Genomic DNA, 230,686 nt, shown 5'->3' with positions numbered 1-230,686 from the left:
TTGTCAATTTAATCGGTTCGTTCCTGCTTGGTTACCTAATCGGTAAGGCAGTGGACGGAAATAGTTATGCATTTGCAGGCATTGGATTTACAGGAGCGTTTACTACTTTCTCTACATTCATGCTCGAGCTCCATGGAATGAAGAAAAGCCTGAACTCTTTTGTGTACGCAATTTTGAGTTTAGCGGCAGGCCTGGCATTGGTGCTAGCGGGAATGATAATCGGAAGAATATAAAAAGAAGCCCTTCAGGACACCTGAAGGGCTTCTTTGAAGCTAAGGAATAAATATTCCAGCCGCTAAAAAAACGATCGCATTGCCGATAAGACTGGCGACGGCCAGTTTTTCTAATTATTTTTGAATCGAAGGTGCCACTTTGGTTGTCTCCGTTTTCTGATAGAGTTTCCTGCTGATCCAAGATTGAATAATCAGGAACGTGCCACCCACAGCCCAATAAAGAGGCAGAGCGGCAGGAGCATTCATGGAAAACATCACGATCATAATTGGAGACATCAATCCCATCACCTTCATTTGCTTTTGCTGCTCTGCCGTCATTGTAGACTGAGAGACTTTGAATTGAAGGTAGTACACAATTCCAGCCAGGGCAGTTATGGCAATGTCCGGACTGCCAAGACTCAACCAGAGGAAGTCATGAGAAGCTATCTCGGGTGAGTTGCGGATAGCATAATAGAATCCAGTCAAAATTGGCATTTGTATTAAAATTGGCAAACAGCCCATACTCATGGGGTTAACGCCATGTTTTTGATAGATGCCCATCATCTGCATTTGCAATTCTTTTTGCTTTGCCGAGTCTTTCTCAGCCTTGATTTTTCTCTGCAGTTCATCGATTTCAGGCTTCATTTTTTCCATTTTGCCCTTCATTTCAAGCTGATTCTTGTATTGCTTGAGCATGAGTGGCATCAATGCCAGCCTGATTAAAAGGGTTACCACAATAATGGCAAGGCCATAATTTCCAGCAAACAATTCACCAAGGAAGTGAATCGCAGCTGTAAAAGGATTGACGAAGTAAGTGGTAAAAAAGCCTGTGTCGTCTGAACCTGTTGAGCATCCTGCAAGCCCAGAGATTGTTACCAAAATAATAGTTATTAATAATAGAAGCTTTGATTTCCCTTTCATAGTTCCTCCTGTTTGTTAAAAGTTTAGTGGGGAAGGAGGGAAAGGGAAGCCTCTGGATCATCGGTAGAGCAGTATTTTATTCGGATATATTTGCCAATCCATCTGACAATAATGTTCTGGTTTAGCCCGCTGTTCGAAATGGAATAGGAAGACAAGCGAAACCCTTCAGGCTGTTTGGGCCTGTCCATGATGGATACTGGATTTTCAATTGACCATAAAAGGAAATACTTTAGGGCAATTGCCAGGTAAAACCCGGTGTAAAGTGCAACCCAGGCATTAATGTCATATAATTCAGCGTTAAACTCCATACCTGGATAACACCTCCTCGTATGTTAAAAGTATACGTTAGAAACAAGCAAAGAGCAATGTAAAGCAGTGGTAAAGGTAGGTTTTAATTAATGAATCGTCTTATTAATAAAGATGCCGTTTTTTAAAGCGGTTACGGTCGTTTACAAAACTGTAAATGACCGTAAGCAAGGTTTTATGTCGACCTTATACAGAAAGATTAATTATTTATTCAAAAAATACAGGCAAGCGGGAACGGCCACTGCACCTGTTTGCCTTCTCGTTTTATGCACTTTGGTCCATTTTGTTGGACGGAATTGGAAAAAGATTAGCGGATACAAGCCTTTTTCTCACATTTACCCCTACAATGGAAGCTAGGTACGCCTTCAGTAATCCAAGCGGAATGAACGGATAAAAGCCTGCTTTCATTGCTGTCTCCCAGTCAAGGCCCGCTCCGATTTTCAGCCATACAGCGCCGAACGCGAGTGTGATGAACATACCAATCGTGTTGGCTATCAGGGCGTTTTTAACAGAGAGTTTTGTTTTTTCAATGATGAATCCAATTATGAACACTGTAGGAATAAAACCGACTAGGAATCCTCCCGTTGGGCCAACCAAAATGGCTACTCCGGATTTCATTTCTGCAAACACCGGGACACCAGCAGCACCAAGAGCTAGATATAAAAGAATGGATAAAGTACCATAGCGGGCTCCAAGAATGGTCGCTGCGAGTCCGATTGCCAATGTTTGCCCTGTAAAAGGAACAAGTGGCATCGGGATGCTGATTTGGGCAAATACTGCCGTTATGGCCGCAAATAAGGCTGCCAAAATCATCTTTCTTAGTTTTAATTGTTCAGTTGACATTTCATTCTCCCCCTGTCCGTTATGTTAACCAATAATGAAATTGAGTTAACATATATAAATTAAAGCAGAGGATGTTAAGTTGTCAACCTTGATTTGTATCTCCGTTGTCATATTGTTTTACTGCCAATATGTGATCGTATCGAAAACTCCAATTACGATTAAAAAAATGCCTGCAGCCTTCTGCACTGCACTGCCAATTTTTCGGCTTTTTCTAAGCAATGCCCCGTCCATTCCCAAAAACCAAACAATGCCCAGGAATATAATCAGCGGAAGGGAAGTTCCGATTGCGAAGATAGGAGGGAGGACGATTCCGTAGGATGTTCCGAGCACCAAGGGCATCAGTGTCATAAAAAACAATATAAACATCGTCGGGCAAAAGGAAATTGAAAAGGCAGCTCCCATTAAAAATTGTCCCCATCTGCCGGCTCCGTTACCTTTCGGTACATAGTTTAACAGTTTAGTTAGGATATTAAGTTTCAGGTATCCGGCCAAAAACAGCCCAAGCAATAGTATAAAAGGGCCAATTGCCTTCCTGGAAGCTGCAAAAAAGACAATGATGCTGTCCTGAAATTCCCGGCCGGCTAGCCAGACAAGAATGCCCAGTCCGGAGAAGACTGCAATTTTGCCGAGGATGAAGAAGAGCGCATCCACTAGATGGCCGGCAGACTGCATGCTCTTGTTCCCATAAAATGTGATTGCGCTTATATTCCCGGTTAATTGGCAAGGTGCAAGGGCGCCGACAATTCCCAGCAAGAGTGCAGCAATAAGCGGAACGGTTTCTGCACCAATGATCATTGCGTAAAAAGGGGCGCCCAGAAAATTGCTAATATCACTAAGTATTTGGTACATGGGTGCATTTCTCCTATCATTCAGTTGTATATGTTGACAGTAACATATAATTCTGAAGAAATTATGCAGAAATAGTGTCAGCAAAGGCAATTTTAAATTGTAAGCTAGTTTACTGAAACTATCAGCAGTCCAACAATTTGACTATGCCAGCGGCTATACAAAAAAAGCTGCCCATCAGGACAGCATTTGATTTTGGGCGTTTTGCACCTGCCAATGTTTTGTTATCAACTCATAAGCTTCCTGGACTTTTTCCTCGCTTGGCGGCTCGACATCCTTTAATTGATATTCGAGACCGAGAGTTTCCCATTTATAAACGCCGAGTTTATGGTAGGGAAGGATTTCAATCTTATCGACATTTTTCAACGTCCCAATAAATTCCCCAAGCTTAGCTAAATCAGCAGGGTCATCCGTTACTCCAGGAACAAGTACATGCCTAACCCAGATTGGTTTATTTTTTCCGGAAAGATACTTTGCGAAATCAAGAATATGGTCATTGGCCATTCCTGTCAGGCTGATATGCTTTTTACGGTCAATATGCTTTAGGTCTAGCAATATAAGATCGGTGTACTCCATCAACACATCAAGAGGGTCGAGAAAGTGTCGGGAGGTTGAGAAACAGCCGCCGGACGAATCAATTGTCGTATGGATGCCTTCAGCCTTGCACGCCTTGAACAGCTCGACAAGAAATGGGACTTGAAGGAGAGGTTCCCCGCCGCTGACGGTGATACCTCCGCCAGAGGATTCCATGAAAGGGAGGTATGAACGGAGATCATCCATTATTTCTTCAACAGTGATTTTTCGGCCTGTGCCAATTTCCCATGTATCGGCATTGTGGCAGAACTGGCAGCGCAACAGGCATCCTTGTGTAAAAATTACGTAGCGGATGCCCGGGCCGTCCACTGTTCCGAATGTTTCGATTGAATGTATGTTTCCGTTCATAACTATTACCCCTTTCGATTTAAAACAGGGGCCGGGTTTTAACACCCGGCTGCGCTTGTTTTAGTTGCAGCGCTAAACGTGCGCTTTCGCTCTTCTTATAATGATTCATGGAATGTCCGGTTGATGACATCCATTTGCTGTTCCCTTGTCAGTTTAATGAAGTTTACGGCATAACCAGATACACGGATGGTCAATTGCGGATACAATTCTGGGTGTTCCATTGCATCCATCAGTGTTTCTCGGTTAAAGACGTTGACATTCAAGTGGTGTCCGTCCTTCTTGGCATACCCGTCAAGAATGGATACAAGGTTGTCGATCCTTTGTTCTTCTTCTTTTCCAAGAGCTTTTGGTACGATTGAGAAGGTATTGGAGATACCGTCTAAAGAGTACTCGTATGGAAGCTTTGCAACGGAAGACAGGGAAGCAAGTGTTCCTTTTGTATCGCGTCCGTGCATTGGGTTTGCACCTGGTGCGAATGGTTCGCCAGCACGGCGGCCATCAGGAGTGTTACCTGTTTTCTTGCCATAAACTACGTTTGAAGTAATCGTCAACACAGACATTGTTGTCATTGAGTTCCGGTATGTCTGGTGCTTTTTCAGCTTGTTCATGAATGTTTTGACGAGTTTGACAGCAATGTCATCCACACGGTCGTCATTGTTGCCGTATTTAGGGAAGTCGCCGTTAATCTCAAAGTCAACAGCAAGGCCATTTTCATCACGGATGACTTTCACTTCGCCATACTTGATTGCGCTGAGTGAGTCAGCTGTAACACTTAGACCAGCAATGCCAGTAGCCATAGTACGCAGGATCTCAGAATCGTGAAGCGCCATTTCAATCCGCTCATAGCTGTATTTATCATGCATGTAATGAATAATGTTCAATGTGTTGATGTAGAGACCAGCGAGCCAATCCATCATGCCTTCAAACTTTTGAATAACTTCATTATAATCTAAAACATCTGCTGTAATTGGTGCGAATTCAGGGCCGACCTGGATTTTAAGCTTCTCATCGACACCGCCGTTGATTGCGTAAAGCAATGCTTTTGCAAGGTTGGCGCGGGCACCGAAGAATTGCATTTGCTTACCGATTGCCATCGCCGATACGCAGCATGCGATTCCGTAATCATCTCCCCATTCAGGGCGCATGATGTCATCATTTTCATACTGGATCGAGCTTGTTTTGATTGACATGTTCGCACAATACTTCTTGAAGTTTTCAGGAAGCTGAGTGGACCAAAGAACAGTCAGGTTTGGCTCTGGTGCAGGGCCGAGGTTATCAAGGGTATGCAGGAAGCGGAACGAGTTCTTTGTAACAAGAGGGCGTCCGTCCAAAGCCATGCCTCCGATTGATTCGGTTACCCAAGTTGGGTCTCCGCTGAACAATTCATTGTAGTCCGGTGTACGTGCGAATTTTACAAGGCGAAGCTTCATGACAAAGTGGTCAACCAATTCCTGGGCTTCAACCTCTGTCAACGTACCATTCTTAATATCACGTTCAATGTAAATATCAAGGAATGTAGATACTCGGCCAAGGCTCATCGCAGCGCCGTTCTGTTCTTTGATTGCAGCAAGGTAGCCGAAGTATAGCCATTGGAACGCTTCTGCAGCATTTGTAGCCGGGCCAGAGATATCATAACCGTAGCTCTTTGCAAGTTCTTTCAATTCGCCAAGCGCGCGGATTTGCTCAGAAAGCTCTTCACGATGGCGGATGTTGTCCTCGGTCATGACAGGGCTAGTGGTTTTCTTGTCATTTAATTTTTCTTCAATCAGGAAGTCAACACCATAAAGTGCTACCCTGCGGTAGTCGCCAATAATGCGGCCGCGGCCGTATGCGTCAGGAAGCCCAGTGATAATACCGGCTTTACGGGCAAGAAGCATTTCATCGGTATAGGCATCGAAAACACCAGCATTGTGTGTTTTGCGGAATTCAGTAAAAATGCGTTCTACTTCTTCGTTCAATTTGTAGCCATATGCTTCGCAGGAAGCTTTAGCCATGCGGATTCCGCCAAAAGGCTGCATCGAACGGTTGAATGGTTTGTCAGTTTGGACACCGACAACCTTTTCCAAATCCTCGATCAAGTACCCTGGGCCATGGGAAGTGATTGTGGAAACTGTTTCAGTATCCATATCAAGGACGCCGCCGTTCTCACGTTCCTGTGTTGTTAATTCCATTACCTGATCCCAAAGCTGGTTTGTTGCTTCAGTGGCACCTGCCAGGAAGGAGTTATCGCCTGAATACACTTTGAAGTTACTTAAAATAAAATCTCGAACATTTACTTCGTTGGACCATTTGCCTTTTACGAACCCTTTCCAAGGTTCTGACTTGGTTTTTTCAATTGTGGATTGTACCATTTTGGTCACCTCATCGAATATTTTATACAGTTAAACTGTTTCCTCTGTATATCATACTCCGAGTATAACAGGCAGCCAGTGACAAAAATCACTTTAATTAAGGCGATTTTGTTAACTTATTAGAATTTAAGGGTTTTTAGGATGAATTGTATTTTTTAATTGTGTTAAGAAAATTCAAAAAATATTAATCTGTACTATAATGATTTGCTTGGAAATGAAAACTGTTATATAAGAAAATACCAATATTATCAAGGTTTTTACTTTTTTCATAGTGATAACAGTATGCAATAGAAGATGACAACAAACAGCTGTGTACCTTTTGGCACACAGCTGTTTGTTATGGATTGCCTATAGCTAGTCAACAACAAGGTATGCGATCATTGGCCCGTTTTGTTCTTTAGTAGGATGAACCTCGCAAATAAGCCTGTAAACACCTTCTTTATCAAAAGAAACATCTACAGCAGTCTCTTCGCCCTTTTTTACAGTTCCTTTAATCGTTGTATTTTCTATTCGAAAAGGATGCTCTTGTCCGTTAACCCCATAAATGACGAGGCGAACTTTCTCACCTTTTTCTATGAAAATCGTTCCCGGATCCCAGCGGTAGGCTTCAATCTTTTTGCCATTCTTCATAGTGGAAGCGAATTCTCCCGTAACCATATGGATTTCCCTTATTCCTGTCTGCTGGTTAATGACAACTGTATCTCCCGCTTTTAACAACCACCAGGACGCTGCTGAAACCAAAGCCAAACCAGCTACCAGAATAAAAATGATTGTATTCTTCCTAATTGTCCAAAATTGCATACTTTCCCTCCTATAGTTTGTCCTTTTATAATTTATGCAGCCCATGGGAGGAAACTTGTCTTTTTTTTCAGAAAGTTCCATTATAATTATAGAGGAAGACTGTAAACCAAATACGGGATGGGGATGGTAATTTTGAAAGCGGATACAAAACTGGTTAAACGGTATAGGGGAACTGAACTTCATACGAAGGGGTGGGTTCAGGAGGCGGCACTTCGAATGCTTATGAATAATCTCGATGAAGACGTCGCGGAGAATCCTGCTGAACTTGTTGTTTATGGCGGGATAGGGAAAGCAGCCAGGAACTGGGACTGCTTTGAAGCCATTACAAAATGCTTGGAAAGACTCGAAAATGATGAAACACTCCTTATCCAATCGGGAAAACCGGTTGCTATTTTCAAGTCTCATCATGATGCTCCGAGGGTATTAATTGCCAACTCGAATCTTGTTCCGGCCTGGGCAAATTGGGATACTTTCCATGAACTGGACAAGAAGGGGCTGATGATGTACGGCCAAATGACAGCTGGAAGCTGGATTTACATAGGGAGCCAGGGTATCGTGCAAGGGACATACGAAACCTTCGCGGAGCTTGCAAGGCAGCATTTTTCCGGAAGCTTAAGGCATACCATTACGCTTACTGCAGGACTTGGAGGAATGGGAGGCGCACAGCCCCTGGCTGTAACAATGAATGGGGGAGTCTGCATTGCCATCGATGTTGACAGGCATCATATCGAACGAAGAATAGATACAAAGTATCTTGATATTATAGCGGATTCACTTGAAGATGCCATTGCTATAGCCAAACAAGCGAAAGCAGAAGGGAGAGCCTTGTCGATCGGACTTGAAGGAAATGCGGCGGGGCTTTTACCGGAAATGATAAGAATTGGGTTCATTCCGGACGTTCTTACAGATCAAACATCCGCCCACGACCCTCTAAACGGATACATACCTATGGGTCATTCTCTTACAGAAGCTGCCGAGCTAAGGAAAAACAACCCCGGTGTTTATGTGGAAAAATCGTGTGAAAGCATGGCTATCCATGTAAAAGCAATGCTTTCCATGCAGGAAAAAGGCGCAATTACCTTTGACTATGGCAACAACATAAGGCAGGTAGCCAAGGATAACGGAGTTGAAAATGCTTTTGATTTTCCAGGCTTTGTTCCGGCTTATATCCGGCCGCTCTTTTGCGAGGGGAAAGGCCCATTCCGCTGGGTGGCGCTTTCTGGAGACCCCAATGATATTTATAAAACCGACGAGGTCATCCTAAAGGAATTTGCCGATAATGAGCATTTATGCAACTGGATCAGGATGGCCCGGGAAAAGATTCAATTCCAGGGGCTTCCTTCCAGGATTTGCTGGCTCGGATATGGCGAAAGGGCCCGATTTGGCAAAATCATTAATGATATGGTGGCAAGCGGCGAGCTTTCAGCTCCAATTGTGATTGGCCGTGACCATCTTGATTCCGGTTCTGTTGCATCCCCAAACAGGGAAACGGAAAGTATGCTGGACGGAAGCGATGCGGTTGCTGACTGGCCGATTCTGAATGCGATGATCAATGCTGTTGGCGGAGCCAGCTGGGTGTCCGTCCACCACGGAGGCGGAGTCGGAATGGGCTATTCGCTGCATGCCGGCATGGTTATTGTAGCTGATGGGACCCACGAGGCGGAAAAAAGGCTGGAGCGCGTATTGACCTCTGATCCCGGGATGGGAATCGTCCGCCATGCGGATGCAGGATATAGCAAGGCAGTGGAGGCAGCCAGGAAAAATGAAATTGATATTCCAATGTTAAAAAGCACCGGAGGAAAAGATTCATGACTTCAGTAAAACCAATCCTGATTAAAAATGCTGAACAAATTATTACAGTAAAAGGGTTTTCTGGGCAGCCTGCTAAGGGTTCGCAAATGGGGAAGCTTTCTGTACTTGAGAATGGGGCATTGTTCATTCGTGAAGGCAGAATTGAGGCAGTCGGAGCCGGGCATGAGGTTGAGGCCCTCGCCAACTCTTATCCTGACAGGGATGAAATTGATGCTAGTGGAATGATTGTTCTTCCGGGCCTTGTTGATCCGCATACCCATCTTGTCCATGCTGGAACAAGAGAAGACGAATTTCGAATGAGGCTTGACGGGGCGACGTATATGGAAATCATGGAGGCGGGCGGAGGAATCCATGCAACTACAAGCAGAACAAGGGCCGCAACTTCTGAGCAGCTTTTCCGTGAAGGATGGGAGAAGCTTAACTTATTTCTTAAACACGGTGTCACGACCGTAGAAGCCAAAAGCGGTTATGGCCTCGATTGGGAGACTGAATACAAACAGTTGAAGGCGGCAAAAAGGTTAGATGAAGATCATTCAGTAGATGTGGTTAGTACGTTCATGGCAGCCCATGCTGTTCCGGCAGAGTACAAAAATAATCCAGACGAGTTTATTTCCCTTATTATTAATGAAATGCTCCCGCGTGTTGCAGAAGAGAAATTAGCTGAATTTAATGATGTATTTTGTGAGCGGGGTGTCTTTACTCCGGGGCAATCCCAGAGACTGCTTGAGGCCGGCAAAAAATATGGCTTAATTCCAAAAATCCATGCTGATGAAATAGAACCGTATGGCGGCGCTGAACTTGCAGCGGATGTAGGGGCAATCTCAGCGGACCATTTGCTGAAAGCATCCAGTTATGGAATTAAACGAATGGCGGAGGAAGGGGTAATTGGGGTGCTTTTGCCAGGGACAGCCTTTTTCCTAATGGCGGAGAGTGCCAATGGAAGGAAAATGATTGATGCGGGAATGGCTGTTGCTTTATCAACCGATTTCAATCCTGGCTCTTCCCCAACGGTTTCAATGCCGCTAATCATGAATCTTGCTTGTCTGAAAATGAGAATGATGCCGGAGGAGGCCATTGTGGCTGCAACCATTAATGCCGCTCACGCAATACGCAGGGCAGATAAAATTGGCAGCATTGAAAAAGGAAAGCAGGCAGATGTTTTAATCGCGGATGTGCCAAATTACAAGCAGCTTTTTTATCATTATGGGATGAACCATACCCATACGGTTATAAAAAAAGGCCGGCTTGTTGTCAGAGGTGGAGCCCTATGTTAAGTAAATTTGTCTCCACGTGCTCTTTTTACTGGAATCAGGATAAGTCAGCGAATGACCCAAAGTTGAAGGATTGGATTAGCCAGCGGCAGGAGGGAGACAGCCAGCCTGAAAAATCGGATGTAGTGATGCTTGGTGTTCCACTGTCAAGGTCATCGATTTCCGTATCAGGAGCATCCGAGTTTCCGGATGCTTTCAGAAAGGCGTGGGGTGGGTTTTCTACTTACAATCTTGATTATGGGGTTGAATTAAACGATTTGAGGATCCTTGACCTTGGAAATGTAAACATGCATTTTACCGATATTGGAATATCGCATCAGAACATTAGAAATGCGATAAAAGCGGTTCAAGGACAGTTCCCGGAATCGTTCCCGATTTCAATTGGCGGCGACCACTCTGTTACAGCGATGCTCATTTCCGGTTTGAAAGAAGTCCACGAAGAAAAAGAAATCGGGATTCTTCAATTTGATACGCATCTTGATCTTCGGGATCTTTCCGAGCACGGACCGACAAATGGAACACCAATCAGATATTTGATTGAAAATAACGTTGTTAAAGGAGAAAACGTCTACAATATCGGCCTTCACGGTTTCTTTAACGGACAGTCGCTTCTTGCCTACGCAAATGAACATAAAGTCAATATGATTTCCATGCGTAAGGCCAGGGAAACAGGTGTTGTGGAAACAGTACGCCGGGCTATTAAGGAACTATCATCCAAGGTTGATATCATCTATGTGACCGTAGACATGGACGTGCTTGATATTGCTTATGCCCAGGGAGTTCCGGCCTCAACGCCCGGCGGGATGATGTCCTTTGAATTATTCGAGGCTGTCCATGAGGCTGCCTTGGCGTCTAAAGTAATGGCAATGGATATTGTCTGCCTCGATCCAACGAAGGATACTCTTGCCCAGGCTACGGTAAAAACAGGTGTGTATACGTTCTTGAGCTTTCTCACTGGCTTGAAGCAGAGGCTGACTTAGTGGTTTTCTCGGTAACACCTAAAACAAATCCTTGTGATGATACAACTGCATAAGCCACGTTGTCGATATTATGGCCAAGGCTGTATAAATAACCTTCCAGCCATGAATATAATTCGGGCCTAGCGGTAAAAGTTGTTTGTCCATCTATAATAATTTCAGCTGGCACCATCAAACCATTCAAATAATCAGTAGGTAGTTGAACGTAGAAATCCCCCCCTTTTTGGGGGTCTTTTTTTTGAACCGAAAGCTTTCCGCTTGGTTCGAGCAGGGCCAGTTTAACATCAGTAATTGAGAAAATATCTTTTTCGCGAAGCTGTTGCTCCAACGTTGATTTCGTATATTTGGCCGAAACCAGGTTATCGGATTGGATGTGCCCATTTTTAATTAGCACAGTTGGCGAACCTGAAAGCCATTTCTCCAAAATACGTACCCGGAAACTCATATTTGCGGCTACATAATAAATGAAAACCATTGTAATGAATGACCAAATCATAGGCACAAATTTTAAATTAATATTAAATCCCATATTTGCAACCAGCGACCCAATTGTTATCGCCATTGCCATATTAAAATGATTCCTGTGAGAATTTATTTGCCTTCCAAAGAAGTAAGAAATAATCAATAAAAGAATAAATGACAGAGCGGTCCTTGATATAGAAGAGAATGATGCTTCCACGCCTGAAATCCCCCGCTTAAAGAAATCGTATTAAATTTTAGTGTGCCAAATAGGGAAGAATGCATTCAAAAAAAGAGTCTTGGGTTGTATCGGTGAGAGATAGGGGTACAGGGAAAAGGGATGTGTTGTTTCAAGTAGAACGGTTGCTGATAAAGCACATTTGGCTAGCAAAGCTTGTTGGTTACATTTTTACCTGTGAAAGACCTCAAAACGTGTCCAATAGAGGTTATTGGTTACATTTCGCCTTTAGAAAAGATCTAGAACGATGCCATAGGTCCTAATGGCTACACTTTACCTTTGGGAAGAGAACAAAAGAAAAGTCCAGAGAGTAATCTCTGGACGTTTGGAGATTAATTAGGACAGGCGATTTTCGACTAGCGAGCAAACTTCATCAGCAGATAGGCCGTTTGCTTCAATAACAGAAGCCTTTGTCACTGTATCCTGCATGCCCATCACATTTGAATCCAAGCCGGTAATAACGCAGCAAGCACAATCTGCTGCATCGGATTCCTGTTTTAATTCAACTACGTCATATCCGCGTTCTCTTAGTGCCTGCTGTACATTGGTTAGTGATTGTTCAACCCCTACTTTTGCCATTAAGCTACACCTCCTGTTGTTTATCATGCCTAGGGAAAATGAATTTATTCCTCATTGAATAAGTTAGCTTATAAGGAGGACGCTAAGGTCAGGAGGTGGATTGCGATGGGAAAACGAAAACATGATCCTTCAACAATTGGCCTGAATTCATCTCAAGTTGAGGGGCAGGGTACAACAAACCAGGAAACAGGGAAGATGAAAGCCCCATCCTCAAGAAATAAACAAAAACGGCATTAACCATCATAAAAAAAACACAGGGGCTCACTGCCCCTGTGTTTTTCTAATACATTTTAGCAACTTGCTCCTGAAGTTCCTTGTTTTCCAAATACTCGTCATAAGACATTTCTTTATCAACCAAGCCAGACGGTGTCAGTTCAAAAATCCTGTTTGCAATCGTCTGGATGAACTGATGGTCATGCGAGGAAAACAATAGCGAACCTTTAAAAGTAATCAGGCCGTTATTTAACGCTGTAATCGACTCCAGATCCAAGTGGTTGGTTGGTTCGTCAAGAAGGAGGACGTTCGCTCCGGACAGCATCATTTTTGACAGCATGCAGCGAACTTTTTCTCCTCCAGAAAGAACACTTGCTTTTTTCATTACTTCCTCGCCAGAGAACAGCATACGTCCAAGGAAACCGCGCAGGAAGCTTTCACTCTCATCCTTCGGTGAGAATTGGCGCAGCCAATCGACAAGGTTCAGCTCGCTATTTTCGAAGAATTGTGAGTTGTCTTTAGGGAAATAGGCTTGGGACGTTGTAATTCCCCATTTGTACGTTCCCTCGTCAGCCTCGAGTTCACCCATAAGGATTTTGAACAATGTTGTTTTGGCAATTTCATTTGTTCCGACTAGCGCGATTTTATCGCCCTTATTCATAACAAAGCTGATATTATCCAGTACTTTTACGCCGTCAATTGTCTTTGACAGGCCTTCAACACGAAGCAAGTCATTGCCGATTTCCCGTTCAGGAGTAAAACCTACATATGGATATTTACGGGAAGATGGCCTAATATCATCAAGAGTGATTTTATCTAGAAGCTTCTTCCTGGATGTCGCCTGTCTTGACTTTGATGCATTTGCACTAAAGCGGGCTATGAAGCTTTGTAACTCCTTGATTTTTTCTTCTTTTTTCTTGTTCGAATCCTGGGCCATCCTGACAGCCAATTGGCTGGATTCGTACCAGAAATCGTAGTTCCCGACATAAATTTGGATTTTTCCATAATCCAAATCAGCTATATGGGTACAGACCTTGTTTAGGAAGTGCCTGTCATGGGAAACGACGATAACAGTATTTTCAAAGTTGATCAGGAATTCTTCAAGCCATTGGATGGCCTTAATATCCAGATGGTTTGTAGGCTCATCGAGCAGGAGGACATCTGGCTGGCCGAATAAAGCCTGTGCAAGCAGCACCTTAACCTTTTCGGACCCATCAAGGTCAGCCATTTTCTTGTAATGCAGGTCCTCATCAATGCCAAGGCCTTTTAGGAGGATGGCAGCTTCGGATTCAGCCTCCCAGCCATTCAGCTCGGCAAACTCACCCTCAAGCTCAGCCGCCCTCATTCCATCTTCATCAGTGAAGTTTTCTTTCATATATATAGAATCTTTCTCTTGCTTAACTTCATAAAGCCTTGTGTGTCCCATAATAACTGTTTCAAGGACTTCGTGCTCTTCATATTCAAAATGGTTCTGCTTCAGGACAGCCATCCTTTCGCCAGGACCCAGTTGAACTGTACCAGTTTGTGCCTCTATTTCACCGGAAAGGATCTTTAAAAAGGTAGATTTTCCTGCACCATTGGCTCCAATTAGCCCGTAACAGTTACCCGGGGTGAATTTTATATTGACATCTTCAAACAGTTTGCGGTCTCCAAACCGTAAACTTACGTTGCTAACAGTTATCATTTTCTTCCTCCAAGTAAACATAATCTAAGAAATTATACCATGTTTACTTGTTCCAAGCTAATTTATCTGTTTCCAGTGGTTTTTCGCAACCTACCAAAGGGTAAAAAGGAAGGCAGAAAGATAAAATTTGATTTTTATATTTATCCCGTATTAACGGGCAGTAAGACCCTCACCTCAAGATTCCAAGTATATTAAGCAGATAGGTGGGGATCAACTTCCCATAAAAGCCCGATTGATGAGATACAGTGAAACTTGAAGCAAGGAACTTTAGCGGCATAGTTGAAACAATCGGATTCGTAGTGCTGCTTAGCTGCCGCGCTCTTTGGCGAATTAGCGGCAGTCGAATGGGGCTAATAATCATCGGGGGATGAAGGAAAACCCCCACTGATTGAAGTTTCACTTTATTTAAAATTTTTCGGAGAAAATTACAATTTTTTCACACTTTCTTCATATTTTTGTTGTAGAATTGGGTTAGGAAATGCCTAGAAGAGAAGGTGAACCATATGGCTAAACAAAAAATTGCAGAGCTGGTCAATAAGCTGAAGGAATCGGGAATCAATGCGAGCATTACGAAACCCAAAGCTGATTATCTTTCCAATTTGCAGCATCTGAATAATACTCCTTCGTCTGTTAACTAGATATTTTAAGAAAGCGGATACCCGAGTTTTTTGGGTATCCGCTTTTACTATGCGCTTAATCTACATTGCAATATTCGATTGGGCAGTTTTCACAATGATTTTCCTGTTTAAGATAGTGAATATCATGGATTATTATTTTCTTGGAGTTCATACTGATTATTTTGTTTCCTTTAAGTTCCGACAGGTGCCTGCTTACAATTTCTCGAGCTGTACCGCAAAAATTGGCAAGATCCTGGGTGGTGAGGGGAACCATGATATGGATTCCATCTGCTTCTTTCACACCATAACTGTTGCTCATTCGGATTAATGTGGAATATAATGCCCCTTTTTTTCCATATAAAACGAGATCCTTGAATTTGGTCATCGTCTTCCTCATATGGTCATTCATCCAAGCAAGAAACTCATAAGCGAGTTTACTATTATTGAAAAGAGCAGCCTCAAGCCCGTCAATCGTAAGGGCTGCTATTGTAGCATCTCCTATGGCCTTGGCATTGAAAATGTATTTTGGTTCCTGTGTAAAAAGGGTTAGCTCGCCGACAATATCATTAAGGCTGGCCAGCCGGAGAACAAGCTCCTGTCCTTCCGCATTCATTTTCGATATTTGGATTTTTCCGGAAAGAATAATATACACCTCGTGTGCATCCTGTCCTTCCCGAAACAAATATGTCCCTTTTTTGCATTCAAAAGTCCTGGAAGCAGAGCGTACGAGTTCCTTCATTTCATATGAAAGAGAGGGATTTTTAGTGAAATTTTCCAAGTGTATCACCCTGTTTCCATTTTATTATTCATTATCAATTTTATAATAAACAAAAGAAATAAAAGCCGCGCTTTTTTACAATAAAACGAAAGATTTGGCCAAGATGGGGAATTTAACAATAATTCCATTCGGATAGAGCATACTAGCTAATAAGAAGTTCGAAAAACGGAAAGGGAGGATGTTTATGTTTTTTGGAAAAAAACTTCCGCTCGAAAAAGAAGTGGAACCGTTCATCGCTACAGAAATTTATTCTTGTGTTGCAGAGGCATGTAACGGATGGATGCGAAAGGCGTTTGTTTCAGAGGACCATATGTGCCCGATGTGCGGAAGTTCAATGGAGACAGGTGTACGGGACTTGCCAAAAATCTAAAGGACTATATGTGTTGAACAAAGCAATCACCTCTTCACACCCTGTTGATTAGAGTGGAAGGTGTGAAGACTAGTTCGAAAATACAACATTTTCTCCTGGGATGCTATTTCTGAGTAGTTCCTTTGATGAATATTCTAAGAAGCATTTCTTTGTGGAAACGGAGATCAACAGGCCATTAAGAAAATATTTTTTCAATCTATATAGCAAGAATGGATAAGTTTTCAATAAAAGAGAAGGCGATAGCTGATACAGCCTTCGCCTTCGTTCTATAGGTTTTCGTTTTGCTGTTTAATTTCGTCCCCTGTTATCATGATATTTCCTTCTTCCAGATGTTTATGTTCCTCTACAGAGTTTCCTGGTATGCTTTCAGGATTTGGAAAGGTATCACCTGTTTCTACAGTCATAACAGGATTCTTAATAGCGGGTGTAGTATAGTTTGTTTTTTTATCCATTTAGTTTCAACTCCTTAAGAAGAGCATGTGCGAACAGCTGTGTGTTTATTCCCTGCTTCCTTTTCCTTCAGCAGCATAGCCAAATGCTTTCCGCTGCTGATAATACTCTATGGTGCCCATTTCAACGTTCAATAAATATTCCATTTGCTCAAGGTTAGCCCGATTGACAGGGGGATCGGTTATATCCCATTTGACTGTATAAATAAAATAGTAATCTTTTATTTGCCTGAAAATGACCAGGGAGTTAGGATGTGTATCAAAAATTCCTTTGATGTTATATCTTTTTGTAAAGCTCCATTTCACCAGCCTCATCAACAGCACGTCCTTTAGAGGGATATTTACTATTTAAACATTCTTAATGCTTCTCAAACAATATAGATGTGCTGGCAGTTAAAGAATAAAGGCCAAAATAAAACCGGAACCCGCATATAAGGGTTCCGGTTTTATTTGTTTCGAAAAGATGGGTACGGCGCTATTCCTGACGTTTTGAAAGGCAGCGATCGCATTCATGCAAATAAGATTCGGCCATTTCCTGTACTTGCTCTCCGCATTCAGGGCATACCTTCTTAGGCAGGTTACTGAAAAACTCGACTGGACTCATCATCATACTTAATCCTCTCCTCTTATATAACAGTTTTTATTTAAATAACCTATTATAGTACAGTATAAACACTTTTCTTTTAATTGTGAATAGTTTTTTGAAAATTTTTAGAGTTTTTTCTTAAAAGAGGATTTACAATAGAAAATCAAACTTCAAATGTTGGAAAACGGGTATGTAACTATTAAGGAGGGAAGGTTTGTAGTTGGAAATGGAATTTGATAAGAAATGATTCATTAAAAAAGTTTTCCGCCAAATTTATAGTATAAAGTGGTTTTTACTAAAAAAGCAGTGATTAACCACTATTTATTTATTTTCATAGCTTTCTTAATTGTGAACTTTCTATTACAATTGTAATATATTCACAAAAATTTCAAGTGAAATTCAGGGGTTGATACTTGACAATGATAAATATGGCATATTCATTCAGTCCCGTATTGCTCATCATCGCCTTCGCTTTGTCTGTGATGGCTTCCTATACAGCACTGGATATGTTTACATTGATTCACTCATCTAAGAAAAACAAAGGCTTGTTATTTCTTGGCGGTACCCTTTCAATGGGTATCGGTATTTGGATCATGAATTTTTTGGGTTTGCTGGCTGAGGATTTAAGCCGTTTTGCTACCTACCACATTCCTTTGACGTTGTTATCAATCGTGATTGGAATTTCATTGACCGGAATGGCTTTTATTCCTGTGACAGGCAATAAAGTAAAGCTTGGAGGGCTTGGAATAGGCAGTCTATTCCTTACAATGGCCGTTTACTCGATTCATATTATCGGTATGTATTCAATGAATGTACGAATTGAATTTCATCCTCCAATCTTTATTATTTCTGGACTTTTAATATTTTTTTCGTTTTTATTAGCACTCTGGATGCTTTTTTACTCTAAAAGCTTTGACAGGAATACTCCGTGGCTGAAGCCTGTCAGTGCTGCCATCATAACGATTGCTGTGGCACAGGGCCATTTCCTGTTAAAAAGGGCCTCCAATGTTGGCAGGGAGGCAACTGATGGGAATCAAATGATTCCGGAAGATTCTTTTATCGTGTATCTTGTTTTGTTCGTCACATTCCTTATATTTGGCGGACTTATTATTTCCAGTACATTAATCAGCAAAAAACTTGCCTCAACAGATAATCATTTAAAGGACATCCTGGCCGCTCTGGATGCTGCTGCAATTGTCGGTATAACGGATCGGGATGGAAACCTGATTGAGGTGAATGACAAATTCCTTGAGGTTTCCAACTATACAAGGGAGGAAATCATAGGAAAGAATCATCGGCTTATGAATTCCGGATACCATTCCAAAGAGTTCTTTAGAATTTTATGGGAAACTGTCCAGTCGGGAAAAATATGGCAAGGTGAAATATGCAATCGAGCCAAGGATGGTTCGATATATTGGGTGGATACAACTATTGTTCCATTCCTTGATTCTAAAGGTGTGCCGTATCAGTATGTATCCATTCGCTCAAATATTACGAAACGGAAAAAAGCTGAAGCGGAACTGCTTGAAAGGCATAAAGAGGTAAGTGATATAACATTTGCGCTTGATCAATCTTCTATTGTTGCCATAACAAACGCAAAAGGGATTATTACAAGTGTCAATGATAAATTTTGTGAGATTTCAAAGTACTCAAAGGAAGAATTAATTGGTCAGGATCATAGAATTTTGAATTCCGGTACCCACGATAAGGAATTTTTCAAAAATCTATGGCGGACCATTGGCCGCGGCGATGTTTGGAAAGGGGAAATTTGCAACCGGGCCAAAGATGGCTCACTGTATTGGGTGGCTACAACCATTGTTCCTTTCCTGAATTATAAAGGTAAGCCTTATCAATATGTTGCGATAAGAACCGATATTACCAATCGGAAAATAGCCGAGGAAAATTTGAAGGATTCTTTAAAAGAAATAAGTGATTTTAAATTTGCGCTCGATCAGTCGTCCATTGTGGCGATTACGAATGCTCAAGGCATGATTGTAAGTGTAAACGATAACTTCTGCGAGATATCAAAGTATTCCAGGGAAGAGCTGATTGGCCAAGACCATCGGATCCTCAACTCAGGCCATCACTCAAAGCAATTTTTTAAAGATTTATGGCGGACGATTGGCCAGGGACATGTCTGGAAGGGTGAAATCAAAAACCGGGCCAAAGATGGATCCTATTATTGGGTGGACACAACGATTGTTCCGTTCTTGAATGAAAAAGGAAAACCATATCAGTATCTTGCAATCCGAAATGATATCACGGAAAGGAAGAAAACAGAAGAAATGCTGCACCGCCAGGATAAATTGGCTGCTGTTGGCCAGCTGGCAGCAGGTGTGGCGCATGAAATTCGAAATCCGCTCACTTCAATGAAAGGCTATGCGGAATTTCTGCAGCTGGACGAGAAGGACCCGGAACGAATGGAATTCCTCAATATTATTCTTGATGAAATTGACCGGGTGAACGGGATTGTTGAAGACTTTATGGTCCTTGCGAAACCAAAGGCGGTTGAACTTGAAGAGAAGAATGTTGTTCCGGTTTTGCGAAATGTTGTTTCGCTCCTTGAATTTGAAGCACGCAAGAAAAATGTTCGGTTGCATTTCGATTGCAACAGTGAAATCATCCAAATTGAATGTGATGAGAACAGATTGAAGCAAGTATTTCTGAATTTCATTAAAAATGGAATTGAGGCAATGCCGAATGGCGGGGACCTTCATGTGAAAACAATTATTTCTGGGGGGAATGTACACATTTCGATCCAGGATACAGGGGTCGGTATCCCTGAAGACAAGCTAAAAAAGCTTGGGGAACCTTTTTACACAACGAAGAAAAATGGAAACGGCCTGGGTCTCATGGTCAGCTTTAAAATAATTGAAAGTCACAATGGAAAGGTATTTGTCGAAAGTGAACCAAATAAAGGCACAACTTTCAATATCCTCCTTCCAGCAAAGTCAGCATAGCATTACAAACAGGGAATGGGCGGAGTATCCATTTCCTGTTTTTGTTTTATCCCGCATTAACGGGCAGTAAGACCCCCCACCACAAGATACTAAATAGACTAAGAAGATAGGTGGGGGATCAACTGCCCGTAAAAGCCCGATTGGTTCAACTAACAATCAGTGGGGGATGAAGAAAACCCCCACTGATTGAAGTTTCACTTTATAAATGCCCATAAGGGGAAATTGGGCCACCGAGTGACACGAATCACTGCATATTGCAAGATTGTTTGCCATACTTTGGAGCAAGGATAGTTTCATAAAAACGTCAAAAACATCCTGTAAATATGAGTCCCTTCCTAAATAGGATTCGATTATTATATTTATACAGGGTAAAAGTTTATTAATAGGGGTGAGATAAATGTCAGAATCAACTTTTGTCAAAACAGTATGCGGGTATTGCGGAACCGGGTGCGGACTTGTAGTAGAAGTCGTAAACAATAAAATTGTAAAAATCCGTGGAGATAAAGATGCGCCTGTCAATAAGGGTCAGACATGTGTGAAAGGATCTTTTGCGTATGAATATGTACATGCGCCAAACCGTTTGAAAGCCCCGCTCCTGCGCAAGGCAGGAGAGCTTGTCGAGGTTACCTGGAATGAAGCGCTGCAGTTTATTGCCGATAAACTGGGCCATATTAAATCCGAATGGGGACATGAAGCCATTTCCATGTTTGCCTGTGCCAGGACGACGAATGAGTCGAATTATATTACACAAAAATTCATGAGGACGGTAATAGGGTCTAATAATATTGACGGCTGTAACCGAACGTGACACGCCCCTAGTGTTGCCGGTCTGGCAACAGTGTTTGGAAGCGGGTTTCCTACCAATACTCTGGAGGATTTTGAAAAGGCTGAAGTGCTTCTGCTAATGGGTTCAAATACGACAGAGGCTCATCCTATCATTGCGAATCGTATAAAGAAGGCTGTAAAGTCAGGCTTAAAAATGATTGTAATAGATCCAAGAAAAATAGATATGGTGAAACAATCTCACCGTCATCTGCAGTTGAATGTCGGCTCTGATATCGCTTTAATCAATGCTTTTATACATGTCATCATTCATGAAGGGCTATACGATCCAGGCTTCATTTTAAAGCATACAGATGAGTTTGAAGCCCTTAAGGAACGTGTCAGCCTGTATACACCTGAATACGCTTCAAGCATTACTGTCGTCCCGGCAGAGGATATCCGGGAGACCGCCCGTGAATATGCCGGATCAAAGGGTTCGATGATTGCCTATACGCTAGGGATTACCGAGCATCATTGCGGTGTTAACAACGTTTTTGATATCGCCAATCTTGCTCTGTTGACAGGCAATATCGGCAAAGAGGGCACTGGCATTATGCCATTGCGCGGCCAGAATAATGTTCAGGGAGCAGGGGATATGGGCTGCCTTCCAAACCAGCTTCCGGGTGCGATGAGCCTTGCAAATGAAGAATACCGGACTCGTTATGAACAGGAATGGGGCATGGCAATCAATCCGGTGCCAGGGGATACCCAGACAAGGACCTTTGATCGAATTGAGGACGGCGGCCTGAAAGCGCTTTATGTAATAGGCGAAAATCCTTTATTGGCCGATGTCCATATGAACCATACACGGAAGCTGATCGAAAAGTTGGATTTGTTAATTGTTCAGGATATCTTTTTAACTGAAACTGCCCAAATGGCCGATGTTGTACTTCCCGCCCGTTCATGGGGAGAAGTTGATGGAACATTTACGAATACCGATAGACGTATTCAGCGTGTCCGTACGGCGGTTGAGGCCCATCCAAATACAAAAGAAGACTGGCAAATCCTTTGTGAATTGTCTGAACGAATGGGCTATCCAATGAACTATGAAAACAGTGAGGAAATTTGGAATGAGGTAAGGAAGCTCGCCTGGGAAATGTATGGCGGTATTTCTTATCGAAGGCTGGATGAAGGGTACTCCTTGCATTACCCTTGCCCAGATGAGTCTCACCCGGGAACGTTCGTTATGCATGAACGGTTCCACACGGAAGAAACGAATACCCGAAAATCGCCGTTTGTTCCTGTTGATTATACTGAACCGCTTGAATTGCCTGATGAGGACTATCCATTTACATTGACAACAGGCAGACGGTATGAGTCCTATAATACACATACCCAAACGCGTTACTATGCACCTGGAGTTAAAATCAAGCAGACGGAGGAGACCGTTGATATCCACCCATCAGATGCCGAGAAACTTGGCATCGAAAATGGCGACCTTGTATATGTTAGTTCAAGGCGGGGGGAGTTGACGGTTAAGTGTAAAGTAACCGAGCAGGTTGTGCCAGGGCTTGTGTTCATGAGTTTCCATTGGCATGAGACCCCGACGAATGTATTGACTCTGAATGAATTTGACCCTATTTCTGGGACAGCTGAATTTAAAGCCTGTGCTGTCGCCATTCGCCCGGTATAATAACAACATAATAGAAGGAGCAGGCTACATGCCAGCTCCTTTTTTGTGTCGGATTATAATGCAATTCGACCGCATTTTCTGCGTGTGAAGGTTACTAGGTTAAATGAAGGCGGGAACAGCCGAAAAAAAGTGATCTTCCCATCCTTCATCTATTTAAGGAGCCTTCAATGTTTGGTGAGAGCAGCGAGACAGGTGAGATCCTACAAGGCGTGTGCGCATTTTTATATAATTAAGCAAATCGATAGTAAATAAGCAAAAACGTTGAAAGAACGAAAATAAAGTTCAGGAAAACGAATATGACCCTATCGGCCACGGTCTTGTGAATTGCAATCGGTGGTTTATAAAATGAAACACCTTCAATTATAAAGATGACCAAAATTACATGGATCATAAAATGGCCCACTAACTCAAGCCAGCCGAACAAAGTAGTTGTCAGCACGAAAATAAGTGTAAGAACAAACGCCAGCAATCTGTTCAAAACACCTACAACTAACAAATATCCAACAACAAACTCAATGAAGGCACTTAGAACAATAAATACCTCTGGTGAAAAACCAAAAGTAGGCACATTGTGTCCGGAAATGATGTCGAGGGTCATACCCGGAAAGACCCACTTTTCGACTGCTACCCAACAGAGGGATAATCCAGTGCCCAGATAGAGGAAAGGAAATCCCCATTCCTCCCATTTTGTATTGCCAATCAGCAATACAAATATAATGGCAAGGTAAAATCCATAATCAAGCATATGAAAAATGCCATATTCCGGAGTAATATACATAAACAAACCCAGTAAAATAAGGGCACCGGCCTTTGTTGCATAGTGATGTGGGAATAGGAGAAAACCGATCGCCACCCATGCCGCAATCGTAATTGCCGTTGATTGAATGGTTATTTCAGGTGCAAAGATGGTTCCGAATGTTACTTGGATGATTAAAGCAATAGCGGTACCATACTTAAGAATTTTTCTTGAGTACTTTCTAAAACCTTCAAGATAGTTGTCAATTCTCGCTAAGGGCTCCCATTTCATAATCCAGGGCAGCAATTGGGGGAGGGCGGCTAGTCCGAGAGCGACAATGATAGTAACTGAAATGAATAACGGCGATAAAATTTCTTCAATTGGAACTTTTACTGGCTTCGTCTCCGTAAACCATTTGACATGGCCTAAAGCTGCCAATGGTGTAAGTAAAAGTATAAAAAATCCAAGGCTTACAGCCGAGATTCCTTTTTTCATAAACCATAAAACCTCCTTTTTCATCCTCTTTCTTATACCCTTTTAAATGGAATGATCATCCTTTTTCTATGAGAAATAAGCAGTAAATTTGTTAGAGTATTCTGACTATTAGTTATCGGATTGTAAACTTCCAGACATCCTTGTTACGCAATTATCATGTCCCTGTTCTTTGTATTTTATTTTTTCGTGCTACTATTAGTTTTGTTAGCCAAAAGAACTTTGGGAGGAATGAAGATGAAGAAGAAGCTTGGAAGTTTACTAGCAGCCGCTGCACTCTCTGGAACGATTGGCATCAATGTACAGGCTGAAGAAATTACTGTTCAAAAAGGTGATACTCTATGGGGACTGGCAAAAGTACATAATGCTTCAGTTGACGATATCATAGCTTGGAACGGACTTACATCGGATCGAATTTATGCAGGAGAGAGGCTTAATATTCATCCGGAAACTATGTATGTTGTACAAAAAGGCGACACTTTATGGAATATAGCAAAACAGCATTCTATTACTCTGCAGCAACTGGTTGATTGGAATGATTTAAAAGGAGACTTGATTGTACCAGGTATGAAGCTTGCGATTACAGGCCCAGCGAAAGCCGTTTCTCCAACAGCAAATCAATCCACACCTGTTAGCAAGCCGCAAATCAATACTCAATCAACACCAACTAAACAGGTAAGCCAGCCAAAAGTAAAGGCTGCGCCTGCTGCCAAACAGGAAGCTAAAACGAACGGAAAAGAACTTGCTGTTACAGCAACTGCATATACTGCTTATTGCGAAGGATGTTCAGGAATAACAGCAACCGGAATTAACCTTAAGAATAATCCCGGTGCAAAAGTCATTGCTGTTGATCCATCGGTTATTCCATTAGGAACGAAGGTCTTTGTTGAAGGATACGGCGAAGCAATAGCCGGAGATACCGGAGGGGCCATCAAAGGAAACAAAATCGATGTATTCATTCCATCTAGGGACGCCGCTTTAAAATGGGGAGTTAAAAAGGTAAAAGTAACGATACTGGAATAAATTTAACCGCCGAGATGGCGGTTTTTTCTTTGATTCATTATAATCGACCCCAAAATCTTATTATTCATGTCCATGCCAATCAGTGATATTGTTTTTAAATCTAGTGCAATGGGTAAACTACTATCAAAATGGAAGAAAGGAAGATTAGCATGCTTTGGACTATTGTAGGACTGCTCGTTCTTTTTTGGATTGTCGGGCTTCTATTTGACATAGCCGGCGGTTTGATTCATTTGCTTTTAGTTGCGGCAGTAGTTGTGTTCCTGTTTAATATGTTTAAAAACAGGGCAAATCGCTGACCTGAGGACGGATAAAGAGGGCTGCAGCCTAATAGGTGCAGCCCTTTCCTTATGTATTGATCTCCCTAAACATCGCAACATAATTTTTCGTTTCGCCAGTTTCATCTTTAATGGAATGAATCGTTAAGTATTCCTGATAAATGTCTCCGTTTTTTCGCCTGTTCCAAATATACCCTTCCCAATGGCCATGCGAAAGTAGGTTCTCCCACATTTTTCTGTAGAATTCGTTATCATGTTCACCGGACTGAAGAACACTGGGCGTTTTGCCGCGAACTTCCTCCAAGGTGTATCCGGTTATTCTCGTAAAAGCAGGATTGATATTCTGGATGATTCCTTGAGGATCTGTAACCGTTATACCATCCTGGCTTAGAGCAAAGATTTCATCAAAAATACTTTGCCTTTCATGATAAAACATCCATAAAACAAACAGTAAAGCTGCTAATGCGAGTTCTGATAAAGCCATAAATCCAATCGCATAATAACCAGTCAGACTGTACATGGCCCCTAAAATTATAGGAGGGAAGAAGCCGCCAAGCCCTCCCATCGCAGTAACTAAACCATTGACGATTCCTGCATGTTTATAAAAGTAGAGTGGAACAAGCTTGAAGATGGCTCCGTTGCCCAAACCAGAACAAATTGCTACCATCAGGCAGACGAATGAGAATATAGGCAGAGATGGTGTAAAAGAAAGGATCATCCCGGCACTCGACAACCCAATAAAACTGACCATCAGGATATATAAAGGATTCAGCTTATCAGCCAGCCAGCCGCCTGCTACCCTGGAAACAATACTTGTAAAAATAAACAGTGCTGTCCTGAATCCGGCATCAATTTCGAGTAAGCTAAAGTTTTTCACCATAAAAATGGGCAAATACATCGTAAAAGCCAAAAACACTCCAAAGGTAATGAAATAAAAGAAGCAAAGCAGCCAGAGCTTTTTGTTCTTGTAAACTTCAAAAAACTGCCCCTTTAATGGCTCTGCTTCTGTTTTTTCCTGTCTGTCACCGAATAGGAAGTTTACCAATGCAAAAAGAATAGCTAAGTACAGATACGCTTCAACTGTATCCCTCCAGCCGATTTGATTAGCCAGCAACGGAGCGAAGAACGCGGTCAGCGCGGTTCCAATTGTGCCGATTCCATATATTCCATTTATGAATCCATGGTTTGACTTAGGAAAATATTTAGGAAGGGATGTAGTTCCAACCGAGAAAACAGCTCCTCCAAACCCTAGGAAAATGCCTGCAGCCAGCAGTGAAACAACTGATTCTGAGTTTTGTATGAGCAAAATGGGAATAGTTAAGATGATAAAGCTTACACTAAATAAAATTCGTGCACCCAGCCTGCCTGTCAGGTAACCGGCTGGAACCCGGAAAATTGAACCGAGAAAAACAGGTATGGCAATAGCCCATGCAGTTTGAACAGAAGTGATATGTAAATCAACGACAATAAATGGCATCAATGAAGATATGATGACCCACACCATAAAACCCGCAATCAGGCTTGCGGTTTGCAGCAATAATTGTTTTGTTCCTTGTTTCATAATAATCCCCTTTTCATCTTTGGGAGAGGCCTTCGTTCCTTTTTAGGCGGTCACAACAATTTAAGTATATTAAATTGTCTATTAAAAAACCATTGTCTTTGGCGAAAATTAGCATTTTCCTTTGAGGTGGATCAATCTATCTGAAATTTAGCCATAGAAAAATTAGACTTGGCTTTTTACCAGGCTGGAATTATGATTATCAAGGAGCAAAGGGTGGTATATCGTTAGTTAGCTATCCGGATGGTTCTATCCACTATTACTACGAGTGATTAGCTGTACATAAAGGAGTGAAAGGTTTTGATTAATCAATATGCAGTCATTGGCCTTGGAAGATTTGGGATGGGTCTTGCTGAAAGCTTAATTGAAGCAGGGCAGGAGGTTCTCGGTGTTGATACGAATGCGGAGAGGGTTGAGGATGCCCAGGCCGTTCTAACGCATGCCGTTATTGCGGATTCAACCGATCCGGATGCACTAAAATCACTGGGAATCAGGAATTTTGATACCGTTGTGGTTGCCATTGGAAATGATATCCAAGCGAGTATTCTTACGGTCCTTTTATTAAAGGAAGAAGGCGTAAAAAAGGTGATTGCCAAGGCGATCAGCAAACCTCACGGCCAGGTGCTGGAGAAGGTAGGTGCCGATTGGGTCATTTTCCCGGAGCGGGATATGGGAGAACGGGTCGCCCATATGTTGATCTCTCCGAATGTGTTGAATTTTATCGAGTTGTCCAATGATTATAGCGTCGAGGAAATGAAAATTCCGCCATCGATGACCCAAAGAACGCTTAGAGACCTGGATCTTCGCGCAAGATACAATCTCAGTGTTATTGCCATTAAGCATGGAAAGAAAATCAATATATCCCCCGCACCCGACGAAACTATCCTTGAAGGGGATGTTCTTGTCGTTATAGGTGAAAATAGGGATTTGGAGCGGTTTGGAAATCTTAATTGAACGAGGAACGGGAGTTAAGTCCGTTCCTTTTTATTTTTCTCCCATTTCCACTTCAGGTGAGGTAGAATAGTAGAATAAAGGAAGGATTTAACACTTTTATAAAGGGGAGTGGGATGTGTGATAGATTTAAGAAGCGATACGGTTACAAAACCTACAGAGGAAATGCGTCTCGCTGCCTATCAGGCTGAGGTTGGGGATGATGTGTATGGAGAAGATCCGACTGTCAAAAAGCTAGAAGAAACAGCAGCAGAAATGCTTGGCAAGGAAGAAGCTTTATTTGTAACAAGCGGGACGCAGGGAAACCAGCTGGCCATCCTTGTCCATTGCAGATCTGGCCAGGAGATCATCCTTGAGGAAGAATCCCATATATTTTACTATGAGGCAGCGACTGCGTCGGCGTTTGCGGGTGTACAAACGAGGACAATCAAAGGAATTCGGGGTGCCATGGATCCCGGCCTTGTGGAATCGGCAATCAGGGAGGATGACATACATTTTCCTGAAACCGGATTAATTTGCCTTGAGAACACGCATAACCGGTCAGGGGGATCAGTCCTTTCCATGGAGCAAATGGAAGCGATACATACGGTTGGAAAACGATACCACGTTCCCGTTCATATTGATGGGGCAAGGCTCTTTAACGCTGCCGCAGCGCTAGGTGTCCCTGTTGCCAAACTTGCAGGCCATTCAGACACTGTGCAGGTCTGTTTATCGAAAGGACTTGGTGCACCGGTTGGTTCGTTGCTTGCCGGCAGTACCGACTTTATTCGAAAAGCCCGGAAGTGGAGAAAACGCCTGGGCGGCGGAATGCGCCAGGCTGGTGTCATCGCAGCGCCCGGCCTGGTGGCGTTAACCAAAATGACAGGCCGGTTGGCTGAGGATCACGAAAATGCGAGAATCCTAGCAGATGGAATTTTAAATATTTCCGGAATGGGCATCGCCAATAAAGTTGAAACCAATATTGTTGTCGCTGATGTTAGAGGGACAGGTTTAAATGAAAAGGTGTTTGTAGAAAGGCTGAAGGAAAAGGGAATCCTTTTAGGTTCAGTTGGACCCGGCTTCGTCAGGCTAGTCACAAACTATGATGTGAAAAAGGAAGATATCGATTCAGCTCTATTTTCAATACGTAAAGTTGTAGAGCAGGCTAAATAGGAATAAGGGGTAAAAGGGGGAAGTTCCGTGTTTGCAAATACAGGTGCAGCCGAAGATAAAAACGTAAAAATGGTTGCATACACGATTATATTATTTATAAGCAGCTTATTTGCTCCGTTTGTGATTGTCGCTTCCATTCAAAGTCTGTTCTTTTATAAAAGGGACTATTGGTTTTTTGAAACCCCAGCACCGGCTTATTTGATTTTTATGGCCGGAATGTTTTTGGCAGCGTTAGCAATGGCCGCCTATATTTTTGCCAATTGGAAATGGGAACATAAAAACTTGCCACATCTTTTGGCTGTGGGGATTTTGTTATGCATTCCATTCCTGGCTGCAGGGATTGATCACTATTATTACGCGGATGAAAAAGGGGTATATTTGAACGAAGCTGCGGGAATTGGGGTTAAGGATTACCAATGGACCGAATTTAAAGCTGTCAAAAAAGTATATGTGAAAAGTATTCAAGGGCAAGTTAGCCTTGATCGGTACACTTTTACCACCGTTGATGGGAAAAAAGTTGAACTTCGCAATACCAAAAAGTTTTACGAAGCAAAGCCGCGGATTGATGGAGTAATTGAAGATCTGGGACTGAAGGTAAAAGATAATTTTGATAATCCGATTGTACAAAAACAATAATAGGTGAAGCGCATTTGTTTTGAAATGCGCTTCTTTTTTTGTTCTACAGGATTTCTGGCCCTTTAAATATATCGAGCGGCTTTAAAGCAAATGATTCATCAACATAAATAAAGGCATCATATCTTTCCGAAATAATTGAAGGGACGTAATTTCCAAATTGTTCATATTCAGGATCATAAACAACTCCAATTGCTCGGTGGCCAATCTTTTGTGAGAACTCATTCCTGTTCTCATCAGTAAATAAAATCCATTTATTAAAGGAGCCTGCTTGATATAATGCATCTTCCCAGCTGAACGCTTGGGCGGCAGGTACGTCCATTTCTTCATGTTCTGCACCCCACGAACTGCCAGCAATGACAGTTCCTCGATGGGTGCCAAATCCTGTTATAAATATTTCTTTCTTTTTATATTGCTCTCTGACAATTTGGCCGACATTCAGCATACCAGCTTGCTTCATATCAGTTGCTCGCGCATCGCCAACATGGGTATTATGCTCCCAAATAATTGCTTTAGCGTCTGGTCCGTAGAACTTCAGTATCGCATTCAAAGCTTCGACCATATGCAAATCTCTTGTATTCCATGATTCGGAATCACTAAGAACCATCAAGCGGTAATATTGTTCAGCGTTGGCAGTAACCAGTGCATTAACTTCAAGATTCAGCTCCGCTTCAGGGTCGTTTGGATCCACAATCTTTGATTTTCTGATTTTTGATAACAGGTCAACCACTTCATCTGAACAGCCTTCTGAAAGATAGCCTGCGGAGATAGCATATGTTTCATTATTTCGGTTAAATGGCTCAAAACAAGAAAACGCCTTTAAAGCAGCAGATAGTTCTGGGGAATTTATTTTTTTTAGGTAGTTCATAATTTCGTCCATGGATTCCCACAGGCTGTAAACATCAAGGCCATAAAAGCCGGCTTGGGGTCCTTTATTGCTTTTGTTGTTATATTGTTTTAGCCATTTTATTAGAGAAACAATTTCTTTATTGGCCCACATCCATGTTGGCCATCTGTGAAAAGCCTTTAATACTTCTTCAGGACTTCTCTCATCATGATGGGATTTGATATAGGTATTAATCGATTGGCAAGAAGGCCAGTCCCCTTCAACTGCAATAAATGAGAAACCTTTTTCTTGAATAAGTTTTTTTGTTATCTCAGTACGAAGTGTGTAAAATTCGGATGTGCCGTGGGAAGCCTCACCAAGGAGGACGATTTTCGCTTCGCCCATTTTTTCAATAAGAGAATCCAAATCATCTGCATGTTCAAAAGAGTGGGACCACTTTTCGATAGAATCCTTTAGGTTTTTATCCATACATACACCTCTTATAAAAAGGAATCGAAGATGTTTGTTGAAAAACAGAATAGATTGTCTTTGTCTGGCGAAAGATCCTCTTGCATTCATCGCTTTTTGTCAGTACTTGCGCTTGCCTGGGAAATAGGTAAGGATATATTTCCTATACGATCTTATGATAATCATGCCGATTCAGTTGATTGGAGATTTATATAAGCTGTTCATAGACATTGTTTAAGTGGTTGGCCCGTAAGTCATCTTGTTCATCCCGGGCATAATTGATTTCTTCCGGTAAAATAGAATTTAAAAATTGAATATCTTTATCGGATAAACTTCGCACAAATTCCTCTTCAGAAGTAAAGTTTTTCTCAAGCATATCGTAAATCCGTTTTCCCTGTCCGTGTCCTTCAGTGTAATTTGAAATAATTTCCCTCAAGTATTGTAATGATTGATCCATTATTGTTTCCTCCTTTTAATATGGCTAGTTAACAATGTTGTTGATTTCCGCTTCTCAAAGGAAAGCTCCCATGAAATAATCATCGCAGAGACGACACAAAGGAAAGCTCCCATGAATAATCATCGGAGAGACAGGCGTTTTTGCCTGTCTCGAGGCACTTTTTGACTGTCACAAGGCGTACCGCTTTCCGAAGCCGTAAGCTATTACATGAACAGCTTCAAGAGAAACATATTTGAATAACGCCATGCAGCTTTGCGACGAGTTGCAGATAAGCTTCTCGAGTCCTCTATGGCGTAGGAGCACATTAGGAGCCTGTCTAGCTGCCGCTCCTAGCTAGTTTTCATCCAGAATAAGCATCCTGAGTATGTTGTAATAATCACGGCTTTTGAAAATTACATTTTCTAACGGGTCTTGACGCCTTCCACTCCAATCAACAATGAGAATAATCAACAATGCAATATTCATTAACATAGCTTTTAGAATAAATTATGCATCTTTCTTAAGCAGGTCCAGGATTGGCTGAATAGCGGAATATAATGTGGGTGCGCTTTCATCAGCAGTTGTTTCGCCCTCACCAATAAATACTGTTTTACATCCGGCTGCTTTTCCCGATTCAATGTCACGTTCGTGATCTCCCACCATGACAGACCCAGGCAAATCTAGTTGATGTTTTTTTGCTAAATGCTCAAGCATTCCTGGTTTTGGTTTTCGGCATAAGCACCCTTCAGTAGGTTTATGTGGACAATATGCAATATCGGTAATCATCCCGCCTTTTTCTTTAATTAACTCAATTAGCCGCTGGTGGACTTTTTGTAACTTGTGCTCTGTCATAAATCCCAAGCCAATTCCACCTTGATTTGTGACAATGAATACTGGGTAGCCTGCTTTTGTCAGTTCAGCAACCGCATCTGCGGCACCTTCGAGCATGAATAGTTGCTTTGGGGTATTTACAAATTTAACCCGTTTGGTGAGAACCTCATTCAAAACACCATCCCGGTCGAGAAAAACCGCTTTTTTCAACTGATTCACCTCCGGATAGCATCCTTTTATAAAATGCCCTGAAGTCTCCTTAATTATATGGAGGACATCCTTTATAAAAACTGTTCCTTTTCCTGCTTGCCGCTAAACAATAAAGGCAAGCTTCAACTCGAATAACCTATTAAAGACAAAGAAAAATTGAATGGAAAGAACAAACCCCATTACGAGTTTGCCATGGCCTGTACTACTTTTCATCCTTCTTGAATAAAATGGAACATCTAATCATTCGAGGAGAAACAAAATGAAAATGCGCAGATTTGCAAGGAAAGGTGGATTGGTTATGGCAGGAGGCGTCATCCAGGGGATGGGTATGGGCCTTTTCTTGTTTCCTCATAGCATTCCATCGGGGGGAGCGGGAGGCCTTGCCGTCTTGCTGCATTATTTTCTCCATCTTGATATGGGTTTGGCGCTTTGGGCTGTAAACTTTTCAATGCTTGTGCTCGCCATTAAATACCTTGGCAATGAGAGTACACTTTGGACAATGTTTGCTATTACGGTCACATCTGCTTCCATTTATGTTACCCAAAAAACAATAGACATCCCGTTTCGGAATGTCTGGATTGATTTACTCATCGGTTCACTTTTCCTTGGAGCAGGAGTAGGCCTGCTATTAAGGCAGGGTGTATCAAATGGTGGAGTAGGTGTTCTTGCCCTGATCATTTCAAATATAAAAGGAATTTTACCGGGAAAACCATTATTTTGGATCAATGGCTGCATTTTTATACTGACTGCCTCCATTATTGCATGGGAGATCATCATTCAGGCTTTAATAAGCCAGTGGATATCAGCACGGATTGTTGATATCGTCTTTAAAATCCGCCTCTATAGCGCGTATTCTCTAGCCTTTCGAAAAAAGTGACTGCTATACATAATTGTACCGGAATGAATACTTGCTCTTATCCTTTTTGTCTTCATTATTGGATTTCACGTGGATTAACAGTAAGCATAGCAGTGCTACCACAAGAGTTAAGGAAGCAATGGAAAGAAACATCCCCGTCCTTGACCATTCCATTAATCGCGTAAAGATTGGCGGCCCAATTGCAACCCCGATAAACCGGACAGAACCATACAAAGATGTGACAAAACCCCGCCGTTCTTTTCCTACAGATCCGGTGATCAAGCTATTTAAGCATGGCAGCACTAGTCCAGTTCCAACACTGCTTAGAACGAGGACAATTAGAAAAGGAATTAACTTTTCAAAGAAAACAAGCAACGCATAAGAGACAGTCATGAACGTTAACCCTAACACGATAAGCTTTTTCATAGCTGCAGTATTTTTGCCTATCTTGCTGCCAGTAATGTAAGACGTTATCCCCATAACCAATAAAGGGATAGCAAGAATAAGTCCTTTGATTACTCCGTCTATCTTGTATTGTTGTTCAAGAACATCCGATAAGTAAAAAAGGATACCGAATAGCGTGAAAAGACATGTAGCTCCTGCCAAATAGGTTGTGAAAAGCCAGCGGCCTTCAAACTTAAAAACGCTGCCGAGCCCCCGCATGTACTTACCAAATGGAGGTGGTGCCTGCTTATGGCTTTTTTCTTTTATAAAAAACAATGTAAGCAAAATCGAAATAGAACAAATTGCAGGGAAGGCGAAAAATACCGCAAACCATGTGATAAGGCCGAACAGTGAACCGAGAATAGGTGACAGCACTTTTCCAAGTCCATTTGAGGCCTCAACAATCCCTAGCACCCGGCTTTGCTCCCCGCCCTTAAAGAGATCACCTGTCAATGCCATTGCAATAGGAGCGGTTCCTGCTGCACCAATTCCCTGCAATATCCTGCCAGTAAGAATCAGCCAGTATGGATTGCTAATAGCGGAAGAAGCAAAGCCCGCCAAAAGCCCGCCAATCCCGTATAGGAGCAGTGCAGGTAAAATGATGATTTTTCTTGAATATCTGTCTGACAGGTATCCAAGGATGGGGATAAAAATAGCCGCTGCAATTGAAAAGACGGTTATGGTTAAGCTGGCCTGCAGCTGGGATAGCCCCAGCTCGGTCTTCATTTGGGGCAATATCGGAATTAGCATCGAATTTCCCAGTGTCATAATTAATGGGATTGAGCCAATGGCGGCAACTGTCATGCCGTTATTTTTTTTCGCCACCGGGATTCACTTCCTTTAAACATGGATAACATCAGTCATTTTAAGTTCAATGGAGGCAGGATGAGCCAGCCTTTTTGTTTCATAAGTTCAGCAAGCTTGTCTGCATACTCTGCCTTCTGTGTCAGAAAATCTCCAAACATGGAGCGGATATCCGCCCTGATTGCAATGCCCATGATGTAGCTTGCGAGTACATTGCTCCCGTTTATATCACGTGCCAATAAAGCCGCGATTTCAGGGTCATTGAATCGGGCTCCGGCAGGAATATCTTCAGTCGACACATTTGGCCGGTCAGGGGGTGCCGGCGGAAGCCTGATGCCATTTTCCTTCAAAACAGCTTCAACTTGCTGTTCCTCTTGTTTCACACAGTTCTCCATCAAGTCCTCAATGAATACCTTCAAATCATGATCACCTGAATGATTTGAGAACACCTGAAGGGCAACCAGATATGCTTTTGTCCCAAGAAGATGGGACCAGAGATGAAAGACTTCCCCAGCATGAATCGGTTCATCCTGAGGATTGCCGTTCATTATACCCATTTCATTCACTCCATTCTTTAAAACATGTAGTTAGTCTTGGTTTTAGTGGCAAAAAGTTTACATACCACATTTTGGATATTTGTTTTGTTCTTCACAGTAAATGCGGATTTGAAAAAGAAACCTGTAGATTGGATTCAAAGGTGAGAGATTTAAGTGAGCTGCCGGTGCTGTTGGGATCCTTCGTCCCTTGAGTCGGGGTTTCGAGGACAAAAAGGGCATGTCGAAAATGTGAACATGTCCTTGAGCAAGAGTTTCAAGGACAAAAGGGCATGTCGAAAATGTGAACATGTCCTTGAGCAAGCATCTCAAGGACAAAACCCCATGTCGAAAATGTGAATATGTCCTACAGCAAGTATCTCAAGGACGAAACGCCATGTCAGAAATGTGAACATGTCCTTGAATAGAATCCCCGTGTCAAAATGAGTTCAGGAATTGTGAGGTTAAATCAATTTATTAATTTTAATATATTTGGTCGAGACACAAAAAAAGAAGACATTCCTGCCTCCTTTTGACGAAACTATCCTTTAACCCCATACAATATACAGCCAACGCCGGCAAATACCCAAAACATTTTTATTAGTGAGACCTTCTCCACTATACCTATTAAGCCAATGGTAGTTGTGGACAAAAGGATAATTGGCCCTATTAGTGCGAGAGAACTATTAATAAGAAGTGCTTTTTCAATCGCATTGAATTTAATCATCAGGAGGGCTGCGAATATTTCAATCCCTCCTGATACGAGGCGCAGCAACGCCATGGCCAGAACTGTTTTTTCAATAACTGTAAACATAACGCCCTCCATCTTTTATGTCTCTACACTATATGCTGAAACGGTTGAGACAAGCACCAATTGAAGGATAAAAAAACATATTCAGGATACATTAGGAAAGATGAATTTTTCAGAAAACCGTACTTTCTACATACGTGGGGTTAAATAATGAAACTTAGAAGAAACAGGCCAATTAGTAAAAAGGAAATTTTAAATGAAAAAACGTCTAAGCACCTAAGCAAGATGTATCAGGAAAATATCGACACCCTTAAGCGTCTATTTAAAGATTGTTCCGATATCGTTTTTAGGGAATTTCGTACTGGAGATAGGCAATCGTGCTTAATCTTTGTTGATGGACTCATTGATTCACCAAGCATCCAGTTTCATGCTATTAAACAACTTCTGGATAGCAGTGATGTAAATGAACTGACAGCGAACTATGTGATGAATGAAATCGTGTCTATCAATGCGGTAAAGGAAACCGAGTCACTGGATGATTGTGTTAAGAAAGTGCTGGCCGGCAATACAATCCTGATTATTGATGGCTTGGAAAAAGCCCTCGCCTTCGATTCCAAGGGCGGTTCAAGGAGAAGTGTTGCCGAACCTGAAAGTGAAACTGCTGTAAGAGGGCCTCGTGAAGGTTTTACAGAAAGTCTAAGAGTAAACACGTCGCTAGTCAGGCATAAAATCCGTTCCAATCGCCTTAAAATTATTTCAAAGGAAATTGGCGAAGAAACGGCCACAGGCATTGCTGTGTTGTATATTGAAGGACTTGCTGCCCCAGAGCTTGTTGCGGAAGTAGAATCAAGGCTGGATCGCATTAAGATTGACGGAATTCTCGAAAGTGGGTATATAGAGGAGTTTATTGAAGATAATCCATGGAGTTTATTTCCACAAATTCAGAATACAGAAAGACCGGACACAGTAGCTGCTAATTTATTGGAAGGAAGAGTAGCGATAATAGTTGATGGAACACCATTTGCATTAATTCTTCCTGTTGTGTTCTGGCAGTTTCTGCAGGCTAGCGAAGACTACTACAATCGCTTCCATATTTCAGTCTTTCTGCGGATTATTCGAGTTATCTTTATTTTTATAGCTCTTCAGCTGCCTGCCTTGTATATTGCGGTTACAACCTTTCACCAGGAAATGATCCCTACCAATTTGCTATTTAGCTTTGCTGCCAGCAGGGAGGCGATTCCATTCCCTGCTTTTATTGAAGCCATGATCATGGAGTTATCCTTTGAAGCATTGCGCGAGGCTGGCATCCGCCTTCCCAAAATTGTTGGGCAGGCGGTCAGTATCCTGGGGGCACTTGTGATCGGCAGTGCGGCGGTTGAGGCAGGGATTGTGTCTGCTCCCATGGTAATCATCGTTTCCATTACGGGGATTGCTTCATTTACAATTCCTCGCTTTAACTTGGCAATCTCGATTCGGTTGTTAAGGTTTCCTTTAATGATTCTTGCCGGCATGTTTGGTTTGTTTGGCATTGTAATAGGTTCGATTGTTATCTTTACCCATCTCTGTAAACTTAGGTCATTTGGAGTACCCTATTTTTCACCATTGGCTCCATTGTCTTTCAAGGAATTAAAGGATGTCTTCGTTAGGGCTCCATGGTGGGCGAATGATTTGAGGCCTAAGCAATTAGTAAAGGAAAACCGGGTAAGGGAATCATCAAATTTAAAGCCTGAGCCTGGAAGGTTAGGAGAAGAAGGAGGGACTTCATGAGCAGGTTAGCACTCCTTTATTTCGTTATCTGTACAGTTTTTCTTACCGGTTGTTGGGACCGTACCGAAATAAATGATATGGCTTTTGTCGTTGCGACCGGTGTCGATAAGGGAAAGGAAGGTAAATACGTTTCCTCGGCACAAATCCCCCTTCCAAGTGCTATGGGCGGAGCAGGTTCAAGCGGCGGTGGCGGGGGAACCACAGAAGGCCCTTATTATGTAATTATGGGAAAAGGAAATAGCATTAGGGAGAGCTATGATGATATGCAAAACAGGATGTCAAGGAAGTTCTACCTTGCCCACCGCCGGGTAATCGTCATAGGGGAAGACTTGGCTCGGAAAGGGATACGGCAGCCGATTGAAACAGTCCTTATCCAGCCGCAATCCAGGCTTTCAACCTTCTTGGTGATTTCAGATGGAAAAGCGTCCGACATGTTGTCAACCCAACCTAAAATGGAGAAGCTTCCTGGTGAAGCGATCCGTGAAATGGCAAAAAATAATCTCGGGATGACAATTAAAGATGTTATTCTCGATATCGAACGCCCTGGAAAGGTAGCTGTTGTTCCAGTTATTCGAGCTGCTGATGAAAAAGATTCAGACAAAAAAGGCAAAGAAATTCTCATGCAGGAATATGCTGTTTTTTGGAAGGATAGACTGAAATTTATAACAAACAAAAAGGAATCACATGGAATCCTTTGGCTTTTTGAAAAGATGAATAAAAAAGCTATCACCTTTCCTGTTCAGCCTGGCCGCCATATGAGCCTTCAAATCATAGAAAGCAGATTCAGGCCATCGTATAGCTTAAAGAATGGAAAGCCAAGCTTTACAATTCGTATTGAGACTACTGGAATTTTAATGGGCAATGATTCAAATATGGAATTGGATGACCCTAAAACCTATGAACATGTTAAAAAAAACTTGGAAAAAGAAATAACAGGACAAGTCGAGGCAATACTTAAACATGCGCATAAAGAGAAACTGGATGTTGCAGGCCTGGGGTGGTACCTGTATAAAAACCACCATACTAAATGGGATAAAGAATTTAGAGAAAACTGGTATGAATCTCTGCCGGAATTGGACTATTCTATTCAGGTGGATGGCGACATCCAGAGGATGAGCAATTCAGGCCTTCAAGTAAAGGAATGACGGGATGGGAATAGGGTTGTCTTTATTAGTAACTGTATTATTTGTGTATTGTATTGTCATTGCCAGGTTGGGTTCGGTCAACAAAAACATAAAGAAATGGGCGTATTTTGCAGCAGTGCTTACAGCCGGCCTTTCTGTGTTTATATTTATGGACATATCATTTAACGGATTTACCGAATTTCTTAATGGAACAGTGGGTGATTTTACAAGGAGGGTGGTAAAAAAGTGAAACTTTCTATTTCTGTCCTTCAATTAACGTTGATCACCGCAAACTTTGTTTTTTCATCAACATTAATCAATATGTACCAAATTGCTATCGATATAGGAGGACAAAATACATGGATTATTCCGTTTATCATTTTTCCCGTCCAAGTTGTCCTTATATGGATTATCATTGGGAATAAAACTGGTTGGGAAAAATATTGCAAGGCCTTTGTAACCGCATCGGAACGGAAAACAATATGGCTGGAAAAACTCTTCGCTTTTGTATTCCTGTTATTTATTTCGTTTGTTTTTGTAAAGGACTTAAGGGCAGTAATTGATTATATGGCCACAAAACTGCTGCCAACCACACCGATAGAGATACTGATTTTCCTGTCTATCTTGACATTCATTTATATGGTCGCATCGGGATTTGAAGTTCTAGTTCGTGTTTCGTCAGTCAGTTTTGTTTTTTTATTCATAGTAGTCATTAGCCTTCCCTTTATGCTTTTAAACGAAATAGATATTGGGAATTTGCAGCCGATCCTTGCTATGGGAATGCTTCCGCCGATGGCAAAGTCGTTATATATTCATTTGGGTTGGACAATTGAATTTGTGTTTGTGCTTTTTGTTTTCTTATTTATACATCCAGTCAAAGAGGCAAGGAAAGGGCTAATCTCAGGGACTGCAATAGGCCTTGGTCTGATGTCCATTTTACTGATACTGGAATTGGCGGTGCTCGGAGTAAAACTCGTATCCATTTCCACCTATCCAACCATTACACTTATTCAACAAATTAACATAACTGATTTCCTTGATCGGCTTGATTTATTCCTTGTCACACTTTGGATGCCGACAATCCTTTCAAAAATAGCACTGTCACTATACTTGGTCAATAGGTGCTTTACAGTCTTAATCGGAAAAAGAACAGATGTGTTTATTGTTCCGTTATCCTTGATAATGGGCATGGTCACAATCCTGCTATTTAGTAACAATATTGAACACTTAAATTTCTCGTATTTCACTTGGCCAACACTTGGGCTTGGCCTTGAGTTATCTTTAATTATTCTGTTCGTACTTATTAAGAGACATGTGGTCAGAAAATGGAGCCAATTAGACAAGAAAACCTGAATGCCTGCGCAAGCAGGTTTTTTTGTTACAAAAGCATATAAAGGAATAGGCAATTTAATCAGGGACAGGAACCTATCGGCCATTTTTTCATAGGTTAAAACAGGTCGACATTTGCCTAAAACCTTCAGAAAAGGACGGATAGCCTATATGAAACCAAACATTCCAAAACTGTGGTTCCTGTTATTAATTTTGCTATTGGCAGTCTTTACAATGCTAGTTGGATGCTCTTCGAAAGAAAACAAAGACAATTCAGCCCAAGATTTAAAGACGGTCACTATCGGTTACCAGAAAAACGGACCACTTGTTATCCTTAAATCCCTTGGTACATTAGAAAAACGCCTATCTGCAAAGGGAGTTAAAGTTGAATGGAAAGAATTCCAGGCTGGACCAGCGTTGGTCGAGGCCCTGAATGCTGGAAACATCGATTTTGGACGGACTGGAGATTCCCCGCCAATCTTTGCCCAGGCTGCGGACGCTCCTTTTGTTTACATTGCTGCAGGTAAGCCGAAATTTAAAGGCAGTAAAATCCTCGTTCAGGAAAACTCAACGATTAAAACAATTGAAGATTTAAAAGGGAAGACGGTCGGTTTTGCAAAAGGTTCAAGTTCCCATTACTTATTGATTAAAGCGCTGGAAAAAGCAGGCTTGCAGTACTCTGATATTACTCCAGCGTTTCTGGCCCCAGGTGACGGCAGGGTAGCTTTTGAAAAAGGGAATATTGATGCATGGGTCGTCTGGGATCCTTTTACATCATCAGCAGAAGTAAATTCAAAGGCAAGGACATTAACCGACGGTGAAGGGTTGACAACAGACCGGGACTTCTTTCTTGCCAGCACGGAATTTGCAAAGCACAAGGACATCGTAAACGAGATAATTGATGAAATTAAAATTTCAAATGACTGGGCAAACGCAAATAAAGGAGAGCTTGTAAAAATGCTTTCTCCTATATTGAAAGTTGATGAAGCCTCACTGGATATGGCAGTAAATCGAAGGGTTTACGGAGTGGATGAAATGAGCAATTTGATAGTAGGCGAGCAGCAGGAAATTGCTGACACGTTTTACCGGCTAAAGATCATTCCCAAGAAGATAGACATAACCGAGGCACTGGAAAAATAGAGAGGGGGAATTCATATGAAGCCTTACGGATTAAGGTTTGTTGGCCAAATGATTCCCTGGCTCTTTCCGTTTCTCTTATTCATGCTATGGCAGGTTCTTTCCTGGCAAGGAATGATTCCTTCCCGTATCCTTCCTGCGCCTACTTCTGTATTGAAGGCGGGACTAGAGCTCTTTGAGTCTGGGGAACTTGGCAGCCACATTACAGTCAGCCTCGGGAGGGCAGTCACCGGGTTCATAATTGGAGGGACAATCGGGTTCCTGATGGGACTTTTCAATGGAATTTTTAAGCTGTCTGAACTCCTGTTTGATACATCCATCCAAATGTTGCGAACAATACCTCATTTGGCTATGATTCCGCTTGTGATCCTCTGGTTTGGAATTGATGAAACATCGAAAATTTTTCTGGTTTCACTCGGTGTCCTCTTTCCGGTCTACATTAATACGTATCATGGAATTAAATCCGTTGACAAGGGCTTAATTGAGATGGGGCGTGCCTACGGGTTAAGTGGAACCTCCTTATTTTTAAAAATTATCTTTCCAGGAGCTCTTTCCTCAATACTTGTCGGAATCAGGTTCTCCCTGGGGGTTATGTGGCTTACTCTTATTGTTGCGGAAACCATATCGGCGCATTCGGGTATTGGCTATATGGCAATGAATGCAAGGGAATTCATGCAAATGGATGTCATTGTGCTGAGTATCGTTCTGTATGCATTATTTGGAAAGCTATCTGATGTGATTGCAAGGGCGCTCGAAGGAAGATGGCTAAAATGGAATGCATAGATGTCCCGGAAGGAGTGTGGGAAAGTGTTGGACGAAAGTTTGCCTTATGTCAGTTTAAAGGGAGTCCGGAAATGTTACGGAAATCGTGTCGTTCTGGATGGAATTACGCTTGATGCAGCAAAGGGAGAATTTATTTCAATTGTTGGAAAAAGCGGCTGCGGCAAAAGCACGCTATTAAGGCTCATGGCTGGTCTTGAAGGGGTTGAGGAAGGCTCAATTTATAGTAAAGGCAAGAAATTAACCGGCCTAAATAAAGGTGCCAGAATGATGTTTCAAGACGGAAGGCTTCTGCCATGGAAAAATGTCCTGGATAATATAGGGCTCGGCTTATCAGGAGATTGGAGACCCAAAGCTATTGATGCACTAAGAAATGTCGGCCTTGAAGAAAGAATGGGTGATTGGCCATCTAAATTATCAGGCGGGCAGAAGCAGCGGGTTGCATTGGCCAGGGCACTTGTACATGAACCGGATATTCTTCTTCTTGACGAACCGCTGGGGGCACTCGATGCATTAACCAGACTGGAAATGCAAGACTTGATCGAAGCCCTCTGGAAAGAAAAAAAGTTTACGTCCATCTTGGTTACACATGATGTTGAAGAGGCAGTAGCAATTGCAGACAGAGTGATTCTAATTGAAGCCGGAAAAATCGTAATGAACCGGATAATTGATTTGCCCCGGCCAAGACAGCGTGCACATAAGGCATTCCAGAATCATGTTGAAGAAATATTGAGGAGAATTTTGGAACCGAACAACGAAAGCGGGCTTAAGCTTGTAAGTAAATAGAGTCAAATAAGCTGCGGTACAGGTGTACCGCCTTATTTGTGTTTAACTTGTCCTTCGGATGCGAAGAGGGGTATACTGATAGTAACGAAGTAACAATGTGCTATCAATTGCTAGCAGACGAGAAGAAAAAGGAGAAGGGTTATGGCAGGAGAGCGTATTCAGTTAAATGTACGAATTACAAAAGGAACATCGGATAAGCTCGATGAAATAGTTGAATACTACCAGGAGAACTTAAAGCTCGGCAGAATTTATAAAGGTGATGTATTAACCGACATTATCGAAAAATCCTATGAAGTCATGAACAAACAAAAAAGCAGGCAGCGGTAACCAAAAGGGCCGGTTCTCCTTGGCCAGGAGGAACGGCTCTTCGCTTTGTTACGCTTTCATTAACTTCTCTTATCGTTTGGGTCATGCTAAAGTTTTACTTGCTTAAAGGGGTCATATTATATATGCGGAGCCATGGTCACGGAAGCCCTTAGAATGGACTAGGGTAACTAGATTGTGTAACATGTTATCAGTATTAATAGTGATAACGTGTTGATGGGGTGTTTACTATATGAAAGAACAAAAGGCAGATTTGATTCTTCATCCAGTCAGAATGAGAATCATTCAATCATTACTGAATAGGGATTTAACAACTCAAGAAATGAAGGAGTATTTGCCTGAAGTTCCACAAGCAACACTATATCGACAGCTTAAAAAACTTGTGGATGGAAAGGTAATCAGAATTTCCGCTGAAAGGCCTATTCGGGGCACCGTTGAAAAGGTTTATTCTATGTCCGCTGGGCAAGGCACGATTGGTGGTAACAGCCAAGAAAACGAATCAACTGATGACTATTTAAGTTATTTCATTAAATTCACAGCCAATTTAATTGGTGAATTCGAATCCTATTTGCAAAAAGGCAATGTTGATTTATATAAGGATGGTGTGTCTTTCCGGCAAGCATCCCTGTATCTTGACGATGAAGAGTTTGCCAGGTTTGTTAAGGATTTAAGCGATGTATTTGTAAAGGTGATCTCTAACAAACCTGGAGAAGGTAAGAAACGGCGAACGGTGGCAACCATTATTATCCCAGAGGGGGATATTCATCCCGCTGAATAGACCTAACTGGCAAATATGGAATCGTATGATTTGGCGACTGCGGCAGGATACTATAAAAGGAATCCATGATTCCAATCCGCCGGAAGGAAGTGTCTGCGAATGATATTTCGTTTGGTTGGCTCACTATTAAGGAATATTGCCAGTGGGAGGCAAAACAAAAGAGTGCTCCTGGCTTCCCTTGTAGGCCTTGGAATGAGTACCGCGGCAATGGGTTTGAGAAGGACTCGTTTCCGGAACGTACTCCCAAAAATCCAGAATACTGCCAAGAGGTATTTACCAGCCTCGAGGAATACTATGGCCTTGGCAGAATTTTCATCTGAGCTATCAACAGGCAAGACTTCCAGCAAATTTAAGAACAGCAACACGAAGCTTTAAAGCCGCTTTTTGCGGCTTTTTTGAATGGGCTCTGTTCTGGACAATGGAATGTTTTTCTGTTCTCCATTAAAATAGTACATACAATTAGCGACAAAGTGTGGTGGGAAAGTTGGTACAAGACCATATAAAAAAAGACTTGGATATCCTGTTTATTGGTTTTAATCCCAGCCTCCGTTCCGGTGAAACAGGTCATCATTTCGCCAATCCGAATAACCGGTTCTGGAAAATTCTCTTTGAGGCTGGAATTACACCAAGGAAGTACAGTGCAAAGGAAGATATATTGCTTCCCGAAATAGGGCTTGGAATAACAAATATTGTAGCGCGGCCTACCAAGGCTGCTGACGAAATAACCCGGGATGAATATCAAGAAGGAAGGGAAATCCTGAGGGAAAAAATTAGAGCCTATAAACCCAGAATTGCGTGCTATGTAGGTAAAGGGGTTTACCAGGAATTTAGTCAAAGAAAGAACCTTCCCTGGGGAGTACAGCAAGAGAGTATTGTTCCTGGTACAATTGATTTTGTTGCGCCTTCATCGAGTGGGCTGGTCAGGATGAAACTAAATGAGATCGTGGATATTTATAAGGAGCTCCCATCATTAATGAATCAGCTGGAAAAATAAAAATGGCGCCCAACTAGCGGACGCCAGCCCCTTCCGTCCGAACTGGTTAAGTGTCCCGCAACAAGCGTTTATCGGAAGGGGCATTTATATTGTAGCATCATATCAAAACTTTTCAAAGCAGGTGAACCATTTTATTTATCCCGCATAAACGGGCTGTAAAACCTTTTCCTTGAATAACTGAGGATTAAATGTAGGACAACAGCCCGTAAATGCCCGATTGGTTCAACTAACCATCAGTGGGGATGTCCCCCTAATTGAAGGTTAACGTTATGTATCATTTCATTCTTTTGCAAAGAAATGGTATAGTAAATGGTATCCGAATAATAAGGAGTTGTAAATATGGCAAAAAAAGGCGTAATTACTATGCAAAATGGTGAGAAAATCGAATTTGATCTTTTCTCTAACGAAGCACCTGGAACAGTTGAAAATTTCGAATCACTTGCAAACAAAGGTTTTTATAACGGTCTTACCTTTCATCGGGTTATCCCTGGTTTTGTAAGCCAAGGAGGAGACCCAAACGGTAATGGGACCGGGGGACCTGGATATACAATCAAGTGTGAAACCGAAGGCAATCCGCACCGGCATACCGCTGGAGCCCTGTCGATGGCACATGCTGGCCGCAATACAGGTGGAAGCCAGTTCTTTATCGTTCACGACCCACAGCCCCATCTTGATGGAGTACATACTGTATTCGGGCAAGTCACTTCCGGCCTTGATGCAGTGAGGGCTATGAAGAATGGCGATGTAATGGAGAAAGTTGAAGTTTTTGAAGCGTAAGATAGTTTGAAGATTGGGGCTTGCTGCTAATTTTTTGCGGCAAGTCCTTTTTGGTAAAAAGCGTGACTATAAGTGAAAAAATGCATTAAATTGCTGATAAGCTCGCCAAGTGGCGAGTTTCTTTGCGGGGAGGAGATTGCAGTGAAATTGGTTTCATGGAATGTAAATGGCATTCGAGCATGCGTCAATAAAGGATTTGTCGATTATTTCAATGAAGTGGATGCTGATATTTTTTGCATTCAGGAAACAAAATGCCAAGAAGGACAAATTTCTTTGGATCTGGAAGGGTATTATCAATATTGGAACTATGCAGAGCGGAAGGGATATTCCGGAACCGCTGTTTTTACAAAAAAAGAACCTTTACTTGTTCGCTATGGATTGGAAGATGGCGAAAGAGAACCGGAAGGAAGAATTCTAACTCTTGAATTTGAAGATTTTTTCCTTGTTAATGTGTATACACCTAATTCACAAAGAGACCTTGCAAGGCTTCCTTTCAGGCTGGAGTGGGAAGAACGCATAAAGACCCATCTCCTTGCCCTCGAAGCTATAAAACCTGTGATTCTCTGCGGTGATTTAAATGTTGCCTTCTCCGAAATTGATCTGAGGAATCCAAAATCCAATTATGGAAATTCCGGTTTTACAATCGAAGAACGTGAAAAAATGAGGCAATTACTAGAGGCTGGCTTCCTTGACAGTTTTCGGTACTTTTATCCGAATGAAGAAGGAGCGTACACATGGTGGTCCTATATGAGCAAGGTACGTGAGCGAAATATCGGGTGGCGGATTGATTATTTTCTGGTTTCAAAAAAGCTTGAGAACAGGCTGAAAGATGCGAAGATTGATTGCTTCATTATGGGGAGTGACCATTGTCCGGTCATACTTGAATTAAAATAGGCATAAATTATTTTCGTTTTTTCATCGGCTGTTTACGCATTCTTTATTGCTATTAGAATAGGGATTGGTACCAGTTGTTTGGAGCGGAAATCAACGACTCCAAAAAAACAACTATATTTTAGGAAACAGCCTTTTGATTAATGCCTTGCGACAGCCAAGAGTATCAAAATGGTTTAAACTAACATAAAAAAAGTAATCCACAAGGGAGGGAGAGAAACGTGAATATAGTCTGGCTTCGGAAAGATCTGCGGTTAACAGACCATTTACCTTTTTTGATGGCTTCTACTAGAGGAGAAACCCTCCCTCTGTATATCATTGAACCTTCTTTATGGAAAAACAGTCCGCTGACGGCCAGGCATTTTTCATTTGTAAAAGAAAGCTTGCGGGACCTCTCAGATCACCTTCAGGAGATAGGCGGGAAATTGTATGTAGCAATAGGCGAGGCAGAAGAGATATTTGAGCTTCTTCTGGATGCTTACGGTCCATTCCGTGTTTATGTACATAAAGTTCAGGATCCTTTACTAGACCCTATTAGTAACTGGTTTATAGAAAAGGATATTGACTATATTGCTGTTTCTCCCTATCCGGAAAGCATTCTCCATGCTGCGTCAAAAAAAGCATGGTTATCTGGTTTTGAACGTCTCGAAGAAGCTACTCTCGAGAAGATAAATTTGCCACAGGAAATACCCGCCTGGCTTCTTCGGTCAACAGCGAAATATAGCTCATATTCAATAAAAGGAGAGCATATTCGCTTTGGGCAAGCCGGTGGTGAAACGAATGCCCTGGAAACATTGGACTCATTCCTTAGCGATCGAATTAGCAAATATAAGGAAGCTGCAAGCAACCCCTTGAAAGCGAGCCTTTATTCAAGCGGTTTATCAGCGTATTTAACATGGGGAAATATCTCTATGAAAACGGTTATGTTGAGGACGCTTGCTGCTTTTTCCCAGTCTTCCGAATCGGATCTACCCGAACTGAATTCTTTTATTGATAAGCTTTATAAGCGGTTCCGTCTAGTTGATAAAGCAGAGGGGATGGAAGCAGCCGGGGATCCTTTTTCAGAAAGAACAGTGGATGAAACTGCCCTCGGCCAAGTTTTCTCTGGTGAATCGGGAATACCCATTGTAGACGCATCCATTCTCTGTTTAATAAAAACAGGATGGCTTCCTGAAAGCCTTCGCATCCTCCTAGCCGGATTTCTTTGTAATACACTATTGCTTCGACCGGAATCAGTGAGGGACAGGCTAGCTGGCCTCATGCTGGATTTTGAACCTGTCCTGTTTACTTCGCTTTTTGACGGTTGTGTCGCCTCCCCGGGAAAGGTAAAAGGAAAAATTTTCGACCCGGTTAAGGCGGGTAAGAAAATCGACCCGGATGGACAATTTATTTCCAGGCATCTGCCACAGCTAGGGAAGCTTTCTTCTGAATACATACATGAGCCTTGGCTGTATCCCGGGTTTTATACGCTTGATTATGTTGTACCTATTATTGATACAAAAAAGGTTGCAAGGAAAAACAAAGCAATGTTTGTTAATGCCGAGGATAGCTATAGCAGCTCGGCAAATAAACAGCATATTAATGAACAACTTACTTTAGATCTATAATTAAAATATTTAGGCTGCCCTTAAAGAAGAAACTTTTTGGTGCAGCCTTTTTACATACTTATTATCAAACTATTGATATCCTCACGCGATTTGGTCGTTGATGGAAGCTTATCAACGCCCGTAACTGTTTCCCTCATGCCATCTGGTCATTGATGGGTACTTATTAACGCCCTTCATTAATTTTCTAATTCCTCTCGGTTGTTGGACAATCTTGTCGATCCTCCTCTGCTCTTCGATTACCTGGTCAGTTTCTATAATCACATTTAAAAAGAATCTACGAAATTATGAATTTTTCACAAATTAATGTATTAGTTTATTCACTTTCAACGCTTAATGTTATATACTAATTGAGAAAAAGTGTAACACATTTAAAGGAATAGCTAAAAAATGCTAGCTTTTAAAGGAGGGATGGTATATCAAACTGTCAAAACGGCAGATGGAAATTATTGGAATTGTGAGGGATTCCGGGCCAATTACCGGGAAACAAATTGCTGACAGACTATCTTTATCACGTGCGGCTTTGAGGCCGGACCTTGCGATATTAACGATGGCTGGCACGATTGAAGCTCGTCCCAGAGTCGGTTATTTTCTCAACAATGAAAAATCCGTAAAAGAACCACCTGTGAATCCTTTTAGCCAAACCGTTTCGGACTATAAAGCGCATCCGATCGTAATCCAAAATGCCGCTTCGGTCTATGAGGCAATTGTTCAATTGTTTCTTGAGGATGTAGGGACATTATATGTCGTTGATGAAAACAATCATCTTGCTGGTGTTATTTCCCGAAAGGATTTACTAAGGGCCTCGATTGGAAATCGAAATATGGAAGAACTGCCTGTCAGCATTATCATGACGAGGATGCCTAATGTGGTAACCATACATCCCGAAGCTACACTTATTGAAGCTGCAAGAAAAATGATTACCTACCAAATAGACTCCCTTCCAGTTGTAAAAGAATCCGAACAAGAAACAACTACATACACAGTTATTGGAAGGATTACGAAAACAACCATAACAAAAGCATTCCTGGAACTATCCGGGAAATAATTGCACAAGGAGTGAACGCTGATTTGTCAGAAAGGGAAGCAGTTTACGTTATTTCCGATTCCGTGGGAGAAACGGCCGAGTTCGTCGTCAAAGCGGTAGCAACCCAATTTAATGGGGGCTATGTCGATATCCGCAGACATTCTTTCGTGGAGGATACAGAGGACCTCGAAGATGTCATTATGCTTGCCAAAAAAGGAAGCTCCATTATTGCCTACACACTTGTGGTCGAGCATTTGAAAAGCTATCTTGACCGGAGGGCTGCAGAAGAAGGAATAATGGCCGTTGATTTGCTGAATCCGCTCATGGCGGCATTCACCAAGAAATTTAATAAGGAGCCCCAGCATCAGCCAAGGCTGATGAGAAAGCTCGACGATGATTACTTCCGCAAAGTGGAGGCTATAGAGTTCGCCGTAAAATACGATGATGGACGGGATTCCAGGGGAATAACAAAGGCGGATATCGTTCTGATAGGAGTTTCCAGGACTTCAAAAACCCCTTTGTCCATGTACCTTGCCCATCACAGATACAAAGTGGCAAATGTTCCGCTTGTACCGGAAGTGCCTCCTCCGGATGAAATTTACACACTGCCCAAAGGGAAATGTGTGGGCCTGATTATTACGCCAGACAAGCTAAATTCAATCAGGAAGGAACGCCTGAAAGCACTTGGCTTAACCTCGTCGGCGAACTACGCCAGCCTCGAAAGAATTCTTGAAGAGCTTGACTACGCGGAAAAAATCATGAAACGGGTAGGCTGCCCAATCATTAACGTTTCAAATAAGGCGATTGAAGAAACCGCAAGCTTGATACTGGATGTGTTGAAAAAAGAAAGGAGCACCAAACAATGACAAAGTATGTTTATCATTTTCACGAGGGCAATAGCCAAATGAAGGATCTACTCGGGGGGAAAGGGGCAAACCTGGCCGAAATGACGAATATCGGGCTTCCGGTTCCAGCTGGTTTTACTCTTTCCACAGAAGTCTGCAATTCCTATTACGAGGGAGGGAAGAAGATTCCTACTGAAGTGACGGCACAAGTGCTTGACGCTCTGCAACGCTTAGAAGAAAAAATGGGTAAAAAACTTGGGGATCCGTCCAACCCGCTGCTCGTTTCTGTACGCTCTGGTTCCGTTTTTTCCATGCCAGGGATGATGGATACCATTCTAAATTTAGGATTGAATGATGATACTGCGGAAGGTATGGCACAGCTTACCAACAACCCGCGTTTTGTATACGATTCATATAGAAGATTTATTCAAATGTTCAGCGATGTTGTCCTGGAAGTGGATGTATTTTTCTTTGAGCGTTTCCTTGAGGAAGTCAGGGAAAGCAAAGGGTATACTTCTGACCCTGAGATGAAAGCTGAAGACTGGCTTGAAGTAATTGAAGGCTATAAGTCCATTGTTGAAAAACACACTAGGAAGGCCTTTCCACAAGATCCGAAAGAACAGTTGTTTCTTTCAATTCATGCTGTTTTCAATTCATGGAATAATCAGCGTGCAATTGTGTATAGGCGCCTGAACAAAATTCCGGATCATCTTGGGACTGCAGTCAACATCCAGAGCATGGTTTTCGGAAATATGGGTGACGACTCTGGAACTGGTGTCGCATTCACAAGGAATCCATCGACTGGAGAATCCGTCCTCTACGGAGAATATCTGATCAACGCCCAGGGAGAGGATGTTGTTGCCGGCATCCGGACACCACAGCCAATCCGTACTTTGAAGGAAGAAATGCCGGCTGTTTACAGGCAGTTTACGGATACCTGTGAAAAGCTTGAAAAGCATTATCATGATATGCAGGATATTGAATTCACTGTCGAACGCGGCAAACTATACATTCTTCAAACGCGGACTGGAAAAAGGACAGCTCAGGCTGCAATCCGAATTGCTGTAGAAATGGTAGAAGAAGGCCTTATATCCAAGCAGGAAGCAATTATGCGTGTAGATCCTGATCAATTGAACCAGCTTCTTCACAGAAGGATTGACGATAAATTTGAACGTGTCCGCTTAGCCAAAGGCTTGCCGGCTTCACCAGGGGCCGCAACAGGGATAGTGGTCTTTGATGCAGATGAAGCTGAAAGCTATGCAAAAGAGGGAAAGAAAACGATTTTGGTCAGGCCTGAAACAACTCCGGATGATATCCATGGAATCATTGCCGCCCAGGCGGTTGTGACAAGCAGGGGCGGAATGACAAGCCATGCTGCTGTCGTGGCCAGAGGCATGGGTAAAGCATGTATTTGCGGCTGTGAGGCAATGAAGATTGACCTAAGAGAAAAGAAATTTTATGTCGGGGATAGTGTTGTCAACTATGGAGATACAATCACCATAGATGGCGGGACAGGTGAAATCATGCTCGGTGAAATCCCAATGATTGAGCCCGAACTGTCAAAAGAGTTCCAAACACTCCTGGCGTGGGCTGACGAAGAAAGGAAAATAGGGGTCAGGGCTAATGCTGATAACCCTGAAGACGCCCGTAAGTCACTTGAATTTGGAGCGGGAGGCATTGGCCTATGCCGTACTGAACATATGTTTATGGACACGAAAAGGCATCCAATTGTTCGAGAAATGATCCTGGCTGATGATTACGAGGGCCGTTCTGCGGCACTCGACAAACTGCTGCCGATGCAGCAGAGCGATTTTGAAGGCATCTTCGAGGTGATGAAGGATTTGCCTGTGACCATCAGGCTGCTTGACCCGCCGCTTCATGAATTCCTTCCTGACAAAGAAGAACTTCTAGTGGAAATAACAAAGCTTCAAATTTTAAGTCCGGAAGCACCGGAGCTAAAAGAAAAAGAACTTCTTTTAAAGAAAGTGCGCCAGCTGGATGAATTTAATCCAATGCTTGGCCATAGGGGCTGCCGGCTCGGGATGATTCACCCTGAGATTTACACAATGCAGGCGAAAGCTATTTTCTATGCAGCTGCGAAAGTTTCTCAAAAAGGAATTGATGTGAAGCCTGAAATCATGATTCCACTTGTAGGCCATGTAAATGAGCTGAAAGAAATGCGCAGTCTGGTTATTGAGGCTGCCGAACAAATTAAGCAGGAAACAGGCAGAGACTTCGATTATACAATTGGTACAATGATTGAAATTCCAAGGGCCGCGCTTACTGCTGACGAAATTGCCGAGGAGGCCGATTTCTTCTCATTTGGAACGAATGACCTTACCCAGACTACATTTGGCTATAGCCGTGATGATGCGGAAGGCAAGTTTCTTCAGGCATATATTGAGCAAAAAGTTCTTCCGGATAACCCTTTCGCAGTCCTGGATCAGGATGGTGTCGGAAAGCTTGTTGAAATGGGTGTCAAGCTTGGTCGCCAATCAAAGCCAACCCTTAAAACAGGCATCTGCGGGGAACACGGCGGTGAAAAGAATTCAATTGATTTCTGCTTCAGAACCGGCCTGGACTATGTTAGCTGTTCGCCATTCAGGGTTCCGTTGGCAAGGCTTGCGGCTGCCCAGGCAACAATCCGGCACAGTAAAACCAGCAAAGCAACCATTGTTAATGTTTAAAGTGAAACTTCCATCAGCGGATTTTTGCTGATGGTTAGTTGAACCAATCGGGCTTTTAGGGACAGTTGCCTCTGAAAGAGGCTTACTGTCCCTTAATGCGGGATAAAGTGAAACTTCCATCAGCTAATTTTTGCTGATGGTTAGTTCTAGTGCCGCTAAGTCACCAAAAACAAGCTGACTAAGCGGCACTACGAACCCGATTGGCTCAACTAAGCCGCTGAAATCCCGTGCTTCAAGTTTCACTGAATTTCACCGATCGGGATTTACTGGCAGTTGTCCCCACTGATTTGGGGAATAATAGCAGGTAAATGTAGGTGAAATGTAAAAATACTTTTTGCTTGTATTTTCCTGAAAGTTAGTATACTATTTTTCTATTCTTAGGATGAGTTTAAAGGGGAGTAGCTTTTACAGCAAAGTCGTCAATTCGAGGTTTTTGCCTCCGGCTTTGTTGGCAACAGTCATGTTGTTAGCAAGACCTTTACCTGTCAAAAGGTAAGGGTCTTTTTTGTGGAAAAAAGGGCCCTGACCGCTGGCAGGAGCCCTTTTTATCTGGGCAAAATAGTATCGGTTTAGTGAGAGGGCATACGGGAACATTAATATCATGGTTATCTCTCGCTAATAGTGTACAATTGATTTTTTAATTGCAAGGCATCAAAGGAGGAACTTGAATGGAAATTTTTTCAATGGAGTTTTTGACAGCACTGTTGTCAATCATCATGATTGACCTGGTGCTTGCTGGTGACAATGCGATTGTTATCGGGCTGGCGGCGCGAAATTTGCCGAAAAACCAGCAAAAGAAAGTGATCATCTGGGGAACTGTTGGTGCAATTGCGATTCGTGCGCTTGCCACTGTGATCGTTGTCTGGCTTCTACAGATCCCCGGACTTCTTCTTATCGGCGGAATCTTGCTCATATGGATCGCCTATAAGCTCCTTGTTGAGGAAAAAGGCCATGATGTACAAGCAGGAAACAGCTTTTGGGCAGCAATCCGGACGATCATTATTGCCGATGCATTGATGGGCCTTGACAATGTTCTAGCAGTAGCAGGGGCAGCACATGGTAATTATTTGCTTGTAATCCTTGGTTTACTTATCTCTGTACCAATCGTTGTTTGGGGTAGTACACTTATCCTTAAATGGGTTGACCGTTTTCCAATCATCATCACAATTGGTGCAGCCATCCTGGCATGGACAGCTTCGAAGATGATTGTTGATGAGCCATTCGTTGCAGACATCTTTGCCAACCCTGTTATTAAATACGGATTTGAGCTGCTTGTCGTCGTAGCAGTTGTAGCTGCTGGAACACTCAAAAAGAATAAACAGGAAAAATTGCACGAAACATCCTAATAACGTAAATCCTCTGGGACCGGACTTTTCCGGTCCTTTTGTTGTTAGAAGGGCGCCGTTTATTCGTTCATTATTCCCCAACTGGGGTAAACTTAAATAAAAGCAGACTTAAAGGAGTTACTGTTATGCAGGAAATTCTCAATGTACACCATGTTGCACTGGAACAAGCAAAAAGGAAAATTCGGGAGGATATCATAAAGTACCTGGAAACGAAGGATACCCTCCCTTCCTATAACGATTATATCAAAGACCGTATTCACTATATTGAACAGCTCTGGGTAAATGTTTGGCTAAATAAAGCAACGAACAGCGTTCCCAGGAATGCGAAAAAAGAGTATCTTTCAGAAAGAGGTTTTGAAACAGAAGGCGTAGACAGGAAGTTAATCAACCATTTGTTCCGTACTGAAATAAGGGGATTTGAACCATTTAACTCGAGGGCTTGGATTGAATCAGAATTTGGGAAGAGCCAGGAAACCTGGGAAAAAATGTACCTTCAAGCGCGGAAACAGTATAGCGAGAGACTTGAAATAGAGCAGGCTGAAAAAGAGCGTGAAAAGTACACGAATAAGATGATTGAACATGCAGATTCCATCCTCCGCGAAAATGAGGTTTTACTTTATTTGCTAACAAGATATATGGCAGCTGGAGCATTGGCAAAGGATCTATCGACCCAGAAACGATACAAAAGGATTGATGCGTTTAGGCTTGAAGAAAAACTAATTGAAAGTGGTCCTTTTTCGGCTTCAGATTACGCCCATGTTTATGAATTTTTTGATGAATTGACAGGCAGCATTCATAAGACTACTTACAGAGGCAGACATTTGTTTGAGTATGAAACCTACTATTATCCATATGAAAAACGTATTGGCAGCTTTGTATTGAGGGAGTCAGTCAGGATAATATCAGAGAACCTCCCAAGTGACTTGGCCAAGTTTTATATGAGCGGGGAGGAAAAGCTTCAAAGTGGTGACTATGCATCTTTTATTATCGCCGAAATGGCGGAGGAACTTGCTGAAGATTTCATTCAGAAAATAGCTGGTGAATACCTTGATGATTTGCTGAGACTTTCAAACATTCCGTTTGATGCTGAAAAACATCTGGCAATTTATGAAAAAGACCTTGAAGAAGCAGAGAGAAGGAAGGCCCAGGAGCAGGCAGAGGCTGAAAGAAGAGCAGCAGAAGAACAGCGAATGCTCGATGAGGTATTTGGAGCTGAATATAGAGCGTTAAGTGTACGGAATGTAAAGTACGTTCTCCATATTGGTGAGACAAATACAGGGAAGACCCATCATGCATTAGACAGTATGATGGCAGCCTCAAGCGGTCTTTATTTGGCACCGCTTCGACTGTTGGCGCTTGAGGTATACGACAGACTTAATTCCCAAGGCGTTCCATGCTCCCTTAAAACGGGTGAGGAGGAAAAGCTGCAACCAAATGCCAATCATTTTGCCTGCACGGTTGAAATGTTTCATGAAAAAGATTTTTATGAGGTGGTTGTCATTGATGAGTCCCAGATGATTGCAGACCGAGATCGGGGGTTTTCTTGGTATAAAGCGATTACAAAGACAAATGCGCATGAGGTCCACATCATAGGAAGCAGGAATATTAAACAAATGCTTCTACAATTACTGGGAGATGCGGATTATGAGCTGATCGAATACTCAAGGGATATTCCGTTGCAGGTGGAGGAAAAGGATTTCTCACTAAAGAATGCAAAGCAAGGGGATGCTCTCGTTTGCTTCTCCAGGAAACAAGTCCTTTCGACTGCGGCAACTCTGCAGGGAAATGGGCATAAGGTAAGTATGATTTACGGCAGCATGCCGCCAGAAACACGAAAAAAGCAAATGCAAAGGTTTATTGATAGGCAGACAACGGTCATCGTTTCAACAGATGCGATAGGAATGGGACTTAATCTGCCCATTCGCAGAATTGTTTTTCTGGAAAATGAAAAGTTCGATGGAACATCAAGGCGGAGGCTTACATCACAGGAAGTTAAGCAGATTGCTGGAAGGGCCGGAAGAAAAGGTATTTACAATGTTGGCAAGGTAGCTTTTGCCTCGGATATTCAAAAAATGAAGAGGCTGCTGGAGGAAGAGGATAAGCCTGTAACTGTGTTTGCGATTGCTCCTACAAATGCAGTCTTTGAGCGGTTCCAACGCTATAGCCGCAATCTTGGAGAATTTTTTGAACTTTGGGAAAGGTTCCAGAGCCCGCCTGGCACAAGGAAAGCAGAACTGACCGAAGAGCGGAGCCGTTATGAGCTAATTGAAGGAACAGCTATAGAAACAAAATTTCCAATGATGGAGCTGTATGGATTTCTCCATCTGCCTTTTTCCGCTAAGGAACCTCAACTTACTGAGCAGTGGCTTGAGACAATGGAGGCGATTGCCTTTGGAAGAGAGCTGCCCGAGCCGAAAATCAAGCGGCGCAATCTTGAAGATATGGAATTAACTTATAAAGCAATTGGCCTTCACCTTTTATTTTTATATAAACTTGGAATGAAGACAGAGGCAGTTTATTGGGAAAGGATCCGTGAACAAGTAAGCGATGGGGTTCATGAAGAGCTGAATGATGTTGGAAAAACTATACGGAAAAAATGTAAAGTGTGCGGTAAGCAGCTTCCAGCAGATTTCCACTATGGCATTTGCAATGAATGCCATTCCAACCAGAAGAAAAGAAAATTCGGTGGAAGAAGGTTTGGAAGAGCGAGAAGGAATACAAGGAGATAACTCAACGAAAAGCGAACTTATGTTCGTAATTTGTTGGATATTATGGTATAATTAACATAATCGATGGTTCATCAAGGGTGGACAAGCACTCCCGGCGAAGGGGGGTGATTTTATATGACAGTCTTTCAAGGTTTGATGCTCGCTATTTCGTTTGCAAGCCTTATCGTTGCTGTACTCTCCGTTAACCATAAAAAATAACCCACCCTTGAGCCGGCAAGCAAAAAGAGAGGGTTATTGTGTATATTGATTCCTCCACCGGGAACCATCGATGGGGCTATGCATGCTGCTGACATGCATGGCCTTTTTATTTTTGTACCTGCTTTAGTCCATTATACCCGAAATAACCAAAAAAGAAAATATTCGGACCAAATCGGAATAGGCGATTTTGGCCAAAAAGCAATACATGACTTCAATTTTTTATTTTTGCAGCTTACTATTTAGTATGGTTGCCATTTAACTTTTATAGCTTCATCGTATCTCCTCGAAACAGCTGGCCAGTTAATGACATTCCACCAATTGTCCACATATTTGCTGCGGTTGTTTTCATATTGAAGGTAATAGGCATGCTCCCAGACATCAAGCGGAAGTAGCGGAATTACATCCCACTGGCTTTGGTTCTGATGTTTTTCAGCCTGAAGGATTTCAGTCCGCTGAGCCCTCGGCGACCAGACTAGGATTGCCCAGCCCGAACCTTCAACTTTTTTGGCTGCTTCGCTGAAATGGACTTTAAATTTTTCAAAACCTCCAAAGGTCTTGTTTATTTCATTTAAAAGTGGACCCTGAGGCCTGCCACCGGCATTTGGAGCCATTGTTTCCCAAAAGAGCGTGTGCAAATAATGTCCCGCTCCATGAAAAGCAGCTTCCCGTTCCCAGTGCTTCAATAGATTGAAATCATTTGTTTCCCTTGCTCTTGCCATTTCGGTTTCGGCTTTGTTCAGGCCGTCAACATAAGATTGGTGGTGCTGGGTATGATGGAGAAGCATAATCCTTCTGCTAATATAAGGTTCAAGTGCACCATATTCGTATGGTAAAGGAGGAAGAGTATGCTTTCCTGCCGGTATTTGCCGTATAAATTGCCCGCCATATTCCTTCTCTTCATACTGAAGCCATTGCTCATATAAGTAATTGGCTTTTTTCTCTGCATTATTGGCATATTCTTCAGTTTGTAAAGCTCTATCTTCAAGTTTGTACTCTAATTCTTCTGAAAAATTGTCCAATGACTGTTTATATTCCTCAAGCAAACGGCTTGATTCTTGTTCCATTGAAAAAGTATTTGTTAGCCGCTTCATATCAGATACCCAACTTTTAAGTTGATGGATGTAATAAAATGTATCTGTACTCACTCTCGTCCCTCCTCATTGACCTCTCCATCCTATATAGTATGGTCTTCACCACCAAAATAGTCTGAATTATTAGTCGCTGAAAATATATTATATGAAAATAATAACTTTTATTGTGGAATAGGTTTCTAATTAAAGAACATGGGGAAAAGGTAAGTTTGGATATAAGCGTACTGGAAACGCTTTCTAAAAATATTATTAAAAAATAATAATTTTTCCGAATTTATTAAAAGGTTTTTACCATGGGGATGTCGAAAAGTAAAGGGAGGCATGAATAAGGTTTATGCCCGTCACTTTTTGGAAACTAGAATACTATTGAAAATGGCAGGTGAAAGGGATGGTATTTCATCCGACAGAATATCAGCTTCATTTATTCCATGAAGGAGCATTATACAAAAGCTACGAACTGTTTGGGGCGCATGTCCTGTATGATGGGGACCAGCCATACACCCGGTTTTGTGTGTGGGCTCCCAATGCCGCTGAAGTCAGGCTGGCTGGCGATTTTAATGGCTGGAACGGACATGGATACTCCTTTGAAAAAGTTAATAAGGAAGGCGTTTGGGTCTATTATGCCGAAGAAGATATGACCGGAGCCATTTACAAATATGAAATTATCTCTCCAATGGGAAAGCGCCACCTCAAAACAGATCCATACGGCGTCTTCTCCGAGCTGCGTCCCAACACAGCTTCGGTAGTCCAATCCATTGACGGTTATAAGTGGAATGACAAATCATGGCTGAAAAAACGAGCCAAAAAGGAGCCAATAACGGAACCAACATTGATTTATGAAGTCCATCTTGGCTCATGGAAGAAGAAGGAAGATGGCGAGTTCCTCTCCTATAGAGAATTGGCAGATGAATTAATTCCATATGTAGTGGAACATGGGTATACCCATATTGAAGTACTTCCGGTTACTGAGCACCCATTGGACATTTCCTGGGGATACCAAACAACAGGTTACTATGCCGTGACAAGCAGATACGGAAGCCCGCATGATTTTATGTACTTTGTAGATCAATGCCATCAGAACGGAATCGGAGTCATCCTTGATTGGGTTCCAGGGCATTTTTGCAAGGACGCCCATGGGTTATATCGATTTGATGGTGGCTATGCCTACGAATATAAACAGGAAAAGGACAGGGAAAACCACGTTTGGGGAACAGCAAATTTTGATCTAAGCAGGACAGAAGTGAACAGTTTTCTCATCTCTAGTGCAATTTTCTGGATAGAAAAATACCATATCGATGGATTTAGGGTCGACGCGGTCGCCAATATCATTTATTGGCCCAACTCTGAAAATGCGGTCAATCCGCATGGAGTAGCATTCCTGAAAAAACTAAACTCCGCAATAGCAGCCTTCACACCAAATATCCTTATGATTGCCGAGGACTCAACCGACTGGCCAAAAGTGACCGAAGCACCTGAGCATGGTGGGCTTGGATTTACATTTAAGTGGAACATGGGCTGGATGAATGACATGCTTACCTATATGGAAATCGATCCAAACCAGCGCAGGCATCATCACAATAAGGTGACCTTCTCCTTGATGTATGCTTTTTCCGAAAATTTTGTACTGCCTTTCTCACATGATGAAGTTGTCCACGGCAAAAAATCACTTCTTGATAAGATGCCTGGCGATTACTGGCAAAAGTTCGCACAGCTTAGACTGCTTCTTGGATACCAAATAACACATCCGGGCAAAAAGCTGACATTCATGGGAACGGAGCTTGGCCACTTCGCAGAATGGAAAGATAAAGAGGAACTCGATTGGCATCTGCTTGAGTTTGAAAAGCATTCACAAATGAATCACTTTGTAAAAGAACTTAATAAGCTATATAAACGGTCCAAGCCTCTATATGAACTGGATTCATCACCGGATGGCTTTGAATGGATTGATGCCAATAACAATCATCAGTCAATTTTCTCGTTTGTCCGAATCGGCAGTAACCTCGATGATTTTCTAATCGTTGTATGCAATTTCACCTGGCAGGCTTATTCCAAATTTAGAATAGGAGTACCTGCACCAGAAAGGTATAGAGAAATACTGAACAGCGACGATAGTGAATTTGGAGGTTCAGGCGTTATCAATAAAAAAGTAATTAAGGCTGAAGAAGTACCATATCATGGAATGCCTTTTTCAGTTGTCATGAATATACCGCCATACGGAATATCTATTTTAAGGCCTATAAAAAAGAGAAAGGGGATTAATGCTAATGTCAAAGAAGAAAATGGTAGCCATGCTGCTGGCGGGGGGCCAGGGAAGCAGGCTAAACTCACTAACAAAAGAATTGGCTAAGCCGGGTGTTCCGTTTGGGGGCAAATATAGAATCATTGATTTTCCGCTTAGCAATTGCACCAACTCCGGAGTCTATACAGTCGGAGTTCTTACCCAGTACCAGCCGCTTGTCCTGAACAGTTACATCGGCATCGGAAGCGCATGGGATCTGGACAGGATGGATGGCGGGGTGACCGTCCTTCCGCCGTACAGTGTCTCGTCGGAAGTAAAATGGTATGACGGAACCGCAAGTGCCATTTATCAGAACTTGAATTATTTGAGACAATATGATCCGGAATATGTCCTCATTTTATCAGGGGACCATATTTACAAAATGGATTATGAGTTAATGCTCGATCACCATATTGAAAATGGTGCCGATGTGACGATATCCGTTATTGAAGTCCCATGGGATGAGGCAAGCCGCTTCGGGATTATGAACACAAACGAAGATATGTCGATTGTCGAATTCGATGAAAAACCAAAGAATCCAAAGAGCAATCTTGCATCAATGGGAATTTATATTTTTAATTGGAAGGTTTTGGAGGAATATTTGATCCGTGATGATCAGAATCCTGAATCATCTCATGACTTTGGAAAAGATATCATACCTCTTCTGCTCGAGGACGAAAAGAAACTGGTTGCTTATCCTTTCAAGGGGTACTGGAAGGATGTAGGTACTGTTCAAAGTCTATGGGAAGCCAATATGGATCTCCTCGATGAAAGCTCTGAATTGAACTTGTTTGATCATTCCTGGAGAATTTATTCGGTTAACCCAAACCAGCCTCCGCAATATATTTGCCCGGAAGCGAGATTGACAGAGTCTCTTGTCAATGAAGGCTGTGTCATAGAAGGCGATGTCGAGAAAACTGTAGTCTTCCAGGGGGTTTCCATAAAGAAGGGCTCTACTATAAAACAATCCGTCATTATGCCAGATGCGGTAATCGGCTCTGGATGTGTTATTGAAAAAGCAATCATTTCACCGGGCATTACCATTCCGGAAGGGTCGGTCATTAAAAGTGCCGATGGAGAAGTAGTGCTTGTCTCTGAAGATACGTTAGACGAATTGCTAGCTAGTAATTAAATAGAAAAGGAGGGGCCAGTCTTGAACAAGGATATGCTTGGCATTATCGATGCGACAACTGTTCATAAAGGTCTTGAAGAGCTGACAATCCATCGCTCTGTAGCAGCCATACCATTTGGCGGAAGATACCGGTTAATTGATTTCATCCTTTCGAATATGGTGAATTCAGATATTCAGAGTGTCGGGATTTTTTCAAAATATCAATATAGGTCGCTGATGGACCATCTAGGGTCTGGGCGAAATTGGGATTTAAATAGAAAGAGGGATGGGTTGTTTTTCTTCCCGTCAACCAGTTTTGATAAGCCTGTCACAGGGATCGGTCCATTTGAAGATTTTGCTGCCAATATTGATTTCTTTAAGCGAAGCAGCCAAAAATATGCCCTGGTTGCAAATTCTTATACGGTTTTTAACATGGATTTCAGGACCGTTCTTGAAGAGCATATCAACAACGACCATGAAATTACCGAAGTAAGAAAAGATGGAGCTCCGCTTGGAATCTATCTTTTGAAAAAGGACCTGCTTATCGATCTCATTGAAACCAGGCAGGATACTGGCTATTTAAGCATGAAAGATGTTGTCAATGACCTAAATGCACCGTACAAAGTTGGTTATTTCTCATATGAAGGCTTTGCTATCATGATTGATTCAATAAACAGCTATTTTGAGGCAAGCAAACGCCTCCTTCAGCCTGAAATTTGGCAGCGCCTTTTTGTAAAAGGCAGGCCGATTCTCACAAAGGTCAAGGATGAGCCGCCTGCCCGCTACACCTCCTCTTCATCGGTCCATAACGCAATGATTGCAAACGGCTGCTATATAGAAGGCGTGGTCGAGAATAGCATTATCGCGAGAGGCGTCACAATCGGAAAAGGCTCTGTTGTAAAAAATAGCATCATAATGCAAAAGACAAAAATAGGCGAAAATTGCTACCTTGATCATGTCATTTTGGACAAAGATGTAAAAATTGCAGACGGTACCGAGCTAATGGGTGAAGAAGGGAATCCGTATGTAATCCGGAAGGGCAGAGTACAGGGAGTGTGGAAAAACTAGTGAAACTTCTTTTTGCTGTATCAGAGTGTGTACCGTTCATTAAATCTGGCGGTCTTGCAGATGTTGCCGGTTCACTTCCGAAAGAATTGAAGAAATTAGGTTTCGATGTCAGGGTCATGCTGCCCAAATATACGCTTATACCTGATGAATTCAAAAGAAAAATGAAAAAAATAACAGACTTTTCTGTCCGATTAGGCTGGAGGAACCAATACTGCGGAATTGAAGAGCTGGAATATGAAGGCATCACCTATTATTTCATCGATAATCAATATTATTTTTACAGAAGCCAAATGTACGGCGATTATGATGAAGGAGAAAAATTCTCCTTCTTTAATCGTGCTGTCCTTGAAAGCATAGAACAGCTTGGTTTTTATCCTGACATCATTCATTGCCATGATTGGCATACCGGGATGATCCCGTTCCTTCTTCAGGAGCAATACCGCCACCGGGAAGGCTATGAGTCAATTAGGACTGTCTTTACCATTCATAACCTTCAGTTCCAGGGGATTTTCCCCAAGGAAGTCATGAATGACCTTCTAGGCCTTGATGACAGGTATTTCAATTCAAGCCAGCTTGAATTTTACGGGAATATCAACTTTATGAAAGCAGCGCTGGTTTCAGCTGATAAGATTACAACGGTCAGCCCTACATATAGGGAAGAAATCAAGACGGCTTATTTCGGTGAACGGCTGGATGGTGTCCTGCGGATGAGGAGCAATGACCTCGAAGGAATTGTAAATGGTATTGATAACGACGTGTATAATCCAGAGAATGACCCGTTTTTGGCTGCTCCATTTTCATCAGGGGATGTTGAAGACAGGATTAGGAACAAGCGGGCCATTCAAGAACAGTTCGGCCTCCCTCAGGAAGATGGAGTACCACTTATTGCGATGGTCACACGCCTGACCAAGCAAAAGGGTCTTGAACTTGTCAGGGGGGTATTCCATGAAATTATGGCAACTGGGACACAATTGATTGTATTGGGAACAGGCGACCGAGAATTTGAATATTTCTTCAGTCAAATGAGCAGCCAGTATCCAAACCAATGCAAAGCATTCATAGGGTTTGATGAATCATTTGCCCATCGCATTTATGCCGGCGCTGACCTTTTCCTGATGCCATCGAAATTTGAGCCATGCGGCCTAAGCCAGCTCATTGCAATGCGCTATGGCGCTGTGCCAATTGTCAGGGAAACAGGCGGCCTGAATGACACGGTCAAATCATATAATGAGTTTACCGGTGAAGGGAATGGGTTTACATTTACTAATTTCAATGCTCACGATATGTTATATACAATTGAGCGGGCACTCTCCTTTTATCACCGTAAAAATGAGTGGGAAAACATTGTTAAGAAGATGATGGAGCTTGACTTCAGCTGGACACAGTCTGCCCGTGAATATGAAAAGCTCTACAGAAGTCTAGTGAAAAGGAGTGATTCGCATGTTTTCTAGTGTTCCGGAATTTAAAGCTGCGTATTTGAGGAAGCTGGAAATGTCCTATGGAACCCATTTTGAAGAAAGCACCAGAAGGGAACAATTCCAGACACTCGGGACAATGATCAGGGAGCATGTGAGCACAAACTGGATTAAAACGAATGAAGCATATCGGACATCAGGTAAAAAACAGGTATATTACCTGTCAATTGAGTTCTTGCTTGGCCGGCTTCTGCGCCATAACCTTTTGAATCTTGGGATTGAAGAGGTCGTAAGCGAGGGGCTAAAAGAGCTGGGTATCGACCTGGATGACCTTGAGGAGTACGAAGCAGATGCAGGGCTAGGCAATGGCGGCCTTGGCCGGCTCGCTGCATGTTTCCTTGATTCCCTTGCTTCGTTAAGCTTGCCGGGTCATGGCTGCGGGATCCGTTACCGTCATGGCCTTTTTGAACAGAAAATTGTTGATGGATATCAAGTCGAACTGCCTGAACAATGGCTGAAGCATGGCCATGTGTGGGAGGTTCGAAAGGGCGATGAAGCGGAGGAAATCCCGTTTTGGGGCAAAGTAGAAAGCTCAATGGAAAATGGCCGGCTTGTTTTCCGCCATACTAATGCCGAGGTTGTTATGGCAGTCCCTTACGATATGCCTGTGCTTGGGTATAACACGAACACAGTCAATACACTTCGGCTCTGGAGTGCCGAACCTTCCAAATTCAACGCTGGAACCGATATTCTGAAATATAAAAAGGACACGGAAGCAATATGTGAATTCCTATATCCTGATGATACGCATGACGAAGGGAAAATCCTACGCCTTAAACAGCAATACCTTTTAGTTGCTTCGTCTTTGAGAGCGATCATCAAGTCATTTAAAAAGAAAAACAAGAGTATTTTTGAGCTGCATGAGCATACGAGCATCCATATTAACGATACCCACCCCGCTCTTGCCGTTCCGGAACTGATGCGGATCTTAATGGATGATGAAGGGCTTGGCTGGGATGAAGCGTGGCATTTAACAGTCAATACTCTTTCCTATACGAACCATACAACTCTTTCAGAAGCACTTGAGCGTTGGCCTTTACGGATATTCCAGCCGCTGCTGCCGCGTATATATATGATTGTTGAGGAAATTAATGAGCGTTTTTGCCGCAGCCTCTGGGAAAGGTATCCTGGTGATTGGAAACGGATTGAGGATATGGCGATTATTGCCCATGACCAGGTACGCATGGCCCCGCTTTCGATTGTCGGCAGCCATAGTATCAATGGAGTTGCGAAACTTCATACAGATATTCTGAAAGAACGTGAAATGAACCTGTACTATCAGGTTTTTCCTGAACGATTTAATAACAAGACCAACGGTATCACTCATAGACGCTGGCTCATTAAGGCGAACCCTCGCCTTACCAATTTAATCACAGAATCAATTGGCGACGAATGGATTCACGACACAGTCCAGCTGGAAAGATTGATGGAGTTCAAAAACAGCAGCCCATTCCTTGAGAAGCTTGCTGATATTAAACTTGGCAACAAGGAAAGGCTTGCTTCCAGAATTCATGCACAAACAGGGATTACCGTCGACCCTCATTCGATTTTCGATATCCAGGTCAAGCGGCTGCATGCCTATAAACGCCAGCTCCTGAATGTCCTGCACATCATGTATTTATACAACCGGATTAAGGAAAATCCGAATTACGAGATGCATCCAAGGACATTCATTTTTGGTGCCAAAGCTTCGCCAGGCTACTATTTTGCAAAAAAAGTCATTAAACTGATAAACTCGGTTGCCGACAAGGTTAATAACGATCCGGCTGTAAACGGAAGGATCAAGGTCATTTTCCTTGAAAATTACCGGGTATCACTGGGTGAGGAAATTTTCCCAGCCGCGGATGTCAGCGAACAAATTTCAACAGCCAGCAAGGAAGCATCCGGCACAGGAAACATGAAATTTATGATGAACGGTGCCCTGACAGTCGGTACGCTTGATGGTGCCAATGTTGAGATTACCGAGCTTGTTGGCAGGGAAAACATTTTCTTGTTTGGCTTAAGCGCTGCGGAGGTCCTTGAATTCCAGAATAATGGCGGATATCACGCTCACGAATATTATCACTATGATAGAAGGATCCGTATGGTTGTCGATCAGCTTGTGAACGGTTTCTTCCCGGATACGTATGGTGAGTTTACAGAAATCTATGATTCCCTGCTCGCTTATAACGATCAATATTTTGTATTCCGGGACTTTGCATCATATGCTGACATCCAGGAGCAAATAGGCCGTGAGTTTGGGGACAAACAAAATTGGCAAAAGAAAAGCCTTGTCAACATAGCAAAATCAGGGTTCTTCTCTAGTGACCGGACCATTCAAGAATATGCTGAAGACATCTGGCATACTGAACCGGTTATCATAAAGTGAAACTGCAATCAGTGGGGTGTTCTTCCCCGCTGATTGCTAGTTGAACCAATCGGGCTTTTACGGGCTGTTGTCCCCACCCGGGCTTCTTCGAGTATCCTTAGGCCTTGAGGTGGGGATCTTACAGCCCGTTCATGCAAAATAAGATAAAAATAGGGGGCCCTACTTAGTAAGGCCCCCCATTCAGTGTTTAATATGGGAAAAGGGAGATTATATGGGGAAACCATTTCTATTTAAAAGAATAGGTTTGTTTATTCTTGTGGCGGGCCTGATTTATGTTGCCATCCTCCATTATTTGATGATCAAGCATGGAAATGAAACACCGGAAGCAGGTGCGGATTACATCATTATCCTCGGTGCGAGGGTCAAAGGGGACGTCCCGTCGCTTGCTCTGGATGCCAGGATTGAAGCTGCCGCTGGGTATTTACGCCAGAACCCAAAAACAGTTGCAATTGCATCGGGAGGACAGGGGAGAGGGGAAAATATTTCTGAAGCAGTATCCATTAGGGAAGAGTTGAGTAAAAGGGGCATTGAAAAAGAGCGGATTTTAATTGAAGACAAATCAACAAGTACATACGAGAATATAAATTTTTCAAAAAAACTTATACCTGAAGGTGCAACGAAAGGTCTTGTCGTAACAAACGACTTCCATGTCTATCGGGCAAAGATGATAGCCCGCGATTATGGACTTACCGTAGAAGGCCTTCCAGCAGAAACACCGGTCCAGGCACTAGTAAAATCGTATGCCCGCGAATATTTAGCGATTACGAAATACTATTTGACTAAGGTGTTTTAACTGCATTAAGGGGGTATTAAAGAATATAATTATTTACACAGCTCTCGAATCATTTGCCTAGGATAATCTTGAAATCCCAATTTACAGATACACATGGAACCCCAATTTAATAGTGCCGCGTTACTTTATTCCTCCACGCCCGAAACCGCCCGAAAGAAGGATTAAGGGCGTTGATAGAAGTGCGTCAACGCCCAAAACCGCTGGAAAGAGGAATTAAGGTCGTTGATAAAGGTTCATCAACACCCGAAACTGCTAGAAAAGAGGATTAAGGTCGTTGATAGCGGTGCATCAACGCCCAAAACTGCTGGAAAGAAGAATTAAGGTCGTTGATAAAGGTGCATCAACGCCCAAAACCGCTGGAAAGAAGAATAAAGGTCGTTGATAACGGTGCATCAACGCCCAAAACTGCTGGAAAGAAGAAATAAGGGCGTTGATAGAAGTGCGTCAACGATGAGTGGATTGACAAAATGGAGTTCAGTTGTTAATATAGGTGCCTTAATGATAGAGGTATTGCCGTTGACGGATCCAATCACTTTTTACATTGGAGGTAGAAGGAATGAATAGAAAATTAACGGCCATTTTCCTTGGCCTTACTCTAATCCTTTCAGGGTGTTCGTTCCTTGAAGAGGCAAACAATACACTATCCTATGCAAATGATGCAAAGGACTATGTCAATAAGGCAATCGCGTTTGCTGAGGAGGTACCGGCCAAAGCAGAAAAGGCCATGCAGGATGAACAGGCTGTTGATGAATTGAAACAAGAGCTGGAAACTATGAAAACTGAAATCAATGAGTTTTCCAAGCTTGAAGCACCTAGAATAGCCTCCGACCTGCATAATAAAATTGTTGAAAAAAATGAACAGTTGGAAGGGAAAATCGACGAATACTTGAAACATATTGAAAACGGAACTTTGGACGAAACCGTATTAAACCATGAGGAACTTGCAAAACCAATCGCCGACATTAAAAACCTGGTTGACCAGATAAAGGAACTGGGAAATTAATTACTATGAACACCTGAAGCAAAATACAGGTGTTCTTTTTTAGTGCAAAAAAAGTGCGCTTTCCGGAAAATTAAGCCAAAATGGAGTTGGAGTGATACATAATAAATGAGGTGATTTGTCGTGAAAGCACTTGTCCATGAAGTTAAAACCGGAATTGAAGGGTTGGCCGTAAGGGAGATGGAGCTTCCCGAACCAGGCAAAAATGAAGTAAGAATCAGACTGAAATCCGCCGGAATGAATCACCGTGACCTGATAACACTTGAGCGGCACAAGGAAACAGAGCCGCCTTTAGTAATCGGTTCTGATGGCGCAGGGATTATCGATGCGGTTGGACATGGCGTAAATGAACTTTCAGTGGGGCAAGAGGTTATCATCAATCCGGGGATTGGCTGGAAGAATAATAGTGACGCTCCGCCAGAGGGATTCGAAATTCTTGGACATCCATCCAATGGCACCTTCGCACAATATGTTATTGTCCCAGCGGAAAATGCACTTCCAAAACCCGGGTTCCTGACTTGGGAGGAGGCTGGCGTGCTTTCCCTCGCCGCCCTAACCGCTTTCCGGGTCCTGTTCACAAGGGCTAAAATCAGGGAAGGCATGAAAATCTTCATTCCCGGCATTGGAGGCGGAGTTGCGACTTTCATGCTGCAGATGGCCAAAGCAGTGGGTGCCACTGTCTATGTCAGCTCCCGCTCCGAACAAAAGTGTAAACGGGCGCTGGAGCTTGGGGCGGACAAGGCTTTTGACAGCAATAGTGATTGGGCTGAAGCCTTATCGGGAGAAAAGGTTGATGTTGTTATTGAATCAATCGGTGCAGCAACCTTTAATAAGTCTCTCGCCTGTTTGAGGCCAGGCGGAACGATCGTTACGTTCGGGGCATCAGCAGGTGATGTAGTCGACTTCAATTTACGAAGCTTTTTTTATGGGCAATTCAATATGCTTGGATCTACAATGGGCAGTGCCGAAGAATATCGGGAGATGCTCGCTTTTATTGAAAAGCACGGGGTACGGCCTGTTATTGAAGGGATGTTCCCTCTTGAGGAATACGGAAGAGCATTTGATTTACTGGAAAAAGCAGAGCAGCTAGGGAAAGTTGGCTTTGTTATCGATTAATCGCATTAGATGTACAGGGTCTGCGCAAAAGTGCAGGCCCAGTTTTTACAAAAAAGTCTATAAAACCCCATTCTTGTGCATGTTTGGTGTAGGGTTGCGCAAGTTAACAGAAACGGCTATGTTTGAGCCGAATTATGAAAGTGGGGTAGAAGAATGTATTTTTACAGGGAAGATTTGATTAATATTATTACGCCCGACAAACCGGATCCTGCTGCAGCGAAGGTAATGCAGGAAATCCTCGGCGGCCATTTTGGTGAAATGAGAACGATGATGCAATTCTTTTTCCAAAGCTCGAACTTTCGTGGGACCGATAAGAAGTTTCGCGATTTGCTGCGAGGAATTTTCCTCGAGGAAATTGCCCACGTCGAATTGGTTCAGACGACCATTAATCATTTGCTGAATGAATCAGGCGAGCCGGGTGCTGGATCAGCGAGTCCAAGCGGTGCTCCGCTGCAGGATCCCGTTATGCATGCGAACCCCCATCATTATATCATCGGGGCGCAAGCGTCGGTTCCGGAGGATGCGGCCGGAAACCCTTGGAATGGGTCATGGGTTTACGACCATGGCAATCTGGTTGGAAATTTATTATCGAACCTTACACTTGAGTCTACTGGTGTCTTACAGAAGTCACGTATTTATGAGATGAGTACGAATAAAACGTTCCGTGAGACGCTTGCATTCCTGATTGTGCGCGATAATGCACACCAGAATGCATTCGCAAAGGCTCTTGAGACGCTCGGGGTTGATTGGGGTAAATTGTTCCCTGTGCCGAATTATGATATTAACAAATATCCCGAGTGCAAAAAATATGTAGATATGGGCTTCCATAATGCTTTCTTTAACTTCAGGCTTGATGATACATTGGTGGCAGAAATCTTTAGTGGCAAGTCGCCGAGCAGGAACGATGGGGAGCTTCAGGTTGTAGCTCCGCCAGAAGGATTCCCTGTTCCGACGATGCCTGAGCTACCTAATGAGCATGCACCTGGGCTAAGTGATTTGAATAGATAGGAGGAATCCCCGCCTAATGATGGCGGGGATTCTTTTTAATAAAGTAATCACTTGTCCTTGGATTTTATAGAAACATAATTGGGAGAATCACTTCTCGGAAAATGGCGATTCGTTCATATATAATTTTTATGAGACGGAGCTCTACTCGCTTTATGCCGTTTCGTCCCATAAAAAAGATATATGGGACGCAACACCAGGTTGCAAGATGCCTTTCCGTCCAATAAAAAGATTTATGCGACGAAACCCTCCTTGCTAAAAGCAGGTTCCGTCCATTAAATAGTACAAAAGCGCCCCTCCAAAACCAGTTCGCTAAACTATACTATTCGCTCCTTAAAAGGACTTCAATACATATGTCCCAATAGCAGCAACTTGCCGCAAATTCACCTGGAATTTCTATTATTTACTGGTACTGAACATTTTAAGAGACCTACTTCATGTATACGTTTTAACCGATTTCATTTTAAAGAAGTTTTACCTCTCTGAAAGCCGATTGTTTTTCATATCTCAACACAAACTGCTACTATGAAAATAAGTTTTTAACAGAAAGGGTGAGCGATGTGAATCTGCTTGGACTCCATCATGTGTCACTGTTAACAGCAAAGGCTGAAAAGAATTTCGCCTTTTACACAAAGGTGCTGGGCCTGCGGCTTGTCAAAAAGACAGTGAATCAAGATAATACCGAATCGTACCATCTCTTTTATGGGGACGCTGTTGGCAGCCCAGGAACGGAAATAACTTTCTTTGATATTCCTTCACTTGGAAGGACTCATCCGGGAAGGTCAAGCATATCATCTACTTCTCTCCGTGTACGGGATGTAGAGTCACTTCATTACTGGAAAAATCGCTTTGAAGAGCTTGGTGTCTATCACAAAGAACGATCACAGCGAGCGGGACGGGATGTGCTTGAGTTCCAGGACCATGAGGGAACCAGGCTGTTTCTGGTTGCGGATAATCGAGAAGTCGGTGTAGCTCCGGGGCAGCCGTGGGCTGGGTCGGATGTTCCTGCTGAATATGCAATCGTCGGACTGGGCCCGGTTACATTGACAGTCGGCGACCCGGCACCAACAATGAATGTGTTGACTAGCATAATGGGTTTCCGATATGTCGGGTCGTACCCCTCCCCATCCGGTGAGTTTCCCGACATACAAGTATACGCTACAGGCGAGGGCGGTTCAGGAGCTGAAGTGCATCTCGAATCGCGTCCGGACCTTCCACGTGAACGGCTTGGACGTGGGGGCGTCCATCATGTTGCCTTTAGGGTGCCGAATGAACAGGAATTTGCACGATGGGTTGAAAAAATAAAGGCGAGCGGGCTAATGAACTCAGGTGAAGTGGAGCGTTATTATTTCAAGGCGCTCTATTTTAGGGAACCAAACCATATCCTATTTGAGCTATCGACGGATACGCCAGGATTTGCGGCTGATGAACCGGTCGATTCACTTGGGGAAAAGCTTGCTTTGCCTCCTTATCTCGAGCCAAAGCGGGCTGAAATAGAAGCGAGTCTTAGACCGCTGGAACTCGATTAATCGGAGCCGCGTGCATATGAATGTTTCAAAAGTAATTGGAATTGGCTGGGACGTCGGCGGCTGGCTAGGTAATAACCATGGCGTTGCGGTTTGTGTCTGGAAGGAAGGCAAGGATCAGGTGGAATGGGTTGGTACGCCATCTTCCATTTCCATCCCCGACGCCGGCATGCTGGAAATTAAAGATTTAATACATGCGGTTTCAGGAGGAACAGTTCTGCCTGACAACGAAGATACGAAAATTATAATTGGGGTGGATGCGCCACTCTGCTTTCCTGCCGCGTTTGTCGGGCTGCTTAAAGGTGCTGATGCCGGGATTCGAAAGCCGGCAAGGGAAATTGATAATATATTCGCATATCGGGATACAGATCGTCATATTCATAGCGTATTTGGAAAAAACCCACTTTCCGCTACTTTCGACAGGATTGGAAACAATGCAACCGTTGCAATGTCACATATCAGGAAGTGGGAAAAAAGGGAGAATTTCCTTACCTATCCCTTTCATCCTCAAAATCCAAGAAACAACAAGATTATTTTGGAGGTATACCCGGCTCTTGTTAAAGAAAGAAAGTCCTCAGAAGCTTTTCCAGGAATAAAAAAATATCTCCCTCCAACGGCAGAGCCGGGAACAGATGTATATGATGCAGCTATCTGCGCTCTCTATGCGGTTGCCTTTGGAATGGGCGGCACACTCCTTCCTCCTCTTGTAGAGCCAGTTAGAAACCTTGATGGATGGATTTATCATTTTTCAAAAGAAAATTTGGAAAGGTTAAAGTTTACATAAGCTGCAGCGTCTCCTTCGGTTACCAAGGAGACTTTTTTTGTTCCATTACTTATTGTCTGCAAAAAGTGCAGGCTGTTGAGTGGCCAAAATAAGTTGAATAGGTGCTGAAAATCCACAGCCAAACAGTAGTATGGACAATACAGGGTGCGACCGAAGCAAAATTCATCACAGGCAAATAATGCTACCTCCACTTCCAATTATTTATTTCCATCACTACTTATCTCTTCAAACGATTCATACCTATTAATAGTAAAAGCTGATTTAGGTGTGGAGGGGGAAGCGGATGCTAGCAGGGCATGAGGACTATGATGTGATCGTTGTAGGGGGCGGTTTTTCCGGGCTGACAGCGGCGAGGGAACTCCGTCTTTTAGGTTATAGAGTGCTAGTTTTAGAGGCGCGGGCCCGGCTTGGCGGAAGGACCTGGGTAGATTCCAGATTGGATTCGGACTTGGAAATGGGCGGGACATACGTCCATTGGCACCAGCCGCATGTTTGGGCTGAGATAACGAGATACGGGCTTGAGATTGTGTCAGGACCGAAGCCAAAGAAAGTGTATTGGATTTCGGCCGGGCAGGCGCGTTGCTCGACCGTAGCTGAATATAGGAAAAAAATAAGAGAGACTGCAGGAAAGCTAATGTGTGTAAGTTCAAACTATTTGCCTTTCCCATATTCACCACTTCATTCTCCTTTAATTAAGGAAGTCGACGGCATTTCTGCAGAGCAATTCATGAACGACTTTGGGCTAAATGAAGAAGAATACGATATTCTCCATGGCTGGATCGCTTCTGATTTCTGCGGGCCGCCGAGCGAAGGGGCGGCAAGCCAGATTTTTCGCTGGTGGGTCTTTTCCCAAGGGGACTGGTCAAATCATGGTTCAATGATTTCAACTTACAGGTTAAAGGATGGAACACAATCCCTTATTCAAGCAATTGCAGATGCTGCTGCCGCTGATATCAGACTGTCGACTATGGTCACACAAATCAGGCACAGCGCTGGATGTGCTGCTGTATCGACTGCTGATGGAACAACTTATAAGGCACGCGCAGTGATTGTAACAGTCCCTATGACAGTCCTAAAAGATATTCTGTTTGAACCGCCGCTTTCCACCGCAAAAATGAATGCGTCACAGGAAGGCCAAATGTCCAAAGGAGTTAAAGTCTGGGCAAGGCTGAGGGGAGAGTTGGAACCTTTCGATGCATTGGCACCAGGAGAGTATCCTCTTAATTCAGTCCATCTGGACCGGTATGTGGATGGAAACAGCATTATCGTTGGATTTGGCACTCGGGCTGACAGGCTCAATCCGAATGACCGTGAAGCGGTTGAAGCGGCATTGAAGTATTGGATTCCAGATGTTGAAGTGTTGGAAAGTACGGGGCATGACTGGGTAAATGACGATTTTTCAAAAGAGGCATGGCCAATGCTGAAACCGAACCAGCTAACCAATTACTTTGAGGAGTGGAACAGTCCGGAAAATTGCATTTATCTGGCAGGGACGACTTTTGCGAAGGGCTGGGCCAGCTTTATGGACGGAGCAATTGAATCCGGATTAACAACAGCCAGGAAGGTTCACAAAAGTATCCAATTAAAAGAGATTCCTTAATGGCAAGAAAATGCCCTCGGCGTGAGGATGTTTTTCGAAAACAAGAATTCGCGGTTGAAGGAATCACTACCTCATCCACCATGGCAGGGATTTTTATTGAAGGGATTGATGTGATTCGCATTACCCTGGATAAATTGAGGAGCAACACTAAAAGCAATTAATTTCTTTTAACTTTGTGCAAAGGGGGCGAAGGTATGTCTAAAAACATTCGAGCTAAAGAGCGAATTGCCCAACGAGTTGCTATGGAACTTAAAAAGGGTCAAATTGTAAATCTTGGTGTTGGGATTCCGACGCTCATTCCAAACTATTTAACAAAAGAACAAGGAGTCTATCTTCACTCGGAAAACGGAATCCTTGGCATGGGTCCTCCTCCATCTCCGGAAGGCACTGATATGGACTGTATTAGCGCGAGCAAGCATCCAGTCACGCTCGATCCAGGAGCATCGATTTTTTCAAGCGTGGATTCATTCGGGATGATACGCGGCGGTCATATTGATGTGGTTGTTCTCGGAGCCCTCCAGGTGAGTGAGAAAGGAGAGATTGCCAACTGGGCAGTACCTGGTTCCGATATCTTGGGAGTTGGCGGGGCAATGGATCTTGTACCAGGAGCAAAAAAAATAATTGTTGCGATGACACACCTCTCCAAGGAAGGAGCGCCTAAGCTTGTAAAAGAACTGGAGTATCCTATTACAGGCCTGAAACCCGCACAAATGGTCGTTACCGAACTAGCAGTGTTTACTATCCAGGATGGAGAAATGATACTGATAGAAGCAGCCGATGGTATTTCGATTGAAGACCTCAGGAAAAAAACAAGGGCAGCGTTCCGGGTCTCAAACAAGTTGAAGAAGTGGTAATTGTTAGAATAGATAATTTAGCGTGTATTGCCTAATGGATACGATTGAGATTCTGAGTACATCAGAAAGCAGGCCAGCAAAATATTCGGAAGAAACGATATCAGAGCAGCTGTCAAAAGGTTTAGGCAGCTGTCCCTTTACTTTCAGCTCAACCATGTGTTACGATTGCCATGAAATTGATTTTTTTACCAAGGGAGTATGTTTTATGTCGGGAGCCGTTCTTAACTAATCCAAACAATTGGATAACTCGTTTCAGGCCAAAATGCCTCATATAGCAGGCTTATTTTCTCATGGCCAGAAATGGAAGTTAAGAACAAATGGACATACAAGCATGCAATCCTTTAACCGACTGTGGCTGTGTACAATGTGCATCAGCTATTTATTTTGGTTTTTTAAGGGGTAGAAGCGGATTTTTTCCGTTACTTTAAGCCGCGCTGACTTGTTCAGTGCGGCTATTTTTATTTATTCCCGCATTAACTTTATAGGAGGATGGAAGATGAACAGTCACACCTTTCACGTTCTTGATTTTGAAAAAATTAAAGAAAAATTGGCTGCCTATGCATTAACTGCAGCAGGCAAAGAAAAAATCACAAACCTGCTGCCTTCGACGAATGTAAAGCAAATTGAAGCGTTGCTCGGGGAATTGTCCGAAGCCGTTGAAATTATGAAAATTAGTACCAGTGTCCCGGTGCACGGCCTCGAGGGAATTGACTCTCTTCTTAAAGGATTGAATAAAGGGGCAGCATTGAAGCCTGAGCAATTGAGCCGCCTATATGACTTTTTGGATTGCTGCTCTAAAATGAAACGATTTATGAAAGACAAGGAGTATGTTGCACCAAGGGTGACGAGCTATATTTACTCTATTGATGAACTCCCTGAATTGGCATCTGAAATCATCCGCTGTATCCGGCATGGCAATGTGGATGATTATGCGAGCAAGGAGCTTTTGAAAATGCGCAAGCAAATCGCAGTCCAGGAGGAGCGGCTTAAAGAGAAAGTCCAGCAGCTTGTACGATCAAGTAAATACAAAACCTACCTACAGGAAAATACAGTCAGCCAACGAGAAGGACGTTATGTTATCCCAATTAAAAAGGAATACAGAACGAAAGTAAAAGGCAAGGCTCTCGATACATCGGCATCCGGGTCAACCGTATATATTGAGCCTGAAGAGATTTCCTCGTATCAGGATGATCTTTTTTGGCTCAAATCTGATGAGGAAGCCGAGGTAGAGAAAGTCCTAACCTATTTGACCGGGCTGGTGGAAGCAAATGAGCAGCAATTGGGCTTCGCAGTAGAAACAATGGTTCATTACGATTTTCTGTTTGCAAAAGCCAAATATAGCAGGGCAATTGATGGGAGAAAGGTTTCTGTAAACGAATCACATATTATCAGGCTTATTGATGCTAGGCACCCCTTGCTTGGTGCGGGGGCAGTTCCATTAAACATTAAGCTGGGCGAACCTGAGAATGCACTCGTCATTACAGGGCCAAATACAGGAGGTAAGACCGTTTCTATTAAAACAGTAGGGCTCCTGGCATTAATGGCGCAGTCCGGGTTGTTTTTGCCAGTATCAGAAGGAAGTGAAATAGCCGTCTATCAGAATATCCTTGTTGATATCGGTGACGGCCAGAGCATTACCGAAAACCTGAGCACATTTAGCTCGAGGATCGTTAATATTATTGAGATTTTGAAGGAAACCAATGACAGGTCGCTCGTCCTGTTGGATGAGTTGGGTTCGGGAACGGACCCAGGTGAGGGTATGGGGCTTGCAACAGCAATCCTTGAACAGCTCTATGCAAAGGGTGCGACGCTTTTGGCAACTACCCATTATAGTGAAATAAAGGATTTTGCCGATCGGCATGAAGGATTTATCAACGGGTCGATGGAGTTTGATCTTGATACACTGAAACCGACATATCGGCTTACTATTGGCAAAGGCGGGGAAAGCCAGGCATTTGCGATTGCCCTTAAACTTGGAATTCATCCAAAGCTAATTGAAAGGGCTCACCAAATTACGTATAAAGAAATGAAGGTGTACTCCGAAGTCCCAATAGAAGAGTACAAAAAGAAAGACATGGAGAGGCAGATGATTGTTAACAAGCACCAGAAGCGTAAAAAGCCTGTTCTAAAAACGGATGCCCAAGTTGAGCGTTTCTCAATGGGAGACAATGTCACCATATCCCCCGCTGATGAACACGGTATTGTCTATAAAGGCCCGGATGAACAGGGAAATTATATTGTTCAGGTTAAGGGTGAAAAGCATACGATTAATCACAAACGATTAAAGCTGCACATACCGGCTAGGGAGCTATACCCAGAAGACTATGATTTTGATATTGTTTTTAAATCGAAACACTATCGAAAAACGAGCAAAATCCTTTCAAAGAGACACGAAGACATTGTGTTGAAGCACGAGGATTGAGGTACAGGTTCATGATTTGGCATCTCCACTAACTGGGGATGCCTGTTCTTATTTTTCTAAATTAGGGTGCAGGGAATAAATTATGGCATGTGCCGATCACTGTTTCTTTTTTGGGCAAACTAAAAGAAAGCCCGGCGGGACTCGAACCCGCAAAATGCACATCAGCCTAGTAAATAGGCTGGTGGCTGCTCTGACCATTGAGCTACAAGCTTTCATAACTAGTATAAGGTTGATATAGGTAATTTATTCACGAAGTCTACTTTTTTCTCTTACTGATTTCTTCCGATATAATAAAAGCAAGATCATCATTCCCAAACAGGGACAAAACGCCAAGAAGCGTCTGGTCAGGCACCTCACCGGCTTCCTCTTTTGGAACAGTTAATTCAAGTGCATCACTTAATGCCTGGTTGTTTCTCTGGTTAGGATAGGCTCTTAAATAGACCTCTTCCGGGTCAAGGCCATTATTAATACACCATTGAGCAAAAACAAGTATCATCATTTTTTCATCTGCTTGATAATTCTCAATGATTCTATCTTGAAGTTCTTTGTTATTCATCATAAAGACTCCTTCTACTTTGGTAGTTCAAGTATAAGCTATACACAAAAAGTTTTCACGTAAAGCAGGGAAATCACGGGAAATGTCGAATAGCAATTGTAAGGAGTGAAGCCAATTGGAGACAGTGATTTTAACAACTTATAAAATTCCAGGCATACCAATGCCGATTAAGATTGCTTCAACGATTGAGCCGAAAAAGGAACAAATCTATAATAAGTTGATTGACCTGCTCAATCAGTATAATATTGAAGGCGAGATTCAATTTCGAAAGCTGCTCGTCGAAAAAGAAAACTCGATGTACATTTATGAACTTGGCGATAAACGCTGCATGGTCCTTATCGAGAAACTTGAAAAGGTAAAGGAATTTGATGTGTGAAGGAAGGGCATAGATTTTTCTGTTTTTGGGAAAATAATGATTGTCCAAACCATCCGTAGAGAGGAGAAGTTTTATGGAAAAAATCGAAGTTGGTGAAATTTTTACAATTGCTGATGAAAACGATCAAGAACAACAGGTGGAAGTACTGGCTGTCATGGAGCTTGAGGGTACAGAATACGTTGCAGTAAGCTTCATTGAAGATCTAGAAGAGGATACAGAAGATGATATCGACATTTTCTTCTTAAAAGTAGATGATGAAGGCGACCTTGATGCCATCCAAACCGATGAGGAGTTTGAAAAGGTAGCAGCAGAATTCGAAAGAATAATGGATCAGGAAGAAGCTGACGAGTCATAAAGTGAAACTTAATCAGTGGGGGTTCTTCATCCTCCACTGATTGTTAGATTATCCCCCGCCTACTCTTACTTGTTTTTTCTTAAGCTTTGAGGTGGGGGGCTTACAGCCCTTTAATGCGGGATAACAGGGGAGAGCCTTTTAAAAGAGAGGCTCTCCCTTTTTCGATTTATAGAAATATACAAACCTCTTGTAAAATGTGTTTACAAGTCCAATGTCAGCACCTAGTTTTTCGTTAGCTTCCCGTCCTGTTTGATTACATCGTTAATAGTTCCGACCAGGCTTGTATCCCCTATGCTATCATGGCCGGCCTCCCAAATCATCATTCCGCCAAATCCTTCCTCTAGTGCCAGCTCGGTTTTTTTCGCCACAGTTGGCTTTCCGTTATAAAAATAAACAGTCCCGTTTGCAGAAAAAGAATCGCTTTGAGCGTTACCTGAATCCTTTTTTATGATTGAGGAGTAAGTAAGTTGTTTCTTACTTAGATTTTCGGGCTGCGCATAGGCAGGGATGCCAAGGACAAGCTTCTTCTTCTCAAGACCAAGACGTTCAAAATAATCTCCCCAAAAGTGTACAACCGATTCTGTAAATTTATATGGTGCAAGATTTGCTGCATGGTAGCCGCCATCCCATTGCCCATCATAAGCCATAATATTAACATAATCGGTGTGCAGGAATAGCTCTGGCTTAAAGATAACAGAATCAACCTCCTCACCGGTCACAGCATTGATTTTCGAATAAACCGCGACCGAGAGTTTTTTGTTTAAGGGTTCAAGTCTTAATTTTAAATCCTTTGCAAAAGCTGCCAAATTTATAGCGTCTGCTTCGGAACGCGGATGCTCAAAGTCGATATCAATTCCATCAAGCTTTTCATTTTCAACGATAGACATCAATTCATTCACAAGCCTTTTTCGTGAAGGTTCCCGGCTAATTGCCTGTTTAAAGTATGTATACGATTCACCGCCGGTTATGTGGTACCAACCGCCAACAGCAAGCATTACTTTTGTATTATGTTTTTTGGCGAGCATAACAGTCTTTCTTAAGTTGTCCCAGGCCATGTCACCGTTTAGCATAACCTTACCGTCTGCGGAAGGATGGGCAAATGAAAAAATGATATGGGTATACTCATTGTACATTGTTTTCTCTGGGTCGCGGAAGTCCTGGACATACCCTATGACGACTCTATCTTCTAAAAGATCCGGCATCGCTTTTATTGGAAGAGCCTTCATTGACCCTGTAGCCAGACTATATCCATACGGTTGATTAGATGGTGTGGAATACGAAATAAATAACGAGCCAGTAAGAAATCCGCCAATAAAGATAAGGCAAATGAGTAGTGAAATAGCAAGTTTACGTGAAAGCTTCAAAACCTTCCCTCCCGGTTAATACTCTACAATTCTATCAAAAATAGGGAGTTCCAGGTGTGGAAATATAAGGTGAAAAAGCCAGCATATAAATTGCTGGCTTTATCTAAGCTGTTTAATTGTAAAATTATCCTCGAGCAGCACCCAGTTTTGCGGATACGGATAACCTAGGACCCAATAACTAATGCCCCTAAGTTTATACTCCTTGACGAGGTCGAATTTCGCCTGTGCGCTTCTTGCATCCTCGAACCAAACGATATGGCGGCGCCCCTGCTCGTCTGTGTAATTAAAATAAGGGGAGGCTGCTGTCTGGTCATATTGGATTGTGGCCCCGTATCGAATCGCCCTGTTGACTGCTTCCTGCGGGCTGTATGTTTCGGCTTCCTGTCCCTTAACATGCGGCAGGATCCAATCTCTTGCATATAACTGGAACCCCATCAAAATTTTATCACGCGGCATAACGGTGACAGCATAATCGAGGACCCTGCGGATTTCATTCAGTGGCGATACAGCCATTGGAGGACCAAGCCGATAGCCCCATTCATACGTCATCAGTACCGAGAAGTCGGCAATCCTCCCGTGAGCTGGATAATCGTGTGCCTCATAAAGCAATCCCTTTTGTTCACCGCTTGTTTTTGGGGCTAATGAAGTGGAAACAAAATATCCTTCACGATGCAGTAAATCAACTGCTCGCTGCAGGAATTGATTATATAACTCCCTGTCTGCAGGCAAAACATTCTCAAAGTCGATATTCAAGCCGCGATAACCTTTTTCTCTCATAACGCCAAGAATGTTCCCAAGAAGTTTCTCCCGGTTTGCCGAGCTCGCCAGGACTTCATGAGCGATATTCTCACCCGCTTCGGTGGCCGTGAAATTGGTGATCGACATCATTGGCAGCGCCCCTTCTGCAAGCCCTGTCCGAATGGCGTCGGTATCGTCCTGCATATAAAGGACAAGTGAACCATCGGGCTGAATAACATACGCAAATGGAGCAATATACGTCATATCCTGTGCAACTTCACTTACAAGCTGCACAGCTTTTTCGTTTGAATGATACGTAAACGCATTGGTTTCAATAACCGGTTTCTGCCTTGGAATCACGAGTACTAAACCAGCCTGAATAACATTAGGATTGGCGATCGTGTTTGCACGGATTATTTCAGGCACAGTCGTTCCGTAGCGCTGTGCGATTTGCCAGAGGGTTTCACCAGCCCTTACTGTATGCCTGATTGGAGGAATTCTTATTACCATCCCGGGATAAAGAACATTAGGATCGGCAATCCGATTTGCCTGGATAATTTCGTTTACGCTTACTCCATATCGATGCGAGATTGACCAAAGAGCCTCTCCGCTCCGGACGGAATGCAGTACGTCGGGGACAGGTATTACAAGCGCCTGGCCGATTGCCAGCCGTGAAGGATTCTCAATCCCGTTTGTTTCCGTAATTTTTTCTATCGTTGTTTTGTAACGGCCAGCTATTTGCCATAATGCCTCGCCACGCTGGACAACATGGATAATCATAGGACACCTCCCTTATAAAAAAGACCTACAAATAGGATATGAGCCTAGTTCTAATAATGTGATGATTGAATTGATGGGGATTGTCTTCATAGAAGGCAGTGATGAAGGGTAGTCTATAGAGCGAGGTGCTGGCCATGATAGAGGAGAATAAAAGGAAAATTACACGGGCATTAAGTGATGAGCTTGAACGGGAAATCGAACAACTAATCAATGGGATAAAGTGTGTGAAAAACTTTAGATCCGCGACAGCTGAGGAATGGTATATATTTCTGCCAGGGTATAAAGATATACAAACAGGCGGAGCAGCCGGAAAAGTGATCATTCATTATAACCTTTATGGGAATCGGGATGTTTTTATTAATACAACGATTATTTTTGATGATCCCAAGCTTTATGCCCCATCGCAGCATCAGCATGTATATGCGGTTGCCGATGAACTTATAAACAGGCTTGTTGGCTATGCAGATACCCTGCTTTCCGTTCATGCAGGTGAAAATTCCTATCAAGCGGAGTATGTTTCCAAACAAACATAGTGAGGGGTTCTTATGGGTAGAAAAGAAGAAAAAGCGAATGAGACAGATATGCAAATTGATAACCGAAAAGACCAGTACGGCCTTGAAAAAGATGAAAGCCTATTGTCTGTAAAGTTTGCCACAACAGATAACCAGTATTTAACCGAGCCGGATGAAGATTGATGCTCAGCGGCGAGGCTGAACAAGTTAACTAAAAAGACCCTGCATAAGCTCAGGGTCTTTTGCTTTAACTTGGATCGTTTTCATCAAGAGAAGCTATTGTTACACTCGTTGTATTCCCGTTCTTTTTGTCCTGCTCGGAAGCCTCGATTCCAAGGCCTATATTGTTTTCCATACCAGGTGCAACAGTCGGTTCCTCAGACATTGTTTGATTGTCTTTTTTCAAAATGATACCTCCCTGAATCCATTCATTATTACATATCGTTTGTAAATGAGAGGAATTTTAGCCAAATTGACTTTGGAAGTTCTGCTAAAAATGTACATGATTTAAAAATGGAAACGAGAGGGACTCTAGTAACAAAGCAGGATAGGAGTGAACAGAATGGCAGCCAAAAACAAGCAGAACAAAGAAAGAAACCAAGGCCGTCAGGGAAAACAAATCACTATCAAAGGAAAAGGTGACGCTAATCTTTCCCCTGATGCAGGAAAGCCGTTACTTTAATTAGGAGGTACGATATGAAAACAAAGGACGATTTTTTAAAAGGGGCAAAAATTACCGATGATGCGCACCAATTAGGGCCCGCTAATGACGGCGGTGCAAGTCATCATTCTCCGCAAACCGCGAGGAACGGGGTTAAAGGAAGCAAGAAAAAATAAAGAAAGGCTTGAGACCATGATGAAAAAGAAGGATAAACCTCAATCCAAACCAGCAGAAATTGAACAAAGTACAACAGGGTATGGTTTTGCCCCAGTAGAGAAAAAAGGTAAAAGTCGGGGCAATAAGCTGTAATATACGGGAGTTGATGCTCGAATGGGCGCAATTGATAGAAACGGGTATCGCTTTGAGCCTGAATTTAGTGTGATAAACCAGGATGGGGCGATTCATGTTTATAAGAACGGGGAGTTTCTTGAAGAAATTAAATTCTCATTTGAAGGCAAGTATCCGGTATTAAACGATATTGAGCGAGTCGTTGATGAGTATTGCGATAAAAAAGGAATATAATTTCTGCTGCTTTTGCCTTTCCTGACGGAGAGGTTTTTCTTTTGGACAAATACGGATGGTTAGGTAGTATGAAAGAGGGAAGAGATTAGTGTACGTCTTTTACATCTAGCTCCAGCGCCTACGCGTGCGCAAACTTCAGGGCCCCTCCAGTTTGTACGGCGATAACCAAGGCGTTTATGCTTTTGAAATAGGTGAGTAGGTTGGTACAACAGGATTTTACAAAAGGGGATATTTATAGCCAGCTAGTACGTTTTTCAACGCCAATCATGCTGACAAATGTTCTTCAGGTTTCTTATCAGTTCATCGATAGCTTATGGGTGGGAAATCTGCTTGGTGCGAATGCGCTTGGAGCAATCGCAGTAGCCGGTACGGTCATTTTTACAGTGTTGTCGTTTATTATCGGAATCAATAATGCGTCCTTGACAATTCTTTCCCAGCAAAAGGGAATGGACAGCAATGAAGGCTTGAGAAGATATTTGAATGCTTTTACAGTGCTCCAGCTTTTCTTATCCATCCTTCTTGGAATAGGCGGATATTTTTTTGCAGAACCGATTTTGAAGCTGCTTGACACCCCGTCTGAAATGGTGGGAGAGGCGGCTGTTTATCTGCAAATTAACTTTGTCTGGATTTTATTTGTAGTAGGGTACAATTTTATCAGTACGATATTGCGTTCACTGGGCGATAGCAGGACACCCCTCTACATTGTGTTAGGTTCGGTTGTTTTGAATGCGGTACTTGACCCCCTTTTTATTAAGGGATTTGATTTGGGGTTGGCGGGTGCAGCGTATGCAACTGTACTTTCGCAGGGAGTAGCTTTCCTTGCAGGGCTTGGATACATACTTGTAAAAAAACTTGCGCCGTTTCCAGTTCCATACCTGCCAGACCAGAAAGAAGTTTCTGTCATTTTGAAACTTGGCATACCCGCCGGGCTTCAAATGGTCGTTATTTCAGCCGGAGTAATGGCAATCATGAGTGTGGTTAATTCACTCGGAGCCGCGGCGACTGCAGGGTTTGGCGCTGCGCAAAGGCTTGACAGCATCATTATGATACCGGCACAGGCCCTTGGTACAGCAGTAAATAGTATGGCGGGCCAAAATATTGGAGCAGGCAGGTGGGACAGGGTTCAAAAAATCGCTATATATGGGACAATATACAATCTTGCCGTCATGTTCCTAATTGCAGCAGCAACATTTCTGTTTGCAAGAAGCGGCATCCGGCTATTTATCGACGATCCCGATGCAGTTGATTTTGGGGAACAGTATTTAAAAATCATTGCCTTCACGTACCCGTTTCTCGGTATTAACTTTATTTTAAACGGAGTGGTCAGGGGTGCGGGTGCAATGATGCAGGTACTTGTCTTAAACATCATCTCCTTCTGGGTGCTAAGGTACCCGCTCACGGAATTGTTTACAGCCTTTCTGGGTGAAAAAGGGGTGGCGACCGGAATGGGGACGAGTTTCGCAATAAGCAGCGTGATTGCGTTTCTTTACTTTAAGTACGGAAAGTGGCGGAAAAAGGAACTTTTTAACGATTGATGTATGGACGAGCCCTAAAGGCTCTTTTTTTTTGCAATTTTTTCAAGCCTAAATGGCTGAATTGTAAATCCCAAAAATGGGGAAGGTAAGGTGGAATGAATTTCAGGATTCTGTTTTATCCATTACATGCATAGGAGGCAGCCATGACTGTATATGTTTATCAAACTTTTGAAATAAAGCAGGAAAAGTTCGCAGAAGCGTTTAAGACGCTGGAGGAAATCGTCAACTATCGCAATGAAAACTATTCCCACCATGTTGAACTATTGTCGCCTATTACAGGCCCTGATTTTGAATATGTGCTTTTATCCAAATATGAGGGACTTGCAGAAATGGAATTGCAGAATAAGAAAATGTTTGATGACGAGGAATATAAAAAGCTGTTTTCGCCATTCTTCCTGGAGAATGTTGCCCAGGGGACAATGGCAACATTCATGTATCGGACAGTGCAGCATATTCCAAAACCTGTCTCCAAAGAAGACAAAGGCAAGGAAGAAGAATGATAAGCTTTTCCTGGGAATTATACATGACTGCGCCTAAAGAGAGCCATAAACCTATAGGAGGCTGAGCCATGGATTTTTATATCCCTTCAGACAATCAGGGAAAAAAGGGCAGGACATCAGGAAAGGGAGATTTAAAATGGTGGCAATTGTCGATGATTGGGGTTGGGTGCACAATCGGCACCGGCTTTTTCCTTGGCTCGGCAATTGGAATTAAAACAACAGGGCCTTCTATCGTACTCTCGTTCATTCTAGCAGCCTTTGGAACCTATATCGTTTATAACTTGCTTGCAAAAATGACAGCACAGGACCCTCAGGAAGGGTCATTCTGTTACTACGCGGGAAAAGCTTATGGCCAATGGGCTGGTTTCAGCTGCGGCTGGAATTACTGGTGTTCGAACATACTCATCATGGGGAGCCAATTAACGGCCTTATCAATATTGTCTCAATTTTGGTTTCCAAACATCCCACTATGGCTTTTTGCAGCGGGCTATGCAATCCTTTCCATCCTTGTTGTCATTACTGGAAATAAAGGGTTTGATAAGGTTGAGAATCTGCTTGCAATTATAAAAACTGCGGCGATTGTTATGTTCATCATCCTGGCTGGCCTGGCTTTTTTCGGTGTATTCCATGCCGACGTTACTTATCCCGGTTTGCCTCGTTCCATGAACCAACTATTTCCGGATGGTTTTACCGGGTTTTGGTCCTCATTAATTTATGCCTATTATGCCTATGGCGGCATTGAGGTTATTGGACTGATGGCAACTAGGCTCAAAAAAATGGAAGATGCACCAAAGGCTGGATTAATTATGCTGATCCTGCTTGTTGTGATCTATGTTCTCTCACTCGGTTTGGCTGTTATTATGGCAGGACATGAGGAATTCACTGACAAGGAAAGCCCATTTGTAACAGCGCTGGAGCATATTCATATGCCGTTTTTCCCACATGTTTTCAATGCTGCGATTATTATGGCCGGCTTTTCCACCATGACCGCCTCTCTCTTTGGGGTCACAACACTTCTTGTAACTCTTTCGGAAAGCAATGATGCACCAAAAATTTTCGCCAAAAAAATCAAATGGAAAAAGGTACCGCTGCCCTCGCTCGGGTTAGCGACAATTGGTCTTCTGGCTTCGATTATTACAGCGCTGTTGTTACCAGGAACGATTTATGAATACATCACAACAGCTGCAGGCATCCTTATCTTATTTAATTGGGCTTTTATCATCATTTCTGGTTATAAATTACTCGAAATGAAAGCGGTAGGAAAATTTCTCGGTTTCCTCGGCCTTGCTTTGATACTGGCTGCTGTAAGCGGTACACTGCTCGAAAGCCACATACGGTATGGTTTTTTTGTAAGCATAGGATTTGTAGCAGCCATTGTTGTTGCGTCCTTTATTATGAACCATTTCGTTTGGAAAAAGGCAAACGGGCATTAATGAAAGAGAGCTCTCTTATAAAGGGGGCTTTTTGGCATTTTAAAAATGTGTGATTTCCTTCAAACTGGGTAGATTATATGTACAACACTTTTCGCATCGTTTTGACAAAATAAGCGAAAGAAAAGCGGGGAGGAAACCACTTGACTATAAACACCAAGTTCCCATTTTACGACCAAGTTCTTGGGCTGATAACGCCTTACCTGCCGATGATTGTAAATGACTTGTCCGGCAATTATTTTGACGGTGAAATTGCCCAGGAAGTTGATGTTGACGAAGAATATGCCGAGGAATTTTTACATGATCTTGAAGACGAAGAGTCAGAAGAAGAAATTGACACATTGAATTTTGCAATTTCATTTGAACGCGGATTTTTCCCGGATAGAGAGGTAAATGAAGTTGGGGAAAACTGCAATTTCGAGGTAATCATTAAACCGTTTTTCACGACCAGACCCTATATTTTGATTGGCCTCCATAATAATAGGACCCAACAATTTTTTGCTGAAATTATCGACTTTCCGGAATTTCAGCCTATCGATTTGTTGGAAAAATTTGCGGTGATGGTCAGGGGATTATTTAAAAATGAGTCTGTCCATAACAAGATATTTGTACTTTCCAGTATGTCCCAACTTGCAATCAGGGAGCTTATTTCCTTTGATGAACCAACCTATATCAAAGGGAAGAATGGAGACATCCAGTATGTTTCCAGCCCATATTTTGAGCTCGACAATCCCACGATCCAGGAGTACTTAATAACTCAAAAGCAATAGAAAGAAGGGGAGCTGCCAGTGCAGTTCCCCTTTAGTAGTTTATTTTGTCCATTCAGTATGGAAGATGCCTTCTTTATCCGTGCGCTGATACGTATGGGCACCAAAGTAATCACGCTGGGCCTGAAGAAGGTTGGCAGGAAGCGATTCAGTCCGGTAGCTGTCATAGTAAGCAAGAGCTGATGAGAAGCAAGGAACGGCTATTCCATTCATAACAGCTGCAGCAATCGTCTCCCTTAGTCCACCCTGGTAGCTTTCAACGATTTCCTTAAAGTATGGGTCAAGAAGGAGATTTTTCAAGCCAGGCTCGCGGTCATAAGCATCTTTGATTTTTTGAAGGAACTGAGCTCTAATAATACAGCCGCCGCGGAAAATCATTGCGATATCACCGTAACGAAGATCCCATCCATATTCTTCAGATGCGGCTCTCATTTGGGCAAAACCTTGCGCATAGGAGCAGATTTTGCTCATATATAGAGCTTTGCGAACCGATTCAATAAATGCGTCGCGATCACCAGTGAACGGTTTTGCTTCTGGGCCGCTCAAAATTTTACTTGCTTCAACACGTTCGGATTTCATGGATGAAATAGTCCGGGCAAATACTGATTCAGTAATAAGCGGAAGCGGTACGCCAAGGTCGAGAGCACTTTGGCTTGTCCATTTTCCTGTGCCTTTTTGGCCGGCCATATCGAGAATCAAGTCGACAAGAGGCTTGCCTGTTTCTTCATCGATTTTTGTAAAGATATCCGCTGTAATTTCAATAAGGTAGCTGTCAAGTTCACCTTTGTTCCACTCTGAGAATACTTCATGCAACTCTTGTGCGCTAAGGCCAAGAACATGTTTAAGCAGGAAGTAGGCTTCTGAAATAAGCTGCATGTCACCGTACTCAATGCCGTTGTGGACCATTTTAACATAATGTCCGGCGCCATCCGGGCCGATGTAGGTAGTACAAGGGTCGCCGTTCACTTTTGCGGAAATGTCTTTGAAGATTGGTGCGACAAGGTCATAGGCTTCTTTTTGGCCTCCTGGCATAATGGAAGGGCCCTTAAGCGCGCCTTCTTCGCCACCGGAAACACCAGTTCCGATAAAATGGAACCCGAGTTCGCTAAGTTCTTTGTTTCGCCTTTGTGTATCGGCAAAGTAGGTGTTCCCGCCATCGATAATAATATCGCCTTTATCAAGGAGCGGCTTTAATTGTTCAATGGTTGCATCAGTTGGAGCTCCTGCTTTTACCATCAACATGATTTTTCTTGGCTTTTCAAGGGAATTGACGAATTCCTCAAGGGAGTAGGCAGGGAAAATGTTTTTTCCTTCAGATTCTTTTTTCATTTCATCCGTTTTCTGGGAGGAACGGTTATACACGGCGACGCGGTAGCCCTTGCTTTCCATATTCCAGGCAAGGTTCTTACCCATTACAGCCAGGCCGATTACGCCAATTTGTTGCTTGGTCATGTTTGTTACTTCCTTTCCAACCTTAAATTCATTGCGTTCTTAAGCTAAGAAGGCATGCTATATCATAGTATACCAAAATTTGCTCAGATGTAATCTATTTGCACTCGGGGTAGGAGAGGGGGGAAGAGAGCGGGGGAATTTCGTAATCGAGATGGTTAGATTCTTGTCCTTTTTTGTGGAAAGAATTATAATATAGTTAGGAACAAGCGTTCGTTTTTAATTGTATAATATATATTCAAAGAAATAAGGAGTGGTCAATGTGTGGAAAAAAGTAAATGGCAGATTAGTTCAAGTTGTGGATGATTCCAGGGTGGAATTTAGGACTAATATTAGCAAGGAAATTCTAGATTCCTTATCACAACTTGCTAAAGAACATGAGACTAATGTTAATTATTTGCTTGAGACTGGTCTTGAATCCGTTTTAGACCAAGGGGTAATTACGTTTAACAAAGAAGCTCGCCCAAAGGACCGCGTTCAATATAAAACAACATACGACAAAGAATTATTGGAGCGCATAAAACATTTTGCTAAAAATCATAACTTATACATAAACGATGTTTTGGAGTACAGCGCAGGTTATATTAACTTAGATAAAGCCAAAAAAGAAGATTACCGGCACAGAATTGAAAAATAAATGGGGGTAAAAGTATGTCCAGAGAAGAACGAAACAAAGAAATCGCCCATTTATATAAGTCTGGGGTTAAAACCTCTGAAATCGCTAAAAAATTCGGCCTAAGTGACAGGGGAGTAACCTTAATTCTAAATAAGCTTGGCGTGACAATGCGTCCTACCGGGTACAGGAAGTACGAATTAAATGAGAGTTTCTTTAGGGAATGGTCGAATGAAATGGCTTGGGTACTGGGCCTAGTCGTTACGGATGGATGTGTTGATCCAAATAATCAATCTGTATCAATCAGCCAAAAAGATCCTTATCTTTTAGAAAAAATAAAAAAGCTAATGAATTACAGCGGTCCATTGAACAAAAGTAGAAATCAAGAGCTATATAGTTTAATCATCAATTCAAAAGTTATCAAAAGTGATTTAAACAAATTGGGTGTTACAGCAAGAAAATCATTGACTATTAAGTTCCCATCTTGTCCAGCAACTTATTTGCCTCATTTTGTCCGTGGTGTTATTGACGGTGATGGTCATGTGGATCAGCAAGGTTATATGGTTACTGTAACGAGTGGGAGCATTTTTTTCTCCGAAGGATTACTATCTGTTTTACAAACCTGGGGATTGCGCTCTAAAATTCATACAGTAAAAAGTAATAATAAGATTCCTATATACAGGATTATTGTTTCTGGAAAAGAAAGTGTTAAAAGTTTGTCTGAAATCATTTATATAAATGGTGACGATAACTGTGTACTTTCAAAAAGAGATAAAATGATGCGATACCCATATATTAATCCTGAAACTAAACGAGTGAAATTTAGGACTACTATAAGTTCCACTGTATTAGAAAGACTTAATATCATTGCTATGGAAAATAAGACATTTACTAATTATTTGCTGGAAACCGGAATAAAGCATATTTTAGCTAATCCAGGTATTTCATTCGGTAAGAAAAAACAAAGTGATAGGATTTTATACAAAACTTCTTATAATCGTGACTTACTGGAGAAAGCTAAAATTTTCGCAAAACTGAATTCAATTCATTTAAGTGATTTATTAGAATATGCTGCTGATTTCATTGATATAAACAAAGCTATAATAGAGGGGGATAGACAAAGGAAAGTTTAGTTTATAATCTTCTTCAACGCCGGGGCCATAATATATATTATAAGAAGTTAAATTTGAAGAGAGGTTTCATGTCTCAATTGTTAAGTAAACTCTTGATAGTGAGACAAAACAGAAAATATTTGTCTTGTTTCAAAAAATCTGTAACTGCTGTGTTTATCATTAATTAAATTTTTATAATCAAAATCAGCTCGACTCGGCTGATTCCGATCGTAAGCAGATTATATCGTTTTTACCGGTTGCAATATTCAAGTATCCAATCGCAACTTTGGATTTTGCAATTGAACCATATTTTTCCGATGCTTCGTTAAGAAACTCATATAATCATTTGTCCGAACACAAAATCTTCTTCAGTATGTTTTAGTATGTTTTACTTTTATCTCTCCTTTTTATAATTAATATCTCATATTCGAGATATGATTCCTAAAAAATAGAGTTCCTATAACTTCTTTATCTTTCCAACTCATATTGTTGAATCTTTTATATATCATTAAATGAATGTAACAAGGCCTCTTTTCACCTCCTTTCTGAACGGCATCGTATGTGTTTATTAATTCAAGGCTAATTTTTCATATTGCTTATATAAAGAATGGAATTTGCCGCTATAATGCTTCATCCACGGTTTTTTCTTCCCGCAAAAATGAAGAATAACCGTATTCTTGAAGATATAATCCATGTCGCATTCGCCATTGCTAATGATTCTGTAATAGTTGTAAAATCTTACATCATAATTGTATAACTTATCATCTAAGCATTTAATTTTGTTGGAATAAAGAGCGTTGAGAATATCCTGGTCAGGCATAATTAATTTGGAGCGATTCTTTTCAACAAATTCATAAATTACTTTCTCATCAATGAAATTTCGCTGAAGTGTCAAGTTCATCAATAGTAACCCGGAATTATAGTAAGCATCCATATTATAGGCATTTAATCTAAGTTTATTGATTTCTTTAAGGGCAATTCTATCGTGGTAGGCAGCGGCATATAAATACCCACTAATATCTGTATGATATAACTCACTAACGGGGTTGATTACTAATGTATCAGGATCAAGATATAAAATCCGATCCAGCTCTTTAGGTAAGAATTTGTATGCTAATAAACGATAATACATAGCTTTCGTATAGTGAAGAAGTGTAGGTGCATCCTTAAAATAATGATCATCTATATAGATAACTTTTAATTGATTTGCATGATTTTCAACAAATTGTCGTAAATCGTCCAGCTCCTGTTCATGAAGGCTGGAATGCATAAGATAAATTGTAAATGATTCTTTCTGGTTATTAAGAAAGAGTGATTTCAGCATAACTTTCAAGGGCTTTATGTAATTAGAATCCAAAGTAACAAGTATATTCATTAGCAAAAATCCCTCTTTCCTTCCTTGGTAATCTACCTGCATTTCCTTTTTGTTATGGTTAAAATTAGTGCCAATAACAGTGACACAATCCTTGTGATGTCAGCCGCTGAAGTCAAAGAATAGGAGATAAAAGACGGGAAATGGCTTCTTTCAGTCTGACAAAAAAAGAACGCCTTTCAAATACGTCCATCGTTAGCTCTGAACTGTTTTCGCTATCCTGGAAGAACAGTTGGGCAAGTTGCTGTGCTGTTCTTTTATCATACACAACGGCATTCACTTCGAAATTCAAATGAAAGCTCCGTGTGTCTATATTAGCAGTTCCCACCGTAGCAACTTCCTGATCCACAACAATCGTCTTTGCGTGCAAGAATCCTTTGTCATACAGGAGTATTTTGGCTCCATATTTCAAAAGTTCACCTGAATAATATCCGGAAGCCCATTTAACAAATGGATGATCTGGCTTATTCGGAAACATAATCCTCACATCAACCCCAGATAATAATGCAATTTTACAAGCATCCATAAAGCTTGTATCAGGAACAAAATAAGGTGTTTGGATGTAGACGCTTCGTTTTGCAGACATGATCAGTTTTATAAACATGTTTTTGATATGTTCTGTTCCGGAGTTCGGTCCGCTTGCTATTATTTGAATCGGAATATTCGTATCATCATTTTCTTTTTGTAATAAAAATCGCTTAAAATTGAGCTTATTTTTCGCCGTATAATTCCAATCAAGAATGAATCTCCCTTGAATCTGGTTAACTGCATCGCCTACAATTCTTAAATGTGTGTCACGCCAATAGCCAAACTTTTTAACAAGCCCGAGATACTCATTTCCTACATTAAACCCGCCGATATAAGCGATTCTGTTATCAATGATACAAAGTTTCCGGTGATTCCGATTATTAATACGGAAATTGATTATTTTTAAAATAGAGGGAAAGAATACCTCCACTTCCCCGCCGAATGAAATAAGCTCGTTAAAGAATGAACGGGAAATCTTTTTTGAACCTATTTCATCGTAGAGAATACGTACTTTTACCCCTTCCTTTGCCTTTTTGGTAAGCTCATCCCTCAGTTTTTTGCCAAGGGAATCTGGTTGAATAATGTAATATTGGAGATGAATCTCTTTTTTCGCATTTCCAATGTCTTTAAATAAAGATTCGAATTTGCCATGGCCATTGCTAAAGATCTCCAAATCATTCCCAAATGTGAGTAATGCATTTGAAGATTTGAGATTCATCTTCAGTAAATCGACGTGTTTTTTTAGGGTATCGTGATGATTCCATTCACTTCTCGTTAGTTCCCTCAGTTGCTCATCGACCTCTGATTGAAGATAACCCTTTTCTTCCGAAGACAATCGATAAAAATTTTTTTGTTTTAATTGGCGTCCGAGAAAAAGATAGACAAAAAAACCGAGGATTGGAATAAAAAAGAGAATCATCAGCCAAGCCCAGGTTGAGCCAATGTCTCTTCGTTCAATAAATACAACAACCCCGGCAAACACAATATTGCATACCATGATGAAAAGTACGATGAGTGTAGATAAATCGGTAACTTCCATATAGATAATCCTTTCTAAGACACCATTGAGGTTAATTCCGGTATAAAAACGGATAACAACTTAAACTCAGTTACCGTTCCAGCCCATTTTTCAATAACTTTATTTCATTCAAATAATGATTCACCGCTTCATCAATGGATAAGTCGTGCGCGAATTTTTCAACAAAGTTTCGCAAAGTTACGGCGATAATGATTTGCATGATATAAGTTAAGTCTTTATCATTTGAAATGTTTAAATGCGCGGTATTGATGAATGATCCAATTGCTTCAGTGAAGTTTCCGTCCTTATCCAATTCAATAAAGCTACTAGCATAGGTGCTTTCGATTTTATATGTCATGTTTAAGAAAATATTTTTCAAAAAATGAGGATTTTCCTCTCCTTCAGTGAGGATCAGGCGGTAAAATTCAATCATCGTATCAAATAAATCGCCATTATTTTCTCTCAAAATTGATATAAACTTATCTTTATTTTCTTTTACATGCTCATTTAACAGAAAGAAAAATGCATCCTCTTTATCTTCGAAGTATTGATAAAAGCTGCCGCGGGGAATGTTGGCGGATGTAATAATATTTGTAATCGAAGCTTTATACAATGGTACCCTTGAAAACTCCAGCTTAATTGCCTGAATTAATGTTTGTTTTTTATCATCGGGCAAGTTTAAAAAAGTCCCTTTTGGCAACTCACCCCCACCTCCTATCTAATGAATCGCCTCGTTTTCTTTCTTCAAAAATGTAATGAAATGCTGCATGGCCATTATAGGCTGGTCCTTTATAAGGGAGATATAGTGTTTTTTTAGAGGTTCAGGGGCTGCTTCACTTTTCTTAATTCTCTCAATCATATAGTTGGAACGAATGGTCTGAATCTCCATTCGCTGTATTTTTGCCTCTTTGGACAGTGCCAATCCGATTGCGCCCATTACTGCATATATGATAATCGGGATTGAAGCGTCTTGCTGCTGTGGAGAAAAGAATAAAAGAAGGGACAAATTCATAATTGAAAAAATAATTAAAGGGAACGAAAATAAGGCATATTGAGAAGCCTTTTTCAAAAATGGTGATACGAGTTCATCTATTTTTTCAATCTCTCTTTTAACAAAATTCGGTACATCGACCATGAATTGTATCAAAAAATCACTCCTTTTGGTAATCCATTATAAAAAGCCTTTTTAGCAAGATGGCAGCTTGAATCTTTCAAAAATGAATATAAATCCTGCTTTTCTCCGCAATATGACACATTGTCACCCTCTTATCTTTATGGTAAATGACACAGTGTCATATGTCAATTTTACAGCATCATCGCCTGAGGGCTTCCCTGTAATTTTGCCGCTTTTTTCCGAAAAAATAATAAGAAATTTTTTATGATGACAGAAAAGACAAAATGTGAGTTGGATCCTTATGTACTTCTTTTTTAATTCATTAAAAGAAATTTGAATCGGAGTTTCTGCCCTAGTGAATCACCATTCTAAGAATTTTAATATGTTTACATAATAAAGTTATCTGTAACACCTCATTTAGACAAAAAACAACAGCACATTGTTTTTCTGTGCTGTCAGGTTGCCGGGCTATTAGCGACTCCCGATAAATAGTGCCTTGGTGTTCCATAAAACAGAAGTTGATTGAATTCCGGATAAATCGATTCAAATTGTATATAAATTGGTGCATCAAGCAGCCAAGGAAAACATCCGTAGAAAGCCTGATCCCCAAATACAATGGCTTTTAGAGCCAACTCGAGCTCTTTTTTAAATATCATGAACCTGACCTTAGAATGTTGCTGGTCAAATTCACCGCTGCTAACATGCACTTTACCAACCAAAGTAGACTCTCCCATATTTTGAAGCCATTCTGCATACACTTCATCTTTTTGTTGACTAGAAGAAAACAGGAATTCGGGTCCGATTGTTAAAAAAAGCTTCCCCGTGGAATCTGAATGGGCTAGCGTGTATTTCCTCCCTTCGTAAGGCCTATATGGGGTAATGGGTGCAATAAACGTCACAGCCAGTTTGCCAGGATCAAATCTGTCCAAAATCAGCCTGCTCCTTTCAACGTGTTTTGCTATCATAGTATGCGCTTGCCCATATAACGTGACAAATGCCTCCCCCCTCCTTAACCAGAATGCCGGTTATTGATAATGCTGCTCAATCCAATAATTCCTGTTCATACGGTTCCCTTACACCTAAGGATTACGATAATTCATCGTAACTTCTGGTCTTTGAATAGGAACCCACTTACACCTATTTGCTTGGATAGAAAAAACCCTTCCCGTCTTAGCGGAAAAAGGGTTTCTAGTATTATTTGCTTTTAATAACATATGTTCCTGCTACAAAGTCATGCAGAGCCCTCTTCTCTTTTGTCCAAAGCACCATAAGGTAGCCGATGAAGAGGGTGAATATGTTCAGTACATTGGCGAAGTACCTGCCGATGGCACGGGCAAAGCTGATCTGTTCGCCGTTATTATCAGCAACTTTAAGTCCCATCGCCATTTTGCCAAGAGTAGCCTGCTTATTTGAACTCTCCAGGCCAGCCTTATAAGCGATGCCCAAAATAAAGCCCATTAAATTATACAAGCTTGAGCCTTCGATTGCACCAAATAGGAAACTGAGCAAAAATCCAACGATATAGAGAATCACATAGTCTATTAGTGAGGCAACAACACGCTCTCCAAAGTTCGCAAATCGGACGTTTTCAGGTGCATACACTGTATGTACGTGATTACTGTGTTCGGTTTCTCGGCCCCATGTGGAATCCTGCCTATTTACAGGCTCCGCACGATTCAAGACAGCTTGAATAGGTTGAGAAGTTTCGCTAAACTTATAGCCGCATGTTTGGCAAAATAAATCCCCGTTCATTCTGGGTGTACCGCAATCTGGGCAGGTTTCTTCCACATTCTTTTCCAAATACTCACCACATTTGATACAAAAGCGCGCCGACTCATCGTTAATAGTTTGGCAATTAGGACAATGCAATTAAATCCCCCTCATAAAAATATGTATATAGATTAGTATAATCTCCATAGTGGAATTATTCTAGTTTTATCCGGAGAAACATGCCAATAAATGTCGAAAAAAAGCTATCCGGATAAACGGATAGCCTGTTCAATACGTATTACTCTGTCGGTTGGGAAGCTGCCTTTTGGCGGGGCTCTTTCCAAAGAGCCGTTACCTTGCCGCTTTCAGTATCATCAACAAGGAATGAGCCATTTGAGTAGCGGTCACTGAATTTCAGTTCCTTTGTATGGATAGCGAAGCTTTGCCCTTTTTCTGTAAGGAGAGTGATGATATCTCCATCTTCTGCCGCTTCAAAACCGGAAACTTTGTGGGCATTGGATTTCAATTCCCGCAGAACGACAACACCGCGTTTCGCGCGTCCGGCTTTTTCGAATTCTTTCAGTTTCATTTTCTTCACAGCGCCACGGTGGGTTGCAAGAACAATATATTCCTTGCTGTCTGGTGTTGTCAGTTTGCCTCCGACCACATAGTCCCCGTCTTTAAGGTTCATTCCTTTAACCCCTGAAGCTCTGATTCCAATTGGGCTTACTTCTGTTTCATCAAACCATAAAGCATAACCATAGTGGGACACAAGGAATAGCTCCCGGCTGCCGTCAGTCACGTGGACATCGACTACCATATCATCACCTTTAAGATTGATCGCTGTAAGAGCTTTTGAATGCCTGGTTGCCTGGTACAATTTCATTTCTGTTTTCTTGACCATCCCGCCTTTGGTTACGAACAGAAGGTACAGATCATTTTCAAAGCTATTGACCGGCAGTACTTTGATAATTTCATCATCGCGGTCGATTGGAACAAGATTCGCAACATGCTGCCCCATATCCTTCCACCTTATATCTGGCAGGGTATGGACTGGAATATACAAATAATTGCCCTTGCTTGTAAAAAGGAGCAGGACGTCTTTTGTATTCATGTCCAGCTGTGCAAATAGCCGGTCAGAATCCTTCATTGCAAGGTCCTGGCCGTTCGAAGCCGAGAAAGAACGCAGGCTTGTCCGCTTTACATAGCCTTCTTTCGTAACTGTGACAATGACGTCCTCGCTTGGGATCAGTACATCGAGATTTATTTTAATTTCTTCTATTTCCGCTTCAATCTTGGAGCGGCGATTGTCGGCATAACGCTTTTTAACCTCTTTAAGATCTTTTTTAATGACAGACATCAATTTCTTTTCACTTTCAAGGATTGCTGTCAGTTCGTTAATTTTTTTCTCAAGTTCCTCTGCTTCCTTCATCAGGGCGGTAACATCCGTATTCGTCAAACGATAAAGCTGCAATGACACAATTGCCTCGGCCTGCGCTTCTGTAAAGGCGAACTTGGCCATCAAATTGTCCTTCGCATTTCGCTTGTCTTTTGAAGCGCGAATCGTGGCGATAACCTGGTCTAGGATTGAAAGAGCCTTAATCAGGCCCTCAACGATATGCTCCCGCTCCCTCGCTTTTTTCAGCTCATACTTTGATCTTCTTGTAATAACATCCTTTTGATGGCCGATATATGCATCAAGCATCTCCCTTACTCCCATTAGGACAGGGCGCTTATTGTAAATGGCCACCATATTGAAGTTATACGTAATCTGAAGATCTGTATTTTTGAACATATAAGCTAGGACACCATTGGCATCCGCATCTTTTTTAAGTTCAATGACAATTCTTAAACCGGTACGATCGGTTTCATCACGTACTTCCGATATTCCCTCAACTTTACGGTCAAATCGGAGTTCGTCCATTTTCTTTACGAGATTGGCTTTATTCACTTCGTAAGGAATTTCCGTAATAACAATTTGCTGCTTGCCGCCGCGGAGGTCCTCAATTTCAGTCTTTGAACGGACAATGATTTTACCCCGTCCGGTTTCATATGCTTTTCTGATACCATCAATACCTTGAATGATGCCTCCTGTAGGAAAATCCGGGCCTTTTATAACAGTCATCAATTCATCAACTGAAACTTCAGGATTATCAATCCTCATGATAACAGCATCAATTACTTCACCAAGATGATGCGGAGGAATATCTGTCGCATAACCGGCAGAAATCCCTGTAGATCCATTTACGAGCAAATTCGGGAACATCGCAGGCAGAACGGTTGGCTCGCTCGAGGTATCATCAAAATTCGGGATAAAGTCCACTGTTTGCTTTTCAATATCCCTTAATAATTCGGTTGATATTGCAGATAACCTTGCTTCTGTATAACGCATTGCCGCTGGAGGATCGCCATCAACACTCCCGTTGTTTCCGTGCATTTCAATCAGGACGTTTCGGACTTTCCAATCCTGGCTCATCCGTACCATCGCTTCATACACGGAAGAATCACCGTGCGGATGGTAGTTGCCGATCACGTTACCTACCGTCTTTGCTGATTTTCTGAACCCTTTATCATGGGTATTTCCTTCAGCATGCATGGCATACAAAATTCTCCGCTGGGATGGCTTTAATCCATCCCGGGCGTCCGGAAGCGCACGTTCCTGAATAATATATTTACTATATCTGCCGAAACGATCGCCAAGAATGTCTTCGAGTGGGAGGTCACGGAATTTTTCAACTGTACTCATAGGTTGATTCCCTCCTCTGTGACACTGATGTTTTCATTTTCGAGAATCGTATCCATATCATCCTCGTCGTCCATTCCAAAGGCAACGTTTGACTCAATCCATTTACGCCGGGGCTCTACCTTATCTCCCATAAGCGTAGTAATCCTCCGCTCGGCACGGGCGGCATCATCCACTTTAACCCGGATGAGTGTCCTTGTTTCCGGATCCATGGTCGTTTCCCATAACTGGTCTGCATTCATTTCTCCAAGGCCCTTATATCGCTGTATAATATAGCCCTTTCCGACCTTTTTTATTGCTCCCTGCAATTCATCTTCGTTCCAGGCATATTCGATGATTTCTTTCTTGCCTGTACCTTTACTCACTTTAAAAAGTGGCGGAAGCGCGATGAATACTTTGCCGGCTTCTACAAGCGGCTTCATATACCTGTAAAAGAACGTCAGCAAAAGCACCTGGATATGGGCGCCGTCAGTATCGGCATCGGTCATGATGATGACCTTGTCATAATTGATATCCTCGACACTGAAGTCGGAACCTACTCCGCCGCCGACAGTATGAATGATTGTATTAATTTCCTCGTTTTTGAAAATATCCTCAAGCTTGGCCTTCTCGGTATTAATAACCTTCCCCCTTAAAGGAAGAACGGCCTGGAAACGCCGGTCGCGCCCCTGTTTGGCTGACCCGCCAGCGGAGTCCCCTTCCACAAGATAAAGCTCGTTTTTTTGCGGATTACGGGATTGGGCAGGAGTAAGCTTCCCGGATAGGAGGGTTTCCCTCTTGCTCCTTTTTTTCCCGCTCCTTGCATCTTCCCTTGCCTTTCGGGCAGCTTCCCGCGCCTGGTATGCTTTTATGGACTTTTTAATAAGCAAAGTGCTTGTTTCGGGATTCTCTTCCAGAAGGTAAGAAAGAGAATTTGAAACAACCGAATCCACTGCTGAGCGGGCCTCGCTTGTCCCAAGTTTTCCTTTCGTCTGCCCTTCGAATTGAAGCAAATCTTCAGGAATTCGAACCGAGATAATTGCTGAAAGGCCTTCACGAATATCATTTCCCTCCAGGTTCTTATCCTTTTCCTTTAGGAGGCCAGTCTTCCTGGCGTATTCATTGAAAACCCTCGTCATCGCCGTCTTGGCGCCCACTTCATGTGTCCCGCCATCCTTTGTCCGGACGTTATTGACAAAGGAAAGTACGTTTTCGGAATAGCCGTCGTTAAATTGGAATGAAAATTCAACTTCAATGCCGTTCTGAGTTCCTTCCAGGCTGACAACTGGATGCAGTACTTCCTTTCCTTCATTCAAATACTCAACAAATGCTTCTATTCCGCTTTCGTATTGGAATGACTCTGAAACATTGTTTCGGTCATCTTGGATATCAATTCGTAGTCCCTTTAGCAGGAATGCGGATTCCCTAAGCCTTTCGCATAGAGTATCGAAGTTAAAAGTTGTTGTGGAAAATATGGAGGTATCCGGTTTGAAGTGGATAGTAGTCCCTGTTTGGTTAGTCTTGCCAATTTTTTCAAGAGTTGTGGCTGGCTTGCCACCGTCTTTAAACCGTTGTTCATAAATAACGCCATCACGTTTAATGGTAACGATAAGCCATTCGGATAATGCGTTAACAACGGATGCGCCAACACCATGAAGGCCGCCGCTTGTCTTGTATCCTCCCTGCCCAAACTTGCCGCCTGCATGGAGAACCGTAAGAATGACTTCTGTTGTTGGTTTTCCCATCTTATGCATCCCGGTCGGCATTCCGCGTCCTTTATCCGCTACACTGATCGAATTATCTTTATGGATTCTGACAATGATTTGATTTCCGAACCCTCCCAAAGCTTCATCGACAGAGTTATCTACAATTTCATATACAAGATGATGCAAACCTCTTGTATCAGTACTGCCGATATACATCCCCGGCCGCTTTCTTACAGCATCAAGCCCCTCAAGGACCTGGATAGCATCATCATTGTAGTTAAAAGCTTGTTGGTTACTTGCCACAAAAATACCCCTTTCTTACATGTAAAAAGGAACAACATCAATATCAAAATAATCCTTTTATAATAAAATAGTGCTAATTTAGAACGGTGGAACAAACGTTCGAGTTCCTGTAGTTAATTTTACCATAACTTATCCGCTGTCTATGCTTTATTGTATCGATTAATTTTGATTTGGCAAATGTGTAATGAAAAAAAACGTTTAATTTTTCGGCATTTAAGACAGATTTACTACAATTAATATACGAAAAACTGGAATCTCGGGTTGTAAGAGGGATGGCATCGTTTTTCTTATTAGTCAGGAGTGTAAACCATTATTCTTCTAATTAGCCAAAAAAAAGCTGCCTTTTGGCAGCTTCCAGAGCATTATCTTTTTCGAACAAACAGCGCATGATCAACTTTAATGCATCGATCCATCACTACAGTTGCATCTTTGTCCTTTAGAATCTCATAAACATCCTCATGGGCTAGGCCGAGCTGTGCCCAAAATACATCAAAGTCAACATCAACCGCTTCCCTTGCTACATCAGGCAATTGTTCAGAACGGCGGAAAACATTGATAATATCGATATGTCCCTCTATATCCTTCAATGATGGAACTGCCTTCACACCAAGAGCTTCGTCAATTGTCGGGTTGACTGGGATAATTTCATAGCCAGCATTTTGCATGGCTTCGGAAACCATATAAGAAGTTTTTTCTGGATTATTGCTTAAGCCTACCACAGCTATTCTCTTTGCTTTTAGGAGGATATCTTTAATTTCTTCAGTACCAGGATTTTGTACCAACACATTCACTCCTTTTCTCTTTTAGCTATAGTGTACATTTTCCAGGAAAAAATTCCATTATTATGCTTGATTCCACATGGAAAAAAGGGTATTCGTCTCTTTTAAAAGATGGCTGTGTTCTTAAAGATTGTTTTTTGGAACGGTTGATTTCCGCTCCACAAAGGGAAGCTCCTTAAAGTAATCATCGCAGGGACACAAAGGAAAGCTCCTCGGAATAAACATCGCAGAGACATGCGAATTTTGCATGTCCCGAGGCGCTTTTTGCCTGTCACGAGGATGCTCGCGGACCTTAGGGGCAGGCGGTGAGCCTGTCTAGCTGCGGCTCCTAGCTCCTAGCTCCTCGGGGTCGCTTCGATCCATCAGCTGAAGTCAAAAGCGACTTCTGCTTCAGGCCCCCACAAGAGTAAGCTTCGGCAGCATAAGCATCGCACGAAGAAAAAGCTTTAGCTTTTTCGAGGAGCGCTTGTCGGAGCTGGGCAGTCGCCTCCATTTCTTTCTCCTCGTCGCTAAAGCGACTGTGGGGTCTCACCTGTCCCGCTTGTCCCGCAGGACGTTGAATAATCTTCCCTGAGAAAGCATCGCAGGAGAAAATGCGTTTTTTGCATTTTCGAACGAGTTCGCACCTTCCGTCCAATCAACTGGATACGATCCTATTTCTTCTCTAATAGCAATAAAATTTGCGAAAACAGCCTAAAAGATTAACTGTCCGACACCTGCCCCCACTGCAACAACAAGCCATGGGGGCAGTTTCCACAATGATAACAAACAAAAGACGGCAGCGAGGAAAGCGACATCCGTTGCGGAAGAAATCGAGCTTGTTAGAACTGGGTCATAGAAAGCTGCTCCAAGCAAGCCAACTACTGCCGCATTCATGCCTGTGATAGTGGATTGGATTCCTGTTTTTATACGCAGTAATCCCCAGAATGGTATAATCGCCACCAATAATAGAAATCCGGGCAAAAAGATTGCCAATGTAGTTATAATTGCACCTTCCCACCCCGATATAGCTGTACCCAGGTAGGATGCAAACGTGAACAAGGGTCCTGGTATTGCTTGGGCCACACCGTATCCGGCCAAAAATTCCTCCTTTGGTACCTTCAGAAACAACCTCCTGATCAAGAAGTGGCAAAACAACATGCCCGCCACCAAAAACGAGAGAGCCGGTTCTATAAAAATCAGAAAACAAACCAAGTCCGAAATTCTCTTTGGCTATACCAGGCAAAAGGAGAAAAATGCTTAGAAAAAGTGCTGCTGCAATCCATCCAGTTTTCTTTGAGACCGAAATAAAACCGGTACCCGTTATGTCTGATCCCTGTTTCTTTAATAATGTATATCCTGCTGCGGCAGCTCCTATAATGACAGCTAGCTGGGTAAATGAAGATGGAAACAGCAATACAATAATTGCAGCAAGCAAGGCGATTGTTCCGGTCACTTTGCCTGAAGCAAAATTTTTCGCCATGGAAGATAATGCTTGATAGACAACCCCGGCTGCGACAATTTTCAACCCATGAATCCAGCCAGCTTCATCGGGAGAAAAGAGTCCGACTAAATGGACAAACAGCACCATAATGATGAATGAAGGCAAAGTGAAACCTAGAAATGATAGTATTCCTCCTAAAATGCCAGCACGTTTCATTCCTACTCCGAATCCTACCTGACTGCTTGCAGGTCCAGGCAAGGCTTGGCATAATGCAACAAGTTCAATAAACTCCTGTTCAGATAACCATTTTTGTTTTTCGACATATTCTTTATGAAAATAACCAATATGCGCGGTAGGACCTCCAAATGAGGTACAGCCCAGTTTGAATGTTACAAAAAACAGTTCAATCAAACGTTTATCCATTGTTTCTCCCCCCTTATTGCCATACTACCAAAAATGATTGCAGAGCGAGAAAAAATCACTTTTGCTTTTCCGCATCGTAATTTCGGTATAAAATAAATACATATTGCGAAAAATGGCATTTCGTAGGAAAATGGTACAAGAAAAGAGTACTTGTTTGTACTTCCCTTCAAATAGACTTTGAGCAGTCTTATAATAGCTTTTGAATGACATAATTTGTTGGGCAAAAAGGAGAAAAATGAATGGTTGAAATTATTTTATTTTGTTTACTTGCTTATTTACTAGGCTCAATTCCTTCAGGTTTAATTATCGGCAAAGTGTTCTATAAGACCGATATCCGCCAGCATGGCAGCGGCAATCTTGGCGGGACGAATACATTCAGGACCCTTGGGAAGAAGGCTGGTATAGTCGTTACACTTGCAGATATTTTAAAAGGAACTTTGGCAACGGCACTTCCCACACTGTTTGGTCTGGACATACATCCGCTCATACCAGGTATGCTGGCTGTCGTAGGACATATGTACCCAGTGTTTGCCGGCTTCCGGGGTGGAAAAGCTGTGGCCACTTCAGGCGGTGTTCTTCTTTTCTATGTACCACTAATGTTTCTTATAGTACTCGGTGTGTTTTTTATTACTCTTTATATAAGCAAGTATGTGTCATTGTCGTCCATGATGGGCGGGGTCGCGGCGATCCTCTATTCTTTAGTTGTCCAGCCTCGCGATGTTCCCCTGATTATAATTGTTCTCATCCTAACTTCATTTGTTTTTTACCGCCATCGGGCTAACATAGGCAGAATAGTAAATAAGACTGAACCTAAAGTTAAGTGGCTGTGAGGATATCTCACAGCTTTTTTATTTTCCAAAAGTTTGTCGGCTTTTGGTGAAAATTCTCATAATTTTAGGTAAGTTTTGTATGGATTCACAATTGTAGGCAAATGGATAATTCTGTATGATTAATTTGTGATGCAAAATATCTATAAATTTTACATTGTTCCCCATTTTTATAAAAGATAAACCTTTTTTGAAAAAACTTTTTCAACCTTGAAAAATAAGGATGGGCGGTAGTAGCATGTATAGAAAATTTGTTAGGAACATCCCTTTTCCTTGTTTTGTCCTGGATCCTGAATATCATATTTTAGCTTTTTCCGCTGGTGCGCGCTCTTTTTTTACGGCTGAATTTGCTGATTCTTTTTTAGACATGGTCGGCACGTCTTTTCGCAGGCAAGTTTTAGCGTTCCTTCAGGCAGCCGAGGAAGATAGCTTTATCGTAATTCCGTTAAGGGAAAAATGGGATCATTTATTTTATCAGCTGTACAAAACAAGAGATGAATCCGGTAATATTCATATTTTCTGTTTCCCAGTCTCTGAGGATGTGGCTCAATTGCGGACTGCAATGGACCAGATGGAAAAGAAAATGTCCGATTTTAATATGGAACTTATTCATCGAAAAGAGCATATTGAAAAACAGGTTAAGGAAATCCACCGGGCGGAAATCGGAGCGGGATACCGTGAAAATATTGGCAAGCTTGCCGCTGGTATTGCTCATGAAATCAGGAATCCGCTGACGACCGTAAAGGGATTTATCCAGCTGCTAAAACCACAGCTTAAGGAATTGGGCAAAGAGCAATATGCAAATATTGCTCTCGATGAATTGAACAGAGCCAATACAATTATTTATGAATTTTTGAATGCAGCTAAACCTGCTTCCTGTAAGGCTAAAGAAACGACCTACAACACATTGATCAAGGAAATTATCATGTTATTTGAAAGTGAATCTCTTCTTAGAAATATTGCACTGGTCCATTCCCTTGCCACTGATGATGCGGTTCCGGTTATTGAGCCGGGCCATTTAAAACAAGTGCTGGTCAATATGATTAAAAATTCAATGGAATCCCTGGAGGGGGTCGAAACAGGCGGGAGAAGAGAAATCAGGATTCAAACCAATACAGATGAACATCATTTCCATATTAACATTTGCGATAGTGGATGCGGGATGGACCAGGACACCTTATCGAGACTGTTTTCGCCCTTTTTTTCAACAAAAGAATATGGGACGGGGATTGGATTGAGTGTCTGTTTGAAAATCATTGAAGATGCTGGCGGGAACATTACGGTGGATAGTGCCCCTGGGAGAGGAACGTCTTTCTGTATTTCTTTGCCCCTTGAAAAAGATTAATTTTCATGAATCGTTCAAATCCTTTCCGGTGCTGACAAGAATCTTCCATTACAATGGTGGTATATACATCCTTAATTTGAGAGGGGAAAATGGATATGCAAGGGATTTATACGAAAAAAGGAGAGATCATTTTCTCGACAATAGTCCTGCCCACCAGCCCAAAAGAAGAATTCATAGTCGAATTTTTTAATACATCCAAATTGGAAAACTCCCCTGCACCAGTAAAGGTGACCAGGAATTTCGAGGAATTAATTCGTTTTTTTGAAAACCTGGAAGAAGAATGATTAGACAAAAATTCTCCATTAAGCTGGGGTTTTCGAAGACAGCGGCGTAATTGCAAGTATGAGCAAAAGGTCCTGTCCCTTGGCTAATAACGTGAAACTTCCGTCAGCGCTTTCTGCTGATTCGGCTGTTGTTCACCAGCTTTGCTTCTTTTTATTTCTCTTATGCCTTGGTGTACGGGTGTGTACAGTTCGTAATGCGGGATAAAAAGCGGTGTCCCCTCTCTTGGGACACCGCTTTATACTTTTAGGAGTTGGAACCTTCCTTTTCCAAGCACATCCATTACATAATCCAATTTTGTGTTTGAAAAGTACACAAAATCCTGCTCATGGATCACCATCTTCAGGTCCTTGTATTCAAATTCGAGGTCATTTGATAATTTCTGCTCTTCCAGAGACAGAGTAAGTTTCGGCCCTCCTCAGCCTATCCCCATGGCCAGACGGAGATAAAGCTGTTCGTCTTCTTTTGCTTCCTTTTGGACGGCATTTGCCAAATTTTGATAAGCGCTTTCTGTAATTGAAAACATTTAAACCACCCTTTGGGAAAATAATTCTATTTCACCTGGTAACGTTAGGATATAGGTGAGATAGGGAAATTATCTATTAATAATAAAGCACTCCGCAAGTCATTGAAAATGATTTGCCTGATTAGGAGGATACCTGTGAAAAAACCACCGGTAATAAAGCTATTCGCTACGATAGGAACTATCCTGTTATCCGCTTCCCTTATTAGCGGCTGTTCAAACGAACCTGAAGCATGGCCGGAACCTCAGCCACATCAAGAACGTCCATATGAAGTCCAGGCCAAGACCTTCCAATCAACAATGACCCTTGGTGCAATTGGCGACATTTTAATACATGATCGTGTATATGAAGATGCCAAAAAGGCAAATGGCTATGATTTCAAACCAATGTTTGAACCAGTAAAGGAGATTCTTCAATCTCCAGACATCCTGACTGCCAATCAGGAAAGTCTTGTTGGCGGTGAAGCGCTCGGCATTACAAGTTACCCTAGCTTCAACAGCCCATTTGAACTCTCAGAGGCGGTTATGGACGCCGGTGTGGACATTGTGTCAACCGCCAATAACCATTCCCTTGACAAGGGCTATCGCGGAGTTGAAGCGCAAATTGCTTATTTTAATAAAATCGGCCTGCCTTTTGTTGGGACAGCCACCAGCCAGGAAGCGCGGGATAAAATTATTACAATGGAGAAGAACGGCATTACACTCGCATTTTTATCATACACATACGGAACGAATGGCATCCCAATACCTAAGGGGAAAGAGTTTTCTGTCAACCTTATTGACCGGGAACTGATGAAAAATGATATTGCCAGAGCGAAAAAAGAAAGTGATGCAGTCGTTGTCAGCATCCACTGGGGAAATGAGTACCAGCGATATCCGTCCGATGAACAAAAGGATATCGCAAAGTTTCTTGCAGAATCTGGCGCCGATATTATCTTCGGCTCACACCCTCATGTCCTGCAGCCAATGGAGTGGATAGAAGGACAAAATGGGAAAAAGGCCTTTGTGATTTACTCGCTCGGTAACTTTATTTCAGCACAGATCGGTAATTATAAAGATATAGGCGGAATGGTTACCCTGCAAGTCACAAAGACGATTGATGAAAACGGCTCGCGAATTGAGCTTGCAAAGCCAGATTTTTATCCTACCTTTGTCTACCGTAAAAACAACCGCAATTTCCGGGTTGTGCCTATGGAGAAAACCGGGGCATACGGTATTGCCAATCCTGAAGAAATGACTGCTCAAACAATGGCTCATATGACACAATGGCTCCGGTAAAGTAAAACTTCAATCAGTGTGGGGGGTCTTAACCCACACTGATTGTTAGTTGAACCAATCGGGCACATTCGGCTGTTATCCCCCACTTACACGTTTTGCTTTACTCCGCTTCACAGCTTTTCTTTTCATCAGGCTTTATTGCTTATAGTTCATTTTTTTTATTAAATAAATGGTAAATAAAAATGGCGGAACAGTATCGTCCGCCAAAAAGTTAATCCAATAGTTGTGAAGCCAATCCTTCTGCTTCCAATATTTCCTTCTCCCGATGGCCAATCAGGTCAAAGTGGGAATAGCCATCATTCCTGTGATGGATCCACTCCCTTTTTAAACCGTATTTCCTTCCCCATTTTGCTAGTTTGTCAATATCAAGGCAGCCTGCCTTTGTGACAGTCTTACAGCCGGGGAACCGGTCATCAAGCCAATAATGAGTTAAGAATGCAATTTCCCCGTTATTGATTTTACTTTTCCATTCTTCAACATCTTTTCTTTTCAAACCGAATGCCACTCTTGCCTGCCTCCTTTCATTCCGCAGCAGGAACGGGCTTTTTGGCTGCTTCTTCGTATGCTTTATGCCAGTCTGGATATTTCTTTTTCAAGGAAATCGGTTTAAACGTATCCTTGTTGGCACAAATATGGACAGAATACCCTGTTACTGCCAGCTCTCCATCAGGAGTCGAAATTTCATAGCCGTATTTTACCCTGAAACCATTATAGTCTTCAACCCATGTTTTAATTTTTGCTGTCTGCCCATATCGGAGCGGTCTTTTATAGGATGCCTGAATATCGATAACAGGAGAGATGATTCCGTCTGCTTCCATCTCAGCATAACTGAAGCCAAGGTCTTTTATAAAGCTGGTTCGGCCAATCTCCATCCAAACTAGATAGTTGGCATGATAAACAACGCCCATTTGATCGGTTTCCGCATAACGGACCTCAACGCTCGTTTCACTGATCATCATACTTGTTCCCCATTTCGTATTTTCTCTAATGCTTTCCGTACGTCTTCAAGTCCGAGTTCAGATAAAACATCCGCTTCAACTGAAGACAAATCCCAATTCGAGGAAATCCTCAAGGATTGAGCCTGGATTGCCTCTTCAATCAGATTGGCGGCAAATCTCCCATTTCCTGAGACGGGCTTTTCTTTGAGGGATTCTAGGATGTAGCTGTTTGCATCTTCTGATAGTTTGTATTGGTATGTCCCGGCATAGTTTATCATAATTTCCAAAAGCTCTTCTGCACTGTAATCCGGAAAGTGGAAGAACTTCTTAAACCGGGATCTTAAACCGGGATTAAACTCAAGCAACGCATCCATTTGTTTCGGGTAGCCAGCCAGCACGATAACCAAATTCTCATTGTGCCTAGTCATTTCATCCACAAGCGTATCAATTGCTTCCCGTCCAAAATCTCCGCCGGATGGACTAAGCAAGGAATATGCTTCGTCAATAAATAATACTCCTCCCAGGGCGTCGCGTACTTTTTTTCTTGTTTTTTCGGCTGTTTGGCCGACATAGCTTGCTACAAGATCCGCCCTGCTCGCTATGACGAGATGCCCCCGTTTTAAAAACCCGTTCTCTTTAAGTATTTCTGCATAGATTTTCGCAACAGTTGTCTTTCCGGTCCCCGGGTTTCCCGTAAATACGGAGTGAAGCTGAATCGGGACTGCAGGCATGCCGCTATCTCTTCTTAATTGCTGGAGCTTTACAAAGGCAGCCTGGGTTTTCATATCGGTTTTTAATGTTGTCAGGCCTATTAGGCGGTCGAGTTTTTCCAAAGGTTTTGTACGGTTTTTCGGAACTGGCAGCTTAAAGTCTTTGCCGTCGAGAATGGAGAAACGCAAAATATCTAAATCTTCATCCTCTCTGTCTGTTCCTGTCCTGAATATTGCATCCAGCACTAGATTATGGACAGTTCTGGCATTACCAAACGTTTCATCAACTCTTTCGCGTTCAAGCCTTTCTTCCAGGGCAATTTTGGCCCTTTTGGTTAATAAATAATCATTGTCTTCCGCTATTTTTTCGGAAATTGACACCAGTTCTCTATTCGTATAATCCCTGAGGAAAATTTGATTGGATTGCGGGAACCTGCTCCGCAGGCCGGGGTTGGCATCGAGGAATGTCCTCATTTCCTCCGGATATCCGGCAAGGATCACTGCAAACTTGCCGCCATACTCTTCCCCGGTCATTAAGGAAACAAGTGTATCAATAGCAGCTTGTCCATAATCGTTTCCAGTCTGGCCTTCCCGTTTAAGGCTATAGGCTTCGTCGATGAACAAAACCCCGCCGACTGTACTGCTAACAATCGTACGGACGTTTTCCTCGGTTTGACCTACATAAGAACCCACTAGCTGGGATCTGTTTGTTTCAGTTACTTCTTCCCTTGGCAGAAATCCAAGTTCATGGAAAATCCTTGCCAACAAACGTGACAGGGTGGTTTTTCCGGTTCCTGGATTTCCGGTTAGAACAAAATTCAGGCTAAGTTCATCTTTCATTTGAAAGCCCATTTCTTTTCGCTTTTTTTGAAATTTAAGGAAGTCATAATAATCCTTGACCCGTTTTTTAACTGTTTCCAGGCCAATCATATTATTTAATTCATCTATCGGATTGGCTGATACGTCCTTTTCGGTTTCGGTATCTTCAACAAAAAGGCCGGCCCAATCACGTTTAATAGCCTTGACATTTTCAAGGCTTTTCGTCAATTCTTCGTAATAGGCTGAGGTATGAAAAACCCCTGTAATTGATTGTTCATATTCCTCGGCTGCTTTTAAAAGTTCACTTGTCAGTTTAATAGCAGAAAGCATCAAATCATTTAGTTTTCCCTGGATTGGGCTATTGGCACCTTTGCCTCCAGGATTCAATTTATCAAGATGGTCATCAGCAAACTCCAGGAAATTTCTGCAAATTGTAATATATTCTTCGGCAATTTTCTTTTTTGTGGTCCGATTATCTGTTTCCCGTATCGGCGGGAATTCCAATATATCCAAGAAAGGCTCAGCAGTCCGCCACGTTGACTGGCTCAGGTAATCTTGTGCATCACGATTGACAGGGTCAAGCTCAGCTGCCCGTTTCATCCACACACTTCCAAGCCTGTCCTTTTTATCCTTATAAAGTCTCGACTTTCCTGCCAAAACGAGCATCTCAGAAAGCTCTTGTTTGCTTAATGCTGAATGATGCTCTTTTATATAAGTGAGGATTTCCGCCTCGTCTTCTACATAGCCGTTTACTTCAAGCTCTTGTTCCCATTCTTTTCTTTGATTCATAATGCCTCACTTCTAAAACTTTAATTTTTTACTATCGTACCATATTGTTCTCCTGCCTGCGAAAAGTACCACTTAAAAAGAAAAGAAGACCTTGATAGGGTCTTCTTTTGAAACAGCTTTATTCCTGGTTTAGGCCGTTAGCCCGCGCTTCATCCCTTACCTCTGCCCTCAATGCTTCAAGGCTTTCGCGCCTGCGTTCGTTCTTTTCCTCTACTTGGCGCCTTGTTTCAGGGCTGTCGGTAAGCGTGAGGGTTTCTTCGGCTGCCTCCATGTTTTCAATCGTGTTATGAATCATTTCCTGAAGTTTTTCAACGTTATCACTACGGTCATCCGGCTTTGGCTTATTTTTAAATGGCACAATCCTTCCTCCTTATCTTCTTTGGAATCAACGTTATTTTTTACAGAATGGCTCCAAAATATCAGGGGTTTTTGGGAAAAAGAAAAAAGCCCGGCAATTTGCCTGGCTTCTTCTTCCTGATTATCGGTACCGCTTATTGGCGGAAATATACTCATTTATTCGCCTTTGGTTTGGATTACCTGGGCATGCTTTCCTGAGGTATCATTCATTTTTTTGCCTTTATTTCCGCTGAAGCCTCTTGGCTGTGTTCCAAGGTGGCTGGGTACGTAATGTTTGCTGTCACGCTTTGGGTTTCCCATCTTCATCCCTCCTGGATTTAGTTTAGCCCCGGAGTTAAAAAAGATGAGTGGAAAACAATGTGTTATTCTGCCTTTTCGAGACGTTTTGCTTCAAGGCGAAGTTCAATTTTCTCAATGGCTTCGTGATCTTTAAGCAATTGGTTTTTATTTTCCGATACAAGCTCCGCAAATGTCCGTTTCCTTGGTTTACGCATGCTATCACCTTCCTTACTACTATTCTAACAGTAAGTATGCCCGCAATTGCTTTCAATTATTACAACTTTTTGAAAATTTAATCGAAATGAATTAATTTTGTTAAAAACAAAACCGTCAGGCCTTTCCTGACGGTTTTGGGTTAATTCAAATCTTCAGTATACTGAACCATGGCATCGTAAGGCATCGTTCCAATAAATTTATCCTGTATAATTCCTTTGCTATCAATGAAATAGGTGGTAGGTATTGAGATGACTTGATACATTTGATTCACCTTATCCTTCTCATCAAGCAGGACAGGAAAGGTAATGCCGTATTCATCCACAAAGCCCTGGACGTCAAGCTGAGGATCAATATTGACCGCCAGAATGACAAGGTCATCGCTGGCTTCTACTGAAAGCTTTTGCATATCGGGCATTTCTTTCTTACATGGCCCGCACCAAGTTGCCCAGAAATTTAGCATGACCTTTTTTCCTTCAAGGTCTGAAAGTTTCATTGTCTCACCGGACAGTGTTTTAAGTTCAAAATCAGAAGCCTTTGAACCCGCTTCAAGAAATGTAGATGAAGCCTCGGTTGAAGGATCCTCTTTATTATTTCCAAGTGATACGACCATTGCAATGGCCATCAATGCAATTAACAGAACGCCGGCCAGCCATTTTTTTGCCATGCGCGCCCCTCCTTTTTTATGTTTAAGGAAATTATAAATTTCGCCACTGTGGACAACTTTTTTTATTGAGCGTGTCTACGTCCAGCTCCAGCGCCTATTNGTGATGCAAGTAGAAGCTTCGCTCTTCGTGATTCCTTTATCTCAGTCGAAGCCCCTCCAGTTTGTACGGCGATGACCACTAAGGAAAGCTCCCTAGAATATTCATCGCAGGGACAGGCGTTCTTTGCCTGTCACGAAGGCGCTTGCGCTTTTGTTCCTGCTATACCGATTTTACACTATATGAAGAAAGGAAATAAAGGTAATTGCCCGTGAGTTCGTGCCGATACTGTGACAATATCGTCTCCAGTCTTTGCGGTCAGAAGTCTCAACAAATCACGAACGAAACAAAAGGGCATCATACGATAATCGCATGATGCCCTAATTTTAATAAAAATATAAAAAATATTTATATGTGAGAACTGTCTAGCTCTAGCGCCTAACGCCTAGCAAACTTCAGGCCTCCTCCCTACGATAAGTCATGCACGAACACGCTTTCGCTCTTCGTGATTCCTTTATCTCAGTCGAAGCCCCTCCAGTTTGTACGGCGCTGGGCACAAAGGAAAGCTTCTAAGAATAATCACCGCAGAGACAGGCGATCTTTGCCTGTCTCGAGGCGCTTCCGCTTTTCTTTTATGCCTTCAATTTTTCACGAAGAACCATTGGCAAAATGCCGCCATGTCGATAGTAGTCAATTTCAACTTCGGAATCAAAGCGGACGAGAACTTCAAATTCCTTAACAGATCCATCTTCGGCAACTGCTGTAACTTTCAGAAGGTCACGAGGGCGGACATTTTCATCAACCTGAACAGTTAACGATTCTTTGCCTGTTAGCCCTAGAGATTCTGCATTTTCGCCTTCTTTAAATTGAAGAGGAAGCACGCCCATCATAACAAGGTTTGAACGGTGAATTCGCTCAAAGCTTTCAGCAATGACGGCCTTAATGCCAAGAAGGTTCGTTCCTTTTGCAGCCCAGTCACGTGAAGACCCCATTCCGTAGTCATTGCCTGCGATGACTACCAGGCCTGTGCCTTCTTCTTTATATTTCATGCACGCATCAAAGATGGTTGTGACTTCGCCAGTTGGCCAGTATGTTGTAAAGCCGCCTTCAGTGCCTGGAGCAATCTGGTTGCGGATGCGGATGTTTGCAAACGTCCCGCGCATCATGACCTCATGGTTGCCTCGGCGTGATCCATATGAGTTAAAGTCGCGTGGCTGTACGCCTTTTTCAAGCAAGTATTTACCTGCAGGAGTATTTCTGCCAATTGCGCCTGCTGGTGAAATATGGTCCGTTGTAACCGAATCGCCGAACTTCGCAACAACTCTCAAACCGGTAAGCGGTTCAACTTTGCCTGGTTCCGGGGACAGCCCATCAAAATAAGGCGGGTTCTGGATGTAGGTTGAATCTTCATCCCAGCTGTAAAGCGGTTCATTGCTCGTCTGGATTTCATTCCAGCGTTCATTGTCGCTGAATACATTTTCATATTCTCTTCTGAACAACTCAGGAGTAACTGTACGTTTAACTACTTCATTTACTTCTTCAGTTGTTGGCCAAATGTCTTTAAAGTAAACATCTTTGCCATCCCTGTCTTTGCCGATTGGCTCTGTTTGGAAGTCAACGTTTACGTTGCCTGCCAATGCGTATGCAACAACGAGCGGCGGGGAAGCCAAATAGTTCCCTTTTACAAGTGGGTGGATACGCCCTTCAAAGTTACGGTTACCGGAAAGGACTGATGTTACGAGCAAGTCATTGTCGGAGATTGCTTTTTCAATTTCCTCCCGTAATGGTCCGGAGTTTCCAATACACGTTGTACAGCCATACCCAACGAGGTTAAAGCCGAGTGATTCGAGGTATGGGAGTAAGCCGGAGTCACGCAGGTAGCCAGTAACGACTTTTGATCCCGGAGCCAGCGATGTTTTTACGAACTTTGGCACTTCCATTCCCAGCTCAACAGCTCTTTTGGCAACAAGGCCGGCGCCGACGAGTACATAAGGGTTGGATGTGTTCGTACAGCTGGTGATAGCGGCAATCGCAACTGCACCTGTCTTCATGGAAGTCTGGTCGCCGTTATGGAATGTAACGGTTACTTCCTTATCAAGCTCCTTATCCTTCAATCCGAAGCCCTGGTTGCCTTGAGGCGCACTGACTGCTTTAACAAACTCTTCCTTCATTTTAGAAAGAGGAATCAAATCCTGCGGGCGCTTCGGTCCGGAGAGATTCGCTTCGATAACAGAAAGGTCAATTTCGACAACGTCAGTATAAACAGGCTCAAGATTTGGATTGAAGAACAATCCGTTTGCTTTGCAGTATGCTTCAACAACTTTTACTTGTTCTTCCTCCCGGCCAGTCAGGCGAAGATACTCAAGCGATTCATCATCGATTGGGAAGAAGCCGCAAGTCGCTCCGTATTCAGGCGCCATATTGGCAATTGTGGCGCGGTCAGCAAGCGGCAGCTGCGATACGCCAGGCCCAAAGAATTCAACGAATTTACCAACAACGCCTTTGCTGCGCAGTACTTGTGTTACTTTCAGGGCCAGGTCAGTGGCAGTTGCACCATTCGGAAGCTCCCCTAAAAGCTTGACACCAACAACTTCAGGAACAGGGAAATAAGACGGTTGGCCAAGCATGCCTGCTTCTGCTTCAATACCGCCTACACCCCAGCCAAGAACGCCAAGGCCATTGATCATGGTTGTATGGGAGTCTGTACCAACGAGGGTATCAGGGTACGTTTCTAATTCACCATCAGCATTTTCCGATACATGGACGACGTCAGCCAGGTATTCAAGGTTAACCTGGTGGACAATTCCCGTTGCCGGCGGAACAGCGCGATAGTTATCAAATGCCTTTTGTGCCCAGTTCAGGAACTGGTAACGCTCCGCGTTGCGTTCGAATTCAAGGACCATGTTAGCCTCAAGTGAGCCTGGGCCGCCATATTGGTCAACCTGAACCGAGTGGTCGATGACGAGGTCAACAGTTTTCTCAGGGTTGATTGTGTCAGGGTTGCCTCCAAGATCTGCAACAGCCTTCCTTAAGGACGCAAGGTCGACGACAACAGGAACGCCTGTAAAGTCCTGAAGGATAACACGGGATGGCTTAAATGGAACATCAACATCACGTACTTCGTTTGTGCCCCATTTTGCAAGGTTTTCAACATGCTCCTTTGTAATGACACGGCCGTCATTCTGGCGAAGCACCGATTCTAAAAGAACTTTGATTGAATATGGCAAGTTTTCCACTTTGCCAGCGCCTGCTTCTTCAAGTGCGGCAAGACGGTAATAATGGTAACGTTTACCGTTTACCTCAAATGAGGAGCGGGCATTAAATACATCATGGTTTGTCATATGTATTACCCCCTTCTTTCATCAATTACATGATATAGCAAAATATTCTAAAAGTCGAAAAGTTTGAACTACTCCCATCCTCTGCGACTTTTCGGACAATTATATCGTAATATAACGAGATTGGGTTGTAAATGATTAGAATGTTATTATCCTTCATAAGTTTTACTTATCATAAAATCAAAAATAAATTATTTTTTATCGTTTATTGGGGTATTCCTACTGAAATTGAAGGAAAAGCAGTCGTTACTCCTTGCGGAAAATTATCGTAAAAAAGTAAATCATTCTTTTTGAAAATAAGGTAAATATAAACTTCAGGGGGGTGAACAATTGTGGCTAGAAGAAGGGCTAACCATGTACGTCCAGGCATGAATGCAGCAAAAGCACAAGGAATGGGCGCGGGATATAATGAAGAGGCTGGGTCAGAGCAATTGACTGAAATGGAAAGGCAAAACAATAAAAAGAGGAAAAAGAATCAGTAATAGCTTTAAGCCACTAAAACAAGAGGAACAAGCGGCTGCTTGTTCCTTTTGTTTTTATTGGAAATTGTTGACGTCTTCAACAATTGCTTTCAGATCCTGGCGGAATTGATCCAGCTGGGCACGCTGATGCTCAGAGGCGACTTCCAGCGCATTTTCTATTTGCTGATAGGCTTCGTTTACTTCGTTTTTCAAATGCTTCAATTGATGGCCATAGCTTGCACTGTCCCTGACAATCTCCATATATAAGCCCTGTGCTTCCTCATATCCTTGCTGGGCAGCCTGGAATGCTTGCTGTTTATTTTTATGGTAAGGCATCTTGTTGTCCACTCCTTAAATAAGTTAAGCGTGTACCGTTAAAATGTGTACTTTGCTTCGAATTATACAAGCTGGACGAAAATGCTTGGCCTGTAATCTTTTACAACGCGGATAAAAAGGAATCCACTATCCATCCTAACTAGTAGGAGGGATGAAACATGGCAAAAAATAACCGAAGCAATCGGGAACTAGTCCAAAATACAAGCCAACCAAAGCCTCTAAGCGGATCGCATAAAGTGAAAAATCGCCAGCATTCTAGAGCAAAACATAATACGCACCACGATATGTAACCAACAAAAGCGCAAGCGCCTTCGTGACAGACAAAAAACGTTGGTTTCTGCGATGTTTATTAAGGAAGATTTCCTTTGTGTCCCTGCACGATTATGCTGCTAAAGCATTCCTTATGGAGCTAGACGTAGCCCGCTCAAAAAAACTAAAACGTCCGATAGGAAGACTACCGGACGTTTTAGTAAGACGTGCTTTTACCACTGACTTAGTGAATGGATGATGAGAGCCTCTTCCTCAACAGTGACCGTCCGTAAGTCAATTAGAACGGCTTCATTCTGAATTCGGCAGATGATCGGAAATGTTGATTCAAGCCTAAGCTTTTTTTCCAATTGGTCCGCAGACAGAGTATCGTGTTTAAGGGCAACTGAAAAGGAAGGTAATACGACATCCGGCATTGTTCCGCCCCCCACCTGCCCTTCCGTCGGCAAAATCGACATCGAATAGCACGAGGTCTTTTTTTCAAGCTGAGCGGCAAATTGCATTGAGCGGTCTTTTAGCTCTTCCTCGCCTGTTAAAAGAGCTCCAATGGTAGGAATTGATTTAATTCCATGCTCCCCTTTTAAATAAGCCAAAAGAGTGGCCTCAAGAGCAGCCAGCGTCATTTTATCGACCCGGACCACTCGTGCAAGCTGATGCTTTTTCAACTTTTCGATCAATTCTTTTTTTCCAGCGATAATGCCCGCCTGTGGCCCTCCAAGAAGCTTATCTCCACTGAAAGATACAATGTCTGCCCCTGCTTCAATAACTTCCTTCACATGAGGTTCCTCTCCCACCCCATGCTTCCTGAAATCATACAGAGCCCCGCTCCCGAGGTCTTCATAGAAAATAACCTGTTCATGCTTCGAAACGAGCCTAATTAAGTCTGTCGCTTCCACACTCTTTGTAAACCCGATTACTTTAAAGTTGCTCGTATGAACTTTCATAATCATTGCTGTCTGTTCAGTAATAGCTTGTTCGTAATCAGCAAGGTGCGTTTTATTCGTTGTACCAATCTCGGCCAGCCTCGCGCCGCTTTCTTCCATTATGGAAGAGATTCTGAAGGAGCCGCCGATTTCAACAAGCTGCCCTCTTGAAACGATCACCTCTTTATTTTTTGCCAATGCGCTTAAAATGAGGTAAACCGCTGCTGCATTATTATTCACAACCATTGCTGCGTCTGCACCTGTTATTTCCCGAAGAAGGTTCTCGATATGGCTATGGCGGGAACCTCTTGTACCTTCCTGAACCTTGTATTCCAGGTTTGAATAATTGCCTGCAGCTTCGGTTGCATGGCGGATCGCTTCCTCACTAAGCCTGGCCCTTCCGAGGTTTGTATGAAGAATTGTGCCGGTTGCATTAATGACTCTTCTGATGGTATATGAAAAATCCTGGCCGATCTTTTGTTGTAAACGATTAAAGAGTTCATCAATAAAGGCAGTTGTACCTGGTTCAGGACCAAGCCAATCCCCTTTTAAGATGTCATTTCTCGTTTCGTCAATGACGGCCCTCAACTGCAGGCTAAGCTGAGGAAAATCAATTGATGTTTTTTCAATCATATCGTGAAACCGGCTGTCCTGCTGCAGCTCATGGACAGGCGGGATGGAACGAAGCAATTGTTTCAAGTTGGAAAACCCCTTCTCTGAATAGTAGCTTTTCCCATTATACCATGTAGAAGGCGTGATTTTAGAACCAGGACGCGGAGAAAAACAAAACTCCCGCAAGCTGTACCGCTTGCGGGAGGTCTTGTTAAATCGATTCCATTTTCGATATTACTTCTGCCGCCTTTGGAAAGACACCAGTTTCGTCCTTGGAATATATTTTTTCGCCGTTTACTGTAACTTCAAAAATTCCACCCGATGCAGGTACCAATTCAAACTTGGAAATGCCCTGGCGGAAATGAGTAATAAGTTCCTCCGCGAAACTCGCGGCTTTTGGAGCGTAGTTTCACATCATGCAAAATTCGACTTTAACTTCAAACTTGCCCATTAAAAATAACCCCCATGTTGAAAATAGTAAAGCTACGGATATTTTAGTATGCCCATTACAAAGCGGCAAATGATATGCTTGTACACGTGCGGAAATTGCTTGTAAAAGGTATACTAATGATTGGAGGTGGACAAGTTGAGTGAACAGGATAAAATACGCCTGACCTCTTTATCAACAAAAGCAGGTTGAGGCTGTAAAATCGGTCCAGAGGACCTTGCGCAAGTTTTGCGCAACTTACCGAAACAAGAAACCGTTCCCGAATTGCTTGTCGGCAATGAAACATCGGATGATGCGGGTGTGTATAAAATTTCAGATTCACTGGCACTTATTCAGACTGTCGATTATTTTACGCCGGTGGTTGATGACCCGTATATGTTCGGGCAAATTGCTGCAGCCAATTCCCTCAGCGATGTGTATGCGATGGGCGGCGAGCCAAAAACCGTTATGAATATCGTTGGCTATCCTATCAAAAAACTTGGTTCAGAGATGCTATCTGAAATATTGCGCGGTGCAGCCGATAAAGTAAAGGAAGCGGGGGCTATTACGATTGGCGGCCATTCCGTTGATGACCAGGAGCCAAAATTCGGTCTATCCGTAACAGGTTTCGTTCATCCAGAAAAGTTTTGGAGGAATGTCGGCGCACGCCCAGGTGACGTTCTTGTCCTGACAAAGCCGATTGGGGTTGGAATCCTTACAACCGGAATTAAGCGGGGAGCTGTCACGCCCGAACAGGAAGAAAAGGTAACCGCCGCAATGGCGATGCTGAACAAAACAGCAGCGGAAGCCTTGCAGAACTACTCCCCTCATGCCGTTACGGATGTTACGGGCTTCGGTCTGGTTGGCCATGGAAGCGAAATGGCCAGGGGAAGCAATGTAAGCCTTGAATTGGATTTTAACTCAATCCCGTTTCTGGAAGGGTCTATCGAACTTGCCCGTGACGGCGTCGTTCCGGGTGGTTCAAAATCGAATCATGCGTGGCTGAAGGATGATATTGAGTACAGGGGATTAGCGCTTGACGAACAGCTTGTTGCCTGTGATGCGGTCACATCCGGCGGATTGCTGGCATCCCTTTCACCCGAGGAAGCTGAAAGCTATGTTTCCGATCTGCATGCTCTTGGAATAAAGGAAGCGGCCATTATTGGCCGGGTCATTGAAAAGAAAGAAAAGCTGATTTATATCGGGAAGTAACCTTCTTCTTAAAAATGGCAATGCAAGTTAAAACTACTCATGGAGGTTTCCGTGGGTAGTTTTTTATTTTCAGCTTAAAGTATGGTTTCTTGTAAAAAATAAGCATCCAACTTGGTAAGTAAACATGCGAAGAAAAATGCCTCGAGGAGTGATGGCTCGAGGCATTATATGTATGTAAACTATCTTATTGAAGAAAAAGCAATCCGTTAATGAATGGGCTTTCTGTTATTTCTCGCCAAAATGAAGAATTTAAATTGTATTTAATATAGGAACAATTAATAGTGTTAAGATTAAACTTATTACGAATGTTATGAGCCAATCTCTTTTTTGGGTCGTTTTTAGAAGTAAATTTACTACCGCACCAATACAAATACAGACAAAAAATATGAACAAAATCATAATAAATGAGCCCAAAAAAACACCTCCTTCATCTCGTTATCCCTTGCTTGAACTTCCTTGATATTTTAATAAGTTCATCTTTCATAGTAACATAAGAAACGAATAAACCCTTTTATAAATTTCAACTCATTAGGATACCAATTATAAGGCTCGCGAAAATGTATGGTGAATGAGAGTGCTAATGGATCTTTACTGTTTTAAAATTCTGCTAAACAGCAAAAAAGCAGTCCGATTCTAAAACGAATTTGACTGCTGAGGGGTGCTGAATTTAATTTTATCTAAAAAGGAATCCGTTTGGTTAAGAGCTAACTTTATAGTTTACGAGACAGTTTTTCAAGCATATTCTTGGTCATTGCTGCAAGGTCATACTTAACCTTGAAGCCCCACTCTTCTTTTGCGGCGGATGCATCAATTGAATTTGGCCAGCTGTCTGCAATCGCCTGTCGAACCGGGTCAACATCATAAGACAGTTCAAACTCAGGGATATGTTTCTTGATTTCGGCTGCAATTTCTTCAGGATCGAAGCTCATTGCCGTTACATTGAAAGCGTTCCTGTGCACAAGCGTTGCTGCATCAGCCTCCATTAGACTGATAATGGCATTCAAGGCATCGGGCATATACATCATGTCCATATACGTTCCTTTGTCTATATAGGAAGCGTATTTTTTGTTCTTGATTGCCTCGTAGTATATCTCGACAGCATAGTCAGTCGTGCCGCCGCCCGGAGGTGCAACATATGAAATCAGGCCCGGGAAGCGGACGCCTCTGGTGTCAACTCCGAATTTATGAAAATAGTAATCAGCGAGAAGCTCGCCAGCTACCTTATTGACCCCATACATTGTGGTCGGCCTCATAATCGTGTCCTGTGGTGTATCTTCTTTAGGTGTAGATGGGCCAAATGCTCCAATTGAACTTGGTGTAAAGAATTGCGCGCCAACTTCCCTTGCTGTTTCCAGTGCATTCATTAGCCCGCCCATATTCAGGTTCCAGGCAAATACCGGCTTTGCTTCGGCAGTGGCGGAAAGGAGAGCAGCCAGGTGCATCACCGTATCGACCTTGTATTTTTTTGCGAGTGCAACCATCGCTTTGCCATCATTTACATCAAGGATTTCATAAGGGCCGCTTGTTGCGGCCTCGCTAGTGTCATTTATTTTTATATCCGTGGCAATCACATGATCATTTCCATAGATTTCCCGGAGCTTGACTGTCAGTTCGGAACCAATCTGTCCAAGTGCGCCGGTGACCAAAATCTTCTTCATTTCTGGTTTTTCCTCCCCGTACTTACAGCCCGGACGTACCCGGGCTGTCCGAAACTTTAAAGATTTTTACTTGATGACACCCATTTCCCTGCCTACCTTTTCATATATGGAAATGGCTTTATCGAGCATTTCTTTTGTGTGCGCAGCAGTTGGCATATTGCGTACCCTTCCTGTGCCGGATGGGACGGTTGGGAATACGATTGACTTCGCATAAACTCCTTCTTCATTCAGGCGCTTGCTGAACTCCTGCGTCAGCTTCTCTTCCCCAATGATGCAAGGAGTGATGGGTGTTTCACTATTGCCGATATCAAATCCAAGCTCTTTCAGGCCTTTTTTCAAGTAATTGCCGTTTTCCCAAAGCCTTTCATTCAACTCTGTGCTTTCTGACAAAATCTCAATGGACTTGATGCAGGCAGCAACATCAGCAGGTGTTAGGGCTGTTGAAAACAGGAATGGGCGGCTGCGTACTTTTAGCCAGTCGATCAAATTCTGTTTACCGGCAACATATCCTCCAACAACGCCGATTGCTTTGGACAATGTCCCGATTTGAAAATCAATTTTGTCCTGAAGTCCGAAGTGTTTGACTGTTCCAGCGCCTTTCCCAAGAACTCCAGAACCGTGAGCATCATCAACATACGTAATAAGGTCAAATTCTTCTGCAATCTCAACAATTTCAGGCAACAAGGCAATGTCTCCATCCATCGAGAAAACACCATCCGTGATAACCATGAGTTTAGTATACTTTCCAGACTCGCGTGCTTCCTTCGCTTTTGCATGGAGGTCTTCCATATCGGAATGGTTGTAGCGGATAATTTTTGCCCTTGAAAGGCGGCAGCCATCAATAATCGATGCATGGTTCAGTTCATCAGAAAGAATCGCATCATTTTTATCCATAACAGCCGAAATAGCTGCCATATTGCAATTAAAACCGGATTGGTAGGCGATTGCCGCTTCTGTATGCTTAAACTCGGCCAGCTTTTTCTCGAGTTCCAGATGTATGTCAAGTGTGCCGTTAATGGTCCGGACAGCTCCCGCTCCGACGCCATACTGTTCGATTGCCTTTTCTGCGGCTTCCTTCAGGCGGCTGTCGGTTGCAAGCCCAAGATAGTTGTTTGAGGAAAGATTGATTAGTTCCCTGCCTTTAATTTTAATAACAGGGCCATTAGGGCTCTCCAACGGGTCAATGACATTGTATAGTCCCTTTCCCTTTAAATCTTCCAGGTTTTCATTCAAAAATTTCTCCAGTGTGATGCTGGACATGAACATCTCCCCTTTGCAAAAATTAACGGCAAGTGTAGCCGGTATGTAAACAGTTGTCCTCGTGGCGAGGACACAATTAAAACGCGGAAACGCACGGTATGCTTGCGTTTTCTTTCTATTCAACTATATCATAATTTTAATTTTGTTCATAATATGAGGACATTTTCCTTATAAATTGACAGTCTTCGCAAGAAAAAATGATGGAAAAACTCAAATAATGATTGAATACCTCTCCTATCGTGTTATAATAACCCCTATAATTTTATAAAACGCACTCGTATAATCGCAGGAATATGGCCTGCAAGTTTCTACCGGATAACCGTAAATTATTCGACTATGGGTGGCACGTGTGGATGGCGGAAATCGCCTATCCTTATTTTTCTTTTGGTTTTTAAAGCCCAAAAGCACTGCCCCCTGGTTTCCGGGGACATGCTTTTGGGCTTTTTGCGTTATACAGTGTCTGTCAGGAGGAATTATGGATAGTTTAAAGCAGAAAATTGTCTCGGATGGGATTGTCCTTTCAAAGGATGTATTGAAGGTCGATTCATTCTTAAACCATCAGATCGACCCAGAACTGATGAGCGCAATCGGCAAAGAATTTGCAAGCCGCTTCAGGTCTCTGGGCATCACAAAAATACTTACTATAGAATCTTCAGGAATTGCCCCAGCGGTTATGGCTGGTCTGCAATTGGGAGTACCTGTTGTTTTTGCAAGAAAAAGAAAGTCTCTTACTCTCATTGATGGTCTGCTTACAGCAAGTGTCTACTCTTTTACAAAAAAAGAAGAAACAGAAATCTCGGTTGCGTCGAAATATATAAGCCCGGATGACCGAGTGCTCATTATTGATGATTTTCTCGCCAATGGCCAGGCTGCCCTTGCTCTTGTAAAGATTGCGGAAGAGGCTGGCGCAACAGTCACTGGGATTGGGATTGTCATTGAAAAAGCATTCCAGAATGGCGGTAAACTACTGAGAGAAAAGGGAATCCGAGTTGAATCCCTTGCCAGAATCACTTCTTTGGAAAATAAAGAAGTCACCTTTGCTAATGAAATGGAGGAAATAATACTATGAAAACAGGGATTGCGAAAACGGCCTCATTAGGCATTCAGCATGTGCTTGCTATGTATGCGGGAGCTGTAATTGTTCCACTGATTGTTGGCGGTGCATTAGGGATGACTAGCGCCCAGCTGACTTATCTCGTCTCTATCGATATCATCATGTGTGGAATTGCTACAATTCTACAAGTTTGGCAAAACAGGTTCTTTGGCATTGGGCTGCCAATTGTGCTTGGCTGTACATTTACTGCAGTTGGACCGATGATTGCAATCGGCCATTCATACGGCCTAGGTTCGATTTACGGTGCCATTATCGCCGCAGGTTTATTCATATTGCTAACAGCAGGATTTTATAGCAAGATTTTAAAATTTTTCCCGCCGGTTGTTACGGGTTCAGTCGTTACGATTATCGGTATTACTCTTATACCTGTGGCAATGAACGATATGGCAGGCGGCCAGGGCAGTGCTGATTTTGGATCTTTTACAAATATTGCTCTATCTTTCGGGACTCTTCTCTTCATTCTCATGATGTATCGTTTTGCCAAGGGATTCTTTAAATCTATTTCGATTTTACTCGGCATTGTTGCTGGTACGATAGCCGCTTCTTTTTTAGGAAAGGTGGATTTCTCAGCAGTCGGTGAAGCTTCCTGGGTGAAATTGCCTGAACTGTTCTACTTTGCGGTACCGGAATTCCATGCTATTCCGATCTTGACGATGATTCTTGTAGCGATGGTTGGAATAGTTGAGGCTACAGGCGTCTATTTTGCCCTAGGTGATATTTGTGAAAGAAAACTAACTGAAAAGGATATGGCAAAGGGTTATCGTGCAGAAGGACTAGCGATTGTATTAGGCGGGCTTTTCAATGCCTTCCCGTATACTACGTATTCACAGAATGTCGGACTAGTTCAGTTGTCAGGTGTAAAAAGCAAGAAAGTTATATATACAGTAGGTGGAATGCTTGTTGTTCTTGGGCTTGTTCCTAAAATTGCTGCGTTGACAACAGTTATTCCTACCGCAGTCCTTGGCGGTGCGATGGTGGCAATGTTCGGAATGGTTATTGCCTACGGTATCAAGATGTTAAGCAAAGTTGAGTTTGCTTCACAGGAAAACCTGCTGATTATCGCCTGTTCAGTAGGCATCGGCCTTGGTGTCACAGTCGTACCTGATTTGTTTAGCCAGCTTCCTGAAGGAGTGAAAATCCTGACAAACAATGGCATTGTTGCTGGAAGCTTTACTGCAATTGTCCTAAACCTTGTATTCAATGTATTTAAGGCCAGCCCGAAGCAGGTTGAAGTAGCTAAAGCAGCATAATCGAAAGATGGACGCCGACTGACAGGCGTCCATCTTTTTTATATTTACTGAAAGGTTATTCACTCCTGATGAAATAATTTAATCCTGCTGAAATTTCATTCATGAATATCTGAACAAAAGTTCAGTCGTCATCGTACGTGCAAACAAGCTAGTTTTTCACCCCAAGGCGCGATACCTTCATCGACAAATCCTGCTGCGTTGTATAGCTTTTGTGCAACTGTGTTTTCAGGGTGGAATCCAACCATGATTTTGTGGCAGCCTTCCTTTTCTTTCAGCATATTCACTAATGTTTCTAAGCCTTTTTTTCCATATCCCTTCCCCTGGCAAGTGGAATCAATCATAAATCGATAAATCCAATAATTGTTATCATCCGGATCGAGGCCTGCCATTGCAAATCCAACCATTTTTCCCCCATTATCGATTCCAAAAGCCTCAAAGTTAGGCAGGAACTGAACTTCTGCAATTGAATAAAGATTAGATGCCATGAAACGCTTTTGTTCCTCATTGACAGTTAAATTTGCACAATCCTCCCAGTTATCCCTTGTTAAGGAAACTAGTTTCACACTCATACCCTATTCCCTTCTCCCTCCACATGATAAAGCCCTCTGTTTACTAAATTAGCGTTTATTGGTTTTTTTCCAACTTCCCGCGCCCATATCGAAAGCTGGCCCATGTGGTGGATTTCATGCGCAATAACATGACGGAGTATTTCTCCAAAGGCAAATGTGCTATAGCTGCCGTCTGAATTTGCGCATCTTATTGGCTGGTTATCCATCTGATATTTATAGTCGGAAAGAATAATTTCTGTTTCTGCAATAATCTCATCCGAGTAGTGGATTAAATCGTCCACAGTCCGAAAGTGATCATAGTTTAATTCAGTTATTTTCTCCCCCTTGACATCCTTCATCCAGTCTCCTTCAACCTCAATGATGTGCAGGAGGGTCCTGTAGATGGTACCTAGGCCGCCAGTTCTTTTTTTGTGAAGTTCTTCCTCAGGGACAGTTTTGCACCACTCAAGCCACTCCTTGCGTACCTCCCAATTGTATTCGAATAATTTTTTCATTAAATTCCTCCTTTTAATATGTAATTCTCTTCATTGGCAAACTATCCCTTTTTTTCGCTCTTTTTTTACTGTTATCTTAATTGAAAACAATGGCAGCCTGCATTGCCACAGAACCTATAGAAGTTTTACCGAAAATCTTGTATGATAGTAAAATGGGTAAAATTTTCGAATGAAGTGAGGATAACAAAGAAATGGCATTATTAACGGTAGAAAATCTTAGTCATACATTTGGGGATAGAACACTTTTTAAGGATGTGTCCTTCCGTTTGCTTGCTGAAGACCACGTCGGACTTGTTGGTGCAAATGGCGTCGGCAAATCGACTTTAATGAATATAATTACAAACCAGCTGATCCATGATAGCGGTAAGGTAGAATGGACTCCGGGTACAGAGTACGGGTACCTCGACCAGCATACGATCCTGACGCCTGGCCGGACGATGCGGGATGTGCTGCGCGATGCTTTCCTTCCTCTCTTTGAAAAAGAAAAAGAGCTGAACGAGGTTACAGCAAAAATGGCTGATGCTACTCCGGAAGAGCTTGAAGCACTTCTCGAGCAAATGGGTGAAATCCAGGATGCTCTTGAAGCAGGCGGATTCTATACGCTCGATATTAAAATAGAAGAAGCTGCCCGAGGACTTGGACTTGATGCAATCGGACTTGACCGTGATGTTGCAGCGTTGAGCGGCGGACAAAGGACCAAAGTTTTGCTCGCAAAGCTACTCCTTGAACAGCCAAAAGTGCTGCTCCTTGACGAACCGACCAACTATCTTGATGTAGAGCATATCCGCTGGCTTAGCGGTTATTTGAAAGAATATCCGTATGCGTTCCTATTAATCTCCCATGATACGGAGTTCATGAATTCCGTATCAAATACAATCTTCCATCTCGAGTTTTCGAAGCTGACCCGTTACACGGCATCGTATGAAAAGTTCCTCGAGCTGGCCGAAATTAATAAGAACCAGCATATTTATGCATATGAAAAGCAGAAGGAATTCATCAAAAAGCAAGAAGAATTCATAGCCAAGAACAAAGCGCGTTACTCAACAACCGGACGCGCGAAAAGCCGCCAAAAACAGCTTGATCGGATGGAGCGGATCGATCGCCCGGAAACGGCGATGAAACCTACCTTTGAATTCAAGGAAGCGAGAAGCAGCAGCCGCTTTGTTTTCGAAGCAAAGGATTTGGAAATTGGCTATAACCAGCCACTTTTGCCAAAAATGGATATGGTGATTGAAAAAGGTGAAAAAATTGCCATCGTTGGTTGCAATGGGGTTGGAAAATCGACATTGCTGAAGACGATGCTTGGAAAGATTCAGCCGCTGGGCGGGAAAATCGAACACGGTGACTTCCTCTTTCCTTCTTATTTCGAGCAGGAAGTAAAAGCAATGAATAGTACTCCGATTGAAGATGTGTGGAATGAGTTTCCATCGCTTGACCAGCATCAGGTGCGTGCCGCTCTTGCCCGCTGCGGACTAAAGAATGAACACATTTCCCGTCCGTTAAGCCAGTTAAGCGGTGGTGAACAGGCAAAGGTCCGGCTTTGCAAGTTGATGATGCATGAAAGCAACTGGATTCTCTTTGACGAGCCAACCAACCATCTTGATGTCACAGCAAAGGAAGAACTGCAGCGTGCCTTGAAAAATTACAAAGGGACTGTTGTTCTCGTCTGCCACGAGCCAGATTTTTATGAAGGCTGGGTTACTAGGGTTTGGGATGTTGAAGAATGGTCTCAAAAAGCTAATTAATAAAGTTTCACTGTCCCCGCGTAATAATCGATTACGCGGGTTTTTTGTGTCGATATGAGGTTCAATAAGATTGGTATCTATCGAAAAAACCGATATAATAGCAAACCACTTATCGTGAATTTGAATTGTGGCAATAGTGTTAATATGGCGTATTAAACAGCTTTATCATGTACAATAAACTTCGTTAACCAACGTTACAATAACGTTAAACAATCATTATCGGAGGAACCAACATGAAAAAATGGCTATCATTGATCCTCGCTTCCCTGTTTGTACTGACTTTAGCAGCATGCGGCGGAACTGATGAATCAAAAAACAATGCAAGCGGAAATAAAGAAGAAAAGAAAGAAGAACAAGTTATCAAGATTGGTGCGATTCCTGACCAAAGTGCAACCGAATTGAACAGCAACATGGAATCTGTAGCAAAAACCCTTTCAGAAAAAACTGGCATGAAGGTTGAATTTGTTCCATCAGTTGACTATGCGGCACTCGTGACGGCATTCCAGCGCGGTGAAATACATCTTGCCTGGTTTGGCGGACTTACTGGGGTTCAGGCAAGAAACCTGGTTCCAGAAGCAGAAGCAATTGCACAAAGGCCTCGCGATGCGGAGTTCAAATCTGTTTTCATTACAAATGATGCTAGCATCAATTCCCTTGCTGATTTGAAAGGAAAGACGTTCACATTCGGAAGCGAAAGCTCAACTTCTGGACATTTGATGCCTCGTTACTTTTTAATGGAAGAAGGCATTGATGCAGCAAAAGACTTTGATGGACAACCTAACTTCTCGGGTTCTCATGATACAACGTATAAATTGGTTGAATCCGGTGCGTTTAAGGCTGGTGCTCTGAATATAGCTGTGTGGGAAACGGCTGTAGCGGAGAAAAAGGTGGATACAAACAAAGTCCGCGTCTTCTATACAACCCCTCCTTACTATGATTATAATTGGACAATCAATAAAATGGATGGCGAAACAAAGAAAGCTCTTAAGGATGCACTCCTTTCTATGACTGCTGAAGAATTGGAAGGACTTGATATGTTCGCTACTGACAAATTCGTTGAGACAAATAACGAGAATTATCAAGCGATTGAAAAGGTTGCAAAGGAATTGAAGATCATTAAGTAAATGGTGTGATAGAAAATGGCGAAAGCCCCGATATTAGAAGCAAATAATATAACGAAAACATTTGGGCGGAAGATAGCATTATCTTCCCTTTCTTTTGTTATTGAGAAAGGTGAACGTGTTGCCTTGATTGGGCCAAGCGGTGCAGGGAAAACCACCCTCCTCAATACGATTGCCGGGACTGTGGAGCCCGATTCAGGCGAATGGATAATTGATGGCAAACCGAGATTTTCATTTAAAAGCGGTAAAGAGTTTGCGAGGAAGGTCGGCGTTATCCGCCAGCAATTCGACCTGGTTGGCCAGCTCCCAGTTATCCATAATGTCCTGGCTGGGAAATTGTCCGAATGGAGTGTTGCGAAATCTCTCCTTTCGCTTCTTTTTCCACAAGAAAAAGGGCTTGCATTGGAGGCACTTAAGCGAGTGGGATTGGAGGACAAGGCGCTTGAGGAAACATCAACACTATCCGGCGGCGAACAGCAGCGAGTGGCTCTTGCAAGACTTCTCGTCCAAAAACCCGAAATCGTCCTGGCCGATGAGCCGGTGGCATCGCTGGACCCGGCTCGTGCCGAGGATGTTCTAGCCATCCTGGCCTCCATTGTCTCGGATGAGAAACAAACACTGATTGCCAGCTTGCATTCTGTGGAATATGCCCGCAAATATTTCACCAGAATCATTGGTTTAAAAAATGGTGAAATATTCTTTGATCTGCCATCAGAACAGGTAACCGACTCTCTTCTTCAGGTTCTCTATCGGTTAAAGGAGCTGCCTGAAAATGAATAAAACAATCCACTCAACACCAATCCGCCATAAACGGCTTACATTGACGGCTGTTCTGGCTTTAGTTTTCATTTTGAGCCTATTTTCAGTTGAGTGGGGGTCTGATCTAATTCATGCCGGTGGCGGGGCCATGATTGTCCAGATTTTGGAGGGTCTCGTCTCTCCCTCCCTTTCCCCTGAAATACTGAAGCTTGGCGTTGAATCATCGTGGCTGACACTCGCATATGCAACTGCAGGAATGTCGCTTGCAATTGTATATGCATTTATTGCAGGAGTTCTAGCTTCAGGAGTTCTTACAAATGGAAAGGGGTCCCGGTTTTTCACCAAGCTCTTTTTTAGGGGGATTCTTGGCTTTACCCGTTCCATACATGAGCTCGTCTGGGCATGGCTCTTTGTAGCTGCTGTCGGTCTCTCGCCTTATGCGGCCATTTTCGCGCTTGCTATTCCGTATGGCGGGATTCTTGGAAGAATTTTTGCCGATATGCTCACCGACGTTCCTGCCCAGCCGATTGAGGCCTTGAAGACTGCGGGTGCATCGCGGCTGCAGCTGCTTTTTTATGGCTATTTGCCATTGGTCCGCGCCGATATCATAAGCTATACAATGTACCGTTTTGAATGTGCAATCCGGTCTTCTGCCATCATGAGCTTTATTGGGCTCGGAGGCCTCGGCTATCAAATTCAATTAGCCCTGGCTGACTTGAAATACGAGCAGGTATGGACATATGTTTACTTCCTGATTCTATTGGTAATTTTGGTAGACGTATGGAGCAGCCTTGTTCGAAGAGCGCTTCTAGAAAAGGGGAAAAAGAAGATCCTGGTAACCGGCCGGTCTTCTGCAATTTTTGCGGCCATGCTTATTGCCACTACATGGAGTTATATTTATGTTTCCGAAGATGCCAGCCTGTCTGCTCTTTTTACAAAAGAAAATGCAGCTTATGCATCAGCTTTCTTTGGCGGAATGCTTGGTGCCGGGGAGGAAACACCAGCTTTCGCTGATGCAGAGAGCTGGAAAAACGCATTAAAGCTAACGTGGGAAACGCTCGAGATGAGCATTATGGCAATTGGCTTTGCAACGATTGCTGCTTTCCTGACCGTCATACCAGCTGCGCGGAATATTGCTGACGGAAGCTTGACGACAACTAAGCGCTGGTACAATTGGATTTTGTATGGCCTTGTTCGTCTATCGTATATCTTTTCCAGAGCCGTTCCGGAACTGGTTTGGGCGATGATGATTGTGTTTATCTTTAAACCTGGGATACTGCCTGGAGCAATCGCTCTGGCTCTTCATAATTTCGGAATCCTGGGGAAACTATGGGCCGAGGTCATTGAAGATATGGACGGACGTCCTGTGCGAAACCTTGCCAGTGCGGGTGCTTCCAAATGGCAAAGTTTATTTTACGGAGTGATCCCTGCTGTCATGCCAAAGTTCCTGACGTATATTTTATACCGCTGGGAAGTGATTATGAGGACAACCATTGTTGTTGGCTTCGTAGGCGCAGGCGGCCTCGGCATGCAATTCAAGCTAAGCATGAGCTTCTTCCATTACTCTGAATTGACGCTGCTTTTGATCTGCTATATGATTCTAGTCATGATTGCCGATTTCGCTTCCGAAACTGCCAGAAAATCTGTGAAATAAATAGTATTCAATACTAAACGCTGTAGGCATGGCCTACAGCGTTCTTTTCTCATGATGGATTTCTTCCCATTCTTCTTTCAAAATGCCCATCTTTATCGAGTCGAAAAACTCCCCCTGATATATTCGCGCTTTTCGAATCCTGGCTTCCATGACCATTCCCAGCTTCTCGCCCACTTTCATCATCCGTTTATTTCCTGACCAGGTTGTAAATCCAATCCTATGTAGTTCCATTGTCTCAAAGAGATGGCTAATCCAAAGCTTAAAGGCCTCGGTTCCGTAGCCTCCATTCCAGTAGGCAGGATCGTAGATGACAATTCCCGCTTCAAGCCAGTGGGACGGCTTATGTTCCCAGTAATAGGAAACTGTCCCGATGATCTTTCCATCCGCCCATATCCCCCACCTTGTATCAAGGCCTTCTTCCATCAGGATGTTCATACTAATTATATATTCTTCTTTTTCAAATCTCTTTAATGGAAAGTATGGCGCATCCCATTTTTTCCATTCGGGCTCTTCTTCACCGTAAATCATCTCCCAAAGTACTGGCAGATCATCAGGCGATATAGGTTTTATCGTAACTAGTCGTCCCATCTTCACTTGATCATCCCATTTCTGGTGGATTCAGGCTGGTTGTCATAAACAGGGAGAAGTTCCAGTAATTCAATGATAATCTTCGCGCTGTCCTCACTTCCTGGTTTGTTTGCTGCAAACTCGGTGACCTCAATCCCTTTGACTCGATTATCAGCAAGCAATGCCGCCATCAACTCTTTTGTCCGTTCTAAATCCAGGCCTGATTTACTTGGAGAATAAGCGGCAGGCATGATGGATTCATGCATCACATCAACATCGAAATGAAGAAAGATCGATGAATGGACAGGGATGGTCTTAAGCAAAGTCTTAATCCGGTCCATACCAGAAGGTACAGTGAGCTGGTCATATGCAATCGATTCAATTCCAAGAGTTTCACCTGGTGTGTGAATCCCCACCACTTTGATTTTGTCAGAGGCAATTTTTCCCGCTGACCACATGGTGTCATCCTGTGTCAGGAACCAAAGCCCCATTCCAGCAGCCCCTATACACCTGTCTTCACTGGGCGCAACCGTATCATAATGGCCATCTACAACGAGAAGATAACTCTCCTCACCGTAAACCTTCTGAAAGGCCGAAAAGGTTCCAACCTCAATGCTGCAATCACCGCCAAGTATGATTGAAAATGTTCCGGGTACAAAAAGCTCCTCAGCTTTTTCCAATATAGCATCCCAGAGGGCCCTTGGTGCAGGCCAATTTCGGACTGGAGTGCTATTATGGCGCTGCAAGTTTTGATTAAAAAGTAAGTCTCCTTTATCAACAACCGTATGTCCATTTTCGCTAAGTTTCTGTTTAAGGCCAGCTTTCCTGATTATCCCAGGCGCCTGCTCTGTACCTTCGTATAATGCTCCCATAGAGCTTGGTATGCCAAATATACTGATATCCATTTCCATCCCCCCTGAAACCATCATAATAGAATTTTCCTGCGAGGTACAAATTTAGATGTGGTCGGACATTCACCTAAAATCCTGATATGTATAGAAACCTATTTCTCAAGCAATCCTTCAAATTGTTGTGCTTCTATCATGTTGCTATCACCTGCTATCTTTAAACTATCAGTATGATATGCAAGTAAAAACCTCTCATTCATTTCAATGGCAAAAAAATGTTTTTTTGTAAGATTTACATTCAATTCTCGCTAATAAGTTGACTTTTGACCTATAGAATATAAGATTAACTTATCTGTATTGTGTACGGATTAATTTTCTAAGGCAGGCTCCATTTTACATCGATAGTTCCTGCTGGCTTAGGGGTGATTTTGTGGTTGAAACAAAACGAGCACTGCCCATTTTGTTTCTGATTATGTTTTTGGTGATGGCTGGATTCGGGATCATAATCCCTGTCCTTCCGTTTTACGCAGAAGAGCTAGGCGGAAGCCCCGCTGAACTTGGGTTTCTTATGGCAGTTTATTCCTTAATGCAATTGGTTTTTTCGCCGGTTTGGGGAAGAATATCCGATAAGATCGGCAGAAAGCCAGTCATGCTTGCCGGAATAGCTGGGCTTGCGATTTCCTTTTTTATGATGGCCAGTGCCCAATCTTTATGGATGCTGTTTGCTGCCCGTATTATCGGGGGACTTCTTTCTTCGGCAAACATGCCAACAACAATGGCGTATGTTGCGGATGTTACTACGCCTGAAAATCGAAATAAAGGGATGGGAATCATTGGGGCTGCTGTAGGACTTGGTTTTGTATTCGGCCCCGCAATAGGCGGTATTTTTTCCAAAACAAGCTTGAGCCTTCCTTTTACGATTGCCGGAAGCTTATCCATCATAACGTTCATTCTGGTTGCTTTATTTTTAAAAGAGTCCTCAACGAAAGAATCGAGAGCAGCCCAGCCTATCAAAAAGGCGCCCTTTTATTCTGCTTTACAGGGCACATCCGGAATTTTGTATTTTCTTCAGTTTTTTATTTCAGTGTCCCTTGCCGGCCTTGAAGCAACATTTGCCTACTTTGCGGCAAAAAAAGCCGGGCTGGATACGATACACCTTGGCTACATATTCATGATCATGGGGTTAGCCGGGGCTGTTGTTCAGGGTGGATTAATTGGGACTTTGACAAAAAAGTTTGGAGAAGGAAGAGTCATTCAGGGCGGAATCATTGTATCTGCAATAGGATTCGCGCTGATCCTGCTGGTGAACAATTTCGTGACTGCAGCAATATTCTTAAGTATTTTTGGGATAGGAAATGGTGTTATAAGGCCTAGTGTTTCAACAATCCTGACAAAGACAGTGAAGTCAGGACATGGAAGTGTGACTGGGCTGTTGTCATCGTTTGATTCATTGGGGAGAATACTTGGTCCCCCGCTTGGCGGCCTGCTTTATTCTGTTTCCATCGGTTTGCCATACATTACAGGAGTGATACTTTCCGCGTTTGCCCTAGTACTATACCAGATTTATCATTCCAAACAAGCCGAAACATCACTATAAGCAACCAGGCAGCTCCCGAATTGGGGCTGCTTTTTCATTGTTAGAGGAGAATTATTTTAATAAAGCCATAAATTAAATTCTTGGGCATATAGTGGTACAAGGTTATCCAAGGAAGAGGTGGTATTATGGCGGCAGGAAAAAATCTCAGTTTAATAGGACTGGCTGTTGTATTGGCTTGTATGGCCTATTTGGAATCCCCCTACTCGTTTCTGAATGAAAATTACTATGTTGAAAAAGATACTCCCTCTGTCTCGCGAGTTGCCGTTTCCAAGCCGACTGTCCGAATGACTGAATTTGAATACAGACTAGTTGAAAAACTGGAAAGTGGCGGTTATTTAATAGAGCGGTATGAGGAATATGAAATTACAAAGGACTCAGCTGGAAACATCATCAACAGCCAGCCAGCTGGCACCTTCAAAGAAATTAAATATAAAGACTATACTTATCGCCAAGTTCCGTAGTTCCCTCTCAGTTGAGAGGGATTTTTAAATATTCAAACTTTCATAGATTCGGAACAATTTAATGGGTTTCTTGTAAAATGTTTTTGTATAATAAAGGAAGAATAGCAAGGAGGTGATAGATCAATGCGAATTGCCCTTTACATTGGACTACTTGTCTTAACTTTGATTTGCTCACTTATTCACGTGTTTAGACAAGCTAAGGCTGAAGAAAGACCTGGGGAAATAGTACTTCAAACGTTTTTTATCGCTTTCTTTATTCTTGGTTCTTCATGTCTTTGGTGGATCTTTACTGCTGACAATGAGGTAACCCAGGCGCTAGGGGTTTTAACCAATGGAGTATTCCTTGGCCTGGACATTTTCATTACGTTGCAATTGTCCTTTTATTTGGATTCACACAGGGAGCTGTTTGAGCCGAAAGCTAAGCAAAACCAAGAAAACCCGCGGTACATATAGTTCGCCTTTTAGGATGGATTACCTCGTTTAATAATGAATGGAACCCGGCAGCAGCCATTCTACACTGTTGGTTTTGTCATTCATAACATTATGGGCGGTTTCCCGGAGCTTTTCGGTTTAGTAATAGCTTGCGAGATGTGATTTTACAAGATTAGTTCTGCTAGAAACGCTTTTCGAAGCCGCTCCAAATTGCACGTCCCCTCCCTCCTTCTTTCTACTACAATTTCTCAGAAAAAGAAAATGACGACAGGTTGGGCCTGCCGCCTTCTTTTCTTTTAACCTTCAATCCTCTTTTTCAACACTCCGAGCAGGATGGCAGTAACGGCAGAGCCTGCAACGATTGCGAGTAAATACATCGGCCATGAACCATCGACGAGAGGAACAACGAACACTCCGCCGTGTGGTGCTTTGAGTCCAATCCCAAATGCCATCGACAGTGCTCCTGTCACTGCTGCCCCAGCCATCGATGCAGGAATTACCCTTAATGGATCTCCTGCGGCAAATGGAATTGCGCCTTCTGTAATAAAAGAAGCTCCCATAATATAGTTCGCCTTGCCTGCGTCCCTTTCCTGTGAAGTGAATTTCTTTTTAAAGAAAGTTGTCGCCAGTGCAATACCAAGAGGAGGGACCATTCCTGCTGCCATAATTGCTGCCATTGGCTCGAATACTCCGTTTGCAATCAATCCGGTTCCAAATAAGTAGGCTGCTTTGTTAACCGGCCCGCCCATATCAAAAGCCATCATTAATCCAACAACTGCCCCAAGCAGAACTGCATTCCCCGTACCAAGTCCGGAAAGCCATTCTGTTATCGCTGTGTTAAGGGCTCCAACTGGTTTATTAATTAGGAAAACCATCAGGAAGCCTGATAATCCAATACCAAATAACGGATAAAGCAAGATTGTTTTAATACCTTCAAGTGATCTTGGCAAATTTGCAAAAGCCTTTTTCAATCCGACTACCAAATATCCTGCAAGGAAACCGGCTACCAGGCCACCAAGGAAACCAGCACCACCGACGTTGGCTAGCACGCCAGCCACTGCGCCTGGCGCAAAACCTGGTCTGTCAGCAATGCTCATTGCGATAAATCCTGCAAGAATGGGAACGAGCAGGCTGAATGCCCCGTTTCCTCCTCCAATATCCATCAATGCTTTCGCAATAGGATGGTAGCTTGGGTCTTCAGGATTAAAAGCGTTATGGCCAAACATAAACGACAAAGCAATCAAAATTCCTCCGCCGACGACAAATGGAAGCATGTTGGAAACACCGTTCATGAGGTGCTTGTAAATGGTACCGCCAATCGATTTAGGCTTGTCATTCTTTGCATGAGAGCTTCCTGTGTTGCCGCTGCCTTTATAGATTGGAGCATCCTTCCTTACTGCCCTATCGATCAGCTCCTTCGGTTTGCGGATGCCGTCCGCAACCGGTGCTTCAATAACTGGCTTTCCAGAGAACCGGTCCATTTCAACCTTTGTATCAGCAGCAACAATAACAGCTGAGGCATTTTCAATATCCTCTTTCGTTAATACGTTTTTTGCTCCTCCTGAGCCATTTGTTTCGACCTTGATATCGATTCCTAGTTCAGCTGCTTTTGCCTTTAATGCATCTGCTGCCATATACGTATGAGCAATACCTGTTGGGCAGGCTGTAACGGCAACGACAAACTCCCTTTTCGATTCGTTTGGAGTTTCTTTCTCTTCTTCATCCTGGTCATAGCTGTCAATTACGCGAATCACATCTTCTTTTGTATTCGCTGCCATAATTTGCTCTCGAACTTCCGGGCGCATCAGAATGCCGGACAATCTTGCGAGTGCTTCAAGATGGGTATTGTTTGCCCCTTCTGGAGCTGCAATCATGAAGAACAAGTGAGCAGGCTGACCATCAAGCGATTGATAGTCAACTCCTGATTCAGATTTACCAAAAGCAATTGCAGCCTGTTTGACAGACGAGGTCTTGGCATGGGGAATGGCGATTCCGTCACCCACACCAGTCGTACTCTGTGCTTCCCTTTTTAAAATTGCCTCTCTGAAGCTGTCTTTATTATCAATTTTCTTCGCTTGGAACAAAACATCAACAAGTTGGTCGATCGCTTCGTTTTTTGCATTTCCGCTCAATGAGAGCACAATGGTCTCTTTTGTAAGCAATTCAGTGATTTTCACAGGTTTTCCTCCCCCGATTAGTTAGTTCATTTCTTTAATAGTGACTTGATTAAGCAATTCGTCTGCCTTTTCTTTCGACCCAAGCCCTATTGAAAAAGCTGTTGCACTTCCCGCTGCAACACTGTAACGGAATGCTTCCTTTACAGTGTCTGTCTCAATGAACTTTGCCAAAAATCCTGCCACCATTGAGTCTCCAGAGCCAACTGTGCTTTGTACATCTCCTTTTGGAGCCGCTGCGCTCAAAGCCATTCTTTCATTAATGAACACGGCGCCATCACCGCCAAGGGATACAATGACGTTCTGGGCACCTAACTCTACCAGCTTTTTTCCGAAAAGAATCGCATCTTCGCTAGAGTGAATTTCGGTATCGAAAAATTGCCCCAGTTCGTGATGATTTGGTTTTATCAAAAAGGGTTTATGGGGCAAAACTGTTTTCAAAAGTTCACCTTCTGCATCAACCACTGCCTCAGCACCTGATTCTTTGCATATAGAAATAAGCTCTTTATAGATGGACTTTGGCATCTTGCTTGGGATGCTGCCAGCAAGCAAGAGAATATCCCCGCTGGTAAGCCTCCTTGCCCTATTTTTAAGTGTTTCAAGGTCATTGGAGGTAATACTGGGACCTTGACCGTTTATTTCGGTTTCCTCCTGGGCCCTCAGCTTTACGTTTATTCTCGTTTCTCCGTCAACTTCAATAAATGAAGTTTTAATGCCTTTGGACTCGAGGGATTTTTTTACATAGTCTCCTGTAAAGCCTCCAATGAAGCCAGTTGCGATTGAGTCAATCCCCATCGATTTTAGAAGAAGGGAAACATTTATGCCCTTTCCTCCAGGAAATTTTGCTTCTGCTTGGATTCTGTTCAATCCGCCAAGTACGACTTCATCCAGGCCGACGATATAGTCCACTGATGGATTTAGCGTCAAAGTATAGATCATTCTGTCACAACCTTTATTTCAGTTTTGCTGCTGTAGAGCCTTTCCAGTTCTGGATCCAATAGGTTTGTAATAATGGATGCTTCATGGAGGTCTGCAACCCTTGCAAAAGCAATTTCAGAGAACTTTGTACTGTCAGCGAGAACAAACACTTCGCGGGACATATTCAATGCTTTTTGCTTTATCATGGCTTCCTCCTGATCTGGAGTTGTATAACCATACTGGTGGTGGATGCCATTTACTCCGAGGAAGCATTTATCAAATCGGTATTGGCCAAGGCTTTCAACTGCCCCCCGGCCAATGATGGCATTTGTCTTTTGTTTAACATATCCGCCAATTAAATAGGTTTGAATCCCTTTTTCCATTAATTGCTGTAAATGCATTAGCCCGTTCGTCACAACAACAATGTCCTCTTCAGGCAAAAATGGAATCATCTCACGTATTGTTGAACCTGCATCCAAATAGATACAGTCGCCTGTTTCTACCAGTCCGGCAGCACGTTTGGCAATTATAATTTTTTCATGAAGGTTTTTGGAAGCTTTTTCGGCCATGCTCGGTTCCTGGAGTTTTCCTTGCAGCCGTTCAGCTCCCCCATGGACCCGTTTCAGGAATTTTTCCTGCTCGAGCTGGGTCAGGTCGCGGCGCACCGTTGATTCCGAGGCTCCTGTAATATCACATATTTCCTGAATTTTAACATGAGGTTTTTCCTTAATAAGCCGCAAAATGATTTGGTGGCGTTCTGGCGTTAACATCTTCTTGCACCTCTTTCTAAGTACAGTTTCATTATAGTGAATCCGTTTACAAAAATCAATCATTATCTGTCATAAACAATCATAAACAATCAAACATTATGAGACTTTGAGTGATTTTGAGCGTTTTCTATACATCGTAAAGGAGTATACTCTTTACAATACCAACCCAAAATTCGTTCTAATCAAATCTTTTAACTTTAATAAAGTCAGAATGTCCTCAAAAAAAAAGGAACCCATTTAGTTGAAATGGGTTCCTGCCTCGTTATTTCTTATCCATATAATTATGCTGCTCTTCAATCCTGCCCTCATCATTGTGGATGTAGGCCATTGTGCCGGCTTCCTCGGCCAGCCGTTTTGCTTCCTCAACAGCCTCAGATTGTGAACTTGTTTTGAGCTCTATTGTATCCTCGCCTTCTCTTTTGACAGCCCATCCTTCTTCATCATGAGGTACCACATGGAATCGGGCTTCATCAGTGCCTGCACGGTCCTTGAAGTACTGTTTTTGTTCCTCGGTTTTTATGCGTCCGTGGTTGTCGTTCATGTGCTATTCCTCCTTGTTTCGTGATCTATTGAGTATTTACCCTAATTCCCCACCGTTAAAAACAGGAAGATTCTTCAACTGTTCCGAATCGAATTTTCTCTTCCAGGCAGTTTAATGTTTTGCTCACAAAAAAGCTTTGAAATTGAATGCCTTAGGTCGCTTTCAACTCGTTCTTTAATTTCGAAATTCAGGACGGGAAGTTCGATAATAAATTCCATTGCTTGGTCCCTAAAATCGATAAACCGGACTTCAGCGGGCGGGGTTTCAAGAATTCCCACTGTTTCCTTTTTGACCTCACTAACTGCCTCTTCCAGCAGCTGATGGACCAGCCTCGAATCAGTCCCATAAAGAACACTGACGTTTACCTGGGCAATCATTTTTGCATCTGTCCTGTTTTTAATGATTTGCTCAATAAAATACTGATTCGGTACGACCAGCGTCCCTTCCTTTCCGGTTCTCACAAGCGTTGACCGAAGGCGAATCTTTTCAACTCTGCCAATTTTTCCATCAATCTGGATGACTTCCCCAACTTCTATCGGACGTTCAAACAGTATAATAATACCTGAAACAAAGTTACCTGCCACGTTCCTCATCCCAAAACCAATTCCGATACCGAGAACACCGAGCACGGCTCCAAGCGCAGTAAGGTCAAGGCCTACACTCGTAAAACTAACCGCGAGAGCAGCAAACATGACAGTATAATAAATAATTTGATTAATAGTAAAACCCAGGCCTCTATCAACACCGTATTGTTCATACACATTCGACAGAACATATTTTGTGAACAATTTTACAAGCCGGTGTGCAAGTGAAACAATCATGAAAGCGACAATGATCAGGAAAAAGGTGACATCGACTCCGCCTTGTGAATAAAGCGGTTTAAACAGCCATTTTGTCTCGTAAAAATAAAAAAGGAATAGCAGGATAAGGCCGTAGAATGTAAACCAATTGATTAACGAAACGGCTGAGGCGAAAACTGGCCTTTCATGGTTCGTACTTTTTTTCGAAAATCTTGCAGCGGCTTTTCTTAAAATCCAGTTTATCACTAAAATTAACAAAGAAAGGGCAATGTAGGTGACTACACGCCCAGAAGTAATGTCTTTAAATAGTGAAAGTGTATTGTCCATAATGATCACCCGAAATCCTTATTACGGGACTATACCTGAGAAATCATCATGCTAAACATGAATGGGAGCTTAGTCTTCCTGGCAATTTGGGCAGACAAATGATTTTTTTGACGACACTTTAATTTTGGTAATCGCTGTCCCGCATCTTTTGCAGGGCTGATTCTCCCGATCGTAAACGAGGGTATGGTCATTATACTGGCCTGTTTTGGTGTCACCAGGAAATAGAGGGTCGTCCATGTAACCGCCAATTTCCAGTGCATTTAGCAAAACAGGTTTCATTGCCGAAAATAAAGAGGTGACTTGGGTTTCAGTTAAGCTGGCCGATTTTTTAGCTGTATTGAGACGAGCTTTAAAACAAATCTCATCCGAGTAACAGTTTCCAATTCCGGCAATGAAGCTTTGGTCCACAAATAGTGATTTCAACGTTCCTTTTTTCATCCTAATCCTTGCCTTGAATTCATCGAGGCCAATCGCCAATGGTTCCGGACCGTAGCCGGCCAGTTTCTCCTGTAGCTGACCGGGTTCAAGGAGATGAAGGTAACCAAGCCGCAAGCCAATAAAATACAAATTGACTTCCCCGAACGAAAGAATAACCTGTTTTGTCCGGTCAGGGCTTTCCTCCTCATTTCCGAGAAACATCCATCCGCCCAGCATTAAATGGAGGAGCAGGCTGTTCCCGGAGTCCAGTTCAAAAATCAGGTGCTTTGCACGCCTCTTCACTGCAACGACTGTCCGGTTTGCAACCTGATCGATAAACTCCTGAACTGGTATATTGATTGACTTCTCCCTGTTTACCTCGACCCCTGTAATGATTTTTCCTGTTAAGTTCTTTCCAAGTATGTTTCTGTAGCGCTCCATTTCAGGCAGTTCTGGCATACAATCCATCCTTATAAAAAAGCGGCCATGAACCATACGTTATGGGCCGTCTGGATATTTTAATGCGGTTTTAAAACAACTTTAATACAATCCTCTGTTTTTGTGTCAAAGATTTCATATCCGCGTTTTGCTTCGGACAGTGGAATCACATGGGTAACGACATCACCGGGGTCTACTTTTCCCTGTGCAACCAAATCATATAAATACGGCATGTATGGAATGACTGGGGCCTGTCCCATTTTAATATCAACATTCCGGTTAAAGAAATCACCCAGCGGGAAGGCGTTGTACCTCGCACCGTAAGCACCGGTAATCTGAACGGTACCTCCTTTGCGTACTGCCTGCGCAGACATCACAACCGGTCCGAGTGCCCCGCCCTGCAGCTTCAGGCCGGTCGCAAGAAATTCCATCGGCGTCATTTTACCATCCATACCAACTGCGTCAATGACAACATCTGCTCCGCCCTTGGTCAATTCCTTTAGGTACATGCCAGTGTGTTCATGCTGCTCGAAATTAACAATTTCTACGTTGTTGGTTCTCTTTGCGTGTTGAAGCCTGTAATCGATATAATCAACGGCAATCACCCGCTTTGCCCCTTTAAGCCAGGCAAACTTTTGAGCAAGAAGGCCGACTGGGCCGCATCCAAAGATTATAACTGTGTCACCGTCCCTGACTCCAGCATGGTCGACTGACCAATAGGCTGTCGACATTGCATCGGCAATCAGCACCAGTTTTTCATCCTCAACCTCACTGTTATCGGGTATCCTGAAAGGAGTGAAGTTTCCATAAGGGACCTTCATGTACTGTGCCTGCCCGCCAGGATGGCCGCCAAAGGTTTCAGAATAGCCAAAGAATCCTCCATTTTCCCCATGTGGGTTAGAATTATCGCATTGGCTCGTCAAGTCATGTTCACAAAACCAGCAATGCCCGCACGCAACGTTAAAAGGGATGATCACTCTATCCCCTTTCTTGACCTTCGTTACCTCGGGCCCTACTTCTTCTACAATGCCCAATGGTTCATGTCCAATGATAAAATCGGCGGGTGTATTTGGGATCATCCCATGAATGAGGTGTAAGTCGGATCCGCAAATGGCTGAAGTCGTTACTTTTATGATGATATCATCGCTCTTTTCGATTCTTGGATCCGCGACCTCCTTTACGGCAACATCTTTAATTCCTTGATATGTAACTGCCTTCATTAGATTTTGTCCCTCCTTCTCACTAATAATTTGGTGTAGCGAACGTTCCAAGTCTGTCTGTATCGTTCGGGAAAAGTTTCATATCGGCAATCGCTAAGGCCATATCCATTGATTTAATATCGAGTTCAATTTGCTTTCCGGGATCATGCGGATACAGCCAGCCTTTTTTTATCATTAGATTCACCAGTTTTTCATGCAAATCAATCGCTTCCATCATCTGCCGCTCCATCGCGTGTTTCAGCTCGGGAGTGGCTGCCTCTGTAATCGCAAAACCATAATTCCGAATTCCGTTTTTCACAGACAATAAAAAATCCATCGCGAATGAGGCGTCTGCCATTTTTGGCATTCCCTCAGCATACTTTGGATCCAAAAAGTCCTGATTCATTAATGAGTCACCTCTTTATCATCCGTCCTAGCCCTTCTGTACAAACTCTTAAGTTCATTCAGAGCCGTTATGGATTGCTGAACTTCCTTTTCCATTAACGCTTTTAGATCATTATCAAAACAAATCCCCTGCATTAGTTTCGCACGCACCAAGGATACTGTTTTGCAATTAATAAGTTCATGCGTTTCGAACGTTTCATGAAAAGCCAGGCTTTCATGTTCCATGTTTCCTACCTCCCAACATTCATTCAAACTTAATTTCTCAAATACTCTTTGCGATTATGCAGAAACTAAATGAATAAATGGATCAATAAAGTACAATATAAACCCGAATCAGTATAGGGAGTGATCACTTTTGACAAAACATCTCGGTATCCACGAGGCTCTTGAGTTACATGAGTATCTCGCCTTTAAGAATGTATGTCTGACAAAATCAGCATTGATGGGCAAACTTGCTGTTGATGAAGAACTTAAATTTATCCTTGAGACTGATGCCGAAACAGGGGCACGCCACATCCAGACCCTTCAGGCGTTTTTTACTGACAAGGGGACGAGCTCATGAATCATTTTATTCAAAATTTAATTGGTATGGGCGGCATGACGGACCAGGTCATTGCTATGGACTTTCTTATTACTGCAAAATCGGGAATCAGGAACCTTGCGGCTGTCATTACAGAAACAGCCACGCCCGAAGTCCGTGCTGCCCTTAAAGAACAGCTCCGGGAGGCAATTCAAACTCATACTGTAATCAGTGATTATATGACTGCCAAGGGTTACTATTATCCGACAGATTTAAGCAACCAATTCCAGCTTGATGTAAGCACTGCAGAGACCGCTCTGAAGCTTCAGGAAAAAATGCAATAATCCGTTTCACAAAAAACACGAAAAAGAGGCTGCATTGATTTGCAGCCTCTTCTAAAATTTTCTTATTTATTTTTGGCAAAGACAGTCTTCTTCTCCTCGACAGGCACCTGATAAAATTCAAACAGAATCCCATATAAAAAGGTTACAAGGAACATCGAACCAATCATGTCAGGAATGACATGCTGCTTAACAAAAAGAGTTGAGATAATAATTAGCGATCCCAGTATATGAATGACCATGATTGTTAGTGGATGTTTTTCCTTAATATGAAGAGATCCCATCATAATTGCGAATGTAGTCAGTACATGGATGCTCGGAAAGCAGTTGAATGGCTGATCATTTGCGTAAATGAAACGGACGAGATCGATTAGGACGCCATCACCTTGCAATTGCGGTCTCGGAACAGTTGTCTGGAAAAAGAAATAGATTGTGAAACAAATAAGTTCTCCCACTACGATTAGAATCAACGTCTTCAAGTATATTTTTGTATCTTTAAAACAAAAGTATACTAGATAAACAAATACATAGGCATACCAGAGGATATATGGGATGATGAATATTGGCATAAATGGTATATATCCATCAAGGGCGGTTGATATTTGGACAGCCTCGGTAGGATGTGTATTTAAAAACTGATAAATTAAACCTAAAACAGGTATGACGAGCAAAAATAGCAAATATGGAGTTTTTCTCAATACTGTCTTCATAAAAATCCTGCCTACTCCCTCCATTTTGATATTTGCTGCTTGTTTACCCATTTATTCAAACTAACGGAAACAAAGTAAGTATAACATAAATTATCCACAAATGTTGTAATTTTCCACTTTTTTGAGATTTTTTCCAAAATAAAAAACTCCGCCTATATAGGTAACGGGTTCGGTTTTGAAGTACAAAATTTGAATTAGCAGTGCTTTTCGCAGTTGAATTAGCAAGTACTTTAACAGTAAAATTAGCACACAAAAAATCTCGGAGCCAGTTGCTCCGAGCCTGTTTTATAGTAGCACATGGTTAAAAATCAGCAAACGTTTGTTGAATAGAGGGACATCTTTAATTTTTCATTATCCACTCTAAATCTTCATTCTTAATAACTTTTTCAAGCAAGTTTTCATCTGTGACTTTAAAAAAACTATTACCTATTTGTATATCACTATCCCCAAAAACAATACCATCAATTTTTGAGTCTGTATAAACCGTTAGCCAGTATTCAATGCCAGGAGTTTTATCGTGCTTTTTTAATTTCATCTCCGAAGGTACTTCCAATATTTTTCTAATAATATTTCCATCAGTTATAGTAGCTGTTTTCTGTATATACCGCTGATTATCGTCTCTTATTGTCCATAGGATTTCAATTTTTTTCACTTGTTCACCATCACTTAGCATATCAGAAACGGCTTCTTTATAATTAGCGTATTTCATTCTATCCAAGATGAATATGATTCCTGCTAAAATGACAACTCCACATATAACAGCAATAGTTAGTTTTCGGTTCAACCCGTTTCCTCCCCCTTTTATATAGATACTCTATAAATATTCTGAAATGTATTTATTGAACTATCCTGCCTTCGTTAATTGAATAAGCCTCTCTATCATTTTAACATAAATATCCAAAAACCCCACTTCCCATTTCGCCAATTCGCATAGTAATTTGCATACGAATTAACACACTGACAATAACTTCAGTCACTCTGCTAAAAGGGGTACGAATTTTAATGCTAAAACACCATTAAATGAACAGAAACCCCCGCTAAATCAATAAAAAGATACAGTCCAATTCAGTTGCGAATTGGACTGCTAATTTGAATGCGAATTACGTTTCTGTACTCGAAACCGAACCCGTTACTTAGGGTATGAAGTCAATTTTTATTGGTTTAAAAAAAGCATCCTGGCTGGCAGGATGCTTTCCTTCTTATTACGCTTCGAGGGACTCCCCTTCTTCGACAATGTGGTATAAGAGGTGGGCAAGATGGTGGATTGGGCCATATTCCTCTTCTTCTTCTTCTTCGTTTACTTCCTCATTAAACTCCAGGTCATTCAGATAGAGAGCCATGAACTCATAAAAATCCTTCATAGCAAAGGAATAACAAGCAGTTGGCTCTTCATTGTTTTCTTCATATTGAAGCAATAAGTGTGAAACAACGCCATCCGCGTCTTCTGCATCAAAAAAGACGAAAAAACCGATGTTTGTATCGAGTTCAAACAAATGCCGTGTTCCGCCTTCAGTGGCTTTATTATAGTCTTCCTCATTTAGTTTCTGGATTTGCATGGAATCAACTTTATCTTCCTGATGGAAGCCAACAACGAAAGATTGCATGTAAAACCCTCCTTTATTTTTCTCGTCCATAACAAAAACAATATACCCTTTAGAGCAACAAATTATCCGTATCGTGTTCAAAGACCGTTTTATAGTTACCCAACCGTCTTTTTTGGAGGTTCACGAGAAATTAGCGGTTTACGCATGAGCAACTTTACTGAAAACAGGACTGGGACTCCCAATAAAGAGATTCCCGCCAATAAACCGAAAATGGGCAAAGGCTCACCAAAACCGAAATAACCGAGCAGGAAGCCTCCAAGTGAAGGCCCTGCGATATTGCCTATTTGTGTAAAACCCATCGCCCCAAAGTATGTACCTCTTAATTCTGGTTTTGCAATTGAATCCAGAAAGGCATCTGTCATAGAAAACATCAATACCTCTCCAATTGTAAAAAGAAAAATGACCGCGCCCCAGGCAGGAACCGACTCCGAAAATGCAAAAAGAAAGACAGAAAAACCTGAAAGAAGATTGCCGGCCATAATGGAAAGAATGGGCGGAAATTTTTTCGCGAAGGCCAGCAATGGGTATTGAACAGTAATGACAGTGACTGCATTTAAGATTAATAGCCCTGAAAACAATGCCGCACCCTTCTCGCCGCCAAGTGAACCCGAAAGAAATTGCGGGAGAGTTGAATTAAATTGAGCATATGCAAGTACCGCCAGTATGTTTCCCACCAGGGTAAGCAGCAGAATTTTATCATTGACTGCAATTCGGGCTGCTGCCGAAAAACGAATAGGCTTTTGATTCACAGCTCCTTTCTGGATGCCGCTGTAACCTGTATGTTGATAGGTTATAACAAGAGAAATTCCATAAAGAACGTAAACACCTGCGGCGATAAAAAAAGCTGACGTGCTTTCCGAAGAACCAAAGTAAAACCCAAGTAACGGTCCAAAAATAACTCCGACATTTATGGCCGTATAACGGAAATTAAAAATCGCCAGCCTGTTCTTTGGCTCAGTAAGATCCGCAAGCAGGGCTCTTGAAGCAGGTTCAAATATTGATTTGCAGAAACCGTTCAATGCGTTTGCAGCAAAGAATCCTGCAATGGTCTCGGCCATTCCAAATAGGACAAACACTCCTGCCCATAGGAATATGGAGAGGAATAAGATAATTTTCCTCCCAAACCGATCAGACAAATAGCCGCCAGCAAAGCTTGTGCAAATTCCCACGAGTGAGCTTACAGCAATAATCAGTCCGGTCAAACCTGGAGAAACATGTTTTATCTGTGTGAGGTAAATGGCGAGGAACGGAATACTCATCGAAGTTGCCATCCTGCCGAACATCGTTCCAATTAATATATTTATGGTGAGCGGATGTAAATTCCTGAGTTGCGAAAGTATCTGAATCTCCCTCCCTTTTATTCACTTCAAAAACTTCAATCGCTAGCTTATTTTACCTTTTGGTATCCGAAACGGCAATGAAATGTTTACATTGCCTTGCTTTTAGGAAAAATAAAGACAGATTCATAAGTTTTATTTCTTATCTACTATTTAGATGATAAGATAGTAGATAAGTTTAATATGTTAAAATAAAGGATTTCTGCTTGGATTGAAGCATGAAGCAACATCCAAAAACCTAAAAATTTCGCCGTAAAGGAACATTTGACATGACGAAAAAAAAGATTGCCTGGATTACCGACAGTACAGTTTTTTTAACTGAAAAACTAAAAGCAAGCCCCGATGTTTATGTAGTGCCGCTTGAAATTATCTTCGGGAATGATGCGTATGAAGACGGAGTCGATCTTGATACAGAAACACTTTATCGCAGAATTAACAACGATAAAACAGTTCCGAAAACATCACAGCCTTCTTCCGGAAAGTTTTCTGCACTTTTTGAAAAACTGAAGGAAAATTATGAGAGCGCAATAGCTGTCCATATCTCCTCAAAACTAAGCGGAACGATGTCAAGTTGTATTGCCGGAGCGGAAATGGCTGGTTTCCGTGTTGAAGCAGTTGATTCAAAGTCGTTGTCCTATGCGATTACTGCCCTGATAGAAAAAGGCATGGAACTTGCGGAAACTGGCCTGGGTGTAACCGACATTGCCACCATCCTCCGTGAAGAAGCAGACAACGGCCAAAACTATATTTTGCTTGGAAACCTTGATCAATTTTATAAAGGCGGACGGATGTCAGGTACGCAATACCTGCTCGGAAGCATTCTTAAAATAAAGCCGATTATCAGAATCAATAACAATGGTGAGTTTGAATTGTATGAGAAAGTACGTTCAGAGAAGAAGGCCAGTGGAAGGCTTGTCGAGCTTTTCGGTGAAGCATACAGCGAGAACCGAGTAGAAGAGGTTTGGATTATGCATGGAAATGTCATCGATAAAGCAAAGGAAATGGAAGCAGCTCTAAAAGCAGCTTTTCCGGGGCTAAAAACATTCATCGGCGAAATTTCATCCACGATTGCCGCTCATGCTGGCGAAGGAACTGTAGCGATTATCTGGCATAATGAGCATAAATAAGGTTTGAACGGGCTGCCGAATGGCGGCCTCTTTTATTTCAAAATGAAAAAGGCTCTCCGCAGCTGTTTCGGAAAGCCAACAAATTATTATAGCCATGAATACATATAGTCTTGATCCTCGATCTCCCCTGCTTTTTTAAAAACCTTTAGAGGCCGGAATGTATCGATCATGACCGCAAGCTCAAGAGTTTCTTTTTTTCCAATGCTTGCCTCGGCCTTCCCAGGATGCGGACCGTGCGGGATTCCGCTTGGATGAAGGCTGATCGATCCTTGCTTTATGCCCTTTCTACTCATGAAGTTGCCTTCCACATAATACAGCATTTCGTCACTGTTTACATTGCTATGGAAGTATGGGGCGGGTATAGCATCGGGATGGTAATCATAAAGCCTTGGTACAAACGAACAAACAACAAAATTATGACCTTCAAATGTTTGATGGACTGGCGGCGGCTGATGGATCCTGCCAGTAATTGGCTCAAAATCCTCAATATTGAATGCCCACGGGTATAAGTAGCCATCCCATCCGACCACATCAAAAGGATGATGGCCGAGGATATGCTGGTGAAGATATCCTCTTGTTTTTGTCAGGACTTCAAATTCGCCTTTCTCATCGAAAGGTTGAAGCGTTTCAGGTCCCCTTATATCCCTTTCACAAAACGGGCTATGCTCAAGGAGCTGTCCATATTCGTTCCGATACCTCCGGGGGGTGGTGATTTGCGAATACGACTCGACGAACAGGATTTTTGTTTCTGAATCAGGGCGTAGACGGTATATCGTTCCGATTGGAATCACTAAATAGTCCCCTGGCCTGTAGGTAAGGGATCCAAACATTGTTTCCAGTTTTCCGGAGCCATGGTGGATGAAAAGCATTTCATCGCCATCACCGTTTCGGTAATAACTCTCCATCGCCGAACTTACATTGGCCGTGCCGATTAATAAGTCGCTATTACCCATCAAGTATTCCCTGGCATCAAGTGCATTGCCAGTTGTTTTCAGCTCAGGTGTATAAAAATGCCTATGCCTGAGAGGTCCTTGTTCTTCGTATTCCGGCAGAAAAGGAATCACTTTTTCTGCTTTTACTACCTCTGTCGGCATATGTGCATGATACAAAATCGATTGTGTTCCCGAAAATCCTTTTGTCCCCATTACCTGCTCCCTGTAAAGTGAGCCGTCTTCTTTTCTGAAAATCGTGTGCCGTTTGCGGGGGATTTTCCCCATTTGCCTATAAAACATTAATTCACCCCATTTCCCCTGCTATTACATTTTTTAAGGTTCCAAGTTTATCAATCTGGAGCTCTACTTCATCACCCGGCTCAAGCCAGCGGTGTACCTCTTCTCCAAGCTCAAGAATACAGCCGGTCCCGACTGTCCCGGATCCAATCAATTCTCCCGGATGAAGCGTTACGCCTTCGGAAGCACGCTTCAGCATCTCGGAAAATGAATAGTGGATGTCCTTCATATTCCCTTTTGAAAGGTGCTTGCCGTTAACAAGTGCCCTCATTTCCAAATCAAACCCTTTACCGGCCTTGAGGCTGCTTACTTCATCAGCCGTTACAATCCAAGGCCCAATTGAAGTAGCGAAATCCTTTCCTTTTGCAGGTCCGAGCCCGACTTTCATTTCCTTTTGCTGAAAATCGCGGGCGCTCCAGTCGTTGAGAATACAATATCCGAAAATATAATCATCCGCTTCGCCAACCTGAATGTTTTTCCCGCTTTTTCCGATTACACAAGCAATTTCGAGCTCGTAATCGAGCTTGGTACTGCCATAAGGTTTTTCGATTTCCTCATTGGGCCCTTTAATTGCCAAGTGATTTGAAAAATAAAACACTGGGATCTCATACCACTCCTGAATCATGCCAAGGCCCCTGTTTTCACGGGCAGTTTTAACATGCGCTTCAAATGCATAAAAGTCACGGAAGCTTCGCGGGTTTGGGAGCGGGGCAAGAAGGTTTGCTTCTTCCAGCGGATAGACCCCTGGTGAGCCTACAGTTAATTGACTGTTGATTGCGTTAGCCAATTGCAGGTTTGTTTTTGAATCGTTGAGAAATTCAAGCATTGTTCCGGGCAATCGGCCTGCAGATGCTTCTTTCATATCAACGGCATGCTTGTCATCCAACAGCCAGCCAGCCGTTTGTTCCCCACTTTTCTTTTCAAAGGTTATAAATCTCATTTTTTATCACCATCACTTACAATCCGTTCAAGTTCAAATGTCGAGGCTAGCGGCCGTGTATATGAATTGCCGGCAAGCCTGCCAATTGGTTCAAGAAATTCAGCAAGAATCCTCCCCTTGTCATGAAGCTGGTCATCCACATGAACATAAACAACCTTCCCAATCACAAGGCTTCCTGCACCAGCATGTTCCCCAAAATGCAGCACCTGTTCCAGTTCGCATTCAAAGTTCACCTTCGACTCTTTGATCCGGGGGGATGCGATTTTTTTGGAGGGTGCTTTCGAAAGGCCTGACGCTTCGAATTCATCAACATCTGAAGGAAATTCAGTAGCGCATATATTCATTTTTTCAGCCATTTGTTCGCTGACAATGTTAATGACAAACTGCCCTGTCTCTTCAATATTTGTTAATGTATCCTTCTTGGCTCCGTCCGTTCCGCGCCTCATCGGTGAAAAGCAGATAAGCATTGGGTCGGCACTGATTGCCGTAAAAAAGCTGAACGGAGCTGCATTGGCTACACCTTTTTTATTTATCGTGGAAACAAAAGCGATTGGCCTCGGAACAATCGCTCCTGTCAGCAATTTATAGCAGTCCCTCCACTGCATGGCTTCAGGTGTAAACTCCATCGTTAAATCACCCTTTCCGGGGCAATGGAACAAAGTTCAGCAAGGAAAACATCGTTCTCTTTCCTCGTTCCAAGCGAAATTCGGAGCCCTTCAGGGTATGAAGGCGAAGACAGTGCTTTTATAAAAATTCCTTTTTCCGCAAACTTTTTCTCGAGAAGAAGAGCTCGAAACGTGACCGGGATAAACAGAAAGTTGGCTTCAGAAGGAAGGGGCTTATACCCGAGTCTGGAAAGGCTCTTGGCCAGATACTCTCGTTCAGTTTGATTTTTTGAAGCCGATTCAATCACATGCTCTTGATCATTCAGGGAAGCTGCCGCTGCTGCAGCGCTAATTCGGTTAACCTGATAAACATCCTTCACTTTTTTCAACTCATTGGCTAGTCCAGGGTCCATCATCCCGTAACCAACACGCAGCCCGGCAAGTCCGTGCACTTTTGAAAAAGTCCTCAGGAATACGCAGTTTTTATAATTAACCAAAATGGATTCAGCATCAATCATACAACCGGGTGTCACATACTCCACATAAGCCTCATCAATCACAATCATGATATTAGGGGGTATACGGTCAATAAAACGAAGCAGTGCTTCTTTATCGACAATCGTCCCGGTTGGATTATTTGGGTTGCAGACAAAAATCATTTTTGTTTTCGGTGTCACTTGTTCGTACATGGCTTCGAGATTATGGACACCATCCTTAAGAGGAACGAGGACAGGCATCCCGCCTTCAATCAAAACATTTGTCCTGTAGCGCGGAAACGTGCAGTCCGCCATAATCGCTTCATCGCCTTTGCTAATATAGGCCCTTGTTAGCTGGCGGATGATTTCGTCTGATCCATTCCCGATAGCAAAATGATCATTCGAAAGATGATGGTGGCGGCTTAATGCCCCGAGTAGACTCGCATACGATCCATCAGGATAAATCGCTGTTCTTGCCAATTCCTGCTTTGCGGCTTCAAGTGCGAATGGAGATGGCCCGTAAGGATTCTCGTTATCAGCCATTCTGAAAATATGCTTAAAACCTGATGCTAGTTGGCGTTCTTCCGGGGAAGCTCCAACAGGGTATGGGACGACTGCAGCAAGCTCATCCCTCGGTTTTAGTACAGTCATTCCCTTTACCCACTCCAGTTCAATTATTTTTTATTTGGAACCTCAATGACCGTAACATCCAATTCAGATTGTCTCGGCCGCCGGTGTGGTTCCCTTCAATGCTCATAAGTGGCTAGCCTCACTTATACGGTCGGTGAACAGGTGCTATCAACGCCCTTAAATAGCAAGATTGAGAGATACGGTCGTTGATAGGGTGCTATCGACGCCCTTAAATGGCAAAATTGAGAGATACGGTCGTTGATAGGGTGCTATCGATGCCCTTAAATGGCAAAATTGAGAGATACGGTCGTTGACAAGGTCGTATCAACGCCCTTAAATGGCAAGATTGAGAGATACGGTCGTTGATAAGGTGCTATCAACGCCCGAAAAGTGCTAGGCTCGCAGATACGGTCGTCCATCAAGGACCCAAGCAGCTAAATACATTGGGTCCTCGATAAAAAAGCCGTAAAGGATTACAAATTCCCTCTTCGTGCCTGCTCGCGTTCGATTGATTCAAAGAGCGCCTTGAAATTGCCTTCCCCAAAGCCTCTTGCCCCTTTTCGCTGGATGACTTCAATAAACAACGTTGGGCGATCGACGATTGGTTTCGTGAAAATTTGAAGCAGGTAACCTTCATCATCCCTGTCAACGAGGATGCTCAATTCGCGAAGCTTCGAGATTTCCTCATCAATTTCTCCTACTCGTTCTGCAAGGTCATCGTAATAGGCGTCCGGTGTTGACAGAAATTCCACTCCATTGTCCTTAAGGGCAGAAACCGTTGAAACGATGTCCTCAGTCAGAATTGCCAAGTGCTGAACGCCAGGGCCGTTATAAAACTCAAGGTATTCCTCGATTTGCGATTTCCGTTTTCCTTCCGCCGGCTCGTTGATTGGGAACTTGATCCGGCCGCCATTGTGCATGACTTTTGACATGAGCGCGGAATATTCGGTCGAGATATCATCATCCGAGAAATGCTTCATCTCCTTGAAGCCCATTACCTTTTCGTAATACTCCACCCACTCCTCCATCGCCTCAACATTTCCGACAACATGGTCAACAGCAATTAAACCAGTGTCAGGAACGTGGACGGTATCCGTGTATCTCTCAAAACCAGGCATGAATGCCCCTTTATAATCCTGCCGTTCAATTAATGAGTGGATTGTATCGCCATACGTTCCAATGACGGCTTTTTTTACTGTTCCGTATTCGTCGTTGAGGACTATTGGCGCCTCCAATGCAATTGCCCCACGCTCTACTGCGGCAGAAAATGCTTTCTCAACATCATCAACCAGCAGAGCGATATCCTTTACTCCGTCACCATGTTTTTTTACAAAAGAAGCAACTTCGCCATCTTCGCCATACGAGCCGGTGATGACAAGGCGGATTTTTCTCTGCTGAAGCACATACGAAACTGTTTTGCGGTTTCCTGTTTCAAGGCCGGAATAAGCAACAGTCCGGAAACCAAATGCGCGGCAGAAATAATAAGCAGCCTGCTTGGCATTGCCTGTATAAATTTCCATATAATCAACGTCCCTCACCGGGAAAAAATCTTCTGTTACTTCATTCACTGACATTTTTTGCTCTTGCATATATGTAGCCTCCTTTGGTTTTTTTAATGATTAAAAATTCTCAGTTACTGGCTCCCGTTCAGCACGTTTTTGAGGCTTCAGGTGGACAGCTTTCCCAGCAATTCCTTCAGTTGCTTCAAGCAGCGCTTCGGAAAGACCGGGATGCGGGTAGACAGGAAATGTAAAATCTTCTTCCCGGGCCCCCATCTCAAGTCCTAACACCCCTCCAAACAACAAATCATGTGCTCCTTCACCAATGATATGAACTCCGAGAATAACATCAGTACCTTGTTCGGTAATAATTTTAACAAGACCATCGCGTTTCCCTGAAAGCCCGCTAAAACCATTTGATGAGAGCGGAAACTGGCTAACCTTGATTGAAAAGCCTTCAACCGCTGCTCTTTTTTCAGTCAGGCCTGCCGCAGCGATCGGCGGCCGGGTAAATGCAACCTTGGGAAGAAAACGGAAGTCTGTAATCGCCGTACTGCTTCCACAAGCAGCCTCCGCTGCAACCTTCCCCTGTTTAATCGCTTTTGAAGCAAGAAAAGGAGCTCCTGTACTATCCCCGATCGCATAAATCCTGCCTAAATTCGTTCTGCACCGCTCATCGACCTCTACAAAACCATCGTTGTCAAGACGTAGTCCTATTCGATTTAACCCAAGCTCATCACTGGCTGGCTGCTTCATTTCTTGATAAAAGAAATGTGAGGCAAAAACAGTTTCATCTGACGTTTCGACCGAAACTCCGTCTTCCTGTTCAACCACCTCCTTAATGGAACAATTTTTCATGACAGTAATTTTTTCTTTTTTAAAAATACGAAAAAGTTCCTTAGCGATCGATGAATCAAACGGAATGTCTTCCGTGCCTTCGGGTAAAAGCAAGGTTACATTCGAGCCGAGCCCCCGGTAAGCCATCGCCATCTCAAGTTGAATGATGTCTGAACCATATATAACAAGGTGCTCTGGAATATCGTCCAAAAACGAGATCGACCAGGAATCCACAACCCGTTTCCCATTCCTGAACCGGCTATCCTTCGCTGGGCGGACTCCTGCTGCAATGATTGCATGGTTAAAATCATAAAGTTCATAGTGGTCCCCGTCCTCAACACCGATCCGGTTTTCGGAAAGAAACACCGCTGTCCCCTTTGCAATTTGCACTTTATTGGCCTTGCAAAGGGCTTCAATTCCAGCTTGTAATCCCTGTATCGTCTTTTGCTGGTACTCTCTTAATTTTTCAAAGTTTAAACGTATGCTTTCAGCCTCAATGCCAAGGGCGGCATTTTTCTTGGAATCTTCCATTCTGGCAGAGGCTGTAGTCAATACTTTTGAAGGGATGCATCCTTTATTCAGGCAAATCCCGCCTAAATCAGCTTTTTCGATAAGCAATACATGGCGGCCAAGCTGTGCTGCCCGGATCGCTGCATGATACCCGCCGGGACCGCCGCCAATGACGATAAGATCTGCCTGGTTTGCCATTTCACCGACAACCATCTAAACCAACTCCAGTAATAGCAGCTGAGGGTTTGCGATATATGCTGCGAATTTATTTGTGAATTTCACCGCTGACGCCCCATCCGCCACTCTATGGTCAAACGACATGGAAAGGTTCATAATCGAGCGTATTTCAATTTCATCGCGCTCATTTACAACCGGCATCTTTTTCGTTTTATGGAAGGAGACTAGGGCAACCTGGGGGTGCTGAATAATCGGGGTAGCTCCTATGCTGCCGCCAAGCGGGCCCACGTTGCTGACTGTGAAGGTTCCACCCTGGATATCCTTAATAGTTAACTGATTTCTCAATGCTTTTTCTGTAAGCGCCTTCATTTCGGAATGGATTTCAGTTAACGATTTGGCTTGGACGTTCCGGATGACCGGGACAATCAATCCATCCTCAGTATCAACTGCTGTCCCGATATGATGATGGTCATTTAGATTGATAACCTCGTTTTCTTCATCCAGAATGGCGTTAAAAATCGGAAACTCTTTTAAGCAAACCGATAATGTTTTAATAAATATAGCCGTAGCAGATAGTTGTATGTTGGATGCCTTAAGTTCTTTTCTGAATTCTATGAGATTCGTAACATCGATTTCTTCAAAATGTGTACAATGAGGAATGGTCTGGATAGAATGAAGCATGTTTTTGGCAATTTGCCGGCGCCTTCCCCGGAACGGAACTGGCTTTACTGTTTGAGGTTGGTCTATTTTAGGCTCTGCTTCAGTTAAGCCTGTTTGTTGTTGAGAGTCGTTGGTTGTGAGGTTTTCTAAAAAATTGTAAACGTCAGTATCCATTATCCGGCCCGCTGGCCCTGTCCCGGTGACATCTTCAAGCCGAATGCCATGCTCTCTCGCAATTTTGCGGGTATAGGGCGAAGCAAGAATTCTTGGGAATATAGGTTTTACTTGTGAGGTTCCGTTAACGGAACTTGGCCCCTCAACTTCAGCGCCGCCTTTTTTATATTCAGGAATTGCGGCGACTTTCTCTGGTTGCCTCCCTAATGTTGCGGATGCTTCCAAAATGAGCAGGGTCGTCCCAACCGGAACTGTATCTCCGGGATTTACTTTGAATTCCTTGACAATTCCCGCAGCTGGAGATGGAATCTCCGCGGTCATTTTGTCTGTCTGTACTTCAAGCAAAGGGTCATCTGCCTTTACAAAGTCGCCGGGCTTGACGAGAAAGCAGTTAATGCCTGCCTCTGCCATACCTTCACCTATGTCGTGGAGTTTAACCTCCATTCTGCCACCTCCTAAAAACGCATGACTTTTTCAATTGCGGCTTCCACCCGCTTCGGTGTCGGCAAATAATGGTCTTCAAAACCGAAATAAGGGACGGGGCTGTCAAACCCGGTCACCCGTTCCACCGGGGCTTTTTGATAAAGGAAAGAAGTATCATTGATGATGGATAAAATATCATTGCCAACACCACCGGTAGCATGGGCTTCATGTACGATTACAGTTCTTCCGGTTTTTTGGACGGATTCGGCAATCAAGTCCTTATCTAGCGGGTATAATGTCCTCATATCCAGACAATCACAGCGAATCCCTTTTTTCGCCATATTTTTGGCGGCTTCCATCACAATCGGGACCATAGCTCCCCAACAAATGACCGTTACATCTTCCCCATCTTGAAGCTTCTTTCCTTTGCCAATCTCTACTTCGAAAATTCCTTCTGGCACTTCGTCCTTGACTGAGCGGTAAAGCCTCATCGGCTCAAGGTACAGGACAGGATCCGGATCAAGGATTGACGCAATGAGCAGCCCCTTTGCGTCGTAGGCAGACGAAGGACAAACAACCTTCAGGCCGGGCATATGCGTGAACAACGCTTCCGTGCTGTCACAATGAATTTCAGGGGCGCGTACACCTGCCCCATAAGGAGCCCGGATAACCATCGGTACGGTAAAGTGTCCATACGTTCTCATTCGTAGCCGTGAAGCATGTGTCATAATTTGTTCATAAGCTGGATAAATAAACCCAAGAAACTGGATTTCGGCCACTGGCCTGAAGCCGTTTGCTGCCATGCCAATTGCTGCACCAATGAAGCCGGCTTCAGATAACGGAGTATCGATTACCCGCATTTCTCCAAATTGTTCCTGCAGGCCATCCGTTACCCGGAACACCCCTCCATTTTTGCCAATATCCTCACCAAGGAGGATGACGTCGCTGCGGTTCTTTAGCATTTCAGAAAGGCCGTCATTTATCGCCTGAACCATTGTCATTGTCTTCGTCTTCGTGACAGTGTCCATCATTGCCCTCCTTTCATTAGCTGAAGGTATTCCTGTTTCTGTTTTTCAAGCGGCCAGACCGGCCTTTCAAAAACAAAGTCAAAAATGTCTGCCGGATTTGCGGGAGGAAATTGTTCCATTTCCATTACTCCGCGGTCGATTTCAGCTATTGCTTCCTCTTCAAAGGCATTAAGCTCCTCTTCATCATAAAAACCTTCATTTTTCAGGAATCTCTCAAGCCTTAAAATTGGATCAATTCTCTTCCTTCGCTCATGGCTTTCAGCCTGGTCCCTGTACTTGGATGGATCGTCCGCTGTTGTATGGGCGCCATAACGCCATGTAATGGCTTCAATGAGTGTCGGGCCTTCGCCTGCTCTCGCCCGCTCTAGTGCCTTCATCGTTTCGAAATAAACAGCAAACACATCATTTCCGTCAATCCGAACACCTGGAATTCCGTATGCGACCGCTTTTTGGGCAATTGTTTTAGAATTCATTTGCTTTTCAACCGGTACCGAGATGGCATAGCCATTGTTTTGATTAAAGAAGACAACCGGAGCTTTCATGACACTGGCGAAATTCAGCCCTTCATGAAAATCGCCTTCTGAGGTTGCCCCATCGCCAAAATAAGTTAATGCGGCACATGATGTTCCCTTCATTTTTTCAGCCAGGGCGGCACCTGCTGCATGGGGAATCTGGGTTGCAATCGGGATGCCAGGCGGGAAGATTTTTTTTCCGTCGGGCGGAATACAGCCTTCGTTCCTGCCATTCCAGAACAGCAGGATATTTCGAAGCGAATGGCCGAATACTAGTGCTGCGCCATGGTCCCGGTATGTGGGAAAAAACCAATCATCCGGGCGCAATGCAAGAGCGCTTCCGACCTGGGATGCTTCTTGCCCTTCAAATGGGGCGTACGTTCCAATCCTGCCCTGCCGCTGCAAACTGACAGCCTTCCTGTCAAGTGTTCTAATCCGTATCATTTGTTTATAAAATGTAATCGCAAGTTCCTTCGAAATTCTTTGTTTCCATGAAGGGTCTGTTACATTGCCTTGTTCATCCATGATGTGAAGTACCGGGAATGTTTCCTCCACGGCGTTCGCCCCCTTTTATATAAAATAATCGCCAACCGCTATGACCTGATTGCCCACTTTGGAGGCTTGGCATGGGTAAAAAAGCTGTTTCTCCTTGAGCGGGCCTCGATTCTTGCCTCACAGAAATGATTGGCCGCTTCCACGGTCGTAAGCCCATCCTGTTCTGCACGTTTATACACATCAAGCAGACAATCATAAATTGCCTTTGTTTTTTGAAGCACTCTTTCCGGATTTGGGGTATACAATTCATCGGCAACCTGAATAAGTCCGCCTGCATTTACAATATAATCAGGTGCATAGAGAATGCCTTTTTCTTGGAGAAGCTTTCCATGTCTGATCTCTGCCAGTTGATTATTTGCGGAACCTGCTACAGCATGGCATTTAAACAGCGGAATCGTATCATCATTAATAACTCCGCCAAGCGCGCAAGGGACAAAGACATCTGCAGGAACAGAATAAATTTCATTTGCCGCCACCGTTTTTATGGCCGACCCCATCGCCTTCGCCTGTTCAGCAAGGCGGTTGATCGCTTCCTCATTAATATCAGTTACATAAAGGTCTGCTCCTTCCTTGAGCAGATGTTCAGCGACTTTAAAACCTACCTTCCCCAGCCCTTGAATTGCATAACTTTTACCCGAAAGGTTATTGGTTCCCCATATCACATAATTCGTTGCCTGAATTCCATACAAAACTCCTTGAGCCGTTGGAATCGAAGAGTCGCCGCTTCCTCCATAGGCTTGGTCTACACCGACAATGCAATTTGTTTCCTTCATTGCATGGACAAAATCCTCCGGGGTAGTCCCCATATCTGTACCAGTATAAAACCGTCCATTTAATGACTCGACAAACTGGCCGAATGCTCTGAATAACTCTGGTGTCTTGTCTTTCATTGGATCTCCAATGATTACAGCCTTTCCTCCACCGAAATCCACATCGGCAGCGGCGCATTTATATGTCATTCCTTTTGAAAGGCGCAATACATCCTCGAGTGCTGCTTCTGTACTTTCATATGGCCGCATCCGGCAGCCGCCGAGTGCAGGGCCAAGCTTTGTACTGTGTATCGCAATGATTGCTCTCAATCCGGTCTGTTCATCGTTGCAAAAAACAACCTGTTCATGCCCGCTTATTTGAGTGAATATATCCATGGTGCCAATTCCTCCCGTATATGATAACGCTTTCATTTTGTCTCTCCTTTCAAAAGCCTGTGCCTGTCTGGATGACAATGGCTGTTTTGTTAAAAGTAACGTTCCATTTCTGCCCTAGATTAAACCGCTTCACCGCTTTAAAGCAAATTGAATCCCTATACAGCAACAAAGAAACATACCGTGAAAGGCTGTTTCTTTGTTATCGCAATCTGTAATTATATAAGAGGAACGAATAAGTTTAACCTTTTAATTTTCGCTACAGGCGCTTCGCTTTCCGTGGGGCGTGCGGTGAGCCTGTCTAGCTGCGGTTCCTAGCTCCTCGAGGTCGCTTCGGTCCTTCGGCTGAAGTCAAAGAACGACTTCCGCTTCAGGCCCTGCAGCGCTTGTCGGAGCTGGGCAGTCGCCTTCGCATTTCTTTCTCCTCGGCGCAAGCGCCTGTGGGGTCTCACCTGTCCCGCTGCTCCCACGGGACGTTGAATAATCTTCCTGAAAAAGCACCGCAGGAGAAAATGCGTTTTTTGCATTTTCGAACGAGCTCGCGCCTTCCACTTCAATTAAATTAAGATTCATTAGTTCCTCTTATATTCTATGTTTTTAGCAATTTATTAATCTTTAATTTAGGCAATATGACTTGTTTTACAGACCCTGCACCTATTAATTTTGAAGTGGTTCTTGCCTGTACATCTGTCCAGACAGCATTTCCCTCGAGCAAACTGACTGTGGCAGTCACTGTGATTTCATCTTGGTCTCTTGCCGGGGCGATATGTTTCAAAGAAACTTCTGCCCCCATCCCTTCTTCACCATCTTCAAGGTAAGGAAGGATAATCAAACGTGAGGCCCACTCCATATGGTAGACCATCCATGCTGTGGAATAGGCAGGATGGACAACCTGACCGCCAAATTCGGCGAACATGTCAGGAGTGACTTTCAGCTGAAGAGTTTCAGATTGGCCAATTGCCATTCCAGGCTTCATATTGCTGTCCCCCGTTTTTTCGTATATCCTCATTTGCCTTACGTTAGAAGAGCCCGGTCATTTGCCATTTGAGTTCCGCGAATCCGTTGGAATTCTTCCAGCAAGGTTTCAATTGTCAGTTTCTTTTTGTCCTCTTCATTGACTTCAAGAATGATTTGTCCCTTATCCATCATGATTAATCGATTTCCGAGGTCGATAGCCTGCTGCATATTGTGGGTGACCATCAGTGTAGTCAGCCCATATTGATCAATGACTTGTCTGGTCAGGTTTGAAATCAGTTCAGCCCTTGAAGGATCAAGCGCTGCTGTATGCTCATCCAGAAGAAGAACACATGGCTCTGTGAATGTTGCCATCAAAAGTGACAGCGCCTGCCGTTCCCCGCCGGAAAGAAGACCGACTTTTGCATTCAGCCTGTTTTCAAGTCCGAGGTGAAGTGTTTCAAGTACTTCTTTAAAAAGTTCTCTTCGTTTTTTGGTGACGCCCTGGCGCAACGTTCTGGTTTTGTTGCGAGAGTAGGCCATTGCCAGATTTTCTTCTATTGTCATGCTTGGTGCGGTACCGGCCATCGGATCCTGGAATACCCTGCCAATCAACTTCGAGCGGGTGTGTTCCAACATTCCGGTAACATTTTTACCGTCGAGGAAGATTTCCCCCACATCAGGCTGTAGGGCTCCCGAGATGATATTCATGAGTGTCGATTTGCCAGCTCCGTTACTTCCAATGACAGTAACGAAATCGCCTCTTTTCAGTTCAAGGTCAACATGGTCAATGGCTACTTTCTCATCAGGTGTACCTTCATTGAATACTTTATGAATCTGATTTAAGCGCAGCATGGCTCTCCCCCTTCCTTACACCCTGTGTCTGCAGAAGGGAAAGCCGTTCTGCACGCTTCTTAGCCTTTCTGTTTTTTTCCTTCATCCCTCGATAGAGATTCGGGCCAACAAGTGCTGTGATAACAATCAGCGCTGTAATCAATTTCATATCACCTGGATCCAGGAAATCCACTCTCAATGCCAGCGTGACGACGATTCTGTAGATGATGGCTCCCCCAATGACAGCAAGGGTTGTTCTGGCAATCGTCTTTGTTCCAAACAACGCTTCGCCTATAATAACAGAAGCAAGACCAATGACAATCATCCCAATCCCCATACCAACGTCAGCAAACCCGCCCTGCTGGGCAATCAATGCACCTGAGAAAGCAACCATGGCATTTGAGATCCCAAGGCCAAGGATAATAAGGATATTTGTATTTGCTGAAAAGCTGCTGATCATTTTTTTGTTATCGCCAGTTGCCCTGACCGCAAGCCCGACTTCAGTTTTCAGGAACCAGTCTGTAAAAAATTTAATTAAAAGCGTAACAACGATCATGAACAACAGGATACCCCATGAAGACGGCAAGTTCCCGCCAAGGCCTACTGCTGTCAATACATTATTAAAAAACGCATCAATCCCTGATTTTTCCGAAACCTCTTTTACTGTGGTCAAGGAAGTTTCCTGATTTAGGAGCGGAACATTCGGCCTGCCCATAATCCTCAGGTTGATTGAGTAAAGAGCGATCATCATCAATATTCCAGATAGTAATTCATTGATTTTGCCAACAGTATGAAGCAGCCCTGTCATACAGCCCGCCAAGAATCCTGCAACCAATGCCGTAATAGTCGCAATAAAAGGATTCTGACCGTTGACGATCATCGTTGCCGCCACGGCAGCTCCAATCACGAAGCTGCCGTCTACTGTCAGGTCTGGAAAGTCGAGGATCCTGAATGACAGGTATACACCGAGTGCCATGATTGCATAGATGATGCCTGACTCAAACGATGAAAATATTGCTGTAAACACTTCGAATCATCCTTCCTATGCCATGCCCGCATGGTTTTCTTTCCATAACGGGCATTTACTGCTTCCAGCTAAGAATGGAGCTTATTCACCTTCATAGAACTCGCCAATATTTTTCCATTCATCTTTTACAGTCAGTCCTTGGGCCTCGGCAGCCTTTTTGTTAATCATGAGAGCCAGACTTTGAGGCAAGGCTACGTGAATATCGGAAGGCTTTTTCTTGCCTGTCAAAATTTCAACTGCCATCAGGCCGGTTTCGTATCCCAAGTCATAATAGCTGAAACCGCTCGCTGCTACAGCGCCTTTTTTCATAGAATCAAGCTCGCCAACAAATAATGGGATTTTCTTGTCGTTCGCAACCGAGATTACCGACTCCAAAGCTGAAACCACCGTATTATCAGTAGGAATATAGAGAGCATCGACCCTGCCGACCAGTGACTCGGCAGCCTGCTTTACTTCTGCAGTGGTTGAAACAGAAACCTCTACGATTGAAGCTCCATTTGCCTTTGCCAGCTCCTCAACTGCATCAACCTGGACAACAGAATTTTGCTCGCCGGAATTGTAGACTATCCCGATTTTCTTTGCTCCTACTTCCTTAGTAATGAAATCAATTGTTTTCTTGGTCGCATCCGGATGGTTATCTGTCGTACCTGTAATATTTTCCCCTGGCTGATCAAAGGCTTTTACAAGTCCTGCACCAACGGGATCCGTAACGGATGTGAATAAGATTGGAATTTCTTTTGTTACGTTCAATGCCGCAATCGCACTAGGTGTTGCATTTGCAAAAATGAGGTCAACTTTATCACCCGCAAAGTTCTGGGCTATCACCTGAGCGTTCGGTTGGTCACCCTGGGCGTTTTGTTCAGCGAATTCTACCTTAATGCCCTTTTCTTCAAGCGCCTTCTTAAAACCTTCTGTTGCCGCATCAAGCGATGGGTGTGGTGCAAATTGAGATATGCCTACTTTGTAGGTTTTTTGTTCATTTTCACCCGATCCACCTGAGCTTCCTCCTGCAGATTCATTGTTTCCGCATCCTGCCAGCAGTAACATTGCTGCCAGTGAAACCCCAATCGTTTTTACATACTTCCTCATCCTATTTCCCCCCAAAACTTTTTGTGGCATCCAGGTTGGATGCTGTACTGTTCAACCTTATGTAAGTTTCTTGGTGGATGAAATCATATGATATTAACTATAGTCACCGTGTTTATATCGTTATACTATCATCCACCATAATTTACAGTCAAACAATATTCTAAAAATTTAGTAATTTTTTAAAATTATAGTGCAATAGAATACGAAAGGCAAGAAAAATTTTAGTATCTCGCAAAATTAACGCTTATACGCGTTTAAGCGCTAAAGGAAACGGGTAAGGCAGCTAAAATGTAAGCTGATTTATTGAGTGTTGCAGGGTAGTTTTTGAGTCCTCAAGCATTTGGGCAAACAAGTCTGAAACAGTCGGAATGTCCTTGATATATCCAGCAATTTGCCCAGCATTCAAGAACCCCTCCTCGATATCTCCATCGATTGCCCCTGTTTTATGATACTGTTCCGATGTTTTTTCCATGAATTCCGCAATTGTTAACGCCGGTTCCTGCTCAAGAAGCTTCCTCGTATACGGAGCATTGAGTACTCTTCTGATCCTTCCATGCTGCCTGCCTATTACAAGCGTTGAAGAGTCATCGGCGTCCACAATCATTTTTTTATAAATCGAATGAAAGGGAGCCTCCTTAACAGTAATAAATCGGGTCCCCATCTGTACACCTGAAGCACCTAAAGCAAGGACAGCAGCGAGCCCGCGGCCATCAGCAATTCCCCCGGCAGCTATAACGGGAACCCGGACTGCTTCCGCCAACTGGGGAATCAATGTCAATGTTGTTGTTTCAAATGGGGAATTGATGCCCGCGGCTTCGTAGCCTTCACCAACAATTGCATCAACACCCGCCTCTTCGGCCTTCCTTGCATGCTTAACTGAAGCTGTGACGGCTATAATTTTAATTCCTGCCTCATGGAGCTTTGTGATATGTGGGGCAGGGTTGCCGGCTGATAGGGAGACGACAGGTACCTTATGCTTGATGGCCAGGGCAAGGATTTCTTCAGAAAATGGTGATACCCCAAGCGCCACATTCACAGCAAAAGGTTTTGAAGTCCGGTTCTTTGTTTCGAGGATCAAACTTTCCACCTCATCAGCAGCCATTGTTCCGGCACCAATTGTTCCCAAACCGCCAGCTTCGGAAATCGCAGCCGCAAGGGTGGCATTGCTAATATTGCCCATCCCGCCCTGGATGATTGGGTAGCGGATATTCAGCAGTTTCGTCAATTTATTCACAAATTTACGCCCTCCGTTTAAAAAGCGTCATGTCTGAACCTGATACTAATCCAGGATCAATGGATGCACAGTAGCATCGTAATCTTCATCCCGTTCCTCCAGCTCATTCCCATCTTTAAAAACTTCTTCGAAGAAACGGGAAGACGGTTCGGCAAGTTCTTTATAATACTCTGCAAACAGAGATGCAGCATGCCCGCCCAGCCATTTTTCGGGGAGAAGCTCTTCGGGCAGCCCAGGGTCCACAAACAGGAACTTCCGATATTCATGGACTAACTTCGTCCTTTCAACAAAACACTCGGCATCTGTCATTTGGCCTTTCTGGATTTTGTTTTTTCCTATAATATACTTCTGGCTGTAAGTTTGAATAAATTCCTGATAACGGTTGTTTATTTCGTCGATGTCCCAGCATTTCTCAACCAGCCGGGCGTTTTCCTTCGGCCCATTATACTCGGCAATGAAAAAATCAACATACTCATAAATACCGTATTTATCAATTAAATCATATACTTCATTCTCGAGTGGATTGGCTGATATCCAAGAACTGTTGGAAAGCGAGCCAAAGCCGCTCCAGACAAGCTCTTTTCTTAACTCATCACGAATGGTTCGGATTTCCTCCGGAATGGTGTACATCAAAATACGCCATTTCCCGTCCCACGCTTCTGGCTTCAGCTTGAAAATTCTCTTTGCAGCTTCCTCTATACGGCGTACCCCTCGTGCAGATAAGGAGTAATAGCTTTTATTGCCTGCTTTTTCGGCCTGAACCCAACCCTGTTTATTCATCCTTGATATCGCAGCCCTGACTGATTGGCTATTATGCCCAAATTCTTCAAGGAGACGGATCAGGCTGCCAATCCAGATTTTATTTCCATAATGTGAAATGTAATCTCCATACAATGTGAAAATCATTGACCGTGTGTTCATGTAAGTCACCTTTTCTAGTTTTTCTCTTGGTGCAATTTTCCTCTCTTTTAAGACGGACGTCAATGTTCATTTGCGCAGTTCTCGATAATTGTCGCGATTCCCTGCCCGACACCAACGCACATCGTTGCCAGTCCATAGCGGGTTTTCCGCCGTTTCATTTCATGGACAAGTGTCGTTAAGATTCTTGCGCCGCTGGCCCCTAGCGGATGGCCAAAAGCAATCGCCCCGCCGTTTACGTTCGTCCGTTCCGGATCAAGGCCCAACTCCTTCATACATGCGAGTGACTGAGAGGCGAAGGCTTCGTTCAGTTCGCACAGCCCTATATCGTTTGAAGAAAGCCCTGCTCTCTCAAATGCTTTTTGGCTGGCAAAAACAGGCCCCATCCCCATAATGCTTGGCTCAAGACCGGCAACCGCCGATGTGACATATTTGGCAAGCGGGACAATACCCAATGAATGAGCCTTTTCTGCACTCATGAGCACCAGAGCAGATGCACCATCATTCACTCCTGAAGCATTGCCTGCCGTCACCGTTCCACCAGGAAACAACGGTTTCAATCGGCTTAATTTTTCAATGGTTGTATCCATACGCGGGTGTTCATCTTCTACTATAGTTATCTCGTTTCCTCTTTTATCACGATAGATAACAGGAATGATTTCATCCTTAAATCGTTCGTTTTCAATCGCGAGTTTTGCTTTCATTTGGCTTTCAAAAGCAAATTGATCCTGCTCCTGCCTGGTTACTCCGTATGCTTGTGCAACATTTTCCGCTGTTTCCGGCATGCTTTCCGTACCGTATTGATCCTGGAGGTTTCTATTAATAAATCGCCAGCCTATCGTTGTATCAAACAGCTCCATATTTCCACGCGGAAAACCGTCAGCCGGTTTTGCCATAACAAGTGGAGCCCGTGTCATACTCTCGGTTCCTCCTGCAATAAAAATATCGCCCTCTTCGGCAAGTATTGCCCGTGCTGCATAATTGACTGCATCGAGCCCTGACCCGCAAAGCCGGTTAATCGTTGTCCCGGCAACGCCAACCGGAAGGCCAGCCAGCAGAGCAGACATTCTCGCAACATTTCGGTTGTCCTCACCAGCCTGGTTTGCACAGCCGAAGATAACCTCCTCGATTTCTTCGGGCGGAATCTGGTGGTTTCTTTTTACTAGAGCTTTTATAACTAAGGCGCCGAGGTCATCCGGCCTGACTGATTTTAACGCGCCATTATACTTTCCGATAGGGGTTCGGACTGCATCCACTATAACTGCTTCCCGCTGCTTCAATTTGTATGTTCCTCCTGTTTTTTGCGATAGTCATAAACTCCCCGCCCGGTTTTTCTTCCAAGCCTCCCTGCTTTCACATACTGCTCGAGGAGCGGTGCAGGCCTGTATTTATCCCCAAGTTTTTCATGCAAATACTTCAGATTGTTCAGCCGAGTATCAAGTCCGACAAGGTCGCCAAGCTCAAATGGGCCCATTGGATAATTTAGGCCTAGCCTAATCGCTTTATCAATTTCCTCGGGAGTCCCGACACCCTCCTGAAGCATATAAAACGCTTCATTTCCAACGAGTGCGCTAATCCTGCTGGTGACAAAGCCGGGAAACTCATTTACCACTACAGTTTCCTTCCCCATCCTTTCTGCAGCAGCACGAATTGTTTCGGCTGTTTCATCACTCGTTTCCAGGCCTCGGACTATTTCAACAAGCTTCATTTTATGCACAGGATTGAAAAAATGCATGGCAATTACCTTGTCTGGCCTGTTTGTGAATGAACCGATTTCCGTCGGGCTCATCGTTGAAGTATTTGTCGCAAACAAGCAGGTTCTTGGAGCATGACGGTCTATCTTTTCAAAAATATCTTTCTTGATGGATAACACTTCAGGAACGGCTTCAATGACAAGGTCTGCATCCTTAACTGCCTCTTCGACACTGCTAGAGTAAGAGAGTCTTGAAATTCCATCTTGTGTATCGGCGTCCGTCAACTTTCCCCTTGCTTTTGCTCCTTCAAAAATGGAGTTAATTTCCGCTTCGGCAATCTGCAGCTGCTCCTGGCTTATATCAGCCAAGGTAACAATGAAGCCACCCGCCGCACTCACATAGGCAATCCCTCTGCCCATAACCCCCGAGCCAATCACAACAATCTTTTCCATAAATACATGTCGCCTTCTTTCTTTGCTTGAAAATGCGAACAGTGCCAGGCACGCCCCGGTTTTTCTTGTTTCACAGTTTTGTGTTCCACAGGTGAGTGCGCATAGCTTAAAAAGAAAATTTGCTGGTGAATAATGAAAAGCTGTCTTGATTGATAATGCGACCTGATGCACCAAATCACCTATAGAATTGGCACCAATTTGTCTTCTTAAGACATGTGCGATGAATCAATAAACGGTATTGGCACCGTTTTGCCTTCTGAAGACATGTGAAATGGTCCTAATAAGCTGTATTGGCATCGTTTTGGTTACCTAGAGACATGTGAAATGGTGCCAAGAGACTGTATTGGCATCGTTTCGGCTACTAGAGACATGTGAAATGGTACCAATAGACGGTATTGGCACCGTTTTGTCTTCTAAGAACATGCGAAATGTACCCAATAAGCTAATCGGCACTGTTTCCGGTTTAGGAGACGGGTTCAAAACAGAGACAAGCACCTCTTTCAAGGTGCCCGCCTGTTTTTTCTGTTCAAGTTACACTCCGAGCGGGTTCAATGGCTTTGGTCCGTAGTAGGAAATAATGCTTTTCGTTTCCGTATACAGGTCCAGCGTTTCAATTGAAAGCTCGCGGCCGAACCCGGATTGCTTATAGCCCCCAAACGGTGTACCAGGAAAAGCGGAGAATGGGCAATTAACCATAACAATTCCAGCTTGAATCTGTTTGGAAACCCGGGTCGCCCGCCCATAATCCTTCGTCCAGATTGCAGAGCCAAGGCCATAATCGCTATCGTTTGCGAGTTTAATAGCTTCTTTTTCATCGGAAAATTTCATCGCTACAACGACTGGGCCAAAAATTTCTTCACGGACAGCCTTCATATTATGGTTAACATTTGTAAGAATAGTAGGTTCATACCAATATCCATTTTCATAACCTTCAATTAACGCCGGCCCGCCTCCTGCTTCAACTGTGGCACCTTCCGCAACCGCTGATTGGACATAGCCATCGATTACTTCCATCTGGGAACGGCTGATGATTGCTCCAACATGGGTTTCTTTTTCAAAAGGGTTTCCAAGCTTGAGGCTCTTTGTTTTAGGAATGAATTTTTTCATGAATTGATCGTAAATGCTGTCATGAATATATAGGCGGGATCTTGCTTCACACGATTGGCCGCTGTTATAAAAAATCCCAAAGAGCGAGCCGTCGACGGCCGCGTCAATATCTGCGTCTTCAAATACGATATTCGGCGACTTTCCGCCTAGCTCCAATGTTACCCGCTTCAAAGTCTGTGAAGCCTTTGCCATAATGTCCTTGCCGATTGGCGTGGAACCAGTAAAGGCTACTTTATCGACTTGCGGATGTTCTACAAGGTAATTGCCTACCTCGGATCCTGCGCCTGGAATAATATTAACGACCCCGGCCGGGACCCCGGCTTCAATGCAAATTTCACCAAGCACAATTGCAGTCAACGGTGTTAGGGAAGCCGGCTTAACTACAACCGAACACCCAACCGCGATTGCCGGCGCGATTTTCCACGCTGCCATCATAAGCGGATAATTCCACGGAATGATTTGTGCGCATACACCGACCGGTTCTTTCTCAGTAATGTTCTGGAATGCACCTGGCATACTGTTGACCGCACCTCGGTGGCTGACAATCGCCCCTGCGTAAAACTCGAAATCTTCAATCGCTTGCATAACCTGTCCCTGGGCCGCGGCTAGTGATTTGCCAGTATCGAGAATCTCCAATTCTACTAGTTCATTGAATCTTGCCCTCATAATCGATGCGATTTTATTGAGTGTCCTCGACCGCTTGTTTACCGGAAAATGGCGCCACTTACCATAATCAAATGCATTCCTGGCAGCTTTGACAGCAAGCTCGGCATCCTCGATTGATGCTTTTGCTATAGTGGCAATTACCTCTCCAGTTGCAGGATTGATTGTTTCATAGGTTTGGCCGGATTGGCTATTTGCTCTTTCACCGTTTAGGATTAGCTGATAGTGGTCCCGCTTCATTTGCAATGGCTCAAGCTTCTGTTCTTTGACTGTCGACATGGTTTCAGCTCCTTTAATTAAAGAGTACTATCGGTAAGTCTTGATAAATTTTAAAATTGTCTTGATAAAATTAAGGGAAGTCTTGATAAAAGTGTTTAAAGTCTCGATACCTCACGAAACCGTTTTGATAAAATGAACAAATGTCTTGATGAACAACCCCGCATATATGCAGGGTTCAGCACCCTCTGAATTCCGGCTTCCTTTTTTCTAAAAAAGCCGTTACACCTTCTTGATGGTCTTCGGTCAGGGAGGCGATTCGCTGGCTTTGTGCATCCCTATCAAGAAAACTGTAGATACTGGCGTCCCAGCTGGCTTTCAAATTTCGTTTAATGAGGCCGATTGCTTTAGTTGGCATCGAAGCAAGCCTGTCAGCGAAAGCAGCAGTCTCGTCTAAAAAGGAGTCAGCAGGAACTAACTTGGTCACTAGCCCGAGCCGATTCGCTTCTTCCGCGCTGACCTTCTCACCCAGTACTGCAAGCTCTATGGCTTTGGCATGGCCAACAATCCGTGGCAGATAATATAGATTCCCAGCGTCCGGGACAAGGCCGACATGGATAAAGGCCTGAAGAAAGCTGGCCTTTTCCGAAACGATCCGGAAATCACAGGCCAGGGCAAGGCTCATGCCAGCCCCAGCGGCAACTCCATTTACTGCTGCAATTATTGGCTTTTCACATTTCTCAATTTCAAGAACCATCGGGTTATAATGGTTGCGTAGTATTTCAGCATAATTGGTTTCCGAATTTACATCGCTTAAATCCTGGCCGGAGCAAAAGGCTCTTCCGGCACCTGTTAGGACAATCGCCCGAACCACGTTGTCCCTGGATGCTTTCCGGACAGCTTCGCCAACTTCTTTATTGAGTTTGGCTGTAAATGCGTTCAGCTTATCCGGGCGGTTCAGGGTAATCCAGGCTGTCTTGCCGCGAACATCGTATTCCACTGTTTCAAACATCACTATGTAGCCCCCTATCGCCCTTTAAAATCAGCCTTCCTTTTCTCCAGAAATGCTTTCATGCCTTCCTTTTGGTCCTCTGACGAAAACAACATGGAAAAGTTTTTTCGCTCATATTTCATTCCTTCAAAAATCGATGAATCGATAGCGTGAAGGACAGATTCTTTTATAAACCTTATGGATAGCGGAGGCATTTTGGCAACTTCATTTGCATAGCGCGTTGCCTCCTCCATTAACGCCTCGCGGGCAAACACCTGGTTAACAAGGCCGAATTCCCGGGCTTCATTTGCAGAAATCCGCCTGCCGGTGAATAGCCATTCCATCGCTTTTGTTTTTCCAGCAAGCTTTGTAAGCCTGACAGTACCTCCTGCTCCTGGCATGACACCAAGCAATACCTCAGGAAAGCCGAATTCGGCATCTTCCGCGGCAAAAAGAATGTCGCAGCAAAGTGCAAGCTCGAATGCTCCTCCTAGCGCAAAACCATGAACTGCCCCAATGATTGGTTTTTTAATCCAGGCAAGCCGGTCCCAATCAGTGAATTGATTCAACAGTTCCATTTGGATCGAATTTGCATCTGCCATTTCATCAATGTCTGCCCCAGCCGCAAAGCAGCGTCCCTTACCGCTAAGGACAATTGCCCGGACTGTCTCGTCACGGTCAAAATCTTCGAGCGATTGAAGGATTTCGGCTACCATCCCTCTGTTCAAGGCATTCAGTACCTCTGGGCGGTTCAGTTCAATGAAGGCCACGGCACCTTCCCTTCTTGTTTCGATATAACGGAACTGGTTATTCATTGACTTCCTCGCCAATCATCAAAGTCAGAATATCGCCGGCAAATTTCATTGCATCCTTTCCAGATGCTTTTGCTTCATCCGTTTTCATGGCCGCCTTAAAGGAAGCCATGTCCTCATAATACATTTCGGCCATCATGTAATAAGGAGTTTCCCCTCCCATTGGGCTGCCTGTCATTCTCGTCGCAACACATTTCTTCAGGCCGGGAATTTTTTCAGTAAGCGGGATGTGTGTGTTAAAGTAGTACTCGTCAAATGCTTCCTTGTTTTCCGGATGCTTGTAAAGTGCGATCATTTTAATCATAGTTTTCTCTCCTTTTAAAGTAGTTGTGGGGCAACAAACGAGAGTTGCCCACTGATTGCCCATTTAAGAAAATATTCCAACTTCAATTAGTGAAAATCAATTTTCTGAAAGTGTTTTGTGGATTAATTGTTTGGGGCGAACCCCAGTTTAATCTACGAAACGTGGTTTCGAGGATTAATCGATGTAAGCGAACCCTAGATTAATCTACGAAAAGTGGTTTCGAGGATTAATCGATGCAAGTGAACCCCAGATTAATCTACGAAAGTGTTTCTTTATTAATCCTGCAAACCTTAATAAGGTTCGATTAATCATAATAGCGTCGAAACAGGTTTCATTGCTTCAAAAGGGTTTTTGCATGCTCGGCAATAGAGAATGCTCCTGCAGGCTGTTGGCCCAAAAATATTATCAACCGTTGTATACGTTGAGCCGCAATAAGGACAATCAGCTTCCCAGCCTCCCCCTTCTGGCAACTGCCTTGGAGGCGGTGCAATCCCATAATCCTTCAGGCGGGCTCTCCCTTCCAATGAAATTCGATCAGTCGTCCACGGAACCGAATAATTGAAAAGGACAGTTATTTTTTCAAACAATCCGAGTGCTTCAATTGCTTTGGTTACATTGGCCTTTATGATGTCCAGTGCCGGACACCCAAGAAAAGTTGGGATAAGTTCGACTTTTGCCATTGATTCAGTAATCACCAGATTTTCAAGCATGCCCAAATCAACAATCGAAACCGAGGGTATTTCCGGATCCTTCACGGAATAAAGCGCTTTCAATACTGCTTCTTTTGCTTGCATTTTATTTTTGTCCAAAGCAGTCATTCCTTTTTTAAAAAAATAAACCTACCAGCCAGCCGCAGGGTCAAACCTGTAAACCTCTCCGAGTACATTGAGAGCATCGTCGAGGTCCTTTGTGTGCTCTCCATTTCGCCCGCATGCCCTTTTTTGCCCAAAGGCATCGGGCATTTGAGCTTGAAGTGATTGGAAGACATCATTCATCTCGCTAGTCCATTGTTTTTCAAGCTCGGAGCTTGGCCGGCTTAATCCATGCTCGACAATTTTGTCTTCCATGGCTCCATACGAAAAAATGTCGCCAAAATCGGTACAAACCTTTAGGATGGCAGCCTCCATCCTCTGCCTCGCTTCCCCGCCTGCAGACATTAACTGGACAAACCATGTCTTCCAGTGCAGAAGGTGATAATAAAGTTCTACATTCACCCGTCTTGCAGCATCAGCCAAAGGCAAATAGGAGGAACGAAGCAGAGACGACATTTTGATTCTTTTTGCAGCAGTGTAAAAATAATAACGGACAACAGCGAAAGCCCAATCGTATTCAGGTTCAGTCAGGTAAGTTCCCGGGCCGTTAACCCGTTCCAGCAAGATTGAATTTTTTCGTTCGGAGGCTTCCCTCCCGTGGGCTAGTTCGTCGACATGCCCTGCACCCAGGTCTTCGAGCAGCTTGTAAAATATTGCGGCATGGCCCATCGTATCCTGGCTTATTGAGGCAAAAGCGATATCCGCCTCGATGTGCGGTGACAGCCCCAGCCATTCCGAGCCCCGGTAGGCTGCAATAAAATCGTCGTCGGCAAGTTGAAACAGAAGCTCAGTAAGCGAGTCCTTATAGGATTGGTTCTCAGCTGCCTGTTCCGGTGTTTGGATTTGCACCTTTTTCACCACCTCCCCAGGACATGATTTCTTTTTCATCGAGCATTTCCTGCTCATACTGGCGCCATTTCTTTTTTAAATATCCGTAGCCTTTTGTATTCCGATAGTCTTTATTATCGAGGCGTTTTAGTGATTCTCTTTCTTCGGGAGTCATTTTTCGGATATCACTCCGCTTGACGACCCACATATCGGCAACCGTCTCCCGCCTCATAAAGTTCTCCTGGGCCATAATCAGAGCGAGTTCCTTGTTTGGTGCAAGCAGTGAGAATTGGTATTGCATGGGTGCAGTATCAGATCGCTTGCTAAACACTTCGAATTCCTGGTAAAACTGTTCGTTGGCCAACTAATGATCCTCCTTTCCAGTGAGTTTGGTCACGTTTATCCTTTATAGCTCACCTTATATGTCACCGCTCCCGTGTTAAGAAACTGGTGCACCGAGTGCTTCTCTTACCCAGGCATTTGTTTCATAGGAGATTTTTCTCAAACGAAGCCTGGCTTCGGATTTCGGCCCCTTGTTTTTGATAATGTCCTTGAATCGGCTCCAATCCGGCTGGCGGTAGTACCATTGCCCCGTTTCCTTGTCGAATTTCATCGTTGGGTCAGGTACTTTTAGCCCCAGTGAAAGGAGGCGGGGAATATATTTTGTAAAAAAATCCTGCCGCAATTGTTCATTCGTTTTTGTACGTATCCTATATTTGATTGTAATGTCCTGCTTTGATGTACCGGTCGTCGAAGCATCTCCCGGACCAAAGAACATGAGCAGCGATTCCCACCAGCGGTCAATCGATTCCTGAATCATCGCACGCTGAGCAGGCGTCCCTTCAGCAAGTGCAATAATAATCGACTCCCCATGCTGGGCATGGAATACTTCCTCGGCGCAAATCCTTTTTAATGCACGTGCATACGGCCCATAGGAAGCATCAAGCATATTCGTCTGTGTAATAATCGCGGCCCCATCGACAAGCCATCCAATTAACCCTGCATCGGCCCAAGTCGGTGCCTCCATATGGAAGACATTATGAAATTTCAGGTCACCGGTAAAAAGATCTTGCATAATTGTATCTCGATTTTTACCGTAAGGCTTCATTAAATCCTCTGCCACTCTTAACAACAGTTGCCCATGGCCCATCTCATCCTGGACCTTGGCCATGATTCCCAGTTTCCTTTTAATTGACGGCGCTTTTGGAACCCACTCCTTTTCAGGCAAAGCACCCATTATTTCACTGATTCCATGCATGGATATCAGCTTGATGAGTGTTTTTCTGTATTCGTCCGGCATCCAATCATCAGCCTCAATTTTTTCGCCGGCTTCAATCCGCTTCATAAAATGCTCCATTAATTCCTGCTCTGAAGCTGACATAACCATCCCTCCCGCATCCAGTTATATGACGATAATTAATCGGAAACTAATTATCGTGTTATATATTTATTTCAAAAATAACGTCTTGATAGTGAAAAGTCAAATAATAATTCAGAAAATTAAAATTTTGTGAAAAATATACTAGAAGGATAGATACTGCGTGTTGATTCTGAGCGTTATTAAAGTTTAGTGAACAAACAGTAATCGGGTTTTTGGCTTTTTTATAAAAAAAACCCTCCACATTAATGTGAAGGGCAAAACATTCTATTTATAGAAAGAGGGTGAGAAACTAATAATACTTAATTCGATTCAAGAAAATGATCAAGTTCAACATGGATGATTTCATAGCATAGTGTATCATTTTCAAGCCCTGAGCTTTCCTCAAGCAATTGGTCAATATCGATAGTGGAATTTTCCATGTTGGCACCTCCGGTACGTGCTTTTGCCATATACTACGAATCGTACCTTGGCGTTTTTGGGGGCAGAAAATAAAAAAGCGGAATCTTTTTATCGATTCCGCAATTCCGAGTATAAACTTTTGTCCCACGGCTTAAAAAGTAAACGTTGAATGCAGTTTTTTCTTAATAGAATACCGCCCTTATCTAGTGCCTTGTCTGGCGTCCCATGTTCTTAATGCTGATGCTGTTGATGAAGCTTTTTTTGTTTCATTTTCCCAAAGAAAAGGACAGCTACAACCGCCAGCAGTTCAAGGCCATATTTTAGGGCAGGGTTTCCATGGAAGAAAGGTTCTATAAATGGCTCTTCCGTAATCATTTTTGCGGCTGTAAAGGCGAGCACCGCTGCCCCAATGGTAATGATAACCGGAAACCGCTCCATCCATTTGAGAATGATCGTACTTCCCCATACGACAATCGGTATAGAGATTAAGAGTCCAAGAATGACAAGCAGCGGATGTCCATTTGCAGCACCAGCTACAGCAAGGACGTTATCGAGACCCATTAATGCATCTGCAACAATAATTGTCCATATTGCTCCCCCAAATGTTGTTTGCGCTTTTACCTCATGACCGCTTTCCTCTGTCAGCAATTTATATGCTATTCCTAGCAGCAGAATACCTCCGATAAGGCGAAGGCCAGGAACTTTCAGCAGGTAAACAACCAGGATTGTTGCGGTAGCCCGGATGACGATGGCCCCTACTGTTCCCCAGATAATTGCCTTTTTCTGCTGGTTTTTTGGAAGATTCCGGGCAGCGAGGCCAATTACAATTGCATTATCCCCTGCCAGGACAAGGTCGATAATAATGAGGGAACCCAAAGCTGCCCAAAACTCAGGTGAAAATAATTCCATACTCAAATCACTCCATGATCTTAATGTTTACAGTGAGACTGAAAATCATTCAATCTCCATTCCATGTTTTTGCCTTAACGAAGCGGGCGCCAGCTTGATAATTTGCTGAAATACAAATAGAAATACTCCCACATCATCAATCAGCCCGAACATTGTCAGAAAATCAGGAATGATATCAAAAGGCAATAAAAAATAGCCAATGATTAATCCTGCCGACACTAGCTTCTTCTTTAATGAAACTTGTCTGGATCTGAAGAAGTCGACTAAAAAGGGACCAAACTTTCTCACTTTGAATACCATTCTGATTCTTTTCCAAAACTTTCTCATCTAAACACCCCGTTGAAAAACGATCATATGTACCAATTCCCTTAACCAGTTGCAAATAAAAGTGCATTTTTTACCAGAAAGCTTACAAGAAAAGCCAAAAACCGCACAGCGTAAAACCGATTATACAGAGGATCCAGAGCAGATTTAATGATTAGAGGATACACTTTGAAAACAAAAAGACCCTTACCGATTTAGCGGTAAAGGTCTCGCTTACAACAGTTGGTTGCCAGCAAAGCCGGGGATTTCCCCGTCATGACGACTTTGCTGTCTTAGCTACTCCCCTTTAAGGACTATCGTACTTATTTTAGAGTCACGAAGTTTTCCCGTCAAGACTTTTGCACAAACTTTCCATTTTCCATGAATATGGATGATTAATTCCATCCATTAAGTGTATTACGGATTCTCTGCTTCAGCCTTGCGCCAAGCGGTTCCCCGCCTGTATCTCCTCTTTGCTTGTTCCACTCATTATAGGAAGCAATGCCTATCAGCAACGTTCCCGCTGCCAGCAAATAACCCCACCATGGCAGGTTCCCCCAGTAAGGGCGCGTTTGAAGGAAAACGTTCAGCAAGAGTACCCCCGCGCCTGTAAAGAAGTATGATTTGATTCGAAGGAACATGCCGGCAAGCAACGACACAAGTGATAGTGTGCCTAAAATAAGGGCATCGTAGACGGTTGAACTAGCCAATCCATCCTGAATCAAAAGGATCGCGGAGAAAAGCAAGGCTGCCCATTGCAGATTGCTAGTTATATTCCGGTACCGGCCTTTCATCGCCTTCCGTAAAAAAATCGCAAGGGCAATGACAGGCAGTACCTGCACTTCTCTTTCAAATAAAGCTGGTATGGTCAGCTCTCCAAGCAAACCGTAGTAAGGTTGAAGTAAAATGATTCCTGCCGCCGCCGGTATGAAGAAGCCGATGCTTTTGTCAACGCGGTTTCTTTGCAGCCATACAGTAAGGGCAATAAGCAAACCGGGAATCGGAGCCATCCAGATTGAAAGTTCAGCGAACGAATACATATAGACAAAATATAGAAATGAAACAACAGTATATGAATCAAATTGTGTCTCTTTAATCCCTTTGCCGCCTCTGTAGAGCCTTGGATAAAGGAACTTGCCGAATGCAACATGGACAAGGCCAGCAGCGCCGGCAAAAAGGAAAATCATTGTATCGCCAAGGGCCGAAGCTGCAGTGTATTCCATTGCCGCGAAGAATATGAACAACAATGGCAAAAACGCAAGAACATCCCACCTGATTTTATGCAAGAAAAGAAGGGTCCCTAATCCATAAAGCAAGGTTACCGCGAACGGAAGAAGCGTAAACGGATACGTAAAGGACATAAACGCCAACCCTACCATGGAAAATCCAACAATATAATAGGCTGCCGATTCCTGCAGTTTCCCTTTTAACAAAAACCAAACGATAACCAACAACAAGCTTGTGGCTGGGAATTCATAACTTCCGGCATATCCGTCTCTAAACAGGTCAAACACTTTAGAAACCGAAACAAACAGTGTTGTAAATGCCGCGTACATAAAGACGATTTTTTTCAAAAGACTTATTGCAAGCCTGCTGCTACTAGCATAAATACCAATCGCAGCCAGGAAGCTGTACAGAGACCAATCAGGATCAATCGCCCAGGAAAAGGCCAATGCAGCGGGCAAGGTAATATGTCCAAGCCATGCAAATCCCCAGTAAAGCAATCTATCCTTATGCTTCAATCCTAATGCAAGCAAAAGCATGAAAGCTGCTCCACCAGGTGTAATCAGCGAGTATACTTCATGCGAAAACTCCAGCAGTTCGTCGAGCGAAGAAACAGCTGCAAAATAAAAACCAAACACGACAGTGCCAAGCAGAACCGAAGTCCACTGTAGTTGATGGCGTTTATATAAAATCCAATAACATACGATAGCTCCGATCATGACTAACGGCTGTACCCAAACAGGATCGCTTCCTCCTCCGATTAGCAGGAGTATCGCGGCAGTGTACATGCCCTGGCCAGTGTAAAAAAACGATTGTTCCAGTTCATTGTCGCGATTTTTCCAGACGAGAAAAGCCAAAACAAGGAGGATGCCAGCAGCTGAGGCAAAATAAACCGGGAAACCTAGTTCAGTGTGAATAAAGGAGTTTTTGATTCCAGCACTATGCCAAAATGCTAAAACAGAAAATCCAAATGAAATGGGCGCTGCCCACGCTGCCACGGTTTTTAGCTGGATCCTGCTATCAAGCTTCCTCATGGCGAGTATGGTTCCGCTAAAAATGAGCAGCATGATTCCAAGCTCAAACCATTCCTGGAATCCTTGTGAGATGATAATCGAAAGCAACATACCACCAAGGCCGAGCTCCCTTGCCGGAGAACGGAGTGATTCAACAGGCTGCTTCCTCCCTAGCCATCCAATAAGTACGAACAGCAACAAACCGGCTGCAAAAATCGCAGTCTGGAAGCTGAATTCAATTATATATTTACTGAAAAGCTGTGCCGCTTCATAAAAAGCAGAGCCCAGGAAGGCAGTGCTTAAATAAGGGAAAAGCGGCTGTTTTTCAATCCGGGTAAGAAGCAGGAAGTTGCCTGCGATAATTAAATAGGCGATAAAAAGAACGATAGAAGGTTCACCGGCCCTGATCAGGAAGCCTTCGATAGTAATATATAAAAATGCGAGTATCGATACGGCTGCACTTGTATACCTGAAAGCGCGATCAAGCAGGAAAGAACCTTGTAAACCTTTTGGTATAAAAACAAATCCCAAGGCGAGCAAAGCGTAAAAAATGGCATCTGCTGATTGAAGGAACGAATGTTCAATTAGCTGGTATGCGCCATAAACGAGCATAGCGCTGAAGATAAAATGATATTCCTTCTTGTTGCTGACATACATCATTGATAAATAGATGGCAGCTGTCAGGATTAGATTAAAGCTGTAGACAACTTCGCTATTATAGAAGAACAACATTAATAACGTTGACAGAATCAGGTTCGCCTGTATGTAAACCGGAAATTCCTTTACAAAAAGCTCGAGTGCCCCATGTTTTCGATACTTAAAATAAACAAATATAACAAGCGCATTATAAAGCATGATCCCCAGATAGAAATAATCGATTCCAAGTTTCATTGATGCCAGAAGGAAACCTGCCGCAAAGGAAATTCCAATATACGAAAACCAGACGAATAGCCGGGAGCCCAGTTTTTTCGCAAATAAAATATAAACGACTGAAGGCAATAAGCTTCCGAGAAATCCGAGAAGGAACCCTCCCTCACCTCCAACCGACAAATATGGCCCCAACAGCCCAAACCACCCTAACGATAAAACGAAAATCGGCAAAAACAAATTGCCCAGAACAAGAAAGGCAAACGCAGTCTTTTTAATTTTAAGGATTTTTGCAGACAGATAAGCAAATCCGAAAAATACAAACGAAACCAGCGCAATCGTCATGCTCTTCATAATCGAGCTCATTGATTCCCAATTGCTTGTGGCAACAAACAAGCCGCCAATTAAAAGAAAAATGACACCGATATTCAGCAGCCAACTAATATTGCGTTCCCGAATTTGTTCGGCAGTAAGCACATTTTTTGGCTTAGGTACATACGGCTTTGGAGCGGGCCGGACTGCCTCCGGGACGTTTTTTTCGGCGGCTGGCTGCACACCAGGTTTTTGAATATGCTGTGCAGGTGGGTTTGATGCAAGTTTTGCTCGTTCGGCTAATGCCTCGCTGCGTTCCCTATCCTGCTCCAGAAGGTCGAGATGATACTGCAAATGGGCCTTTCCAACGCCATTCGCAATATCTGGCTCAATATAGCCTTTGTCCCTCATCTCAAACAATATTTTTCTAAAAAGCTGTCTCTCTTCTTCCCTCACATGAGGCTTCATAATTCATCCCCCTGAAGACTTTTTAAGTTTATTTATATCCAAATTCTTCCCCTTAAGTGTAATTTTACACAATAAATCATAATTTTCAATCCTTTTTTTCACTGTCTAGTCAAAAGAGTTTTTCTTTCGGAACGAGAAGTTTAAAATGATAACAAAGGAGGAATGCAAAATGAATCAAAACCTAAAAGAGTATTTTATACATAACCGGGACAGGCATTTAGCAGAATTGGCAGAGTACCTAGCCATTCCGAGTATATCTGCCCTTCCCTCTCACCGCGATGACATGCTGAAAGCTGCCAATTGGACGGCTGAGATGCTAAAAAAGGTTGGCCTTGACCGGACAGAGGTGTTTACTGATATAGGCCATCCGATTGTTTACGGAGAGTGGCTCCGGGCCGAGGGTGCACCAACGGTTCTCGTGTACGGCCATTATGACGTTCAGCCGGTGGATCCTGTTGAGCTTTGGGAGAGCCCTCCGTTCGAGGCAACTATTCGAGACGGTAAACTATATGCCCGCGGCTCCAGCGATGATAAAGGCCAGGTTTTTATGCACATGAAAGCCGTTGAAGCCATATTCGAAACCTATGGGAACCTGCCTGTCAATATTAAGTTTCTAATTGAAGGTGAAGAGGAGATCGGCAGCCCTAACCTGCCTTCGTTTGTTGAGGAAAATAAAGACCTTCTTGCTGCCGATGTATTGGTCATTTCAGATACAACCCTACTCGAACGCGGCAAACCTGCAATTGTCTATGGTTTACGGGGTCTCGCCGGTATACAGATTGATGTCAAGGGAGCAGCCGGGGATCTTCACTCAGGATTGTACGGAGGAGCTGTACAAAACCCAATTCATGCACTAGTTGAAATCCTCTCTTCCCTGCGAGGTTCCAATGGTGTAATCAGTGTGGAAGGATTTTATGATAAGGTACGCCAGCTGAGTGATGAAGAGCGAGCAGAATTTGCAAGTCTGAACCAAAGCGAAGATGTATTGCGGGACCAGCTCGGTGTCCCTGAACTTTTCGGTGAAGAAGGCTTTACTGCGCTGGAAAGGATTTATGCACGGCCGACTCTTGAAGTGAACGGGATATACGGAGGATTCCAGGGGGATGGAATTAAGACAGTTATTCCATCCGAAGCGCATGCGAAAATTACCTGCCGGCTCGTCCCCGATCAGGATCCTCAGGAAATCGCTGATTTGCTTGAAGCCCACGTTAACAAAGTTGCCCCTAAAGGAGTGACTGTTTCAGTTTCGCAATTTGATAAAGGAGCCGCATTTATTACTCCTTTCGACCATCCTGTTATGCAGGCTGCAGGTGCAGCGTATGAGGAAGTTTACGATGTTCCTGCCGCGTATATCCGAGGCGGAGGTTCTATCCCAATCGTAGCGGCCTTCAGTGAAATCCTGCAAATACCTGTTGTAATGATGGGATTCGGGCTTGCTGATGAAAACTTCCATGCACCAAATGAACATTTTAATCTTGAGAACTTTGACAAAGGCCTCGAGGTTATCGGCCGGTATCTGTTTAAGCTGCCCGGCGTCCTGGCTGAATAAGTAAAAAACAAGGGCATCCGCTTATTGAAGCGGATGCCCTTGTTTTTTGACGGACTCATTGGCGACATTTTGCCTTCTGAAAAGTGCCAAAATGTCGCCAATACCGTTTATTGGCTACATTTCACCTTCTGAAATGCATTGAAATGTGTCCAATAAAGCCTATTGAACACATTTTGCTTTATAAATATGACAGAAACGTCGCCAATAAGCTTATTGGTTTTTCACACTAAACTGACTGATGCCTGCTGTTATATAATATTAGTCGTTTACTTCTCCATCGACATACTTCCCGTAGTCTGGTAAAGCAATTTCATCAAATCTGTCAACAAGGTTCCTTAACCCGTCATGCAGTTCCGCTCCGCTGACAGGCCGGCCATGTCCAGTTATGGCGATATCAGGGTTTAAGGAAGCCAATGCCGAAACAGATGCCTTTGCAGCTTCCCAGTCAATTGTCAGATAGCGTGGCGGTCCAGTGATTTCCACTTCCTGAGTGAATACTTTATATAGCGAGTCCTGCCTGACAGTCACAAACGCATCAGCAGCAATCAAGGCCCGGTCGGTTTCACGGAACAATGCCACTTGCCCTTGTGTGTGGCCTGGGACATGAATCCACTTCCAGCCATCCATAAACGGAACAGTCCCATCGGCTGGGAGTGTCTCAAGGTTTCGATCCAGTACGATTGCCTCATTCGGATAGTAGGGCGATATTTTAGCCAATAGGCCGCCTTCTACGGTCGGATCAGGCTCGGGATAGTCCTGCTCACCAGTCAAAAATGGCAATTCAAGAGGATGAGCAAACACCGGCATATTCCACTTATCAATCAGTTCAACAATGGCTCCAACATGGTCAAAATGGCCATGTGTCAAAATGAGCGCTTTTGGAGGATTGTTTTTTCCAAAACGTTCTTCGGCCTCATTTATAATGTTGTCCGCCGACCTTGGCATTCCGGCATCAATCAGGACCCAGTCGTTCCCTTCGCCAGGATGTCCGTAAAATATAACATTAACGATTTGAATAGGAAGATAGTAAAGATCGTTTGTTATTTGCTCCCCTATTCCACTATCGACACTCGTCATAGGGATGATTTTCTTTTCATAATTATTCTTCATAGCGCTGCCTCCTTTTGTTCGCTCTTTTGACATATTCCCCGCTTTCGCTAGATTTATTCTATATTTGCGGCACCCATCCAAGATTGGTATACTAAATGGACTAATGTATATGATGGAGGACTTATGTTAACGTTTGAAGAAAAACTAGCAGTAATTGAATCGTTTCCTGAGCTTACCCGTAAAAATGTTTCCCTTGGCCGTGTCAACTTCCAGTTCGAAGAAAGTGTTACCGACAAGAAGAACGTCGTTTACCACTTGCATCCGAATGGAAATGGTTATGTCTATGCTGCAGGTTTGCCAGGCTATGATACTGACCAAAAAGGTTTGGTCAATATAAGGGATTTCACAGAAAGTGAGTTGCGGGAACTGCTCGCAAAAACAATTGCGAGTATGTCGGGAGCAGAAGAAGTGACCGAGGCAGCTGCTGAAGGTCCTTATCAGGAAGTGTGGGTCAACAAAGAAAACCAAAAGCTCAATGTAGTCCATGAGGATGAACTTTGGAATGTATACTTTGGAGCAAATCTCGAAGAAAGTTTTGGAGATTATCGTGAAATTCAGGAGTATATGGCCGAAGAAGGTTTCAGCAGAAGATAAAATAGTAAAAAACTCGGATGCACAGCTTTCGCCTATCAATTGGAGTAAACTTACTATTCATTTTGGTAAGTGAATTAACAAATAAAGAAGCTTGGAGCATAATGACTCCAAGCTTCGATGTTTTTTAAGAAAGATGTTTCACAAGTCCCAATAAATCATCTAACTTTTTTAAGTAAATTTATACCCGTATTTCCTACCACTAAAGAAATAACCATAATTACATATATAGTTTCTTTGTTCCCACCTTGAGATTCTGAATCTATTAATAGCCAGAAAATCTCAATTATCATAATTAAAACCCAAGCTAAATATGCGCCTAATACCTTCACATAATCCCCCCCCTTTGGTTCATAAAGTGACATTATATATAGTTGGCATAAACCTGGAGTCCTCCATTCGTCAATATTCCTACTACCTATCGCCTTTGTTGTATCACCGAGGAACTTTCTTAGTGAACTGTTTTCAATAAAAATTTATTACCTGCCGTTAAATTAACGCACCCTTTAATTACCAACAATTCGTATGATTGCTATTCGGAGGATTATGTTTCTGTCATTCATCTTTTACTGCTTCTAGATCTTCCTTCGCTTTTTATTGAGTCTTTTATGTCTAAATGGTAACCAAATAACAACAACCCAACAACAAAAGGCAGGTGAAATCCTCAAAACCATAAAATTTCCTCCCTTTCCAATATTATACAATGGCATATTTAAATAAAGAAGAGTTTGTTGAGGGTCAGCTCAATAAAAAAGACTGCCTTGAATGGCAGCCTGATCACCGTTTATTCTGGTTAGCACATTAAGAAATTCCTACTTTCTAACATATAAAGAGTATTTTTGGGGGTTTCCAAACCCTAACTTTTCTGCAAGTTTTATTGAGGCAATGTTATCAATATCACAATCCCATCTAGGTTGGATTTTTTCTTCAATGCAATGGATGATGAATTTTTCTGCAACTTTTTGAGCTAAACCTATTCCCCTAAAATGGTCTTGAGTTACAATATCCATTTCAGCAAATTGTGACGAAGAAAAAATCGAAATGCATTCACTAGCTAGATTATTATTATGTGTAATACAGTACCCAACTCCATTTTTTAAGAAATTCGATACTGACCCCCAATATTCATTAATATATCGGACATTAAAATCTTGGCTATTATTAATGATATCTTTATCTATTTTCCTGAAATTCATTTCGTTAGGAATTTCCTCTTGGAATAACCTTGAATATTGATCTATGTTAAATTGAAAGGAATACCTTTCAATCTGCCTTACCTCTTCTTTAAACTGCTTTTTGATAACTTTATCCCAACTTTTTGATGGCGAAAACAATGTGAATCGCTTATTCTCTATTTTTCTGCTTTCAAAGATTTCTGTAATTAATTTAAGGAATCTATTGCTTTTTGGTTCTCCAACTCCAACAAAAATACCTGAATCTGTTCCAATTAATGCTGTTTTATTAGAATCATCCATATACAACTCGCCATGAACAACTTTCTCTAATACGGAGTAGGCGAATGTAGGATAAGTTCCTGTGTCATCATTTTCAATTAAGTTTATTACCTGTTTTATTTCATACAAGCGAGGTCCCTCCTTGTAATTAGGATATCTTGGAAATTACTCCCTCTGGTTCGATATACACCTAATTAGATATATATAAAATAACATCCAAATACCTGCATTTCAATTGTATTTTTTTCACAAGGTCAGTATTAAAAACATACGAATCTGTACGCTGGCTATAACTTCCATCCACCGATTACAGTGCGATTCCTACTGTTCACGTGATCATTCAACAAAAAGAAGCAGTCTAATTCAGTTTCGAATTGGACTGCTAATTTGGGCATGCTATTTAAGAATTTGTACTCGAGAACCAATTAAATAAGTGTATAATTCCTCCACTCATTCGGAAGCAGCTTTTGGTATTTGTTTTGCAAAAAACGGTCGTCGATCAGAACGATGGTCCCTGTATCCTGTTCTGAGCGGATCAGACGGCCGCCTGCCTGAAGAACTTTAACTAGCCCAGGGAATGTATAGGAATAATCATAGCCGTTTTTTCCAACTGAACTAAAATATTGTTTAATCAGGTCCCGTTTAAAGGATAGTTGTGGGAGGCCTACTCCGGTAAGAACTACGCCATTAAGCTTGTCCCCGGGAAGGTCGACACCCTCCGAAAAAATTCCTCCCATTACGGCGAAAGCAACGAGGCTTTTGCCCCTGCCCGCTTTAAAATTGCTGAGGAACACGTCACGCTCCTCCTCCGCCATTTGAGGTTGTTGAATGAGGACATCGATATCCTCCCCAGCCTCAAACCGTTCAGCTACCTCTTTCATATATGCATACGATGGGAAAAAGCAAAAATAGTTTCCGGGCCTTTCGTTGACAAGCATCCTGGTCATTTTGGCAATTGGAGTAAACGAAGCTTCCCTCGACTTGTAACGAGTTGAAATCGGGCTTACGAACACATCAACTTGCTCGCTGCTGAACGGCGATGGAATCGTTACTGCGTCGTCGTCCTCTTCTGCCCCTAGCATTTCCTTAAAATAGTCGCCAGGTACAAGAGTTGCTGAAAAGAATACCTTGCTCCTGAATGACTTGCCTGCCTTTTTCAATAGCTCCGATGGGTCAAGGCAAAATAGTTTTAAAGCTGTCTCTTTGCGATCATCGGTAAAATAGGTGCAGAATCTTTCATTGTAGAAACCGGCAGTCCGAATAAAGTTTTGAGCAGAAAAGAATGTCTCGAGGAATTCTTCTGAGAGTGTCTCACCTTTCTTCAATTCATTCTCGGCTTCCTCGGCAAAAGCTTCAATTGCAATCAGCAATTCTTCGGGAACTCCCTCCAATAAGAAAGAAGTCTTCCCAGCCAATTCTTTTTTTCTATCGATAAAATACTGGTTAACTCTTCCGGCAGCCTTTGATAATGCGGGATTTAAGGTTTTATACTCCCGTTTCGCCGCTAGAAACCCGGATTTAACAACAATGGCAGAAAACATTTCCCGTGCCCGGTCGGGAAGATTATGGGCCTCATCAACTAGCAGAGCTGTACGCTTTTTCTTTTCATCAAACAGCCTTTTCAAGGAAACACGCGGGTCATAGATGTAATTATAATCGCATATGACAGCATCGGCATGGTAAGCAACGTCCAGGGAAAATTCAAATGGGCAAAGCTGATGTTTTCTGGCATAGTGCTCAATTACTGTCCGATTCATATTTGTTTCATGTTGATAAATATCAAGAATGGCTTCGTTTATACGGTCATAGTATCCTTCAGCGAATGGGCATCCTTCACCGGGGCATCCTTCTGCTTCCTGGAAGCAAATTTTGTCTTTCGCCGTAATGGTGACGGATGTTAGTTGCAGGCCTTGCGAGGACATGAATGAAAATGCCTCTTCTGCCGCCTTTCTTGTCGTTGTCCTGGCAGTTATGTAAAAAATATGCTCGATGAACCCTTCCCCGATTGCTTTTATACTTGGAAATAACGTCGAAATCGTTTTTCCAATCCCGGTCGGTGCGTTGGCAATCAGGCTCTTCCCTTCCTGTATGCAACGATAAACGGTACCTGCAAGGTAGCGCTGCCCTTCCCTATAGGAAGAATATGGGAAAACCAGTCCTTTTGCGGATTCCTTTTTTCTCGCATAATGGGATAGCTTCATTTTTGCAAAAGGTGTATAAATCCTTAATGCAAAAAACACAAATTCCTTAAGTTCGGAAACCGTGAAGGAGGATGTAAATACCTTTGTCTCATTAGTCTCCCTTTGAACATAGGTCAGTTGGACATCTAAAGACTCCAGTCCTTTTTCGATAGCCACTATAAAGGCATAACATTTTGCCTGTGCCCAATGGACTGGGTAGGAATTTGCTTCAATAAAATCAAGGCTGCCGGACGTTGATTTAATTTCATCTATGACGAGGTGTCCATTCCTGGCAAGCAGGCCGTCACAGCGCCCCTCCAAAATAAATTCCAGTCCTTCTGCCTCTATTTCAACCCGGAGCGGCACCTCCTTTTGGTCTCCCTCCAGGTAACCTTTTTGGATCATTTGGTGAATCATCGTTCCTTCAACAAGGGCGGTTTTAGAACGGATTCCAAACTCGATGCTTCCGCTGCTATAGACATACTCCGCAAGCGACCTTGCCGAAATATGAACCTGTTCGATTGCAATCGCCCCTTTCTGGGGAATGTATGTTCCTTAATGGTACCATACTATCATCTTTAGGAAAATAAAGAACCCTGAACTGGCCAACGCAGCACATATAAATCAAAAGAAACGAAAAAGCGGAGAGGATTTCTCCTCTCCGCCTTCAAATTATTGATTTTTTCCGCCATTAACAGGTCCATCTTCTTTAATATACTCGTAATCTGCTGGGTCGATTGGCGTGAATCCATCAGGTTTATGGAATCTCAGCAAGTCTTTTAAGACAAGTTCATCAGACATCTGCAATTCGGTTTTCACCTTTTCTGAATACTCCGCACAAAGCTCTGTTTCGTCTTCAATGATTTCCCCAGTTGCCGTGTTATAGCAATTGTCACCGATTTGTGATACCTCAGGAGATGTGAAGTCTCCGTTTCTGAAGGAAACCACTTCTTGATGGTCAGGAGATAAAAGGTCGGAGCCGAATTCCATAAAGTCCTTTGTATCAATGCCGAGCAAATGAAGGACAGTTGGACGAACATCGATTTGGCCGCCAAACTTATCGATTTGCTTACCTTTTACACCCGGGATATGAATCATGACTGGTACCCGTTGAAGGTCCATGTTTTTCAATGGCGTAATTTCTTCACCGACTACCTGAGCCATCGCTTCATTATGGTTTTCAGAAATCCCATAATGGTCGCCATACAGTACGAACATTGTATTCTCGTAAAGTCCATTAGCCTTTAGGTCATTGAAAAATTGCTCAATAGCCTGGTCCATGTAATTGGCAGAGGTGAAGTAGTTATCCACAACATCATTTCCTGTCGTGCCAAGCGGGAAGTCGGTATCGCCCGGATCCATTTCAAAAGGGAAATGGTTGGACAATGTAATGAATTTTGTATAGAACGGCTGCTGCAGGCTTGCCAGCATCGGAATGGATTCTTTAAAGAATGGTTTATCCTTCAGGCCGTAGTTTTTAACTTCCTCATCTTTCATTGTGTAATACTCGGCATCAAAGAAATGATCATAACCCAGGGCCTTATACATGACATTCCGGTTCCAGAAAGTCTTATAGTTCCCATGGAAAACGGCTGATGTGTAGCCTTTGTTATGCAGAATAGCCGGCATGGCATGGAAGGTGTTTTGAGCCTTATTGATGAAAACCGCCCCCTGGGACATCGGGTATAGCGAGTTTTCCATCAGGAATTCAGCATCGGATGTTTTTCCCTGGCTGGTCTGGTGAAACACATTTGAAAAATTAAACGTATTCTCGTTACGGGCAAGCGAATTAAGGAATGGAGTAACTTCCTGGCCTTCCAGTTTGTAGTCAATGATGAAGCTTTGCAATGATTCAAGCGCAATATAGACTACATTCATGCCTTCTGCTTTACCGAATAGCTTCGGATCCGGTTCGGAATAATTGGCTTTTCTGTAGTTTTCAATTTCGGTAATATCACTGCTATCCGCGAGTGCCCGCTCACTGGATGAACGGATGTTTTGAATGGTGTCATAAATGGTGAAATTGTATGCTCCCAGATATTTTACAAGATACGCGCGGTCAAAAGACCTTGTCAACAGCTGTGGGCGATCCTTTTCTGCAAGTCCCAGATTGAAGAGGAATGTTGTTATCGCAAACAACATGGCAATCCTGAACGCACGTTTGCCTGGCTCCCGAAAATGGTTGATTGCTTTATGGGCAAGAATTGCCAGAATAATTGTGTCCGTAAAATAAAAAATATCAAACGGGCTCATAAGCGAAGCCGCACTGTCTCCCAATTGGCCGGCATTAACCTTTGCTTGCATGAGCACTGGCAACGTAATGAAATCGTCAAAGAATCTGTAGTACACAATATTTGCATAAAGCAGGAATGACAAGATCAAGTTAATTGTTGTCAAAAGCCAAAACTGGATTTTTTTACGGAATAGCAAAGCAAAGCTAAAAAAGAACAGAGCTGAGCTAAGCGGATTGATAAACAGCAGGAACTTTTGCAGCCCATTATCAATTCCAAGATTAAATTCATTTAGATAAGCAAAGTAGGTTTTTAGCCAAAAGAGGACAACGGCAAGGATAAAAAAGGAGTACTGCCTGTTTTTCCAATCCCCTGTTAGTTTTAGGTATTGCATGTTGATTCTCCTCTCACTTACCGAAAAATCTCAGGTAAACAAACCTCAATTACTATAACACATTATAGATAAAAGTAGAAACAATAATACAGCTTGTTCATACCTTGCTGGGCAAATATTTATTTGCCTTTTTCCCCTTTATCCAACAGGATGCGTGATAGTTCGAGGTCCCTTGCTGCCTGCTCTTCTTCGGTAATAAGATCATATTTCTTTAGAAGGTGAAATACTTCATTTAATTCCAACTGGGTGGGATGGCTGCTAAGCCAGTCCGCAAACGGTTCACGTATATTAGACGGAAGTAGGTGGCATTGGGTTTCATATTTTTTTTGGACATCCTCAGGTGAGTGGTCCAGTTTACACGTTCCCATCATGATTCCTCTTTTCTTTATTTGTAGTTTGGAGTTAACCAGCCAATTTATTTGCTTCTGCCTGGATATTCTTTTTATATAAGAAGAAAAGCAGGAATAAAATTGCGCTTGATAGGCGGATGGCTGTTGAAATGTACATAGATAGTTGGATATCCGTTGCCTCTAACAAAAATACCCCCATTTGCGGTGCAATGAAACCGATTACGGATAATAATACATTATAATTTGCGATATAGGCACTTCTGTTTTCATCTTTCGTTACCTCCAGAAGCTGGTTGAATAATAGCAAAATAGTACCTGATAAGAAAAAGCCGGAAAGGCCATTCGCAAATGTAATGTACACAAGATTTGTAGAGGCAATGAAGGAAACCGGGGCAATCGACATACCAAGAGCAACAAGAATCAGCATTTTGGCGTTCCCATGCTTGTCAGCCATTCTACCCCACCAATTAAAGCTTATGATTTGAGCAAGCTGGTTTGTTACTGTCAAAAGACTAATCCAGAAACCATCCGCATGTGCATACGATATTTGATAAATACTGAACAAAGGCCAGGCCATCTGCCAGCCAAAATTAAAATAAAGGCCGCAAACAAGGAAATAGAAATACGGCTTATATGTAAAAATCGAAAAATCAGGTTTAATCGAAAAAGGCTTTTTGTATCCTTTCCCCTTAGCTTCTTTATGTTTGAGCAAAAAATAAACTTCTAACAAGCTTACCAAAAACGCAATCAGGAATAGTGCCTGGTACGGATGAGGATCATGTTTATTAAACTGCTGGAGAGTCAGGCCGATTATGAAGGTCGCGATCATTCCTATTATAGTTAAAACCCTATTTCTTTCACTGAAAAAACCGCTCCGCCGATGTTCCGGGATAAGGTCGCCAATCAGTGACTGCCAGCTAAGTGTTGCGAACGAACCTGGCAGGTTCATAAAGCCGACCAGCAGGACAAATATCCAGCTTCTATATTCAACTGGAACATATATGACGAAAAACATGCCAAGCAGAAAAAGCCGTGTGAAAAAGGTTGAATAAGACGTAAAACGTTTCTTTTCAGCTTGTCTGCCCAAAGCAATCGACCCAATAAACATCGCAAAAATGCCGACAAATTGGGGCAGTGAACTGATAAGCCCAATTTGGTAGTTGGAAGCCCCTAAAACCCCAATGGCAAACAGTGAAAAGTAATTAGCAGTTAAATTAAGGGCGATTGTCGAAGCGATTCCGTTTTTGATACTATACGTTTCATTAAGTTTAACAATTTCTGGACGATGATTGGGATTCAATTCCACTCTTCCTTGTTGGGAAAAATTATCTTCTAACTTCCTTAGTAATCATAAACCCGGCACCTATTTTCTGCAATTACAATTTTAAGAAGTTTGCTTCATTTTTTAGAACAGGTAATTAGGCGCTTTTTGGCAAATCAACCCGTTGGGAAAACCCTTCCTATTATTAAACGATGAACGTGCGGTAAACCCTACAATAAAATGTAGGCGGGGTTTTATATAGAAGAAACTAGGCAAAAAAAATCAGGAAATGAGTATGCATTTCCTGTTGCCTGATATTTTGAACGATCTTTAAATTTAAAACCAGAAATTATCGCGGCAGCGACTATGGGACTGATTGCAAATACGGTATCCGCCTACATTGGAGCAGCGGTGTTCATTCCTGCCGGAGCAGCGTCCGCAGCGATGCGAATACCTTTCTCCAGCATAGTTATTTCTCGAATAGCCATCTTCCTGAGAATAATTGTTATTGTATCCGTCTTCGTATCGATCGCTTGCCCCAGCAACATTGGATCCTTGGGTATTGCCGTAATAATCTCCAGCCATATTTCCTCCATATTGGCCGTTGTGGTCATAAGCGCCTCCAACCATATTGTCTCCATATTGGCTGTTACCGCCATAAGCGCCTGCAACCCTATGACCGTCTCTTCCCCTGTTGCCTTCCGTTCCTAGTACTATGACCTCATTTGCACGGATTACCACTCGATCCGCAAACACATCAACATTCCTGACATTATTTCTATTCCTGTTCCTGTTCCTTCTTCTGTCCATTTCTCTTTTTCTGCCCATTTAACTTCCTCCTTTCACTTTGACTATTACAGAATATGAAGGGCACATCCGATTGATTGGACAAGAAACCCGCTTGTACAAAAAATGTGTAAATAACCATTCAATCGGGATAATTTCTTTCAATATGCCAAAGCTATTCTTGAATCAGGTTGAAAGGGGGATTTATGTTGGAAGCAAATCGGGTTAGGCAAATACTTTCCTCTTCTGCTGACATTGCCGTTTCATATAACGGTGCGGAAGTCTGGATAGACGAATTGCACGAGGACGGGGAAACAGCAACAGTACATTTAAGAGGCCCGCTTGAAGAAAGAACTGTTATTGAAATTAAAGAGTTGAAGGAAGACTAGACAAGGAGGCTGTTCCGAAAGGTCGTTAAATGACGACTCTTTTGGGACAGCTTTTATGTTTTATTGTGAATTTTTTTGATATAGATGAATTCCAAAACTTTCTGGCGTCTATTTCACTCTGTTTCAACCGCATTTTCTAGTTGTTTTTCAGTGTATGTTCCCTCTCTTTTTTAATTATGGGTGCAGAAAAGCAGACCCAGGTCTACTGTATTTTTGGATAGGCCCCGTAAGGACAGACGATTGAAACCGGCATTATGTTTGATTTGCCCAAATGGATTTAATCGCATTCGCCTTAAGCTTTGTGCCCTCAAGGAAGTAATTCTCAAGCGAACCACTATGGAGAAGAACGTTTCTTATATGATTCCTTTCACCCGTTCCGAACGGAAACGGTTGAAGTTCGGAAATGTGGTTTTTCGTTTCCTGCAAGCCAAATTAAAAAAATATCTTGGCCAAGCTGCTTTTCAAATTAATGGGAAGAGTAGATTTTCTGAGTTCTGGCAGGGAAGATAACTTTAAGCATCATGTAAGGATTGTAATAAGGTGGGCCTCTCCGGGATAGAGGTTTGCGAAGATGGTTATGTGGGATTAGGATCTCATATTCTTTATAAGAACCAGCTGGTCTTTGTAATTACGATACATAAGAAAGCACTCCTTAGGGTGAATTCGGTTGTGGTGACTAAATTATACCAAAAAGTAAATGTTTTCTTATTTTTTTATGCAGTGAAGTTGATTGAAGCGGAAGGCGCGCAGACTCCTGTGGGAGAAAAGGGACAGTGGGAGACCCCGCAGGCGCTTATAGCGCCGAGGAGGCTCCCCGCCCGCCCACGGAAAGCGAAGCGCCAGGAGCGGAAATCAACTGGTACTAGTAGATCTAAAAAAAGAGGCTCTCAAAAGGTTACTTTTGGGACAGCTTCTTGCAAGTGGACTAACTCCAATCCGCACTAAACGGCTTGATTGTCCTTGTAGGATGTTTACATATAATCAGCCCTTCTCAAGCTGCTCGTTCCGTATCGATGAGGGCTGTGGTTGAGTATCCCTGGCAACGCTTTTTAAGGACTGGCGCTCAAATGGGCCTCGATCCTTGCCGGCGCCGGGAGCAATCGTACTCATCGGCAGCTGTTGAAGTTCTTTTCCCCTTGGCAAAATCAACACTCCTTTCGCCTATAGTCTGGCAAAGAAAGATGCTATTATGCCCCAGTTACATTCAATTTCTCTCCAATGCGGATGCAGCCAGTATCTGAATCGTCATATCATCCATGGGTGGATTATGAATTCCCGCCCGGACATCCCGGTAATATCGTTGCATAGGATTTGTCCGTGATAAGCTTCCCGCCCCAACGATACGCATCGCCAAATCGACAATTTTCTGCGCGTCATTCACGACTGCCGTCTTGGCTGCATTCAACTCAGGCACCATATTATCCCTGGTTTCTGCATTGCTCGTATCCCATTTTCTTGCAACGCTATATAGGAAATGCCTGGACTGCAAGAGTAGGAGTTCCATCTCCCCGATCCGATGCCTTACAGCTGGAAGTTCACTTATCGTACCTTCTATGCTGTTGGGAGAATAGGTTTTTGAAAATGAAATGGCATAGTTTCGGGCTGCTGCGGCAATCCCTAAATAACAGGCAGGTATATGAAGAAGCCAGCCATTGGCACCTTTTTTTCCTGAGGAGGTTTCCACAAGGTGTTCATCGCTGACCATACAATCAGTCAGGATAAGGTCATGGCTCCCAGTTCCTCTCATTGAAATGCTATTCCATGTTTCCTCAATCGAAACTCCAGGTGTATCCATTTTGATCAGGAATGTTCCAATATTATCTCTTCCATTAAGACTGGCTGAAACAAGCACATAGTCAAGTACTGGGGATAGAGTCGTAAAGATTTTTCTTCCTGAAAGCCTCCAACCTTCACCGACTTTTACAGCAATTGTCTGTGGCTTGCCGCCTCGGGTTGGGCTTCCGGTTGCTTTTTCAGAGGCAGCACTATTAAGGAGGGCACCTTTATTGACTGTATCTTCACATAGTTTCCGGAAAACTTCTTCCTTCCAAGGCCTTTTTTCATCGAGATTTTTTATGATTCCCATATGCCAGCCTGCAGCCAGTGCTGTAGAACCATCGCCTTCAGCAAGTTTTTCTTGAAGCTGAAGCAATTCAAATAGGGAAATCCCCATTCCGCCATATTCTGTTGGGACTGTTAAAGCTGTGTAACCGGACTTCTTTAAAAGCGTAAAGTTTTCATAAGGAAACTCACCGTTTCGATCAATGCCATCTGCACGTTCGTTGAAAAAACGCGCAAGTTCTCCTGCTAGCTCCAGTCTCTCTTCAGGTGTATTCGTTTTTCTGAAATCCACTTTAACCACTCCAATTACTATGAAAAAATAATAGTCTTATGTAAACAGTCTTCTGCTGCCATTTAGCTGCCCCATGAATTGGTAGAGGAAGCCCCCTTATTTCCTGTACGCCAATTTCGATAGCCTGTCCGTGCACCTCCAGGTTCATACTTACGCATGGGCTTTTTGGACAATACTTCCCTTAAATATGGGTAGCCATCCTGATTTGGATGCTTTAACAAGGCCATCAACTGAACAATATCATCCATAGCCCGATGCTGCTGAGAGCCTGAAATTCCATGTGCTTTTAAAAGCGAAAGAAGACTGCCGCTCTGGAAACCGTATTGTTTCCACGGGATATTCCTCATTGTACAATACCAATTGCGCTCATTGACTTCAGGGTACATATGATAAAGGAAACTTCGGTCAAATGTTGCATTATGTGCCAAGACCGCTTCAGAGTATCCGAACAGCTTCATAATTTTTTCATCATCAAAAACTTTGCCTTTTACACTGTTGAATGGGATGCCATGCACCCTGAACGCACCGGGATAATTCCTGATTGCTGACGGTGATAAAGGTTCCCTTAAAAATTCTGCTTCTTCTAAAACATCGACAATTTCGCCTGTCTCTTCATCAAAAGAAAAGAGGATTAATCCGAGTTCAATAATTTCATCACTGCCAGGTTTTAAGCCTGTTGTTTCTGTATCTGCCAGCAAGCCGGTTTTTAGTTTTCGAGTCATCATACTTCTCCTCTATTGTTCATTCTTTTTATATACAACTATCCTATCATAATCAGATATAAACAGCTTTAATGGCTTTCTGATTTGTTTTTAAAGATGAAGGGATACTATAATGACAACCTTTTAAGGAGGAATATGAAATGAGTAACTCATTGAGGGATAAAATCCTTTCCATTTTAGAAAAAGAAAAAACAGGTACGCTTGCAACTGTCCGGAATGGCAAGCCCTATTCCAGATATATGGACTTTTACAACGAGGGGCTTATTTTGTATAGTGCATCTGATCTCAATACCCATAAGGTCGGCGATATGGAGCGGAACCCATATGTTCATATCCTGCTTGGATACCATGGACAAGGCCTTAAGGACAGTTTTCTGGAAGTCGAAGGAAAAGCCACCATTTTAGATTCGGCGGAAGAAAAACAGAGGCTCTGGAACCCGGACTTTGAAGGCTGGTTTGAGGGACCGAATGATCCAGCTTATATTGTTCTCAAAATTACCCCTGAACAAATCCGTCTGATGAACACGAAAAACGGGAAGCCAGAGGTGTATCAAGTCGGGAGTTCAGATCTAAATTAATTAAGCATTATATACCCAAATTAAGTATACTGGATGGGAGGGGTATTTTTACCAAAGGAGGAAAAAGAACATGAATAATCATGAAATCGACTACAAGATTTATGGGGATGACATGCAGTTTGTTGAAGTCGAGCTTGACCCGAATGAAACGGTCATTGCTGAAGCTGGGGCCTTGATGATGATGGAAGATGGCATCAAAATGGAAACGATATTTGGGGATGGGTCAAACGCTGGTGGAGGCGGCCTTATGGGTAAGCTGTTTTCAGCAGGTAAACGTGTCCTGACCGGGGAAAGCTTATTTATGACGACCTTCACAAATGCTGGTTCGGGCAAAAGCCATGTATCGTTTGCATCTCCCTATCCTGGAAAAATTATTCCAATGGATTTAAGTGAGATGGGTGGCCGCATTATTTGCCAGAAAGACTCATTTCTTGCTGCTGCTAAAGGGGTATCGGTTGGAATCGAGTTTCAGCGCAAAATTGGTGCGGGCTTTTTTGGCGGTGAAGGCTTTATCATGCAAAAGCTTGAAGGTGACGGAATGGCTTTTGTTCACGCTGGCGGAACCATACATAAAAAAGATCTTCAGCCTGGCGAAGTTCTGAGAGTTGACACTGGCTGTCTTGTCGCCATGACAAGCGGTGTAGATTATAACATTGAAATGGTTAAGGGAGTCAAGACAGCCTTATTTGGTGGGGAAGGTCTTTTCTTTGCCACATTGAGAGGTCCGGGCTCCGTCTGGATACAATCCTTGCCATTCAGCAGGCTTGCAAGCCGTGTATTTGCTGCGATGCCGGCAGCAGGTGGAAGCAAGGATGAAGGCAGTATCGCACGCGGATTATTTAATATGTTTGATGGAGATTAATCGTTTTCCGTCAATTGTTTAAATGATGGGACTTATTTCCTCTCAATTTGGGATTGTGTTTTATAACCAACCGTGGTAAGATGATTTAGCGATGAGCTGAACTGTGTAAGCCGGGGAACATTCCCTTTTGGGAACATGCGAATGTGGCGCGTGGTTCTCCGCCTCAGTACGCAGAAAGGCGCCTGTCTTCGGACAGGCGCCTTTCTTTTTGTTTTTTGAGAAAAAAAGTGAATGCTTACATCTGCAACGCGGCCAAAGCATCCTCAAGCAATCGCTCAGGACTAATCGAAGCTTGTCCGCCCCCCTGTGCGAACAATTCACTTCCCCCACCCTTACCGTTAATCAACGGAAGAATGCCTGCGAGCAGTTCCTTCATGTTGCCAGGAGCTTGTTTCCCCTTTGCACAAACGATTTGCAGCTTTCCATCCGTCTCCGATACTAGAATGGAGACGGTATCTTCCCGCTCAGTCACAATAGCCCTGCCTAGCTTTTGTAATTCCTGAATCGATCTTCCTGTAAATAAAGCGGTTAACGGCTTTCCATTTCTATCCGCCTTGGTAATAAGCTCGCGTGCTTCATATTCGAGCAGTTTGTCTTTTGCCTCCGAAAGCTCTTTTTCAAGCTGTGCCTTTGCCTGAAGGAGTTTCGAGACTGCAGATTCCATGCTTTCCTGTGGGGCATTCAATAAAGGTGCAAGCTTCTCAAGTACCTTCTGTTTTTTATCAAAGTGGAGATATGCCCTGTTACCGGCCACAAAACTGATCCTTGTTTTCTTTTTCTCTTTCTCGATTCCTACTATCTTGATCATTCCTGCCTCAGCGGTTGAAGCCGGATGGGTCCCGCCACAGCCATTGTAATCATAATCAGGTATGATGACGAGCCTAATATTCTCCTCAACGGATAGGGCCTTTCTAAGTGGAAATGCCGATGCTTCTTCAGGTGTAACCCACCTAAGTTCAATTGGCAGATTTTCCAGAACGATTTGATTGGCTAGTTCCTCCGCTCTTTGGACATGCTGCTCATTTACCCCTGCAATATCAAGGTCAATAGTCGACTCTTCTTTACCTAAATGAAAACTGACAGTTTTAAATCCAAATTCATTATCAAAAGCCGCTGATACTATATGCTGCGCCGTATGCTGCTGCATATGGTCGAACCGCCTTTCCCAATCAATTTGTCCCTCTATCTGTTCATCCTCTAGAGGACCGTCAATATAATGGCGGATTTCATCATCAATCTCAACGACATTTACTACCTTTACTCCGTTCAGTGTTCCTGTATCACACGGCTGTCCCCCGCCTTCAGGGTAAAAAGCGGTTTCTCTCAAAAGTACATACCACGCTCCAGATTTATCCTGTTTTTGTTCAATGAGCTCTGTTGCGAAAGTCTGAAGGTATTGATTTTGATAATATAGTTTTTTGGCCATCGAATTTTTCCCCTCTATGTATACAATTTAGTATTAGCTTGCTTCTAGCTGACGGTGTAGGTTTTCTTGTTTTTACAGACTGTTTTCTCAGTTTGATGCCATATTACCACACATTATCGGTAATAGTGTGTTGGAAAAGTAGTTTTCTTTGTTAAACATAATGGGTTCAGGTATAATTTTACCAAATTGAACAATGGGAGATTAACTATGCCGCACAGTTTTCTGAGTAAACTAAACATCCATCATCTTTTAAACAAAATTAAAGAAAATATTCTTATCGCAAACACCCAGTATGAAATAGTTTGGTTCAATGACAGTGCAAAAGAGCTTCTGTCAAAAATAGGACCTTTTGTCGGAATGGCCCAACCTGAGGATTTTATTGGCAGGAATCTATTTGATTTTCATGGCGACAAACAAAAGAATATTATTATAAATGGGCCCTTTCCCCATTCTGCTCATATTAATCTGTTTAAAACATTTTCGGCCAGGATCGTTGTTGATACTCTGGAAGATGATAGTGGAAATCAAGTGGGCCTTATCGTGACCTGGAAAGATGTAACGGACTATGAGGCTGCTATAATAGAGGGCAAACAAAGGCTCCGCGAATTGGATATACCGATTATCCCTATGTCAATTGACAATGTGATTATGGTTCCTATTCTTGGCAAATTGACGGATGAACGGCTTTCAAGGATGGAGGAAAAAATCCTTGCCTTTTGTGCTCAGAATGAAATAGAATACCTGCTCCTGGATTTTACAGGGACAACCTCAGAGTTTGATACTGAAATTGCCTACCGGCTTAAACAGCTGATCAGTGCCCTTAGATTGATGGGGGCCGAACCCATTTATATTGGAATTCGGCCTGATATGGCGAAAAATATTGTTCATGAACGGATTGTACTTGGCGTAAAAACGTTTCAGTCTTACAAACAGGGTATAAATTATTTATGGACCAAAAATGGCTATAAGCTGACAAAGATGGAAGAATAAATATGCCCCTGGCCCTTTTTTGGCCAGGGGCTTCTATTATTTCCTCAAATTCTCCTGATCTTTCATATGGTGCTGTTGATCCGGATTTCGTCCATCTGAATTTTTATACTCCGCTTTGTCAGGATTGTTTTGGAATTCCCTTTCAATTTTGCGCAGATTCTTTTTTTCATTCTTATTTTGTTCCATGAGAACATCCCTCCTATCTTTCTTTTTCCCCACAGCCAATTAGGTAAACAAGATCAACAGTATAGGAAGATTCACTATTTGTTCACTCCTGAACATAGTTAGTTTCTATATAATGAAAAGAGGAGAACAACTTAAGATTGGATGGATGAGCATGGCAAAATTACTATATATAACAGCTAACCCCAAGGGGCCAGAAAAATCAAAGGGATTAAAGATCGGTGAAGCATTCCTGGAATCGTTCCTGGAAGAAAGACCCGAGACCATTGTGAGGAGAATTGATCTTTTCGATTTTGATATGGCCTGGATGGACGCAGAATTAGTATCTGCACGTGGAAAGCTTGCGGGGTATGGATATACAATGGAACAACTTGAAGAAGGCGAGCGTGCAAAAATCAAGAAAATGCATTCACTTACAGATGAGTTCATCCAATACGACTATTATGTTTTTGTGACACCGTTATGGAATTTAAGCTCCCCTGCCGTTTTGAAGAATTTTCTCGACAATCTGTTCGTTTCGGGAAAAACATTCGTCTATACACCCAATGGCCCGAAAGGCTTACTCAATGGAAAAACAGCAATCCATATCCAGACGAGAGGCGGTATTTACTCAGGCACTCCTATGGAGGAGCTGGAAACAGGTGATCGTTATCTTAGGATCGCACTTCGCTTCCTTGGCATTCACCTTGAAGACTCTGTCATTATAGAAGGCTTTGATGTCTTCCCGAAAAAATGGCCTGAAATGATCGCGGATGGCCAATCGCGTGCCCGCTCCGCAGCCAAGAAAATGGCAGCAAGCACAATTGAAGTATAACTTTCTGATCTCCGTTCCTCTTTGGGGACGGTTTTTCTATGTAAACAAAAAGCCCGCACTTCGCGGACTTTGTATTTAATGGATGTCCCTTTTCTTAAATCGACCGCCCCGAACTTCGGAAATGTCTGCGATTGCAAGGAACGCCTTTTCATCATACCCAGCTACAATGTCTTTAAGCTTTGCCTCTTCCAACCGGGTAATAACGCAGAATATGACTCTCTTGCTGTCTCCTGAAAACGCCCCTTCTCCTTCCAAGTATGTTACTCCACGGCCAAGCCGGCTAAGAATGGCATCGCCAATTTCCTGGAACCTGTCACTGATAATCCACGCAGAGCGGGATTCTTCAAGTCCTTCAACTACTACATCTATTGACTTGAAAGCGATAACATAAGCAAGAATAGAATACATGGCCCGATCCCAGCTAAACACAAAACCGGCAGCTCCGAGTATAAAGACATTGAAGAACATGATAATTTCCCCAACGGAAAAAGGAGTCTTCTTGGTAATAAGAATGGCAAGAATTTCAGTTCCATCAAGTGCTCCGCCGTACCGGATGACCAGGCCGACACCAATGCCCAATACCATGCCGCCAAAAACAGTAGCTAGCAGGATATCATCCGTAAACGCTGGGACAGGGTGAAAGAGGGATGTAAATACGGAAAGGACCGCAATTCCAAAAAGCGTGGAAATGGCGAAGGTTTTTCCTATCTGTTTGTATCCTAAATAAAAGAATGGAATATTGAGGATAAAAATAAAAATTCCGAGGCCGATGCCAGTCAGATGGGAAAGAATAATGGAAATCCCAACTATACCGCCGTCGATAACGTTGTTCGGGACGAGGAAAATTTCAAGTCCCACTGCCATCATGACAGCCCCCACAAAGATTGCAATTGCCCTTTTAAGGATTTGTGTCTTTGGGAGGCGTTTATGCTCAAATTTCGTTTGTACTAAATCCACCATGGAAGTTCCCCCTTTTTATGCCTACTATCATTATATCGTAGAAAAGTAGTGACTTCCCCTAAAAAATATCAGTTTTTTACTTTTTTTGACTTAGGAGTGGTTTGTTTTGTGTGATAAGTCCCCCCTTGCTATTGCCTTTGCTGCTAATCATTCCCATTCAAATGTAGCCAATACAGCGAATTGTCGACAGTTTTAGGTGAAATCAAAATTCAGCTATAAGAGCTTTCTAGAAAGGCGCAAGCTCATTTATTACATGTTGTATATAAAGCTTCTTCACATAATCGGCAGGTTGGGTTTATCCTGAAAATCTTGTTTGAAAAATAAACGGAGAAATTCCGATTAAATCGGGCAATAGCCAAATTCCGCTAAAAATAAAGGGAGTTTTTCCGGTTATCTGATCCAAACCATTGGCTTTTGTCTTTTTTAGAGCAATTAAGCGGAACATCTCCGCTTAAAACTGCTTCTTAAGCCCCCACTATATACATTAGCCGGAAATTCTCCGCTTATGAATTCTCATACCTTTATGAACATATCCGCCTAAAAAGATGAACACAATTCAAATTTAAGGTTTAGTTTTACAAAAATGGGTCATAACAATAATGTGCAGGTATTTAAAAAGGAGGCGGGATCATGGAGAACCAGAAGGAATTCAGGTACTGCGAGAATTGCCAGCAGGAAACAGAGCATCTTGCCCTCGAAGACGCACTAGAAATTGAATATCACTGCGCGGTTTGCGGCCAAAACACTGAAGTGTACAAAAATTATTTTTAACAGGAATAAGAGGGCATCCCCTATCTGGATGCCCTTAAATTTTTTTATGTATTTTTTTAAAAATCCATTTGACCTTTTTCGTTTAAAGCGCTATAATAATTTTTGTGCCATAACAATTAGGTAAATAAATCATGTCCCGATAGCTCAGCACGCCCGAATAAGCTACTTAGAGAAACATCAGCGTACTGGCCGAGCATCATCCCTGCTTCACTTACTGAGGCCAGGACAGGATAGTGGAAAATTAGGTACGTGAAGCAAAACATTTATAATCTTATATGATGTCCCGATAGCTCAGCAGGATAGAGCAACAGTTTCCTAAACTGTAGGTCGGAGGTTCGAATCCTCTTCGGGACGCTCCCAAAACACTGATGAAAATCAGTGTTTTTTTATTGCGTTTTATAGTTACTTACCTCTCCTCTATCCTCTCACCTTTTTAATTTCAATAAATGCGAGGGTTATCGCCAATTAAATAAAAAAACGGAGTCTTAGACTCCGTCCACTGTTATGTTCGATCGTTTCCTTGCTTTCAGGAATTTGACGAGATTCAGGATAATCGTTTTTGTAACTGCGTATGTTGGTACCGCAAGCACCATGCCCAGCACCCCTGCCAGATTACCGGCTGCCAGCAAAATAATAATGATAGTGGCTGGGTGTGTATCAAGGCTTTTCCCTAGAATCAGCGGCGATAGGAAGTTCCCTTCGAGCTGTTGGGCAATCAGGATGACGACTACTACCAATAAGGCCTTTGTAGGAGAATCAAACAACCCAACGAGGACAGCTGGTGCTCCTCCTAATATCGGGCCAACGTACGGGATGATGTTCGTAAATGCAACAATTAAAGCCATGACAAGAGCAAACGGCAAGTCGATAATCCAGTAACCGATTAAGGTCAATATACCAACCGCAGACGCAACCATTACTTGGCCCTGAATATAGGCTGATAAGGTTTCCCCTGTTTCCTTAAGAATTTTTAAACCCTCACCCCTGTAGTCTGAAGGAATAAATTTGGAAACTGCATCAGGAAATCGATGGCCGTCCTTAAACATATAGAAAAGCAAAAATGGAACTGTGACGATAATGATTGCCACGTTTGTGACGGCCCCGAGAAATCCTATAATGCCGCCTGTTAATTTGTTCGGAAGCGTATTGGCAAATTCAATTAGTTTGTCTTGTACCGTTTTAATCATCTCGGATTGTTCATCCCTGAAATGCTTGAATTCGGATGATTGGACAACATCATCAAAGAATTCCATTGTCATCTTTGCATAGCGTGGTACTTCATTTGCCAGATCAGAGACCTGCTTGGATACTGCAGGAATAAGGTTTCCGATTGACAGCACTAGCAGCCCGGCAATAGCAATATAGATGAGAAGTATTGCTACTACTCGCTTTACCTTGTGTCGTTCCAAAAAATCAACAACCGGATTCAGCAGGAAATACAGGAAACCAGTAATGATGATTGGAAAGAAGATGGTTGAGAAAAAGATTCCCACCGGTTGAAATAAAAATGATAATTTCGAAGCAACAAAGATGATTGTTAAAATAAGTAGAATTTGAATGAGCCAGTACTGTAATTTTGATTTCGACAACGTATGTACCCCTAATCTCAATTTATTATGTTGGTAAAAGTATATCAAACTAGCGGAGGGATAGACAATAAATTAAAAAATTAAAAGGAGCTGCACCAGTTGGACAGCTCCTTTCGCTTTAATTGAAATGTAAATGAATGAGGACCGCCTCGGAGCGTGTCCCAATCCGAAGAGCTGGCCCCCACGTTCCAAAACCTGAGGTTACGATGGAAGACATATTGCCCTTTTGCAAGAACCCATAATCATTTTCATAAATCATATCCGTAATGAACTGAGCGGGTGCTACCTGCCCGCGGTGAGTATGGCCTGAAACTAGTAAGTCAACCCCCGACTGTTCGGCTTCTTCGAGGTCAATTGGCTGGTGGTCCATCATGATTACTGGACGCGATCCATCTGCATTGTCTAAAAAGCTGGAGATTGGTGATCTCGTACGATCGGTTGGGTCCTTTCTGCCAGCAATGGTTAGTTGATCCCGGATTGTAATGGTCTCATCCTCTAATACCGTAATTCCTGCCTTCTCCATTTCCTTTACAATTTTTTCTTTATCGCCGCCATAATAATCATGATTTCCCAGTACAGCAAAAACACCAAGTGGAGCATTCAATTTCTTTAAGCTCTCCCCCATGTTTTCTTCCAGGTAAGGTTCAATATAATCATCAATTAAATCGCCAGGAATGAGAATCATATCCGGCTTAACTCTTTCGGAAATCGCGATGAACCGGTCCAGGTGATCTTTATCTACAATCTCTCCAAGGTGAAAGTCAGAGGCCATCAAAAGTTTCAGGCTGTCTCTTTCATATGGTTTATCGATATCAACGCTGTAATTTCGGATTACCGGGCTCCAGGCATTGAATGTACCATAAATGAAAATGACGGCATAAAAAATCAGCACCCCTCCGCCTATCCATTCCATCCCTCTTTTCTTATTCAAAAAATATATGAGATTGAGGATGGGAAATAGCAAGAGACTATATCCAATAATGACCATCCAATACCCGCCAATAAGACTCAGGAACGGAATTGGGATAAATCGACCTGCGAACATGGAAATAGCTAGGAAGAAAATTAGCCCGAAATATAGATATTTAAACCTGACAAAGCGAGGAAACCTGCTTAGCCACGCCCAGCCGTTGAATCCAATATAAAAGCAAATCAGGCCGTAAAGTAAAATTGCGGTAGTGATTCCAAGTATAGCTGTAAAATTCATGTTTGTTTTTCCTTTTCAAAAAAGAAATAAGTAATAAATATTAATAACAGGTGAAGTAGGCATCGACATGCCCTTCTGACTACTTAATTTCAAACAGCTTTTTAAAAAATCTTTGCTTGTTTTCAATTCACTTCGTAAATAGTCCTTCACTGGGTCAATGAAGACGGGAACAGCCTGAAAAGAGCTCTACCCCACCTTCATAGGGTATGAAGACAGGAACAACCACGAAAAAATGGTCTTCCATCTTTCATCGAATGCTTGAAGACGGGAACAGCCTGAAAAAAGCAGTCTTTCCCTCCTTCATCGAGTCTATGAAAAAGGAAACAGCCAATAAAAGCAGTCATTGTCCGGCCTGTCTATGCCACTCCATGCCGCCACATGTTTTATCATTGTCCCTTAAGAATTGTCGCCTGGATTTTCCGAATGACGTCGCCCCTGCTGATGACCCCCACGACTTTTTGCTCGCTGTCAACGACAGGGAGTTTTTTGAAATGATGCTTTGCAAGCAGCTTGACAGCTGCATCCATATCATCTTCCGGAGTAACCGTGACAAGATTTTTGGTTTTGGAAATCGAAAGAATGTTGGCGCTGGCCGTATCCTCTATCCTTTTTTCCACATTTACTTCATCCAAGTAATCCAAGTACATCATGAAATAATAAATCATCCTGTCGATAGGTTGAATCGCCCGTAAGATATCGCCGTCGGTTACCATTCCCAGCAGCTTCCCATCCTCGCTGCAAACCGGGACGCCCCCAATTTTCTTTTCGACAAATACAGTCATGACTTCTGCGAGTGTCATATCAGGACTCACTGAAATCACATTTTCAATCATGAAATCCTTCACTTTCATGGCAAGTACACCGGCTTTCTGAATAGTTGAACGTTAAGTAAAGTATTTCAATTTTAAGTGTAAAAGTCAAACAAGCCATCTAGGAACGGCTGTCAAAATTATACGAAACACCGGTCATGTTTTCGGACATATCCCACAGCTTAAGAGCTGTTTCCTCTTGAAAAAGCGAATTGATAACTCCCTCTATCCGCGGATAGCCTTTATGTGCCTTTTTGCCGTCTGGGCCGATATATTCCCCACCTTCCAGGGAAGATTCAGTGGCTGCATACAGTGTTGGAAGAGCACCCATTTCAGCTGTTTGCAGGAAATAGTTTGATAGAAAAACAACGAATTTATTTGCAGGTTTTCCAGAGTTTCGTGACGAAAGGTTCGTGTTTGAAATTCCCGGATGGCAGACAATGCTTTTCACATCGATTCCGTTTTCCTTAAACCGGTTATTCAATTCCCTGCCAAACAGCATATTTGCCAGCTTGCTCTGGCCATAAAACTTAAATGCCCTGTAGCCTTTTGACCCGTCCAGATTGTCAAAGTCAATAGTAGCTTTGTGCGCAGCAAGGCTGCTGACTGTGATAACTCTTGAACCAGGTGTGGCCTTCAGTTTGTCCAATAGCAGTCCAGTCAGCGCAAAATGGCCAAGATGGTTGTTTCCGAATTGGGATTCAAATCCATTCTTTGTTTTACTTAACGGCGGGATCATGATCCCTGCATTGTTAATCAGGATATCGAGTTTTGGGTAACGTGAATTGAATTCAAGCGCGAACTGCCGGACAGACGCCAGATCGCTTAAATCGATTTTCAATATTCCGATGGATGCATCTGGATAAGCGGACTTTATTTTTTTGATGGCTGCCTCGCCTTTCTCAATGTTTCGAATGGCGAGGATAACCTCTGCCCCCTTTTCGGCAAGAACCTTGGCAGCTTCAAATCCAATCCCGCTGTTCCCCCCTGTAATAACGGCCACTTTCCCAGTTTGGTCGGGGATATTATTTTTGGTCCAACTCATTGCTTCACTTCCTTTAGAACTTTTCTTTAAGTATAGAGAAACATGGATAGGAAGCACAGTATGAGGTGTTCATTTAATTCTTAAAACTTTCTTAAATATGTGTTTCCCGATCTGCTTGACCTAAAGTGCGAAATCAATAGAAAAAGGCCCTGGTCATGGGCCCGCGCTGTAATGGAAAAAAGATAATAGCGTTATTTATGTATGCTGGCTTGGGTTGTTGACGCATTTTTCCTTTTTGCAAAAACATTCGCTGATGCCAGGCTGTGCAAAGCCATGCCAATCATAACAAGGAAAATTCCTGTCCAGGAAAGAGCCGACGGAAGTGGTGCGGCAAGGAACAGGATTTCTCCTGCAAGCGCGAAAAGGATTTCAACCGATTGTGTTGCCTCAACCGCGGCCATTTTCTTCATATTCCCGCTGACAAGGTCAGTAGCCATAAAAAATAATATCGTGGCAATTACACCTGAGGTTAAAGCGACAGCCGCTGACTGTGTGATTTGCCCGCCTGAAGGCAAATCCTGTGTCGCCATTCCGTAAAGAGAAAGAATAATCCAAAACGGCAAGCTAGCCAAAGTCATACCAAGCACACGCTGAAACGTATCAATCCTTCCACCCGTCAGCTCCATCATTTTTCGATTCCCTAATGGGTAGGCAAAAGATGCTAGAATGACCGGGATAATTCCCATCATGATATCGTTTCGGGAAAGGCCCTCTGCATTTTCAACTTGCAGCAGTGCTATACCGATAAGGATGACGACCGACATCGACAGACCCCTGAAAGGTATTTTCCCTCTTGAAATCATCCCTCCATTAGTTTCTAAAAACAAAGGCGCAAGCAGCGATCCAGAAATGATCGTAACCGACCATGTTCCAGCAATCAGCCAGCCCGGCGAGTAAGCAGCAGCCAGGCATATCGGTGCATAAAACAGGCCGAAACCTACTGTGCTCCATATGAGCCAGGAAAATGGATGTCTCCTCATTTCAAACCAAAGCGGCTGAAGGTTTTTTCTCCAGGCCACCAGGGCTAGCAGGAGAGGAACCATAAAGAAATAACGAAGGGATGCGCTCCAAATCCAGTGGCCTCCTGACATTTCCATTGAACGGTTTAAGATGAAGGTAAATGCGAAAAAGAAGGCAGAAGCAATTCCGAGTATAATTGGCTTCATTCCTATCCTCCCTATTTAATCGGCTTCTCTAACGCATATAGGTCTTCTTCAATTAGAAGGGCTCGATCCATGACAGTTCTTCTCGCTTGGGCAACTCCCTCATTAAAATAGTGGGGTCCAAGCTTCTCCTTGAAAAACTCAAGAAGCTCTTCTGCTTCCAGGTTACCAAGCTTTTCATCACGTTTTTGTAAAAAGAAACGCTGAATGTCATAAATAAGTTGTTCTTTTTGCTCTTTTGTAAAATTAAGCAGCAACTTTTTCATCCTCTCTTTATCCCACTGCCCCTCAAGGGTCCAGTTTTTAGGTGATTCATCAATCCAACAGTGGAAAAACAGACTCCTCCGATCGCTGGAAAATTGGATTTTATGTAAATCAGTTAATTCTGCACAAAAACTGAAATTCCTCTTTTCGCGAAAAGCTTCTATCAGTTCTTAGTGATTTTTTGGCCAGAATTCCAGGATAAAATTACATATAGCCTGTCTAAGATTTCAATCACAAAGTCCCAAATGAAAAAAGGCCGGACCTCTAGCGGCGCCGGCCTAGTCTTTAAGCTGATTGTTTATGGAATAGCCCCATTACTTCGACTGTTTTTGTAATATTCACGAAAGCCTGCGGGTCCACCTTCATAATTAGCGATTTAACTTCTGCCAGTTCATATCGAGTAATCACCGTCATCAGTATATTCCGCTGCTGATTGGAATATCCGCCCATCCCATCGAGGACGGTGAGTCCCCTGTAGACATTTTCGACTAGCTGCTCCCGCATCTCATCCCCTTTTGTAGTAATAATCATTAAGGTAAGTTTTACATGGTGGGTGTAAACTGCATCGATGACTTTCCCGGTTACAAAAATCGAAATTAGTGTATTAAGGGCTGTGTCCCAGTCAAAAAGAAAGCCGCTGATCACAATAATGACGCCGTTCATTGCTGATAGCAGGGTCCCAATCGGGAAATCTTTCTTTCTTGCGACAAGCATAGCAACAATATCAAGACCACCGGATGATGCAGATTGGCGAAGAATTACACCGATTCCCAATCCTACGATTGCACCACCGAAAATGGAAGCTAAAATACTGTTGTTAGCAAATTCATATACTGGTATGACATAAAGGCCTAAAGAAATAACAACGACAGAAATGATCGTGTTGAAAATAAATTTTCTGCCAAGTTTTTTGTAACCGAGGACAAGCAATGGAAAATTGAGTAAAAAATTTGCAAGCCCCGTATCGACAGGGGTCAGCATACCGAAAATCATAGAGACACCGCTCAAGCCGCTTGATAGCACTTCATGCGGAATTAAGAACAAATTAAAGGCAGCTGCAATGATGATGGAACCAGCAACGATAGCAAGTAGCTGCATCTTTAAACCCCCTCAACTGAAACATTCTTTTTATACAATAACAGTTGGGTGCAGGAGAAGTAAATTTGATAGTTAATTTGTATAATTAAAATAAATTTGGCAAAAGAAAAACAACCGCATATAGCGGTTGCAACTAGTTTTATTAACCGAGATTTTCCACCATGGCCAACATGATGATTAAACCGATAATAAATGAATATGTTGGAAAACGGACACTTTCCCCTTCCTGGCTTTCGGGGATAAGCTCTTTATAAATTATGAAGAGCATTGCTCCCGCTGCAATACTGAGGCCGAATGGGACGAGACCGCCAATTTTCGTTGCAAGGCCGTATCCAATCAGCGATGAAAGAAATTCAACAAATCCAGTGCCTGTTGCAATCAGTACTGCCCACCATTTCGTAATGTTCTCTTTTAGCAAATAAAGTGCTACCAGGAATCCTTCCGGCGCGTTTTGAAGTCCAATCGCGATGCAATCAAACCGCCGAGTGAAGCGTTGTCCGAGCCATAGCTGACCCCGACTGACAAACCTTCAGGAATGTTATGGACAGTCATTGCACATAAAACAACAAATGTACTTTTTGAAATGCTGATATTGAGCCGTGTCTGATCAATATCTATTTTGCAAAAAAATTGATCGAGCAGGTTTAACAAAAATGTTCCTGCAAGAAGCCCGATACCAAGAACCCATAAGTTTGATGTTTTTAAAGCTTCGGGAATCAGGCTGAATGCCGAAGCGGCAAGCATAATTCCGGAAGCCAGTGCCAGTAGATTATACCTGAACTTACTTGAAATACTTTTGACAAAAATGATAGGCAGAGCTCCGACTCCCGTCGCTAATGCTGAAATAAGACTACCAATAAAGACACTCTCCATACTATCCTCCGGCTGATGACTTAACTATTGTTCGTTACTTACTACCCAAGTGCCGGCAGGTCTAATCATTGGTAAATTCTTCTCTCCTTCTGGATAAAAACTCAATTGTTTCCCCTGATGGCCCCTCAAAGAAAACTGTTTCCCAGCCGTTTTCAAGCTTAAAGGGGCCTTCCGTAGGCATGAAACCCCATCCGCTCATCCTGTCTATGAAGGCTTTAAGGTCTGGAGTTTCAAAACAAAAATGAGTTTGGCTCGAGTCATTCCTTTCTTCTGAAATCTCACAAAGTTCAGAGGTAAATCCCTCCAAATCCAAGAAAAGGACTTCTGTTCCTTCAAATAGAACCTTTTCCTTTATCACGAATCCCAATTTATTTACATAAAAATCCGCAGTTTCTGTTAGGTTGTTAGTCTCAATTGCGAAGTGATGAAATTTTATCATATTGATCCCCTCATAGGATTAAATTCATGTCACCAAATTCGTGCCAGAGATATTTTTTCTCAACGGCTTCCAAATAAGCAGAACAGAGAAACTCTTTTTTTATAAAAGCAGATAGCATAGCTAAATGGCTTGCCTCTGGTTCATGAAGGCCGGTAATGATTCCATCGGCGACTTTCAATTGATAGCCAGGATGAATAAACAAATTCGTCCAGCAGGAAAGGCAAGAGGTTTCAATAGCCGTCTCTAGTGCCCGGACAACGGTTGTTCCGACTGCAATGACCTTATTCCCGGCAAGCTTTGCTGCGGAAATTTCAACCCAAGCCTGATCCGGAATGACATATTCCTCTTTGTTCGAGGAAGGGTGATGGTCAAATCGATCATCCAAAAAGTAGCTCAAGCCGGTATGAAGCTGGATATATACGATTTTGACACCTTTTTTTTGAAGCTTGAACAGCAGCTCCCAACTAAAAGCTCTGCCTGCAGATGGCATTTCTACCGAGCCAGGCTGTGAAGCGAAGACTGTCTGATAATAATCCAAATCCCATGGGTTTTGAATATACTCATACCGAACTGGTTCACCAAGTGAGTAGATTTCATCGAATAAATCAATGCCAGATTTAGAAAAATGTAATGTCGACAAGGGCATATCGGGAATTTCCACAATGGCTGAAAGATTGTTCGAAAAAACAATCCTTTCGCCGGTTAAAACTAGTCCTTTACTAACTAAAGCATCCCATCGATCGGAGTCGACCCTTCTCGCCAGTCTTACTTCCACTTCTTTCCCATCCTCAGATCTTCCCCTAAGAATTGCAGGTATTGTCCTGGAGCTGTTAAGAACCAGCACATCCCCCTTGTTCAGATAGTTTGCGAGATTGTAAAAATGGTCATGTTCTGTATGGCCAGTTTCCTTTGACAAAACCATCATCCTGACATGGTCTCTCCGGATACCGCGCCTTTCGGGAGGAGCTGAGGCATTTAAGGATTCCGGCAAATGAAAGCTCATGCTTCCTGTTATCATGCTTAAACCCTCCCTTCGTTAAATTCGCGGGCTGAAATGCGCTTGCCGGTTACTTCATTTGCTGCTTCAGATGCAAGGTAAAGGAAGACTGGAACAACATCGTCAGGGTTTAAGAGCTCATAATCACAATCGGGCACAGCAAGCCTGTGCATCTCAGTATCCATTTCACCGGGGTCAACCATATTTACACGAATTCCAGTTTCACTTAGCTCATCAGCCCATGTTTCAGTCAGACCTTCAACTGCGAATTTCGAAATTCCATAGGCACCCCAGCCTGCATAACCTACGTTTCCTGCTTCTGAGGTCACATTGATGATGCTTCCCTTGGCGTGCTGCAGCATTGCAGGCAGCACTCTTCTTGTTACCAGGAAGGTACTCATCGTATTGATTCTGATGACGTCTGCGAAATCCTCCTCAGGAAAATCAAGCAGCAATGGAATCGGACTCGGCCCAAGGATTGAAGCGTTGTTAATAAGTACATCAATTTTTCCAAATCGCTGCTCAGTCAATGCTACGAACCGCTCAACATCCCGGGAGTTAGAAATGTCGGCCCTGATTGCCAACACATCCGGAGAACCTGCTTTCTCAGCTTCCCTTTTAACGTTAAAAAGATCTTCTTCATTTCGGGCGCAGATTGAGAGCCTTGCCCCCTGTCTTGCAAAGGCAATTGCCAGTGAACGTCCCAATCCCCTTGATGCACCAGTAATCATTACTACCTTTTTATTCCTCATATTTTTAGTCCCCTTTCATCATGTCATCTAAGTTTTTTCCTTACTGTTATCATAGAAAAAGAAGCATTTTTCATCGTCGTAAAGAAGCTTGAGTTTTTCTACAACTTTAGTCTGAAAAAATAAAAAATAAAGGATTGTCAAATCAAGGAGGATTTTCGGATAATATGGCGAATCTTTTCTTTAGAATCAATGTTAGGGGGAAGACGGAATGGATAAGATTACCCATATTGCGTTTATTCTTTACCACTCATCTGAGGATCCTGACGTACGTTCGAATGCGATTGATTTATTAAATGGAGAAACATCACTGCATGCACTAAAGAAAAACCTTGCTTTGCTTCATCTGGTTAATACGGCTGAAACTATGGCGAAAAAGCAGCCATCTGACAAAGAAGAGCTCCAGCGCTTTGTTGAAGAACATCTTCTTGTTGAAGCGTAATCCACTCCCGTTATCGGGAGTTTTTTTATTTTGTAACACGACTAAAGGGTATACGAATTTTTAACAGGGTTTCTCAAAGTGGAAATGGTGGTATAATGAAAGACTTCCATTCTTTTGCAGCTATCCTTCGTTGCTCTTTTTCAAAAAAATGAATGATTCTTTTATTTCTGGAATACGATGTGTATATCGGAGGTTTAAGGTGGCTGAAAAGTTGGTATTAAGAGATTGAAAGTTATACTAATATAACATTGAAAGGATTGAAACATATGGTACAGGTAAATGTTAAAGTAGAATACCTGGGCCGCAAGTACATGACGAACGTGATCACGAATCCGCAGGCTAGTGATGAAGAAATCATGGAACTTGCGCTCGAGCAAGTCAAAAAACAGTGGAGATTATAAAATGGCGATAACCCTAGGGGACGCAAACTTACGATAGACGGAGAATTCCCGCTTTTGCAGAAAAATCGGAAATGCTCCGTCTATTTATTTAATCCAGGTCGTAACCAGTCATGGAATCCATATGGCTTGCAATCATGGCAATAATCGTACTCGCTTCCTCTTTTGTAAAAATAAAATTGGTTTCATCCTTAACCAACTCATCATCTTCTGTCCAAAGCCGGTTTATACGGCGAAGTACTCCATCACCGGTTTCTGGTACAACTCCAAATTGATACGTCACTTCTACTTCGTCTTCTTTTAAAAAGGCCGTTACCTCAGGGGTTTCCCATTCAACGTCGATTTCTTCATAAACATCATCATCTGAATAAGCAATGACAGTCATATCATCATCAATTAACTCAATCTCCTCAATAAGATCATCATCATCTAGGATATCAGTATAGTCATCCATATCCTCTCCATCCATGTATTCGTGAAAGCTTTCATGGACAGCATCAATGATATTATCTATGTCAGGCAGGATGGTCCTTGCCGGCTGTTCAAGTTCCGTATCAATCGTTTCTATATAGAACTCTTCATTGTGCGGGTCGAAGAAAAGCGTACAAAAATAATCGCGGCCATCGGTATCGCACTCTTCCTCTGTTTCCACAAAAAACTCGATTCTTGGGTGCCTGGAGCCCCGTTCAATGGCCATCTGGCCGGCCTGGTCATATTTTTCACAAATTGATTCCAAGTGGTCCTGCAGTTCAGCACTGACACGGTCAAACCATTCCATTGACATACTCATTCTTCCCTTCTTTTGGTTTCCTGATTAGTATGCCTCTTTTGTGTTCAAATTTGGCTTGGCACTTTTTTGCAAAAAACATCCAAGTTACCCGAATCCAGAGCGAAGTTATAGTTCTCGAGAAATTCTTCGGGTATAGAATGAAGAATACTGGAGAAAAATGACCATGGGCAAAGATTTAAGGACAAAATGAAGTATCGGTAATGTGAATATGTCCTTGAGCACGGATTTCAAGGACAAAACCCCATGTCTAGAATGTGAAAATGTCCTTGAACTAGAGATTTAAGGACAATGAATAGTTCATGGAATGCCAAAATGACCTTGAAATTGAACTTCAAGGTCATTTTAATAACGGCAATGATTTAATTAATTTTGAATTGAAGCAATTAACGCCTGCTCTGTAGTGTAATCGTACTCTGCAACAATTGTTTGAATAATGTCGCTTACAGGAAGGATACTCTCTATCTCCCCTACCCTTGCTCCAGCGAATACGAGTCCCATATCGACATCGCCATTCAGGGAACGTACGAGTGAGTCCATTGTACAAAAACGGTATGAGCAATTTTTCAGGCAGTCCTCGCACTTAGCCACCTTATATTTACCGTTATCTTTTATAATGTCGGTGAATGTATTTCTAATTGCCCTTCCTTGAAGGCCGACTGTGGTTTTTACAAGCATTAGATCTTCTTTTTTGGCATCGACGTATTTCTGCTTGAAGGCGAGAGGTGCATCACATTCTTCGCTTGCAACGAAACGGGTGCCCATTTGTACCCCGGAAGCACCCATCTGGATCGCTTTTGCAATATCCGCTCCTGTCAGGATTCCTCCTGCAGCAATAACAGGGATTTTCACTGCATCAACCACTTCTGGCAAAATATCAAACATTGGCCTGTCCGTCCCTAGATGCCCGCCTGCCTCGCAACCTTCAACGACGATTGCTGATGCACCGAGCCGTTCGGAGAGTTTAGCAAGTTTGGCAGTGGAGACGATTGAAAGGACTGGGATGCCTGCTTCCCTTCCCCATGCGTACATATCCCTGGAAATGCCAGCGCCTGAAATGATGAAGTCAACCTTTTCTTCAATTGCTGCCTTCATTTTTGCAGCAAAATCGTTCATCGCAAACAGAACGTTCACGCCTATGTATCCTTTTTCATCAGACAGCTCGCGTGCCTTGCGGATATGGTAACGCAACTCGTCAGTGGGTATGCCAGTTCCGGATATAATTCCAATACCGCCTGCCCGCGCAACTGCGGAAGCAAGGCCGCTCAAGGATATTCCTACACCCATTCCGCCTTGGATAATCGGGTACTTTGGTGTCATGTGGCCAATTGTTAATTGTGGAAGTATCAAATTGGTTCCTCTTTTCTTTTGGCTGTTTTCGCAAACTTTGTTGCTATTAGAAAGGACAAAGGTTTACTATCCTGTAGTTGATTGGAGCAGAAGGTGCGAGCTCGTTCGAAAATGCAAAAAAACGCATTTTCTCCTGCGGTGCTTTTTCAGGAAGATTATTCAACGTCCTGCGGGAGCAGCGGGACAGGTGAGACCCCACAGTCGCTTTAGCGACGAGGAGAAAGAAATGCGAAGGCGACTGCCCAGCTCCGACAAGCGCTGCAGGGCCTGAAGCGGAAGTCGTTCTTTGACTTCAGCTGAAGGACCGAAGCGACCTCGAGGAGCTAGGAGCCGCAGCTAGACAGGCTCACCGCCCGCCCCGCGGAAAGCGAGCATCCTGGAGTGGAAATCAACTACTACTAAAAACAACAATCTTTTAGAAAACAGCCTTTCTTTTTCTTAATACTTCCTATTGTATACAGGTATAGACAAAAAATCCGTGATATTTATCACCAGGTACTAATAACTGATAATATTTTTTTGCTGGTCCATGCTGGTATTCAAGGTTGATATTACCAGTATAAAAAAGGGGTTTAATTGTTTAAGGGTATTCATCACGAGGTAAATAGATAATGCAAGACCAAAACAAAACAGGAGGGACTGGTTCAAAATGCAATATGCAGGAGAAACAGCGACTCAAAGGTTAGTTCTTGGGCTTGCAAGTGGTGAAGGGACATTTGCAGAGCTGTCGAAAGGCACGCTCGTCTATAATCGATATATTTAATATCGATTCGACCCCGTGCAAATCGTTACCCTAGCTGCTTTGGAAGCAAGACCAAAAGCAAAACAGGAGGGACTGGTTCAAATTGCAATATGCAAGAGAAACAGCGACTCAAAGGTTAGTTCTTGGGCTTGCAAGTGGTGAAGGGACATTTGCAGAGCTGTCGAAAGGCACGCTCGTCTATAATCGATATATTTAATATCGATTCGACCCCGTGCAAATCGTTACCCTAGCTGCTTTGGAAGCAAGACCAAAAGCAAAACAGGAGGGACTGGTTCAAATTGCAATATGCAAGAGAAACAGCGACTCAAAGGTTAGTTCTTGGGCTTGCAAGTGGTGAAGGGACATTTGCAGAGCTGTCGAAAGGCACGCTCGTCTATAATCGATATATTTAATATCGATTCGACCCCGTGCAAATCGTTACCCTAGCTGCTTTGGAAGCAAGACCAAAAGCAAAACAGGAGGGACTGGTTCAAATTGCAATATGCAAGAGAAACAGCGACTCAAAGGTTAGTTCTTGGGCTTGCAAGTGGTGAAGGGACATTTGCAGAGCTGTCGAAAGGCACGCTCGTCTATAATCGATATATTTAATATCGACTCGACCTCGTGCAAATCGTTACCTTAGCTGATTGATGTAAGTCTTGGTCCTAAGTTTTTGGGACAAAGCAAACGGTTCTGTTGTAAACAGAATCAGAAGAAAGGTGCAGACCAATCGGTTTGCACCTTTTTTCGTGAAATACGAACAGTGCCTGGCACTGTTCGTATTTTTTTCGATTTACCTGGCCATCGGCGCAGGAGAACCCTTCCCCTTCCCCTCTGCCACTGGTAGGAAGTAGGATAGGTTATTAGTGATGGGCCCTCCTGCGCGGAACCCGATTGCAGCGGGCTTGCCTCCTATTAGGAAACATCCGGTCAGAATATGCCCATCCTGCTCGCCTTTTTCAGATTGGAAACGCATTTTAGGAAGTTCCGCAAATTCCTGGTAGAGAGAAACGTACTCAGAATAAGAGGTTTGCTCATCGGCCAGCTCGAGACTGCCGCCGGCTGAAAAGATTTCAACTGTATCTCCCTCTCTGCCGAACACAGGTTTCTTGACGAATTTTTTTCCCTGTTCAAGAAAAGGATCCGGTTCAAGGTATGACGGAAGAAAAAACTCGTCAATCCAGCCATGTTCTTGTTCTGTATAAAATGGGTTTCCTTCCATATGGAGGTTCCAGATAATCGCCAACACAGCTTTATTTTGTAAAAGAAAGGCTGATACGGGGTTAACGATGGCCAATTTGCCTTCTGCGACGAGTTCTAGCAGCCAGATACCGATTGGATTTCCTTGTTCATCCTGATCCTTCACCATATTCTCAATCGGATAGGTTTGCCGGTATAGGACATCAATTTTGATGCCATGGCTGTCGAACAATCCTTCCCCCTGCTCGATTGAAAGCTGATCCAGTGGCACGAATTTTGAGGGAACGCCGGAAATTTCCTTTAAATAGATGCTCGTTTCCCGATCTTCAATATTCTCTCCATGAGCTGTAAAAATGATATACGGATGACTAACCGAAACAGAGGCAGCGGCAGCGTGGACGCTTTTCCTGACTGCATCGGCAAGTACTCCTTCCAGACTGTAATTCGGGTTTTCCATTCCAAATTCAGCACACAGCCTTCCATTGACAGAGAAGCATTCCTTTATAAATGTAGGTGTGTCTGAATTGATTTCAAGCACCTTTATGCCAGAAGGAGTCAACGCCAGGTCAAGGCGCGCGATGGTTGTTTCAAAGAGAGCAGGCTTCTGTCCCAAGTAAGGAATCGTTTCGGCAGGGTAGCCCATTTCGGCAAGGCTCCCTTCATCAAGGTTCCGTAGCAATTCGTTTGTTTTAAAAAGAATATGGCCGATTTTGCCGCTGGCATCCCTGATTGCCTGGAATTCTGCACCCTCCAGAACCGCAATATCAAAAAGCGCATACTCTTCCCCATATAAATCAGGCCAAAAACCGGAAATACCCCTGTAAAATGCTTTTCTTTTTTCATGATAAAAAGAGGATGTCATGCCACATCCTCCTCCAATGGTTTTACATAAATTACGTATACGCCCCGGTCTTCATCAATTTCGGTCGAGGTCCGCTCCATCTGTCCTTGCCCGGGAACATCTACAATATCCTTCAGCAAATACCTGATGATTTCAAAATGGGTATTGACCGCGAGCAGGACGATTTTTTTGTAATTTTCGCGCTCATCATGGCTTCGAAACTCGATATAAAGCCCTCTTCCATGGAAGTTCTCCTCATCCATTGCCGGAAAATTCTTTCCGATTTCCTTTAAAACAAGGATGTCTTCGTCCCCTTCCATCTCATTTGCGAGCAGCTCGTACTGTGTTCCCCTCATAATAAAATACGTACAAAGCTGGCGGGCGTAAAATTCATCAATTTCCACTTCAGGAGCCTCGTACTCATAGAACGGCTTGTACGTACCGTTTCCCTGGTCAATATAATAGATTAGTTTTTTTAGCATCGCACACCTCTTAGTAAGAGAGACATCTAGCAACTATCCAGCCTATTGAGACTGAAAGTGAAAGCAACATAATTCCAACAGCACGGTTGTCCTCTTCAATAGCCTTGCTTATCGAATAACGAATGGTAATCAGTTCGGCAAGATTAAATGCTGCTATTTGCGCAAGAATCCCGATTGTTCCCCAAATCGCCATATCAACGAGTGAAACAGAATATTCCGCAGCGGCACCGAGGACAAATGCCAACCCTATAATTTTTCCCCCGAGCGACAGTGCGGCTGTCAGGTTTTTCTGGCTGATCAGGCTAAATTCCTTAATTTTTGGCGTACTCCATACAAATAATAAAATACCTGCGGTGAGGAGCGCCAATCCCACACCAAGATACGCAAAGAAATTTGCATACAATTCCATCAACAGTTCTCCCTTCAGCAATTAACCGCCGGTATTTGTTGTACCCCTCCCAAAACCAGGGCTTCCGTTACGCACCGAATCGCCTGTACCGGCTTTGCCTTTGAAACTCGGGCTATTCCGGTAATTCATGAACTCCCTGTTTTTATAAAGAGCCGACTTATTGGAGAAGAACATTCCGGCGAAAAACAAATGTCCGAAATAGCTTGAGTTCCGGTCCTTGCACTCCCAGACGCCGTCATCTTCATCCCAATCCCACTGCTTGCAATTCGTGTTTTCAGGCATTGGCGGGATGTCGCCTGATTGCCCAGCCGAGGACTCCCATTCATTCTGCCCGGATGTGCTGCAGCCGACAAGTCCAAGAGCCAGGGCCGTTGAGGAAACGGCTGCCATCAGCTTTGTTGTTTTCTTCATGTTATCCCCTCGTTTTTATGGTTAGGTTGTTTCTTGTTGTACGAATCGGTGTAAAAAAAGGTTTCAAATGCCAATGTTTTTATGCCAATGAACAAAGACATTTTTATTCATACACCCAAAAGCTTTATTCTGGCTTTTGTGAACTTTCCACCTTAGTATAGACCGATTCTGGAACTTTTTCCATTAACGGGCTGACTCCATCCGTACAGAATAGGAGAAGCTTGTGCATCGCACGTGTGCAGGCTGTGTAAAATAGCTTCCGTTCTCGTTCATGCCTGTATTGAGAGGCATCAAACATGATGACTGCATCAAACTCGATGCCTTTTGCCAAATAGGCTGGGATGACAAGGATACCTGGTTCAAACGATACGGTCCCTTTTTCAATCAGTCTTACCTGGATTGATTTCAGGAGCGAATAGGCTTCCATACTTTCCTTGGCAGTTCGGCAAATGACTGCAATGGTGCGGTGGCCTTCCTGCTGCAGCCCTTTGATCGTCGAAAGAATAGCTTCGCGAAGCTGTCCGTTTCCAGTGAGAAGTGTGACCACCGGCTTCTCTCCCTCTCTGGCAAACGCTTCAATGTCCTGGCCATCTTCAAGCAGTTCACTAGTAAACTCAACTATTTCCTTTGTTGACCTGTAGGTGCGGTTCAACGTAATTCGTTCAATTCCTTCCTCTTCAAGGTCTTCAGTCATGACAGTCAACGAGCCAGTTGCTCCGGAAAATATCGCCTGATTGAAGTCACCGAGGAGAGTCATTTTGCTGTAAGGAAACAGCATATTTAAAAATTCAAATTGAAAAGGTGTATAATCCTGTGCCTCATCAATGAAAATATGTTTTACACCAGTTCCGGACGCTCTTCCCTCTAAAAGATCCTGCAGATACACAAATGGAGCAGCATCTTCCCACTGAATACAGCCATCATCGAGTTTTCTCAATGTCTGCTTGCAAATTTGAGTCCATTCGGCCGGAAGTGTCCCATCCGAAATTTGTGAACGGAACAGTTGTTTATAGTTTGCCATTCTGTCAATAAACCGGAGTTTTTTTACTCCATTAAATAAGGGCTTGAATTTGTTCTTTACGACCATTTCAGCAAGCAGCTTTTGTTCGCGGTCAAAATCATCAAACGTATTTTCCTGGTATTGCTTTTTCTCCTCAAGCTTCTTGAATGCTTCGATATAATCCTCTTTTTCAAGGAACTGGATTTGTTCCTCGACCCAAGGCTTCCCTTGCTCAACTTTCATTTCTTTCCTTAATTGCTTGAACAACCAATCCCTGACCTGCTGGATTCGGTTTGGTATGGATATGTCCCTGGGAAGCGAGTAAAAGAAGCTGCCTATTTCGCCCCTGGAGACGAGAACTCTTTTTCTGAAGCGGATATCCTTAAAAGCGATACCGCCTTGCGAAAGCTTTTCTGAATAGTGATCTATTTGTTGTTTAAACTTGAGTCCTGATTTATATCGGATTCCGGCGACCCTAGCTTTGTACTCGGGGCTATCTTCATTAGATAGAAGATATTCCATTTGGTCAAAAGAATCCTCCAGCTTATAAGCCGATCCAATTCGGTGATTAAGATACTCCATAAACGTTGCCTGGCGCATATTCTCCTCGCCTAGTTCAGGAAGAACTGTGGCAACATAACTATTAAAAAGCGGATTCGGCGAGAATAGCATAATGTTTTCCGATGAAAGCGTCCCTCTATACCGATAAAGGAGATAGGCAACCCGTTGTAGCGCAGCGGACGTTTTGCCGCTTCCTGCCACTCCCTGTACGATCAGGTACCGGCTCTTTTCATTGCGGATGATTTTGTTCTGGTCACTCTGGATGGTGGCGACAATGCTTTTCATCTGAGTGCTTGCCTGGTTTCCTAAAACTTCCTGCAGCATTTCGTCCCCAATTGTAACACCGGTATCAAACATGCCGGTGATTTTTCCGCCCCTGATCAAATACTGGCGCTTGAGTTCCAGCTCGCCAGTAATCATTCCTTCTGGTGTCTCATAGACTGCTGGGCCAGGCGAATAGTCATAGTATACGCTTGAAATGGGTGCGCGCCAGTCATAGATGAGGAAGTTTTCTTTTTGCTCGTCCATTAAGGATGCAATGCCTATGTATATTTTATCCGAATGGCTCTCGCCTGCCTCGTGGAAATCTATCCTGCCAAAATACGGTGAATAGCGAAGCCGCTCAAGGATCCTCATTTGGCGGGTCATTTGGCCTCTTGTCCGTTCGCGCTCTCCGAGAAGTTCAGCTTGCTGCCGGAGGCTCGCAGCGGTTTCATTTATATCATCAGGATCGTCGAGATTGACCGTAACATCTTCCCAGAACGTTTGCCTTAGGGAAAGGACTTCTTCTCCTACCTGGCCACTTTCTTTAACAATCTTTTCTTTCTGGGAGTTTATTTCCTTTATGACTTCATTAACCCGTTTTTGTTCTGTTTGTAATTCTTTATCCATCCCGATCACTCCAATTGTTCTAGAGATGTGTAATCATTTCCAATTTAATACCGGATTATCATCGTACCACAACAACCCAGGCTAACCAACTAAAAACATAGTACTTTTCACATAGTATTAGTATATGAACTTTGCCTGCTTTTTTACCATGGCTCCTTAACGAATAACCTCCATCAAATTAATTTACCCATTCTTGAAGAGAACAATCTTGTACTCTCTTAAATTTTAATCTCTCACTGAAACTTTCGAGAGGCTAAAAAACTTTTCGACTTTTTTCGACAAAACTCTAAATATACTAGTCGTTAAGTCCTAGCTGTGGAAACGGATTATTGCCAAAAATATTCTATTTAGACTGATAATAGTACTAATATTCAGAATTTTATAGCCAAAACTCTTATAGACCCTCATTTTAATATAGGTAAAAAGCCGCGTTGTTGAATAACAAATTATTCTGATATATTCAAACTATCAAAATTATAGGAGTGGTGTTCTTGTTAAAGGTTCTTTCTAAAACCGGTTTAGTGCTGGCGCTTGCTGGAAGTATCGGACTGGCAGGTTTACAGCCTGCAGGTGATGCTCCTGCTGCCAAAGCAAAACCTACATATGACTTAAGTCTCGCCCAATATGTTGGCGCATCCCCGGAATTGGCGGATAGGGCAAAAAAAGAAGGTTTTGATATTTCAAAGGCTGATCCGGCCGAAAAAATCGCCAATCAAGGTACAAAGTTCCAGAAGCCTGGCAATAACCATGTTGCTTACAAAGAAGCAACTGGGGACATTCCAGTTCTAGCGATTCTTGCAAAATATCCAGATGGCGATGAGCCGGTTGGCGATATGCCTGGACAAGTACCAGCTCATTATTTTGAAGACTTAATTTTTGGTGACGAATACAACCCGTATGAGCTGGAGCAGTTCAAGCAATATGATGGTCCGGATGTACCAAAGAACCGCACGATGCAAAACGCATATAAAGAGGCTTCCTATGGAAAAACAAACCTTGTCCGCTATGAGGATACTGAATTCGTCTGGGTTGAAATGCCAAAAGGCGCTTCCTACTACCTTGACCAGGAAGGAAAATATGCGGAAAACGGTAAATATGTTTTGGGCAATGCCAATGGTGATGCTAAAACAGGTGAATTTATTCGAGACCTTTTAAAGGCTGCAGACGAGCAGGTTGACTTCTCGAAGTATGCCGTTGATGGCGAAGTGCCAAACATATTTGTTGTCCATGAAGGAACGGGTGCCGAATTCAGCCGTGACCCGGCACAGTGGTGGTCACATAAGTGGAATCTGCTAAGTGCACTTTACTATGGCAAATACTATGAAACTGGATATGTCGATGCTGATAAAAACCGTGATGGTGTTGTCTCTAACGCTGAATGGTCGGAATGGGCGGCTGACATTGAAGATGATTTAACGTATGACGGAGTAACGGTCAACGCTTACAACATTCAGCCAGGTATTGGCGGAAACGTTGCGGGTTATGACGCAGCAACAAACAGTTATAAGGAAGATCTGAAAACAGGTCCATTCCCTGCTCAAACTGGTGTGTACGCTCACGAATTCGGTCATGCTCTTGGCTTGCCTGACTTCTATGACACGGTTTACTCGTCTGAAGGTGTAGGTAACTACTCGATGATGGCAGGCGGTTCCTGGATGCGTTATCCGGATGCAGCTCCATATGCGGGTAACTCGCCTACTCACTTTGATCCATTCTCAAAAATCTTCCTTGGCTGGGCAAATCCAATTGAAGTGAAGCCAGAAGATGGAGTTCATGAAATTACTCTTCCATCCGTTGATAAAGCTGATGCGGATAACGGGATTGTGAAAATGGAAGTTCCAGGCTCAAACGGCACGGAATACTTCCTATTTGAAAATGTTCAGCAAAGTGGCTTCAACCAGGGCTTGATCCGCCAAGGTAAAGATTCTCATGGCCTACTTGCATGGCATGTTGACGAAAATGTCATCAGCCTTTACCAGACTGCAGGCTTCCGTCCGAACAACGTTGAAAACTGGATGAACAAGCGCTTCCAGTATAACCAGTACCAAACTGCTTCGAACGGCACAAAAGTAACTCACTATGGCCTATCTGTCCTTCAGGCTGATGGTAAATACGATTTGGAACGCAACAAGAATCGCGGCGATGCAGGTGACTTCTTCAAGACAGGTTCAAAAATTACTCCTGTTTCAGGAAATGTCCACACAGGTTCCTACTATTTCTGGAAGGGCCAAAATGCTACACCAGCTGATTCTGGAATTCATGTTACAGACATTAAAGAAAACGCGGATGGTTCAATTACCGCCAAGTTTTTCTATAACTCTGACAGCTCAAAAAAATAGTAAACTGGCAGAACCGGGTTCCCTCAAGTGGAATCCGGTTTGTTTTTTAGGTAAATAATAAAACGGGGCATTCGAAAATTATACAGGCGATTGGGAGTACTCCTTAGCAGGAACGAAAGCTTCTCCCCTTTTCGCCTTGTAACGGCATCGCTTGTTTTATATAATTAAAGGCGAGAATGCCGGGGAAAGTGGGAAAAAGATGCCAACACCTAGTATGGAAGATTATATTGAACAAATATATCTGCTTATCGAACAAAAAGGCTATGCACGGGTATCGGACATTGCGGACAACCTGTCTGTCCAGCCTTCTTCGGTTACGAAAATGGTTCAAAAGCTAGATAAAGATAATTACCTTGTATATGAAAAATACCGGGGGCTTGTCCTTACATCCAAAGGAAAGAAAATTGGGAAACGCCTTGTGGAAAGGCATGACCTCCTTGAGCAGTTTCTTACCCTAATTGGAGTTGAAGAGGAAAACATCTATAAGGATGTTGAAGGAATTGAGCATCATCTGAGCTGGAATGCCATCGACCGGATAGGCGATCTTGTTCAGCTTCTTCAGGAGGATGCGTCTATTGTTATCCGCCTAAAGGAGCTGCAGGAAAAAACTGAAGAGGAATGAAAAAACTAAGCTGCCGGTGACTTTGGGCAGCTTAGTTTTTTTCATTTTCATTGGCAAACCAACTCGTGATTCATTTTGTTGCAATGCACATTTGCCGACGGATTTGAGGCTTTTGGATAGTTAAACAATAAAAAACAAAAACATCGCATCGTGTTGCATAAACAAGCACTGCTCCGGCAATACTTTTAAAAACCCCGTCTTAAGCAAAAGCCCACCTCCCCCGGGCTGGCTTGGAGGCGGGCGTTTTTCTTTTCCAGAAGGGATAGTTATCGGAACGTTTGTGAGTCAACTTTCGCAAAAAAACCGTCCCTCCCCGGAACGGCATTTTACCCTATAAATTTACTGTCTTTTTTAAGAGCGGCTGGCCGATCGAGGGTAAAAGAATGACAATCGAAGTCCCTTCCCCTACTTTACTTGAAATGATTAACTTTCCGTTATGGCTTTCTATAATTTTAAAACAGGTCATAAGGCCAAGTCCCGTCCCTTTTTCTTTCGTCGTATAAAAAGGCTCCCCTAAGGTTTCCATTCGTTCCTCAGGTATGCCGATCCCAGCATCCTGGATTCTTACCATGATCTCGCCTTCATTCACTTTACGGGAACGGATGCGGATATGGCCGCCTTCAGGCATAGCTTCAATTGAATTTTTCAAGAGATTAATAAAGACCTGCTTTAATTGATTTTCCTCACAAATTACATGGGGGATATCCGTTTCGTATTCGGTTGAGATTTCAACATTGTTTAAAATCGACTGCGTATTAATCAACGTTACTACATCATTTAGGATCTGTGTAATATCCTTTTCTTTGAATACAGCCGCAGAAGGTTTGGCGAGGACGAGAAATTCGCTGACAATGTTATTTATCCTTTCGAGCTCTGACAATACAATGTCGTAATACTCTTTTTTATCATTGTCTGCTTTAAATAGTTGGATAAACCCTTTAATAGAAGTAAGCGGGTTCCTGATTTCATGCGCAATACCTGCCGCCATTTGGCCCAGTAATGCAAGTTTATCTGACTTTTGCAGCAGCCGCTCTGTTTCTTCCCGCTGATTCGTGATATCTTTTCCAATTGTCAACAGGCATTTTTTCCCCCCATACGAAATCGACATGCTGGAAACTTCATAGAAAATAGGTACCCCATCTAGTCTAATAACTTTATGTTCCAGCCTTGGAAGCGGCTTACCTTGCTGTTTTGCAATCCGCATCCTCTCTTTTGTGCGCTCAAAATACTCAGGGTCAATAAATTCAAACAGATTGTGCCCTACAAGTTCATCCCTGTCCTTCGCTTTCATCATTTTTAGCGTTGCTTCATTTACATATAGAACTTCATAGTTATGATGGATGACGACCGATTCTGGAAGCGAATCAATTAAAGAGCGGTAACTTTGTTCATTCTCACGCGACCTTTTAATGTAATATTGATAGCTGTCGTATTGCCAGCCAACGACTAAAGCGAGTAGAACGGGAAGGACTGTTTCAAATTTAATGGCTTGCTCTCCATAATATGTTATTTCATAGATTAGATAGATGAGTGATAAAGCCAAAAGTGACACTTGCCCTGTAATTTTCATGTCACACCCCGTCCATTGTAAGTAGATTGTCTGTAATCATTCGACAATTTCCAGCTTTATTCCTGCAAGATTAGCCATTTTTCATAGTTTTTTATTCCTTTATAGAAATTTCCCAATTCTTACTAGTATAAACTTCATCCTTACATCCGATGTTTAGATAATCTCAAAGGGCAAAAAAGAAAGCCCCCAAGATTTATCATCCCAGGGACACAAAGATAATCTTCCTATAAGTATAATCGCAGTACAGGTCCCAATTTGTTTGTCATGAAGCGCTCTGTAACTGTGTCACCTAGGCCGCTTGCGCTTTTGTTTTTAGGGGTGAATAACAACACGTGTTCCATTGGGGACCTTTGCAGCAAGTTCCAACACATCGTGGTTTTGCATGCGGATACACCCATGCGAAACTGCCTTGCCTATTGAGGCGGGATTGTTCGTACCGTGTATGCCATACCCTGCCTTTGATAGGGAAAGCCACATTACACCAAATGGCCCGCCTGGATTCGGTTCGCGATTCACGATGACATAGTCCCCCAGCGGAGTAGCTGTAAGCATCTTCCCGACTGCAATTGGATACGTTTTTTCTGCTCGGCCGTTCCTAAATAATGTAAGCTTTCTTCCCCTAACCGACACATCAATTCGAAACGGAACCGTTGAGGGATCAGGGAGTCCAGGAATGGTTATCCTTTGACCTGCATGGATCCTTTCCCCTAAACCCGGGTTTGCCTTCCGTAATCTTGAGAGGCTGACCCTGTAATTTACCGCGATGGTGGCAAGCTTTTCGCCTTTTTTAACAATATGGATCATTGGAATCACGCCTTTTAGACAGCATATTCAAGTCATGGTAACCAGTTGCATGGCAACTGAAAGGAAGCAGCTTCAAGGCGGTTTTTTAGAGAGGCTGTTGCAGGCTATGTCTGCCCTTAGAACAGATATCGACACTGCCTGGCATATTCCCTTCTCTGTTGGCTGTTTCTCTCCCATTCGTCCCAACACGGCGCGAAAACTACAAAATTTGTTTCTAATCAGCGCAAAACCACTAGTTTTGATAGCTTTTGTCAGCCTGCAGGAAAATTCACTATCTACGTCAAAACTTTATTTAAGTAAGTTATAAGTTTCCTCTGTGGTCTAATTTTCTGATTAGAAAGGATGCATCTATATGAAAGACGGACAGGTTATGAAAGCCTATACAATTCAGGAAGTATCAAAAATGATTAGTGTCCCCCCAGGAACTATCCGCCAATGGGAAAGGGACTTCAATGGTCTTCTTATAATTCCGAGGACAAGACAGGGATCCCGATTTTATAGTGAAACAGAAATCACACTTCTCGAAAAAATTAAGCAGATGCGTGAAAAGAATCTAGGCAAGGATATGATTAGAGAGCTGATTCAGCAGCACTTTCGCCAAATGTCGGAAGACGCTTCCGAATCACTCGGAACCCAAGTAAAGGTAGTCAAAGAGATGAAGCCCGCCCCTGTTAATCAGGCCGTTCCTGTTTCCACGACCCCCCCGGCTCCACCGGCATTGGATACAGAAGCATTTTTTGCTGCGATGGATGCTTATAAACAGGAATTCCTGGCAGGTGTTCGTGAAGAAATCAGAACGGCCGTAAAAAAGGAGATTATCGAAGAAGTTAAGAAGGAAGTTTCCAAAGGCTCATTTCATACTGTGAAAACATTATCAGATTCCATTTACAAGTCCAGTGAACGGACCCTCGCCGAAGTGGCTGAACTGGCAGATGTGGTTTCGAAATCTTCGGAACAAGCTTCCGAAACAGCCAGATTCCTTTCGAGCAGTATTTCCAATGTTTCAAAAAATACCGGAGAGCAAATCTCCAGTTTGAACAAGCGGATGGTCCATGCTTCAGAACGCTCGTCCAAAGAAATGAAAGCCTTAATAAAGTCAATGTCGGATGCAAATCTCATTGCTGAAAATGTTGTAGAAAGCTTCAATGACACCTTGATTAAGGATCGTGAATTTTATATGGAAACACTGAATATGGAACGTATGATCCATAGCCAGGAAATGGACCGCCGTGAAGAGCTCCTTCAGGAAATCGTCTCAAATTTCCGTGAAACGGCTGCAGCCAAAGAAAAGAAATGGTGGAGATTCTGGGGATGAGAACCTATAACTTTCATATATGAATTGGAATTGTATAGAGAGGGACTATTTTTACCGCCTGTAGAAAAAATAGTATGGGGGAATCAAAATGAATTCAAGCGAAGTTGCCAAACATCTTGGTGTATCGACAAGCACGGTACAACGCTGGGTTAAACAATTGAATTTGCCTATGGAACGGAATGAACGAGGCCATTACACCTTCAAGGAGGAAGATCTCCCGCTCCTGGAGGAAATCCGGGATAAAATCCAGAATGGCGCCCTTCTCCAGGACATTGCACCAATCAGGGAGAATAATCCGCGGAAAGGTGCTGTTAAAGCGGTGGAAATCCAACCTGAACTAGAGGAATTGTTCATGAAGTTCAGTGAAGTGGAGCGCCGCCTTGATGGAAAGGCCGATTCCGTAGCATCGTATCAGCTCCTCCAGCACCGCAGGGAAATCGAGGAATTGCAGAAAACCGTTTCAGAGCTTGCGGCAACTGTGGCGAGCCTGCAAAGGCAAGTCCCGCCCTCTGCCAATCAGGAGGCAGTACGAAAGGATGCTCCGCTTGTCTTCGATACCGGATTGCCGATTAAGCGAAAAAAGAAACGGAACTTCTTTACGGTATTTTTAGGATTTTAAAACAGTATGATATGTTGTGGTCAACTTCTTTTATGATCCATTATCACGAAAAGACCTGAGTGGCCGCCACCCAGGTCTTT

225 protein-coding genes, 2 tRNA genes, 2 pseudogenes and 1 riboswitch (1 of these 230 running past the window's edge) are annotated in these 230,686 nt (G+C 43.0%); of the genes and pseudogenes, 96 read left to right on the top strand and 133 right to left on the bottom strand.

All coding sequences use genetic code 11. The features are described 5' to 3' along the window. A protein-coding gene (locus A8F94_RS02625) for a fluoride efflux transporter FluC (protein ID WP_066195209.1) crosses the window boundary here: on the top strand, positions 1-233 show its 3' portion. The gene continues 112 nt to the left of window position 1, outside the view; only the last 233 of its 345 coding nucleotides appear in the window; its start codon lies off the left edge, out of view; it ends in the stop codon at positions 231-233. A 114-nt stretch (positions 234-347) separates the two neighbouring features. On the opposite strand, the gene yidC is transcribed toward A8F94_RS02625, so the two are convergent. From yidC to A8F94_RS02590, 7 genes are all read right to left on the bottom strand, one after another. Further along, positions 348-1,133, bottom strand: a complete 786-nt coding sequence (gene yidC / locus A8F94_RS02620; protein WP_066195207.1) for a membrane protein insertase YidC — start codon at positions 1,131-1,133, stop codon at positions 348-350. 23 nt (positions 1,134-1,156) lie between these two features. Continuing rightward, positions 1,157-1,441, bottom strand: a complete 285-nt coding sequence (locus A8F94_RS02615; RefSeq protein WP_066195205.1) for a hypothetical protein — start codon at positions 1,439-1,441, stop codon at positions 1,157-1,159. Between the two features lie 262 nt (positions 1,442-1,703). After that, the gene (locus A8F94_RS02610; protein WP_066195202.1) at positions 1,704-2,282 is read right to left on the bottom strand and encodes a biotin transporter BioY; all 579 of its coding nucleotides are present in this window, start codon (positions 2,280-2,282) and stop codon (positions 1,704-1,706) included. A gap of 117 nt (positions 2,283-2,399) precedes the next feature. Next, positions 2,400-3,131, bottom strand: coding sequence for an urease accessory protein UreH domain-containing protein (locus tag A8F94_RS02605; RefSeq protein WP_066195199.1), 732 nt, complete (start codon positions 3,129-3,131; stop codon positions 2,400-2,402). Between the two features lie 174 nt (positions 3,132-3,305). After that, positions 3,306-4,070: a pyruvate formate-lyase-activating protein gene (pflA, locus tag A8F94_RS02600; RefSeq protein ID WP_066195193.1), complete on the bottom strand. Its 765-nt coding sequence runs from the start codon at positions 4,068-4,070 to the stop codon at positions 3,306-3,308. Positions 4,071-4,165: 95 nt separating this feature from the next. Beyond that, positions 4,166-6,421, bottom strand: coding sequence for a formate C-acetyltransferase (gene pflB / locus A8F94_RS02595; protein WP_066195189.1), 2,256 nt, complete (start codon positions 6,419-6,421; stop codon positions 4,166-4,168). Positions 6,422-6,775: 354 nt separating this feature from the next. Next, a complete protein-coding gene (locus A8F94_RS02590) occupies positions 6,776-7,222 on the bottom strand; it encodes a cupredoxin domain-containing protein (protein ID WP_066195186.1) in 447 nt (148 codons plus the stop codon). Positions 7,223-7,345: 123 nt separating this feature from the next. On the opposite strand from A8F94_RS02590, the gene hutU reads away from it, so the two are divergent. Genes hutU through A8F94_RS02575 form a run of 3 tightly spaced genes read left to right on the top strand, consistent with a single transcriptional unit; the run spans position 7,346 to position 11,285 of the window. Further along, positions 7,346-9,034 carry a urocanate hydratase gene (hutU, locus tag A8F94_RS02585; protein WP_175384342.1) on the top strand — a complete coding sequence of 563 codons (1,689 nt, stop codon included), beginning with the start codon at positions 7,346-7,348 and terminating at the stop codon, positions 9,032-9,034. Next, positions 9,031-10,308 carry an imidazolonepropionase gene (gene hutI / locus A8F94_RS02580; protein ID WP_066195182.1) on the top strand — a complete coding sequence of 426 codons (1,278 nt, stop codon included), beginning with the start codon at positions 9,031-9,033 and terminating at the stop codon, positions 10,306-10,308. The genes hutU and hutI overlap by 4 nt, the downstream gene beginning before the upstream one ends. After that, positions 10,302-11,285, top strand: coding sequence for an agmatinase family protein (locus A8F94_RS02575; protein WP_066195178.1), 984 nt, complete (start codon positions 10,302-10,304; stop codon positions 11,283-11,285). Before hutI ends, A8F94_RS02575 begins: the two co-directional genes overlap by 7 nt. On the opposite strand, the gene A8F94_RS02570 is transcribed toward A8F94_RS02575, so the two are convergent. Continuing rightward, positions 11,257-11,961, bottom strand: coding sequence for a DUF421 domain-containing protein (locus A8F94_RS02570; RefSeq protein ID WP_066195175.1), 705 nt, complete (start codon positions 11,959-11,961; stop codon positions 11,257-11,259). The genes A8F94_RS02575 and A8F94_RS02570 overlap by 29 nt on opposite strands. 354 nt (positions 11,962-12,315) lie before the next feature. Then, on the bottom strand, positions 12,316-12,558 hold the full coding sequence (locus A8F94_RS02565; RefSeq protein WP_066195173.1) for a YkuS family protein: 243 nt from the start codon (positions 12,556-12,558) through the stop codon (positions 12,316-12,318). 105 nt (positions 12,559-12,663) lie between these two features. On the opposite strand from A8F94_RS02565, the gene A8F94_RS24790 reads away from it, so the two are divergent. Beyond that, positions 12,664-12,795 (top strand): YuzL family protein, encoded by a 132-nt coding sequence (locus tag A8F94_RS24790; protein ID WP_077247525.1) that lies wholly within the window; start codon positions 12,664-12,666, stop codon positions 12,793-12,795. Positions 12,796-12,838: 43 nt separating this feature from the next. Here the strand turns inward: A8F94_RS24790 and A8F94_RS02560 are convergent, their stop codons facing one another. Continuing rightward, positions 12,839-14,455 carry an ABC-F family ATP-binding cassette domain-containing protein gene (locus A8F94_RS02560; protein WP_066195170.1) on the bottom strand — a complete coding sequence of 539 codons (1,617 nt, stop codon included), beginning with the start codon at positions 14,453-14,455 and terminating at the stop codon, positions 12,839-12,841. Positions 14,456-14,958: 503 nt separating this feature from the next. Between A8F94_RS02560 and A8F94_RS26305 the strand changes: the two genes are divergently transcribed. After that, entirely contained in the window at positions 14,959-15,093 is a 135-nt protein-coding gene (locus A8F94_RS26305; RefSeq protein WP_302621283.1) for a hypothetical protein, read from the top strand. 55 nt (positions 15,094-15,148) lie between these two features. Here the strand turns inward: A8F94_RS26305 and A8F94_RS02555 are convergent, their stop codons facing one another. Then, positions 15,149-15,811, bottom strand: coding sequence for a Crp/Fnr family transcriptional regulator (locus A8F94_RS02555; RefSeq protein ID WP_066197196.1), 663 nt, complete (start codon positions 15,809-15,811; stop codon positions 15,149-15,151). 223 nt (positions 15,812-16,034) lie between these two features. Here A8F94_RS02555 and A8F94_RS02550 point away from each other — a divergent pair, with 223 nt between their 5' ends. Beyond that, a complete protein-coding gene (locus A8F94_RS02550; protein ID WP_066195167.1) occupies positions 16,035-16,220 on the top strand; it encodes a cold-inducible protein YdjO-related protein in 186 nt (61 codons plus the stop codon). A gap of 266 nt (positions 16,221-16,486) precedes the next feature. Here A8F94_RS02550 and A8F94_RS02545 read toward each other — a convergent pair whose 3' ends face one another. From A8F94_RS02545 to yhfH, 3 genes are all read right to left on the bottom strand, one after another. Then, complete coding sequence (locus A8F94_RS02545) at positions 16,487-16,672, bottom strand: hypothetical protein (protein ID WP_066195164.1); 186 nt, start codon at positions 16,670-16,672, stop codon at positions 16,487-16,489. Positions 16,673-16,717: 45 nt separating this feature from the next. Then, positions 16,718-16,984, bottom strand: coding sequence for a hypothetical protein (locus tag A8F94_RS02540; protein ID WP_066195160.1), 267 nt, complete (start codon positions 16,982-16,984; stop codon positions 16,718-16,720). 160 nt (positions 16,985-17,144) lie between these two features. Next, positions 17,145-17,279: a protein YhfH gene (gene yhfH, locus A8F94_RS24785; protein WP_077247524.1), complete on the bottom strand. Its 135-nt coding sequence runs from the start codon at positions 17,277-17,279 to the stop codon at positions 17,145-17,147. Positions 17,280-17,674: 395 nt separating this feature from the next. Between yhfH and A8F94_RS24780 the strand changes: the two genes are divergently transcribed. Both A8F94_RS24780 and fdhF read left to right on the top strand, forming a co-directional pair. Beyond that, on the top strand, positions 17,675-20,215 hold the full coding sequence (locus A8F94_RS24780) for a PAS domain S-box protein (protein WP_077247581.1): 2,541 nt from the start codon (positions 17,675-17,677) through the stop codon (positions 20,213-20,215). A gap of 397 nt (positions 20,216-20,612) precedes the next feature. Beyond that, positions 20,613-22,670, top strand: coding sequence for a formate dehydrogenase subunit alpha (fdhF, locus tag A8F94_RS02525; RefSeq protein WP_254660771.1), 2,058 nt, complete (start codon positions 20,613-20,615; stop codon positions 22,668-22,670). A 229-nt stretch (positions 22,671-22,899) separates the two neighbouring features. Here the strand turns inward: fdhF and A8F94_RS02520 are convergent, their stop codons facing one another. Further along, on the bottom strand, positions 22,900-23,901 hold the full coding sequence (locus tag A8F94_RS02520) for a DoxX family membrane protein (RefSeq protein ID WP_066195153.1): 1,002 nt from the start codon (positions 23,899-23,901) through the stop codon (positions 22,900-22,902). Between the two features lie 234 nt (positions 23,902-24,135). Between A8F94_RS02520 and A8F94_RS02515 the strand changes: the two genes are divergently transcribed. Both A8F94_RS02515 and A8F94_RS25310 read left to right on the top strand, forming a co-directional pair. Further along, positions 24,136-24,921, top strand: coding sequence for a LysM peptidoglycan-binding and 3D domain-containing protein (locus A8F94_RS02515; protein ID WP_066195151.1), 786 nt, complete (start codon positions 24,136-24,138; stop codon positions 24,919-24,921). 149 nt (positions 24,922-25,070) lie between these two features. Next, positions 25,071-25,217, top strand: a complete 147-nt coding sequence (locus A8F94_RS25310; protein WP_139070012.1) for a lmo0937 family membrane protein — start codon at positions 25,071-25,073, stop codon at positions 25,215-25,217. 49 nt (positions 25,218-25,266) lie between these two features. Here the strand turns inward: A8F94_RS25310 and A8F94_RS02510 are convergent, their stop codons facing one another. Further along, positions 25,267-26,757, bottom strand: a complete 1,491-nt coding sequence (locus A8F94_RS02510) for a NarK/NasA family nitrate transporter (protein WP_066195149.1) — start codon at positions 26,755-26,757, stop codon at positions 25,267-25,269. Positions 26,758-27,054: 297 nt separating this feature from the next. On the opposite strand from A8F94_RS02510, the gene A8F94_RS02505 reads away from it, so the two are divergent. The 3 genes from A8F94_RS02505 (at position 27,055) to A8F94_RS02495 (ending at position 29,493) form a co-directional block, all read left to right on the top strand. After that, complete coding sequence (locus tag A8F94_RS02505) at positions 27,055-27,708, top strand: potassium channel family protein (RefSeq protein ID WP_139070011.1); 654 nt, start codon at positions 27,055-27,057, stop codon at positions 27,706-27,708. Between the two features lie 117 nt (positions 27,709-27,825). Beyond that, entirely contained in the window at positions 27,826-28,857 is a 1,032-nt protein-coding gene (gene ltaE / locus A8F94_RS02500) for a low-specificity L-threonine aldolase (RefSeq protein ID WP_066195146.1), read from the top strand. A gap of 27 nt (positions 28,858-28,884) precedes the next feature. Beyond that, entirely contained in the window at positions 28,885-29,493 is a 609-nt protein-coding gene (locus tag A8F94_RS02495; RefSeq protein WP_066195143.1) for a hypothetical protein, read from the top strand. A 43-nt stretch (positions 29,494-29,536) separates the two neighbouring features. Here the strand turns inward: A8F94_RS02495 and A8F94_RS02490 are convergent, their stop codons facing one another. The 3 genes from A8F94_RS02490 to A8F94_RS02480 form a co-directional block, all read right to left on the bottom strand. Further along, positions 29,537-30,805 (bottom strand): erythromycin esterase family protein, encoded by a 1,269-nt coding sequence (locus tag A8F94_RS02490; RefSeq protein WP_066195138.1) that lies wholly within the window; start codon positions 30,803-30,805, stop codon positions 29,537-29,539. 187 nt (positions 30,806-30,992) lie between these two features. Then, the gene (locus A8F94_RS02485; protein WP_066195135.1) at positions 30,993-31,241 is read right to left on the bottom strand and encodes a sigma-G-dependent sporulation-specific acid-soluble spore protein CsgA; all 249 of its coding nucleotides are present in this window, start codon (positions 31,239-31,241) and stop codon (positions 30,993-30,995) included. 486 nt (positions 31,242-31,727) lie between these two features. After that, positions 31,728-32,261, bottom strand: coding sequence for a D-glycero-alpha-D-manno-heptose-1,7-bisphosphate 7-phosphatase (locus A8F94_RS02480; RefSeq protein ID WP_066195132.1), 534 nt, complete (start codon positions 32,259-32,261; stop codon positions 31,728-31,730). 259 nt (positions 32,262-32,520) lie between these two features. On the opposite strand from A8F94_RS02480, the gene A8F94_RS02475 reads away from it, so the two are divergent. Continuing rightward, positions 32,521-33,138: a YitT family protein gene (locus tag A8F94_RS02475; RefSeq protein ID WP_368072766.1), complete on the top strand. Its 618-nt coding sequence runs from the start codon at positions 32,521-32,523 to the stop codon at positions 33,136-33,138. Positions 33,139-33,141: 3 nt separating this feature from the next. Here the strand turns inward: A8F94_RS02475 and A8F94_RS02470 are convergent, their stop codons facing one another. From A8F94_RS02470 to A8F94_RS02460, 3 genes are all read right to left on the bottom strand, one after another. Then, entirely contained in the window at positions 33,142-34,365 is a 1,224-nt protein-coding gene (locus A8F94_RS02470) for an MFS transporter (RefSeq protein WP_139070033.1), read from the bottom strand. 56 nt (positions 34,366-34,421) lie between these two features. Beyond that, positions 34,422-34,922 (bottom strand): DUF3231 family protein, encoded by a 501-nt coding sequence (locus A8F94_RS02465; RefSeq protein WP_066195126.1) that lies wholly within the window; start codon positions 34,920-34,922, stop codon positions 34,422-34,424. Positions 34,923-35,439: 517 nt separating this feature from the next. Then, positions 35,440-35,712 carry a YqhV family protein gene (locus A8F94_RS02460; protein WP_053599270.1) on the bottom strand — a complete coding sequence of 91 codons (273 nt, stop codon included), beginning with the start codon at positions 35,710-35,712 and terminating at the stop codon, positions 35,440-35,442. A gap of 147 nt (positions 35,713-35,859) precedes the next feature. Here A8F94_RS02460 and A8F94_RS02455 point away from each other — a divergent pair, with 147 nt between their 5' ends. The 20 genes from A8F94_RS02455 to A8F94_RS26465 all read left to right on the top strand — a co-directional run bounded on the left by A8F94_RS02455 (position 35,860) and on the right by A8F94_RS26465 (position 56,772). Beyond that, positions 35,860-37,416 (top strand): spore germination protein, encoded by a 1,557-nt coding sequence (locus A8F94_RS02455; RefSeq protein ID WP_066195123.1) that lies wholly within the window; start codon positions 35,860-35,862, stop codon positions 37,414-37,416. Continuing rightward, positions 37,413-38,561 (top strand): Ger(x)C family spore germination protein, encoded by a 1,149-nt coding sequence (locus A8F94_RS02450; protein ID WP_066195119.1) that lies wholly within the window; start codon positions 37,413-37,415, stop codon positions 38,559-38,561. Before A8F94_RS02455 ends, A8F94_RS02450 begins: the two co-directional genes overlap by 4 nt. A gap of 16 nt (positions 38,562-38,577) precedes the next feature. After that, the gene (locus tag A8F94_RS02445; protein WP_139070010.1) at positions 38,578-38,790 is read left to right on the top strand and encodes a hypothetical protein; all 213 of its coding nucleotides are present in this window, start codon (positions 38,578-38,580) and stop codon (positions 38,788-38,790) included. Further along, positions 38,787-39,893, top strand: coding sequence for a GerAB/ArcD/ProY family transporter (locus A8F94_RS02440; RefSeq protein WP_066195114.1), 1,107 nt, complete (start codon positions 38,787-38,789; stop codon positions 39,891-39,893). Before A8F94_RS02445 ends, A8F94_RS02440 begins: the two co-directional genes overlap by 4 nt. Positions 39,894-40,040: 147 nt before the next feature. Beyond that, on the top strand, positions 40,041-41,009 hold the full coding sequence (locus A8F94_RS02435) for a sulfonate ABC transporter substrate-binding protein (RefSeq protein WP_066195111.1): 969 nt from the start codon (positions 40,041-40,043) through the stop codon (positions 41,007-41,009). 15 nt (positions 41,010-41,024) lie between these two features. Then, entirely contained in the window at positions 41,025-41,789 is a 765-nt protein-coding gene (locus A8F94_RS02430; protein WP_066195109.1) for an ABC transporter permease subunit, read from the top strand. Between the two features lie 27 nt (positions 41,790-41,816). Beyond that, on the top strand, positions 41,817-42,572 hold the full coding sequence (locus A8F94_RS02425) for an ATP-binding cassette domain-containing protein (RefSeq protein ID WP_254660790.1): 756 nt from the start codon (positions 41,817-41,819) through the stop codon (positions 42,570-42,572). A 141-nt stretch (positions 42,573-42,713) separates the two neighbouring features. Continuing rightward, complete coding sequence (locus tag A8F94_RS02420) at positions 42,714-42,899, top strand: hypothetical protein (protein WP_066195103.1); 186 nt, start codon at positions 42,714-42,716, stop codon at positions 42,897-42,899. 229 nt (positions 42,900-43,128) lie between these two features. Further along, positions 43,129-43,674 carry a helix-turn-helix domain-containing protein gene (locus A8F94_RS02415; RefSeq protein WP_066195100.1) on the top strand — a complete coding sequence of 182 codons (546 nt, stop codon included), beginning with the start codon at positions 43,129-43,131 and terminating at the stop codon, positions 43,672-43,674. Between the two features lie 99 nt (positions 43,675-43,773). Continuing rightward, positions 43,774-44,049, top strand: coding sequence for a hypothetical protein (locus A8F94_RS02410; RefSeq protein WP_139070009.1), 276 nt, complete (start codon positions 43,774-43,776; stop codon positions 44,047-44,049). A 100-nt stretch (positions 44,050-44,149) separates the two neighbouring features. After that, positions 44,150-44,668, top strand: coding sequence for a mismatch-specific DNA-glycosylase (locus tag A8F94_RS02405; protein WP_066195094.1), 519 nt, complete (start codon positions 44,150-44,152; stop codon positions 44,666-44,668). 339 nt (positions 44,669-45,007) lie between these two features. Next, the gene (locus A8F94_RS02400; protein ID WP_066195091.1) at positions 45,008-45,445 is read left to right on the top strand and encodes a peptidylprolyl isomerase; all 438 of its coding nucleotides are present in this window, start codon (positions 45,008-45,010) and stop codon (positions 45,443-45,445) included. Positions 45,446-45,586: 141 nt separating this feature from the next. After that, positions 45,587-46,339 carry an exodeoxyribonuclease III gene (locus A8F94_RS02395; protein WP_066195089.1) on the top strand — a complete coding sequence of 251 codons (753 nt, stop codon included), beginning with the start codon at positions 45,587-45,589 and terminating at the stop codon, positions 46,337-46,339. 218 nt (positions 46,340-46,557) lie between these two features. Beyond that, positions 46,558-47,943, top strand: coding sequence for an FAD-binding domain-containing protein (locus tag A8F94_RS02390; RefSeq protein WP_066195087.1), 1,386 nt, complete (start codon positions 46,558-46,560; stop codon positions 47,941-47,943). A gap of 436 nt (positions 47,944-48,379) precedes the next feature. Continuing rightward, positions 48,380-48,988, top strand: a complete 609-nt coding sequence (locus A8F94_RS02385; RefSeq protein WP_066195084.1) for a helix-turn-helix transcriptional regulator — start codon at positions 48,380-48,382, stop codon at positions 48,986-48,988. A 23-nt stretch (positions 48,989-49,011) separates the two neighbouring features. After that, a complete protein-coding gene (locus A8F94_RS02380; protein ID WP_066195082.1) occupies positions 49,012-49,833 on the top strand; it encodes a pyruvate, water dikinase regulatory protein in 822 nt (273 codons plus the stop codon). Continuing rightward, entirely contained in the window at positions 49,830-52,499 is a 2,670-nt protein-coding gene (gene ppdK, locus A8F94_RS02375; RefSeq protein ID WP_066195080.1) for a pyruvate, phosphate dikinase, read from the top strand. Before A8F94_RS02380 ends, ppdK begins: the two co-directional genes overlap by 4 nt. A gap of 668 nt (positions 52,500-53,167) precedes the next feature. Further along, the gene (locus tag A8F94_RS02365; RefSeq protein ID WP_066195075.1) at positions 53,168-53,845 is read left to right on the top strand and encodes a TerC family protein; all 678 of its coding nucleotides are present in this window, start codon (positions 53,168-53,170) and stop codon (positions 53,843-53,845) included. A gap of 125 nt (positions 53,846-53,970) precedes the next feature. Next, the gene (locus A8F94_RS02360; protein WP_066195073.1) at positions 53,971-56,574 is read left to right on the top strand and encodes a helicase-related protein; all 2,604 of its coding nucleotides are present in this window, start codon (positions 53,971-53,973) and stop codon (positions 56,572-56,574) included. Positions 56,575-56,688: 114 nt separating this feature from the next. Beyond that, complete coding sequence (locus A8F94_RS26465) at positions 56,689-56,772, top strand: putative holin-like toxin (RefSeq protein WP_368072773.1); 84 nt, start codon at positions 56,689-56,691, stop codon at positions 56,770-56,772. A 239-nt stretch (positions 56,773-57,011) separates the two neighbouring features. Here A8F94_RS26465 and A8F94_RS02350 read toward each other — a convergent pair whose 3' ends face one another. Continuing rightward, positions 57,012-57,863, bottom strand: coding sequence for a superoxide dismutase (locus A8F94_RS02350; protein ID WP_077247580.1), 852 nt, complete (start codon positions 57,861-57,863; stop codon positions 57,012-57,014). Positions 57,864-58,251: 388 nt separating this feature from the next. On the opposite strand from A8F94_RS02350, the gene glgB reads away from it, so the two are divergent. The 15 genes from glgB to A8F94_RS02280 all read left to right on the top strand — a co-directional run bounded on the left by glgB (position 58,252) and on the right by A8F94_RS02280 (position 77,263). Beyond that, positions 58,252-60,210: a 1,4-alpha-glucan branching protein GlgB gene (glgB, locus tag A8F94_RS02345; protein WP_066195065.1), complete on the top strand. Its 1,959-nt coding sequence runs from the start codon at positions 58,252-58,254 to the stop codon at positions 60,208-60,210. Then, on the top strand, positions 60,128-61,273 hold the full coding sequence (locus A8F94_RS02340) for a glucose-1-phosphate adenylyltransferase (protein WP_066195062.1): 1,146 nt from the start codon (positions 60,128-60,130) through the stop codon (positions 61,271-61,273). Before glgB ends, A8F94_RS02340 begins: the two co-directional genes overlap by 83 nt. 21 nt (positions 61,274-61,294) lie before the next feature. After that, a complete protein-coding gene (locus A8F94_RS02335) occupies positions 61,295-62,320 on the top strand; it encodes a sugar phosphate nucleotidyltransferase (protein ID WP_066195060.1) in 1,026 nt (341 codons plus the stop codon). Continuing rightward, positions 62,320-63,771 (top strand): glycogen synthase GlgA, encoded by a 1,452-nt coding sequence (gene glgA, locus A8F94_RS02330; protein WP_066195057.1) that lies wholly within the window; start codon positions 62,320-62,322, stop codon positions 63,769-63,771. Before A8F94_RS02335 ends, glgA begins: the two co-directional genes overlap by 1 nt. Then, complete coding sequence (locus A8F94_RS02325; RefSeq protein WP_066195055.1) at positions 63,761-66,163, top strand: glycogen/starch/alpha-glucan phosphorylase; 2,403 nt, start codon at positions 63,761-63,763, stop codon at positions 66,161-66,163. The genes glgA and A8F94_RS02325 overlap by 11 nt, the downstream gene beginning before the upstream one ends. Before the next feature lie 211 nt (positions 66,164-66,374). After that, on the top strand, positions 66,375-66,956 hold the full coding sequence (locus A8F94_RS02320; RefSeq protein ID WP_066195053.1) for a YdcF family protein: 582 nt from the start codon (positions 66,375-66,377) through the stop codon (positions 66,954-66,956). Positions 66,957-67,512: 556 nt separating this feature from the next. Continuing rightward, positions 67,513-67,959: a DUF6376 family protein gene (locus tag A8F94_RS02315; RefSeq protein WP_066195050.1), complete on the top strand. Its 447-nt coding sequence runs from the start codon at positions 67,513-67,515 to the stop codon at positions 67,957-67,959. A 120-nt stretch (positions 67,960-68,079) separates the two neighbouring features. Then, a complete protein-coding gene (locus A8F94_RS02310; protein WP_066195047.1) occupies positions 68,080-69,072 on the top strand; it encodes a zinc-binding dehydrogenase in 993 nt (330 codons plus the stop codon). Positions 69,073-69,225: 153 nt separating this feature from the next. Beyond that, positions 69,226-70,080 carry a manganese catalase family protein gene (locus tag A8F94_RS02305; RefSeq protein WP_066195044.1) on the top strand — a complete coding sequence of 285 codons (855 nt, stop codon included), beginning with the start codon at positions 69,226-69,228 and terminating at the stop codon, positions 70,078-70,080. 557 nt (positions 70,081-70,637) lie between these two features. Further along, a complete protein-coding gene (locus A8F94_RS02300; protein ID WP_066195042.1) occupies positions 70,638-71,606 on the top strand; it encodes a ring-cleaving dioxygenase in 969 nt (322 codons plus the stop codon). A gap of 16 nt (positions 71,607-71,622) precedes the next feature. After that, positions 71,623-72,387, top strand: coding sequence for a DUF429 domain-containing protein (locus A8F94_RS02295; protein WP_066195040.1), 765 nt, complete (start codon positions 71,623-71,625; stop codon positions 72,385-72,387). A 283-nt stretch (positions 72,388-72,670) separates the two neighbouring features. Next, entirely contained in the window at positions 72,671-73,987 is a 1,317-nt protein-coding gene (locus tag A8F94_RS02290) for a flavin monoamine oxidase family protein (RefSeq protein ID WP_066195037.1), read from the top strand. Further along, positions 73,987-74,148 (top strand): hypothetical protein, encoded by a 162-nt coding sequence (locus A8F94_RS25595; RefSeq protein WP_175384341.1) that lies wholly within the window; start codon positions 73,987-73,989, stop codon positions 74,146-74,148. Before A8F94_RS02290 ends, A8F94_RS25595 begins: the two co-directional genes overlap by 1 nt. 33 nt (positions 74,149-74,181) lie before the next feature. Beyond that, complete coding sequence (locus tag A8F94_RS02285; protein WP_066195034.1) at positions 74,182-74,841, top strand: 3-oxoacid CoA-transferase subunit B; 660 nt, start codon at positions 74,182-74,184, stop codon at positions 74,839-74,841. Between the two features lie 496 nt (positions 74,842-75,337). Then, on the top strand, positions 75,338-77,263 hold the full coding sequence (locus tag A8F94_RS02280) for an endonuclease MutS2 (RefSeq protein WP_066195032.1): 1,926 nt from the start codon (positions 75,338-75,340) through the stop codon (positions 77,261-77,263). Positions 77,264-77,389: 126 nt separating this feature from the next. On the opposite strand, the gene A8F94_RS02275 is transcribed toward A8F94_RS02280, so the two are convergent. Together A8F94_RS02275 and A8F94_RS02270 are read right to left on the bottom strand one after the other, a co-directional pair. Next, positions 77,390-77,475: transfer RNA gene (locus tag A8F94_RS02275), tRNA-Asn, on the bottom strand. A gap of 44 nt (positions 77,476-77,519) precedes the next feature. Beyond that, positions 77,520-77,819 (bottom strand): hypothetical protein, encoded by a 300-nt coding sequence (locus A8F94_RS02270; RefSeq protein ID WP_066195028.1) that lies wholly within the window; start codon positions 77,817-77,819, stop codon positions 77,520-77,522. A gap of 115 nt (positions 77,820-77,934) precedes the next feature. Between A8F94_RS02270 and A8F94_RS02265 the strand changes: the two genes are divergently transcribed. Both A8F94_RS02265 and A8F94_RS02260 read left to right on the top strand, forming a co-directional pair. Continuing rightward, positions 77,935-78,195 (top strand): hypothetical protein, encoded by a 261-nt coding sequence (locus tag A8F94_RS02265; RefSeq protein ID WP_066195022.1) that lies wholly within the window; start codon positions 77,935-77,937, stop codon positions 78,193-78,195. A gap of 73 nt (positions 78,196-78,268) precedes the next feature. After that, entirely contained in the window at positions 78,269-78,550 is a 282-nt protein-coding gene (locus A8F94_RS02260) for a DUF1292 domain-containing protein (protein ID WP_066195019.1), read from the top strand. Between the two features lie 221 nt (positions 78,551-78,771). Here the strand turns inward: A8F94_RS02260 and A8F94_RS02255 are convergent, their stop codons facing one another. Together A8F94_RS02255 and A8F94_RS02250 are read right to left on the bottom strand one after the other, a co-directional pair. After that, on the bottom strand, positions 78,772-79,914 hold the full coding sequence (locus tag A8F94_RS02255) for a glycoside hydrolase family 18 protein (RefSeq protein ID WP_254660769.1): 1,143 nt from the start codon (positions 79,912-79,914) through the stop codon (positions 78,772-78,774). Between the two features lie 99 nt (positions 79,915-80,013). After that, positions 80,014-81,432 carry a LysM peptidoglycan-binding domain-containing protein gene (locus tag A8F94_RS02250; RefSeq protein ID WP_066195015.1) on the bottom strand — a complete coding sequence of 473 codons (1,419 nt, stop codon included), beginning with the start codon at positions 81,430-81,432 and terminating at the stop codon, positions 80,014-80,016. A gap of 134 nt (positions 81,433-81,566) precedes the next feature. Here A8F94_RS02250 and A8F94_RS02245 point away from each other — a divergent pair, with 134 nt between their 5' ends. Then, positions 81,567-81,965, top strand: coding sequence for a hypothetical protein (locus tag A8F94_RS02245; protein ID WP_066195011.1), 399 nt, complete (start codon positions 81,567-81,569; stop codon positions 81,963-81,965). A 12-nt stretch (positions 81,966-81,977) separates the two neighbouring features. Next, a complete protein-coding gene (locus A8F94_RS25590; protein ID WP_175384316.1) occupies positions 81,978-82,127 on the top strand; it encodes a hypothetical protein in 150 nt (49 codons plus the stop codon). A gap of 64 nt (positions 82,128-82,191) precedes the next feature. On the opposite strand, the gene A8F94_RS25585 is transcribed toward A8F94_RS25590, so the two are convergent. Then, positions 82,192-82,350 (bottom strand): hypothetical protein, encoded by a 159-nt coding sequence (locus tag A8F94_RS25585; RefSeq protein WP_175384315.1) that lies wholly within the window; start codon positions 82,348-82,350, stop codon positions 82,192-82,194. A gap of 290 nt (positions 82,351-82,640) precedes the next feature. Here A8F94_RS25585 and A8F94_RS25580 point away from each other — a divergent pair, with 290 nt between their 5' ends. The 6 genes from A8F94_RS25580 to A8F94_RS02220 all read left to right on the top strand — a co-directional run bounded on the left by A8F94_RS25580 (position 82,641) and on the right by A8F94_RS02220 (position 87,362). Continuing rightward, a complete protein-coding gene (locus A8F94_RS25580; protein ID WP_175384340.1) occupies positions 82,641-82,781 on the top strand; it encodes a hypothetical protein in 141 nt (46 codons plus the stop codon). Positions 82,782-82,935: 154 nt separating this feature from the next. Next, positions 82,936-83,127: a YbxH family protein gene (locus A8F94_RS02240; RefSeq protein ID WP_066195008.1), complete on the top strand. Its 192-nt coding sequence runs from the start codon at positions 82,936-82,938 to the stop codon at positions 83,125-83,127. A 200-nt stretch (positions 83,128-83,327) separates the two neighbouring features. Continuing rightward, complete coding sequence (locus A8F94_RS02235; RefSeq protein ID WP_066195004.1) at positions 83,328-84,662, top strand: MATE family efflux transporter; 1,335 nt, start codon at positions 83,328-83,330, stop codon at positions 84,660-84,662. Positions 84,663-84,805: 143 nt separating this feature from the next. After that, positions 84,806-85,162, top strand: coding sequence for a hypothetical protein (locus tag A8F94_RS02230; protein WP_066195001.1), 357 nt, complete (start codon positions 84,806-84,808; stop codon positions 85,160-85,162). Positions 85,163-85,230: 68 nt separating this feature from the next. Beyond that, on the top strand, positions 85,231-86,595 hold the full coding sequence (locus A8F94_RS02225) for an amino acid permease (protein WP_066194998.1): 1,365 nt from the start codon (positions 85,231-85,233) through the stop codon (positions 86,593-86,595). Positions 86,596-86,735: 140 nt separating this feature from the next. After that, positions 86,736-87,362, top strand: a complete 627-nt coding sequence (locus A8F94_RS02220; RefSeq protein WP_066194993.1) for a hypothetical protein — start codon at positions 86,736-86,738, stop codon at positions 87,360-87,362. 39 nt (positions 87,363-87,401) lie between these two features. Here the strand turns inward: A8F94_RS02220 and gndA are convergent, their stop codons facing one another. Continuing rightward, positions 87,402-88,811, bottom strand: a complete 1,410-nt coding sequence (gene gndA, locus A8F94_RS02215; protein ID WP_066194990.1) for an NADP-dependent phosphogluconate dehydrogenase — start codon at positions 88,809-88,811, stop codon at positions 87,402-87,404. A gap of 259 nt (positions 88,812-89,070) precedes the next feature. On the opposite strand from gndA, the gene A8F94_RS02210 reads away from it, so the two are divergent. After that, positions 89,071-89,445: an rRNA methyltransferase gene (locus A8F94_RS02210; protein ID WP_066194987.1), complete on the top strand. Its 375-nt coding sequence runs from the start codon at positions 89,071-89,073 to the stop codon at positions 89,443-89,445. A gap of 14 nt (positions 89,446-89,459) precedes the next feature. Beyond that, a complete protein-coding gene (locus A8F94_RS02205; RefSeq protein WP_066194984.1) occupies positions 89,460-90,554 on the top strand; it encodes an LAGLIDADG family homing endonuclease in 1,095 nt (364 codons plus the stop codon). Positions 90,555-91,101: 547 nt separating this feature from the next. Here A8F94_RS02205 and A8F94_RS02200 read toward each other — a convergent pair. From A8F94_RS02200 to chrA, 10 genes and pseudogenes are all read right to left on the bottom strand, one after another. After that, a complete protein-coding gene (locus A8F94_RS02200; protein ID WP_254660768.1) occupies positions 91,102-91,857 on the bottom strand; it encodes a glycosyltransferase family 8 protein in 756 nt (251 codons plus the stop codon). 163 nt (positions 91,858-92,020) lie between these two features. Continuing rightward, positions 92,021-93,472, bottom strand: a complete 1,452-nt coding sequence (gene cls, locus A8F94_RS02195; protein ID WP_066194977.1) for a cardiolipin synthase — start codon at positions 93,470-93,472, stop codon at positions 92,021-92,023. Between the two features lie 70 nt (positions 93,473-93,542). Further along, entirely contained in the window at positions 93,543-94,151 is a 609-nt protein-coding gene (locus tag A8F94_RS02190; RefSeq protein WP_066194974.1) for a TetR/AcrR family transcriptional regulator, read from the bottom strand. 18 nt (positions 94,152-94,169) lie between these two features. Continuing rightward, positions 94,170-94,598, bottom strand: a complete 429-nt coding sequence (locus A8F94_RS02185) for a DUF5392 family protein (RefSeq protein WP_066194970.1) — start codon at positions 94,596-94,598, stop codon at positions 94,170-94,172. Positions 94,599-95,020: 422 nt separating this feature from the next. Further along, on the bottom strand, positions 95,021-95,494 hold the full coding sequence (locus tag A8F94_RS02180; RefSeq protein WP_139070008.1) for a staygreen family protein: 474 nt from the start codon (positions 95,492-95,494) through the stop codon (positions 95,021-95,023). Between the two features lie 265 nt (positions 95,495-95,759). After that, positions 95,760-96,434, bottom strand: a complete 675-nt coding sequence (locus tag A8F94_RS24775) for an RDD family protein (RefSeq protein WP_077247522.1) — start codon at positions 96,432-96,434, stop codon at positions 95,760-95,762. A gap of 139 nt (positions 96,435-96,573) precedes the next feature. Beyond that, a complete protein-coding gene (parC, locus tag A8F94_RS02170; protein ID WP_066194964.1) occupies positions 96,574-99,021 on the bottom strand; it encodes a DNA topoisomerase IV subunit A in 2,448 nt (815 codons plus the stop codon). Then, positions 99,018-101,006: a DNA topoisomerase IV subunit B gene (gene parE / locus A8F94_RS02165; protein WP_066194961.1), complete on the bottom strand. Its 1,989-nt coding sequence runs from the start codon at positions 101,004-101,006 to the stop codon at positions 99,018-99,020. Before parE ends, parC begins: the two co-directional genes overlap by 4 nt. 362 nt (positions 101,007-101,368) lie before the next feature. Beyond that, positions 101,369-101,788: a CoA-binding protein gene (locus A8F94_RS02160; protein ID WP_441294175.1), complete on the bottom strand. Its 420-nt coding sequence runs from the start codon at positions 101,786-101,788 to the stop codon at positions 101,369-101,371. Between the two features lie 690 nt (positions 101,789-102,478). After that, a pseudogene (chrA, locus tag A8F94_RS02155) lies at positions 102,479-103,631 on the bottom strand (chromate efflux transporter). 239 nt (positions 103,632-103,870) lie between these two features. On the opposite strand from chrA, the gene plsY reads away from it, so the two are divergent. The 4 genes from plsY (at position 103,871) to A8F94_RS02135 (ending at position 107,886) form a co-directional block, all read left to right on the top strand. Then, on the top strand, positions 103,871-104,461 hold the full coding sequence (gene plsY / locus A8F94_RS02150; RefSeq protein ID WP_066194957.1) for a glycerol-3-phosphate 1-O-acyltransferase PlsY: 591 nt from the start codon (positions 103,871-103,873) through the stop codon (positions 104,459-104,461). 235 nt (positions 104,462-104,696) lie between these two features. Then, complete coding sequence (locus tag A8F94_RS02145) at positions 104,697-105,803, top strand: ATP-binding protein (protein ID WP_066194955.1); 1,107 nt, start codon at positions 104,697-104,699, stop codon at positions 105,801-105,803. A 95-nt stretch (positions 105,804-105,898) separates the two neighbouring features. Further along, a complete protein-coding gene (locus A8F94_RS02140; RefSeq protein ID WP_066194952.1) occupies positions 105,899-106,087 on the top strand; it encodes a hypothetical protein in 189 nt (62 codons plus the stop codon). Positions 106,088-106,746: 659 nt separating this feature from the next. Beyond that, positions 106,747-107,886 (top strand): CapA family protein, encoded by a 1,140-nt coding sequence (locus A8F94_RS02135; RefSeq protein WP_066194949.1) that lies wholly within the window; start codon positions 106,747-106,749, stop codon positions 107,884-107,886. A gap of 211 nt (positions 107,887-108,097) precedes the next feature. Here A8F94_RS02135 and A8F94_RS02130 read toward each other — a convergent pair whose 3' ends face one another. The 8 genes from A8F94_RS02130 to acnA form a co-directional block, all read right to left on the bottom strand. After that, positions 108,098-108,391 (bottom strand): hypothetical protein, encoded by a 294-nt coding sequence (locus A8F94_RS02130; RefSeq protein WP_066194945.1) that lies wholly within the window; start codon positions 108,389-108,391, stop codon positions 108,098-108,100. 16 nt (positions 108,392-108,407) lie between these two features. Continuing rightward, complete coding sequence (locus A8F94_RS02125; protein ID WP_066194942.1) at positions 108,408-108,845, bottom strand: acyl-CoA thioesterase; 438 nt, start codon at positions 108,843-108,845, stop codon at positions 108,408-108,410. After that, positions 108,842-111,142: an AAA family ATPase gene (locus A8F94_RS02120; protein WP_066194939.1), complete on the bottom strand. Its 2,301-nt coding sequence runs from the start codon at positions 111,140-111,142 to the stop codon at positions 108,842-108,844. Before A8F94_RS02120 ends, A8F94_RS02125 begins: the two co-directional genes overlap by 4 nt. Positions 111,143-111,260: 118 nt before the next feature. Further along, positions 111,261-111,503: a small acid-soluble spore protein Tlp gene (tlp, locus tag A8F94_RS02115; RefSeq protein ID WP_139070007.1), complete on the bottom strand. Its 243-nt coding sequence runs from the start codon at positions 111,501-111,503 to the stop codon at positions 111,261-111,263. A 152-nt stretch (positions 111,504-111,655) separates the two neighbouring features. Then, positions 111,656-111,799, bottom strand: a complete 144-nt coding sequence (locus A8F94_RS02110; RefSeq protein ID WP_066194933.1) for an acid-soluble spore protein N — start codon at positions 111,797-111,799, stop codon at positions 111,656-111,658. 62 nt (positions 111,800-111,861) lie between these two features. Next, the gene (locus tag A8F94_RS02105) at positions 111,862-111,993 is read right to left on the bottom strand and encodes an FbpB family small basic protein (RefSeq protein WP_066194931.1); all 132 of its coding nucleotides are present in this window, start codon (positions 111,991-111,993) and stop codon (positions 111,862-111,864) included. Between the two features lie 140 nt (positions 111,994-112,133). Next, positions 112,134-112,658, bottom strand: coding sequence for a redoxin domain-containing protein (locus A8F94_RS02100; protein ID WP_066194928.1), 525 nt, complete (start codon positions 112,656-112,658; stop codon positions 112,134-112,136). A gap of 669 nt (positions 112,659-113,327) precedes the next feature. Next, on the bottom strand, positions 113,328-116,036 hold the full coding sequence (gene acnA, locus A8F94_RS02095; RefSeq protein ID WP_066194925.1) for an aconitate hydratase AcnA: 2,709 nt from the start codon (positions 116,034-116,036) through the stop codon (positions 113,328-113,330). Positions 116,037-116,365: 329 nt separating this feature from the next. Between acnA and sspO the strand changes: the two genes are divergently transcribed. Then, entirely contained in the window at positions 116,366-116,515 is a 150-nt protein-coding gene (sspO, locus tag A8F94_RS02090; protein ID WP_066194922.1) for a small acid-soluble spore protein O, read from the top strand. 54 nt (positions 116,516-116,569) lie between these two features. On the opposite strand, the gene A8F94_RS02085 is transcribed toward sspO, so the two are convergent. Then, on the bottom strand, positions 116,570-116,830 hold the full coding sequence (locus A8F94_RS02085; RefSeq protein ID WP_066194920.1) for a hypothetical protein: 261 nt from the start codon (positions 116,828-116,830) through the stop codon (positions 116,570-116,572). A 158-nt stretch (positions 116,831-116,988) separates the two neighbouring features. Here A8F94_RS02085 and A8F94_RS02080 point away from each other — a divergent pair, with 158 nt between their 5' ends. Further along, positions 116,989-117,120, top strand: coding sequence for a small acid-soluble spore protein P (locus A8F94_RS02080; RefSeq protein ID WP_066194917.1), 132 nt, complete (start codon positions 116,989-116,991; stop codon positions 117,118-117,120). Positions 117,121-117,312: 192 nt separating this feature from the next. Here the strand turns inward: A8F94_RS02080 and selA are convergent, their stop codons facing one another. Next, complete coding sequence (gene selA / locus A8F94_RS02075) at positions 117,313-118,719, bottom strand: L-seryl-tRNA(Sec) selenium transferase (protein WP_066194914.1); 1,407 nt, start codon at positions 118,717-118,719, stop codon at positions 117,313-117,315. A gap of 124 nt (positions 118,720-118,843) precedes the next feature. Beyond that, complete coding sequence (locus tag A8F94_RS26460; protein ID WP_441294174.1) at positions 118,844-119,083, bottom strand: Rdx family protein; 240 nt, start codon at positions 119,081-119,083, stop codon at positions 118,844-118,846. A gap of 135 nt (positions 119,084-119,218) precedes the next feature. On the opposite strand from A8F94_RS26460, the gene selD reads away from it, so the two are divergent. Beyond that, complete coding sequence (gene selD, locus A8F94_RS02070) at positions 119,219-120,271, top strand: selenide, water dikinase SelD (RefSeq protein WP_077247519.1); 1,053 nt, start codon at positions 119,219-119,221, stop codon at positions 120,269-120,271. Positions 120,272-120,981: 710 nt separating this feature from the next. Here the strand turns inward: selD and A8F94_RS02065 are convergent. Both A8F94_RS02065 and A8F94_RS02060 read right to left on the bottom strand, forming a co-directional pair. Further along, positions 120,982-121,929: an L-threonine 3-dehydrogenase gene (locus tag A8F94_RS02065; protein WP_066194907.1), complete on the bottom strand. Its 948-nt coding sequence runs from the start codon at positions 121,927-121,929 to the stop codon at positions 120,982-120,984. A 66-nt stretch (positions 121,930-121,995) separates the two neighbouring features. Next, positions 121,996-123,189, bottom strand: coding sequence for a glycine C-acetyltransferase (locus A8F94_RS02060; protein ID WP_066194905.1), 1,194 nt, complete (start codon positions 123,187-123,189; stop codon positions 121,996-121,998). A 255-nt stretch (positions 123,190-123,444) separates the two neighbouring features. Continuing rightward, positions 123,445-123,546, top strand: a riboswitch (purine riboswitch). Between the two features lie 118 nt (positions 123,547-123,664). On the opposite strand from A8F94_RS02060, the gene A8F94_RS02055 reads away from it, so the two are divergent. After that, positions 123,665-124,258 (top strand): xanthine phosphoribosyltransferase, encoded by a 594-nt coding sequence (locus A8F94_RS02055; RefSeq protein ID WP_066194903.1) that lies wholly within the window; start codon positions 123,665-123,667, stop codon positions 124,256-124,258. Beyond that, positions 124,255-125,553, top strand: a complete 1,299-nt coding sequence (locus A8F94_RS02050) for a nucleobase:cation symporter-2 family protein (protein WP_066194901.1) — start codon at positions 124,255-124,257, stop codon at positions 125,551-125,553. The genes A8F94_RS02055 and A8F94_RS02050 overlap by 4 nt, the downstream gene beginning before the upstream one ends. A 128-nt stretch (positions 125,554-125,681) precedes the next feature. On the opposite strand, the gene A8F94_RS02045 is transcribed toward A8F94_RS02050, so the two are convergent. Together A8F94_RS02045 and A8F94_RS02040 are read right to left on the bottom strand one after the other, a co-directional pair. After that, a complete protein-coding gene (locus tag A8F94_RS02045) occupies positions 125,682-126,122 on the bottom strand; it encodes a GNAT family N-acetyltransferase (RefSeq protein ID WP_066194899.1) in 441 nt (146 codons plus the stop codon). Then, positions 126,119-126,616: a DinB family protein gene (locus tag A8F94_RS02040; protein ID WP_066194897.1), complete on the bottom strand. Its 498-nt coding sequence runs from the start codon at positions 126,614-126,616 to the stop codon at positions 126,119-126,121. Before A8F94_RS02040 ends, A8F94_RS02045 begins: the two co-directional genes overlap by 4 nt. Before the next feature lie 191 nt (positions 126,617-126,807). Between A8F94_RS02040 and A8F94_RS02035 the strand changes: the two genes are divergently transcribed. From A8F94_RS02035 to A8F94_RS02020, 4 genes are all read left to right on the top strand, one after another. Then, positions 126,808-128,361: an ABC-F family ATP-binding cassette domain-containing protein gene (locus A8F94_RS02035; protein WP_066194895.1), complete on the top strand. Its 1,554-nt coding sequence runs from the start codon at positions 126,808-126,810 to the stop codon at positions 128,359-128,361. Between the two features lie 233 nt (positions 128,362-128,594). Then, positions 128,595-129,485 carry a putative selenate ABC transporter substrate-binding protein gene (locus tag A8F94_RS02030; protein ID WP_066194893.1) on the top strand — a complete coding sequence of 297 codons (891 nt, stop codon included), beginning with the start codon at positions 128,595-128,597 and terminating at the stop codon, positions 129,483-129,485. Between the two features lie 15 nt (positions 129,486-129,500). Beyond that, positions 129,501-130,262 (top strand): phosphonate ABC transporter ATP-binding protein, encoded by a 762-nt coding sequence (locus A8F94_RS02025; protein ID WP_066194891.1) that lies wholly within the window; start codon positions 129,501-129,503, stop codon positions 130,260-130,262. After that, complete coding sequence (locus A8F94_RS02020; protein ID WP_066194886.1) at positions 130,255-131,895, top strand: PhnE/PtxC family ABC transporter permease; 1,641 nt, start codon at positions 130,255-130,257, stop codon at positions 131,893-131,895. The genes A8F94_RS02025 and A8F94_RS02020 overlap by 8 nt, the downstream gene beginning before the upstream one ends. 33 nt (positions 131,896-131,928) lie before the next feature. Here the strand turns inward: A8F94_RS02020 and A8F94_RS02015 are convergent, their stop codons facing one another. Both A8F94_RS02015 and A8F94_RS02010 read right to left on the bottom strand, forming a co-directional pair. Then, positions 131,929-132,483 carry a GNAT family N-acetyltransferase gene (locus A8F94_RS02015; protein WP_066194884.1) on the bottom strand — a complete coding sequence of 185 codons (555 nt, stop codon included), beginning with the start codon at positions 132,481-132,483 and terminating at the stop codon, positions 131,929-131,931. Between the two features lie 2 nt (positions 132,484-132,485). Continuing rightward, positions 132,486-133,367 (bottom strand): arginase family protein, encoded by an 882-nt coding sequence (locus tag A8F94_RS02010; RefSeq protein WP_175384338.1) that lies wholly within the window; start codon positions 133,365-133,367, stop codon positions 132,486-132,488. A 415-nt stretch (positions 133,368-133,782) separates the two neighbouring features. On the opposite strand from A8F94_RS02010, the gene A8F94_RS02005 reads away from it, so the two are divergent. From A8F94_RS02005 to A8F94_RS01995, 3 genes are all read left to right on the top strand, one after another. Beyond that, positions 133,783-134,907 (top strand): MFS transporter, encoded by a 1,125-nt coding sequence (locus A8F94_RS02005; protein ID WP_066197180.1) that lies wholly within the window; start codon positions 133,783-133,785, stop codon positions 134,905-134,907. Between the two features lie 125 nt (positions 134,908-135,032). Next, positions 135,033-135,368: a hypothetical protein gene (locus tag A8F94_RS02000; RefSeq protein WP_066194880.1), complete on the top strand. Its 336-nt coding sequence runs from the start codon at positions 135,033-135,035 to the stop codon at positions 135,366-135,368. 123 nt (positions 135,369-135,491) lie between these two features. Then, positions 135,492-135,821, top strand: a complete 330-nt coding sequence (locus tag A8F94_RS01995; RefSeq protein WP_066194879.1) for a hypothetical protein — start codon at positions 135,492-135,494, stop codon at positions 135,819-135,821. 275 nt (positions 135,822-136,096) lie between these two features. Here the strand turns inward: A8F94_RS01995 and A8F94_RS01990 are convergent, their stop codons facing one another. The 9 genes from A8F94_RS01990 to A8F94_RS01950 form a co-directional block, all read right to left on the bottom strand. Then, the gene (locus A8F94_RS01990; RefSeq protein ID WP_066194877.1) at positions 136,097-137,977 is read right to left on the bottom strand and encodes a PTS fructose transporter subunit IIABC; all 1,881 of its coding nucleotides are present in this window, start codon (positions 137,975-137,977) and stop codon (positions 136,097-136,099) included. A 21-nt stretch (positions 137,978-137,998) separates the two neighbouring features. Continuing rightward, the gene (gene pfkB / locus A8F94_RS01985) at positions 137,999-138,913 is read right to left on the bottom strand and encodes a 1-phosphofructokinase (protein WP_066194875.1); all 915 of its coding nucleotides are present in this window, start codon (positions 138,911-138,913) and stop codon (positions 137,999-138,001) included. Beyond that, a complete protein-coding gene (locus A8F94_RS01980; protein ID WP_066194873.1) occupies positions 138,910-139,662 on the bottom strand; it encodes a DeoR/GlpR family DNA-binding transcription regulator in 753 nt (250 codons plus the stop codon). The genes pfkB and A8F94_RS01980 overlap by 4 nt, the downstream gene beginning before the upstream one ends. Positions 139,663-139,924: 262 nt before the next feature. Beyond that, positions 139,925-140,203, bottom strand: a complete 279-nt coding sequence (locus A8F94_RS01975) for a DUF2188 domain-containing protein (protein WP_066194871.1) — start codon at positions 140,201-140,203, stop codon at positions 139,925-139,927. A gap of 74 nt (positions 140,204-140,277) precedes the next feature. After that, positions 140,278-141,330, bottom strand: coding sequence for a mechanosensitive ion channel family protein (locus A8F94_RS01970; RefSeq protein WP_066194869.1), 1,053 nt, complete (start codon positions 141,328-141,330; stop codon positions 140,278-140,280). A gap of 69 nt (positions 141,331-141,399) precedes the next feature. Then, positions 141,400-142,206, bottom strand: coding sequence for an Fpg/Nei family DNA glycosylase (locus tag A8F94_RS01965; RefSeq protein WP_066194730.1), 807 nt, complete (start codon positions 142,204-142,206; stop codon positions 141,400-141,402). 59 nt (positions 142,207-142,265) lie between these two features. Beyond that, the gene (locus A8F94_RS01960) at positions 142,266-143,405 is read right to left on the bottom strand and encodes a zinc-dependent alcohol dehydrogenase (protein ID WP_066194727.1); all 1,140 of its coding nucleotides are present in this window, start codon (positions 143,403-143,405) and stop codon (positions 142,266-142,268) included. Positions 143,406-143,427: 22 nt separating this feature from the next. Further along, a complete protein-coding gene (locus A8F94_RS01955; protein ID WP_066194723.1) occupies positions 143,428-143,790 on the bottom strand; it encodes a spore coat protein in 363 nt (120 codons plus the stop codon). Further along, a complete protein-coding gene (locus A8F94_RS01950; RefSeq protein ID WP_066194719.1) occupies positions 143,790-144,014 on the bottom strand; it encodes a spore coat protein in 225 nt (74 codons plus the stop codon). Before A8F94_RS01950 ends, A8F94_RS01955 begins: the two co-directional genes overlap by 1 nt. Positions 144,015-144,144: 130 nt before the next feature. Between A8F94_RS01950 and A8F94_RS01945 the strand changes: the two genes are divergently transcribed. Beyond that, positions 144,145-144,351 (top strand): hypothetical protein, encoded by a 207-nt coding sequence (locus A8F94_RS01945; protein WP_066194715.1) that lies wholly within the window; start codon positions 144,145-144,147, stop codon positions 144,349-144,351. Then, the gene (locus tag A8F94_RS01940; protein WP_066194712.1) at positions 144,348-144,653 is read left to right on the top strand and encodes a spore coat protein; all 306 of its coding nucleotides are present in this window, start codon (positions 144,348-144,350) and stop codon (positions 144,651-144,653) included. The genes A8F94_RS01945 and A8F94_RS01940 overlap by 4 nt, the downstream gene beginning before the upstream one ends. Positions 144,654-144,715: 62 nt before the next feature. On the opposite strand, the gene A8F94_RS01935 is transcribed toward A8F94_RS01940, so the two are convergent. The 4 genes from A8F94_RS01935 to A8F94_RS01920 form a co-directional block, all read right to left on the bottom strand. Continuing rightward, the gene (locus A8F94_RS01935; protein ID WP_066194710.1) at positions 144,716-145,360 is read right to left on the bottom strand and encodes a phosphatase PAP2 family protein; all 645 of its coding nucleotides are present in this window, start codon (positions 145,358-145,360) and stop codon (positions 144,716-144,718) included. 340 nt (positions 145,361-145,700) lie between these two features. Next, on the bottom strand, positions 145,701-146,144 hold the full coding sequence (locus tag A8F94_RS01930; protein WP_066194707.1) for a hypothetical protein: 444 nt from the start codon (positions 146,142-146,144) through the stop codon (positions 145,701-145,703). Positions 146,145-146,562: 418 nt separating this feature from the next. Then, positions 146,563-146,964 carry a cytosolic protein gene (locus A8F94_RS01925; protein ID WP_066194704.1) on the bottom strand — a complete coding sequence of 134 codons (402 nt, stop codon included), beginning with the start codon at positions 146,962-146,964 and terminating at the stop codon, positions 146,563-146,565. Positions 146,965-147,059: 95 nt separating this feature from the next. Beyond that, positions 147,060-148,256 (bottom strand): MDR family MFS transporter, encoded by a 1,197-nt coding sequence (locus A8F94_RS01920; RefSeq protein WP_302621299.1) that lies wholly within the window; start codon positions 148,254-148,256, stop codon positions 147,060-147,062. 314 nt (positions 148,257-148,570) lie between these two features. On the opposite strand from A8F94_RS01920, the gene A8F94_RS01915 reads away from it, so the two are divergent. Further along, a complete protein-coding gene (locus tag A8F94_RS01915; protein WP_066194700.1) occupies positions 148,571-149,428 on the top strand; it encodes a DegV family protein in 858 nt (285 codons plus the stop codon). 86 nt (positions 149,429-149,514) lie between these two features. Here the strand turns inward: A8F94_RS01915 and A8F94_RS01910 are convergent, their stop codons facing one another. From A8F94_RS01910 to A8F94_RS01765, 30 genes are all read right to left on the bottom strand, one after another. Further along, complete coding sequence (locus tag A8F94_RS01910; protein ID WP_066194698.1) at positions 149,515-150,660, bottom strand: homogentisate 1,2-dioxygenase; 1,146 nt, start codon at positions 150,658-150,660, stop codon at positions 149,515-149,517. Between the two features lie 4 nt (positions 150,661-150,664). Then, entirely contained in the window at positions 150,665-151,597 is a 933-nt protein-coding gene (locus A8F94_RS01905; RefSeq protein WP_066194695.1) for a fumarylacetoacetate hydrolase family protein, read from the bottom strand. Beyond that, the gene (locus A8F94_RS01900) at positions 151,594-152,223 is read right to left on the bottom strand and encodes a flavin reductase family protein (protein ID WP_066194692.1); all 630 of its coding nucleotides are present in this window, start codon (positions 152,221-152,223) and stop codon (positions 151,594-151,596) included. The genes A8F94_RS01905 and A8F94_RS01900 overlap by 4 nt, the downstream gene beginning before the upstream one ends. 2 nt (positions 152,224-152,225) lie before the next feature. Next, positions 152,226-153,329 carry a histidinol-phosphate transaminase gene (gene hisC / locus A8F94_RS01895; protein ID WP_066194690.1) on the bottom strand — a complete coding sequence of 368 codons (1,104 nt, stop codon included), beginning with the start codon at positions 153,327-153,329 and terminating at the stop codon, positions 152,226-152,228. Positions 153,330-153,781: 452 nt separating this feature from the next. Further along, positions 153,782-154,897, bottom strand: a complete 1,116-nt coding sequence (gene hppD / locus A8F94_RS01890; RefSeq protein ID WP_066194685.1) for a 4-hydroxyphenylpyruvate dioxygenase — start codon at positions 154,895-154,897, stop codon at positions 153,782-153,784. A gap of 30 nt (positions 154,898-154,927) precedes the next feature. Next, the gene (locus A8F94_RS01885) at positions 154,928-156,367 is read right to left on the bottom strand and encodes a dihydrolipoyl dehydrogenase family protein (RefSeq protein ID WP_066194683.1); all 1,440 of its coding nucleotides are present in this window, start codon (positions 156,365-156,367) and stop codon (positions 154,928-154,930) included. Then, entirely contained in the window at positions 156,368-157,609 is a 1,242-nt protein-coding gene (locus A8F94_RS01880; RefSeq protein WP_066194680.1) for a dihydrolipoamide acetyltransferase family protein, read from the bottom strand. It lies immediately after the preceding gene. A gap of 11 nt (positions 157,610-157,620) precedes the next feature. Beyond that, positions 157,621-158,616, bottom strand: a complete 996-nt coding sequence (locus tag A8F94_RS01875; RefSeq protein ID WP_066194677.1) for an alpha-ketoacid dehydrogenase subunit beta — start codon at positions 158,614-158,616, stop codon at positions 157,621-157,623. Continuing rightward, positions 158,616-159,683 carry a pyruvate dehydrogenase (acetyl-transferring) E1 component subunit alpha gene (pdhA, locus tag A8F94_RS01870; protein ID WP_066194674.1) on the bottom strand — a complete coding sequence of 356 codons (1,068 nt, stop codon included), beginning with the start codon at positions 159,681-159,683 and terminating at the stop codon, positions 158,616-158,618. The genes A8F94_RS01875 and pdhA overlap by 1 nt, the downstream gene beginning before the upstream one ends. A 38-nt stretch (positions 159,684-159,721) precedes the next feature. Further along, positions 159,722-160,864 carry a Leu/Phe/Val dehydrogenase gene (locus A8F94_RS01865; RefSeq protein WP_066194671.1) on the bottom strand — a complete coding sequence of 381 codons (1,143 nt, stop codon included), beginning with the start codon at positions 160,862-160,864 and terminating at the stop codon, positions 159,722-159,724. A gap of 312 nt (positions 160,865-161,176) precedes the next feature. Next, complete coding sequence (locus A8F94_RS01860; protein WP_066194667.1) at positions 161,177-161,398, bottom strand: hypothetical protein; 222 nt, start codon at positions 161,396-161,398, stop codon at positions 161,177-161,179. A 16-nt stretch (positions 161,399-161,414) separates the two neighbouring features. Continuing rightward, entirely contained in the window at positions 161,415-161,801 is a 387-nt protein-coding gene (locus A8F94_RS01855) for a thioesterase family protein (protein WP_066194665.1), read from the bottom strand. A gap of 38 nt (positions 161,802-161,839) precedes the next feature. Next, positions 161,840-162,634 carry an ABC transporter ATP-binding protein gene (locus A8F94_RS01850; RefSeq protein ID WP_066194662.1) on the bottom strand — a complete coding sequence of 265 codons (795 nt, stop codon included), beginning with the start codon at positions 162,632-162,634 and terminating at the stop codon, positions 161,840-161,842. Continuing rightward, entirely contained in the window at positions 162,609-163,640 is a 1,032-nt protein-coding gene (locus A8F94_RS01845; RefSeq protein WP_066194659.1) for an ABC transporter permease, read from the bottom strand. Before A8F94_RS01845 ends, A8F94_RS01850 begins: the two co-directional genes overlap by 26 nt. An 81-nt stretch (positions 163,641-163,721) precedes the next feature. Beyond that, positions 163,722-164,729, bottom strand: a complete 1,008-nt coding sequence (locus A8F94_RS01840; protein WP_066194656.1) for an ABC transporter substrate-binding protein — start codon at positions 164,727-164,729, stop codon at positions 163,722-163,724. Positions 164,730-165,012: 283 nt separating this feature from the next. Beyond that, complete coding sequence (locus A8F94_RS01835) at positions 165,013-165,963, bottom strand: NAD(P)H-dependent flavin oxidoreductase (protein WP_066194654.1); 951 nt, start codon at positions 165,961-165,963, stop codon at positions 165,013-165,015. Between the two features lie 45 nt (positions 165,964-166,008). Then, positions 166,009-166,884, bottom strand: a complete 876-nt coding sequence (gene paaX, locus A8F94_RS01830) for a phenylacetic acid degradation operon negative regulatory protein PaaX (RefSeq protein WP_066194651.1) — start codon at positions 166,882-166,884, stop codon at positions 166,009-166,011. A gap of 59 nt (positions 166,885-166,943) precedes the next feature. Next, entirely contained in the window at positions 166,944-168,161 is a 1,218-nt protein-coding gene (locus tag A8F94_RS01825; RefSeq protein WP_066194648.1) for a thiolase family protein, read from the bottom strand. Next, entirely contained in the window at positions 168,158-169,027 is an 870-nt protein-coding gene (locus tag A8F94_RS01820) for a 3-hydroxyacyl-CoA dehydrogenase (RefSeq protein WP_066197178.1), read from the bottom strand. Before A8F94_RS01820 ends, A8F94_RS01825 begins: the two co-directional genes overlap by 4 nt. Positions 169,028-169,558: 531 nt before the next feature. After that, positions 169,559-171,076, bottom strand: a complete 1,518-nt coding sequence (locus tag A8F94_RS01815; RefSeq protein ID WP_066194646.1) for an aldehyde dehydrogenase family protein — start codon at positions 171,074-171,076, stop codon at positions 169,559-169,561. 175 nt (positions 171,077-171,251) lie between these two features. Continuing rightward, positions 171,252-172,025: an enoyl-CoA hydratase-related protein gene (locus tag A8F94_RS01810; RefSeq protein WP_066197174.1), complete on the bottom strand. Its 774-nt coding sequence runs from the start codon at positions 172,023-172,025 to the stop codon at positions 171,252-171,254. A 14-nt stretch (positions 172,026-172,039) separates the two neighbouring features. Beyond that, on the bottom strand, positions 172,040-172,819 hold the full coding sequence (locus tag A8F94_RS01805) for an enoyl-CoA hydratase/isomerase family protein (protein ID WP_066194644.1): 780 nt from the start codon (positions 172,817-172,819) through the stop codon (positions 172,040-172,042). After that, positions 172,812-173,120 (bottom strand): EthD family reductase, encoded by a 309-nt coding sequence (locus A8F94_RS01800; RefSeq protein WP_066194640.1) that lies wholly within the window; start codon positions 173,118-173,120, stop codon positions 172,812-172,814. Before A8F94_RS01800 ends, A8F94_RS01805 begins: the two co-directional genes overlap by 8 nt. 308 nt (positions 173,121-173,428) lie before the next feature. Beyond that, a complete protein-coding gene (gene paaD / locus A8F94_RS01795; protein WP_254660765.1) occupies positions 173,429-173,938 on the bottom strand; it encodes a 1,2-phenylacetyl-CoA epoxidase subunit PaaD in 510 nt (169 codons plus the stop codon). A gap of 21 nt (positions 173,939-173,959) precedes the next feature. Continuing rightward, positions 173,960-174,781, bottom strand: a complete 822-nt coding sequence (paaC, locus tag A8F94_RS01790) for a 1,2-phenylacetyl-CoA epoxidase subunit PaaC (RefSeq protein ID WP_254660764.1) — start codon at positions 174,779-174,781, stop codon at positions 173,960-173,962. Further along, on the bottom strand, positions 174,750-175,124 hold the full coding sequence (paaB, locus tag A8F94_RS01785; RefSeq protein ID WP_066194638.1) for a 1,2-phenylacetyl-CoA epoxidase subunit PaaB: 375 nt from the start codon (positions 175,122-175,124) through the stop codon (positions 174,750-174,752). Before paaB ends, paaC begins: the two co-directional genes overlap by 32 nt. Before the next feature lie 75 nt (positions 175,125-175,199). Beyond that, on the bottom strand, positions 175,200-176,147 hold the full coding sequence (gene paaA / locus A8F94_RS01780; RefSeq protein WP_066194632.1) for a 1,2-phenylacetyl-CoA epoxidase subunit PaaA: 948 nt from the start codon (positions 176,145-176,147) through the stop codon (positions 175,200-175,202). 624 nt (positions 176,148-176,771) lie between these two features. Next, entirely contained in the window at positions 176,772-177,449 is a 678-nt protein-coding gene (locus tag A8F94_RS01775) for a TerC family protein (RefSeq protein ID WP_066194629.1), read from the bottom strand. 45 nt (positions 177,450-177,494) lie between these two features. Further along, positions 177,495-177,776 carry a YkvA family protein gene (locus A8F94_RS01770; RefSeq protein WP_066194626.1) on the bottom strand — a complete coding sequence of 94 codons (282 nt, stop codon included), beginning with the start codon at positions 177,774-177,776 and terminating at the stop codon, positions 177,495-177,497. A 371-nt stretch (positions 177,777-178,147) separates the two neighbouring features. Then, positions 178,148-181,636, bottom strand: a complete 3,489-nt coding sequence (locus tag A8F94_RS01765) for a hypothetical protein (RefSeq protein ID WP_066194624.1) — start codon at positions 181,634-181,636, stop codon at positions 178,148-178,150. Between the two features lie 169 nt (positions 181,637-181,805). Between A8F94_RS01765 and A8F94_RS01760 the strand changes: the two genes are divergently transcribed. Beyond that, positions 181,806-183,185, top strand: coding sequence for a dipeptidase (locus A8F94_RS01760; protein WP_066194621.1), 1,380 nt, complete (start codon positions 181,806-181,808; stop codon positions 183,183-183,185). A gap of 258 nt (positions 183,186-183,443) precedes the next feature. On the opposite strand, the gene A8F94_RS01755 is transcribed toward A8F94_RS01760, so the two are convergent. After that, positions 183,444-184,295 carry an MBL fold metallo-hydrolase gene (locus A8F94_RS01755; protein ID WP_139070006.1) on the bottom strand — a complete coding sequence of 284 codons (852 nt, stop codon included), beginning with the start codon at positions 184,293-184,295 and terminating at the stop codon, positions 183,444-183,446. A gap of 123 nt (positions 184,296-184,418) precedes the next feature. Here A8F94_RS01755 and A8F94_RS01750 point away from each other — a divergent pair, with 123 nt between their 5' ends. Beyond that, complete coding sequence (locus A8F94_RS01750; RefSeq protein WP_066194616.1) at positions 184,419-184,889, top strand: hypothetical protein; 471 nt, start codon at positions 184,419-184,421, stop codon at positions 184,887-184,889. A gap of 155 nt (positions 184,890-185,044) precedes the next feature. Here A8F94_RS01750 and A8F94_RS25575 read toward each other — a convergent pair whose 3' ends face one another. From A8F94_RS25575 to A8F94_RS01720, 7 genes are all read right to left on the bottom strand, one after another. Beyond that, on the bottom strand, positions 185,045-185,218 hold the full coding sequence (locus A8F94_RS25575) for a hypothetical protein (protein WP_175384337.1): 174 nt from the start codon (positions 185,216-185,218) through the stop codon (positions 185,045-185,047). A 480-nt stretch (positions 185,219-185,698) separates the two neighbouring features. Beyond that, positions 185,699-186,469, bottom strand: coding sequence for a GNAT family N-acetyltransferase (locus A8F94_RS01745; protein ID WP_066194613.1), 771 nt, complete (start codon positions 186,467-186,469; stop codon positions 185,699-185,701). Between the two features lie 296 nt (positions 186,470-186,765). Continuing rightward, complete coding sequence (locus tag A8F94_RS01740; protein ID WP_254660763.1) at positions 186,766-188,937, bottom strand: ATP-dependent DNA helicase; 2,172 nt, start codon at positions 188,935-188,937, stop codon at positions 186,766-186,768. 255 nt (positions 188,938-189,192) lie between these two features. Beyond that, entirely contained in the window at positions 189,193-191,145 is a 1,953-nt protein-coding gene (locus A8F94_RS01735; RefSeq protein WP_066194607.1) for an LTA synthase family protein, read from the bottom strand. 119 nt (positions 191,146-191,264) lie between these two features. Continuing rightward, positions 191,265-191,513: a hypothetical protein gene (locus tag A8F94_RS01730; protein WP_066194600.1), complete on the bottom strand. Its 249-nt coding sequence runs from the start codon at positions 191,511-191,513 to the stop codon at positions 191,265-191,267. A gap of 34 nt (positions 191,514-191,547) precedes the next feature. After that, positions 191,548-192,795 (bottom strand): MFS transporter, encoded by a 1,248-nt coding sequence (locus A8F94_RS01725; protein ID WP_077247515.1) that lies wholly within the window; start codon positions 192,793-192,795, stop codon positions 191,548-191,550. Between the two features lie 297 nt (positions 192,796-193,092). Then, positions 193,093-193,584 (bottom strand): hypothetical protein, encoded by a 492-nt coding sequence (locus A8F94_RS01720; protein ID WP_066194597.1) that lies wholly within the window; start codon positions 193,582-193,584, stop codon positions 193,093-193,095. A 164-nt stretch (positions 193,585-193,748) separates the two neighbouring features. Here A8F94_RS01720 and A8F94_RS01715 point away from each other — a divergent pair, with 164 nt between their 5' ends. After that, the gene (locus tag A8F94_RS01715) at positions 193,749-193,931 is read left to right on the top strand and encodes a small, acid-soluble spore protein, H family (RefSeq protein ID WP_441294173.1); all 183 of its coding nucleotides are present in this window, start codon (positions 193,749-193,751) and stop codon (positions 193,929-193,931) included. A 981-nt stretch (positions 193,932-194,912) separates the two neighbouring features. Here the strand turns inward: A8F94_RS01715 and A8F94_RS25570 are convergent. The 3 genes from A8F94_RS25570 to A8F94_RS01700 form a co-directional block, all read right to left on the bottom strand. Next, positions 194,913-195,074 (bottom strand): hypothetical protein, encoded by a 162-nt coding sequence (locus tag A8F94_RS25570; protein ID WP_175384336.1) that lies wholly within the window; start codon positions 195,072-195,074, stop codon positions 194,913-194,915. 61 nt (positions 195,075-195,135) lie between these two features. Beyond that, on the bottom strand, positions 195,136-196,284 hold the full coding sequence (locus tag A8F94_RS01705) for an acyl-CoA dehydrogenase family protein (RefSeq protein WP_066194588.1): 1,149 nt from the start codon (positions 196,282-196,284) through the stop codon (positions 195,136-195,138). 62 nt (positions 196,285-196,346) lie between these two features. Beyond that, positions 196,347-197,006: an exonuclease domain-containing protein gene (locus A8F94_RS01700; RefSeq protein WP_066194583.1), complete on the bottom strand. Its 660-nt coding sequence runs from the start codon at positions 197,004-197,006 to the stop codon at positions 196,347-196,349. 140 nt (positions 197,007-197,146) lie between these two features. Between A8F94_RS01700 and A8F94_RS01695 the strand changes: the two genes are divergently transcribed. Next, complete coding sequence (locus A8F94_RS01695; protein ID WP_066194580.1) at positions 197,147-197,584, top strand: pyridoxamine 5'-phosphate oxidase family protein; 438 nt, start codon at positions 197,147-197,149, stop codon at positions 197,582-197,584. A gap of 70 nt (positions 197,585-197,654) precedes the next feature. Continuing rightward, positions 197,655-198,446, top strand: a complete 792-nt coding sequence (locus A8F94_RS01690) for a TIGR00266 family protein (protein ID WP_066194574.1) — start codon at positions 197,655-197,657, stop codon at positions 198,444-198,446. Positions 198,447-198,681: 235 nt separating this feature from the next. Here A8F94_RS01690 and A8F94_RS01685 read toward each other — a convergent pair whose 3' ends face one another. Further along, entirely contained in the window at positions 198,682-199,872 is a 1,191-nt protein-coding gene (locus A8F94_RS01685; RefSeq protein WP_066194572.1) for an alanyl-tRNA editing protein, read from the bottom strand. Positions 199,873-200,079: 207 nt separating this feature from the next. On the opposite strand from A8F94_RS01685, the gene A8F94_RS01680 reads away from it, so the two are divergent. Continuing rightward, complete coding sequence (locus A8F94_RS01680; RefSeq protein ID WP_066194569.1) at positions 200,080-200,862, top strand: PAS domain-containing protein; 783 nt, start codon at positions 200,080-200,082, stop codon at positions 200,860-200,862. Between the two features lie 36 nt (positions 200,863-200,898). On the opposite strand, the gene A8F94_RS25565 is transcribed toward A8F94_RS01680, so the two are convergent. After that, positions 200,899-201,048, bottom strand: coding sequence for a hypothetical protein (locus A8F94_RS25565; protein ID WP_175384335.1), 150 nt, complete (start codon positions 201,046-201,048; stop codon positions 200,899-200,901). Between the two features lie 151 nt (positions 201,049-201,199). Here A8F94_RS25565 and A8F94_RS01675 point away from each other — a divergent pair, with 151 nt between their 5' ends. Next, positions 201,200-201,859: an FMN-dependent NADH-azoreductase gene (locus A8F94_RS01675; RefSeq protein ID WP_066194567.1), complete on the top strand. Its 660-nt coding sequence runs from the start codon at positions 201,200-201,202 to the stop codon at positions 201,857-201,859. Positions 201,860-201,934: 75 nt separating this feature from the next. Here the strand turns inward: A8F94_RS01675 and A8F94_RS01670 are convergent, their stop codons facing one another. Then, positions 201,935-202,819 carry a YitT family protein gene (locus tag A8F94_RS01670; protein WP_066194564.1) on the bottom strand — a complete coding sequence of 295 codons (885 nt, stop codon included), beginning with the start codon at positions 202,817-202,819 and terminating at the stop codon, positions 201,935-201,937. A gap of 630 nt (positions 202,820-203,449) precedes the next feature. Between A8F94_RS01670 and A8F94_RS25560 the strand changes: the two genes are divergently transcribed. Together A8F94_RS25560 and A8F94_RS01665 are read left to right on the top strand one after the other, a co-directional pair. Then, a complete protein-coding gene (locus A8F94_RS25560) occupies positions 203,450-203,590 on the top strand; it encodes a hypothetical protein (protein ID WP_175384334.1) in 141 nt (46 codons plus the stop codon). A 280-nt stretch (positions 203,591-203,870) separates the two neighbouring features. Beyond that, positions 203,871-203,944: transfer RNA gene (locus A8F94_RS01665), tRNA-Arg, on the top strand. Positions 203,945-204,075: 131 nt separating this feature from the next. Here A8F94_RS01665 and A8F94_RS01660 read toward each other — a convergent pair. From A8F94_RS01660 to A8F94_RS01610, 11 genes and pseudogenes are all read right to left on the bottom strand, one after another. Further along, positions 204,076-205,179, bottom strand: coding sequence for an AI-2E family transporter (locus A8F94_RS01660; RefSeq protein WP_066194561.1), 1,104 nt, complete (start codon positions 205,177-205,179; stop codon positions 204,076-204,078). 118 nt (positions 205,180-205,297) lie between these two features. Continuing rightward, positions 205,298-206,386 carry a metallophosphoesterase gene (locus A8F94_RS01655; protein WP_066194558.1) on the bottom strand — a complete coding sequence of 363 codons (1,089 nt, stop codon included), beginning with the start codon at positions 206,384-206,386 and terminating at the stop codon, positions 205,298-205,300. Between the two features lie 386 nt (positions 206,387-206,772). Further along, entirely contained in the window at positions 206,773-207,237 is a 465-nt protein-coding gene (locus A8F94_RS01650) for a CBS domain-containing protein (protein WP_066194555.1), read from the bottom strand. Between the two features lie 79 nt (positions 207,238-207,316). Further along, positions 207,317-208,240: an oxidoreductase gene (locus A8F94_RS01645; protein WP_066194551.1), complete on the bottom strand. Its 924-nt coding sequence runs from the start codon at positions 208,238-208,240 to the stop codon at positions 207,317-207,319. Positions 208,241-208,431: 191 nt separating this feature from the next. Next, complete coding sequence (locus A8F94_RS01640; protein ID WP_066194548.1) at positions 208,432-209,406, bottom strand: DMT family transporter; 975 nt, start codon at positions 209,404-209,406, stop codon at positions 208,432-208,434. Between the two features lie 11 nt (positions 209,407-209,417). Continuing rightward, positions 209,418-209,669 (bottom strand): DUF2164 domain-containing protein, encoded by a 252-nt coding sequence (locus A8F94_RS01635; protein WP_066194546.1) that lies wholly within the window; start codon positions 209,667-209,669, stop codon positions 209,418-209,420. 283 nt (positions 209,670-209,952) lie between these two features. Beyond that, positions 209,953-210,765: a YitT family protein gene (locus A8F94_RS01630; protein ID WP_066194544.1), complete on the bottom strand. Its 813-nt coding sequence runs from the start codon at positions 210,763-210,765 to the stop codon at positions 209,953-209,955. Positions 210,766-210,907: 142 nt separating this feature from the next. Next, a pseudogene (locus tag A8F94_RS01625) lies at positions 210,908-211,638 on the bottom strand (ZIP family metal transporter). 61 nt (positions 211,639-211,699) lie between these two features. After that, positions 211,700-212,077: a VOC family protein gene (locus A8F94_RS01620; protein ID WP_077247514.1), complete on the bottom strand. Its 378-nt coding sequence runs from the start codon at positions 212,075-212,077 to the stop codon at positions 211,700-211,702. A 10-nt stretch (positions 212,078-212,087) separates the two neighbouring features. Beyond that, positions 212,088-213,095, bottom strand: coding sequence for an S-adenosylmethionine:tRNA ribosyltransferase-isomerase (locus A8F94_RS01615; RefSeq protein ID WP_066194541.1), 1,008 nt, complete (start codon positions 213,093-213,095; stop codon positions 212,088-212,090). Positions 213,096-213,097: 2 nt separating this feature from the next. After that, positions 213,098-213,826, bottom strand: a complete 729-nt coding sequence (locus tag A8F94_RS01610; protein WP_066194538.1) for an SDR family NAD(P)-dependent oxidoreductase — start codon at positions 213,824-213,826, stop codon at positions 213,098-213,100. Between the two features lie 208 nt (positions 213,827-214,034). Between A8F94_RS01610 and A8F94_RS01605 the strand changes: the two genes are divergently transcribed. Continuing rightward, positions 214,035-214,265, top strand: coding sequence for a hypothetical protein (locus tag A8F94_RS01605; protein ID WP_066194534.1), 231 nt, complete (start codon positions 214,035-214,037; stop codon positions 214,263-214,265). A 266-nt stretch (positions 214,266-214,531) separates the two neighbouring features. After that, on the top strand, positions 214,532-214,666 hold the full coding sequence (locus tag A8F94_RS25300; protein ID WP_139070003.1) for a BA3454 family stress response protein: 135 nt from the start codon (positions 214,532-214,534) through the stop codon (positions 214,664-214,666). An 88-nt stretch (positions 214,667-214,754) separates the two neighbouring features. Here A8F94_RS25300 and A8F94_RS01600 read toward each other — a convergent pair whose 3' ends face one another. The 7 genes from A8F94_RS01600 to helD form a co-directional block, all read right to left on the bottom strand. Further along, positions 214,755-215,447 (bottom strand): hypothetical protein, encoded by a 693-nt coding sequence (locus tag A8F94_RS01600; protein WP_066194532.1) that lies wholly within the window; start codon positions 215,445-215,447, stop codon positions 214,755-214,757. Between the two features lie 369 nt (positions 215,448-215,816). Next, positions 215,817-216,770, bottom strand: a complete 954-nt coding sequence (locus tag A8F94_RS01595) for an NAD(P)H-dependent flavin oxidoreductase (protein ID WP_066197161.1) — start codon at positions 216,768-216,770, stop codon at positions 215,817-215,819. A 1,565-nt stretch (positions 216,771-218,335) separates the two neighbouring features. Then, on the bottom strand, positions 218,336-219,604 hold the full coding sequence (locus tag A8F94_RS01590) for a glutathionylspermidine synthase family protein (RefSeq protein WP_066194529.1): 1,269 nt from the start codon (positions 219,602-219,604) through the stop codon (positions 218,336-218,338). Beyond that, the gene (locus tag A8F94_RS01585; RefSeq protein ID WP_066194526.1) at positions 219,601-220,065 is read right to left on the bottom strand and encodes an RNA helicase; all 465 of its coding nucleotides are present in this window, start codon (positions 220,063-220,065) and stop codon (positions 219,601-219,603) included. The genes A8F94_RS01590 and A8F94_RS01585 overlap by 4 nt, the downstream gene beginning before the upstream one ends. A 10-nt stretch (positions 220,066-220,075) precedes the next feature. Further along, positions 220,076-220,474 carry a DUF350 domain-containing protein gene (locus A8F94_RS01580; RefSeq protein ID WP_066194524.1) on the bottom strand — a complete coding sequence of 133 codons (399 nt, stop codon included), beginning with the start codon at positions 220,472-220,474 and terminating at the stop codon, positions 220,076-220,078. A 21-nt stretch (positions 220,475-220,495) separates the two neighbouring features. Next, on the bottom strand, positions 220,496-220,885 hold the full coding sequence (locus tag A8F94_RS01575) for a hypothetical protein (protein ID WP_066194521.1): 390 nt from the start codon (positions 220,883-220,885) through the stop codon (positions 220,496-220,498). A 124-nt stretch (positions 220,886-221,009) separates the two neighbouring features. Further along, positions 221,010-223,337 (bottom strand): RNA polymerase recycling motor HelD, encoded by a 2,328-nt coding sequence (gene helD / locus A8F94_RS01570; protein ID WP_066194519.1) that lies wholly within the window; start codon positions 223,335-223,337, stop codon positions 221,010-221,012. A 491-nt stretch (positions 223,338-223,828) separates the two neighbouring features. Between helD and A8F94_RS01565 the strand changes: the two genes are divergently transcribed. Both A8F94_RS01565 and mntR read left to right on the top strand, forming a co-directional pair. Next, positions 223,829-225,676 carry a M6 family metalloprotease domain-containing protein gene (locus tag A8F94_RS01565; protein ID WP_066194515.1) on the top strand — a complete coding sequence of 616 codons (1,848 nt, stop codon included), beginning with the start codon at positions 223,829-223,831 and terminating at the stop codon, positions 225,674-225,676. 199 nt (positions 225,677-225,875) lie between these two features. Beyond that, entirely contained in the window at positions 225,876-226,298 is a 423-nt protein-coding gene (mntR, locus tag A8F94_RS01560) for a transcriptional regulator MntR (RefSeq protein ID WP_066194512.1), read from the top strand. A 331-nt stretch (positions 226,299-226,629) separates the two neighbouring features. On the opposite strand, the gene A8F94_RS01555 is transcribed toward mntR, so the two are convergent. Both A8F94_RS01555 and A8F94_RS01550 read right to left on the bottom strand, forming a co-directional pair. Beyond that, complete coding sequence (locus A8F94_RS01555; protein WP_066194508.1) at positions 226,630-227,868, bottom strand: ATP-binding protein; 1,239 nt, start codon at positions 227,866-227,868, stop codon at positions 226,630-226,632. Between the two features lie 312 nt (positions 227,869-228,180). Continuing rightward, positions 228,181-228,672 (bottom strand): L,D-transpeptidase family protein, encoded by a 492-nt coding sequence (locus A8F94_RS01550; protein WP_066194505.1) that lies wholly within the window; start codon positions 228,670-228,672, stop codon positions 228,181-228,183. 352 nt (positions 228,673-229,024) lie between these two features. Between A8F94_RS01550 and A8F94_RS01545 the strand changes: the two genes are divergently transcribed. Continuing rightward, positions 229,025-229,987, top strand: coding sequence for a MerR family transcriptional regulator (locus A8F94_RS01545; RefSeq protein WP_077247513.1), 963 nt, complete (start codon positions 229,025-229,027; stop codon positions 229,985-229,987). An 88-nt stretch (positions 229,988-230,075) separates the two neighbouring features. Continuing rightward, the gene (locus A8F94_RS01540) at positions 230,076-230,606 is read left to right on the top strand and encodes a MerR family transcriptional regulator (protein WP_066194502.1); all 531 of its coding nucleotides are present in this window, start codon (positions 230,076-230,078) and stop codon (positions 230,604-230,606) included. The last annotated feature ends 80 nt before the right edge of the window (positions 230,607-230,686 follow it).

This window comes from Bacillus sp. FJAT-27225, assembly GCF_001685025.1.
Taxonomy (GTDB): Bacteria; Bacillota; Bacilli; order Bacillales; family Cytobacillaceae; genus Bacillus_D.
The sequence above is the reverse complement of the archived record's forward strand: the minus strand, read 5'-3'. Positions and strand labels throughout refer to the sequence as shown.

Coding starts and splice junctions, on each gene's coding strand:
- A8F94_RS01810 (WP_066197174.1), bottom strand. CDS start 172,025: ATGTTTGAAACAGTGGAATACGATGTTCGCGGCAAGACAGCCTGGATT.
- A8F94_RS01720 (WP_066194597.1), bottom strand. CDS start 193,584: ATGGGCAGAAAAAGAGAAATGGACAGAAGAAGGAACAGGAACAGGAAT.
- A8F94_RS01680 (WP_066194569.1), top strand. CDS start 200,080: ATGCCGCACAGTTTTCTGAGTAAACTAAACATCCATCATCTTTTAAAC.
- A8F94_RS02460 (WP_053599270.1), bottom strand. CDS start 35,712: ATGTTTACAGTTATTGAAAAAACAGTTCTGGCCATGGCGTTGCTGCGC.
- A8F94_RS02365 (WP_066195075.1), top strand. CDS start 53,168: ATGGAAATTTTTTCAATGGAGTTTTTGACAGCACTGTTGTCAATCATC.
- A8F94_RS01940 (WP_066194712.1), top strand. CDS start 144,348: ATGAATCATTTTATTCAAAATTTAATTGGTATGGGCGGCATGACGGAC.
- A8F94_RS02590 (WP_066195186.1), bottom strand. CDS start 7,222: ATGCAATTTTGGACAATTAGGAAGAATACAATCATTTTTATTCTGGTA.
- A8F94_RS02205 (WP_066194984.1), top strand. CDS start 89,460: ATGTCCAGAGAAGAACGAAACAAAGAAATCGCCCATTTATATAAGTCT.
- A8F94_RS02015 (WP_066194884.1), bottom strand. CDS start 132,483: ATGGGACGACTAGTTACGATAAAACCTATATCGCCTGATGATCTGCCA.
- A8F94_RS02065 (WP_066194907.1), bottom strand. CDS start 121,929: ATGAAGAAGATTTTGGTCACCGGCGCACTTGGACAGATTGGTTCCGAA.
- A8F94_RS01880 (WP_066194680.1), bottom strand. CDS start 157,609: ATGGAGGTTAAACTCCACGACATAGGTGAAGGTATGGCAGAGGCAGGC.
- A8F94_RS02245 (WP_066195011.1), top strand. CDS start 81,567: ATGATAGAGGAGAATAAAAGGAAAATTACACGGGCATTAAGTGATGAG.
- A8F94_RS01540 (WP_066194502.1), top strand. CDS start 230,076: ATGAATTCAAGCGAAGTTGCCAAACATCTTGGTGTATCGACAAGCACG.
- A8F94_RS01595 (WP_066197161.1), bottom strand. CDS start 216,770: ATGACACCAAAGTACCCGATTATCCAAGGCGGAATGGGTGTAGGAATA.
- A8F94_RS01815 (WP_066194646.1), bottom strand. CDS start 171,076: ATGTCGACAGTCAAAGAACAGAAGCTTGAGCCATTGCAAATGAAGCGG.
- A8F94_RS01600 (WP_066194532.1), bottom strand. CDS start 215,447: ATGTCAATGGAATGGTTTGACCGTGTCAGTGCTGAACTGCAGGACCAC.
- A8F94_RS02140 (WP_066194952.1), top strand. CDS start 105,899: ATGCAAGGGATTTATACGAAAAAAGGAGAGATCATTTTCTCGACAATA.
- A8F94_RS01950 (WP_066194719.1), bottom strand. CDS start 144,014: ATGGAACATGAAAGCCTGGCTTTTCATGAAACGTTCGAAACGCATGAA.
- A8F94_RS01855 (WP_066194665.1), bottom strand. CDS start 161,801: ATGAAGCCTGGAATGGCAATTGGCCAATCTGAAACTCTTCAGCTGAAA.
- A8F94_RS02105 (WP_066194931.1), bottom strand. CDS start 111,993: ATGCGTAAACCAAGGAAACGGACATTTGCGGAGCTTGTATCGGAAAAT.
- A8F94_RS01750 (WP_066194616.1), top strand. CDS start 184,419: ATGTTAACGTTTGAAGAAAAACTAGCAGTAATTGAATCGTTTCCTGAG.
- A8F94_RS02450 (WP_066195119.1), top strand. CDS start 37,413: ATGAGCAGGTTAGCACTCCTTTATTTCGTTATCTGTACAGTTTTTCTT.
- A8F94_RS02295 (WP_066195040.1), top strand. CDS start 71,623: ATGAATGTTTCAAAAGTAATTGGAATTGGCTGGGACGTCGGCGGCTGG.
- A8F94_RS25595 (WP_175384341.1), top strand. CDS start 73,987: ATGGCAAGAAAATGCCCTCGGCGTGAGGATGTTTTTCGAAAACAAGAA.
- A8F94_RS01770 (WP_066194626.1), bottom strand. CDS start 177,776: ATGAGAAAGTTTTGGAAAAGAATCAGAATGGTATTCAAAGTGAGAAAG.
- A8F94_RS02250 (WP_066195015.1), bottom strand. CDS start 81,432: ATGATTATCCATGTTGTCCAGCGTGGCGAGGCATTATGGCAAATAGCT.
- A8F94_RS02400 (WP_066195091.1), top strand. CDS start 45,008: ATGGCAAAAAAAGGCGTAATTACTATGCAAAATGGTGAGAAAATCGAA.
- A8F94_RS01620 (WP_077247514.1), bottom strand. CDS start 212,077: ATGATAAAATTTCATCACTTCGCAATTGAGACTAACAACCTAACAGAA.
- A8F94_RS01765 (WP_066194624.1), bottom strand. CDS start 181,636: ATGAAGCCTCATGTGAGGGAAGAAGAGAGACAGCTTTTTAGAAAAATA.
- A8F94_RS02470 (WP_139070033.1), bottom strand. CDS start 34,365: ATGACAGTTGCCGCCATTGGCTCAATCCCATTAATTATGACACTGGGA.
- paaX (WP_066194651.1), bottom strand. CDS start 166,884: ATGAACACACGGTCAATGATTTTCACATTGTATGGAGATTACATTTCA.
- A8F94_RS01840 (WP_066194656.1), bottom strand. CDS start 164,729: ATGAGGAAGTATGTAAAAACGATTGGGGTTTCACTGGCAGCAATGTTA.
- A8F94_RS01575 (WP_066194521.1), bottom strand. CDS start 220,885: ATGAAGAAAACAACAAAGCTGATGGCAGCCGTTTCCTCAACGGCCCTG.
- paaD (WP_254660765.1), bottom strand. CDS start 173,938: ATGACTGCTTTGGACAAAAATAAAATGCAAGCAAAAGAAGCAGTATTG.
- pflB (WP_066195189.1), bottom strand. CDS start 6,421: ATGGTACAATCCACAATTGAAAAAACCAAGTCAGAACCTTGGAAAGGG.
- A8F94_RS02110 (WP_066194933.1), bottom strand. CDS start 111,799: ATGGGAAACCCAAAGCGTGACAGCAAACATTACGTACCCAGCCACCTT.
- helD (WP_066194519.1), bottom strand. CDS start 223,337: ATGGATAAAGAATTACAAACAGAACAAAAACGGGTTAATGAAGTCATA.
- A8F94_RS01975 (WP_066194871.1), bottom strand. CDS start 140,203: ATGAACGACAACCACGGACGCATAAAAACCGAGGAACAAAAACAGTAC.
- A8F94_RS02510 (WP_066195149.1), bottom strand. CDS start 26,757: ATGAAACAAGGAACAAAACAATTATTGCTGCAAACCGCAAGCCTGATT.
- A8F94_RS02455 (WP_066195123.1), top strand. CDS start 35,860: ATGAAACTTAGAAGAAACAGGCCAATTAGTAAAAAGGAAATTTTAAAT.
- A8F94_RS02125 (WP_066194942.1), bottom strand. CDS start 108,845: ATGATGATCAGTGAAACGAGCGTTGAGGTCCGTTATGCGGAAACCGAT.
- A8F94_RS02520 (WP_066195153.1), bottom strand. CDS start 23,901: ATGAAAAAAGGAATCTCGGCTGTAAGCCTTGGATTTTTTATACTTTTA.
- A8F94_RS02040 (WP_066194897.1), bottom strand. CDS start 126,616: ATGAAAAAATTATTCGAATACAATTGGGAGGTACGCAAGGAGTGGCTT.
- A8F94_RS02225 (WP_066194998.1), top strand. CDS start 85,231: ATGGATTTTTATATCCCTTCAGACAATCAGGGAAAAAAGGGCAGGACA.
- A8F94_RS01715 (WP_441294173.1), top strand. CDS start 193,749: ATGTTGGAAGCAAATCGGGTTAGGCAAATACTTTCCTCTTCTGCTGAC.
- A8F94_RS02120 (WP_066194939.1), bottom strand. CDS start 111,142: ATGAATCAAAGAAAAGAATGGGAACAAGAGCTTGAAGTAAACGGCTAT.
- A8F94_RS02030 (WP_066194893.1), top strand. CDS start 128,595: ATGAAAAAATGGCTATCATTGATCCTCGCTTCCCTGTTTGTACTGACT.
- A8F94_RS02475 (WP_368072766.1), top strand. CDS start 32,521: ATGAAAATGCGCAGATTTGCAAGGAAAGGTGGATTGGTTATGGCAGGA.
- A8F94_RS01590 (WP_066194529.1), bottom strand. CDS start 219,604: ATGACATCCTCTTTTTATCATGAAAAAAGAAAAGCATTTTACAGGGGT.
- A8F94_RS02045 (WP_066194899.1), bottom strand. CDS start 126,122: ATGAGTGTGAAACTAGTTTCCTTAACAAGGGATAACTGGGAGGATTGT.
- A8F94_RS01800 (WP_066194640.1), bottom strand. CDS start 173,120: ATGATTAAAATGATCGCACTTTACAAGCATCCGGAAAACAAGGAAGCA.
- A8F94_RS01775 (WP_066194629.1), bottom strand. CDS start 177,449: ATGGAATTATTTTCACCTGAGTTTTGGGCAGCTTTGGGTTCCCTCATT.
- A8F94_RS01550 (WP_066194505.1), bottom strand. CDS start 228,672: ATGATCCATATTGTTAAAAAAGGCGAAAAGCTTGCCACCATCGCGGTA.
- A8F94_RS02285 (WP_066195034.1), top strand. CDS start 74,182: ATGTCTAAAAACATTCGAGCTAAAGAGCGAATTGCCCAACGAGTTGCT.
- hutI (WP_066195182.1), top strand. CDS start 9,031: ATGACTTCAGTAAAACCAATCCTGATTAAAAATGCTGAACAAATTATT.
- A8F94_RS02415 (WP_066195100.1), top strand. CDS start 43,129: ATGAAAGAACAAAAGGCAGATTTGATTCTTCATCCAGTCAGAATGAGA.
- A8F94_RS01905 (WP_066194695.1), bottom strand. CDS start 151,597: ATGAGATTTATAACCTTTGAAAAGAAAAGTGGGGAACAAACGGCTGGC.
- A8F94_RS02270 (WP_066195028.1), bottom strand. CDS start 77,819: ATGAATAACAAAGAACTTCAAGATAGAATCATTGAGAATTATCAAGCA.
- A8F94_RS02325 (WP_066195055.1), top strand. CDS start 63,761: ATGTTTTCTAGTGTTCCGGAATTTAAAGCTGCGTATTTGAGGAAGCTG.
- hisC (WP_066194690.1), bottom strand. CDS start 153,329: ATGACTGTACTAAAACCGAGGGATGAGCTTGCTGCAGTCGTCCCATAC.
- A8F94_RS01970 (WP_066194869.1), bottom strand. CDS start 141,330: ATGGACAATACACTTTCACTATTTAAAGACATTACTTCTGGGCGTGTA.
- A8F94_RS01910 (WP_066194698.1), bottom strand. CDS start 150,660: ATGTTTTATAGGCAAATGGGGAAAATCCCCCGCAAACGGCACACGATT.
- A8F94_RS01655 (WP_066194558.1), bottom strand. CDS start 206,386: ATGAATTTTACAGCTATACTTGGAATCACTACCGCAATTTTACTTTAC.
- A8F94_RS02560 (WP_066195170.1), bottom strand. CDS start 14,455: ATGATAACTGTTAGCAACGTAAGTTTACGGTTTGGAGACCGCAAACTG.
- A8F94_RS02240 (WP_066195008.1), top strand. CDS start 82,936: ATGGGCGCAATTGATAGAAACGGGTATCGCTTTGAGCCTGAATTTAGT.
- A8F94_RS02360 (WP_066195073.1), top strand. CDS start 53,971: ATGCAGGAAATTCTCAATGTACACCATGTTGCACTGGAACAAGCAAAA.
- A8F94_RS24790 (WP_077247525.1), top strand. CDS start 12,664: ATGGGAAAACGAAAACATGATCCTTCAACAATTGGCCTGAATTCATCT.
- A8F94_RS25300 (WP_139070003.1), top strand. CDS start 214,532: ATGGTACAGGTAAATGTTAAAGTAGAATACCTGGGCCGCAAGTACATG.
- A8F94_RS02340 (WP_066195062.1), top strand. CDS start 60,128: ATGTCAAAGAAGAAAATGGTAGCCATGCTGCTGGCGGGGGGCCAGGGA.
- glgB (WP_066195065.1), top strand. CDS start 58,252: ATGGTATTTCATCCGACAGAATATCAGCTTCATTTATTCCATGAAGGA.
- hutU (WP_175384342.1), top strand. CDS start 7,346: ATGGTAATTTTGAAAGCGGATACAAAACTGGTTAAACGGTATAGGGGA.
- A8F94_RS01755 (WP_139070006.1), bottom strand. CDS start 184,295: ATGAAGAATAATTATGAAAAGAAAATCATCCCTATGACGAGTGTCGAT.
- A8F94_RS02610 (WP_066195202.1), bottom strand. CDS start 2,282: ATGTCAACTGAACAATTAAAACTAAGAAAGATGATTTTGGCAGCCTTA.
- A8F94_RS01935 (WP_066194710.1), bottom strand. CDS start 145,360: ATGAAGACAGTATTGAGAAAAACTCCATATTTGCTATTTTTGCTCGTC.
- A8F94_RS01760 (WP_066194621.1), top strand. CDS start 181,806: ATGAATCAAAACCTAAAAGAGTATTTTATACATAACCGGGACAGGCAT.
- A8F94_RS02515 (WP_066195151.1), top strand. CDS start 24,136: ATGAAGAAGAAGCTTGGAAGTTTACTAGCAGCCGCTGCACTCTCTGGA.
- A8F94_RS01805 (WP_066194644.1), bottom strand. CDS start 172,819: ATGAATAACCAGTTCCGTTATATCGAAACAAGAAGGGAAGGTGCCGTG.
- A8F94_RS02490 (WP_066195138.1), bottom strand. CDS start 30,805: ATGGATAAAAACCTAAAGGATTCTATCGAAAAGTGGTCCCACTCTTTT.
- A8F94_RS02000 (WP_066194880.1), top strand. CDS start 135,033: ATGGCGGCAGGAAAAAATCTCAGTTTAATAGGACTGGCTGTTGTATTG.
- A8F94_RS02260 (WP_066195019.1), top strand. CDS start 78,269: ATGGAAAAAATCGAAGTTGGTGAAATTTTTACAATTGCTGATGAAAAC.
- A8F94_RS01700 (WP_066194583.1), bottom strand. CDS start 197,006: ATGACTCGAAAACTAAAAACCGGCTTGCTGGCAGATACAGAAACAACA.
- A8F94_RS02315 (WP_066195050.1), top strand. CDS start 67,513: ATGAATAGAAAATTAACGGCCATTTTCCTTGGCCTTACTCTAATCCTT.
- A8F94_RS01585 (WP_066194526.1), bottom strand. CDS start 220,065: ATGCTAAAAAAACTAATCTATTATATTGACCAGGGAAACGGTACGTAC.
- A8F94_RS01960 (WP_066194727.1), bottom strand. CDS start 143,405: ATGAAGGCAGTTACATATCAAGGAATTAAAGATGTTGCCGTAAAGGAG.
- A8F94_RS01735 (WP_066194607.1), bottom strand. CDS start 191,145: ATGCAATACCTAAAACTAACAGGGGATTGGAAAAACAGGCAGTACTCC.
- A8F94_RS02200 (WP_254660768.1), bottom strand. CDS start 91,857: ATGCTGAAATCACTCTTTCTTAATAACCAGAAAGAATCATTTACAATT.
- pflA (WP_066195193.1), bottom strand. CDS start 4,070: ATGAACGGAAACATACATTCAATCGAAACATTCGGAACAGTGGACGGC.
- A8F94_RS25310 (WP_139070012.1), top strand. CDS start 25,071: ATGCTTTGGACTATTGTAGGACTGCTCGTTCTTTTTTGGATTGTCGGG.
- A8F94_RS01645 (WP_066194551.1), bottom strand. CDS start 208,240: ATGAGTTGGACCAAAAATAATATCCCCGACCAAACTGGGAAAGTGGCC.
- A8F94_RS01640 (WP_066194548.1), bottom strand. CDS start 209,406: ATGAAGCCAATTATACTCGGAATTGCTTCTGCCTTCTTTTTCGCATTT.
- A8F94_RS01865 (WP_066194671.1), bottom strand. CDS start 160,864: ATGAAAGCGTTATCATATACGGGAGGAATTGGCACCATGGATATATTC.
- A8F94_RS01730 (WP_066194600.1), bottom strand. CDS start 191,513: ATGGGAACGTGTAAACTGGACCACTCACCTGAGGATGTCCAAAAAAAA.
- A8F94_RS02060 (WP_066194905.1), bottom strand. CDS start 123,189: ATGTCCAGCATCACACTGGAGAAATTTTTGAATGAAAACCTGGAAGAT.
- hppD (WP_066194685.1), bottom strand. CDS start 154,897: ATGCAAGAGCAAAAAATGTCAGTGAATGAAGTAACAGAAGATTTTTTC.
- ppdK (WP_066195080.1), top strand. CDS start 49,830: ATGACAAAGTATGTTTATCATTTTCACGAGGGCAATAGCCAAATGAAG.
- A8F94_RS02035 (WP_066194895.1), top strand. CDS start 126,808: ATGGCATTATTAACGGTAGAAAATCTTAGTCATACATTTGGGGATAGA.
- A8F94_RS01915 (WP_066194700.1), top strand. CDS start 148,571: ATGACGAAAAAAAAGATTGCCTGGATTACCGACAGTACAGTTTTTTTA.
- A8F94_RS01580 (WP_066194524.1), bottom strand. CDS start 220,474: ATGGAATTGTATGCAAATTTCTTTGCGTATCTTGGTGTGGGATTGGCG.
- paaA (WP_066194632.1), bottom strand. CDS start 176,147: ATGGTTATGTCAGCTTCAGAGCAGGAATTAATGGAGCATTTTATGAAG.
- A8F94_RS01630 (WP_066194544.1), bottom strand. CDS start 210,765: ATGCAGCTACTTGCTATCGTTGCTGGTTCCATCATCATTGCAGCTGCC.
- A8F94_RS01615 (WP_066194541.1), bottom strand. CDS start 213,095: ATGATAACAGGAAGCATGAGCTTTCATTTGCCGGAATCCTTAAATGCC.
- A8F94_RS02055 (WP_066194903.1), top strand. CDS start 123,665: ATGGATAGTTTAAAGCAGAAAATTGTCTCGGATGGGATTGTCCTTTCA.
- A8F94_RS25590 (WP_175384316.1), top strand. CDS start 81,978: ATGGGTAGAAAAGAAGAAAAAGCGAATGAGACAGATATGCAAATTGAT.
- A8F94_RS01690 (WP_066194574.1), top strand. CDS start 197,655: ATGAATAATCATGAAATCGACTACAAGATTTATGGGGATGACATGCAG.
- A8F94_RS01980 (WP_066194873.1), bottom strand. CDS start 139,662: ATGTTAACGCCAGAACGCCACCAAATCATTTTGCGGCTTATTAAGGAA.
- A8F94_RS02350 (WP_077247580.1), bottom strand. CDS start 57,863: ATGAAGCGGCTAACAAATACTTTTTCAATGGAACAAGAATCAAGCCGT.
- A8F94_RS01650 (WP_066194555.1), bottom strand. CDS start 207,237: ATGAAAGTGAAGGATTTCATGATTGAAAATGTGATTTCAGTGAGTCCT.
- A8F94_RS25565 (WP_175384335.1), bottom strand. CDS start 201,048: ATGGAACAAAATAAGAATGAAAAAAAGAATCTGCGCAAAATTGAAAGG.
- A8F94_RS01995 (WP_066194879.1), top strand. CDS start 135,492: ATGCGAATTGCCCTTTACATTGGACTACTTGTCTTAACTTTGATTTGC.
- A8F94_RS02615 (WP_066195205.1), bottom strand. CDS start 1,441: ATGGAGTTTAACGCTGAATTATATGACATTAATGCCTGGGTTGCACTT.
- A8F94_RS02005 (WP_066197180.1), top strand. CDS start 133,783: ATGTTTTTGGTGATGGCTGGATTCGGGATCATAATCCCTGTCCTTCCG.
- A8F94_RS25580 (WP_175384340.1), top strand. CDS start 82,641: ATGAAAACAAAGGACGATTTTTTAAAAGGGGCAAAAATTACCGATGAT.
- A8F94_RS02320 (WP_066195053.1), top strand. CDS start 66,375: ATGGGGAAACCATTTCTATTTAAAAGAATAGGTTTGTTTATTCTTGTG.
- acnA (WP_066194925.1), bottom strand. CDS start 116,036: ATGACAAACCATGATGTATTTAATGCCCGCTCCTCATTTGAGGTAAAC.
- A8F94_RS26305 (WP_302621283.1), top strand. CDS start 14,959: ATGGCTAAACAAAAAATTGCAGAGCTGGTCAATAAGCTGAAGGAATCG.
- parC (WP_066194964.1), bottom strand. CDS start 99,021: ATGAGTACAGTTGAAAAATTCCGTGACCTCCCACTCGAAGACATTCTT.
- A8F94_RS01605 (WP_066194534.1), top strand. CDS start 214,035: ATGGATAAGATTACCCATATTGCGTTTATTCTTTACCACTCATCTGAG.
- A8F94_RS02540 (WP_066195160.1), bottom strand. CDS start 16,984: ATGAGGCTGGTGAAATGGAGCTTTACAAAAAGATATAACATCAAAGGA.
- A8F94_RS01965 (WP_066194730.1), bottom strand. CDS start 142,206: ATGCCAGAACTGCCTGAAATGGAGCGCTACAGAAACATACTTGGAAAG.
- A8F94_RS02100 (WP_066194928.1), bottom strand. CDS start 112,658: ATGGCAAAAAAATGGCTGGCCGGCGTTCTGTTAATTGCATTGATGGCC.
- plsY (WP_066194957.1), top strand. CDS start 103,871: ATGGTTGAAATTATTTTATTTTGTTTACTTGCTTATTTACTAGGCTCA.
- A8F94_RS01740 (WP_254660763.1), bottom strand. CDS start 188,937: ATGATTCACCAAATGATCCAAAAAGGTTACCTGGAGGGAGACCAAAAG.
- A8F94_RS02430 (WP_066195109.1), top strand. CDS start 41,025: ATGAAGCCTTACGGATTAAGGTTTGTTGGCCAAATGATTCCCTGGCTC.
- A8F94_RS01555 (WP_066194508.1), bottom strand. CDS start 227,868: ATGAAAATTACAGGGCAAGTGTCACTTTTGGCTTTATCACTCATCTAT.
- A8F94_RS01850 (WP_066194662.1), bottom strand. CDS start 162,634: ATGCTGCGCTTAAATCAGATTCATAAAGTATTCAATGAAGGTACACCT.
- A8F94_RS02050 (WP_066194901.1), top strand. CDS start 124,255: ATGAAAACAGGGATTGCGAAAACGGCCTCATTAGGCATTCAGCATGTG.
- cls (WP_066194977.1), bottom strand. CDS start 93,472: ATGGAAGTTACCGATTTATCTACACTCATCGTACTTTTCATCATGGTA.
- A8F94_RS02010 (WP_175384338.1), bottom strand. CDS start 133,367: ATGGATATCAGTATATTTGGCATACCAAGCTCTATGGGAGCATTATAC.
- A8F94_RS02605 (WP_066195199.1), bottom strand. CDS start 3,131: ATGTACCAAATACTTAGTGATATTAGCAATTTTCTGGGCGCCCCTTTT.
- A8F94_RS02085 (WP_066194920.1), bottom strand. CDS start 116,830: ATGCCTTACCATAAAAATAAACAGCAAGCATTCCAGGCTGCCCAGCAA.
- A8F94_RS02465 (WP_066195126.1), bottom strand. CDS start 34,922: ATGGGTATAATGAACGGCAATCCTCAGGATGAACCGATTCATGCTGGG.
- yidC (WP_066195207.1), bottom strand. CDS start 1,133: ATGAAAGGGAAATCAAAGCTTCTATTATTAATAACTATTATTTTGGTA.
- A8F94_RS02485 (WP_066195135.1), bottom strand. CDS start 31,241: ATGGATCAATCATTACAATACTTGAGGGAAATTATTTCAAATTACACT.
- A8F94_RS02420 (WP_066195103.1), top strand. CDS start 42,714: ATGGCAGGAGAGCGTATTCAGTTAAATGTACGAATTACAAAAGGAACA.
- A8F94_RS26465 (WP_368072773.1), top strand. CDS start 56,689: ATGACAGTCTTTCAAGGTTTGATGCTCGCTATTTCGTTTGCAAGCCTT.
- A8F94_RS02020 (WP_066194886.1), top strand. CDS start 130,255: ATGAATAAAACAATCCACTCAACACCAATCCGCCATAAACGGCTTACA.
- A8F94_RS01635 (WP_066194546.1), bottom strand. CDS start 209,669: ATGAAAAAGTTGCTGCTTAATTTTACAAAAGAGCAAAAAGAACAACTT.
- A8F94_RS01885 (WP_066194683.1), bottom strand. CDS start 156,367: ATGGTTGTCGGTGAAATGGCAAACCAGGCAGATCTTATCGTCATTGGC.
- A8F94_RS02080 (WP_066194917.1), top strand. CDS start 116,989: ATGGCAAAAAATAACCGAAGCAATCGGGAACTAGTCCAAAATACAAGC.
- A8F94_RS01925 (WP_066194704.1), bottom strand. CDS start 146,964: ATGCAATCTTTCGTTGTTGGCTTCCATCAGGAAGATAAAGTTGATTCC.
- pfkB (WP_066194875.1), bottom strand. CDS start 138,913: ATGATCTATACTTTGACGCTAAATCCATCAGTGGACTATATCGTCGGC.
- A8F94_RS01860 (WP_066194667.1), bottom strand. CDS start 161,398: ATGAATCTTAATTTAATTGAAGTGGAAGGCGCGAGCTCGTTCGAAAAT.
- A8F94_RS01685 (WP_066194572.1), bottom strand. CDS start 199,872: ATGGCCAAAAAACTATATTATCAAAATCAATACCTTCAGACTTTCGCA.
- A8F94_RS01875 (WP_066194677.1), bottom strand. CDS start 158,616: ATGGACACTGTCACGAAGACGAAGACAATGACAATGGTTCAGGCGATA.
- A8F94_RS01820 (WP_066197178.1), bottom strand. CDS start 169,027: ATGGAAAAGATTGTTGTGATTGGCTCGGGGGTTATGGGCAGAGGGATT.
- A8F94_RS01900 (WP_066194692.1), bottom strand. CDS start 152,223: ATGGAGTTTACACCTGAAGCCATGCAGTGGAGGGACTGCTATAAATTG.
- A8F94_RS25560 (WP_175384334.1), top strand. CDS start 203,450: ATGGAGAACCAGAAGGAATTCAGGTACTGCGAGAATTGCCAGCAGGAA.
- A8F94_RS02025 (WP_066194891.1), top strand. CDS start 129,501: ATGGCGAAAGCCCCGATATTAGAAGCAAATAATATAACGAAAACATTT.
- A8F94_RS02410 (WP_139070009.1), top strand. CDS start 43,774: ATGATATTTCGTTTGGTTGGCTCACTATTAAGGAATATTGCCAGTGGG.
- A8F94_RS01545 (WP_077247513.1), top strand. CDS start 229,025: ATGAAAGACGGACAGGTTATGAAAGCCTATACAATTCAGGAAGTATCA.
- A8F94_RS02230 (WP_066195001.1), top strand. CDS start 84,806: ATGACTGTATATGTTTATCAAACTTTTGAAATAAAGCAGGAAAAGTTC.
- A8F94_RS02145 (WP_066194955.1), top strand. CDS start 104,697: ATGTATAGAAAATTTGTTAGGAACATCCCTTTTCCTTGTTTTGTCCTG.
- A8F94_RS01675 (WP_066194567.1), top strand. CDS start 201,200: ATGGCAAAATTACTATATATAACAGCTAACCCCAAGGGGCCAGAAAAA.
- A8F94_RS02565 (WP_066195173.1), bottom strand. CDS start 12,558: ATGGCAAAAGTAGGGGTTGAACAATCACTAACCAATGTACAGCAGGCA.
- yhfH (WP_077247524.1), bottom strand. CDS start 17,279: ATGATGATGAGTCCAGTCGAGTTTTTCAGTAACCTGCCTAAGAAGGTA.
- A8F94_RS02550 (WP_066195167.1), top strand. CDS start 16,035: ATGTTTTTTGGAAAAAAACTTCCGCTCGAAAAAGAAGTGGAACCGTTC.
- A8F94_RS02280 (WP_066195032.1), top strand. CDS start 75,338: ATGAACAGTCACACCTTTCACGTTCTTGATTTTGAAAAAATTAAAGAA.
- A8F94_RS02555 (WP_066197196.1), bottom strand. CDS start 15,811: ATGAAGGAACTCGTACGCTCTGCTTCCAGGACTTTTGAATGCAAAAAA.
- A8F94_RS02575 (WP_066195178.1), top strand. CDS start 10,302: ATGTTAAGTAAATTTGTCTCCACGTGCTCTTTTTACTGGAATCAGGAT.
- A8F94_RS01670 (WP_066194564.1), bottom strand. CDS start 202,819: ATGGTGGATTTAGTACAAACGAAATTTGAGCATAAACGCCTCCCAAAG.
- A8F94_RS01955 (WP_066194723.1), bottom strand. CDS start 143,790: ATGAATCAGGACTTTTTGGATCCAAAGTATGCTGAGGGAATGCCAAAA.
- A8F94_RS02385 (WP_066195084.1), top strand. CDS start 48,380: ATGGAAATTATTGGAATTGTGAGGGATTCCGGGCCAATTACCGGGAAA.
- mntR (WP_066194512.1), top strand. CDS start 225,876: ATGCCAACACCTAGTATGGAAGATTATATTGAACAAATATATCTGCTT.
- A8F94_RS02290 (WP_066195037.1), top strand. CDS start 72,671: ATGCTAGCAGGGCATGAGGACTATGATGTGATCGTTGTAGGGGGCGGT.
- A8F94_RS02545 (WP_066195164.1), bottom strand. CDS start 16,672: ATGGATAAAAAAACAAACTATACTACACCCGCTATTAAGAATCCTGTT.
- A8F94_RS02305 (WP_066195044.1), top strand. CDS start 69,226: ATGTATTTTTACAGGGAAGATTTGATTAATATTATTACGCCCGACAAA.
- gndA (WP_066194990.1), bottom strand. CDS start 88,811: ATGACCAAGCAACAAATTGGCGTAATCGGCCTGGCTGTAATGGGTAAG.
- A8F94_RS01695 (WP_066194580.1), top strand. CDS start 197,147: ATGAGTAACTCATTGAGGGATAAAATCCTTTCCATTTTAGAAAAAGAA.
- A8F94_RS02435 (WP_066195111.1), top strand. CDS start 40,041: ATGAAACCAAACATTCCAAAACTGTGGTTCCTGTTATTAATTTTGCTA.
- A8F94_RS01610 (WP_066194538.1), bottom strand. CDS start 213,826: ATGAGGAATAAAAAGGTAGTAATGATTACTGGTGCATCAAGGGGATTG.
- A8F94_RS24780 (WP_077247581.1), top strand. CDS start 17,675: ATGATAAATATGGCATATTCATTCAGTCCCGTATTGCTCATCATCGCC.